We start from the raw sequence: 180,970 nt of genomic DNA, 5'->3' as shown, positions 1-180,970 counted from the left end.
GTGGCGCCTTGACCCCGCGACGACAGGCGATGGCCGGGGCCGTGCTGGCGGCGGCCCTGCTGCCCGGCCTGGTCGCCGGTTGCTCCTCGGGCCACGACGCCGTCGCCCAGGGCGGCACCTTCGAGTTCGTCTCGCCCGGCGGCAAGACCGACATCTACTACGACCCGCCGTCGCGCCGCGGCCGGCCCGGCCCGCTGGCCGGACCCGACCTGGCCGACCCGGCGCACACGCTGTCGCTGGACGACCCGATCTTCGCCGGCCGGGTCGTGGTCATCAACATCTGGGGGCAGTGGTGCGGGCCGTGCCGGGCCGAGGTCACCCAGCTGCAGCAGGTGTACGACGCCACCCGCGGCGCCGGGGTGTCCTTCCTCGGCATCGACGTCCGGGACAACAACCGCCAAGCGGCGCTGGACTTCGTCAACGACCGCGCGGTGACGTTCCCGTCCATCTACGACCCGCCGATGCGCACCTTGATCGCGTTCGGCGGCAAATACCCCACCACCGTGATCCCGTCCACGCTGGTCCTGGACCGCCAGCACCGCGTCGCGGCGGTCTTCCTGCGCGAACTGCTGGCGTCCGACCTGCGGCCGGTGGTGCAACGACTGGCCGGCGAGGCCTCGCCGACCCCGGTCGGCCAGGCGGCGCCGTGACGGGCTCGAGCCGGCGATGACCGGATTCACCCAGCTCGCCGCCGCCGGCCCGCTCCTGGTGGCCCTCGGCGCCTGCCTGCTGGCGGGGCTGGTGTCGTTCGCCTCGCCGTGCGTGGTGCCGCTGGTGCCCGGCTACCTGTCGTATCTGGCCGCGGTCGTCGGCGTGGACGAACAGCCGCCGGCGGGTGCGGTTAAAGCCCCGCCGGGCGCCCGCTGGCGCGTCGCGGGATCGGCGGCGTTGTTCGTCGCCGGCTTCACCACCGTGTTCGTGCTCGGCACCGTCGCCGTCCTCGGCATGACGACCACGCTGATCACCAACCAGCTGCTGCTGCAACGGGCCGGGGGAGTGCTGACCATCGTCATGGGCCTGGTGTTCGTGGGCCTCATCCCGGCCCTGCAGCGCCAGGCCCGGTTCAGTCCGCGCCAGCTGACCACGGTCGCCGGGGCGCCGCTGCTGGGTGCGGTGTTCGCCCTGGGCTGGACGCCGTGCCTGGGGCCCACGCTGGCCGGTGTGATCACCGTCGCCTCGGCCACCGACGGCGCGAGCGTGGCCCGCGGCATCGTGTTGGTGATCGCGTATTGCCTGGGCCTGGGCATCCCGTTCGTGCTGCTGGCGTTCGGCTCGGCGGGCGCGGTGGGCGGCCTGGGCTGGCTGCGCCGGCACACCCGGGCCATCCAGATCTTCGGCGGCATCCTGCTGATCACCGTCGGCGCGCTGCTGGTCACAGGTGTCTGGAATGACTTCGTCGCGTGGCTGCGCGACGCGTTCGTGTCCGACGTGAGGTTGCCGATTTGAGGCACGTCGTCGCAGGGCTTGTTCAAAAAGGCCGCAACACCTGGCGCGCACTGACTTCGATGGGCACCGCGCTGGTGCTGTTGTTCCTGCTCGCGCTCGGCGCGATCCCGGGGGCGCTGCTGCCGCAGCGCAGCCTCAACGCCGGCAAGGTCGACGACTACCTGAAGGCCCACCCGGTGATCGGGCCGTGGCTGGATCGGTTGCAGGCCTTCAACGTCTTCTCCAGCTTCTGGTTCACCGCCATCTACGTGCTGCTGTTCGTGTCGCTGGTCGGCTGCCTCACCCCGCGGATGATCGAGCACGTCCGCAGCCTGCGGTCCACCCCGGTGGCCGCGCCGCGCAACCTGGCCCGGCTGCCCAAGTACTCGCGCCGGCAGATCCACGCCGGCGCCGACGAGCTGAACGCCCTGGCGAACACGCTGGCCGCGCAGCTGCGCGGGTGGCGCACCGCGATCCGGCATCAGGACGACACCGTCGAGGTGTCCGCCGAGAAGGGCTACCTGCGCGAGTTCGGCAACATCGTCTTCCACTTCTCCCTGCTGGGCCTGCTGGTCGCGGTGGCCGTCGGCAAGCTCTTCGGCTACGAGGGCAACGTCATCGTCATCGCCGACGGCGGCCCCGGCTTCTGTTCGGCCTCGCCGGCCGCGTTCGACTCGTTCCGGGCCGGCAACACGGTCGACGGCACCTCGTTGCACCCCCTGTGCATCCGGGTCGACGACTTCGTGGCGCACTACCTGCCGTCGGGGCAGGCCACGTCGTTCGCGGCGAACATCGACTACCAGTCCGGCAGGGACCTGACCGCCAACACCTGGCGCCACTACCAGCTGGAGGTCAACCACCCGCTGCGGCTCGGCGGCGACCGGGTGTACCTGCAGGGACACGGCTACGCGCCCACCTTCAGCGTCACCTTCCCGGACGGGCAGATCCGCACGGCGACGGTGCAGTGGCGGCCTGACAATCCGCAAACCCTGCTGTCGTCGGGTGTGGTGCGCATCGATCCACCCGCCGGCAGCTATCCCAGCCCCGCGGAGCGCCGCAACCACGAGATCGCCATCCAGGGACTGCTGGCCCCGACCGAGCAGCTCGAGGGCACGCTGCTGTCCTCGCGGTTCCCGGCGCTGGACGCCCCGGCCGTGGCCGTCGACATCTATCGCGGTGACACCGGGCTGGACACCGGGCGGCCGCAGTCGCTGTTCACGCTGGATCCCCGCCTGATCGAGCAACACCGGTTGACCAAGGAGAAGCGGGTCAATCTGCGGGTGGGTCAATCGGTCCGGATCGACCAGGGGCCGGCGGCCGGCACCGTGGTCCGCTTCGACGGCGCCGTCCCGTTCGTCAACCTGCAGGTCTCGCACGACCCCGGGCAGGCCTGGGTGCTGGTCTTCGCGATCACGATGATGGGCGGTCTGGTGGTGTCGCTGCTGGTGCGCCGCCGCCGGGTGTGGGTCCGTCTGACGCCCGACGCCGGCGGGTCGCCCGGTACGGTGAACGTCGAACTGGGCGGCCTCGCGCGCACCGACAACTCCGGTTGGGGCGACGAGTTCGAACGGCTGTCCGAGCGGCTGGTCTCCGGCATCGCTCGCGCCGAGCCGCCCACCGCGTCCGACGGCGACGCGACACCCGCAGCGTCCAAGAGGAGTTCTGAGGTGGACGTCAAATGAATACCGTGTACGTCAACGTCGAGCTGGCGCGCTACTCCGACTGGGCGTTCACGTCGGCGGTGGTGGCGCTGGTGATCGCGCTGCTGTTGCTGGCCTTCGAGCTGGCCTACGCCGGCGGGCGCCGCGCGGATCAGCGGGCCCGGGTGTTGGCCGGCGCCGTCAGCGCCGACTCCGCCACCCCCGGCGTGGTGGACGAGGCGGCCCAACGCCCGATCGACGAGCGTGTCGGCCGGGCCGGGCTGTCCGTGGTCTACCTGGGCACCGGACTGCTGCTGGCCTGCCTGGTGCTGCGCGGCCTGGCCACCCTGCGGGTGCCGTGGGGCAACATGTACGAGTTCATCAACCTGACCTGCCTGTGCGGGTTGATCGCCGGGGCGATCGTGCTGCGCCGCCCGCAATACCGCCCGCTGTGGGTGTTCTTGCTGCTGCCGGTGTTGATCCTGCTCACCGTGTCCGGTCGGTGGCTCTACACCAACGCCGCGCCGGTGATGCCCGCCCTGCAGTCCTACTGGCTGCCGATCCATGTGTCGGTGGTCAGCCTCGGCTCGGGGGTGTTCCTGGTCGCCGGCATCGCCAGCATCCTGTTCCTGCTGCGGACGTCGCCGCTGGCAGAGCCCGACCGCACCGAGCGCAGCGCGCTGAGCCGGCTGATACAGCGGTTCCCCGACGCGCAGACGCTGGACCGCATCGCCTATAGGACGACGATTTTCGCCTTTCCGGTGTTCGGTTTCGGCGTCATCTTCGGTGCGATCTGGGCCGAGGAGGCGTGGGGCAGATATTGGGGCTGGGATCCGAAAGAGACTGTGTCCTTTGTCGCCTGGGTGATTTACGCCGCGTACCTGCACGCCAGGTCGACTGCGGGATGGCGGGACAGGAAGGCCGCCTGGATCAACGTCGCGGGGTTTGTGGCCATGGTCTTCAACTTGTTCTTCGTTAACCTGGTCACTGTGGGCCTGCATTCGTATGCGGGCGTCGGGTGACGGTGCTCAACCGGCCCAAGCAACGCACAACACGCTGAAGACCGCACAACAAAGGGGAGTGCAGTGACCGAGCAGCCAACGTCGGGCGTGGGGGCGCCCGAACAACCGACCACGCAGATACCCCCGCAGACGGAGTCCGCGCCGGCCCAGCACGAGGGCGCCGAACCCCAGGCCGAGTCGGGTGGCTCGGGTGCCGAGGCCCCGACCCGCGCCTTCGCCGGTTTCCGCACCGAACGCCGCGTGCCCGGTCCCGAACGCCAGCAGGCCGCACCGCCCACTGCCCCCAGGCCGGGCGGGATGCCGCCCTGGGACGCCACGCCGGTGACCGGCATCCCACGGGTCGATCCGACGGCGTATGGCGCTTACTACACCGGCCCGGACGCGCCGCCCACGCAGTTCCAGGGGGCGCCGCAGCGGCCGGAGCACCTGCCGCACACGCCGTATCCGGAGCTGTCCACCGGCATGCTGCTGCGGCCGGTGGCCCCGCCGCCGTCGGACGGATGGCGGCTGCTGCTGTTCAAGCTGTCCGGCGGGCTGATCAACTTGGGCGAGAGCCCTCGCGCCACGAGGTACAACAACCTGGTCGCCCAGGTGAACCGGCCGCTGCGGGGTTCCTACCGAGTGGCCTTCCTGTCGTTGAAGGGCGGCGTCGGCAAGACCACGATCACCGCGACGCTGGGCGCCACCTTCGCCTCCATCCGCGGTGACCGTGTGGTCGCCGTGGACGCCAACCCCGACCGCGGCACGTTGAGCCAGAAGATCCCGCTGGAGACGGCCGCGACGGTGCGCCAGCTGCTGCACGACGCGGGAACCATCGAGCGCTACAGCGACGTGCGCCGCTACACCTCCAAGGGCCCGAGCGGCCTGGAGGTGCTGGCGTCCGAAACGGACCCCGGCATCTCGGACGCGTTCGGCGCCGACGACTACGTGCGCGTCCTGGACATCCTGGAACGGTTCTACGGCTTGGTGCTCACCGACTGCGGGCCCGGCCTGCTGCACTCGGTGATGGGCTCGGTGCTGGACAAGGCCGACGCGCTCGTCGTGGTCAGCTCGGCGTCCATCGACGGCGCGCGCAGCGCATCGGCGACGCTGGACTGGCTGGACGCCCACGGCCACGAGGACCTGGTCCGCAATTCCATCGCGGTCATCAACGGGGTCAAGCCACGGCCGGGCAAGGTCGACATGAACAAGGTGATCGACCACTTCTCCCGGCGCTGCCGCGCGGTCCAGCTGGTGCCCTTCGACCCGCACCTGGAAGAGGGCGCCGAGATCGAACTGGACCGGTTACGGCGCGGGACGCGCGAAGCGCTCACCGAGCTGGCCGCCATCGTCGCCGACGGGTTCCCCGGTGATCAGCACAACCCGGGAGTGCTCGGCTAGGTCGGCGGTCGCAAGCGCGGCGGAGCCGGGCGCCGCGGGCCGCCGCCATCGGCTAGCGCCGGTCAGCTGTCGCCGTGACCCAACCGCCGCAGGAAATCCGGATCGTCGTCGGGTCCGATGACGCGCGTCTTCGGCCGGTGGGTCTGCGACCGCGCGGCACGCCAGCCGACGTAGATCAGCGTCCCCAAAATCACGACGAGCAGCAGGTAGAGCACGCAACACCTCCTTGGGGCGAATATACCCGCGCCGTAGGCTCACCCTGTGTCACAAGAAGCTAGCGACGACAGCACCGGCGGCATGCGGGACCACGCCGCGAACCAGGGCACGGCGCGACAGGGCGCAAGCCGCGTCGCCGTCCCGGTGGCGGCGTACCTGATGGCGCGGGTGCTGCTGGCGGTCGTGCTCACCGGCGTCATCTACGGCGTCGCCCGCTTGGCGGGCATTTCACAGTTCCCGATCGTGGTGGCGGTGCTGTTCGCCCTGATCATCGCGATGCCCCTGGGCATGCTGGTATTCGCGCCGCTGCGCCGCCGCGCCACCGCCGCGCTGGCGATCGCCGGGGAGCGGCGGCGCCGGGAGCGCGAACTGCTGCAAGCCCGGCTGCACGGGGACGCCGAGGCCACGCCGGACGAGGGCGGCCGCGATTCGGGGCCCGGTTAGCCGCTCGGCAGCCGCACGACCTGTGCGGCATAGCTCAGGCCGGCGCCGTAGCCGAGCAGCAGGGCCAGATCGCCGGCCTTGGCCGCGCCGGTCGCCAGCACTTCGGCCATCGCCAGCGGAATGGACGCCGCCGACGTGTTCCCGGTGTGCTCGATGTCGTTGGCGACGACCGCGTCCGGACGCAGCTCGAGGCCCTTGGCCAGCACGTCGTTGATCCGGCTGTTGGCCTGATGCGGCAGGAACACGTCGATCTCGTCGGGCCGGACGCCCGCCGCGTCCATGGCCTGCCGGCCGACCTTGCCCATCTCGAATGCCGCCCAACGGAATACCGCGCTGCCCTCGAGCCGCAGGAAGGGCCGCGGGCCCGTCGGGCGGTCCATGTAGTCGATCCAGTCGATGTCCTGGCGGATGGCCGTGGCCTGCGCGCCGTCACTGCCCCAGACGGTCGGGCCGATGCCCTGGTCCGGTGTCTCACCCACCACCACGCCGGCGGCGCCGTCGGCGAAAATGAAGCAGTTCGTGCGGTCCTGCATGTCCACGGTCGGGGACAGTTTCTCCGAACCCATCACCAGCACCTTGGCCGCGGTGCCGCCCCGGATCATGTCGGCCGCCACGCCCAGCGCGTAGCCGAAGCCGGCGCACCCGGCCGAGACGTCGAACGCGGGCACGCCGGTGGCGCCCAGCGCCGCCGCTACCGATGGGGCGCACGCGGGTGTCTGCAGGAAATGCGTGCTGGTGGCGACGATCACGCAGTCGATGTCGGCCGCGGTCAGCGACGCTTTGGCGATCGCCTCCTGCCCGGCCGTGGTCGCCATGGACGCGGCGGATTCGTCGCGGGCGGCGAACCGGCGCGTTTTGATACCGGTACGGGAGTAGATCCACTCGTCGGACGAATCGATGTTCTCGCAGAGCTCGTCGTTGGTGACCACTCGCTCCGGCCGGTACGACCCGACGCTGAGTAAGCCGATGTTGGTGGGCCCGGTGGTCGCGGCAATCTGCTTCATCGCGGTCCTTCGCTATCGCCCCAGCAGACGCAAAGGTACTCCACCGGGGGGCCCTCGAAAACCTTTGTCTGCACTATAGATACTCCCGGTGGGCGCTCAGCTGGCCAGCGCCAGCGCCGCGGACACCGCGATCGCCCACACCACCATGGCCAGCCCGGTGTCGCGCAACACGGGAATGAGCTCCGGGCCGCCGCGGCCGGATCGCACCGGCGCCGCCGCGCGCAGGGCCAGCGGCGTGGCCACCAATCCGACGGCGCACCAGGGTGTCGCCAGCATGAGCACCAGGGTCAGCGCCCCGGCGGTCCCCAGCAGCACCTGGTACAGGATCCGGGTTCGGGCATCGCCCAGCCGCACCGCCAGGGTGATCTTTCCGGTGCGGGCATCGGTCGGAATGTCCCGCAGGTTGTTGGCCACCAGCACCGAGGAGGACAACGCGCCGATCGACACCGCCAGGAGCAGGCCCACCCAGTCCACGCGCAGCGCCTGGGTGTACTGGGTGCCGAGCACGGCGACGAGCCCGAAGAACAGGAACACCGCGATCTCGCCGAAGCCGGCGTAGCCGTACGGTTTCGACCCGCCGGTGTACAGCCACGCCCCGGCGATGCAGGCCGCTCCCACCGCGATCAGCCACGGCGCGCTGAACAGCGCCAGCGCCAGGCCGGCGAGCGCGCCGATGGTGAGGCTGACGATCGCCGCGGCCAGCACCGCCCGCGGCGCCGCCAGCCGCGAGCCGACCAGGCGCACCGGGCCGGCCCGGACGTCGTCGGTGCCGCGGATGCCGTCGGAGTAGTCGTTGGCGTAGTTGACACCGATGATCATCGCGAGCGCGACGGCCAGCGCCAGCAGCGCCTTCCACCACACCGCGGAGTGCAGCCATGCCGCGGCACCGGTTCCCGCGACAACCGGCGCCACCGCGTTGGGCAACGTCCGCGGCCGCGCACCGGAAACCCACTGCCCGAAATTGGCCACCCGACCATCCTGCCAGGATGCAAGCCGCCCATCCCCGGGCCCCGCACCCGCGATCGCTTCGGTGTGATGCACCACAATGGTCGGATGCTCGGAGTCATCGGCGGCAGCGGCTTCTACACCTTCTTCGGATCCGACTCCCGCGACGTCACCGTCGACACTCCGTACGGGCCGCCCAGCGCCCCGGTCACCCTCGGCACCATCGGCGGCCACAAGGTCGCTTTCCTGCCGCGCCACGGCGCCGAACACGAATTCTCCGCGCACACCGTGCCATACCGCGCCAACATGTGGGCCCTGCGCAAGCTCGGCGTGCGGCGGGTGCTGGCGCCGTGCGCGGTGGGCAGCCTCGATCCCGAACTCGGTCCGGGCACCTTCGTGGTGCCCGACCAGCTCGTCGACCGCACCCGGGGCCGCGCCGACACCTATTTCGACTCCGGCGGCATCCACGTCGACTTCGCCGACCCGTACTGCCCTACGCTGCGCGACGCGGTGAAAGTCCTGCCGGGCGTGACCGACGGCGGCACCATGGTGGTGATTCAGGGCCCGCGCTTTTCCACCCGCGCCGAAAGCCAGTGGTTCGCCTCAGCCGGCTTCTCGCTGGTCAACATGACCGGCTATCCGGAGGCGGTGCTCGCTCGCGAGCTCGAAATCTGTTATGCCGCAATCGCATTGGTGACCGATCTGGACGCCGGTGTCAGCGCCGGCGAGGGCGTGAAGACCGTCGACGTGTTCGCCGAATTCGCCAAGAACATCGACGGGTTCAAGACGCTGGTCCGCCAGGCCATCGGCCGGTTGGCCGCCGACCGCACCTGCACGCATTGCCTGCCGCACGCCGGGGTCACCCTGCCGATCGAGCTGCCGTGAGGGTGCTGCTGACCGGTGCGGCCGGCTTCATCGGTGCGCGGGTGGACGCCAAGCTGCGGGCCGCGGGTCACGAAGTCGTCGCCGTCGACGCGTTGCTGCCCGCCGCGCACGGCCCAAACCCGGTGCTGCCGCAGGGATGTCATCGCGTCGACGTGCGCGACGCCGACGCACTGGCCCGGCTGTTGGCCGGCGTGGACCTGGTGTGCCATCAGGCGGCAATGGTGGGCGCGGGCGTGGACGCCGCCGACGCCCCGGCTTACGGCGGCCACAACGATCTGGCTACCACCGTCCTGCTGGCGCAGATGTTCGCCGCGGGGGTGCGGCACCTGGTGCTGGCCTCGTCGATGGTGGTGTACGGCCAGGGGGGTTATCACTGCGACCGACACGGAGCGGTGGATCCGCTGCCCCGGCGCCGGGGCGACCTCGACGCCGGGATCTTCGAGCACCGCTGCCCGGCCGGCGGGGAGGAACTGCACTGGCGCCTGGTCGGCGAGGACGCCTGCCTGCGGCCACGAAGCCTGTACGCCGCCAGTAAGACCGCCCAGGAGCATTACGCGCTGGCGTGGTCGGAGGCCACGGGTGGTTCGGTGGTGGCGCTGCGCTACCACAACGTCTACGGCCCCGGCATGCCGCGCGACACCCCCTACTCCGGGGTGGCGGCGATCTTCCGGTCGGCGCTGGAAAAGGGCGAGTCGCCAAGGGTTTTCGAGGACGGGGGCCAGATGCGCGACTTCGTCCACGTCGACGATGTGGCCGCTGCCAACGTCGCGGCGACACAACAGCGCGAGGGTTTCACCGCGATCAATGTCTGCTCGGGACAACCCATTTCGATCCTGGAGGTGGCCGGCGCGCTGTGCGACGCGCGCGGCGGCTCGCTGTCGCCGGTGGTCACCGGGCAGTATCGCAGCGGCGACGTGCGCCACATCGTCGCCGATCCGTCGAGGGCCGCCGAGGTGTTGGGTTTTCGTGCGGCCGTCACACCGGGCGACGGGCTGCGCGAATTCGCGTTCGCGCCCCTTCGCTGAATCAGCCCGGCGGGGGCCGGTAGATCTGCGGCTTCTGCACGGGTATTTGACGCGTTCCGGAGTCGTCGCCCCTAAAGATCCGCGGGGCGTTGGCCAGCGGCGGTATCTCCGAGGTCGCCGGTTCGTTGTCCCCGCCGGGCACTCCGGCGGGGATGCGGGTGGTCGGCGCGGCCGACGGCGCGGCGCCCTGGGCCACCGGCACCCGGGTGGTCGGTGCTGCCGCGTTGGCGGCGGCCGCGCGCCTGCGGGCCGCGCGAGTGGCCCGCCGCCGACCGCGCAGCTGCCCGGCGACGATCGCCGCCGCCAGGATGCCCAGCGCCAGGCCGCACAACGCCACGTCGAAAACGCTGGTGATCTGCTGGGCTAGGTTGTTGCCGTAGACCGGGTGCAGCGCAGGCGAATTGGGTGAGTCCGCGAACCGCGGCGCCAGCACGACGCCGACGACGACGCGGGCGACGCTGAGCGTGGCGACGAGCCCGCACAGCGACGTGACCACCCTCGGCGAAAGGGCGGCCAGCCTGCCGCGCAGCCAGATCGCCAGGACCGCGGTGGCCAGATCGAACGCGGCCAGCACGATGCTGTCGTACCGGGAGAACGGGTAGTTCAGGATTATGCCGACGACCAGGTCGGTGATCCGCATCGCTATCGACCCCACGCACCAAACGGCGATGAGCAGCAAGCCATTTCGGGTCGCCGCGCGCCACGCCGACTCCTCCGTCGGCGAGGCGTTCCGCTGACCGAACAGCGCCCGCGGCGCGAACAGCGCCGCGCCGGCCGCCCACGCCAGGTAGCCCTCGAACCCGACGCCGGCGGTGGACGTGTTCTGCGCGATGCCGTGGAACGCGTCGATGTCACGACCGGCGGGCAAGAGCCACACCAGGATCCCGGCGGCGAGCGTCGACGCGCCGAGCGCGACGATCGTGAGCCGGCTCGCCCGGGTGTCGCGCAGCAACCACCTGGAGGCGACCAGCACGGCCACCAGGGCCACCACGCCGTACACCACCGCGGTCGCGATCACGGCGATGTTCTGCTTGCCGAATTGGTCGGTGCCGCCGGTGCTTTGCAGCGCGTACCGGACCCGCCAGTACAGGTTGAAACCGAAGCTGAGCACCGCCGCGAGCATCGACAGCGAGCCGATGATCCGCGCGGACCTGTGCCACCCGGTGGATTCGTCGCCCGCCGGCACGGGTCCGGCGAGTGCGCCGGTGGGCATCGCCTGGGCGCTCAACAGCGAGCCGGCGATCCCGACCCATGCCCCCGGCCCGACGCCGCCCGGCACGTTGACCGTGCCACCGAAGCGGACGGTCTCGTACGCGTCGAACACGACGAATGCGAGCACCAGCAGCAGGTAGGGGACGTTGAGCGCCAGGCGAAGCCGGGCGGCCCGCGCGGGATCGAAACGCGCGCCGGCCGACCGCCAGGAACCGGCGACCGCGACGGCGGCGACGGCCAGCACCGTCACCGCGATCAGCACCGCGAACAGCGTCGCGCTGCTGTTCGGGATGCCGACTCCGAAGTAGAGGTTCCATGGCAGGAACACCGCCAAAATCAGCAGTGCCACCGCGGCCAGGTCACCGGCGTGCCGGTACCGCTGCGCTCCCGCGGCGGCCGGCGCGGGGCCGGCCGTGGCGTGCGGGCGGATGATGCGCGGCGCCGGCGCCTGCTGGGTCTGACTGCGGATCGGGCCGGTAGGCGCGTCGTCGCTGCTCTGGCTCACCATGCCTCCCGGGATGCGAGGACCGACATTCTTGGCGCAGTTTCCGGTGTTCGGCGAGGGATTACCCCGCCGGGCGAAGTGCACTGCTCGCTTGCGAACATATTCTCCGTTCGGATGCCGTGGCAGTGGCTGTGGCCGGCTGCTGGGGCGGAGATGATCCTGCGGCAATCGTCCTGTCGTTCGAAAAGCTGGTTACGCTGCGCTAGTAGACGAAGCTTGTCGCCTGAATGATTGATACTCCAACGGTATCGCAAGTGTAATGATGCCGGGACATTGCTGGTTGCGGGGTAGCCAGCCGAAGGAGAGCCGGGATGGACGTCGTTTTGGGGGTTGCGGTCACCGGACCCGTCGCGCGCTTGGCCCTGGTCGGGTCCGGCGCGCAGGGAACCGACGTGATCGACCAATCCGTCGTCGACCTCGCCGACAATCCGATCGGGACGCTGACCGAGACCGTGGTCGGCACGAATCGGCTGCTGGCCGGTGAGAACCACCACCTGGTCGGCACCCGGTTGTGCTGGACCGATCATCCCGCCGCCGACCAGCTTCGGCGCGCGCTGGAGGATTCCGGCGTCCACAACGTCGCGGTGCTTTCGGAGTCGCAGGCGGTGGCCGCCCTGATGCGCGCGGCCGGCCGGCCCGGCGCCGCGCTGGTGATGGACGACGCGACCGCGACGCTGTCGATGGTGGATTCGGGTGACGGTGATCCGGACGCGCCGCCGACCGTGCTGGCGAGCCAGCAGCTGGCGGGTGGGTCGGGTGGCGATGCGACGGCCGCGTTCCACACGATGATGGCGAACCTGGGCGCCCACCCCGGCGCCCCGCAGGATGTGTACCTGCTCGGCGCATCGCCGGATCTGAACCGGGTCGCCGACGAGCTCCGCGACGCGTCGACCATGCGGGTGCAGGTCGCCGAGGACCCCACCTTCGCGCTGGCCCGCGGCGCAGCGATTGCCGCCGCAACGGCGGCGGCGCTGCAGGCGGGGGGCGCTACGGCCATGGTGCCGGCGCCCGGCCTGACGGGAGATGAGACCGCGATGGCTTCGGCGTTCGGGGACGCCACCACGGCGGTGCCGTCGACGGGACCGATCGGCGATGAGACGGCCTTCGTGCCGGCATCGGGGTTCGCGGACCCGGGCGCCGAAGACCAGCAGCTGGCCTACTCGATGGCCGACGAGGGCGAGCAGTACCCGGGCGAATTCGCCGAGTACGACGCGGAATTGGACGACTACGAGTACGGCGAGGCCGACGAGGACGAGCCGGCGAAGCTGTCGCGGCGATCGTTGGTGATCGGCAACGCCGTCATCGCTTTCGCGGTCATCGGATTGGCGTCGCTGGCCACCGCGATCGCGGTCGCCGTTCGCCCGACCGCCAGCCAGCAGCCGGTGGTGGGGGTCCAGAACGGCACCCCGGGCAAGTTCATGCCGATCCTGCCGAGCCAGCAGCAGGCCCCACTGCCCCCGCCGCCGCCCGACCAACCCAACGCCGGATTCCAGGGCGGCACCGTCGAGGCTCCCAGCTACGTCCCGGCCCCACAGCAGGTCGGCCCCCCGTCGGGTGGCGGAGTGTCGAACGCTCCCGCTCCCGAGGCGCCGGTCAATCCCAGCGCCGTGCCGAATCCCGATCCGGGTTGGGCGCCCCGCCCGAATCCCATTGTGCCCATTCCTATTCCGATACCCATCCCGATCCCGGGGTGGGGCCCGAACTACCCGCCGTACACGTCGCCGACCTTCACGTCGCCGACGATCACGCCTTACACGCCACCGACGACGACGTATTCGCCCCCGACGACGACGTATTCGCCTCCGACGACGACGTATTCGCCGCCGACCACCACGTATTCGCCGCCGACGACGACGTACTCGCCGCCGACCACCACGTACTCGCCGCCGACCACGACGTACTCGCCACCGAGCACCACGTATTCGCCACCGAGCACCAAGGCGACCACCCAGGCGCCGCCGCCGAGCACGTATTCGCCGCCGAGCACCCAGGCCACGCAGGCCCCGACGCTCCCGCCGCACACCCAGCAGACCCTGCCGCCGCCCACGCAGCAGCAGCCGGTGTTCCCGCAGCAGCCCCACCAACACCACGGATTCTGAGGGTGGCCGACACCGACGGCCTGGTCACGGTGGTCCTGCCCTGCCTCAACGAAGAGGAGTCACTGCCCGCAGTGTTAGCCGCCATACCCGCGGGATACCGGGCCCTGGTGGTGGACAACAACAGCACCGACGACACCGCCGCGGTCGCGAGCAGGCACGGTGCCCAAGTCGTCGCCGAACCGCGGGCCGGGTACGGCTCGGCCGTCCACGCGGGCGTGCTGGCGGCGACGACCCCGATCGTGGCGGTGATCGACGCCGATGGCTCGATGGACGGCGCCGATCTGCCCCGGCTGGTCGCGGAGTTGGAACGCGGCGCTGACCTGGTGACCGGCCGGCGCCGGCCGGTAGCCGGGCTGCACTGGCCGTGGGTGGCCAGGGTGGGCACCGTGGTCATGAGCTGGCGACTGCGCACCCGCCACGGCCTACCGGTCCACGACATCGCGCCGATGCGAGTCGCCCGGCGCGAGGCGCTGCTCGCGCTGGGCGTCGCCGACCGGCGATCGGGTTATCCGCTGGAACTGCTGGTGCGTGCCGCGGCCGCCGGCTGGCGCGTCGTCGAACTCGACGTCAGCTACGGCCCGCGGACGGGCGGCAAGTCGAAGGTCAGCGGTTCACTGCGGGGCAGCATCACCGCGATCCTGGACTTCTGGAAAGTGATTTCGTGAGCGTCCTTCCGGTCACCCTGCTGGTGGTCGCGAAGGCGCCGGAGCCGGGCCGGGCAAAGACGCGGCTCGCGGCGTCCGTCGGCGATCGCGTCGCCGCCGAAATCGCCGCCGCCGCACTGCTTGACACCCTCGATGCCGTGGCCGCCGCTCCGGTGGCGGCGCGGGTGGCGGCCCTGACCGGAGACCTGGACGCCGCGGTGAACGCCGCCGAAATACGGCAGCGGCTCGCTTCGTTCACCGTGATTCCCCAGCGCGGTGCCGATTTCGCGGACCGGCTCGCCAACGCGCACACCGACGCGGCCGGCGGGCTTCCGGTGCTGCAGATCGGCATGGACACCCCTCAGGTGAGCGCGGATCTGTTGACGGCTTGCGCGCGCCGGCTTCTCGACGCGCCGGCCGTCCTCGGGCCGGCCCGGGACGGCGGCTGGTGGGTGCTGGGCGTCGCGGACCCCGCGACGGCGCAGTGCCTGCGCACCGTGCCGATGTCGGTGCCCGACACCGGGGACTTGACGCTGAAGGCATTGCGCGACAACGGCATTGATGTGGTTACCCTCGAGACGCTGGCCGACGTGGACTTCGTCGACGACGTCGCGGTGGTGCGCGACGCCTGCGGCCCCGCCAGCCGGTTCGCGCGCGTCACCCGCGCCGCCGGTCTCTAGAGATCCGCAGGACAACACCGGCGTTTTGTATAAGGATGAGGCGGTGCGAACGCTTCTCGTGCTGGCGGGCTTCGCCGCGGTCATCGGCGCGGCCGCGCCGGCACAGGCCGAGCCCGGCGGCAACCCGGATGCGAATTTCTTGGCGGCGCTCGATCAGGCCGGCGTGCCTTACAAGAACGGCGCCGTCGCGATTCGGGTCGGCAAGAAGGCCTGTGAATTGATGGATCAGGGCCACTCCCAGGCCGATGTCATCCAAAGTGTGTCGTCGGAAAATGCCGGATTCACCGTGGCGGACGCGACCCACTTCACGACCAGCGCCGTCAGCGCCTATTGCCCACAACACCTCGGCGAGCCCACCACCGAGCCGCCGCCCCCGCCCGCCTGGTGGGATATTCCTTGGATTCCCTTGCCGGCGCCGGGCGCCGCGTAGCACGAGAACGGTAGTCCGCCGGACGGACTGGTCTCTACCAGTGCGTCAGGATGATCGTGTTGAGCGCCAGCGCGCCGAGGGCGTTGAGCGCCAACCAGATCCGGTGTGACCGTGTCGGCAGCAGAGCGGCCGATGCGGTGAGCCAGATGGTGAACGGCAGCCAGATGCGTTCCACCTCGGCCTTGCTGAGCATGCTCAGGTCCGCGCAGACGATGGCGGCCAGCATGCCGAGCAGCAACAAATGGAAGCCGGAGCGGCGGCGGATGGCGGGCCAGTCGAAAACCCTGCTGATACCGGCGACCCCACCCAACCCGATCGCGCACACCACGGACGCCAGGTTGGCCCAGCTCCAATACTGGAAGGGGCGGTCTTTGGCGATGCCCTGCCAATAGCGTTGCTGCACCAGGGTGTAACCGTCGAACCAGTAGAACCCGGCGATCGCGAAGGCCACCGCCACCGCGATCGCGGCCAGCGCCGCCGGGCCGAGGGCCCGCAGGATCGCTCGCCAGTCCGCCAAGCGGCTGCCCGGGGGCTGCCGGACCGAGGCCAGCACCGCCACCGCCGGCAGCCCCATCAACATCAGGCCGTAATTGCAGAACACGCCCCAGCCCAACAGCAGGCCCGCGCCCGCGGCCGTCAGCGCGGGGAAGCGGACCGGACGGTGCACCGCCACGGCCAACAACGCGATGCCCCAGGCCGCCACCCCGGCGAAGTATCCGTCGGCGGAGACAGCCACCCAGATCGCGGTCGGCGCCAGGGCGACGAACGGGGCGGCGCGCCGTGCCATCTGTTCGTCGGCCAGCGCGCGCACGGCGATCACCACCGCGGCCGCCGCGCTCGAGCCGGCCAGCAGGCACAGCAGCCCGGCCCAGGCGCCGCCGTGCAGGCCGAGCCGGTCCAGCCAGACGAACGTCAGCAGCGCGCCGGGCGGATGTCCCGACACGTGCGTGGTCCACGAGTTCGGCTGGTAGTCCACGATCCGGCTCGCAAACGTGCGCAGCGTCGCACCGATGTCGCTGATGCCCGGCACCTGCCACAAGTATTCGTCGCGGGTGGTCAGCCGGCCGGCGAAGCCGCGCTGCCAGCCGTCGATCATCGCCAGCGCGAACGCCCACCCGCACGCGGTGACCCAGCTGCCCAGCGTCAAGGCACGCCACGAAAGGCGTTGCGCCAGAACGGGTCCCCACGCCACGATGACGATCGCGATCACAATCGCGGGCCCGGTTCCCCAGCCGGCGTGGATCAACCATTCGCCGAAGATCGGCGCGGAGCCGGCGTGGGTGGCGAACTTCTCCCGGGCGATGTCGAGGCGCGGGCGCACGCCTGAGTTCATCCGCGGCAGCACGAACGCCGCGGCCACCAGCACGAGCCCGACCGTGACCGCCACCGCTTCCCGCGCTGCCGCCCGCCCACCGATCCTCACGGACGAACAGCCTATTGATCGCCGGCGAACCGGCGCGCCAACGCGGTGCGGTCGACCTTGCCGATGCCGCGACGCGGCAGTGCGTCGACGATGTACAGCTCGCGCGGCGCGGCGGTGGCGTCCAGGGTGCGCGCCACGTGCGCGCGCAGCGCGTCCAGGGTGGGCGCGGCGGACCCGTCGCGCACCACGATCGCGGCAACCACCCGCTGGCCCAGCCGGTCGTCGGCCACTGCGAACACCGCGCAATCGCTGACGGCGGGATGACTGGACAGCGCAGCCTCGACCGGCTGCGGCAGCACCGTCAACCCGCCGGTGCTGATCGCGTCGTCGGCGCGGCCCAGGACGGTCAGCACGCCCGCGTCGCTGACGGCGCCGAGATCGTCGGTGGCAAACCAGCCAGGTTCGGCGAACGGATCCGGCTCGACGGGGTTGCGGTAGCCCTTGGCCAGCGTCGCGCCGCCGATGACGATGCGCCCGTCGACCGTGCGCACCCGCACCCCGTCCAGCGGGACGCCGTCGTACACGCACCCGCCTGCGGTCTCGCTCATCCCGTAGGTGCGGACCACGGTGACGCCCGCCGCGGCCGCGTCGTCGAGAACCGGTCGCGGCGCGGGTCCGCCGCCGAGCAGCACGGCGTCCAGTTCGGCGAGCGCGGCCGCCGCCGCCGGGTCGCCGAGCGCCTTGGCCAACTGCGTGGCGACCAGCGAGGTGTATCGCCGTCCCGGTCCCAATGCCCTTACCGCACCGGGCAATTCGGCGACATCGAACCCCGCGGAGACGTCCATCTCGACCGGTACCGAGCCGGCGAGCGCGCTGCGCACCAACACCTGGATCCCCGCGATGTGGTGGGGCGGCAGGGCGAGCAGCCAGCTGCCCGGTCCGCCGAGGCGGTCATGGGTGGCCGTCGCGCTGGCGGTCAGGGCGTCGGCGGTCAGCAACGCGCCCTTGGGAACTCCGGTGGTTCCCGACGTCGCCGCGACCAGGGCGACGTCGTCGTCGATGGCTTCGCCGACGCGCAGACCCACCCGCAGCGCATCCGACTCACGATCGTCGCTCGAGGACAGGGCGACCAGTGCGGGGTCGCGCCCGTCGAGCACGCGCTCGAGTGCGGGCAACAGCGACGAGACCGCCGACCCGGGCGGGACGTGCACCGCGCGCAGTACGGCTATGCCGGGTCCCCGGCCTGGTCGGCGTCGTCGAAGGGCCAGCCCTGGGCCGCCAACCGCACCCGGACCCGCTCGACGTCGATGGGTGACGGCAGCTCATCGGTGATCTGGGTGATCAGCACGCCGATGTCGACATCGTCGAACTCGCCGCGCCGAACCAGCTCACAGGCGACCGCCTTGGCTTCGTCGTTGGACAGCCGGCGGGCCAGCAATGCGAGCACCGGGAAGGTGTCCGTGGCCGGAACGCCTTCCGGGTATCCCGCACGAAGCCAGGAGACGATGGAATTGAGAAATCCGTTCACGCTGTTGCAGCTTCCCCCGGTGTCCGGCGTGGTAACTCGGTGGGCATCAATTGATGCTACTTGGGTTTGGCGCCGAGGAATGGGGTGCCGATGTGATGGGCGATGAAGTCGCGCGAGATGTACAGCAAAGCGAAGGCGATCACGAGGATCACCACCGCATAGATCGCCCACGCGACCGCCAGCAGCGCCGGGTTCTTCTGCGGCGAGCCGCCATCGGTGCCGGCCTGTCCCGCGCCGATCGCCTGGAAGCGCAGCCCCAGGGCGAACAGCCCCGGCAAAGCGGCGCCGGCCAGCATGGCGAACGCCAGGATCTTGAGGGAGGCCTGGTAGTTGAACCAATCGCCGAAGTGACTCATCACGCGTTCGCCTTGATCGTGGGGTCGTCGGAGTCGAATCGGGAGGTCATGCCGCCGGAGGTGGGGCCGGCGTTCGAGGGCGGGTGCTGATCAATGGACTCCTCGAGCCCGGTGGTCAGGTCGCCCTTCCATTCGGCGTTGACGTTGTGGTGGTCGACCTTGACCCTGCGCGACCGGACGTAGATGGTGGCCGACACCCCGATCAGCAGCGCGAAGCCCACGATGGCGCCCGGGTAGCCGCCGATCAGGTGCACGATCCAGTAGGTGACCGCACCGACCAGCCCGGCCAGCGGAAGCGTGACCAGCCACGCGACGCCCATGCGGCCGGCGACGCCCCAGCGGACCTCACCGCCGGGCTTGCCCAACCCGCTGCCCAGCACCGAGCCGGTGCAGACCTGGGTGGTCGACAGCGCGTAGCCGAAGTGGGCGGACAGCAAAATCACCGCGGCCGAAGAGGATTCGGCCGCCATGCCCTGCGGCGACTGGATCTCGACCAGTCCCTTGCCCAGGGTGCGGATGATCCGCCAGCCGCCCAGATAGGTGCCGAGCGCCATCGACACCGCGCAACCGACGATGACCCACAGTGGCGGCATGGACGCGGTCTTGCTGACCGAGCCGTAGGACATCAGCGCCAGGAAGATGATGCCCATGGTCTTCTGCGCGTCGTTGGTGCCGTGGGCCAGCGAGACCAGCGATGCCGAGCCCCACTGGCCGTACCGGAAGCCGGCCTCGGTGCGCTTGGTCGGGATGCCGCGGGTGATTCGGTAGACCAGCCAGGTCGCCACCGCGCCGACCACGATGGCCAGGATCGCCGACACGACTGCCGGGATGATCGCCTTGGACACCACGCCCTTCCAGATCACCCCGTGCGCGCCGACGGCGGCGATCGTGGCTCCGACGATGCCGCCGATCAGGGCGTGCGACGAACTCGAGGGGATGCCGAGGAGCCAGGTCAGCAGGTTCCAGACGATGCCGCCGACGAGGCCGGCGAAAACCAGCTCCAGCGTCACGATGTGGCCGTCGATCAAGCCCTTGGCGATCGTCGCGGCGACGGCCGTGGACATGAACGCGCCGACGAGGTTGAGCACCGCGGACAGGGCGACGGCCGCTTTGGGCTTGAGCGCACCGCTGGCGATCGAGGTCGCCATCGCGTTGCCCGTGTCATGGAAGCCGTTGGTGAAATCGAAAGCCAGTGCCGTGATTACGACAATGATCAAGAGGAACAATTGGATGTTCACAGCGCCTGATTCTGGTGGTAGGAGGTTTCCATTGTCGAATGATGCGGGGGCCGAAACGCGGGTGTACCTTGAACCGTCGCCAGATGTTACCTCTCAGTTAACCGGCGTTTCCCTGTTGTTCACCCCGGGTGTCGCGCCGTAGCGGGTGCTCCGGCGGCACCTCGACGAAGATGAGCGTCAGCCCATCCGGATCGGTGACGTGCATCTCTTTCAGGCCCCATGGTTCCTGGCGAGCCTCGCGCGCGATCGACACCCCGCGGCCCGCCAATTCGGCCTGGGTGGCCTCGATTTCGCGGACCTGCAGCCACAGTGCACCGGGGAAGGCGGCCTGGGCGGGGTCCGGGGCGCCGTAACCCGCCAGCTCCAGCAACGACTGGCCCGCGAAAAAGACTGTGCCAGCGCCGTAGTCGCGCCAAATCGCCAGCCCGATCTCGTCGCGGTAGAAGGCTAGCGAGCGCTGATAGTCCGACGGCCGCAGCAGCATCCGGCTGGCCAGGATCTCCATAGCGTCGTGTCTACCATGCGGCCAGATCAGCCAGTGCCGGCGCGGTTGGGCTGGATGCTTTGGCGCTGCATCATCGCGTTCACCCAGCGCGGGCCGACGATGTCGAGCGCCCGGCCGGCGATCGCGATCCGCGGTGCGATCCGCACCGGCCGGGTGCGGGCGGCGGTGAGCATCCACTCGCCGGCCTCTTCTGAGGTCAGCGCGGCGACTCCCTCGTAGGCCTTGGTCGGCGCGATCATCGGGGTGGCGACCAGCGGGTAGTACAGCGTCGTCGAATGCACGCCCTTACTGCCCCATTCGGTTTCGATGACCCGGCTCACCGTTGACAGCGCGGCCTTCGAGGCGTTGTACACCGAGAACAGCGGCGAAGCCTCCGACATCACGCCCCAGGTGGAGACGTTGATGATGTGGCCGTCGCCGCGCTCGAGCATGCCGGGCGCCAGCCCCCGGACCAGCCGCAGCGGCGCGTAGTAGTTGAGCACCATGGTCCGCTCGACGTCATGCCAGCGGTCCAGCGATTCGGCCAGCGGCCGGCGGATGGACCGGCCGGCGTTGTTGACCAGGATGTCGATGCCGCCGAGACGCTGTTCGACGTCGGCGACCAAGGCGTCGACGGCGTCCATGTTCGAGACGTCGCACGGGATCGATATGGCCGCACCGCCCGCGGCCGTGATCCGCCCGGCCAGCGCGTCCAGCAGATCCTGGCGGCGTGCGACGGCAACCACCGTGGCGCCCGCTCGGGCGAACTGTTCGGCCGCGGCCTCGCCGATGCCCGAGGACGCCCCGGTCAGCAGGATGCGCTTGCCGGCCAGCTCGATCGGCTTGATCAACGGCCGGTTGACCAGTATCTGCGGCGCCATGGGCGGTCGCATGATCGCCAGGGAGAATTGGTCGGCGATCCGGCGGAGGGGACTTTTGCTCACGTGACGCGAGTCTAGGCGGGGCGCGCGTCGCTCCGAGCGTCACGCCAGCGTGACGTTGGCGCTCGAGTGTCACGCCAGCGTGACGTGGGTGCTCGAGTGTCACGCCAGCGTGACGTGGGCGCGCCCGCCGCTAGAAGTAGCGGGGGAACCGGCTCCAGTCTGGATCCCGCTTTTCCAGGAAGGCGTCGCGGCCCTCGACGGCCTCGTCGGTCATGTACGCCAGCCGGGTGGCCTCGCCCGCGAATAGCTGCTGGCCCACCAGGCCGTCGTCGAGCAGGTTGAACGCGAACTTCAGCATGCGTTGTGCCTGAGGCGATTTGGCGTTGATCTCGCGCGCCCATTGGATCGCCTCGGATTCGAGCTCCGCATGGTCGACGACGGCGTTGACCGCGCCCATGTGGTGCATCTGCTCGGCGGTGTAGGGGCGGCCCAGGAAGAAGATCTCGCGCGCGAACTTCTGGCCGACCTGGCGGGCCAGGTACGCGCTCCCGTAGCCGCCGTCGAAGCTGCCGACGTCGGCGTCGGTCTGCTTGAAGCGGGCGTGCTCGCGGCTGGCCAGGGTGAGGTCGCAGACCACGTGCAGGCTGTGCCCCCCGCCGGCCGCCCACCCGTTGACCAGGCAGATCACCACCTTGGGCATGAACCGGATCAGCCGTTGGACCTCCAGGATGTGTAACCGGCCGGCGCGGGCGGTGTCGACGGTGTCGGCGGTGTCGCCGCTGGCGTACTGGTAGCCGCTGCGCCCGCGGATGCGCTGATCGCCGCCGGAGCAGAATGCCCAGCCGCCGTCCTTGGGTGACGGTCCGTTGCCGGTCAGCAACACCACGCCGATGTCGGGGGACATCCGGGCGTGGTCGAGCACCCGGTAGAGCTCGTCGACGGTGTGCGGCCGGAACGCGTTGCGCACCTCGGGCCGGTCGAACGCCACCCGCACCGTGGCGTCCTCGACGTGCCGGTGATAGGTGATGTCGGTAAGGTCGCCGAAGCCGTCGACGGGACGCCAGGCCTGTGCATCAAAGGGGTTGTCACTCAACGTTTTTGAACTCCTATGCCGGATCAAGCCGGAATACCGGACACACGCCGGCCAGCGCCTCGAACTCCTCGGGGCTACCGTCGGTGACCAACCCAGAGCGTTTCATGAAGCCGACGCCGGTGGGCACCTCGGTGGGGAACGCCCGCAGGAAGGGCCGAGCCGCATCGGCGGGCAACTCGACCATCCGCACCCGCTCGGAGTGCCGGCCGCGGGCCAGCGTCGCGTACCCGGCGGCGCGGACGTTGCGGATCCAGTCCGCGCCCGGAAACCCGCCCACCACATAGCGTTTGCCGTCCACCGTCATCGGTGTCACCGGCGTCGACCGCGGCGTGCCGGACTTGCGGCCGGGCACGGTCAACACCACCGGGCTCTCGCCGCCGAAGCTCAGGCCCAGCCGTGACATCCGGATGAAGACCTTGTTGGCCGGCTTCAGCCACCACGGCGGCCGGACGCGTTTGCCGCTTCCCATAGGCAGCGACGTTACCTCTGAAAGGGCTCCGCACCATGAGCCTGGGGCACCGTCGTACCGACGGCGTCGAGCCGCGCCATCGCGTCGGCGTCCAGCGACACCGCGGCCGCGCCGAGGTTCTCCTCGAGGTGGGCGATCGACCGGGTGCCGGGAATCAGCAGCGTGTTCGACGCGTGGGCCACGATCCAGGCCAGCCCGACCTGGGACGGTGTCGCGCCGATTTCGCCGGCGATGTCGACGACCACCGGATGGTCGGCGACCTTCGGCAATCCCGGGAACGCCGAGCCGAGCGGGAAGTACGGCACCCACGCGATGCCCTCGGCCGTGCACAGTTCGAGCGTCGCTTCCTGGGAGCGGTCCAGCACGCTGTAGGCGTTCTGCACGCAGACGATTCCGGCGGGCAGCGCGCGGCGCACCATTTCGAGCGGCACGGCGCTGATCCCGATCCCGCCGATCTTGCCCGCATCGCGCAGGGCGATCATCTCGGCGAGTTGGTCGTCGAGGTCGACGATCTGGTCGCCCTCGGCGGCCAGGCCGGGACCGAGATCGAGCCGGCGCAGGTTCACCACCGGAATCTGGTCGAGGCCGAGTTCGCGCAGATCGTCCTCGACGGCGGCGCGCAGTTCGGCCGGCTTCTGGGCGGCGGCCAGCGGAATGGGTTGTTCGCCGGTGTAGCGGGCGCCGACCTTGCTGACGATGACGAGGTCGTCCGGGTAGGGGGCCAGCGCCGCGCGGATCCGGCGGTCCACCTCGCCGGGGCCGTAGAACGACGCGGTGTCGATGTGGTTGACGCCGAGTTCGATCGCGCGACGCAGGACCGCCGCCGCGTCGTCGACGGTCGGTGCCTCGAACAGTTGCATGGCGCCGTAGCCCATGCGGGCGACGGACCTCGTGCCGAGAGTGCCGATGCCGCCGGGCCGGGGTTGGTCAGTCATGGTGCTCCCTCGATCGTGAGACACTGGATAAATGCGGAGGGTCCTCCGCTTGTGTCAGCGTAGCAGAAACGGAGGAGCCTCCGCTTTGGTTGGAAGGTCGGATGCCCGTCGCAATCGCGAACGGTTGCTGCAGGCGGCCACTGCCGCTTTCACCGTGCACGGTGGATCGGTGTCGCTCGAGTCGATCGCCCGCGACGCGGGGGTGGGCATCGGCACCCTGTACCGCCACTTCCCCAACCGCGAGGCCCTCGTCGAGGCGATCTACCGTGCCGAGCTCGCCGAGGTGGCCGCGGCGGCCGGGCAGCTGCTCAAGCGGCATCCGCCCAAGGTTGCGCTGCGACGGTGGATGGACCGCTACGCGAGCTTCGTGGCCGCCAAACGCGGCATGGCCGAGTCCTTGCACGCGATTTTCGACTCGGGCGCTCTTGCGCCGAGCCAGACTCGCGACAGCATCGTGGGCGCCGTCGAGTTGCTGTTGCGCGCCGGCGCCGACGACGCAAGCCTGCGCGCCGACGTGCGCGCCGACGACGTGGTGTCCAGCCTGATCGGCATCTTCCTGGTCAGCGGTTCGCCGGAGCAGACCGGCCGCATGCTCGACCTGCTGGTGGCGGGGGTCTCGGCCTAGGCCCTACCCGCCGAACGTGAAGCTACTTTCACGCTCGCGCGCGAACATGAAGTTAGTTTCACGCTCGCGAGCTATCAGCCCACCGAGCGCGCGGCGCCCTCCCAGAATTGGGCGCGCACGGCCTTCTTGTCCGGCTTGCCCAGCCCCGTCAACGGCAGCGAGTCGGCGAGCACCACGCGCTTGGGCGACTGCACCGAACCCTTGCGATCCTTCACCGCGGCCTGGATCTCGGCGGTCATCTTCTCGATCGCCGCGTCATCGCGGGGCGCATCGGAGCGCAGCACGACCACCGCGGTGACGGCCTCGCCCCACTTCTCGTCCGGCGCGCCGACGACGCACACCTGGGCGATGGCCGGATGCTCGGCGACGACGTCCTCGACCTCGCGCGGAAACACGTTGAAGCCGCCGGTGACGATCATGTCCTTGACCCGGTCGACGATGAAGTAGAAGCCGTCCTCGTCCTCGCGGGCCATGTCGCCGGTGTGCAGCCAGCCGTCCTTGAACGTCTCGGCCGTCGCATCCGGCAGGTTCCAGTAACCGCCCGCCAACAACGGTCCGCTGACGCAGATCTCGCCCGGCTCGCCCTGCGGCACCGGCTTGCCGTCCTCGCCGAGCAGCGCCACCCGCGCGAACAGCGTCGGGCGCCCGCAGGAGGTGAGCCGCTTCTCGTCGTGCTCGTTCTTGGCCAGATAGGTGATGGCCATCGGCGCCTCGGATTGCCCGTAGTTCTGGGCGAAGATCTTGCCGAACCGGCGGATCGCCTCGGCCAGCCGCACCGGGTTGATCGCCGAGGCACCGTAGTAGACGGTCTCCAGCGACGACAGGTCGCGGGTGTGCGAATCCGGGTGGTCCATCAGCGCGTACAGCATCGACGGCACCAGGAAGGTGGCCGTAATGCGTTTCTCCTCAATGGTTTTCAGCACCTCGGCCGGGTCGAACTTGGGCAGCACATGCATCTCGCCGCCCTTGATCAGGGTGGGCAGGAAATACGCCGCCCCCGCGTGGGACAGCGGGGTGATCATCAAAAACCGCGGTTCCTCCGGCCATTCCCATTCGGAGAGCTGGATCTGGGTCATCGAGGAGATCGAGGCCGCGGTGCCCATCACGCCCTTGGGCTTGCCGGTGGTGCCCCCGGTGTAGGTGAGGCCGATGACCTGATCCGGCGGCAGGTCCGCGGCGGTCAGTGGCTGCGGGTCGTACTTGGCCGCCTCGGCCGCCAGGTCGACCGCCACCCCGCTGAGGGCCTCGGGCACCGGTCCGATGGTGAGGATCTGCTTGAGCCCGGGCACCTTCTCCAGCAGCGCCTGCGCCCGTTCGACGAACATCGGGTTGGGGTCGATGATCAGCGAGCTGATGCCGGCGTCGTTGAGCACGTAGGCGTGGTCGTCCAGTGAGCCCAGCGGGTGCAGGGCGGTGCGCCGGTAGCCTCGGGTCTGGCCGGCGCCGATGATCAACAGCACCTCGGGGCGGTTGAGCGACAGCAGGCCGACCGCGACGCCGCTGCCGGCGTCCAGCGCCTCGAACGCCTGGATGTACTGGCTGATCCGCTCGGCCATCTGACCACCGGTCAGCGTGGTGTCGCCGAGGAAAAGCACCGGCTTGGTCTTGTGGCGCTTGAGCGCGCCCACGAGCAGGTGGCCGTTATGGGTCGGGTTGCGCAACAGGTCGGCCGTCATGGCGCCGCTCCTCCTCATCGCTTTGCTCTGCATCGTCGCCGACGCGACTCATGAGCAAGACTAGAACGTGTTGCAATTTGCGTCAGCCGCACCCTGTTCGACACCGGCAATCAGTACGATTCCTGCCCATGGCCGATGCAGATCTCGTCGTTACCGGAACCATCCTGACCGTCGACGAGGCACGGCCTACCGCGGAGGCGCTCGCGGTGAAAGACGGCAGAATCGTCGCCGTTGGAACCCGCGCGGAAATTGCCGACTTCGCCGGCCCCGGCACCCGGACCGTCGATGTCGGCGACGGCTGTGTGATGCCCGGCTTCGTTGAGGCACACGGACATCCGCTGATGGAGGCGGTCGCGCTGTCGGACCGCCTCGTCGACATCCGGCCGGTCACGATGCGCGGCGCCGACGAGGTCGTCGCGGCGATTCATTCCGAGGTCGCCCGGCGGGGATCCGACGGCGCGTTCCTCAACGGCTGGGATCCGCTGTTGCAGAAGGGCCTTCCGGAGCCGACCCTGAACTGGCTCGACGGCATCGCGCCCGACAGCCCGCTGGTGATCATCCACAACTCGGGGCACAAGGCCTACTTCAACTCGCGCGCCGCCAAGCTGCACGGGCTCGACCGCGACACCCCGGACCCCAAGGGCGCCAAGTACGGCCGCGACGCCAACGGTGAACTCGACGGCACCGCCGAGGAGACCGGCGCGGTCTTCCCGCTGCTGGCCGGGGCCATCGACTTCGCGGACTACCCGCAGATGCTGCTCGCCGAGTGCGCGAGGCTCAACCGCGCCGGCCTGACCACCTGCTCGGAGATGGCGTTCGACCCGAACTTCCGGCCGGTGGTCGAACAGCTGCGCGAGCAACTCACGGTTCGGCTGCGCACCTACGAGATCTCCAACCCGCAGATGTCCACCGCCGCCACACCCGGGCAGGGCGACGACATCCTGCGGCAGGTCGGCATCAAGATCTGGGTCGACGGCTCGCCCTGGATCGGCAACATCGACCTTTCGTTTCCGTACCTGGACACCGAGGCCACCCGGATCATCGGCGTCGTGCCGGGCTCCTGCGGCTGCGCCAATTACACGAAAGAGCAGCTGCACGAGATCGTCGGCGCGTACTTCCCGCTGGGCTGGCCGATGGCCTGCCACGTGCAGGGCGACGCCGGCGTGGACACCATCCTGGACGTGTACGAAGAGGCCCTCACGCGCCATCCGCGCGACGACCACCGGCTGCGGCTCGAACACGTCGGCGCCATCCGGCCCGAGCAGCTCCAGCGGGCCCATGACCTCGGGGTGACCTGCAGCATCTTTGTCGACCAGATCCACTACTGGGGCGACGTCATCGTCGACGGCCTGTTCGGCGAAGAACGTGGAACCCGTTGGATGCCGGCCGGATCCGCGGTGGCCACCGGGATGCGCATCTCGCTGCACAACGACCCGCCCGTCACGCCCGAGGAGCCGCTGCGCAACATCAGCGTTGCCGTGACCCGCACGGCGCCCAGCGGCCGGGTGCTCGGACCCGAGGAACGCCTGACCGTGGAGCAGGCGATCCGCGCGCAAACCATCGACGCGGCCTGGCAGCTGTTCTCCGACGACGTGATCGGCTCGCTGGAGGTCGGCAAATACGCCGACCTGGTGGTGCTCTCCGCCGATCCGCGAACGGTGCCGCCCGAGCAGATCGCCGACCTTCAGGTGCGCGCGACGTATCTGGCGGGCCGCCAGGTCCACAGCGCGTGACGCCGACGCTCGCGGACCTGCTCGACCGCCTGCACGTGGTGGCGCTGCCGATGCGGGTGCGCTTTCGCGGCATCACCACCCGCGAAGTGGCGCTGATCGAGGGCCCGGCCGGGTGGGGCGAATTCGGGGCCTTCGTCGAATACGAGCCGCGCGAGGCCGCGCAGTGGCTGGCGTCGGGCATCGAAGCCGCCTACCGGACGCCGCCGCCGACCCGTCGCGACCGCGTCCCGATCAACGCGACCGTGCCGGCCGTGCTCGCCGCCGACGTTCCGGAAGTGCTCGCCCGCTTCCCCGGGGCCCGCACTGCCAAGGTGAAGGTGGCCGAGCCCGGGCAGTCGCTGGCCGACGACGTCGCCCGGGTCAACGCCGTGCGCGCACTGGTCCCCACGGTGCGGGTGGACGCCAACGGCGGGTGGAGCGTCGAGGAGGCCGTGCGGGCCGCGGCCGCGCTGACCGCCGACGGGCCGCTGGAATACTTCGAACAGCCCTGCGCAAGCGTCGACGAGCTCGCGGAGCTGCGCCGGCGCACGGACGTGCCGATCGCCGCCGACGAGAGCATCCGAAAGGCCGACGACCCGCTGGCCGTGGTCCGCGCCCACGCCGCCGACATCGCGGTGCTCAAAGTCGCTCCGCTGGGCGGGATTTCGGCCATGCTCGAGATCGCCGCGCAGATCGACATCCCGGTCGTGATTTCCAGTGCGTTGGATTCGGCGGTGGGAATCGGCGCCGGGCTGCGCGCCGCGGCGGCCCTGCCGCAACTCCGGCACGCCTGCGGCCTGGGCACCGGCGGGCTCTTCGTCGACGACGTCGCCGAGACCGCCGCGCCGGTCGACGGCGCCCTGCCGGTGGGGCCGGTCACGCCCGACCCCGAGCGGCTGCGGGCCCTGCGGGCGGCGCCGGAGCGGCGGCAGTGGTGGATCGACCGGGTCAAGGCGTGCCATCGGTTGCTTGTACCGTCGTCCGGGTGATCAACCTGGCTTACGACGACCGCGGCTCCGGTGATCCCGTGGTATTCATCGCCGGCCACGGCGGCGCCGGACGAACCTGGCACCCCTATCAAGTCCCCGCGTTTCTGGCGGCCGGATACCGCGTCATCACCTTCGACAATCGCGGAATCGGCGCCACGGAGAACGCCCAGGGGTTCACGACGGAAACCATGGTCGCCGACACCGCGGCGCTGATCGAGGGCTTGAATGCGGCCCCGGCCCGCATCGTCGGGATGTCGATGGGCGCGTACATCGCCCAGGAGCTCATGCTGGCCCGGCCCGAACTGGTCAGTTCGGCGGTGCTGATGGGGACCCGCGGCCGCATGGACCGGGCCCGGCAGTTCTTCCGCGACGCCGAGGCCGAGCTGTCCGACACCGGTGTCGAGATGCCCGCCGCATACGACGCCAAAATCCGCCTGCTGGAGAACTTCTCCCGCAAGACGCTCAACGATGACACCGCCGTCGCCGACTGGATCGCGATGTTCTCCACCTGGCCCCTCAAGCCCACCCCGGGCACGCGCGCGCAGCTCGATATCGCGCCGTACACCAGCCGGTTGACCGCCTACCGCAGCATCACGACCCCGGTGCTGGTGATCGGCTTCTCCGACGACGTGCTGACCCCGCCGCACATGGGCCGCGAGGTCGCGGACGCGCTGCCCAACGGCCGCTACGTGCAGATACCCGACGCCGGTCATCTCGGGTTCTTCGAGCGACCGGACGAGGTCAACGCGGCCATGCTCAAGTTCTTCGGCGAGGCCTACGGCTGAGCGCACCCGGCGGGCATCCTCAGCCGGCTGTGACACCCTGTAGGAGTGAACCCCTCGACGACCCAGGCTCGCGTCGTCGTTGACGAGCTGATTCGCGGCGGCGTCCGCGACGTGGTGCTCTGCCCCGGTTCGCGGAACGCCCCGCTGGCTTTCGCGTTGCAGGACGCCGACCGCTCCGGACGTATCCGCCTGCACGTCCGCATCGACGAGCGCACCGCCGGCTACCTGGCGATCGGCCTGGCCATCGCCGCCGGCGCGCCGGTCTGCATCGCCATGACCTCCGGCACGGCCGTCGCCAACCTCGGCCCGGCGGTGATCGAGGCCAACTACGCCCGGGTGCCGCTGATCGTGCTCTCGGCCAACCGGCCCTACGAGCTGCTGGGCACCGGGGCAAACCAGACCATGGAACAGCTGGGCTACTTCGGCACGCAGGTGCGGGCCACCATCAGCCTGGGTCTGGCCGAGGACGCCCCCGATCGGTTGGATTCCCTGAACGCCACCTGGCGGTCGGCGACCTGCCGGGTGCTGGTGGCCGCCACCGGATCCCGGACCGCCAACGCCGGCCCCGTGCAGTTCGACATCCCGCTGCGCGAACCGTTGGTACCCGATCTCGACCCTCAAACGCCGACGCCGCAGGGCCGCCCGGGTGGGCGGCCGTGGACCTACACCCCGCCGGTCAGCTTCGACCAGCCGCTGGACATCGACCTGTCACCCGACACGGTCGTCATCGCCGGGCACGGCGCGGGCCTGCAGCCCAACCTCGCCCAGCTGCCGACCGTCGCCGAGCCGACCGCGCCCGCGCCGGCCAACCCGCTGCACCCGCTCGCGCTGCCCCTGCTGCGGCCCAAGCAGGTGATCATGCTCGGCCGCCCCACCCTGCACCGGCCGGTGTCGGCGTTGCTGGCCGACCCGCAGGTGCCGGTGTTCGCGCTGACCACCGGGCCGCGCTGGCCGGACGTCTCGGGCAACTCGCAGGCCACCGGGACCCGGGCGGTCACCACCGGAGCACCGAACCCGGCGTGGCTGCGCCGCTGCGCGGAGACCAACCGGCACGCGCTGGCCGCCGTCCGCGAACAGCTCGACGCCCACCCGCTGACCACCGGCCTGCACGTCGCGGCGGCCGTGGCCGCCGCGCTGGCGCCGGGCGATCAGCTGGTGCTCGGGGCCTCCAACCCGGTCCGCGACGCCGCGCTGGTCGGCCTGGACACCCGCGACATCCGGGTGCGGTCCAACCGCGGCGTCGCCGGGATCGACGGGACGGTGTCCACCGCCATCGGGGCGGCGCTCGCCCACGAACGCGAGGGCGGCCCGGACAGCCCGGCGCGCACCGTCGCGCTGATCGGCGACCTGACGTTCGTGCACGACAGCTCCGGATTGCTCATCGGGCCCACCGAGCCCACCCCGCGCCGGCTGACCATCGTCGTCTCCAATGACAACGGCGGCGGCATCTTCGAATTGCTCGAACAGGGCGACCCGCGGTTCTCCGACGTCTCGTCGCGGATTTTCGGCACCCCGCACGACGTCGACGTGGGAGCGCTGTGCCGCGCCTACCACGTCGAGAGCCGGCAGATCGAGGTGGGCGAATTGCCCACCGCGCTCGACGAACCCGGCGCCGGCATGCGGGTGCTGGAGGTCAAGGCCGACCGGTCGTCATTGCGGCAGCTGCACGCCGCGATCAAGGCCGCGCTATGAGGCGCACCTAGATGCCGATGTCACCAAAAGCCCTGCTGCGCTTGCTGATTCATGGCCGAAGCGACGAACCGCCGAAAACGCGAGCCAGAATTGCGTTGCGGTGGGCCAGAATTGCGGTGCTGATCGTGGCCGGCCTGGTCACGTTGCAGTCCATGCTGCTGGTGGCCGGCGCCTGGCGCGACGACCTCGCGATCACTCACAACATGGGTGTCGCGCAGGCGGAGGTGCTCAGCGCCGGACCGCGCCGTTCCACCATCGAATTCGTCACCCCCGAGCGGGTCACCTACCGTCCCGAGCTCGGGGTGCTCTACCCGTCGCATTTGGCCACCGGGATGCGGATCTACGTGGAGTACAACAAGAACGATCCGAACCTGGTGCGCGTGCAGCATCGCAATGCCGGGCTGGCGATCATCCCGGCCGGGTCCATCGCGGTGGTGGGCTGGCTGGGCGCGGCGGCGATCCTGATCGCGCTGGCGCTGGGCGACAAGTGGCTCGATCGGCGTGACGTACGCCCCGCCGCGACCGAGAAACCGCCCGCCGATAGCGTCGGACCTGCAAATTTCGCATGACGTATGCCCGCAGGCAACCTTGTCGACAGTCGGCGCTGACACGGTGTTGATGTGCGCGTTGCCATCGTCGCGGAATCGTTTCTCCCCGAAGTCAACGGTGTCAGCAACTCGGTGATCCGGGTGCTCGAGCATCTGCGCCGGACGGGCCACGAAGCCCTCGTCGTCGCCCCCGACACCCCTCCCGGGCAGCCGCGGGCGGATCGCATCTACGACGGGATCCGGGTGCACCGGGTGCCGTCCCGGATGTTTCCCAAGGTGACCACCCTGCCCCTCGGTGTGCCGACGCCCCGGCTGGTGAAGGTGCTGCGCGGATTCGATCCCCACGTGGTTCACCTGGCGTCGCCGGCGCTGCTGGGCTACGGCGGGCTGCGGGCGGCCCGGTGGCTGGGAATTCCGACGGTCGCGGTGTACCAGACCGACGTCCCGGGCTTCGCGGCCAGCTACGGCATTCCGATGACCGCGCGCGCCGCCTGGGCCTGGTTCCGTCATCTGCACAGCCTCGCCGACCGCACCCTGGCGCCATCCAGTGTGACCATGGAATCGCTTGTCGCTCACCGGTTTCCGCGGGTGCATCGATGGGCGCGCGGCGTCGACGTGCTGCGGTTCGCGCCGTCAGCGCGCGACGAGGCGCTGCGACGACAGTGGTCACCGCAGGGCAAGCCCGTCGTCGGGTTCGTGGGTCGCCTCGCGCCCGAGAAACACGTCGAGCGTCTGGCCGGGCTGGCCGCGAACGACGCGGTTCAGCTCGTCATCGTGGGCGACGGCGTCGACCGCAGCAAGCTGCAATCGGCAATGCCGACAGCGGTTTTCACCGGTGCGCTGTACGGCGACGAACTCGCAGCGGCGTACGCCAGCATGGACGTGTTCGTGCATCCCGGCGAGCACGAGACGTTTTGTCAGGTCGTGCAGGAAGCGCTGGCGTCGGGGTTGCCGGTGATCGCCCCCGACGCCGGCGGCCCTCGTGACCTCGTCACACCGTGGCGTACCGGTCTGCTGCTGGCCGTCAACGAGTTCGAGTCCCGGCTGCCCGACGCGGTCGCCCACCTGATCGCCGAACGGACCCGCTACGCCCCGGCCGCCCGGCGCAGTGTGGTCGGCCGGAGCTGGCCGGTCATCTGCGACGAGTTGCTGGGTCACTACGAGGCGGTGCTGTCGCCGTTCGTCCGGCGGCAGATCGCCGCCGGGCGGCACGCGCAGGGCGAGTGAGCCGACCCTATGACGGGTCGAATTCGATTGGCAGCGTGGCCGGTCCGCTGATGGCGGTGAGGGGCTTCCATGGGGCGGGGCCGGTGCGGCGGGCGTTGGGCATGCGCCGGGCCATGACCTTCAGGGCTTCGCTCAGCTCCAGTCGGGCCAGATTGGCGCCCAGGCAGTAGTGCATGCCGGCGCCGAAGGTCTGCATCGGCGCGGCATCCACGCGGGTGATGTCGAGCCGGTCGGGAACGTCGTAGACGGCGGGGTCGCGGTTTGCGGCGGCCGTGTTGGCGATCACCAGTGTGCCGGCCGGGATCATGAACCCGGCGACCTCGACGTCCTCGAGGGCGATGCGCAGGGTGAGGCCCGCGATCGGTGAATGCCGCATCGTCTCCTCGACCGCGTTTGCCGCGAGCTCAGGGTGCTGGGCCAGCAGCGCCCACTGGTCGGGGTGATCGCACAGCACCTGCACGGAGGCGGCCAGCTGGTTGCGGGTGGTGTCCGTGCCGGCCATCAGCAGGCCCGCTACCAGCATCCGCAGCTCCTCGGCGTTGAGGTGATCACCGTCGTCCTCCGCGCGGATCAGGTCCGAGAGCAGGTCGTCGGTCAGCGTGAGCCGCCGCTGGGCGACCATGTCGTCGATGTAGGCGTCGAGCTCGTCCCAGGCCGCCAGGATGGCCCGCTCATGCGCCGCGACCTCCCAGCTGAAGGCCTTGAAGATGTCGTCTGTCCACTCCGAGAACAGCTTCCAGTCCTCGGCCGGGGCGCCCAACAGCGCACAGATGATCGGGATCGGATATTGGCGGGCGATGTCGCTGACCACCTCGCAGCGTCCGGCCGCGCTGTGGTGGTCTATGAGTTCGTTGATCACGTCGACGATCGTGGTGCCCAGCCGCGCGGTGGCCCGCGGTGTGAAGGCCTTGGACACCAGGCGGCGCAGCCGCTGGTGCGCGGGACCGTCGAGGCTGATCAGGTTCGTTGCCACCCGCTCCCACAGCGGGCCACTGGTGATGCCCTGTGAGGCCAGGAACATCCCCTGGGGCACGCGAAATCGCGGGTCACGCAGGACGGTTCGAACCAGTTCATAGGTCAAGAACTCCGGCCCGTGGGGGCCGATGGCGATCGGCGCCTGCCGTCGTGCGCGGCTGATGATCTCGTGCGCCTCTTCCAGGCTTCGGCAACGCTCATAATCAATCGCAGGAAGTCCGGCGTCGAAGACGTTCGGGCAGCTCGGCGCGTCAACGGTGATGGTCATGGTGGCCCCCAGGGCTGGTCGGCGAAGTACCTTCACGCCTCAGCCTGGGCGGTTCGGCCTTCAAGCACATGCGTAGCCGACTACCTGTCTTGCCGTAGCAGTACTCGCCGCCCGGTGCGTGCGGGTGCCCCACCGCCTATTCTTTGAGAACTCTGGAAACCTTGGGGCCCCGGACCGGCGGAGGGTCGAATGACGGCCATAGCGGCGTGCCAAACGTGCGGCACCGAGCCGCTGGAGAACGCCCGCTTTTGCCACGGCTGCGGATCCCCGGTCAAAGGACCGGATGTCCGTGCAGAGTACAAGCAGGTCACGGTCCTGTTCGCCGATGTAGTGCATTCGATGGACATCGCGGCGGCGGTGGGTGCGGAACGACTCCGAGAGATCATGGCCGACGTCGCCGACCTCTGCGCGGCGGTGGTGCAGCGCTACGGCGGCACGGTGGACAAGTTCACCGGCGACGGCATCATGGCGGTGTTCGGCGCGCCGGTTGCACTGGAGGACCACGCGGTTCGCGCCTGCTTGGCGGCGCTGGGACTTCAGGAGGACGTGAAGCGCCTAGCCATCGACGTCGACGCCCGCGACGGTGTGCATCTGCAGCTGCGGGTAGGCCTCAACTCCGGTCAGGTGATCGCCGGCGAAATCGGCTCGGGGCCTTTCGGTTACACCGCGATAGGTGAGCAAGTCGGCATGGCTCAGCGGATGGAATCGGCGGCTCCGCCGGGCGGGGTGATGCTCAGCGCCCCGACAGCGCGACTCGTCGAGGGCGCGGCGAATCTGGGTGGATCAGAGTTGGTCCGGATCAAGGGTTCTGACACGCCAGTGCCGGCCCATCGGCTGCTGGGCATGGGCGAAAAGCAGCGCGATGCCTGGCATGGCGAGTCGAAGCTGATCGGCAGGGGCGGAGAGATGTCGGCGGTCGAGGGCTTGCTCGAGCGCGCGCTCGATGGCCACGGGGCGGTTGTCGGAGTCGCGGGGCCACCGGGCATCGGCAAGAGCCGTCTGGTGCGCGACGTCTCGGCCATGGCAGCCGTGCGGGGTGCCGACGTGTTCGTCGCCTCCTGCGAATCGCACACCAGCCAGATCCCGTTTTACGTTGTGGGGCGACTGCTGCGCGCGGTCACGGGCATCAAGGGCCTTGACCCGCCCACCGCCCGGGCGCGGATCCGGGGTCGGGCTCGCCATGCGGAGCCAGAGGACTTGTTGCTCTTGAACGACCTGCTGGGCATCGCCGATCCCGATGTCGAGCTGCCCAAGATCGATCCCGAGGCGCGCAGGCGGCGGTTGACCGGGCTGGTCAACGCCGCGTCGCTGGCCCGCGAAACCCCGGCGCTGTTCGTCATCGAAGACGCGCACTGGATCGACGAGGTCAGCGAGTCGCTGCTGACCGATTTCATCGCCATAATCCCTAGGACACCCACGCTGGTGCTGGTCACCTATCGCCCCGAATATCGAGGCGCGTTGGGCGAAGTCGCCGGTGCGCGAACCATCGCCCTTTCGCCACTGAGCGATTCGGAGACCGCAGGACTGGTCTCGCACCTGCTCGGGGCACACCCGTCGGTCGCTGAGTTGGCCACCATGATCACCGAGCGGGCCGCGGGGAACCCGTTCTTCGCCGAGGAAATAGTGCGCGAGCTTGCCGACCGCGGTGTGTTGCAAGGCATTTCGGGCGCCTACGTCTCGACGGCGGAAGGCGCTGCGGTGCGCGTGCCCGCCACGCTGCAAGCCACTATCGCCGCGCGCATCGACCGGCTGGGCCAGAAGGCGAAACGCACCCTGAGCGCGGCGGCGGTCATCGGCTCGAACTTCAACCGGGATCTGTTGGAAACCTTGGGCATCGAGCCGGTGCTCGAGGAGCTGGTGTCGGCCCAGCTCATCAATCAAATGCCCAGCCAGCAACCCGAGTATGCGTTCTACCATCCGCTGATTCGGGAGGTGGCTTACGAATCGCAGCTTCGATCGGACCGTGCCGAGCTGCACCGGCGCATCGCGGCCGCGATCGAATCACGCGCTCCGGGAGCGGCCGACGAACACGCCGCCCTGATCGCCGGGCATTTGGAGGCCGCCGGTGACGAGCACGGCGCTTACGGCTGGCACATGCGCGCCGCGGCATGGGCGACCAACCGCGACATCGCCGCGGCGTGGCTGAGCTGGGAACGTGCCCGAACGATCGCCGACGCCCTACCCGCCGATGACCCGAACCGCGTGGCCATGCGCATCGCGCCCCGAACCATGTTGTGTGGCATCGCCTTCCGGGTCAATGAGCACGTGGCCGGTGCGCGCTTCGATGAGTTTCGCGAATTGTGCGCCGCGGCCGGCGATAAGCCCTCGCTGGCCATCGGCATGGTGGGGCTCGTGATGGATTATGCGCTTGACGACCGGCGGCGCGAGGCCTCGCAGGTGGCATCGGAGGCCATGGCCCTCATCGAATCGATCGACGACCCGACGTTGACGGTAGGCCTGTCCGTCGCCCCCATCTTCGCCAAGGGTGAGAACGTCGAATATTCGGATGTGTTGCGCTGGTCCCAGCGAGTCATCGAGCTCGCCGCCGGTGACCCGGCCAAGGGCAACTTCATCATCGGATCTCCCTTAGCGCTGGCCTTGACCAACCAGGCTATCGCTCGTTATGCCCTCGGTCGCGACGGATGGCGAGAAGGACTGGAGCAGGGCCTTGTTATGGCCCGCAGCACCGACCCCATGTCCTACGTCACCGTTGTGGCATACGTCTACTTCGCGGGAATAGCTTTCGGCGCAATGAGATCCGACGATCGTGCGGTACGCGAGATCGAGAATTCCTTGGAGATCGCCGAACGATCCGGTGATGACATGGCGCTGGCCATCGCCCGGATGACCTTGGGTGTAGCGCTGGTGCATCGGGGCGCCGGAATGGAGCGCGACCGCGGACATACGCTGCTGGCCGGGCTCAACGATGGGTCCGTACGCCCCAAATACCTTCTGTCGCAACTATCGATCGTCGAAATGTATGTGGCGCGCGAGAGGGCTCGGCATGGAGATCGCGGTCAGGCCATACCGCTCATGCAGGCCACCGTCGACCATCTGTTCCGCAACGGCCTGGCGCTGGGGTGGGGCCTTCCCGCGACGGGTGCTCTGGTGGAGGCATTGCTCGACAGCCCATCCGCCGCGCAGCTGACCGAAGCCGAGGCCGCTGTCGAGCGGCTGGCGGCCGAACCGGCCGAAGAGGTTCTGGCGATACGTGAGGTCTGGGTGCTACGGCTCCGGGCGCTGCTGGCGCGAGCACGCGGCGAGGATGCCGCGTATCAGGACTTCAGGGATCGCTATCGCGCGATGGCCCACGAACACGGCTACGACGGCCACATCGCGTGGGCCGCGGCGCTGGGGTGACACCGGCTCCGAGCTAGTCGCTAATCACCCCTGCGCCAGCTCGGCGACCGGCTGCCATTCCTCCCAGTTCGCGAGCCGGCTCTCGTAGTCGGCCTTCGCGGTTTCCAGCGGCGAAGCGCCGAAAAACACTCGCAGCGGCGGCTTTTCGGCGCCGACGACCTTGAGCAGGGCCGCGGCGGACGCCGACGGGTCACCCGGGCTGGCCCACCGGCGGCTGCGCTCGGCCTGCACGGCGGCGCGAACATCGTCGTAGGCCGACAGCGGATCGGCATGCCTGGCCGAGTCGCCGGCCCAGTCGGTGTCGAAACCGCCCGGCTCGATCAGCGTGACGTGCACACCGAACGGAGCGACCTCTTGCGCCAGCGCCTGCGAAAAGCCCTCCAGCGCCCACTTCGACGCGTGGTAGATGCCGACCAAGGGGAACGCGGTGATGCCGCCGATCGAGGAAACCTGAATGATGTGGCCGCTGCCCTGCTCCCGCAGGTAGGGTAGCGCGGCCTGCGTGATCCACAGCGCCCCAAACACATTTGTTTCGATCTGATCGCGTGCGTCTTGCTCGGAGAGCTCCTCGACGAACCCGAACTGGCCGTAGCCGGCGTTGTTCACCACGATGTCGAGCCGGCCGAAGTGGTCGTGCGCGCGCTTGACCGCCGCGAAATCCGCCGCCCGATCGGTCACGTCCAGGCGAATCGGGAGCAGCGCGTCGCCGTACTTCTGCACCAAGTCGTCCAGCGCGGTGGTGTTGCGGGCCGTGGCGGCAACCTTGTCGCCGCGCTCCAGCGCCGCGATCGTCCACGCCCTGCCGAAACCTCGCGATGTACCGGTGATAAACCAAACTTTTTCAGTCACGCCCCCTTACAACGCCGACGGCGCCACCTCATTCCCCCAACGGGTAGCGTTCCTCTGGTGAGTCGCGCGGAATTGGACAAGGACCCCCGGGATGTCGCGTCGATGTTCGACGGTGTCGCCCGCCGGTACGACCTGACCAACACCGTGCTGTCGATGGGCCAGGACCGGTACTGGCGCAGGGCCACCCGGTCGGCGCTGGCCATCGGGCCGGGTCAGAAGGTGTTGGACCTCGCCGCGGGCACCGCGGTGTCCACCGTGGAGCTGGCGAAGTCCGGGGCCTGGTGTGTGGCCGCCGATTTTTCCGTCGGCATGCTGGCGGCGGGCGCCGCGCGCGACGTTTTGAAGGTCGCCGGCGATGCCACCAGGCTGCCGTTCGGTGACGACGTGTTCGATGCCGTGACAATCAGTTTCGGGCTGCGCAACGTGGTCGACACCCAGGCCGGGCTGCGCGAGATGGCCCGGGTCACCCGTCCCGGCGGCCGATTGGTGGTGTGCGAGTTCTCCACGCCCACCAATGCGCTGTTCGCCACGGTCTACAAGGAGTACTTGATGCGGGCGTTGCCGCGGGTGGCGCGGGCAGTGTCCAGCAATCCGGACGCGTACGTGTACCTCGCGGAATCGATCAGGGCGTGGCCCGATCAGGCGGCGCTGGCGCAGCAGATAACCGAGGCCGGCTGGTCCGGGGTGCGCTGGCGCAACCTGACCGGCGGCATCGTCGCCCTACACGCCGGGACCAAACCCGGGCGCTGAAGGTTTTAGTGGTTGCCGGCCGCCTGGACCACGCCGATCTGGTCGGGGCAGTAGTGGTCGACCGCCGCGCCCAGGAACTGCAATGACTGCCCCTCGGTGGTGCCGCGCGGCAGGTTGCGCTGGATGAAAGTCGCGGACTGATGGGCGTCGTGGTCCACGCCGCGGCCCAACCGGTCGCAGGTGATCTTGCCCAGCCACGCCAACTGGTCCTGCGGCTGGTAGATGCCGAAGCCGTTGACGGTGTTCTTGAATGGCGCGTCGTAGTCGCTCGGCGGCGACGGTGTCCGCGGGGTGGGGTATGGCGCCGTCGGCGGCGGATCCGCCTGCGCCGGCACGGAGAGCTGCGCCGGCGCGGCCAGCGCGGCAAGCGCGATAGCAGCGGCGGCTCCGATAGTAGCCAGCGTCGTTCCCTTCATTAGCTGGACTATACACGGCCCGCTCAAGGTGCGCGGCCGAAAGCGAATCGCCGATTTTGCGCCCGCAAGGGGCCACGAAAACCCGCCGACCAGCGGCGATGCTCGGCACTCGGTCAGCTGAAGGGCGTTCGGCGGTCGAGCAGCCGGGACAGCCGCCCGCCGCCCCGCCAGGCGCGCGCCACCCAGTCCGCGTCGTCGTCGGTGACCAGATTGGCCATGACCCGCACGGCGATGGTCATCAGCGTCGTCGAGCGCATGGCGATCGGTCCGGTCGACGGCAGAAACCGCTGGAACGTCAGCAGCAGCGCCAGCCTGCGCGCCACCGAGAAGCCGCGGCCATAGTGCTGCTGCAGCAGCGACGGCCACACCTGCGACAGGTCGGGGCAGTCCAGCAGCGCCGCGGCTAACCGCCCGGTCTCCAGCCCGTAGTCGATGCCCTCCCCGTTGAGTGGGTTCACGCAGGCCGCGGCGTCGCCGATCAGCATCCAGTTGGCGCCGGCCACGCCCGACACCGCGCCGCCCATCGGCAGCAGCGCCGAGGCCACCGCCCGCGGGTGGCCGGTGAAGCCCCACTCGTCGCGGCGCAGGTCGGTGTAGTAGTCGATCAGCGGCCGCAGCGCCAGGTCGGCGGGTCGCTTGGACGTCGACAACGCTCCGACGCCGATGTTCACCTCGCCGTTGCCCAGCGGGAAGATCCAGCCGTAGCCGGGCAGCAAGGAGCCGTCGGGGGAGCGCAGTTCCAGATGCGACGTCAGCCAGGGGTCGTCGGCCCGCGCGGTGGTCAGATAGCCGCGGGCGGCAACGCCGTACACCGTCTCCTGATGCCAGCGCCGGCCCAGCTTGCGGCCCAGCGACGAGCGGGCGCCGTCGGCGACGATCAACTGACGGCAGCTCACCTCGGTGCCGTCGGCCAATGTCACCGATGTCACGCGGCCCGATGAATCATGTTGCGCGGCAACGGCCTTGGTGCCAAGCAGCATTCGCGCCCCGGAATCTTCGGCGACTTTGCGGATCCGGTCGTCCAGCTCCAAGCGGGCCACCGCGCTGCCGGTCGACGGGAATGACGGACCGGGCCAGTCGACTTCCAGCTCGCCGCCGAATCCGCTCATCCGCAACCCGCGATGCCGAATGCGGCTGTCGAGCCAGTCGCCGAGCCCCAGCCGTTCCAGCTCCGCGACCGCGCGCGGGGTCAGTCCGTCGCCGCAGGCCTTGTCGCGGGGAAAGCTCGCCGAATCGATGACCAGTACGTCGTTGCCCGCGCGGGCGGCCCACGCACCCGCGGCCGAACCGGCGGGCCCGGCGCCCACGACCACCACTTGGGCTCGGGTCGCTCCCGTCTTCATGCACACCAGTATGTTTGGTGCCGTGAGTACTCCGGCAACGGTGGTGGCGGGCGTCGACTTCGGCAACCCCGGTTTCGCGGCGACCGTACGGGACGGTGTGGGGCGGATCGAGCAGCTCATGGACACCGAGCTGCTCAGCGCCGACGACATCATGACCGAGTCGCTGACGCACCTGTTCAAGGCCGGCGGCAAGCGGTTCCGGCCGCTGTTCACCGTGCTGTCGGCCCAGATCGGGCCCAACCCGGACAGCGGAGACGTCACCATCGCCGGCGCCGTCATCGAACTGGTGCACCTGGCCACGCTGTACCACGACGACGTCATGGACGAAGCGGAGGTCCGTCGCGGTGCGCCCACCGCCAACGTGCGCTGGGGCAACAACGTCGCGATCCTGGCGGGGGATTACCTGTTCGCCACGGCCTCGCGGTTGGTCTCGCGGCTGGGCCCCGAGGCGGTGCGGCTGATCGCCGAGACGTTCGCCCAGTTGGTGACGGGGCAGATGCGCGAGACCCGAGGCTTCGTCGAGGGATCGGACCCCATCGAGCACTACCTGAGGGTGGTGTACGAGAAGACCGCGTGCCTGATCGCGGCGGCGGGCCGGTTCGGTGCGATGTTCTCGGGTGCGGACGCCGACCAGGTGGAGCGGCTGAGCCGTCTCGGCGGCATCGTGGGCACCGCGTTCCAGATCTCCGACGACATCATCGACATCGACAGCGACTCCCACGAGTCCGGCAAGCTGCCCGGCACGGACGTGCGCGAAGGCGTGCACACCTTGCCGATGGTCTACGCGCTGCGCGAGCCCGGGCCCGAGGCGGCGCGGCTGCGCGAGCTGCTGGTCGGCCCCATCGAGGACGACGACGCGGTGGCCGAGGCGCTGGCACTGTTGCGGGCCTCGCCGGGCATGGCCAAGGCCAAGCAGTCGCTTCACGAGTACGCCGAGCAGGCGCGCCAGGAGCTGGCCGTGTTACCGGATGTTCCCGGCCGCCGGGCGCTACAGACGCTGGTCGACTACACCATCAGCCGGCACGGCTAGTGGCGATCGCGAAGTCCTGCGGAACCAACAAGGCCATCTCGGGCGTTCAAAGAGCTGTAACCGCAGTAGCGCGCGCTCCCGAGTGTTCGCAAGGAGGACACCGATGACCTGGCATCCGCATCACAACACGTTCAAGACGTTCGCGTTGTTGGTTGGCATGTCCGCGCTGATCGTGTTCGTCGGCTCGATGTTCGGCAGGACCGCGATGTTCCTCGCGGTGCTGTTCGCGATCGGCATGAACGTCTACACGTACTTCAACAGCGACAAGCTGGCGCTTCGGGCGATGCACGCGCAGCCGGTCTCGGAGGTGCAGGCGCCGGCGATGTACCGGATCGTGCGAGAGCTGGCGACGGGCGCGCACCAGCCGATGCCCCGGCTCTACATCAGCGACACCAACGCGCCCAATGCGTTCGCGACCGGGCGCAACCCGCGCAACGCGGCGGTCTGCTGCACCACCGGCATTCTGGACATCCTCACCGAGCGTGAGTTGCGCGCGGTGCTGGGTCACGAACTTTCGCACGTGTACAACCGCGACATCCTGATCTCATGTGTGGCAGGCGCGCTGGCCTCGGTGATCACCGCACTGTCTTACATGGCAATGTTTTTCGGTGGCAATGACCGCGAAGGCGGCAATCCCTTTGCGCTGCTGCTGGTTTCGCTGCTGGGCCCGATCGCGGCGACGGTGGTGCGGTTGGCGGTGTCGCGGTCACGCGAATACCAGGCGGACGAATCGGGCGCGGTGTTGACGGGCGACCCGCTGGCCCTGGCGTCGGCCTTGCGCAAGATTTCCGGCGGGGTCCAGGCGGCCCCGCTGCCGCCGGAGCCCCAGCTGGCCAGCCAGGCGCACCTGATGATCGCCAACCCGTTCCGGGTGGGCGAGCGGATCGGGTCGCTGTTTTCCACGCACCCGCCGATAGAGGACCGTATCCGCCGGCTGGAGGAAATGGCGGGGCGGTAGTCCGATTCGCAAGTACCATTGAGGTCGGATGGTGATGGCGATGACTGAACCCAACTCGATGGACATTCACGAAGCCGGCCTCGCGCTGGATCTGCCGGACTTGATCTTCGAAACACGCGCCGGCGCCGGTATGAACCAGGCCCAACTGGCCGAAGCGATGGGCACTACCCAGGAAGCCGTCGCCGCGTGGGAGGACGGGACCGAGGTGCCCCGCGTGGACGTGCTGCAGCGGCTGGCGCAGGTGTGCGGCAAGCGGCTGCATATCAGCATCGACGTGGACTGACCCGGCTCGGCCGGGCGGCGAACCGATTACGCTGCGGCCTCGGATGTTTCGGCTTCGACCGAGGATGGGCGCGGGTCGCGTTGATCCGTCTCGGTTCCGCCGTGGATCGCCACCGCCCCGCCCGTCGCCTCATGCTGTTGTTGCCAGTCGGTAATGGCTTGATGCGCAGCGTGATCGAGGTAGTGGACCGCAATGACCACCGTCGCCGTCGCGCCCTGCGGAACCGACGCCAGCACTCGCGTCAGCCTCGGCAGCGCCAGGAAGGTGCATGCCGCGCCGTCGATGCTCACCCGCCATCCGTCGTCGGTCGGCGTGGCTTCGATCTTGGCGCGGATCACCCGCCATCCGGTCAGTGTGATGGCCAGGGCGAGTCCGATCATGACGCCGTGCAGCAGGTTGAGGAATATGACGCTGACGGCGGTCACGACGTAGACCGCGAGATCGCCGTGTTTCATTGCGGTTTCGATGTGAGCCGGCTTCAGCAGCTGAATCCCGATGACGATGAGCAGCCCGGCGAGGGCGGCGGTGGGAATCTCCTCGACCAGCCCGGCGAACGGGATGGTGAACAACAGGATCCAGACGCCGTGCATGATCGACGAGGCGCGGGATTTGGCCCCCGCGTTGACATTTGTCGAGCTGCGGACGATCACCCCAGTCACCGGTAGCCCGCCGATGCTGCCCGACACGATGTTGGCGGCTCCCTGCCCCACCAGCTCGCGGTTGAAATCGGTTCGTGGCCCGTTGTGCATCCGGTCGACCGACACGGCCGACAGCAGGCTCTCGACGCTGGCGATCAGCGCCACCGTGATCACCCCGATCGCGACCGCGCCCCAGTTGCCGTGGGGAAGATCGGGCAACCGCAGCGCCTCCAGCGGCGACCCCTCGAAGTTGATCCGGCGCACGTGAAACGGGAAGACCACCGAGATGACCGTCACCGCGACAATGGCGACCAGTGGCCCCGGGACGCGGCGCACTTTGGCGGGAACCCATCGCCAGGCCACCAGGATGACGATCACCAGCACACCCAGGATCACCCCCGGACGGTGCGCACCGACGATCTGGCCCGGAAGCCCGATGAGGTTGTGCCAGGCCGAGCTCTTGGATTTTCCGCCGAGCAACACGTGCGCCTGCTGCAGGGCGATCGTGACGCCGATGCCCGCCAGCATGGCGTGCACGACGACAGGTGAGATCGCCAGGGCGGCGCGCGCAACACGGCTGAGCCCCAACAGAACCTGCACGACTCCGGCGGCGACGGTGATCAAGCACGTTATGCCCCAACCGAAATCGGAAACCAGGCCGGCGACGATCACCGTCAGTCCGGCCGCGGGGCCACTGACCTGCAGCGGGGATCCGCCCAACGAGCCCACCACGATTCCGCCGACGATCGCGGCGATCAGGCCGGCGAGTACTGGGGCGCCCGAAGCGATCGCGATGCCCAGCGACAGGGGGAGTGCGACCAGGAAAACCACGAGTGAGGACGGCAGATCGTGCCGGATGATGCCGCGCAACCGTTCGAGACGCGGTTCGGCGAGGCTTTGAGCGCGGGCTTTGTCACCCATTTGTTCGGCGTTGTGCATCGGTCGCGTCCCTCGGTAGGTGTTAGCGGGGGATGTTCCGATATCCGCCCCATTGTGCGCCCATTACCTCTTCGTAACGCGCTGGCGTACAGAGGATTACGACGGGATGGACCCGCTGCATCGCGCCCGAAAATCCCTGGCCACCTGCGTCGACGGTATTTTGCTGGCAAAGGCCGGTCAAGCCGACTGGCGCGGCCCATAGAGAACGCAAAGATTTGAATTGCCTGGCGTCAAAGCGCCAGTTCAGAAGCCGGAACCGTGCACCTCGTGGCCGGGTACCTCGGCGATCAGGCCCCGATAGGCTTCCTCGACGGTGGAGCCGTGGTTGATCACGGCGTCGACTTCGCGGGCGATCGGCATGGTCAGGCCGAATTCGTTGGCAAACTCCATGATCACGCTGGCGGCCTTGACGCCCTCGGCGACCTGGTTCATCGAGGCGATGATCTCGTCGATCGGTTTGCCCGCCCCCAGTTGTTCACCGACGTGCCGGTTGCGGCTGCGCTGACTGGTGCAGGTGACGATCAGGTCGCCCAGGCCGGCCAGGCCCGGGAAGGTGTCGGGATGGCCGCCCAGGGCGACGCCCAGTTTGGTCATCTCGCGCAGCGCGCGGGCGATCACCAGCGCCCGGGTGTTCTCGCCGATGCCCAGCGAGTAGCCCATCCCGACCGAGATGGCGTAGACGTTCTTCAGCGCGCCGGCCATCTCCACCCCGATGACGTCGTCGGTGGTGTACACGCGGAAGCGCCGCGTGCGGAACAGGCCCGACAGTCGCGTCGCCAGATGCTGGTCGGGCATCGCCAGCACCGCCGCGGCGGCATAGCCCTCGCCCACCTCGCGCGCGATGTTCGGCCCGGCCAGGATGCCCGCGGGATGGCCGGGCAGCGTCTCCTCGATGATCTGCGACATCCGCATGTTGGTGCCCTGCTCGAGGCCCTTGACCAGTGACACCACCGGCACCCACGGCCGCAACTCTTTGGCCAGCTCGCTCAGCACCCCTCGAAAGCCGTGCGAGGGAACGCCCATCACGACGACGTCCGCCGAGTTCGCCGCCTCGGCGAAGTCGGTGGTGGCGCGCAGGGTGTCGCTGAGCACGACGTCGTTGCCGAGGTAACGGCTGTTGCGGTGGTTGTCGTTGATGTCGGACGCGGTGGCCTCGGAGCGCACCCACTGCAGCGTCGGCCCGCGACGCGCGCAGATTGACGCCACGGTGGTGCCCCAGGAACCGCCACCGAGGACAACGACTTTGGGTTCGCGCTTCTCAGATGCCATGGCGATCAGCGTATTGCGGACACCTGCGATTTTGTAGGAGTTCACGAAGCGGGGCGACACCGTGCCTGCACACCCCGCACGGCCCGGCGTGGTATCCGCGGTTATCCATGCCGAATTCATATTTATCGGCGACAACATTTGCGTTCGGCGAGTCGGCGCCGGTCATTTGTGCGGAATACCTTTGAAAATGCATGGGAGATTCATAAAAAGGTAAATGGATACCCGCTCAGGTAGGGCAATCAACAGGTGTGCGCCATTCCCGCCAAAAGCCAACCGGCTCAAAGCCACTGGTGAGCCTCGCGTCGGAGCGGTGACGGAGAAAAGCACGCGAAACGGCGTGCGGCTAAAAATCAGCATGAGTGTTGCCGAAAAGACAAGCTCAAGGTCCATTTGAATGAATTGTCGGCACTGAATTCGCCGAACCCTCGTTTAGCGTTTCGCGACATCCGAACACACGCTGAAGGGAAAACGGTATGTCTTTCGTGACTGTCCAGCCGGACAAGTTGTCGGCGGCGGCAAGCAATCTCCAGTCGATCACCGCGGCGCTCAACGTCGGCAAGGCGGCCGCGGCCATCCCGACCACGGGGGTCGTTCCGGCCGCCGCCGACGAGGTGTCCGCGCTGACCGCGGCGAGGTTCGCCGCCCATGCGGCGCAGTTCCAGGCGCTGGCCGCCCGGGCCATCGCGGTGCATGAATTGCTCGCGGCCACCCTGGCGCAGAGCGCGGGAACCTACGCGGCCACCGAGGCCGCCAACGCCGCCGCGTCGGCGCTGTAAGAGCGGAGACGCACATGGACTATGCGCTGCTGCCGCCGGAGATCAACTCGGGGCGAATGTATGCGGGGCCGGGAGCGGGTTCGTTGTTGGGCGCCGCGGCGAGCTGGGGCGAGCTGGCGGCACAGTTGCACAGCAGCGCCGCCTCCTTTCAGTCGGTCATCTCCGCGCTGACCGGCGGACCGTGGTTGGGTCCGTCGGCGCTGGCCCTGGCGGCGGCGACCACCCCCTGTGTGACGTGGTTGCGCACCAGCGCCGGCAACGCCGAACTGGCCTCCAGCCAGGCGACCATGGCGGCGGCCGCGTACGAGACGGCGTTCACGCTGACGGTGCCCCCGCCGGTGATCGCGGCAAACCGCGCGCTGCTGGCGTCGCTGATCGCGTCGAATGTGTTGGGACAGAACACCGCCGCCATCGCGACGGTCGAGGCGGAGTATTTCGAGATGTGGGCACAAGACGCCGCGGCGATGTACGGCTACGCGGGGTCCTCGGCGACGGCCGCGCAGCTGACCGAATTCGACGAGCCGGCGGAAGTGACCAATCCCGCCGCTTCCTCCGAGCAGGCCGCCGCGGTCGCGAAAGCCGTTGGCAATTCGTCTCGCAGCGGTGCGCAAGACGCCGCGGCGAACGCGAACGCGCAGGCTGCCGAGAACCTGCAGACTCTGGCAGAGCCCACCCTCGGCAACCTCAAGCCGATCGACGAATGGATCTCGGAGAACACCCCGTTCGACGACATCGCCTCGATGTACTCGAAATACGTTGTGCCGTATATCTCCTCGGGGCAGGTCGGCGTTCAGACGGCACAGTCCTTCGGGCAGATCAGCAACGGGATCACGGCCATGAGCACATTCGCGAAGGGTCTGGCCCCGGCGGCCTCCTCGGCGGCTCAGGCGGCGGGAAACGGCGCCAAGGCGCTGGGCGCGGCCGGTGCCGGCCTGGGCAACGCCGGCTCCGTGGCAGCGGGTGTGGGGCGCGCGGTTCCGCTGGGAGCGCTGTCCGTGCCGCCCAGCTGGGCTCCGGTCAACGCCGTCACCAACCCCGGGGTCGCGACGCTGGTGAGCGCGACGTCCACGGCTCCGCCGGCCGCGAACGGGTTGCCTGCCGTGCCGATGACACCGTTCGGGCCGATGGTCGGACAAGGCGGCTGGCGCAACCTGCCGAGCTACGGATTCAAACCGTCGGTGATGGCCAGGCCGCCGGCCGCGGGCTAGCCTAGCCGGCCAGCGGCGCCCGATCCTCGACCCGGCCGAACACCATCGCCTCCTCGATGCGGTCGAACCGGTAGTCGAGTGCGTCGGCCAGATAGTTCTGCCGCACGTTCCATGGCCGCTTGGTGCCCGACTTCGGCAGCATGTGCACCGAGCGCAGCACGTAGCCGGCGTTGATGTCCCACGATGGCTTCTCGGCCATCGGCTCGTTGCCCCGATGCGGTGCGGCGTGGGTGTAGCCGTGAGAACCCATGTGTTCGATCAGCTTCGCCGTCGCCCGGGCGGTGATGTCGGCGCGCAGCGTCCACGACGCGTTGGTGTAGCCCACGCACCAGAACAGGTTCGGCACGTCCTCGAGCATGTGCGCTTTGTAGACGAAGCGGTCGCTGGTCTTGATCTCGTTGCCGTCCAGGCTGATCGCGGCCCCGCCAAGCGCCTGCAGCTGCAGGCCGGTGGCGGTGACGATGATGTCGGCGGCCAGGTGTCCACCGGATTTCAGCGCGATACCCGTCGCGTCGAAATGGTCGATGTGATCGGTGACCACCTCGGCGCCGCCCGCGGTGATGGCGTTGTACAGGTCGGCGTCGGGGATCAGGCACATCCGCTGGTCCCACGGGTTGTAGCGCGGCTTGAAGTGGGTGTCGACGTCGTAGCCTGCGGGCAGGCTGTTGATCGCCTTGCGCCGCAACAGCCACCGCACCAGCCCCGGCGCCTTGCGGGACAACGCGAAGAACACCGCCTCGGTCAGGGCGCTGTACATGCGGATGACGAGGTGAGCGGGGTTGCGGGGCAACAACTTTCGAGCCACCGCGGCGACGGCGCCGTACTTGGACGCGGAAATGAGGTAGGTCGGCGAGCGCTGCAGCATGGTCACTTTGGCGGCGCGGTCCGACAACGACGGCAGGAGCGTGACCGCGGTCGCCCCGCTGCCGATCACCACGACCTGCTTGCCGGTGTAGTCCAGGCCTTCGGGCCAGTGCTGCGGGTGCACGACGGTGCCCTCGAACTGTTCGATGCCCGGAAAGTCCGGGGTATAGCCCTCGTCGTAGTTGTAGTAGCCGCTGCCGAAGAACAGGAAGCGGCCGCGATACAGCTTGCGTGCCCCGTCCTGCTCCACGGTGACCGTCCAGGTGTCGGTTGCGGAGTCCCAGTCCGCCGAGCGCACATGGCTGTTGAACCGGATGTGCCGGTCGATGCCGTACTTGCGCGCGGTGGCGACCAGGTACTCGCGGATGTGCACGCCGTCGGCGACGCCCTCCTTGCGGGTCCACGGCTCGAACGGAAAGGACAGCGTGAAGATGCTGCTGTCCGATCGCACGCCGGGATAGCGGAACAAATCCCACGTCCCGCCGATCTGCGCGCGCCGCTCCAGGACGGTGTACGTCAGGCGCGGATTGCGCTCGGTGATCCGATATGCCGCGTCGATGCCGGAGATGCCGGCACCGACGATGATCACGTCGGAGTATCCGGCCTCGGCGGCACCGTTATCGGCGGCCTCCTGGGGAGTCGCGGTCATCGTGAACCTCGCTCGAATTGTGGGACTCGTACCAGCGTAGAGACCCACCGGTTGGTCGGGCTAGTAACTCGCGAATCCGCGCCGCGCGGCACGGACCGCGCCGGTCAGCGATAGTTGACGAACTGCAACGCCACGTCCAGGTCGGCCTGCTTGAGCATCGCCTGGACGGCCTGCAGGTCGTCGCGCTTTTTGCTGGTGACCCGGATTTCGTCGCCCTGGATCTGGGTTTTGACGTTCTTGGGGCCGTCGTCACGGATCAGCTTGGTGATCTTCTTGGCGCTCTCGCTGCTGATGCCCTGCTTGAGGGACCCGCTGATCTTGTAGGTCTTGCCGGAGGCCTGCGGTTCGCCGGCGTCGAAGGCCTTCATCGAGATGTCGCGGCGGATCAGCTTCTCCTTGAAGACGTCGACCGCCGCCTTGACGCGTTCCTCGGTGGATGACGTGAGCTCGATAGCCTCGTCGCCCTTCCAGGCGATTGTGGTGTCGGTGCCGCGGAAGTCGAACCGGGTGGCCAATTCCTTGGCGGCCTGGTTGAGCGCGTTGTCGACCTCTTGGCGATCCACTTTGCTGACGATGTCGAACGATGAGTCCGCCATGCATTCCGTCCCTTCATCCGGTGATAGGCGTTTGTGCTTTGTCTACTCGCTCGTTGTAACCTGTCTGGCGGCAGGTTGCCCGAGCGGCCAATGGGAGCGGACTGTAAATCCGTCGCGAAAGCTTCACAGGTTCGAATCCTGTACCTGCCACCAAGCCTCAGCCGGGTCTGGGCCGGTTTTGCACCACGACAGGTCACACTGCGCCGAACCCGTTTGCCGCGGACCGCCTTATCGGCCGATGCGCCTCGTGGAGGCGCCGGCGTGTAACAGCCGGTTGGCCGAGATGACGGGGCTACGACGTCGAGCCCAGTCACGCTAACCGAAAAAATTGTCACCGGCAGGGTGATACTCGATAGGTCCAGAGTTTCGAGGAGCCGGCCAGTGCGTATGTTCGGTACTGCGTGGTGGCGATTGAGGTCATACCTTGCAGCGGGGACGCTGAGACGACATAGCACTCCCGGGAGTGCTCGAACATACGCATGTACCAACCCAACGCCTGGGTATGGGCGGAACTCAGGGAGGCTGGCTCGGACGCGTGGTATCCGACCCACTCGATCCCAGCATCAATGTCCGTGGGCGCTACGCCTCGAGCCACAAGAGAGGACGCCGCCTTCCATCTGGCCGCATCGAAGGCAAGGGCATTGGCGGTGATGAGGGTGGTTGTCGCCGCCAGAGCGGCCAGGGCAGTTAGCGAGAGTAACCAGTTGTACCAGCGTGGCATCAGACGGTTGTTCGCTTCCCGGGTGCCAAGTAAGGCAACGCAAGCAAAGGGAATTAGGACGAGGAAAAATCGCGCGTAAGGCGCCTGCCCGAGCACTATTTCCCCCAACGTGCCAGCGGCTATCAGGATGAGCACGAGTCCGGACATCCGGTCCAGCGGCGCCCCTGCGTCGATGTAATGCCCCACGATAAGAGCCAGCGACATGCAAGCCATCGCCACCAGCGCGAACCACCACCAGCCCGGCAGCGCGGTCCGCGTTCCGATCGAGCTCGCGCTGTAGGCCCCCCCTGGGGCCAAATAGCACGGCAGGAAAATGTGGCTGCCCATGCGAAACAGCACCGCCGCGATGACGATTAGGACAGTGAGTACCAGCGTGCTCACGCTAGTCAGCTGCGTGCGTCGCGACCAACTGCGTGGTCGCGCGGTGACGAGCACCGCTGGGAAAACGAAAAGGGCAACGGTCAAGCACGTGCAAATCGCAATTGGAAGGGCGAGTGCCAAACTGATGCCAGTCGACGCCAGTGGGGCGCCGCTGTCATGTGGCAGCGATCGACGCCACAGCTCGAACCCGGTGATCGCCAGAATGGACATCAGTCCGCCGAGCAGGGCGATCTGGCGCTTTCTGCCGTGCCAGGAAGTCACGGTAATTATCACAATGACGACGAGTCCAACAAGTGCCTGTTCGCGCACTGTGACGCCCCAGGTTGCGACCGCGAGCGCCCCTAGCAGCCACCGGGTACTTTCAGTCCGGAGCGCTTGGTCAGTTAAAAAGAGGCCACCAATGACGGCTGTGAAGGCGGGAACGTCTGCCATATAGGACGTTGCCAGCAGTCCGAAAGCTGGCATCAGCCCCACGAGGGCGGTTCCGAGTAGCGCCCTATTCCCCCCCACGCGGGGCTCGAGTAAGCCATAGGTGGCGAGAAGCCCTAATGCCGCCAAGACGGCAACAAACACTTTCTGAACGATGAGCGAGCTGCCGAGGTGGCCAAGGACAACGATTTGCCCGATTAGCGCACTGCGGTTCCATCCAGCGAGTTCGATCGAGCCTTGCTCTGCATAGTGCCGGGCAATTAACGCGTACGCCCATGCATCATTGTGGGGGATTGCCCAGCTTCCCGTTGCGGCGGCTAGGAACATGGGCCAACCAACGCACAAGCAGATGACACCTGCCAGCAGGAGTAGGCCTCGCCGTGTCAAAGTGATCCGTGCGGTTGTCAATCCGCGGGCTTCTGTCACGCGTGACGCCGTCAAATGTACCGCCTCCCATACTCTTTAGGGCGCGCGGCCCCACGCGAGATAGCAGGAGAATGCGCGGCCAAAGCGCCCTAAATCGCCACGCCGGCGGAAGACCAACGCGGGTGCTTTAGTCAGCAGGCTGCAGCCGGGAGGGTGGGAACACCTCCGGGCGCAAGTCTCGGGGACACCTCCCCCGAAACCCCCCGAACCTCGCGGTTCATGACAATTGTTTTAGTGACGGGGCCCGATTCGTCGATCAGGAGCGTAAACACTTCCGCGCATATTTACATCGAAAACTGTGAAAATCTCCGTCAACAGACCAACAGCGCCGACGCTGAGATCCTCCGGCGGACGGGGCAGTTCACCTCGGTTGCTTTGATTTCGAGAAGGCGAGCAGCGATGTTGCCGAACGAAACCGCGGGTCCTCGCCCTCAGGGATTCAAGACACGTCGTGGGCCACGATCACCACGCGATCCGACACCCCACTCGAGATCGGGTAGTGACGGACGGCTGCTTCGCCGAAAACTTCTGAGGCCATCTCTACGTACCGTTCCGTAGGGCGAATGAAGTCGCCTTCGTCGAGCCGGACCACGATGCGCCCGATCCAGTTCCATCTGTTCCGCGTCGGAACGGGCTCGCTGATCACGAGGGCACCCGTTTCGGGCGCAAGTACGCGGCGGCTCTCCTGCAGCAGACTGCGCGCCGAATCGTTGTCGAGGTGGTGTATTACTCCGCTGATCAGGACAGCATCGAAGGATCCGTCCGGGAATCGCAAGGTCCGTCCGTCCGCAACCTCGAAACGGTAACCCTTCCTCGTGGCCGAGGCCCTCGCGATGTAGTCGGCATTCATATCTATGCCGACGTAGCTGTCAGGGCGAAAAGATTTCGCCAATGCGCCTGTCCCGCACCCGATGTCAAGGACCGATGCCGCCTCGGCGATTCCCTCATTGCGCAGCACTTCCTTCTCGCTTCGGTATCCCGCCTCAAGGACCCAGCGGAGGAAATCGAACGTGCGGGGTTCAACTGCCAGCGCGTGGACCCCGCGGCGCACTACGCGAAGTGTTGTCACACGTTTCTCCTAACTCAGTTCGGAGATAGCTGTCGACGCAGTACATCGTCGTATACACGTTTAACCGCGACGGGAAACGGAGTTATCGCGACGCCCTGAAAGTCCTGCGCGAACTGTGTGCACAGCCTCAGGTCCCGGACTTGATATCTCGTCGACGGGCTCGTTCCCAGTGCGATACGAACCGTGCGATGGGCCACTTGCTCCACCGTCCTCAAGACGGCGCAAACCGGCAGAGGTCGTTGAGACGACAGATTGCGCAGCACCGGCGCGGCCGGCTGCGTTTCCACCGCTCTCTGGACCAGCGTCCGCACCATCGCGGCGGCATCATCGACATACAAGTAGTCGCGGAGGGTCTCCATCGGCACGAAAACGTTCACCGATTGTCGTGTCACGGCCGCTCGGCACAGCTGACTGACCAGACCCTGCGGTTTCATGACGTTCTGACCGGGCCCTGCAAGGTTTGACAATCGTCCAATGACGAGTGGGACGCAGCCCTCGAGCGTCGACCGCGAAATCTCCTCCTGAGCGAGTTTCGCCTCCCCGTACGGGCTCAGTGGCTGCGGCGCCGTCGATTCACTGAACGGGGGGTTAGTCGACCCGGCATAGATGCCGCCCGCGGATGAGGACAGGAAGAACGCACCCCGACCGGTTGGCCGCGACTCTCGGATTCGCGTGAGCAGGTGGGACATGATGCGGGTCTCCGCTGCGAGTTTGTCGATCGTGGAACCTATGACACCGCTGCCGGCGGCCCAGATGACCGACCAGTCGTCGTCGCGCGCCGCCCGGATGTATTCGTCGAGGTCGGAGTCGAGCGCTGCAGCCGCCGCATCGTGATCTTCCCAGGGCACCTGAGTGCCGATGAACTCCGAACCGATCGACCGCGAGACGGCGCTGCCCAGCAGTCCGCGGCGGCCGACGATCCAGGAGAGCATCGATTAGTCCCGCGGGCTATCGAATGCTTCGCCGGGATCGCGCACGATGACATATACCGGCTTTCCCATCGCCATGCCGGCGGCAGCTGCGATGTACTCGGCAATGATTCCCAGTGAGAACAAGGCCGCCCCGCCGATGAAAAGCACCGCTACGAATACCGATGTCCAACCTTGCACGTTGACATCGCCCACCAGTTTCCGAACCGCACTGTAAATCGCGGTGGCGAAGCCCAGAAGAGCGAACAGAACGCCCATCGTGGAGACGAAGCGCAGCGGCCGGGTGCCCGAGGAGATGACCAGCCGCCAGAAATGCGAGACGAGGCGGTGCAGGGTGTACGCGCTGGCGGGCCGGCCCTCTTGGCGCAGCACCACGGGACAGGTTGAGGGTTCGGTGACAACCCAAGACAGGGCGACATCGAGGAACACCCCGGCGCCGGCGTAGGCGGCGACACTTCGTCCGGCCTCGCCGAGGACCAGTCGATAACTGTTGAAAGCTCGAAGACCTTTGGACGACACCAGGACATGTAGGAACAACCACTTCGTCAGCCAGGACGCCACATTGCGCAATGCACCGTGCGGCGGTCGGTTCGTCGGCGACGCGTACACCAGTTCGGTGCGGTCGCGGTACGCCGTGTCGAGCAAGTCGCCGATATAGGCCGGATCGTGTTGTCCGTCCTCATCCATCGTCACGATCCAGTCGCCACCTGATGACGTCATGCCCGCCAGCGTCGCGGGATGTTGTCCGAAGTTGCGGGAGAGCCACACCGGGCGGAGCCACTCGTCGCGCGCGGCCAATCGCGCACGACTTCTTCGCTACCGCCGATGCCGCGGTCCCACACGAGAAGCACCTCGTCGACGCGGAATTTGCGGCCGTCGCGGGTCTCCTGCAGCGAACGGTGCTGCTCGAGCTCCTTTACCAACCCCGGCAAGGTCGCGGCTCCGTTGTAGACCGGGATCACGACGCTGATCGAGTCCACACGGCTCGATTGGTGGTCACCAGTCACGCGTTTGCCTCCCTGAACGTACGCGTCCAGTGGAGTAACAGTACCGATGCATGGCGGGGTGGGTCCTGTCAATTGTGATTTTGGCTACACCGGGTTGCCGTAGGGCGAACCGCCCGATCGCGTCCATGCGCGTAGAGCCGCCCAGTGGCTCGATTGGCTCAGACAGGAATCTCGCCGATGACCTCGTCGGCGTGCTCAGACGTGTCGCCCGCCAGCTTGAACAGCCAGCGGTCCAGGATGAGGAAACGACCCACCCAGACGATGCCGAATCCCAGCAGCTGGGCGAGGAACACGGCTGCGCCGCGGACGAGCGTCGCCTGCTCGGCGATCGCGACCTCGACGAGGTAGGTGAACAACGTTGCTAACGCGACACCTAGCATCATGGCCACCCAGAACACAAGCACCTGGCTGTGCAAGTTCTCGCGCGACCTGATCCGCCAGACGAAAAGCTTGTTGGCGAAGAAGTTGGGGATGGTCACGATAGCGGCCGCCAGCAAAGACGCGGCGGCGTAATTGTGCAGCCATATGCCCAAAAGCTGGATGAGGATCTGCCCCGCCGGGACGAACACGACCGACACAGCGGCGTAACGAAGCTTTTTGTGTGCCCCTCTGGTGCCTAATGGTGAAAGGCCCATAGTCAGCCAAGATACTTGCGCCGTGGCGCTCTAGGAACCGAATCAAACGAGCCCGAGTTTCAAGCGGCGAACATTTCGCGCAACGGCATCGACCCAGTTAGAGGCCACAGCGCGATTAAATGAAAAGGTCCGAAACCCTTTGAACTGGTTGATAGTTTTGGGCAATGGCGACAACCGCGTCGGTATCGACGACGGCATTCGGACGCATCAGGACATGGTGCTCGACCACAACTTTTGGCTCTAAGCGTTGGCAACGGGTCCTCGCCGCCGTAATCACAGCTGTGATTTTCTGGCCGCAGGCATCGGTCGACGCGGCGGTTGGGCCCGACCAATCGACGTTGGCCGGCGTCGCCCTCGCACGGATTCATCACCTCGAGTGGGGCCCCGAGATTGTCTTAACTTACGGGCCCCTTGCTTTCCTCCAAAACACCCCTTATTACTCATTCGATCAATCGCTGCTCGCGACGATCTACCAGCCAATCATCGTCGCCGCCCTGTTCCTTGGCATTGCGGCAGCGCTGCGCCAGCGCCACGCCCCGATGGCTTCGCTTCTGGGCGCCTTCCTGACCACAGGCGTCGTCGCCATCCTCCACATCGGTCATGGTGGCGTTTCGGGCCTGGAGTACAACGAACTGGCCGATCTCGCGGCGCTCGCGTGGGCGGCGGTGCCCCTGTTGCAGCAGGACCCCAAGCGCTCGACGGTCTTCACCACGTGCACTGTGCTCGGGGCGGTCGCGGGCCTACAGCTGCTCGTGAAACTCAACGCCGGCCTCGCAATCTTGGCCATCGCACTGGCCCTGTCGGTGTTGCTCGACTGGAGAGCTCTGGGACGCCATTGCGCCACGGTGATTGCATTCGCGGCGTCGACATTCATCTGGTGGGTGCTCGACGGGCAACGACCGGAGAACCTGCCTTCGTGGCTCAGGTCCAGCGCCGCCCTCGCATCGGGTTACAGCGCGGCGGAGAATGATCCCACCCTGCTCAACGTCGTCGCGGTCCTGTTGATCCTTGCGTGGATAGGCGCGCTGTGGATGATGTTCATCCGTGGCGGCCCGCAGATTCCCCGGCGTCTTGTGGTACTCATCGGCCTCGCTACCCTGATCCCCGCCAAGAGTGCGATGGCCAAACCCGACATATGGCATCTCTACGCTGTGCTCAGCCTCGCCGTCGTCGCGGTGGCCATCACGCCTCTTTTTAGGACCCGTGGTCGGGCGTTAGTAGTGGTGGTGCTGGCTACCACCTTGGTCCTGCTCGGCGCCGAGTATGCCGTCGTGGTGCTCGCAGGGGGATATCCCTCGGATACGTCGCGCGTCGCGGAGGCGCTACGGGCGCCCGCGCAAGCGGTCGACCGCCTGGTCACGCTCGCCCTGCCAGGGCGCGTCGACCAACGCGTCGCAGAGGCCAAGGCACGCCAGCGTGCGCTCTACGCGATTCCGGACCGCTTCATCAAAACCATCGGGTCGTCAACGGTTCACGTCGATCCCTATGAGACGTCGGCTGCGTGGGCCTACGACCTGACATGGCGCCCCGCGCCCGTCTATCAGACGTCCGCGGCGTACATGCCCGCCCTCGATGACCTGAACAGCGAATCATTGGCTAACGGGCCAGAGTTCATCTTGTCCAGGCAGTCGCCGGCCTCGCCGGCTACCGGCGTCGGCGGCATGGGCGGGCGGCTGGGTGTCGAGGAATCCCCACGATATTCGCGTGCGCTGCTGTGCAACTACACATTGACCGGGGTCGAGAACCGCTGGGCTCTCTTCACCCGTACCGGCCCGCACTGTGGTCCGCTCACTGCGCTGTCGGAGGTCACCGTTCACGGAAACGACGTGATCGCGGTCCCAACCCCCAGCGGACCGAACATGGCGGTCCTGGTCGGGATCGACCTGCAACCTACCGTCGTCGACCGGCTCTTCCAAGGAACCATCGCTCCGCCGACCGCCTGGACCGTCGTGCTCGACGGGGTTACCTACCGCCTAATCGGCGCCAATGCCGCCGAGCCATTCCTCCTCAATACGCCTGTGCTCGTAAACGGCACGAACCTGCAGATTGACGCCCACACCATCGGAGTGGTCGGCCATACCTCGTCCCTAGGTCAGCAGGGCGCTGTGCGCTTGCGCTTCTACGAGATGCGCGTCGGACAATAACCGGTGACGCCGCCCTCAGTCGGATTGAGCGGCGAGCGTCGACATGGTGGACACCGCCATCGGCTGTTTTTACAATCCACCTGCATGAAGCGCCTCGCATTGACCGCGCCCACGCTGTTGATTGCGGCATGCGCAACCGCCACGAACAGCACAACTCCGACCGTGGCCGGCACCCTTAGCCCCACCGCCAGTCAAACGGCAGGTCGCACGCCGCCGGGCAGTAAGACCGTTGGCGACCCTCAGGGCTCGTACTGGTCAGTCATCGACAATGACGGGACTTTCCTTGTCGGCGTTGACATTGCGGTGGGCAAGTATCGCAGCGCCGGTGGGCCGACGTGTTATTGGGCGCGGCTGGGTAGTCCCGATCCAGGGGACGTAATCGATAGCAAGAAGACAGACGGTCCGCAGGTAGTCGGAATCCGGGGCAGTGACACCGCTTTCCTGACACGGAATTGTGGGACCTGGCAGCAGACCCCTTGACGCGCTTTGGTTCGCCACCTACTCGACACATTCCGTGATCCAGGCGTCCAATCGATAGAAGATAGGGGGTGTGGAAGGAAGATTCCGATGAAGAAGGCAATATTCGGCCTGTTGGCGGCCGCACTCCTGGCATTGGCGCCGCTCTGCATTTCACCCGCCCAAGCACACGCCGGCGACCCCTGCGCCGGCATTGTCGATCCCGCTGCCCACCAGGACTGCATAAACGACTTCATTCAAAGACGCGAGCAGACGCAGTGCGACGCGAGCTCCAATCACGGACAGTTGGGGCAACTTTGCGGGTGACTCTGGGTCTACGGGCGTTCTTGGCCGCGCCGAGGGGTTCGCTTCCTAGGCGGGAATGGCTTCGATGACGCACAGCGGCCCTGCCGTCTGCACCACTCGCTGCAGCCGGAAGCCGCCACGCTGGAGTAGGTCGGTCCATTGCTTGCGGTTTCGTTCCAGCGCACCGGCCATCACCAGCATCTCCATGTCGGCATAGTGGCCAAGGAACTCGCGGTCATGATCCGGGATGACCATCTCCAACAGCAGCAGTTTCGCACCCGGAGGAGCCGCGGCTTTGATGGTGCCAAAGATCGCGATGGCTTCGTCGTCGGGCCAGTCGTGGATGACGTTCTTCAACACGTAGGCATCGGCGGACGGCACGCTGTCGAAGAACGATCCGCCGGTCACCGTGACTCGGTCGGCGACACCGTGCGCGGCCAGTAACGGTGGCGCTCCCTCGACCGCCTCGGGAAGGTCGAACAGCACGCCGCGGGCATTGGGGGCGGCGGCGAGAAGCGATGACAGTAGCCGGCCGTGGCCGCCCCCGATATCGGCGATGACGCCGAAGTCGCTGAAGTCGTAGGCCGCGACCACCGCCGCCTCCAATATCGCCGACGTGGACGTCATCGCGGTGTTGAAGATCTCCGCGAACTCCGGATCCTCGCGCAGGTAGCCGAACACGTCCTTTCCCAACACTTTCGGGGGGTTCGGCTCTCCGGTGCGCACCGCATCGGCAAGCCGCGTCCAGTTCGCCCGGTGTTGCGGCGAGCCGTAAAGCAAGGCGACCCCACGCGTCGAAATCGGCGAATCGGTGCGCAACGTGTCGGCTAAAGCGTTGAGCGCGAAGCGACCGTCGCGGCACCTGCGGAACACGCCGCGGCTGATCAGCAACCGCATCAGCCGCGCCACGCTGTCCGGGTCGGCTCCGACGCGACGCGCCAAATCCTGCTTGGTCAACGGGCCCGCGGCAAGCGCGTCGGCGATGCCAAGCTGCGCGGCAGCCGAAATGGCCTGCGACAGAAAACCTCCAAAGATGAGGTCGATGACCGTGATCGGCGGAGGTGCCAGTCGTTGGTATACACGCCCCACATGATGACGGATTCGCTCGACCGCGCGAGCCACCCGGGCGGGCGGCAGCTTCGGGGTTGATGTCGGTGACTCGGGCGGCATCGTTGTCCTTTCCGCGGCGAACTTTCGCGCTCGATCTTGTCGCATATCGAGGCCGGAAGGCGAGGGCCGTGCTGATTCTGGTCTAGTTCAAACAAATGGTCGCGATAGACCCGTGGCGAAGGGCCGGCCTTCCAACACGTGGTGGTCACCCGCGGCTGAATTGATTGGCGAAGCTGCGGCGGTAACCTTTTCCCAAGCGTCGAAGGGGTGGCCATGGGTACTGGTCGGGAGAGCGGCTGAGGATCCCATGCAACTGCGCTACCTGAGCATCCCGGCGCTGATCGCCGCAGTCGGTGGCGACCCTTGGGCGATCAACCGAAGCCTGCAGGCCGGCAGCCCGCTGCAGATCTCCAACCTGGCGCAGGCCTTTCGTAAAGCGGGCGTATGCACTGCGGAGAGCAACAACGCGTTCGAACAGGCCCGCACCCGCTTCGAAGCCGCCTGGAACCACCAGGACGGCGGCCATCCGATCAACGACTCCGAGGAGGTGCAGCGGGTGACCAAATCGCTTGGGGCGCAGTCGTTGCAGCTGCCCAAGATCGGGGCGGACCTGGAGAACATCGCCGCAAGCCTGGCCGAGGCGCAAAAGGCAGCGGCCGCACAGATCGCCGCGCTGGAGGCCCAGCTGCAGGAGCTCGACGACCTGATCGGTGAAGCCGAGGAAATGGAGGACGACGAAAGCCTTACGGCCGCCGACATCGATGCGCTCGAGACGCTCATTGCCAAGTGTGAGCAGGACGCCATCAGCGACACCAAAGCCGCGCTGGGCCAGCTGCAGGCGACGCGCGACTGCTACTCGAACACGTTGCAGAACGCACTCGGGGCCCTGCACGGCGACGGTTATGACCCCGCGGCCATCCAGGCCGTGGAGGGTCCGCTGTCGCCGCTGCCCGCGTTGCCGGATGACCCCAAGCAATTCGCGCAGGTGTGGAGCTCGCTCACGCCGGCGCAGAAAGACGCCGAGTACCAACACAATCCGTACATCGGCAACCACAACGGGATGCCCACGGTGGACCGCGATCATTACAACCGGCTCACTCTGGCCACCGAGTTGACCGGCGCCCAGGCGGCCGCCGCCCAGGCCGACGCCCTCAGGGCGCAGCATCCGGATTGGGCGCAGGGCAAGAACATTCCGCCGCCGAACGAGCCGGGAGCGATCTTCGACGATCGCCTGGCGTACGAGGCTTGGCAACGCCAATACGATGCCGCCCGCGACGGGGCCAAGTACCTGCCCGACCTCCAGGCCGTCGACAAGGCCGTCAAGATGAGCCCGGATCGAAAACTCATGCTGCTGGACACCAAGACCGGCAAGCAGGCCCGCGCCGCGATCGCGGTCGGCGACCCCGACGCGTCCACCCACGTGTCGGTCACCGTGCCCGGCCTCAACACCACTGTGCACGGCGCCATCGGCAGCATGTCGGACGAGGCGACCCGGCTCCGAAGCGAAGCGCTGCGACAGCTGAGCCTGGCCCCCGGCCACGAACACGACACCGTCTCGGCGATCGCCTGGATCGGGTACGACCCGCCGCAGGTGCCCGGCTTCGACGACCTCGGCAAGTCGCTGGCCGGCGGCTGGGGTGTCAGCCACGACGACATCGCGCGGGCCGGCGCCCACGACCTGGCCGGCTTCTACGACGGGCTACAGGCCGCCCACCACGGCGGCCCCGCCGATCTCACCGCGATCGGCCACTCCTACGGGTCGCTGACCACCGGTCTGGCCTTGCAGGAGCCCGGCGACCATGGCGTATCGCGGGCTCTGTTCTACGGCTCCCCAGGCATCGAAGCGTCCACGCCGCAACAACTCCACCTGCAGCCCGGCCATGTGTTCACCATGGAAACCCCCGACGACCCGATCCAGTGGACCTACGACGGCCCCGCCATCGCCCACACGGTCGCCCCGTTTTTGCCCCCACCGCTGAGCACCCTGGCCGAAACCGTGCTGGGCGCGGCCGACGCCACCGGCGCCGGCCACTTCGGCCCGAATCCGGCCACCAACCCCAACTTCACGCACCTGGCGACGGGGGCCGCCACGGTGCCCGACGGCCACGGTGGCACCCTCAACCTGAGTGACGCGCACGGGCACAGCGACTACCCCCGCTTCCCCGACGGCGGCGGCACCCGGACGACCAACTACAACATCGCGGCCGTGCTGGCCGGACTGGGAGATCAGGCGGTTCCGCAGAAGTGACGAACAATCGAATAACGAGCACCCCGAGCCGGCGGCGCCACGGACTGATCTTGGCCGCCGTGACCGCCACCGCACTAGCGACAGGATGCCACGTGAATCAGCCCCATCACCCCACCCCGCCCACCGACGCCGCCAAGGCGCTGGCGACGCTGAAATCCCTGCCGTCGTTCGAGGACACCCAAACTCAGGTGCAGGCGGCGATGAACGAAATCACCTCGGCGACAAGCAAACTGATACCCTCGATCACCTGGGAAACCCCGCACGAGGGCTCGGGCCTGGGTTGCGAACGGCCCTACGATCAGACCGACGGACGTGGCTACTTCCTCCCCGACGAGGTGGCCGCCAGCGTCGAGGTCTCCGAGCAGCAGTGGGCGAGCATCCAGGAGGCAGCCAAACAGGCGGCCGCCAAACTCGACGCCACCGACATGCAGGTCATGCACGACAACCCCGGGAACCACGACGTGGGCTTCTACGGCCCGACCGGCGTCTTCGTCAAGGTCGGCTACCGGGGCAACCTCGTCGTCTCGGGCTACACCGGCTGCCGGTTGCCGCGCGACAAAAAGTGACTTCGACGCTCACTCGAGCTGATGTCGCCCCTCCGCAAGTCCCCGGCTCGCCCCGGCGGCCGCCAGAGCGGCCTCGTCCGGACTCGGCGAAGGTAGCCGCTCACTTGGCACGTCGCCGTATTCCATCGCCTGGCTGCGGCTCAGGGCGACCGTGGCCGCCGCCATCGCCACCACCGCGATGAGAAGGATCAACGCCGTCGGCCCGCCCACGGCCAGATGCTCACCCAGGACGACAACCCCGAGCAGGACGGCGACCACCGGCTCGCCCACCAGCATGATCGGCACCGACGCCTGCAGAGCACCGGCGTGAAACGCCGAGTTCTGCACTACGGTCACGGTGACCGCCAGCCCGAACAGCACGTACGGAGCCGGGACGGTCATCAGTTCATGCCACCCGCCGACCGAGTAGCGGTGGGTGCAGACCTTCGTGACTACCGCGATCATGCCGAGCAGGACCGCGACCGCGACGCCCAGCAGCGAGGCCCGCACCCGGCCGGTGGCGCGGCGGGCGGCGATGACGCACGCGATCACCGACGGCACGGTGATCGCCAGCGCCAGCGTCCACGCCGGAATCGGGGGACGGCCGTGGCCCTCGCGGGGCTGGCCCACCAGCAGGAAAACCGCCAGTGCGGCCGTCAGCAACATCGCCCAGCCCCACTGGGCCCGGCTGATGCGCTGGTGGCACAGTGCCGCGCCCAACGGCAACGCGAACAGCAACGACGACACCAAAAGCGGTTGGACGAGCAGCAGGGATCCATGCGCCAGCGCCGCGGCCTGAAACGCGTAGCCGGCCCCCGCGGCAAACGTCCCGGCCCACCACAACGGTTGGCGAACCAGGTTGGTCGCCATGGTCGCGGACATGGCTTCATCACTCGGAACGCGCTGAGTGGCTCGTTGCCGGACCACGATTCCCACCGCAGCCCAGAAAGCGGAAAGCAAAGCCGAGACGATCGCGACCGCGTGCATCGTCACCCACCCCATGCCCCGTCGGGTACCCCCGAGCGCGGCCCGGTTAACTCGCGGCGCCCGGATTAGTGACTGGCACGCGTAACCTGGCTGGCCGGCTGGAAGTTCGTCCCGACTATCGAAGAGGAACATGTTGCGTACCAAAGCAATCACCGCAGTGGCCGTTGCGGCGGCCATCGCGTCGGCCGCACTGACACTTCTGCCCTGGATCGACGTGAGCCAGCTGGGATTACCCATTCGGTGGAATGGCCTCGGCATCTACATCGGTGAGCACGGCGAATACTACGGCTCCTTGCTCACCGACATGGTGGACAGCACGCCGGGGTGGATCGTGGTGATCACCTCGCTGGCGGCCGGCGGCGCGCTGCTCGCCGCGACGCGGGCGCGCTGGCTCGGGATCGTCGCATGCGGCTGCGCGGTCATCGCGTTCGTGACGGTTGTTTTGTGTTTGGTCTATCCGTCGGTACTGGTCGGCGACGCCAAGAATGAAATGGGAATATCTCTGGTCGCCGACCGGCAAGTGCTGAACTCCGGTGCGTTGATCGCCGAAGCCGCGGCCACCGGTGTGCTGGTGGCCTGCACCGCACTCATTGTTGTCAGAGCGAGAAGCGTTGCAAGGCAGGCCGATTGAGGGCACGCCGGCGAGCGTTCCCTAGAACCAGGGGCCGGGGTAGTGGCCGTCCTGATCTTGCACCATGACGATCTCCTTGCACTCGCCGTTGGACGCCGGCGCGGTCTCACCGCGGCACACTAGCGTCCACCCGGAGATCCGCTCGAAAGGCCGTAGTGTCCAGTTCGATGCCACGGGATCGGTTGCGGGCAGGGCGATCACGGAGAACGTCCCGCCGGTGCCGGTGATGTAGAGGTGGTCTTCGAAGAACGCCAGCTTGGAGACCGACAGCTTCTTGGCGTCGTCTCGGCTCTTCTGGAAGTCCCACTGCTGGCTGCGCAGGTTCCATACGCCGAAGCCGAGCTGAGAGGTGTCCGAGCCGTGGCCGTCGACGAACAGTTTGCCGTCGGACAGCGCCGCGGCCAGCCCGCCGCCGGGGAGCCGGTCGGAATCGCCGATCTTGATGACGGACTTGGCGTTGAGGTCGTAGAACATCGTCGACAGCACGGGCGGGTTGTACGAATCCCAGTGCGTGATCTTCACCAGTTTGGTTGTGCCGTCGGTTAATTCGGCATCGACGGATTGCGCGTCGTTGTCCTGATAGATCGCTTCCCCGCTGGGCCGGCGCAGCTCCGCGCCGGAAGACTTGCCGGGCTCGGTGTTGCGCGCGAACGCGAGCACGTCCTGCCAGACCCGCCCGGGCTGCGGGTCGTTCCACATCATCGACAGGTCGCCGCCGGACAGGACCACCGTCCGTGGTGGCGATGCGGCGCCGTGGCCGTCGGTGAAGGCGTTCAGCCACGCCACGCCCGAGGCGGTCGAGGCCAACCCCCACTCCTTCGGCGCGGCCAGCTTCAGCTCCGGGGCCGGCGGCTGCAGCTCCTTGTCGGCCAACTGACGGCCCGACTTGGTGTCGAACACGTAGGCGGTGGTTTTGGCGACTTCCGGGGCGGAAGCCTGCGCCGCCTTGACCGTGGTGACGACGTACACCACCTTCATGTCGTCGGCCGTGCCGGTCGGTGCGCAGATGGCGCCGGTGAGGTTCTCGCCGGCCGGAAGCGAGGGGATGCCCGGCGCGACGTACTGCCCGGATTTCGGGTCGAAGATTTTCGGCCGGATATCCTCGAGCGCCAATCTGCCGGCCGAGAACTTCTCGGGGCAACCGAAGTACGCCGTCCCGCCGTAGCTTTTCCAATCCTTTTCCAGCGGCCCGGTTATCGGGGCGGGCGGGGCTGGCGCGCGGGTGCTGGTTTTCGCGGCGGATGTCGAAGTGGTGGCGCTGAGCGGGGGAGGTGCCGCGGTTTCCGAGCAGGACGCGATGGGCAGGCAGGCAACCGACGCGACCACGATCGGGGCAAACCACCGTCTGGACACGGTTCGCCCGTTGATCCCACGCATCAATAAACCCCCGTTGAGTTCGTGCAACCAACGAGCGTAAGGCCGGTGCGCCGGCACCGCGACTCGTGCGCGGGCGCGGGTGTGACGCTGACCCCGTGATACACCGGAAGTCATGACTGCTCTGGCCGACGAGACGCGCTGGATGGACGCCACCGATCAGGCCGCGCTGGTGGCCCGAGGCGAGGTCACGCCGAGTGAACTGCTGGAGGCGGCGATCGAGCGGATCGAGCGTCTCAACCCCACGCTGAACGCCGTGGTCATCGAGTGGTTCGGGCATGCGCGCTCCGTGGCGGCCGACCCCGGCCTGCCCAACGGCCCGTTCCGCGGAGTCCCCTTCTTGCTCAAGGACCTCTACACCAGCTTCGCGGGCCAGACGCTGTCCAACGGGAATGTGGCGCTGAAAGAGGCCGCCAAGGTCGACGCCCGCGACACCACGCTCGTGGCCCGGTTCAAGGCGGCCGGGTTGGTGATCGCCGGCCGGACCAACAGCCCCGAGCTGGGCAGCCTGCCGACCACTCAGCCGCTCGCGTGGGGGGCGACCCGCAACCCCTGGGCGCTGGACCGCACGCCGGGCGGATCCAGTGGCGGCGCGGCCGCCGCCGTGGCCGCCGGGATGGTGCCGTTCGCCAACGCCTCGGACGGCGGCGGCAGCATCCGCATCCCGGCGTCCTGCTGCGGGCTGGTGGGACTCAAGCCGAGCCAGGGCCGGATCACCGTCGGGCCGGTGCGCGCCGAGGTGGGCCTGGGCGTCGAGCTGTGCGTCAGCCGCACGGTGCGCGACACGGCGGGCCTGCTCGACGCCGTGCGCGGGCCCGGAGTCGGGGACACCGTGATCGCGCCGCCGCCCGAGCGCGCCTACCGCGACGAGGTCGGCGCCCAACCCGGCCGGCTACGCATCGGGCTGCTCGACGTCCACCCGCGCAACGACGTCCTGCACCCCGACTGCGTCACGGCCGTGCGTGCCGCCGGATCGATGCTCGAGGGCCTCGGGCACATCGTCGAGCCGGCGTGGCCGGCCTGCCTGGCCGACACCACCTTGACCGAGAAGTTCATGGCGCTGTGGGCCACGCAGATGGCGATGGGGGTGCGCGCCTTCGGCCAGACGCTCGGGCGTGAGCTGACCTCCGACGAGGTCGAGCCGGTGAACTGGGTGCTCGCCCAGCGGGCCCGCGAAGTGAGCGCGCTCGACTACGCGGTGGCGCAGGAGGCGGTCTATGCGTTTCGGCGGGCGCTGCAGCAGTGGTGGGCCGACGGCTGGGACCTGCTCCTGACGCCGACGGTGACCGAACCACCGCCACTGCTAACCGAATTCGAGAACGATCCCGAGCACCCGACGGCGCCGATGCGGCGGGCCGGCCGGTTCGCCGCGTTCACGCCCCCCTTCAACATGAGCGGACAGCCGGCGATCAGCCTTCCCCTGCATCGCAACGCTGAGGGTCTTCCCGTCGGCGTGCAGCTCGCCGCCGCCTACGGGCGCGAAGACGTCCTCATTCGTGTTGCGTCCCAGTTGGAATCGGCCCATCCCTGGGCATCCGATCGTCCGGCGACCCACTGAATAATTGCCGCGCCGCTCAATCCTGCGCGCGCAGCCGCACCATCCGCGTCGTCGACGTCTCATCCAGCTCGACGACGTCCGAGCGCGAACGCAGGAAATCGCTGAACGAGCGGAATCCCAGCGATCTTTCGCTGAACGACGGGTCCATCCGCTTCATCTGCGCCTTCACGGCGGAGTTGTGCAGCCAGTCGACATCGTCTTTGTCCAAGCCGATCCGCAGCGCCCGCGTCAGCAGCGCCGTGGCGGCGGCCTGCGGGTCGGGCTGCTCGTCGGGCTCGTCCCGCTTTGCCGACTCGGCGCGGGCAGTCCGTTTTTTCGGCTTGTCCGCCTCCGCGTCCGCCGGCGCCGGTTCGGGCACCGGAACCCCCGGCAGCGCGTCGTAGATGACGAACTCGTCGCACGCGGCCGCGAGCGCCCGGCTCGACGCGCCGGCCACACCGATGCCCACGACGTACCGGCCGAGCCTCTTGCAGCGCTGGGCCAACGGAATGTAGTCGGAGTCGCCGGCCACGATCACCACGTGGGTCAGGTCGGGCAGCCGGAACATGTCCTCGACCGCGTCGACGGCCAACCGGATGTCGGCGCCGTTCTTGCCGTAGGCCGCCGCCGGGAACAACTGCACCAGGTCGACGGCGCGGGCCACCAGCTGTCCGCGATACCCGGCGTTGATGTCCGCCGACCAGTCCGCGTAGGCGCGGGTGAGCACCAGGGTCCCGAACGACGACGCGAAGTCGAGGATCGCGGCGACGTCGACCGTCGCGCGGTCCAGCCGCTCCCCGTGCTGCTCGAGCCCCTTGGCCTTATCCCGCTGAAACGAGTTCCGCCCGTGGATCTGGTCGTACCGGGAGATCACGATGTTGTCGAAGTCGAGGTAGACGGCCACTCGGGTCGCAACCGGTTCGGTCATGCACTAGATCATTGCTGAGCAGGACCAAAGCGGGTACACAGGCCACATGAATGAGCTGAAGGTTCTCGAACTACACGGCGACCGCATCGCCTACCGCGATGAGGGTGACGGCGAGGTGCTGCTGCTCATCCACGGCATGGCGGGCAGTTCGGAGACGTGGCGGTCGGTGATCCCGCCGCTGTCCAAGAAGTTCCGGGTGATCGCCCCGGATCTGCTCGGCCACGGCGAGTCGGCGAAACCCCGCACGGACTACTCGCTGGGCGCATTCGCGGTATGGCTGCGTGATTTCCTCGACGAGCTCGGCGTCAGCCACGCGACCGTCGTCGGTCACTCGCTCGGTGGCGGCGTCGCGATGCAGTTCGTCTACCAGCACCCGGACTACGCCCAACGGTTGATCCTGATCAGCAGCGGCGGCCTGGGTCCCGACGTGGGATGGGTGTTGCGGCTGCTCTCGGCGCCCGGGGCGGAATTCGTGCTGCCAATCGTCGCTCCGCCGCCCGTGCTGTCCGTCGGCAACAAGCTGCGGTCCTGGATGAAAAGCGCCGGCATCCGGTCGCCGCGCGGCGCGGAGCTGTGGAGCGCCTATTCGTCGTTGTCGGACGGCCAAACGCGGCAGTCGTTCCTCCGGACGCTGCGATCGGTCGTGGATTACCGCGGGCAGGCGGTCAGCGCGCTCAACCGGCTGCGGTTGCGCGAAGATCTACCCGTCATGGCTATCTGGGGGGAGCGCGACGGCATCATTCCCGTCGCCCACGCCTACGCCGCGCACGAGGCGCGCACCGATGCCAGGCTCGAGGTGCTGCCCGACGTCGGTCACTTCGCACAGGTGGAGGCGCCCGAGCAGGTGGTGGAGCTGATCGAGGACTTCATCGCCACGGGTGAGCGCCGCGATGCGCAGAGCCCACAGCCGTCAGAGCCCAACTGACGCCGAACGAGCGGTCACCGACATCATCGAGTGCGGCGCGCATCGCTTCCTACGGGAGACCCTCGTTAATCGTTGAGGATCTCGGCGATTCCCTCTCGGTAGGTCGTGATTGTGAAGTCGGGGAATCGGCGGGCGAATTTGGCGGAGTCGAAGATGTTGTCGTCGCGGTAGCGGGGCAGCAGCTCGGAGGCTTCCTTGACTGCGGGGTTGAACCATCCGCCGACCTTGAATGCGAGTTCTGGGACCGTCGTGTAGCGGATGTCGCGCGCGGTGACATCCGAGGCGATGCCGATCATTTGCGCGTAGGTGAGTCGTTTGGGATCGGTTGGTAGGTGCCAGGTTTGGCCGTAGGCGTCGGGGGTGTTGCCGATCAATGCCATCCCGCGGCTGGCGTCGGGGGTCCAGATCAGGGTTCGTTTCGTGTGCGCGTTGATCGGGATCATCGGTCGCTTGCCCTGTTTGATGCGGTCGAAGACGGCGGAGTTGGACAGGCTCTTGGTCTTGCCGGGCCCGTAAAATTCGGGTGCTCGGCAGATGACGGCTTCGACTGACCCAGAGTCCATTTCTTTGAGCAGCATGTTCGCAATTTGGGCTCGCACCGCCGCCTTGCGGCCTACTGGCTGGAATGGGGTGTCTTCGTCCTGGGGCGTCGAGGTCCGCGGGTACATGTAGGTGTTGTCGAAGAAGACCAGTTTGGTGCCGTGTTTCTGGCAGGCGGCAATGGTGTTGGCCATCATGACCGGGAATTGTTGCTCCCACAGCGTTGAGTCCATGGGCAGTCCCACTGTCAGGTAGGCGATGTCGCTGCCGGCGACGGCGTCGGCGGTGGCGTCGGCGTCCATGAGGTTGGCCGGCAACAGGTGATCGGTGTCATGGATCTTGGCGGGTTTGCGGCTGACCAGTCGGATGTTTTCGGTGATGTTGTCGTGGAGGTAGCGGGTGAGCTGCTCGGCGATCTGGCCGTTGGCTCCCAGGACGGTCTGCATTGCGTTTCCTAGTGGTTCGGGCTCACGCCGGGAACGAGACGGGTACGGGAATGTGCAGGGCGTTCTGACATTCCGTGAAGACCATCTTTGACGCCACCGCCTCTCTTGATGTGTGCATTGCTTACATTGCACGATAGAATCCAATGTGAGCGGAGTCAACATCGGCGCGACGACGGGCAGCGCGCTTCCGGGAGGGGGCGAGCGCCCCCACCGGCGTGTCCGCCGATTGACCAGGAATCTGCGTTTGATGATTGAGCCCAGAGCCACCAGGAGGACCACGCGGCCATGACTGCCACGACGAAGAGCAGTTATCACCACGGCGACTTGCGTGCCGCGCTGCTGACGACGGCCATGGGCATGCTGGAACGGGGCGAGTCGTTCTCCATTCGCGCCGTGGCGCGCGAGGCCGGTGTTTCGCCCACCGCTCCCTACCGGCACTTTCCCGACCGTGAGTCGTTGGAATCTGCACTAGCCGCTCAAGGGCTGCGCGATTTGAAGGCCGCTTTGACTCGGGATCGCGAATTGCCCTGCAATGTCGAAGATTTGGCCGAACTCGGTGTCGCCTACGTCGAGTTCGGGCTGCGCCGACCCGCGCTGTTCCGGCTGATGTTCGGCAACGAGTGCGACGACAAGAACGACGAACGCGTGCGAGCGGCCGCCGAGGTGCACGAACTTCTGGCAACTGCGATCACGCGCGTCTTCCCCGACTCCGACCCCATCGACCTCGCCCTGGGGGGCTGGGGACTGGTCCACGGCCTGGCCTGCCTATACCTGGACCGCAAGCTCACCGCTTCGTCGATCCAAGAGGTCGCCGCCCAGGTTCGCGCGTCCTTCATCGCCGTGCTCGCCGCCCAAACCGGTTGACCGATTCATCAAACACACGAAAGCAGGCCGTCGATGACAAAACGCATCCTCAACGTGGTCACCAACGTCGCCCACTACGACGACCCCGAGCACCCGACCGGCCTATGGCTATCCGAGCTCACCCACGCGTGGCACATCTTCGACGCGCACGGCTTCGAGCAGACCCTCGTCAGCCCCGCCGGCGGCAAGGTGCCGCTGGAGCCCAGAGCGCTGAAGTTCCCCAATTACGACAAGACCGCCAAGGCCTGGCGCGCCGACCCGGCCAAGATGGCCCTTCTGAACAACACCCGCAGCCCCGACGAAATCGACTCAGCCGACTACGATGCGATCTACTTCACCGGCGGCCACGCCGTCATGTACGACTTCCCCGACAGCGATGGGCTGCAACGCATCACCCGTGAGATCTACGAACGCGGCGACATCGTCTCCTCGGTGTGCCACGGCTACTGCGGACTTCTCAACACCAAGCTTTCCGACGGCTCTTACCTCATCGCCGGCAAGAAGATGACGGGCTTCGCTTGGCGAGAAGAGGTGTTCGCCCGGGTCGACAAGCTCGTGCCCTACAACGCTGAGCAACGTGCCAAAGATCGTGGCGCGCTCTACGAAAAGGCCAAGCTTCCCTTCATTTCCTACGCCGTGGTCGACGGTAACCTCGTCACCGGACAGAATCCAGGCTCGGCCAAGGAGACAGCCAAGAAGGTCGCTTCGCTTCTCCACTAGGGTCCGGTCAGTAGGCGACCTGCCAGTGCTTGATGCCGTTGATGAAGGATGACCGCAGCCGCTGCGGGTCACCGGCCGAGCGCAGATCGGGCATGTGGTCGGCGATCGCGTTGAACATCAAATCGATCGTCATGCGGGCCAGATTCGCGCCGATGCAGTAATGCGCTCCGGTGCCGCCGAATCCGACATGCGGATTGGGGCTGCGCAGGATGTCGAACGTGAACGGGGCGTCGAAGACCTCTTCGTCGAAGTTCGCCGAGCGGTAGAACAGCACCACCCGCTGGCCCTTCTTGACGCGCACGCCGCCGAGTTCGGTGTCCGCCAGCGCGGTGCGCTGAAACGCCGTGATCGGGGTGGCCCACCGGATGATCTCGTCGGCAGCGGTTTTCGGTCGCTGGGCCTTGAACAACTCCCACTGGTCCGGGTGGTCGGTGAAGGCCATCATCCCCTGTGTGATCGAGTTGCGGGTCGTCTCGTTGCCGGCAACGGCGAGCGTGACGACGAACATGCCGAATTCGGCGTCCGAGAGCCGCTGCTCCTCGGAATCGGCCTCGATCAGCGTGGTGACAATGTCGTCACCCGGATTATCGGCCTTATGCGCCGCCAATTGCATGGCGTACCAAATCAATTCGCCCGCCGAGGTCAGCGCGTCCTGGTCGGCGAACTCCGGGTCGTCGCTGCCGATCATGTTGTTGGTCCAGTCGAACAGCTTGTCGTAGTCGTCCGCCGGCACCCCGAGCAGGCCCGAAATGGCTTGCAGCGGAAGCTCACACGCCACCTGACGGACGAAGTCGCCCGAGCCCTGCGCGGCGGCTTCGGCGGTGATGCGTCGCGCGCGTTCGGTGAGTTCGGCGCGTAACCGCTCGACCGCGCGCGGCGTGAAGCCACGCGAGACGATCTTGCGCAGCCGGCTGTGCTCGGGGTCGTCCATCATGATCATCGACGCCCGCCCCGCCTCGATCTGCCCCTGCGCCAGGTCTTGCCGATAGCGCGGCACGATCGACTTGGTTGCCGACGAGAAAACGTCGCTGCGCAGCGACACCTCGCGGATGTCGCGGTGCTTGGTCACCACCCAATAGCCGCCGTCGCCGAAGCCCCCTTGATCGAGGGGCTGCTCGTTCCACCAGATGGGCTCTGTGGCACGCAGTTCGGCGAATTCCCGCACGGGCAGCCGGTGCGCGTAGATGTCGGGGTCGGTGAAATCGAAGCCCGGCGGGAGGTCCGGTGTCGCCATGGGTTTGCTCCTCACGCGATCGCTAAAAGGCGTCAACAGTCGACAACATGGAGATAACTCGGGGACGACTTGAGTTTCTGTGGGGCAAGGACTTCCACGAAGACCGGGTAATTGCCATGGCTGCCAGCGGCCAACTCGTTCTCGGCGGTTCCATGAATGACGTGCAAACCAGGACCGTCGACATGTGTCCGCACAGGGCTGGTGTAGGTCGTGACAACCAATGCCCGGCTCTCGAACTCGCCGGCGGAACCCTTGGTCGTGATCGATGCGGTGTAGCGCGCGCGGACCACACAACCGCTGTACTGGTTGCCATCCCACGACACCGTCACGTTTGTCACCCGGAACTCTCCAATCCGGATGACCATCTGCGGAATCGCGATGAGGGCGATACCGAACGCCGCGAGCACGCCCTGCCGACGCCAACTGTTGATCAACGGCAATTCGGCGCCAAGCGCTTTCACGCCGCCCCCCACGATTGCAGCCAGAATGCAGACGACACCGAGAAGCACCAATGGCGACTTCAGATCCCACATGGCAGTCCTCACCGCTCGACCCGCAATACATGCTAAGCGGGCCACGGCTGTTCTTCGCGGCTTCGGGGAAAGGCGCAGCGGTGCACGTCAGCGCGTGGTCGGGTCAGCTCGCAGTTGCCGCGGTTACTTTCGCGCCTTCGCGCCCACCGAGATTGGTGGCCGCGGTGATGACGGCGCGTTCGATCTGGCGCAGGGCGTGCACCGCGGTGAGGAAGCGCCGGGTGTCGGGGCTGGTGCCGCCGGGACCGTCGCCGTCCTGTTGTCGGGCCACCGCTTCGGCGGCGTCGAGCTCGTCTGTCGCCGAGACCAGGGTCGGGGCGTGGCCGCCCTCGATGGCTTCCTGCAGGGCGTCGATGTTTCGTCGTGTCTGGGCCGCGGCCACCGAAAAGGCCTGCGCCAGTTCCGAAACCAGCGATGCTGACCGCACCGGATCCCGATACTGCTCGGCGCTGCGCGCCAGGCTCCGGCCGTAGCGGTCGCAGGCGGTAAAGATCCGCAGGGCGCGCCGGATGCTGCGCCGGCCGGCGAGTCCGGCGACGCCGGCCAGCAGCGGCTTGGCGGTGACCCGGAACTGCTGCAAATCGCGGTCGAGCTGGCGCGCCTGTTCCGACGGGCTGGCGCTGTCCTGGACACCGAACATCGTCGCGGCCGAGACCTCGATCAGCACGGACAGGCTCGTCAAGAAGGCGCGAGCGTCGCCGCGGATCGCCGTTCTGGTGTTGGTCGGCAGGACCACGACGGCGACGGTCACTCCGATGACGGCACCGATCGCGGTCTCTTCGATCCGAAGCATCAGCACGCCGAACGAGAACTGGCCGAGCAGGCCGTACAGCAGCGCCAGCATCGTGGTGATCCAGAAGGTCATCAAGCTGTAGGTGACCGTCATGAAGTAGAAGGCGCAGAACAAGCACACGAAGATGCCCGCCAGCGCCGCGTTCTTGTGGCCGGTGAGCAGCGTTGCCACCAGCACCCCGCAGGGCACGCCGAGCAGCGTCCCGACCAGGCGTTGCCAGCCCTTGGTCAAGGTTTCGCCCCAGGAGTTGGTGCCGGCGAAGATGACGAACGCGGCGATCACCGCCCAGTACCAGCGCGCCGGCGAGACCAGCTCGCCGACGACGATGGCCAAGGACGCGGCGACGGAGACCTGGATGGCCTGCCGGGTGGTCGGGCGCAAGCCGGGGCCCGGCGCTTCCTCGTCGGAGACGGCGCCCTCGGGCACCGGGAGTCGCTGCCCGTCGGCATCGTCGAGGGGGCGCCCGGCGGCAACCCGGTCGACGATCGCCCGCACGTCCGAGGTCGCCGATGCGGCGTTGATGATCGCCAGGGCGAGGCGGCGGACGGCGGCGCCGCCCGCGTCGTCGGCTCCGGCCTCGCATTGCTCGTCGAGCTGGCGCTGCGCCTGGTCGGCGGCGCGGCGCAGACCGTCGGGCTCCGGCAGCCGGATGGCTCGCGACAGTTGGGTGAGCGCGCCGACGAGCGCGGCCCGGGTGGGCGAGGGCATGGCAGCGGGATCCTCGCAAGCGAGGATGGCCGCCCGGCGACCGGCGGTGGCGACCCATTCGATGGCCAGCTCCGCGTCCAGCAGCCAGGGGACCAGTTCTTCGGCGGTGACGCCGGGCCACACGGTGCCGGGGTCGGCCTTGTCCTCGATCTGGCTCTGCACCATCAGGGCGGTCTCGTTGAGCCGGACGGTGCGGGCCCGCATGCGGCGGCGCCGTCGTTCATCGAGGCGTCCGGTCCGCACCGCTTCGGCGGTCGTGTCGAGGACGATCGCCATCCGCGCCCGCAGCGCCCGAATCGTGGCCCGCAGCACCCGCTCTGGCCGATCGGGCAGCACGTAGGCGCTCATCACGTACGTGCACACGGTGCCCACCGCGACCGCCCCGATCATCCAGGGCAGCTCCGCGAGGCGGGCGTGCAGATACAGCGTGAAGAAGTAGGACATGAACGCGACCATGCCCAGCGCCCTGCCCCGCGCGCCGAAGCGCCGGATGTAGGCCGCGGTGAACACGACGATCACGAAGACGATGTCGCTGACCACCGTGTGCGGCGCCAGCACCGCCGCGGCCGTGATGGACACCGCGGCGGGCAGCGGCAGCAGCGCCATGGTGACCCGCTGGCGGCGCGGGTCGGGCTCGTTGACCGAGCGCGACGCGACCATGGTGATGACGACGCCCAACAGGGCGACGGTCAGCGGTTGTCCCGTCGCCCTGGTCAGGATGAACAGCGCCAGCAGTGAACATCCAAGCGCGGCCGTGGTCCGAGTCGCCATCCGCAGCCGAAGCAAGCCAGGATCCGAGCCGATCACCCAGTTGCGGGCGCGTTCGTAGAGAACAGTTATCGACGGACCACCTCTCTTGCGCTAACCCAACATGCTTACCCGAAAATCGGCACAAGCTAGTCTTCGACATCGTGACTCCGCCGACGCGCGCGAAGCTGGCTGACGGTCGTGACCTGCTGTTCTTCGCGCTGCCCGGGCATCGCCCGGCGCCGGTGGAAGATCGCCGACCGCTGCCGTCGCGGGATCCCGCCGCGCAGTCGCAGTTGCGGTTCGACCGATCCACCGGGCAATGGGTGATCATCGCGGCGCTGCGCCAGGACCGCACCTACAAGCCACCACCGGAGGCATGCCCGCTGTGTCCGGGCCCGACCGGGCTGACCAGTGAGGTACCCGCCCCGGATTACGACGTAGTCGTGTTCGAGAACCGATTCCCGAGTCTGTCCGGCGCGCTGCCGGCACCACCCGCCTCGGCACCCGTTGCGGGCGACGACGGCTTCGTCACCGCGCCCGGGCATGGCCGCTGCGAAGTGATCTGTTTCTCCGCCGACCACAACGGGTCCGTCGCCCAGCTGGAGCCCGCGCACGCGCGGCTGGTGGTCGAGGCGTGGCGGCATCGCACCGCCGACCTGATGGCCATGCCGGGTGTCGAGCAGGTGTTCTGTTTCGAGAACCGGGGCGAGGAAATCGGGGTGACGCTGACCCATCCACACGGTCAGATCTACGGCTATCCGTACCTGACGCCGCGCACCTCCACGATGCTGGAGCAGGCGCGCCGGCATCGGAAACGGCACGGTACCAACCTCTTCGGTGATCTGCTGGCGCGTGAGGTCGCCGACGGCAGCCGCATCATCGCCCACGACGAGCTGTTCACCGCGTTCGTGCCGTTCGCGGCGCGCTGGCCGGTCGAGGTGCACATCTACCCGAACAGGTTCGTGCGCAACCTGACCGAACTCAGCCAGGCCGAAGTGGACGCTTTCGTGGCCGTCTACCTCGACGTGCTCGGGCGCTTCGACCGGATGTATTCCGCACCGCTGCCCTACATTTCGGCGCTGCACCAATACGCCGACACCGCCGCGTTAGCCGAGGGCTACTTCCACGTCGAATTGATGTCCATCCGGCGCAGCGCCACCAAGCTCAAATACCTGGCGGCCTCCGAATCGGCCATGGACGCCTTCATCGGTGACGTCACGCCGGAGAGCGTGGCCCAGCGGCTGCGGGACCTGCGATGACGATCCGTTACGCCGCGCCGGGGCGGATCAATCTGATCGGCGAACACACCGACTACAACCTGGGTTTCGCGCTGCCCATCGCGCTACCGCAGCGGACCGTCGCGACGTTCACCCCCGCCGACGACGATGCGATCACCGTTGTCAGCGACCGCGCGGACGGACGGGTGCGCGTTCGGATCGGTATCGCTCCGGGCGAGGTGGCCGGCTGGGCCGCCTACGTGGCCGGCGTGGTTTGGGCGTTGCGCCAGGGTGGTCATCCGGTACCCGGCGGCACGATGTCGATCACCAGCGACGTGGAAATGGGATCGGGCCTGTCATCCTCGGCGGCGCTGGAGTGCGCGGCGCTGGGCGCGATCGCGTCGGCCGCCGGTCTCCGCATCGACGCGGCAGAGCAGGCCCGGCTGGCTCAGCGCGCGGAGAACGAATACGTAGGCGCGCCAACGGGTTTGCTCGATCAGCTGGCCGCGCTGTTCGGCCGGGACGCGACGGCAGTGCTGATCGACTTCGCCGACCTCACGGTCACGCCGGTCGTTTTCGACCCGGATTCGGCGGGTGTCGTGCTGCTGCTGATCGACTCCCGCGAGCGCCACACCCACGCCGGCGGCGACTACGCGGCACGGCGCGCGTCGTGCGAGCGGGCGGCCGCCGACCTGTCGGCATCGTCGCTGCGTGAGCTGCAGGACACCGCGGGCGGGCAGGGCCTCGCCGCCTTGGCCGGCGTGCGTGATCCCGTCGACGCCCGCCGCGCCCGCCACGTGCTCACCGAAAACCATCGGGTGATCGATTGCGTTGCGGCGCTGCGCGACTCGGACTATCCCGAAGCCGGACGAATCTTCACCGCCTCGCACGCCTCCATGCGCGACGACTTCGAGATCACCACCGAACGCATCGACCTGATCGCCGACACCGCCGTGCGCGCGGGCGCGCTGGGCGCGCGGATGACCGGCGGCGGCTTCGGCGGCTGTGTGATCGCCCTGGTGCCGCTGGACCGCGCGGACACGGTCGGCGAGGCGGTGCGGCGCGCCGCGGCCGGCGCCGGCTTCGAGCAACCCGTCGTCACCCGAACCCGCGCGGCCGCGGGCGCGGGACCTGCGTGAGCCGGTCTAGCCGGCGGTAATGGTGGTCTGGTCGTCGATGATGTTGGTCGCGTCCATCAACGGTCCTTGATCGGCCTCCAGACCATCGGCGTTGAGCTGCAACACGTAGACCGCGCCCTGGCTGGGAATTATCACCGTTTTCTGTGCGATCGCGCGGGTCTGACCGCCGCGCTGGTACGTGCCGCCGATCTGCCACGCCTGGTAGCCGCCGAGCGTGGACGCCGAGCCGTCGCCCTGGCCCTGGTACCCGGGCAGATTCTGCACTTCGCCCGGCGCGTACTGGATGAGCTTGGCCGGGTCGACGTTGCCGCTGAGCCTGGAGAACAGCGCCGAGACGGTGGGCGGATCCGAGGGATTGGACGGCTGAAGTTGCACGATTCCTCCGTAGGAGGTGCCGGAGTTCTGGTTCAGCTGCCAGCCCGCGGGCACCGGCAAGTCGACGTTCGGGCCGGGATCGCCGTGGTGCACCGGTGTCTCGGCGATGTTGTTGTCCTTCACGTAGTCGGCGATCGTGTACTTGGCTTTGGCCGCCGGTGCCGCGCTCGTTGTCGACGACGTTGACGAGGCCGTCGACGTCGTCGTCGAAGTGGTCGTCGACGTTTTGTCACCCGATTTGTTGTCGCTGCCGCAACCCACGAGCGCCAAACTCAGCGCCACAGAAATGGTTGCTAGCGTCAAATGTTTCATCGATCCAATCTCCCGAAAATTGGGCCGGTACCAGCGCCAGCCATGGTGGGATGACAGTAACCGAAATATCTCGCCGGTTTGCCAAAATCTTTTCCGGCGTTATGCCGCGGCGCCGCCGAACGCCGCTGCAATCAAATTCCTCGGCCAAAACGGCTCGCGGTGTTGCGGCCGAATCCGAGGACCGGATCCTCAGACCATGTCGTTGGCGGTCAGCCACCGCATCACCGGCCAGCCCACGAACACCGGTAGCCAGCAGGTCAGCACCCGGTACAGCAGGACCGACGGCACGCCGACGGCCGCCGGCACACCGAACGCGGCCAGGCCACCGATCAGCGCCGCTTCGACCGCTCCGACGCCGCCGGGCGTGGGCGCGGCAGACGCCAGCGTCCCGCCGACCATGGTGACGACGGTGACGGCAACGAAAGTCGTTCCGCCACCGAAGGCTTCGACGCTCGCCCATAGCGCCAGCGCAGCGCCCAGGGTGGTGCCCGCACAACCCAGCAGGATCAGGGCCAGCCGCCGCGGTTCGCGGGCGAGCTTGACCAGATCGGTCACCACCTCGTTCAGTTTGGGGCGCACCTCGGCCGCCAGCCACTTGCGTAGCGTGGGCACGAAGAGGAACGCGCCGACGATGCCCAGCGCGACCCCCGCGATCAGGTACAACAGCGTCGCACTCGGGACGAAATGGCGCAGGTTCATCGAGGCGCCGGCCGCGGCGCTGAACAAGACCAGCAGCGCGAGGTGCGCGATCACCTGAACCGACTGCTGCAGTGCCACGGCGGCGGTGGCTCGCATCGCCGACAAGCCGCTCTTCTGCAAGAACCGCGTGCTCAGTGCCAGCCCGCCGACCCCCGCCGGCGTGGTGGTTGCGGCAAAAGTGTTGGCCACCTGTGCGATTGACAGTGTCCAGAAGTTCACCATGCCGTCGGCACAGGCCCACAATGCGGCGGCCGCGCCTACGTAGGTCAGCGCCGACACCAGCAGGCCCAGCAGCGCCCACGACCAGTTCGCCGTCCGCAGTTGGGAGAAGAACGTCGGTGCCGTGCTGATGAAGGGGTAGGCGACATAGACCAGCGCGCCGAAGAGCACCAGCTGCACGATCTGGCTGCGGGTGAATCTGGTGATGGTCGCAGGCTTGATCTGGTCGGCGCCGGTTTGGCGCTTGACCTCGGCACGCGCGCCGGAGATGACGGCACCCGCGTCCGGCACCGACCGCCGAATGTATCGCGGCACAGCCACTTTCGTGAGCCGGCGGGAAGCGCTGAGGATGGTGTCCTTGCCGAACACCTCGATCGCCGCGCTCACCGCGGATTTCGGCTCGTAGAGCGCCGAGGCTGTCACCAGCAGCTGCGCGATGTCGGATTGGAGCTGGGCGTCGGTGGCTCCGTACTCGGCGTTGCCGAACCCACCGAACATCACGGTGTCGTCCTCCACCGTGATGTGGTGGCTGCGCAGGTCGCCGTGGGCGATCCGGTGGTCGTTGAGGGCTCGCAGCGATTTCCACAGCCGGGCAACGGGAGTCGTCTTTGCGCATTCGTCGATGGGCGTCCCGGCGGGGGGCCGGTGCGAGTACAGCATCCAGCCCCGGTCCAGCGGGGCGACGGCGATCGTCGCCGTATTGGCCAGGCCCGCCTCACCGATCGCGATCGCCATCAGTGCGCGGTGCTCCACGGCCCGGCGCATGGAGGTCACCAGGGGTGCGGTTTCGGCGTCGCGCAGCTTCAGCTTCTCCCAGAGCTGGCGCAGCGCTCCGCCGCTGCGTTGGTGCGGGCCGTACAACTCGATCAGCGCCGTCTCGCCGAGATGTTCGCCGTCGGCCGAAAGAATCAGCGGGCCGCGGCCGGCCGGCCGGACCACGGTCAGCCGGGACACGGCGAAGCCGCCCTTGGCCAGCGCCCGCACCGTGGCCTCCAGCGGCACCTCGAGCGCGGGAGTGCCGACCACGAGGACCACCAGCGCGCCGACGATCCACCCCACCGCCAGGCCCACCAACGAGCGCGCCGGGACGATGGCACTGATCACCAGATGGATGGGTACGAAGGCCAGCAGCAGCGCCCACCACCAGTGCCGCCAGCGCGCCGGCAGCCACGGGCCCGAGACCGTCAGCACCGCCGCCAGCATCCCGATCCAGCGCGGGTCGTCGAGGAATTGCGCCGGGACCGTGCTGAGCCGATCGTGAACGTCGAAGTGCCATCGTGGTGACGCGATGCCGCTGGCGCTCATCGACAGCAGAAGGATCGCGCCGAAGCCCGCCGCGGCATACGCGCCCAGCAGTTTCCACTGCCCGGCGACGATCAGGCCGATGAGGATCACGAATGGCAAAGCCACGATCGCGAATCCGTACACCAGGTAGACCACGTCGGATTGCGTCGGTGACAAGACGCCGACGATCTGCGAAACGGATTTCTCCAGCGCGATCCATTGCGGGCGGGTGATCAGCGAACCCGTGATCACCAGCGCCAGGAACAGCGAGGCCAGCATCAGCCGCAGGATGTCATTGGTCCGCCGGGTCAGCGGGTGCAGCAAGTTGCCGGAAACAACGATGTCGCGCCCGTCAACTCGCATGTAGCAACGATCCTTCGGGTTCGCGCGCTGGCGCCTTGCCTTCGGCCTGCCAAGTGGCCCGCCGACAAGTTAACTCAATACCGGGTTCGTTGACAGCTTCCACTCATCCGGCGCGCGTAGGGTCGGGTACGTAGGCGTGCTAGCGAATCAAGGGGGCAGCGGCGTGGCCAGGACGGATGATGACACGGCGCGGCCGGCCCGGGACGGTCGCATCGGCGCCGGAGCTGATGGGCGGATACGGGCGCAACGGGCCGGAAAGGGCGAGTGACGCCAGAAATGAGCCGAGCCAGAACCGACAACGACAGCTGGGAGATCACCGAAAGCGTGGGGGCTACCGCGCTGGGTGTGGCCTCGGCCCGCGCGGCGGAGACCCGCAACGAAAACCCATTGATCACAGACCCATTCGCTCAGGTGTTCCTCGACGCCGCCGGCGACGGCGTGTGGAACTGGCACTCCGCGGGTCAGCTGCCGGACGAGGTCATCGAAGCCGAACCGACGTTGCCGTTGCAGATGCAGTCGATGGTCGGCTACATGGCTTCGCGCACTGCGTTTTTCGACAAGTTCTTTCTCGATGCCACCGGCGCGGGCATCCGCCAGGCGGTGATCCTGGCGGCCGGCCTGGACGCGCGGTCATGGCGGCTGGATTGGCCGGCGGGGACGACGGTCTACGAGCTCGACCAGACTCGGGTGCTGGACTTCAAGGCGGCCACGCTGGCCGAGCATGGGGCACAGCCCGCCTGCAACCGCATCGCGGTGCCGGTGGACCTGCGCCACGATTGGCCGGCCGCGTTGCGGCAGGCGGGGTTTGACGCTGAAGCGCCCAGCGTCTGGTCGGCCGAGGGGCTGATGCCCTATCTGCCCGCCGCCGCCCAGGAGCTGCTGTTCGACCGCATTCAGGGGCTGACCGTTCCGGGCAGCCGGGTCGCCGTGGAGGCGCTGGGCCCGAAATTCCTCGACCCGCAGGCCCGCGCCAAGCGCCGCGAACGGATGGACCGGATCCGCGGGCTGATGGCCGGCGTCGATCCGGACCGAGAGCTGCCGCGGACCGACGAGCTCTGGTATTTCGAGGAGCGCGAGGACGTCGGCGAGTGGTTCGGCCGCCACGGCTGGGACGTGACGGTGACACCGGCCGACGACTTGATGGCCGGCTACGGGCGCGCGGCGCCCGAGGAAGTCCGGGACTACGTGCCCAGCAATCTGTTCGTGGCGGCGCAGCGGACGCAACGGTAGCCGCCCGGAAAGATTTGCGACACGCCGGTGGTCTGACCACCTGACTGGCTTTCGGCCAGCCACACTGGCCGCATGGCGCTGCAGCCGGTGATTCGCCGATCTGTGCCCGAAGCGGTTTTCGACCAGATCGCGACCGATGTGCTCAGCGGCGAGATGCGCCCGGGTGCGGCGCTGCCCAGCGAGCGCCGGCTGGCGGAGGTCCTCGGGGTATCGCGGCCCGCTGTCCGCGAGGCGCTCAAGCGGCTCTCGGCGGCCAGCCTGGTCGAGGTGCGCCAGGGCGGCGTCACCACCGTGCGCGATTTTCGGCGGCACGCCGGCCTGGACCTGCTGCCCCAGTTGTTGTTTCGCGATGACGAACTCGACACGGGCGTTTTCCGCAGCATCCTCGAGGCCCGGTTGCGTATCGGGCCGAAGGTCGCAGAACTGGCGGCCGAACAACACGGACCCGAATTGGCGGCGCTGCTGCAAGATTCGCTGCGCAGCCTCGAGGCCTCGGCCGGCACGCTCGAGTGGCACCGCGACACCCTCGCATTCTGGGATCACATGATCGACAGCTCCGGCTCGATCGTGTTCCGGTTGATGTACAACCCTTTTCGCGCCGCGTACGAGCGGGCCCTGACCGCCCTGGCCGCCGCGATCGACGCCGAGGCGAACCGAACGGACCAGTACCGGAAGCTGGCCGAGGCCGTCTGCGCCGGCGACGCGGACGAGGCGGGAACCCTGGCCCAGCACGTCCTCGAACTGGCCAACTCCACGATGATCGCCGCGCTCGAGCTGCGGGAGACGCGGCGATGAGCACCCACACCGTGATCGCAACGTATCTGCGCGGCCAGATCCAGCCGGGGGTCGACGCCATCGGCGGGTTCTTCCGGACCTGCGTGCTGACCGGCAAGGCGCTGTTCCGCCGGCCCTTCCAGTGGCGGGAGACGATCGAGCAGGGCTGGTTCATCACCAGCGTCTCGCTGCTGCCCACCCTCGCGGTCGCGATTCCGCTGACCGTGCTGATCATCTTCACCCTCAACATCCTGCTGGCGGAGTTCGGTGCCGCCGACATCTCCGGCGCCGGTGCGGCTTTGGGCGCGGTGACGCAGCTGGGGCCGCTGACCACCGTGCTGGTGATCGCCGGCGCCGGGTCCACGGCGATCTGCGCCGACCTGGGCGCGCGCACCATCCGCGAGGAGATCGATGCGTTGGAGGTGCTCGGCATCGACCCGATCCACCGGCTGGTGGTGCCGCGCGTCGTCGCCGCGACCATCGTCGCCACCTTGCTCAACGGGGCGGTGATCACCATCGGCCTGGTCGGTGGATTCGTGTTCGGTGTTTTCATCCAACACATTTCGGCGGGCGCCTACGTCGGCACCCTCACCTTGATCACCGGCCTGCCCGAGGTGGTCATCTCGGTGGTGAAGTCGGCCATCTTCGGAACGATCGCCGGCCTGGTCGGCTGCTATCGCGGGCTGACCACCAAGGGCGGCCCCAAGGGCGTCGGCACCGCAGTCAACGAAACGCTGGTGTTGTGTGTGATCGCGCTGTTCGCCGTCAACGTGGTGCTCACCACGATCGGCGTGCGGTTCGGGACGGGTCGCTGACGTGGCCGCGATATCGGCTCCCGGCGCGCTGCGCGCCCGCTACCCGCGAACGGCCGCCAACCTCAACCGCTACGGCGGCGGTACGGCCCGAAGGCTATGGCAGATCGGCATTTTCGCGCGGTTCGCCCGGACCAGCGTCGGGCAGATCGGGTGGGCGGTGCGCCATTACCGACGCGAGACCTTGCGGCTCATCGCCGAGATCGGCATGGGCACCGGCGCGATGGCCGTGGTCGGCGGCACGGTCGCGATCATCGGGTTCGTCACGCTGTCCGGCGGATCGCTGATCGCGATCCAGGGCTTCGCGTCGCTGGGCAATATCGGCGTCGAGGCGTTCACCGGGTTCTTCGCCGCGCTGGCCAACACCCGCATCGCCGCCCCGATCGTCGCCGGGGTCGCGCTGGCCGCCACGGTCGGCGCCGGCGCGACCGCCCAGCTGGGTGCCATGCGGATCAGCGAGGAGATCGACGCGCTGGAAGTCATGGGCATCAAATCGATTTCGTTTCTGGTCTCCACCCGAATTCTGGGCGGGCTGGCGGTGATCGTGCCGCTGTACGCGCTCGCCCTCGACATGGCTTTCACGTCGGGCCAGGTGGTCACGACGGTGTTCTACGGCCAGTCGAACGGCACCTACGAGCACTACTTCCGCACCTTTCTGCGCCCCGAGGACGTCGGCTGGTCGGTGCTGGAGGTCGTCATCATCGCGGTGGTGGTGATGATCACCCATTGCTACTACGGCTATACCGCCAGCGGTGGCCCGGTCGGGGTCGGCCAGGCGGTCGGCCGGTCGATGCGATTCTCGCTGGTTTCGGTGGTGGTGGTGGTCCTGCTCGCCCAGTTGGCGCTCTACGGCGTCGACCCGAACTTCAATCTGACGGTGTAACCGATGACGCCGGTGCCGCGGAAGGGTCGACGCGCCTGGGTGTACGTCGAGGGCGTCGTCCTGCTGTCGGTCTGCGGACTGGTTCTGGCGCTGGTATATCTGCAATTTCGCGGGGACTTCACCCCGAAGACCGAGCTGACGATGGTCGCCACCCGGGCGGGCCTGGTGATGGAGCCGGGATCCAAGGTCACCTACAACGGCGTCGAGATCGGCCGGGTCGCCGCCATTTCGGAGATCGAGCGTGACGGCGCCCCGGCCGCCAAGCTGGTACTGGACGTGAATCCGCGCTACGTCACGCTTATTCCGGCGAACGTCGTGGCCAACATCGAGGCGGCGACGCTGTTCGGCAACAAGTATGTGTCGCTGATCGCGCCGGAAAACGCATCGCGACAGCGCATCTCGCCGCACGACGTGATCGACGCGCGCTCGGTGACCACCGAATTCAACACGCTGTTCGAGACGGTCACCTCGATATCCGAGAAAGTGAGTCCTATCGAGCTGAACGCGACGTTGTCCGCGCTGGCGCAGGCGCTGGACGGGCTGGGAAGCAGGTTCGGTGAATCCATCGTCAACGGCAACGCCATTCTGGCCCAGCTGAACCCGCGGATGCCCCAGATCCGGTATGACGTACGGCGATTGGCGGACCTCGCCGACGTCTACACCAAGGCCTCACCCGACTTGTGGGACTTCCTGCACCAGGCGGTGACCACCGCACGCACCCTGACCAGGCAACAGGGCGACCTGGACGCCGCGCTGCTGGCGGCGGTGGGCGTCGGTCGCAACGGCGAGGACATCTTCACCCGCGGCGGACCATACCTTTCCCGCGGCGCCGCGGATCTGGTGCCGACGGCCGACCTGCTCGACACCTACAGCCCCGAACTGTTCTGCATGATCCGCAACTTCCACGACGCCGCTCCGGAAGTCGCGAAAGCGGCTGGCGGCAACGGCTATTCGTTGGCCGCGGCCGGATCGATCATCGGTGCGCCCAATCCCTATGTCTATCCGGATAACCTGCCGCGGGTCAACGCTCACGGCGGCCCCGGCGGGCGGCCCGGCTGCTGGCAGAAGATCACCCGGGACTTGTGGCCCGCCCCGTATCTGGTGATGGACACCGGCGCCAGCCTCGCGCCCTACAACCACTTCGGGCTCGGCCAGCCGCTGGCCACCGAATACGTCTGGGGACGCCAATTCGGGGAGAACACGATCAACCCATGAAAATCACTGGTACAGCAGTAAAACTCGGCGTCTTCTGGTCAGTGCTGGCGATGTTCACCGTGATGATCATCATCGTGTTCGGCCAGGTGCGATTCGATCGCACCACCGGATACTCCGCGGTGTTCACCGACGCGAGCGGGCTACGGGCCGGGCAATTCGTACGCGCGTCGGGGGTGGAAGTCGGCAAGGTCGCCAAGGTGACGTTGACCGACGGCGACACCCGGGTGTTGGTGGAGTTCAACGTGGATCGCTCATTGACACTGGACCGCGCGACGACCGCGTCGATTCGCTACCTCAACCTCATCGGTGACCGCTACCTGGAGCTCAAACGCGGCGAGAGCGGCCAGCGGCTGGCCCCCGGCGGCGAGATCCCGCTCGAACACACCCAGCCGGCGCTCGACCTCGACGCACTGATCGGCGGGTTCCGGCCGCTGTTCAAGGCGTTGGACCCCAACAAGGTCAACAGCATCGCCCAGTCGATCATCACCGTGTTCCAGGGACAAGGTGCCACGATCAACGACATCCTCGACCAGACCGCGGCACTCACCGGGGCGCTGGCCGACCGCGACAAGGCGATCGGCGAGGTGATCAACAACTTGAGCACGATGCTGGCCACCACCGTCAAGCACGAGAAGGAGTTCGATCGAACGGTCGACAAGTTGGAACTGCTCATCACCGGATTGAAGAACAGGGCCGATCCGCTGGCCGCGGCCGCCGCACACATCAGCGACGCCGCGGGAACGGTGGCCGGCCTGTTGAGCGAGGACCGGCCACCGCTGCACGACACGCTCGGCCACCTCGAGGGCATCCAGCAGTCGCTGATCAGCGACCTGCCGACGGTTGACGACGTGCTGGGAAAGCTCCCGGGCGCGTTCCGCGTAATCGGCCGTGCCGGCGGCATTTACGGCGACTTCTACAACTTCTACCTGTGTGACCTCTCGATCAAGGTCAACGGATTGCAGCCGGGCGGCCCGGTACGCACGATCAAGCTCTTCGGGCAGCCGACCGGAAGGTGCACCCCGCAGTGAGAACCCTGACGGAGTTCAACCGGACGCGTGTCGGTCTGATGGGCGCGCTGGTGACGTTGCTCGCCGTCGGTGTGGGGCAGAGCTTCACCAGCGTGCCGATCCTGTTCGCCACCCCGACCTATTACGCGCAATTCGCCGACACCGGCGGTATCAGCGTCGGCGACAAGGTGGAAATCGCCGGCGTCAACGTCGGTTTGGTGCGCTCGCTGGTGATCAGCGGCGACAAGGTCCTGGTTGGCTTTTCGATGCCCGGCAAGACGATCGGGACGCAAAGCCGCGCCGCGATCCGCACCGACACCTTCCTCGGGCGCAAGAACATGGCGATCCAGCCCCGTGGTTCGGATTCGCTGCGGCCCAACGGGATCATCCCTTCCGGGCAGACCACCACCCCGTATCAGATCTACGACGCGTTCGTCGATGTCACGAAGGCGGCGACGGACTGGAACATCGACGTCGTCAAACGGTCGTTGAACGTCTTGTCGGAGACGTTCGATCAGACCGCCCCGCACCTGAAGGCGGCACTGGACGGTGTCTCCAAATTCTCCGGCACCATCGGCAATCGGGACGCTCAGATCAAGCAGCTGCTGGCCAACGCCGACAAGATCACTCGCGTGCTCGGCGACCGCAGCCAACAGGTCGACAGTTTGTTGGTCGACGCCGACACCCTGCTGGCCGCCTTCCGGCAGCGCAGCCAGGCGCTGAGCATCCTGCTGAGCAACGTGTCAGCGGTGTCGACGCAGATGTCCGGATTCATCAAGGAAAACCCCAATGCACACCGTGTGCTGCAGCAGCTGGGCACGGTCAGCGACGAGCTGGTCAAGCGGAAGAAGGAACTGTCCGATGTGCTCGTGCTGGTCAGCAGATACACCGCGGCCCTGACCGAAGCCGTCGCGTCCGGTCCGTTCTTCAAGGCGATCGTGGCGAATCTGATTCCGGCGCAAGTGCTTCAGCCGTGGCTCGACGCGGCGTTCAAGAAGCGGGGCATCGACCCGGAGAACTTCTGGCGCAGCGCCGGGGTGCCGGCATTCCGCTGGCCCGACCCGAACGGCACCCGGTTTCCCAATGGCGCACCCCCGCCGGGCCCGCCGGTGCTGGAGGGCACCCCGGACCATCCGGGACCGGCCGTACCGCCGGGATCGCCCTGTTCGTACACACCGGCGCCCGATAGCCCGCCGCGGCCCGGAAACCCGTTGCCGTGCGCGCTTTCCGACCAGGGTCCGTTCGGCGCCGTCCTCGGCGGCTTTCCGGCGCCGCTGGACGTCGGGGCGTCGCCGCCTAAGCCTGACGGGCTGCCGCCGACCCCCGGTATCCCGAGCGCGGCCCGGCCGGGCGAGGCGCCGCCGGACGTTCCCGGCACCGCGGTGCCGCTTCCGGAGCATGCGCCACCGGGGGCGCGCACCGAGGACCTTCGCCCGGCCGGTCCGACCCAGGACCGAGGGGGTAGCGACCGATGAGCACCATCTTCGACATCCGCAACCTGCGACTGCCCAACGTGTCCGCGCGGGTACTGGTCGTCGCGGCGCTGGCGGCGGCCTTCGTCTTCATCGCGGCGGTCGCCGGAGTGCAGCTCTACCGAAAACTCACCACCACGACGGTCGTCGCGTACTTCTCCGAGACCCTGGCCCTCTACCCAGGCGACCGAGTTCAGATCATGGGTGTCCGGGTGGGATCGATCGACAAGATCGAGCCGGCCGGCGACAAGATGCGAGTCACGTTGCACTACAACAACAAATACAAAGTGCCCGCCAAGGCCACCGCATCGATTCTCAACCCGAGCCTGGTGGCCTCGCGCACCATCCAGCTGTCCCCGCCCTACACCGGCGGCCCGGTGCTGAAAAACGGCGCGGTCATCCCGATCGAGCGCACTCAGGTGCCCGTCGAGTGGGATCAGTTGCGGGACTCCATCAATGGGATCCTGCGGCAGCTCGGCCCGACACCCCAGCAGCCGGCGGGGCCGTTCGGCGACATCATCGAGTCGGCCGCCGAGAACCTGGCCAGCAAGGGCAAGCAGATCAACGACACCCTGAACAGTTTGTCGCAGGCGCTGACCGCGCTCAACGAGGGCCGGGCGGACTTCGTCGCCATCACCAAAAGCCTGGCGCAGTTCGTCACCGCGCTATACCAGCACAAGCAACAGTTCGTCGCACTCAACGACAACCTGGCACAGTTCACCGACTGGTTCACCAAGTCCGATCACGACGTGAGCGACACGATCACCCACCTAGACGACGTACTCGACGCAGCCCGAAAGTTCCTGCACGACAACGGCGCCGAGCTCACTCACGATGTCGACAACCTCGCTGACGTGACCACCACGATCCTGCAACCCGAGCCGCGAAATGGGCTGGAAACCGCCCTACACGTGCTGCCCACCTTTGCGGGCAACTTCAACAACCTCTACCAGCCCGCCCACAGCTCGCTGGTGGGGTTGTTCGTCTTTCCCAACTTCGCCAACCCGATTCATTTCATCTGCAGTGCGATTCAGGCCGGCAGCCGGCTGGGGTATCAGGACTCGGCCGAGCTGTGCGCACAGTATCTGGCCCCGGTGCTGGACACCATCAAGTTCAACTACCTGCCGGCCAGCCTGAATCCGTTCAACTCCGCGGCCACGCTGCCCAAGGAAGTCGCGTACTCCGAAGATCGGCTGCACCCGCCGCCCGGATACAAAGACACCACCGTTCCGGGGATCTTCTCGCGCGACACCCCCTTTTCGTACGGCAACCACGAGCCGGGCTGGGTGGTCGCGCCCGGGATGCAGGGCACGCAGGTCCAGCCGGCCACCGCCAACATGCTCACCGCCGAATCGCTCGCCGAGCTGGTGGGCGGTCAGGACATCGCGCTGCCACCGCCGGGGACCAACGCACCCGGCCCGCCCAACGCCTATGACGAGTCGAATCCGCCGTCCCCGCCGTGGTTTCCGCGGCCCGCACAGCCGGGGCCGGGCCGGTGAGCGCGAGCGGCGTGCCGAGCCGACCGGCGAGACGGCGGCGCGTCATCGGAGTGGTCCGCCGCGCACTGGCGTTCCTAATGGCCGGGACGATGCTGGCGTCCTGCCATTGGCGGGGCATCGCCGACATGCCGCTCCCGGTCGGCCACGGCACCGGCAGTGACCACATGACCATTTACGTGCAGATGCCAGACACGTTGGCGCTCAACACCAATAGCCGGGTGAGGGTCGCCGACGTGTGGGTCGGCACGGTCCGTGCCATCACCCTGAAGAACTGGATCGCCACTGTTCGGCTAGACCTCGATCCGGGCGTGAAGCTGCCGGCGAATGCGACCGCGAAGATCGGCCAGACCAGCCTGCTGGGCACGCAGCACGTCGAGCTGGCCGCGCCGAAAAACCCGTCCGCGCAGCAACTGAGAAGCGGCGACACGATCCCCCTGAGAAGTGCCTCGGCGTACCCCACCGTCGAACGGACGTTGGCAAGCGTCGCGGTGATCCTCAACGGCGGCGGCATCGCCAACCTCGACGCGATCCAATCCGAGGTCGTCAACATCCTCGACGGCCGCGCCGATCAGATCCGCGAATTCCTCGGTCGGCTGGACACTTTCATCACCGGTTTGAGCCGTCAACGCGACGACCTCACGCGCGCAATCGATTCGAGCAACGAACTCCTGAGGATCTTCGCGAACCGCAAAGACACGCTGGACCGGGTCCTGACCGACATCCCGCCGCTGATCCAGCATTTCGCCGACACCCGAGAACTGTTCGCCGACGCCACCGAATCCCTCGGGCGATTCAGCAGCGCCGCCAACCGGGCGCTGGCCGACACCCGGCCCAACCTCTACCGCAGCCTGCAGTCGCTGCAGCGACCGCTACGCCAACTCGTTCTCGCCTCTCCGTTCATCGCCGGCGCGCTGAAGCTGGGTCTCACGGCGCCGTTCAATATCGACGACGTCTCCCAGGTGATCCGCGGTGACTACGTCAATGTTTCCGGCGCGCTCGACCTGACGCTGTCCACCATCGACAACACGACGCTGACCGGTACGGGATTCTCCGGTGCGCTGCGGGCGCTCGAGCAATCATGGGGGCGGAATCCGGACACCATGATCCCGGACGTCCGCTACACGCCCAATCCCAATGACGCCCCCGGCGGGCCGCTGGTGGAAAGGGGCGAATGAAAGATGTTGCCCCGCTTGATCAAAACCCAGCTGATGCTTCTGACGGCGGTGGCGGTGGCCGCCGTGGTGGTTCTCGGCTGGTATTACCTTCGGATACCGAGCCTGGTCGGCGTCGGTCGTTACACCCTCTATGCCGAATTGCCCCAGTCCGGGGGCCTGTACCGAACGGCCAACGTCACATACCGGGGAATCACCATCGGCAAGGTCATCGGCGTCGAACCGACCCAGCGCGGCGCGCGCGCGACGATGAGCATCGAGGACGGATACCGCATACCGGCCGACGCATCGGCCAATGTGCATTCGGTCTCGGCGGTGGGTGAGCAATACATCGACCTGGTATCGACCGCCGGCCGGGGTCCGTACCTGGCGAACGGTCAGACGATCAGCAAAAGCACCGTTCCCAGCCAGATCGGTCCCGCGCTGGACGCCGCCAACCGTGGCCTCGTGGTGCTACCCAAAGACAAGATCGCCTCGCTGCTCTACGAGACGTCACAGGCCGTGGGCGGCCTGGGGCCATCCCTGCGACGCCTGGTCGACGCCACCCAGGCGATCGCCCACGACTTCCGGGGGAGTATCGACGATGTCGACGACATCATCGGACGTTCGGCGCCCATCATCGACAGTCAGGCGGATTCCGCTGACACGATTGGTCGTTGGGCCGCCAATCTGAACACGCTGACCGCACAGACCGCGCAGGCCGATCAGGCGGTGCGCAGCATCTTGACCAACGCGGCGCCGACGGCCGCGCAGGTGAACAGCACGTTCGGCGACGTGCGGGAGTCGTTGCCGCAGACCTTGGCCAATCTCGAGGTCGTGATCGACATGCTCAAGCGCTATCACAACGGCGTCGAGCAGGCGTTGGTGTTCTTACCCCAGTCGGGTGCGATCGCTCAGTCGGTGACCGCACAGTTTCCCGGGCAGGCAGCGCTCGGCGTCGGCGCCATCTCGCTCAACCAGCCGCCGCCGTGCCTGACCGGCTTCCTGCCGGCATCGGAGTGGCGGGCTCCCGCGGATACCAGCACCGCCCCGCTCCCGGCAGGCACCTACTGCAAGATCCCGATGGATGCGACGAATGTTGTTCGCGGAGCGCGCAATTACCCATGTGTGGACGTACCGGGAAAGCGGGCGGCGACGCCGCGGGAATGTCGCAGCACCGAACCGTACGTGCCGGCCGGCACCAACCCCTGGTATGGCGACCCGAATCAGATACTGACGTGTCCCGCGCCGGGCGCGCGTTGCGACCAGCCGGTGAAACCGGGGCTGGTGATCCCGGCGCCGTCGGTCAACAACGGCCTCAACCCCGCGCCCGCCGATCAGGTGCCGGGCACACCGCCGCCGAAAAGCGACCCGCTGCAGCGTCCCGGATCGGGCAGCGTCTTGTGCAATGGGCAGCAGCCCAACCCGTGCACCTACACGCCCAACACCCTGCCCACCGCGCTGTACGACGTGCGCAGCGGCAAGGTCGTGGGCCCCGACGGTGTGGTCTATTCCGTTGCGAATTCGACCAACATCGGAGACGAGGGGTGGAAGACGATGCTGGGCTCGGCGGGGTGACGGCGACGGGCGACCAGCGCTAGTTGGTTGTCGGTGGCGGTTGTGGTTGGAACGGTGTGTACCACCACCAGTCGGCGCGCTCGCCGAGAGGCCCACGGCAGGGCGGGACCGCGGGCGCGGGCGAAGTGGGTGGGCGCGCCAGCGATCCCGGGGCCAGTGATCGGCCGGCGTCGTCGGTGACGGTGGGGGCGTGTGCAGGTCCGGTGATGGTGATGGCGCCACGATGGTGCAGCCGGTGGTGGTACGGGCACAGCAGCGCCAGGTTGGACAGTTCGGTGGGGCCGCCGTCTTCCCAGTGCCGCATGTGATGGGCGTGCAGGCCACGCGTGGCCCCACACCCGGGCACCACGCACGTGCGGTCGCGATACTCCAGCGCGCGGCGCAGCCGCCGATTGATCACCCGAGTCGACCGGCCCGCACCGATCACCTCGCCGTGACGTTCGAACCAGATCTCGCAGGTGGCATCACAAGTCAGATAACGCCGCTCGGCCTCGGTCAGCAGCGGACCCAGATGCAGCGCCGCGGCGCGCTGCTCGACATCGAGGTGTACCACCACGGTGGTGTGCTGCCCGTGCGGGCGCCGCGCGGCCTCAGCATCCCAGCCGGCCTCGACCAGCCGCATGAACGCCTCGGCGCTCCCCGGCACCGGCGGCGCGGTGTCCGAAGCGCCGTCGCCGGTGTCGTGATCGTGTTTCCACTCGGCGATCAGCGCATCCCGATGCGACGCCAAGGCGGCGTCGAACTTCGCGGCGTCATGATGGCCAAGTGTGATCCGATAGCGGCTGCCCCACTCGTCGCCGGTCTTGGTGATCGCTGCCTGCTGTTCTGGCCGCGGTGCGGGGTCGGGCCGCGGTTCCAGCGTGACCGCCGTACGCAACTGATTGACTGTGGCGACCGCCGCCAACTGCGCATAGTGCTCGTCAGATCCCTCACCACCGCGCGCCGCGATGACCCCGACCTGATCCAGCGACAACCGACCCTCCCGCAGGCCCTGGACGCAACGCGGGAAGTCCGCCGACCGGCGCGCAACCGTGCTGATCGTGTGGGCGTTCGCCGACGAACAGCCCAACTTCCAGGCCACCAACGCCGGCACCGACCGCGCGCCCGTCATGCCACACAGCCCGTCACGATCGATCTCGGCCACGATCTCCACCATGCGCCCATCAATCGCGTTGCGCTGACCGGCTAACTCCGCCATCTCCTCGAACAGCACCTCAAGACGATCCTTCGGGCGCACTTCGACACTGGCTGCCATCACGGTCGGGGACATAACGACATCATGACAGCCCCCTCCGACAAGTTCGGTCCGCCCGATCCCCGCTAGCGAGTTTCCGAATTCGCCTCTGGCGCACCGTCGTCCTCGTCGTCCGCACGGCCGTGCCGGCGCCAGTTGCGGTACCCGCGATGCGCGGCGAACGCGCCGACGACGGCGGTGACGCACCACACCGCGATCGCCGCGTACGCCAACGGCGATGACCGATTCCCGATCGAGGCGCCCAGCGCGGTGTAGACGAACGCCCGCGGCGCCGACCCGATGAAAGAGCCAACCGCCATCTGCCACACGGGAACGCCGAAGGCGCCGAACGTGTACGAGGCCAACGCATCTGAGATGCCGGGGACGAAGCGCTGCCCGACGACCGCCCACAACCCGTGCCGCTCGATCAGCGCGTCGAAGCGGTCGGCACGTTGGTCCCCGAGCAGGCCCCGGGCGCTGGCCCGGCCGGCTCGCCGGCCGACAAAGCTCGCGACGATCGCGGTGCCCACCGTCGCGCCGAGCGTCACGAAGACGCCCACCAACGGACCGAACAACAACCCGCTGCCCGCGGCCAGAATCGATCCCGGGACGAACAAGGCGCCCAACATCGCCGAGAGCACGACGTAGGTCAGTGGCGCCGCAGGACCGGTCGCCGACACGACGCGCCGGATCTCGTCGATATCGATCACCCGCGCGACAGCCACCAGATAGAAGACCACGGCCAGAAACCCGGCGAACACCGCGAGCCGCACGACGTGAACCCGTCGCGATGTCGGTGGGGGACCGTCACTGTCGTCCATGTCGGCCATGATTGTTCCGCACCGCCTCGCGCTGGACGCACCCGGCTGTTTCCAACTCGGCCCGGTGCGGACGTCATCACCGTAGAGTGCCGCATATGGGAAAGCGGATTGTCATCTGCTTTGACGGCACCGCCAACCAAATCGGGGCCGGCAATCTCACTAATGTCGCCAAGATCTTCGAGATGGTTCAGAAGGACGATCCCGCCAGCCAGCTCGCTTACTACGACCCCGGTGTCGGCACACTGGCGCCTCCGTCGGCGCATTGGCGTGTCACTCGCACCCTGTCTCTATTGTTCGAGCAGGCATTCGGCATCGGCCTGAAAGACAATGTTGCGCAGGCCTACCGGTATCTGATGCAGCATTGGCGTCCCGGGGACGCGGTCTATATTTTCGGCTTCAGCCGCGGCTCGTACACGGCGCGCGCGCTGGCAGGCATGTTGGTGAGGCCTGGACTCATGCGGCCCGGTTCGGAGAACTTGCTCGGCTATGCGATCGAAAAGTACGCGATCAATGGGAAATTCACTAAGGATCAGCATGCCGAATGGGACGAGTTCGGCCGCGCCTTCTGCTGGCGCACCGATCGCGAGCCACAGTTCTCGATGGTGCATCAACGCGACCCGGAGCAGTTGTCGCACTACGCGGTGCCGGTCGCATACCTGGGGCTGTGGGACACAGTAAAAGCGGCCGGCTTCATGGGGTTCGGCTCGCTGGAGTGGCCCTACACCCGCGCGCTGCCCAATGTGGCGCGGATTCGCCACGCCGTGTCGATCGACGAACGTCGCCGTCCCTATCGCGAATACCTCGTCGAACGGCATCCGGTGGGACTTCAGGAGCGCTGGTTCGCCGGCGTGCACGCCGACGTCGGCGGCACGTTCATGCCCGACCACCGGCTTGCCACGATCGCCCTGAAATGGGTCACCGACGGAATCGTCGGCGAGCTGGCGCTCGATGCCGCTGCCTACCGGCGGCAGTGTGTGGTGGCGGAGGACTTCGCGGACGCACCGCTGCACGACAACGGCAGATTGTGGTACCTGCTCGGCCGCCGGCGCCGGCCGATGGGCCCCGACGCGCTGGTGCATCCCAGCGTTCTGCTGCGCCGCCGCGACAACCCAAGTTACCTACCGGATCTCAGCGCCGAGCAGCAGCGGCTCAGCGCCGACCCGGCAGACTGGATCTCTCTCGCGTTGTGAAGGAGCAACCGTCATGGCCCTGAGTTCGCTGACCGAACTGGACAAGTTCAAAGCGGCGCCGTTTCCGCCCGGCTATCCCGATACCACGCGAACCTTCTACAGTCCCGTCGACCAGGTGCACGAGGCACTCAAGGCCTTGTTGACGTCGGCCAGCAAGAGCATCATCGTGGCGATGTACGGATTCGACGACGCGGAGCTCAACGCGGTGCTGCAGTCCGCGTTGAACGACGAAAAGGTCTATGTACAAATGAGTCTCGACTCGACACAAGCCGCGGGAGCCGCCGAGCGTCCGCTGCTGGCCCCGTGGCTCAACGACAAGATCGGCAATAGCATCGCAATCGGGCACAGCGAGAAGTCGGCGATCATGCATCTGAAGATGGTTATCATCGACGGCGTCGACGTCATCACCGGGTCGACCAACTGGTCCACGGGCGGGGAATCCAAGCAGGACAACCAACTCACCGTGATCCGCGATCCGTACGTGTGCGCGGAGGCGCGCTCACGCATCGACATCATCCACGACAGCATGCTCAAGCAGATGGCCGCGAAGGCCCGAACCGCTAGCGCCCCTACCGCGGGCTGAACGACCGCAGACGCCGCCGCATTCCGGTGGCCCGCACCGCCCGGCGTTGGATCGCCGCCCGGATCGACGCCTCGGGCCCGGCCACCCGCACCTTGGTCTTCGCCCGGGTCACCGCCGTGTAGAACAATTCTCGCGTCAGCAGACGCGAATCTTCCGGCGGTATCAGCACCGTCACCTCGTCGGCCTGGCTGCCCTGGCTCTTGTGGATGGTCATGGCATGCATCGTCTCCACCTCGCCGAGGCGGCTGGTCGCGAAGTCCAGCGGCCCGGTGGCGCCGGCGACGACGGCGCGCAGACCGTCCGCGGCGGCCACCGTCACGCCGGTGTCGCCGTTGTAGAGGCGCAGCCCGTAGTCGTTCGCCGTCACCAGCAAGGGTCGACCGGCATACCACTGCGACCAGGCAGGCTGGCCGGTCGCTTCGGCAATCCACTTGTGCACCTGCGTGTTCCAGTGCGCCGCCCCGTAGGGTCCCGCGCGGTGGGCGCACAACAGCCGATGCTCGTCCAGCGTCGCCAACGCCTCCACCGCCGCGCCCAGCAGGGCGGCCGAGCGCAGCCGCAGCGCGTGAGCGACCAGCACCTCGCGCAGCCGCTCGGCCGGGCGCTCGGAGTCGACCCACTCGATGTGTTCGCCGCCGGCCGCCAGCAACTGCACGACATGGTCCGCGTAGCCGACCCGGATCGCCTCGGCCAGGGCGCCGATCGACGTGCCGTATCGGTGCGGGGTGTGCAGGGCCGCGACCCGCACGTCATCGCGGGCGGCCAGCCCGTCCACCAGATCGGCCAGCACGGCACCGGCTTCGACCGAGGCCAACTGGTCGGGGTCGCCGACCAGAATCAGCCGGGTGTTCGGCCGGACCGCCTCGACCAGCCGGGCCATCATCGTCAACGACACCATCGACGTCTCGTCGACCACGATGACGTCGTGCGGTAGTCGATTACCGCGATTGTGCTTGAAGCGCACCGAGGTGTCCGGCCGGGGACCCAGGAGTCGATGCAGCGTGGTTCCGGCCAGGCCGGTCAGCCGCGCCCTGTCCGCCGCGGCGAGCTCCTCGCTCCCCGCGGCCACCGCCTCGGCCAGCCGCGCCGCCGCCTTGCCGGTCGGCGCGGCCAGCGCAATCCGCGGTCGCGGCAGACCGGCACGCTCCGCCTGTTCGACCAGCAGGGCGAGCAGGCGGGCGACCGTGGTGGTCTTGCCGGTGCCGGGCCCGCCCGTCAACACCGTCAGCGCCTGCGTGACCGCGACCTCGGCGGCCGCCCGCTGTTCCTCGTAGCCGGGACCGAAAAGCCTTTCGTAGCTGGTCGATTCGACGGCCGACGGGGTCACCGACAGGGCCAGCAGATCGGTGCACACCTGCTCCTCCTCGAGCCAGTACCTGTCGAAATACAGCAGGTCGCCGAACAATCGCAGCACGGGCGGCGACCCGAGCAATGCGCTCGCCCGCACTGTCGCGATCCAATCGTCGGCGTCGGGCCAGGGCAGGTCGGCCTCCTCGATCTGGGCGTGCACCGCGCGCAGATCGACGCAGACCGAACCACCCCGCAGCGCGCGCACCACCACAGCGACCGCGAGCGCCACCCGCTCATCGGATTCGCCGGTCAGCGCGGTAAGCCGTTGCGCCACATGGATATCGGCGGGCTCGAATACGCCGGCGTCGCTGAAGGTGCGCAGCAGCCCGGTCGCGGACATGACCTCCACCGTCACGCGGCCACCCCCTGGGCATCGAGCAGGTCCGACAGGGCCGCGATCAACGGCCACGGCGGGCGCCAGTCGAAGACGCCCGCCGGGTGGCCCTCGAGCACGGGCGTGTCTGCGCCGCACATTCCCCGCACGAAGAGGTAGAGGACGCCGCCGAGATGCCGGCCCGGATCGTAATCGCTCAACCGCCACCGCAAAAACCTATGCAGCACGGCGCAATACAGCAGGGCCTGCAGCGGATAGTCCGAGTGCAACATCGCCTCGGCCATCCGTGACCGGTCGTAGTCGGCGGCGGTGAGCGGTCGTTCGGGGTCTCCGAGCCGGTTGGTCTTGTAATCCACCACCACGAAGCGGTGGCCAGATCCGTCGGGGACGCGGAGCACGGCGTCGATCGACCCGGTGAGGTATCCCCGCAGCGACTGATCGCCGAGGCCGGGTTCGGCCAGCCGGTCGGCATACGACGCCAGCACATCGTCGCCCGGCAGGTGGGCGCGCAGCAGCGGCGCCAGATCCGCGAGCCGGACCTCCGGTGCCGTCGAGCGGCGGTCACCGCCCGCCAGGGGAAGCTCAAAGTCCAGTTCGCGCAACCGGTCCGGCAAACCGATCTGGCGCAGCGTCCTGCCACCCGTCAACGGGCCCAGCGGCGTATCGTGCATCGGCACCATCGCCGCCGCCAGCTCCTCGGGGGCCGCGGCGACCGGCCACCACGCCGAGTGCGCCCGGATCTGCGCCTCGAGTTCGGCGGCCAGGTCCGCGGCCAACGGGTCGGCCGTCTCCAGCACGGCGTGCACCAGGGTGCCGAACGTGGCGCCCGCCGGCAGGTCGGCCATCGGCGAGGCCACGTCGGGCCCGGCCGCCGCCGACACCAAGGGGATGTCGGCGACTTCGTCGTCGAGTTCGCCGATTTCGGGTTCGCTGCTCACCCCGCTGGCCTGCGCCGCCCGGATCAAACCGGAATACGAGGTGCGCCGCCAGCCGGTGTCGATGGCGCGGTGGAAATGCCGGTTCGCCAGGCGTTCAACCATCGGCTCGGCGGGCAGCGACGGGGCAGGCGCCACCACCGATTCCTCGATCACCGGCCCGCCCGCCGCCTCCCACTCCCGCAGCCGGGCTACCGCGTCGTCGTCGGAGATCCGGGCGGGCTCGCATCGGTCCGGCACCACCGGTTCGCCGGGCCGGCGACCGCGCAGCAGCCGCGACAGCCCACCGTGGGGTTCGTAGTACGCCGGCGACCACCACGCCACCACCTGGGACTGGGCCCTGGTCAGCGCGACGTAGGTCAACCGGCTGTCGTCGCTGGCGTCCTCCTTACGCCCCAGCCGCTCATCGGCTTTGAAGTCGGGGCTGTCCTTGCCGCCGACGTGCAGGCAGCGCGTGCCGTCCTCGTCGTGGAACAGCACCACGTCGCTGTCCTGGGTGTTGCGGTTGAACGCGAACGGCAGATACACGATGGGGTACTGCAGGCCCTTGCTGACGAAGACGGTCATGACCTGCACGGCAGCGGCGTCGCTGTCGAGCCGGCGATTGCGTTCCGGCGCGCCGCCGCGCTCGTCACGCTGCCGGCGCAGCCAATCGCGCAGCGCGGGCAGGCTGTAGTGGTTGCGGTGCGCGACGTCCTGCAGCAGCTGGGTGAGGTGCGCCAGGTCGGTCATGTGCCGCTCACCGCCCCGCCAGGCGAGCACGCGGTTGCCCATGCCCAGCAATTGAGCGGCCTCGAAGATTGCCGCCACCCCGCGCTCGCGGGCGTGACCGGCCCACTCCCGCAGGGTTTTCGCGACCCGGTCCGTGAGAGCGTCGCCGCCGGCGGCCAGCGATTCGGCGGTCTCGCCGAAGAACATCGTCGCGGCGGCCGCCCGCACCATCCCGGGCCGGTGCGGTTGGTCGAAGGCCTCCAGCAGGCACAGCCAATCCTCGGCGGCCTCGGAGGTGAACACGTCGGAGTTGCCCGTGTACACCGCCGGCACACCCGCCGCACAGAGCGCCTTGAAGCACGCGTGCGCGTCGCGGTGCTTCTCCACGATCACGGCGATGTCGCGGGCCTGCAGTGGTCTGCCGTCGAACGTCGCCCCGCCGGCCAGCAGCGCCCGGATGTCCGACGCGAGATCGGCGCCGATGTGCTCGCGCACCTCGTCGATCGGCAGGTTCTGAACACCGCGACGCCCCAACGTCTTTCGCGCGACCACGCGCAGCCGGAACGGATCGTTGTGCGGTGCGCCGGCGAGCCGATGACCGCGGTGCTGCGCGTCCACGTCGTTCACCACGATCGCGGGGTCGCCCAGTTGGGCGCCGCGCAGCACCACCTGCAGCCGCTGCAGCAACGCGGAGTCGCTGCGCCAGTTCGTGTCCAGCGTCCTGCGCTCGCCCGCCGACTGGGCCGCCCGCAGATAGGTCACGATGTCACCGCCGCGAAACGCGTAGATCGCCTGCTTCGGATCACCGATGAGGATCAGGGTGGAACGGCCGCTGAAGGCCCGGTCGATCACCTGCCACTGCACCGGGTCGGTGTCCTGGAACTCGTCGACCATGACGATGGGCCAGCGTTGGTGCATGCGCAGCCGGGCGGGGGAGTCGTCGGTGGCCAGCGCGTCGGCGAGCCGGATCAGCAGGTCGTCATAGCCGAGGACGCCAAGCCGGCGCTTGCGCGTATCAAGCTCGGCCAGAACATCTTTGGCGAACTTCACACTGGCGGCGGCCCGCGAATCGGGATCCGGGTCGCGCGGCCGCAGCTCGGTCGACGGATTGTTCACGACCGCGCGTGCCAGTCGCAGCGCCTCGCGGTAGTGCAGCGCCGGGTCGTCGCGCTCCTGGCCGAAGTGCGCCAGGTACAGGTCGTCGACGATCTCGGTCACCAGGTCGTCGAGGCTGTCGAGCAGTGTCACGCTGGCCGCCGTGTCGCCGGCCACGCCGAGCGAGCGCAGCACCAGTTGGCAGAACTGGTGGGTCGTGGCGATCGTCGCCGCATCGAAGCCGGCCAGCGCGTCGCGAAGGCGCTGTCGGCGCGCCGCGCGCTGCTCGTCGGTGCCGTCCAGCAGGTGGGCAACCACCTGGTTGTCGCCGACGGTCGACGGATCGGCGAAAGCCTTTACGGCATCGACCATTTGGCAGCGGACGCGTTCGCGTAGCTCCTGGCTGGCGGCGCGGCCGAACGTGATGAGCAGCATCTGGTCCAGTGTCGCGGCCCCGTCGGCGATGTACCGCGTGACCAGACCGGCCAACGCGAAAGTCTTCCCGGTTCCCGCGCTGGCCTCCAGCACGGTGGTGGAGCGTTCGGCCGGAAGCGCACCCAGCAGGTCGAAGCGCTGCATCACGTGGGCTTCCTCTCGGCGCGCAGCATCGGCAGCCAGACCCGCGCGGCGTAGGCACCGAGCCGGTTGTCCTCGCCGTCGCACTCCTCGCCCGGGCGCACGGGCGCCATCAGCTCGTCCAGCGCCGCGCCCTTGCCCCACGCCCGCGCGTGAGCGGGGGCCTGATCCTCGCCCGGGACGCGGTCGGTGGATCTCCATCGGTACCGCGCCTCGGTCACCGGGTCGTCGCCGCCATACCGGGCGGCCGCCCAGGCATAGGATGTCTTGATGGGCAACGGGATTGGCTCACGCCGGCCTGCGTCGTAGATAGTCACCAGCTCGCGCAGCACCTCGACGGACTGCGCACGGTCGCGCGGCGGGCCCAGCCCCTCGACCCGGGTGCCGGCGCCCCTGCGCATGCGGCCCACACACACCGCCGACCAGTCCCGGTCGGGATCATGGGCGGCCAAGGCCAGCAAGGAAATCCATGATTCGAGCAGATGTTTGCCGTCGAGGCGCGAATACGTCACCGATACCGTGCGATCGCCGTACACCGGCGACACCGTGCCGGTCAGCCGCCGCCCGCCGCCCACGTCGATGTCGACATCGTATGCGGCGCCGTGATCGTGCCCTTGCCTATGGCCCAGCGCCTCGCGCGCCAACAGCGCTGCCTGGTCGCGGATCTCGGTGACCTTGCGCCAGCCCAGCTGGCCCGGCGGCAGCGTGCCGCGCCGCCACTCGGCCTGCCGCGCGTCGTCCGGAGTCATCCCACGCAGCATGTCGCCCAGTATCCGGTCGCCGACCGTCCATTCTTCGAGGCCGTCGATGTCGACCGGCATCGCGTCCTGCACGCCGTCGACGTCATAGGGCAGCGTGAATTCCAGCGCGCGGAAGAAGCCCTTCACCGGGTCTTTGAAGAAGGCGACCAGGTCGGCGAGGATGACGTCGGCGGCCGGCGGTGGCGGCAGCGGCGCCGAGATGAACCTCGGCCGTTCGCGGTGCTCGCCGGTGGCCGCGCGCGCCGCACGCAGCACCGTGGGGTCGAAACTGAACGGCTCGTCGCCGACGACGCCGCCGGGAATGACATTGCGAATGTCGTACGGCTGCAACGGATGCTCGACGACGATGTGGGTACGCACCTTGGTGGGGGTGGTGACGTCGAGGCTGTCCAGGAGTTCGGCCAGCGGCACCGCCGGTGGACGCGGCTGGCCCGAATATTCGTTGGCGCCGGTGTAGGTGATCACCAGTTTCTCGGTGGCCGCGCCGATCGCGTCGAGCAGCAATTGCCGGTCCTCCGAACGGATGTCGCGCTCGCCGGTCATCGGGCATCGGGCCAGCGCGTCGTCGCCGTCGACGACGCCGAGCCGTGGGAACAGCCCGTCGTCCAGCCCGACCAGGCACACCACCCGGTGCGGCACCGAGCGCATCGGCACCATGGTGCACACCGTCAGGGTGCCGGTGCGGAAGTTGGCCCGCGTCGGTCGACCGGCCAGGCGGTGGCTGAGCAGCGCGCGAATGTCGGGAAGCCGCAGCGCGGTTCCGGCCCGGGGTCCGGCCTGGGCAACCGTCTGGGCGAACTCGCGTTGCATCTGACCGGTCTGCCATGCGTCCGCATCGCGGACGTGCGTAAGCAGCGCGATGCCCTCGGTGAGGCAGTCCAGCCACTCGGTCAGCGGGCGGGTTCCGGAAAGCGAGTCGAGGACGTGCTGCAGCCGTGCGACGAATTCGGCGAAATGGCCGGCCAATTGGACGCGGTTGCTGCTGACGTCGTCCAGCGGCAGCGTCGCGTCGATCCATGCGTTCGAATCGTCGGACATCGCGACGCCGGCCAGTATCCGGTCGATGCCGAAACGCCATGTGTTGTGCACGAAGTCGACGTGGTAGGGCCGCCGATGCTCCTGGTCCAGCCCCCAGCGGATGTTCGCCTGCCGGACCCAGCGGGTGATGGCCTCCAGGTCGTCATCGGTGAACCCGAACCCGGCCCGCACCGGCGGGGACTGGGCCAGGTCGAGCACCTCGCTGGCCGTCACCCGTCCGGCCGCCAGGGCCAGCAGTTGCGCGGCCACGCCGAGCAGGGGATTGGTCTGGATCGGGGAGCGGTCGGCCAGCCGGACTCGCAGCTGGTGGGCGGGATGGGCGCCGTGCACCACATCGCCCAGGCCGAAGTCGGCCATGATCAGCGGCGCGTAGGTCTCGATGTCCGGGCACATCACCAGGATGTCGCGCGGCTGAAGCGTCGAGTCGTCCTGCAACAGGCCGAGCAGCACCTCGCGCAGCACATCGACCTGGCGGGCCGGGCCGTGGCAGTTGTGAATCTGCACCGATCGGTCGTCGGCTCGCATCGTGCGGCCAAGTGGGCGAACGGCATTGGCGGCGATATCGGACTGCAACCAGCCGAGCAGCGTGTCCGAGCGCACGTCGCCGGACAGATAGTCGTCGGTCACCGGATCCGCCGGCAGGCTGCGTTGCAGCTCCCGCAGGTCTCGTCCCAGGGTCGCGAGCAGCGGGTGGGACACCGCGCGGTGGCTGACGTCCTCGCGCCGGCGGATCGCGCCGTGGCTGCCGGCCAGTGCGCGCCACAGCTCCTCGCTCGGGTGCGGTAGCCACAGATGCAGGTCGTGGTGGGCGGCCACCGCGTCCAGCAGCTCGACGTCGGTGCGGGTCAGGCGGGTGTGCCCGAACAGCGACAGCCGAGGGGGTAGCTCGCCGGGCGCCTCGCGCAGCCGCGCGATGGCCTTGGCGTGCCGGATGTGTGGGGGGTCGGCGGCGACCCGCGCCACCAGCGCTTGCCACAGCTCGGGCTGCCAGCGCAGGTCCTCGTCGAGCTCGCCGGGGTTGCCGTTGCCCCAGTCGACGAGCAGTTGCGGGCGCTGGCGCGCGTAGGAGTCGAATAGGCCGGCCAGCCTGCGTGCCACCTCGTAGCGGCGGCCCCGGCGCAGCTCGGCCTCCGCGCCGGTGTGGAAGTGGCCGACATGCATGGCCAGCGTGCGGCACCACGGTTCGTCCAGCGAGCAGTCGATCGCCTCGAGCAGCGGCCAGGCCATGGCGTCCGGCGACCAGGGATCGTCGTCGGCCGTGCCGATGATTTCGGCGATCAACGAGCCCGGGCTGCGGAACGCCACCCCGGCGCACACCCCGTCACCGCCACGCGCACCCAGCACGTGCGACAACCGCTGACTCAGCCAGCGTTCCACCCCGCGCGCCGGCACGACGACGAGTTCGGTGGCGAACGGGTCGGGCAGCGGGTTGGCCAGCAGGGCGCCGAGACCGTCGGCCAGCAGATCCGTGCGCTCGGCGCGGTGAAGATGAAGCGGCATTGCGCTGTCACGATAAACCCCGACACCGACGAGAGTGGGCGCTTAGGGCGCGGCATCCGTGGGAATCGGTGCCATGCCAGGCCGGTTGATCCGTGAAACAGCTAGTGGAGGGACCCAGATGGAAGCTTGGGACGCGATCTGCGCACGTCGCAATGTCCGGGAGTACCAGCCGACACCGATACCGGCCGAGGATCTGGACCGCATCGCCGAGGCCGGCTGGCGCGCGCCGTCGGCGAAGAACCGCCAGCCGTGGGATTTCGTCATCGTCACCGACCGCAACCAGCTGACGGAGCTGTCCACGGTCTGGCGGGGCGCCGGCCACATCGCCGGGGCCGCCGCCGCGATCGCGATCGTGGTCCCGGTGCCGCCCGATGAGCGCCGAGTGGTCACCGACAACTACGACGTCGGCCAGGCCACCATGGCGATGATGATCGCCGCCACCGACCTGGGGATCGGGACCGGTCATTCGTCGGTCGGGGAGCAGGACAAGGCGCGCGCGCTCCTGGGCGTGCCCGACGATCACCTGGTGGCCTTCCTGCTCGGAGTGGGCTATCCCGCCGATCGCCCGCTCACCGCGATCCGCAAGCCGAATAGGCGGCCGTTCGCCGAGGTCGTCCACCACGGCCGCTGGTGATCGCTACCACGAAAAACCTTCGGCGCCTTACCGAGTCCTAAGCTGATGGGCGTGCATGAACACCAGGGCGATTACGGAGTCGACGGTTCCTTTCACACCATCTCGGCGCGCGCGCAGGCGATAGGCATCGGCGCTCAAGCCGCCGCCCTGGCCGTGTTCGCGGGTATCAGCTGGGCGCGCGGCAGGCGGCTTCGGGCGGCGCTGGCCGCGGTGTCCTCCGCGGGGGTCACGGGTGCGGTGGTCCTCTACATGTACGCCACCCGCACCGGGAAATTTGTTGTGTGGGAACGGATTCTGCGTGACTTGCGGCTCACGGGCGACGAAACGGTGCTCGACCTCGGCTGCGGGCGCGGCGCCGTGCTGCTGGCGGCGGCCAAGCGGTTGCCGCGGGGCCGCGCGATCGGCGTCGACCTCTGGCAGGCCGACCAGACCGACAACTCCGAGCAGGCCACGCTGGCCAATGCGGTGGCCGAAGATGTCGCCGACCGCATCGAGTTGCACACCGCGGACATGACCGCGCTGCCGCTGCCCGACGAGAGCGTCGACGTGATCGTGAGCAACCTGGCCATCCACAACATCCCAGGGCACGCCGGGCGGCGTCGCGCGCTCGACGAAGCCGTGCGGGTGCTGCGGCCGGGGGGCCGGCTCGCCATCGCCGACCTGTGGGAGACGCGTCAACACGCCGCCCGGCTGCGCGAACTCGGTTGGCGCGACGTGCGGCGGCGCAACCTCGGCTGGCGGATGTGGTACGGAGGACCCTGGTTCTCCACCCGCGTGGTCACCGCGACCAAGCCGGAGTGATGCCCGGCGGGCATGCTTAGGGCCATGAACAGAACCGAAATCACCGAACAGGTCGTCATAGCCCGGCTCCGCGAGGGTCTGACGTGGCAAGAGCTGGCCGACGCGATCGGCAGGCCACTCATGTGGACCACGGCGGCGCTGCTCGGCCAACACCCGATTCCGGTGGAGCAGGCCAAGGTTCTGGCGGAGAAGTTGAAGCTGGACGAGTCCGCGGTGCCGGTGCTCGCCGCCGCGCCGATGCGCGGCGGGCTGCCCACCGCGGTCCCGACGGACCCGACGATCTACCGCTTCTACGAAGCCCTGCAGGTGTACGGCGGCGCGCTGAAGGAGGTGATCGCCGAACAGTTCGGCGACGGCATCATGAGCGCGATCAACTTCAGCCTCGACGTGCAGAAGAGGCCGCACCCGTCCGGCGACCGGGTCGTAGTGACCTTCGACGGCAAATTCCTTCCCTATCAATGGGTCGAGGCGGACGGCTGAGGCGAGCACGCCAAAGTGAAGTGACGGCGCGTCGCGGGCGTGTCAAACTAGCGTCGAGGAGGCGAAGGGAACGCGGTGGCGGCCAGCGGCGGCCACCGCGTTCGCCGTTTAGTTCATCAAGACTTGCGGGGACAGCTCTTTGAGCATCGCGTTGGCCCAGCGCATCTGGCGCAACGTCTCGGGGTGGCAGCGCGACGACAGGCTCAGCAGTTCGGAATCCTTGGCGGCCTGTGCGCCCTGCGCCAGCAGCTCCCAATCCAGCGACACCCCCGCCGACAGCCGGTGAATCCGCCGCAGGTCGGCGAGCAGCGCCAGGCCGGGCTCCGGCCGGTGTCGCAGCAGGCCGCTCATCCGCGACTGCAGAAAGCCGGTGATCGCGCCGGTGCGCGGGTCCGAGGACAGGCGCAGACCGTAGTGACGCCCGTGCTGCGCCAGCTCGCTGACGTGATGCTGCGACCAGCGGGACATGTCGCCTGCGAGGTGGTGGATGTCCTGGTCACTGTGGTGGCGCGCCGCCACCACGTTGAGCTCGTGCGCCAGCTTGCGTTCGGAGCGGTGCAGCTCGCGGATCGCCAACTTCAGCTTCATGGCCGGCCTCCCCCGGGGACGACTTCGGTGACGCCGGCCATCGCGCCGCCTACCGTCGCGGGCACCGATCCACCGGCTGACGCCGCCGTCGTCGGCGCCTGCCCGTTCCGGCCGGGCGGCCTCACCCGAGCCTTGCGCAGCCGGGCGGCGGCGGTCTTGTAGATCGGCTGCTTGGACACCGGATCCCAATCGGTCAGCGTCATTTCATTGCCGGCCCGGTGATGGGCCCTGCCGTCGGTGTCCCAGTAGCCGTAGTGGAAGGGCACGAACAGCACGCCGTCGCGGATGCCGCAGATGCGCGCGGCGCACACCACGCAGCCGCGCGGCGTGCTCACCTCGACCAGATCGCCTTCCCCGATGCCCAGGCGCCGCGCGTCGCGGTCGGACACCTCGACCCACACGTCCGGGGCGGCCCGTTGAAGTTGCTGTGCCCGGGCGGTTTTGGTGCGGGTATGGAAATGGTAGACGGTGCGGCCGGTGATCAACGCGAACGGGTAATCGGCGCTCGGTTGCTCGTGCGGGGGCACGTACTCGGCCGCCTTGATGATCGCCTTGCCGAACGGGTTCATCGAGCGGTACTCGTCGGGCTGCAGTGGGGCGCCGGTGATCAGGTCTTTGCCGTATGCCTCGCAGTAGTCCGGGGCTGCCCAGAATTTCGCGTCGGCGTAGAGCCGTTCGGTGCCGTCGGGATGCTCTGCGTTGCAAGGCCATTGGATGCCGCTGCCGCCGCGCAGCTTGTCGTAGGTCAGGCCCGTGTAGTCGCACGGCCGGCCCGCGGTGCACTTCTTCCACGCCTCGAACGCCGATTCCGGGTCCGTCCAGGGCGGGAACGGCTGGCCGTCCTTGTCGCGAAAGTCCATCCGGCGCGCGTAGTCCAGGAAGATGTCGAGGTCCGAACGCGCGGAACCCGGTGGCTCCACGGCCTTTTCGGACAGGTGCACGGTGCGGTCGGCGTTGGTGAAGGTGCCGGTCTTCTCCGCCCATGCCGCGGCGGGTAACACGACGTCGGCCAGCGCGGCGGTCTCGGTCATGAAGATGTCCTGCACGATGAGGAACAGCCGTTCCTGCGACAGGATGTCGCGGATCCGCGCCAGCTCCGGCAGCGACACCGCGGGATTGGTGGCGGTGACCCACAGCATCCGCAGCGTTCCCTCTTCGGCGAAGCGGAACATCTGCATGGCGTGCGTCGGTGGGCCGTAGTGCGGAATCTGCAGGGGTTCCAGGTTCCACAATTTCGCCAACTCCTCCACGTGAGAGTCGTTGGACCAGTTGCGAAAGCCGGCCAGGTCCCCGTCGGCCCCGCACTCGCGGGTGTTCTCCGCGGTCGGCTGCCCGTTCATCTGCAGCACCCCGCAACCCGGCTTGCCCAGCATGCCGCGCACCAGGTGAATGTTGTTGACCTGCACGGCCGCCGCGGTGGCCTGGTGAGACTGGTAGAAGCCCTGCAGCACGGTGGACATCAGCCGCTCGGCCGTGCCCAGCAGCCGCGCCGCGTGCCGGATGTCGTCGGCCGCCACACCGCAGATGTCGGCGGCCCGCTCGGGCGGAAACTCCTCGACCCGGCGACGCAGTTCGTCGAAACCGACTGTGTGCGTGTCGATGTCCTGGTCGACCCAGCCGTGGCCGATGATCTCGTGCAGCAGACCGTTCATCAACGCCACGTTGGTGCCCGGCAGCGGCGCCAGGTGAACCGTGGCGTGGCGGGCCACCGGCGTGAGCCGGGGGTCGACGCAGATGATCGCCGGTGGCGACTCGCCGCCCAGCCGGTCCAGCATTCGCGCCCACAGCACCGTCTGCGTCTCGGCGACATTGTGCCCGAACAACGCGATGACGTCGGCGTGGTCGACATCGGTGTAGGAGCCCGGTTGCCCGTCGCAGCCGAACGATTCCTTGAGCGCCTCGGCGGCCGTCGCGGTGCACAGCCGGGTGTTGCCGTCGACGTGGTTGGTGCCGATCGCCCCGTGTGCGATCGCACCCTGGGTGTAATACGCCTCGGCGAACAGCTGCCCGGAGGTGTAGAACCCGATCGAGCTGGGACCGTAGCTGCCGAGTAACTCCTTGGTGCGGTCCACGATCCGTTGCATGGCGGTGTCCCAGTCGCACGGCTTCAGCTCGCCGCGCACCCGGATCATCGGCGTGGTGAGGCGGTCGGGCGACGCGTTGGCCTGCCAGCCGAACAGATCCTTCGGGTCGAGCCGCCCGTGGTTGACCCGGTCGACGGCGCGCCCGCGCACCCCCACGATCCGCCCGTCCTTGACGGCGATGTCCAGGCCGTCGCCGTTGGAGTGCAACACCGCGGCCGATTGCACCCAGCGGTCGACCGACTCGGCGCTGACTCCGTCGGCCAGGTAGGAGTCGACTCGTTCCGGCCACCGCGTGCCGGGTGCGTAGGGAGTCCGTGTTCCCCAGGGGTCAGCGATGCGATCTATGGCCATTCCGCTGACTTCCCCGGCGGCGGCCCCTCAAACCGGTCCGGGCGAACGCCCCCCCGCTATACCCCGAATTCGGCTTCGATCCCGTCGATGCCGGCGCGGATGGCCGTCAACGCGTCGGCGCGGGTGCGCAATTTGGTGGCGGCGTGCGCCCGCTGATTCAGGCCGGCGAATTCGGTTGCGGCCTCTTCCGCGCGATCGATCACCACCTCGGGCAACACGATCTCGTCGACAAAGCCTGCCGCAAGGGCGGTTTCGCCGAAAAACGTCTTGGCCAGCCCAGCGGCCTGCTGGTAGGCCGACGGCGTCAACCGCAGCTTCATGATCTCCAGCGCGGCATAGGGAATGACCATGCCGATCGCGACCTCATTGGCCTGAATGTTGTAGGCGTGTGCGGCCACCCGGTGATCGCCCGCCGACAACAGGAACGCCCCCATCGCGATCGCGTGGCCGGTGCACGCCATCACCACCGGCTTCGGATGGGACAACAGGCGATACGCCAACTCGAACCCGCCGCGGAGCATGTCGATCGCGGGCTGCACCTCACCGGAGGTCAGGATCTTCAGGTCGAAGCCGCCGCTGAACACCCGTTCGTTGCCGGCGATCACCAGCGCTCCGGCGTCATCCGCCTCGGCCCGGTCGATCGCGTCGTTGAGGGCCTGCTGCATGGTCGGGCCCAGCGCGTTGACCTTGCCGTCGTCCATCTTGATGACGGCGATGGAGTCCTTGGTGCTGTAGTGGACCGGGGCGCTCATCGGTTACTCCTTGCCGTCAGGCGGGCTGGCTGTGGTGTTTGCCCAGATCGTTTTCGGCGTTACTCCAGCGCAGGCTGACATCGGTCGGTTCGTCGAGTTGGCGTGTGCGCCATCTGTCTTGGGTTTCCCGGACCGCGGCGTTGATCCGTTCGATCTCGCTGCGGAACACCTCGGGCCGGGTTTCCTTGCTGACGTAGTGGAAATAGGTGAGCAGGCCGCGCAGCAGCTCCAGCTTCTCCTTCTCCCGCTTCGCCAAATCGTGGGTGGTCATCAATTCGATGCGCTGGACGGGCGGCAGCGCATCCCAGTCCAGCACGACGTCGGTGTGCAGCGGGGAACGCTCGCGCTCCCAAAACCGCCGGCCGTGCCCGCGGTCGGGCCGGTCGTAGTAGGTCAGGATGCCGGTGAAGCGCGATTCGATGCCGCTGCCGATCTCGGCGCGGTCGAGCGCGGAATCCCACACCATGCGCCACTCCTGGCCGGACGCCAACATGGGCAGTTCGCGGGGGAGCCGCAGTTCGACGACGTCGGCGTAGCCGTCGGTGGCGTTCTCGTATTCGGCCACGGTCGGGGGATTGGCGAAGGAGAACCCGATGTCATAGGCCGCGGTCCGCCCGAAGTTCCGGACCACGAGTTCGATCACGTGCCAGTCAGCGGAATGCGGCTCCATGAACATCGCGACCTGCGGACGCGTCTGCTCGGAAGCGACGCGGCGATTCCGGTTGATCTGCCTATTGATGAAGACCAGCGTGACGATCGCCAGGACGATTGCCGTCCACGCCGCCCACGCTATCCAGGTGTCGGACCCGACGTGCGTGACATCATGCCAGCTGTCCTGGATCCAACCCATGGAATCCACCCTCCGCTTATATCACAGGGGCGGTGCCCTCGCCGCATGGTCGTGACGGAGCGATATGGCCTCAGCCGCCCATCAACATCCGCCATTGGTCGAGGTCGGCTGCCCGATACACGTAGTTGGAACGCTTGACCTCCGCGAGCGGCGCGCTGGGCTCCGCCGAATACCAGTGACCCGGAAACACGGTCGGGTCACCGGGCAGGGTCGCGAGCCGTTGCAGGCTGCGGTACATCTCGTCGGAGTCCCCGCCCGGGAAGTCCGTGCGCCCGCAGCCCTCCAAGAACAGCGTGTCACCCGCGACGAGGCGGCCGTCGAGCAGGAAGCACTGGCTGCCCGGCGTGTGGCCGGGGGTGTGCAGCAACTCGATCTCGATGTCGCCGACGCTGATCTTGTCGTGGTTCTCGTGGGAGGTCAGGTCACCCAGACCTATCCCGGTGACACGCGAAACCCACAGCGCCTCATGGGTATTGACGTGCACCGGCACCGATGCCCGGTCCAGCAGTTCGGCAAGCCCCGGCAGGGCGAACCCCATCATGGAACCGCCCACGTGGTCGGGGTGATGATGGGTCACCAGCACGCCGGACAGGTGCATGCCATCGGCCTCGAGCGCGTCGAGCAGGTCGCCGGCGGCGTAGGCCGGGTCGACCACCACGCAGTCACCGGTTTGCCGGTCGCCGATCAGGTAGGCGAAGTTGCGCATCTGCGTCGCGAACATGTCACCGGCGGCGAAGTCGCGACCGGAGAGCAGTTGTCGGAAATACAGCCGGTCCTCTGGCACGTGACCAGACTAGGACCCCCACCGCAGGGGCCCACCGACACCGCCGTTTCGCAGCCGATTAGGCCGGGGCGTGGTGGGTATTGTTGGCGCATGAGGAAGAAGGTGGAAATCGAGGTCGACGCCGATCTGATCGATGAGGCCATCCGCCGCTTCCATCTCCTCGACGCGCGCGAGGCCATCAATCTCGCGTTGCGGACCCTGCTCAACGACGGCGATTCCGTCGAACAGGACGACGAATACGACGAGTTCAGCGACCTCGGTGCCTGGGAACCTCAGCGCAACGGCAAAAGCGGCTGATGTTTGCCGCTGCTTCGTCGATCGCCGGGTGATCCCTAGGAATGCAACGTGGTTTGGTTCCGCTGCGAGCCAGGCTGTACCCTCTTTTAGGCCCGCGCGGAGGAGATCGCTGCGGGTGAACGGCCCCCTTAGCTCAGTCGGTAGAGCGTTTCCATGGTAAGGAAAAGGTCAACGGTTCGATTCCGTTAGGGGGCTCGGCGGACGCCGAGCAGGCGTGGCCCCCCCGACCCCGAAAGGGGTGGCCAGAGGCGATGTAGCTCAGTCGGTTAGAGCGAACGACTCATAATCGTTAGGTCGCCGGTTCGAGTCCGGCCATCGCTACAACACAACAGCACAGTTCAGAATCGAGAGAGAACGTCATGGCTTCCAGTACCGACGTACGGCCGAAGATCACCTTGGCATGCGAGGTGTGCAAGCACCGCAACTACATCACCAAGAAAAACCGCCGGAACGACCCGGACCGACTGGAGCTGAAGAAGTTCTGCCCCAATTGCGGTAAGCACCAGGCGCACAGGGAGACGCGCTAGCGGTCACCCGCGGGCGTTTATTCGATTGACTAGGTAGTTTAAGAACCGTGCCGTTAAGTCCGAGCATCGTCGGTATGCACTACCGCTACCCCGATCATTACGAGGTGGAGCGGGAGAAGATCCGCGAATACGCGGTGGCCGTGCAGAACGACGACCCCTCGTTCTTTGAGGAGAAGGCGGCGGCCGAACTCGGTTACGGCGGTCTGGTGGCGCCCCCCACCTTCATCTGTGTTTTCGGATACAAGGCCCAGACCGCGTTCTTCCACCACGCGAACATCGCGATCGCCGACCAGCAGATCGTGCAGGTCGACCAGGTGCTGAAGATGCAGAGGCCGATCGTCGCCGGCGACAGGCTGTACTGCGACGTCTACGTGGACTCGTTGCGGGAGTCGCACGGCACCCAGATCGTGGTCACCAAGAATGTCGTCACCAACGCCGCCGGCGACGTCGTGCAAGAGACCTACACGACCCTGGCGGGCCGTGCCGGTGAGGATGGAGAAGAGGGATTTACTGATGCCACTGCGTGAGTTCAGCTCCGTGAAGGTGGGTGACCAGCTTCCTGAGAAGACCTACCCGCTGACCCGACAGGATCTGGTCAACTACGCGGGCGTTTCCGGCGACCTGAATCCGATCCACTGGGACGACGAGATCGCCAAGGTCGTCGGCCTGGACACCGCGATCGCGCACGGCATGCTCACCATGGGCATCGGCGGCGGCTACGTCACCGCGTGGATCGGCGACCCCGGCGCGGTCACCGAGTACAACGTGCGGTTCACCGCGGTGGTCCCGGTGCCCAACGACGGCAAGGGCGCCGAACTCGTCTTCAGCGGCCGGGTGAAGTCCGCCGATCCCGAGACCAAGTCCGTGACGATCGCGCTCACGGCCACCACCGGCGGCAAGAAGATCTTCGGCAGGGCGATCGCGTCCGCAACTCTGGCATAGCTCATGGCGCTCAAGACAGACATCCGCGGAATGATCTGGCGGTACCCGGATTCCTTCGTGGTGGGGCGCGAGCAGCTGCGTGCGTTCGCCCAGTCCATCAAAAACGACCACCCGGCGTACTACAGGGAAGACGCGGCCGCCGAACTCGGCCACAGCGCGATCCTCGCGCCGCTGACCTTCGCGACCATCTTCGCCAAGCTGGTCCAGCTGGACTTCTTCCGGCACGTCGACATCGGCATGGAAACCCTGGTGATCGTCCAGGTCGACCAGCGCTTCGTGTTCGCCCAGCCGATCAAGGCCGGCGACCGGCTATGGGCCCGGATGGAAATCCAATCCGTGGACGAGCGCTTCGGCGCCGACATCGTCGTCACCAAGAACATCTGCACCAACGATCAGGGTGAGCTGGTCCTGGAGGCCTACACCACGCTGATGAGCCAGTACGCCGAACAGTCCGAGAACCTGCGCTGGGACCCGGAATCCGGGCAGGTCGTCAGGACGGCGTAATCACTATTGGATTTCCCGCGCTTAGGGGCAATCAAGTACACTCGGTCCTCGGGGTTTTCCCAGCATTAGCGCGCTTTCCGTGAGTCGAGCAATCGGAAGGCGCGCGTGTCATGTAGGCCCCGGTAGGTAAGCGCAGGTTGGCCTGCCAACCGCGAAGGGGCGTAGCTCAACTGGCAGAGCAGCGGTCTCCAAAACCGCAGGTTGCAGGTTCAAGTCCTGTCGCCCCTGCTAATGGCGAACGTCCTGGCATGGTGGACACTGGAAGAAAGTTCCCACCATCGGCGGGATGGTTCGCGAAGTACTAGCAAACAAAGGAGCATGCGGTGAGCGACGAAGGCGACGTTGCCAACGACGCCGCAAGCGACGGCACTGAGAACGAGGACGGCCGCGCGAGCGCCAGCCGGACGGCGGTGGTGACGCGGCCACAGCGCCCCACCGGCAAGCGGTCCCGGCAGCGGGTCATCGAGGGCGGTGAAGACGCCGAGGCTTCGGACGAGGTCGAGGCTTCCGCGCCGGACAAGGCCAAGAAGGGCGCCAAGGCCAAGAAGGCCGCGAAGCCCAAGAAGGCCGGCGACCACCGCGTCAACCCGTTCGTGTTCGTCTTCAACTACCTCAAGCAGGTCGTTGCAGAGATGCGGAAGGTCATCTGGCCCAACCGCAAGCAGATGCTCACTTACACCTCCGTTGTGCTGGCATTCCTGGCCTTCATGGTGGCGCTGGTCGGCCTGGCGGATTTCGGCCTGACCAAGCTGGTGCTGTTGGTGTTCGGCTGAGCGAGTGACGCCGCTTTGAAAGTGACAGAGAGGACTCAAACCGTGACTACCTTCGACGGTGACCCGTCCGCGGGTGAAGCGGTCGACGTGGACGAAATCGCGCAGGCGCAGGCCACGGACACCTCCGCGGCCGCTGAGGTCACCGAGGCGACCGCGGACGACGCCGCCGCCGAGACGGCCGAGGCCGCCGCGGCGCCCGACGAGCCGGCCGAAGAGGCCGACCCGGCCGCCACGCTCAAGGCGGAACTGCGCAGCAAGCCCGGCGACTGGTATGTCATCCACTCCTACGCGGGATACGAGAACAAGGTCAAAGCCAACCTCGAAACCCGGGTGCAGAACCTCGACGTCGGTGACTACATCTTTCAGGTAGAGGTGCCCACCGAGGAGGTCACCGAGATCAAGAACGGCCAGCGCAAGCAGGTCAACCGCAAGGTGCTGCCCGGCTACATCCTGGTGCGCATGGACCTGACCGACGATTCGTGGGCCGCGGTCCGCAACACCCCCGGCGTCACCGGCTTCGTCGGGGCGACCTCGCGTCCGTCGGCGCTGACACTCGATGATGTGGTCAAGTTCCTGCTGCCGCGCGGCGCGACGAAGAAGGCCGCCAAGGGCGCCGCCACCACGGCTGCCGCCGCCGAGGTCGGCGGCCTGGAACGGCCGGCCATCGAGGTCGACTACGAGGTCGGCGAATCGGTGACGGTCATGGACGGCCCGTTCGCGACGTTGCCCGCCACGATCAGCGAGGTCAACGGCGAACAGCAGAAGCTCAAGGTGCTGGTGTCGATCTTCGGCCGCGAAACGCCGGTCGAATTGACGTTCAGCCAAGTCTCCAAGCTCTAAACCGGCGCATACGCCCGGCGTAACCCAGGAAGGAACAGCACAACCTCATGGCCCCGAAGAAGAAAGTCGTCGGGCTGATCAAGCTTCAGATCCAGGCGGGGCAGGCCAACCCGGCGCCGCCGGTCGGGCCCGCGCTCGGTCAGCACGGCGTCAACATCATGGAGTTCTGCAAGGCGTACAACGCTGCCACGGAGAACCAGCGCGGCAACGTGATCCCGGTGGAGATCACGGTCTACGAGGATCGCAGCTTCACCTTCGCGCTCAAGACGCCGCCCGCCGCCAAGCTGCTGCTCAAGGCCGCCGGCGTGGGCAAGGGATCGGCCGAGCCGCACAAGACCAAGGTCGCCAAGGTCACCTGGGATCAGGTCAAGGAGATCGCCGAGACCAAGAAGGCCGACCTGAACGCCAACGACGTCGACGCAGCCGCCAAGATCATCGCCGGCACCGCCCGGTCGATGGGTATCACCGTCGAGTAATACCCGCATCACCACCGTGGGAGGGCCAGCTTCGGCCCGTTCAACCACGACCCAACACACGATTGGATGAATGAATGAGCAAGAACAGCAAGGCATACCGCGCCGCCGCCGAAAAGGTGGACCGCGACAACCTCTACACCCCGCTGGAAGCGGCCAAGCTCGCCAAGGAAACGTCGTCGAGCAAGCAGGACTCGACCGTCGAGGTCGCCATCCGGCTCGGCGTCGACCCGCGCAAGGCCGACCAGATGGTCCGCGGCACGGTCAACCTTCCGCACGGCACCGGCAAGACCGCCCGCGTCGCGGTGTTCGCGGTGGGTGACAAGGCCGAGCAGGCCCAGGCCGCCGGCGCCGACATCGTGGGCAGCGACGACCTGATCGAGAAGATCCAGGGCGGCTGGCTGGAATTCGACGCGGCGATCGCGACCCCGGACCAGATGGCCAAGGTCGGTCGCATCGCTCGCGTGCTCGGCCCCCGCGGGCTGATGCCGAACCCCAAGACGGGCACGGTGACTCCCGACGTCGCCAAGGCCGTCGCCGACATCAAGGGCGGCAAGATCAACTTCCGCATCGACAAGCAGGCCAACCTGCACTTCGTGATCGGCAAGGCCTCGTTCGACGAGAAGGCCCTGGCCGAGAACTACGGTGCCGCGCTGGACGAGGTGCTGCGGCTCAAGCCGTCCGCCTCCAAGGGCCGCTACTTGAAGAAGATCGTGGTCTCGACGACGACCGGACCGGGTATCCCGGTGGACCCGGCCGTCACCCGCAACTTCGCTGAGGGCTAACCCCCGCACTCGACGATGCGCCGCCGCAGAAACGCGCGGCCGGGGTCAGATCCATTGGATTCCAATGCCTCTCGGTACCACCTGAGGGCATCGGCGGGTCTGCCCGCGCGCCGCAGCAGGTCGGCGCGCACGGTCGCGACGAGATTGGAGCGGGTCAGCCGCGGATCGTGGGCCACCTTGTCCAGGGCGGCCAAGCCGGCATCGGGGCCGTCGCGAAATCCGATCGCCAGCGCCCTGTTGGCCGCCACCACCGGCGAGTGGGTCAGTCCGAACAGCCGGTCGTAGGCGGCGCAGATGGTCACCCAGTCGGTCTGCTCCCAGGACGGCGCCGTGGCATGCAACGCTGCGATCACCGCCTGGGGCAGATAACTGCCCGTCGACCCCTGGGCGCGCTTCAACCGGTCGAGCCCGCGCGAGATGCGCCCCCGGTCCCATCGGCGCCGGTCCTGGTCCTCGAGCGGCACCAGCATCCCGGAATCGTCCACCCGGGTCGCGCGCCGCGAATCGTGCAGCAACATCAGGGCCGACAGCGCGTGCGCCTCCGGCTCGTCGGGCAGCAGCGCGCACAGCTCCGCGCCCAGCCGGATCCCTTCGTCACACAGGTCGTCCCGGATGGCCGACGGGCCAGCGGTCGACCAGTAGCCTTCGGTGAACACCGAATAGACGCAACCGAACACGTGCGGCGTGCGCTCGGGCAGCAGCTCGGCCGGCGGCACCCGCAGCGGGATGTTGGCGTGCCGAATCTTGTTCTTGGCGCGCGTGATTCGCTGACCGACGGCCGCCTCGCTCTGCAACAGCGCACGCGCGATCTCGCCGACGGTCAACCCGGACACCAACCGCAGCGTCAGGGCCAATTGCGATTGCCGATCCAGCGCCGGGTGGGCGCAGGTGAACATCATCCGCAACTCGTCGTCGCGCACCGGATGCGGATCGGTGTGATCGGTACGCGCCCTGATGTCGTCCAACACAGCCGCCAATTCCTTTCCGGGACGCGCGGACTCGCGGCGCAGCCGGTCCCGGGCCCGGTTACGGCCGACTGTGATGAGCCAGCCGCCCGGGTTGGCGGGCATCCCCTCGTGCGGCCAGGTGCGCAGCGCTTCGGCGCAGGCCTCCTGGACGGCGTCCTCGGCGACGGTGAGGTCACCCGACCACCGCGCGAGCGCGGCCACCGCGGGTCCCCATTCCCGGCGGAAGACGCCGTCCAGGTTAGCCATGGTCTACAGCGCCGAGACTCCAGCCAGTTGCCGGACCTGCACCGCCGAGGCGGGGATCATCGATGCGATCTTGACCGCCTCGTCGCGGTCGGCAGCGCCCAGTAGGTAGATTCCCGTGGCGATTTCGGCGCCCTCCACGTACGGCCCGTCGGTGAGCAGAACCTCGCCGTCGCGGACCCGCACGGTCGTCGCCGTGGACCGGTCGTGCAGCGCGGCGCCGCCGATGATGTGGTCGCCCGCGGCCGCGTGGAGGTCGGCGTGTTTCGCTGCCACCGACTCCCACTCCGGTGTGCCGGGCGTGTGGGCGGTGGCCGGCGGCTCCAGCAGCAGCGCGAGCCAGTCGTTGCCGGTGAGCTTGCGCGACAGCTCGATCGAATGGACGGCTGGCCACACCTCCACGGCCCCGAACGCGGCGAGCGGGATGTCGCGCGCCAGTGCCAGCGCCTCGTCGAGGTTTTCCGCTTCGAACACGTAATAGCCGCAGGCCACCTCGGCGGTCTCGGCGAAGGGCCCGTCGGTGACCACCGGGGCATCCGGACCGCCGGTGATGAGCACCGCTTCGGCGGCGGGAGCCAGCGCATCTCCGGATTTGATCGCGGAGCCGGCTTTGGCGTGGAAGTTCTCCCATTCCGCCATCGCGGCGGCCGCATCGTCGGGTGTGCGGTCTTGTTCTTGGCTGATCAACAGCGCGAAGTACTGCATGGTCGTCACCTCCGGTCGTGAGCGGAGCCCGTGCTCCACTCTCTACCTATTCGACGAACGCCGCAGCGCCGATCCGACAGCTAGGCGGCAGCTCCCGGCTTGAGGTAGGTCACCAGGCTGACGTCGAGCATCTCGTCGCCGAAGTAGTGCTCGCAGCCGCGCAGATACTTGATGTAGCGGTTGTAGACCTCTTCCGAGGTGACCTCGATCGCCTTGTCCCGGTTCGACTCGAGCGTGTCGCCCCAGATGTGCAGTGTCTTGATGTAGTGCGGGCGCAGTGAAAGCGGTTCGGGGACAACAAATCCCGCCTTCTCGCCGTGGTCGACCATCATCTGGGTGGACGGCAGCCGGCCCCCCGGGAAGATCTCGGTGACGATGAACTTGATGAACCGCGCGGTCTCGAAGCTCAGCTTCTTGCCGCGCGCCGCCAGGTCATACGGGTGGTAGCTGACGCTGCTTTGAACGGTCATCCGGCCGTCCTCGGGCATGATGTCGAACGTCCGCTTGAAGAAGTCGTCGTAGTTCTCGTGGCCGAAGTGCTCGAAGGCCTCGATCGACACGATGCGGTCGACGGGCTCGTTGAAGTCTTCCCAGTTCTGCAGGCGGACCTGGCGTGAGCGGTCGGTGTCGATCGAACCGAGCAACGCCTCGGCGCGGGCGTGCTGGTTCTTGGACAGCGTCAGGCCGATGACGTTGACGTCGAACCGCTCGACGGCGCGCTTCATGGTGGTGCCCCACCCGCAGCCGATGTCGAGCAGGGTCATGCCCGGCTTGAGGTCCAATTTGTCCAGGTTGAGGTCGATCTTGGCGTACTGGGCCTCTTCCAGGCTCATGTCGTCGCGCTCGAAGTACGCGCAGCTGTAGATCCGGGACGGGTCCTGGAAGAGGCCGAAGAAGTCGTCGGAGACGTCGTAATGCGCCTGGATGTCCTCCGAACGCGTCCGCGTCTTCGTCGGGCTAGTCGGTTGCTCAGCCATTTTCGTCCTGTTCTCTCCGATGAGGTGCACTTCCTGCGATCCGCGCACCACCGCCGGGGTCGCACGTGACCTGCAACGATACCCAATGTCGAGGCGTGAATTCGCAAGGGTGCACGTGCGCGTCGCGGTCCCGGCCGCGGATAGCAGTCTACTTTTCGAGGGTGAACTGGTTGACGTCGACGTAGCCGGCCCGGAATAACTTCGCGCAGCCGGTCAGATACTTGAGGTAGCGCTCGTAGACTTCCTCGGACTGCACTTCGATGGCCTCGTCCTTGTGCGCAAGCAGGGCCTCGGCCCACAGGTCGAGGGTTCTGGCGTAGTGCTGCTGAAGCGACTGGCGGCGGGTGAGCGTGAAGCCCGCCTTCGACGAGTGCTCCTCCACCATCTCGATGGACGGCAACTGGCCGCCGGGGAAAATCTCGGTCTGGATGAACTTGAGAAAGCGAAGCAGCCGGAGGGATATCGGCAAGCCCCGGTCGATGGTTTCCTGCTTCGTCAGCCCGGTGATCGTGTGCAGCAGCATTACGCCTTCGTCGGGCATGACGTTGTGGGCCATCGCGAAGAAACCGTCGTAGCGGTCGCGGCCGAAGTGCTCGAACGCCCCGATCGACACGATGCGGTCGACGGGCTCCTCGAACTGCTCCCAACCCTTGAGAAACACCCGCCTGTCACGCGGGCTGTCCACCTGATCGAGCGACTGCTGAACGTGCGCGGCCTGGTTCTTCGACAGGGTCAGCCCGATGACGTTGACGTCATACTTTTCGATCGCCCGGCGCATGGTGGCGCCCCACCCGCAGCCCACGTCGAGCAGCGTCATGCCGGGCCGCAGCCCCAGCTTCCCCAGCGCCAGGTCGATCTTGGCGAGCTGTGCCTCTTCCAGCGTCATGTCGTCGCGGGCGAAGAACGCGCAGCTGTAGGTCCGGGTGGGATCGAGAAACAGGCGGAAAAAATCGTCCGATAGGTCGTAGTGCGCCTGGACGTCCTCGAAGTGCGGCGTGAGATTTTTGGCAGCCATGAGCCTGCGCGCCTTTCTTCCTGGCCCCCCTCTGGCAGGCAAGCGTTCTGCTCTGTATACCCCTGTTACGAAGCCGCGAACAGTTCGGTTCAGTCAGCCCCGGCCCGGATGCGCCGGGCGGGCGCTATTTGGTGAGCGTGTACTGGGCCACGTTGGAGATGCCTTTGCGGAACAGCTCCGCGCAGCCGGTCAGATAGCGCATGAAGCGGTCGTAGACCTCTTCGGACTGGATGGCGATGGCGCGTTCGCGATTCGCCGCCAGGTTGGCCGCCCACGTGTCGAGTGTCCGCGCATAATGCGGCTGCAGGTATTGGGTGTGCTCGAGTGTGAATCCGCTGTTCCGGGAATTGTCGACGATATCGGGCTCGCCGCACATGTGTCCGCCGGGGAAGATTTCCTTGCCGAGGAAGCGCAGGAATCGCAGATCCGACATCGTGATCGTGATGCCGTGCTCGTGCCAGTAGTTCTGCGGATGCGTGAAAATGCTGTGCATCAGCATTCGGCTGCCTTCGGGAAGGGTCTTATAGGCCCAATCCCAGAACGTCGGCCAGCGTTCTTTTTTGAATGCGTCGAAGGCCTCGAAACTGATGATCCGATCGACCTGCTCGTCGAATTCTTCCCAGCCCTGCAAACGGGCCTCGGTGCGCCGCGTCGTCGGGATCGCCGCCAGCCGCGCTTTGGTGCGCGCGTAGTGGTTGCGGCTCAACGTGATGCCGATGACATTCACGTCGTACTTCTCCACCGCCCGCACCACGGCGCCGCCCCAGCCGCATCCGACGTCGAGCACCGTCATCCCGGGCTCGAGTTTCATCTTGTCCAGCGCCAGATCGATCTTGGCGAGTTGCGCCTCTTCCAGGGTCATGTCGTCGTTTTTGAAGTAGGCGCAGGTGTACACCATGTTCGGGTCGAGGAACAGTGCGAAGAAGTCGTCCGAAATGTCGTAGGTTGCCTGCGATTCTTCGTAATACGGCTTCAGCTTTGCCATTAGCGACACCCGCCCTTCCGTGCCAACCGTACAACCCTGCGACACGGACCGGAAATCGCGGGGATGTGTTTCTACCAAGTGTTTTTGGCTAGCGCGCCTCGTTGATGTTTTCCGCTAGCACGCCGATCACCTGATCCCACAACTGCTGTGGAAGATCATGACCCATGCCGTCGTATGTCACCAGTCGGGCCCCATCGATCGCCCGCGCCACGGCGCGCCCACCGGACGGGCGCATCAGCTTGTCGGCCCGGCCGTGGATCACCACGGTGGGCGCGGTGGTCTGGCGGTTGTAGCCACGCAGGCTGCCGCTGCCCAGCACCGCGTCGAAATGCCGGGCGACGCCCCACGGGTAGTAGCTGCGTTCGTAGCTTTCGATGGCCTCGGCCCGCAGCTGCTCCTCGGGAGCCGGGTACCGCGGGCTGCCGATGATCTTGCTGACGCGAATGGCATTGTCGATGATCACGTCGCGCGGCGAACTCGGCGCCGGTCCCTTGATGAGCGCCAGCAATTGGCGAGGCCCGGGCGGTGGCAAGAACGCCGAATTGTTGCTGGAGAAGATGATTCCCAGCGTCTTCGTCCGCTCTCGGAATCGCCCGGCGAAAATCTGGGCGATCATCCCGCCCATCGAAGCGCCCACGATGTGCGCCTGCTCGATGCCCAGGTGATCGAGCACGGCCGCGGCGTCGTCGGCCATGTCCTCGAGCTTGTACGCCGCTTTGCTCGGCAGCCCCAGAAAGGAGCGGACCAAGCGCATCACCAGCGGCTGCCCCGAGCTGCGACGCTGGGTCTTGCTCGAAAGGCCGACGTCGCGGTTGTCGTACCGGATGACGCGCAGCCGGTGCCCGACCAGCTTCTCGCAGAACGCGGTTCGCCACAGCAGCAGCTGGGCGCCCAGCCCCATGATCAGCAGCACGGGCGGGTCGTCGATGTCGCCCATGTCCTCGTAGTACAGCTTCAAGTCGCCCGATGTGGCGTTCCCGGCGCGGACCTCCATCAGACCTCGACGTCCGAGGAGTGCTCGCGGCTGACTTCGACCATGAAGTTCGCGAAATAACCCGTCAGTTGCGGATCCGACATCATCTGCCACCTGGGCGCCAGCAGCTTCATGTACCGCTCGACATAGAGGAATTGCTTGCCGATCAGCACCAGCTCGCGGGGGAGCTTGACGTCGTAGGCGTCGGCCAGCGCCGACAACTGCCGGCCGATGTCCGCGTAGGACATGTCGCCGAGTGTCTGCATGGTCAGCGGGGTCGCGAATTTTTCCAGGTCCTTGGCGGCCTCGGCCTCGGGCTTCATGGTGCCGACGGCGCCCATCAACACCACGATCTTGCCCGCCGCGGCGTGGTCCTTCTTGACCAGGAGCGCGTACACCAGCTCGCGCAGCAGCCAGCGGGTGCGGGGATCGATGCGGCCCATGATGCCGAAATCGAAGAAGACGATGCGGCCCTGATCGTCGACGTAGAGGTTGCCTGCGTGCAGGTCGCCGTGGAACAACCCGTGCCGCAACCCGCCCTCGAACAGCGAGAAGAGCAGCGCCTTGACCAGCTCGACACCGTCGAACCCGGCCTTGCGGATGGCCGCGACGTCGTCGATCCGGATGCCCTGCACCCGCTCCATCGTCAGCACCCGGTCGCTGGTGAAATCCCAGAACACCTGCGGCACCCGGATGTTCTTGCCCAGGGGGGAGGGGTGCAGGTGCGACACCCAGGCCTCCATCGACTGTGCCTCCAGCCGGAAGTTCAGCTCCTCGGCCAGGTTGTCGGAGAAGTCGGCGACCACGTCTTGCGCCGAGAGCCGCCGGCCCAGCTTGGCCAATTCGACGGCCTGCGCGAAACGCTTGAGGATCTGCAGGTCGGCCGCGACCCGGCGCCGGATCCCCGGTCGCTGGATCTTGACCACCACCTGCTCGCCGGTGTGCAGGGTGGCGTAGTGCACCTGGGCGATGGACGCCGACGCGAACGGCGTCTCGTCCCATTCGGCGAACAACTCCGACGGGTCGCCGCCCAGGTCTTCGACGATGAGCTTGTGCACCTCGCCGGAGTCGGCGGGCGGCACCCGGTCGAGCAGGCCGCGGAACTCGCGGGACAGGGATTCGCCGAACGCTCCGGGGCTGGACGCGATGATCTGCCCGAACTTGACGTACGTCGGTCCCAGGTCGGCGAAGGTCTGCGGCAGCTGCTTGATCACCTTCTGCTGCCACGGACCCCTACCCGGCAGCTTGGTGAGGATGCGAGCGCCGGTGCGGGTGACCTGCCAACCCGTCGCGGCTACCCGGGCCGCTTCGACCGGGAGCGGCACCCGGTCGAGCTTGGCTCCCTCTCGATGTTTGGTAGAGCTCATCAGTGCAGTGTGCCAAACCGGCACGGATGAATCCCAATCCTCTAACGCGGGCGGCCACCGCTTTCCCCGCTTTTCCAGGGCTGCACCCAGCCCTCGATCGCCCAGCCTTCCCGCGCGGCGATCAGCTCGTACATCGTGGCGCCGTCGATCGTCTCCCGGATGATGTCGGCGTGCCCGGAATGCCGGGCCAGCTCGTTGATCACGTGCAGGATCACCCAGCGCACCGACCAGGCCCGCTGATCCTTGGGAAACCACGGGATGTCCTGCGGAACGGGCACCGCGGCGTCCAGGTCGGCGGTCTCCACCAGCCGCAGCGACGTCGCGTTCTGCGCCTCGAACGCCCCCAGCAGCCCGGCCAGCGTCTCGTCGAGTCGCATCACGTGCTGATCGGCGAACTCCGCGGCGATCTGCTCGAACGGCCGGGGGTCTTTCGGCGGCGCGTCCGGTGCCGCGGCCACGCGCGCCATCCAGCTGCGTTGCATCCCGGTGGCGTGCTTGACCAGGCCGCCGATCGACAGCGCGCTGACCGAGGGCGTGGCTCGGGCCTGGTCGTCGGTGAGGCCATGGCTGACCGCGAAATAGGCGCTCTGGTGGTACGCCAGGAATTCGCGAAGGGCGCTGCGTTCGTCGGCCACCGGCGGGGCGAGGGCGGGCATTGATCGATCCTAGGGGCTCGCCGCGCCGTAAGGTTCGGGGATGCAGGTGGTTTCGGCATGCAACTGACGAAGGCCGAGTCGACCGAGCTGTTCGTCGGGCCACCGCATGCGCCGCTGCAGCTGGTCCGCGTCACCGTCGCCGAGTGTGCGGACCAGACGCCGGTCCGCGTCGACGGCCACGGCCTGCTCGGCGAGGCGGTTGCCGAACCCGGGCGCGAGGTCGTCGAGGTCGCGGTGACCGTGCAGGAGGGCGTCGTCGGGCAGCGCCGTTCCGCGCGGGTGCACGCCGGTGGCCAGCGGCTGCCGTTCGAGTTCACCGTGGCCGAGCCCGGCTGGACGATGTTCATGGTCAGCCACTTCCACTACGACCCGGTGTGGTGGAACACCCAGGGCGCGTACACCAGCGAGTGGGCCGAGGACCCGCCGGGACGAGCCCGCCAACGGAACGGCTTCGACCTGGTGCGTGCGCATCTGGAGATGGCGCGCCGCGATCCCGACTACAAGTTCGTGCTGGCCGAGGTCGACTACCTCAAGCCGTACTGGGACACCCGGCCCGAGGACCGGGCCGACCTGCGCCGGTTCATCGGCCAGGGCCGCGTCGAGGTGATGGGCGGCACCTACAACGAACCCAACACCAACCTCACCAGCCCCGAGACGACGATTCGAAACCTGGTGCACGGCATGGGTTTTCAGCGGAACGTCCTGGGCGCCAACCCGGCCACCGCGTGGCAGCTGGACGTGTTCGGCCACGATCCGCAATTCCCCGGGATGGCCGCCGACGCGGGGCTGACGTCGAGTTCGTGGGCCAGGGGCCCGCACCACCAGTGGGGTCCGGCGCTGGGCGGCGGCGATATCGAGCGGATGCAGTTCTGCAGCGAGTTCGAGTGGATCTCGCCATCGGGCCGCGGGCTGCTGACGCATTACATGCCGGCGCACTACTCGGCGGGCTGGTGGATGGACTCCGCGGCGTCGCTGGGCGAGGCCGAGAGTGCCACGTACGACCTTTTCGCTCAGCTCAAAAAGGTCGCCCTCACCCGCAATGTGCTGCTACCGGTCGGCACCGACTACACCCCGCCCAACAAGTGGGTCACCGAGATCCACCGCGACTGGGCCGCCCGTTACACCTGGCCGCGGTTCGTGTGCGGGCTGCCGTGCGAGTTCTTCGCGGCGGTGCGTGCCGAACTGGCGGATGGGCGCTGCGCGCCTGGAGAACCATCGCCCCAGACCCGGGACATGAACCCGATCTACACCGGCAAGGACGTCTCCTACATCGACACCAAGCAGGCCAACCGGGCCGCCGAGGACGCCGTGCTGGCGGCCGAGCGCTTCGCGGTGTTCGCCGGGCTGCTGACCGGCGCCGCGTACCCGCAGGCCGCCCTGGCCAAGGCCTGGGTGCAGCTGGTCTACGGCGCACACCACGACGCCATCACCGGCTCGGAATCCGACCAGGTGTACCTCGACCTGCTGACCGGATGGCGCGACGCGTGGGAGCTCGGCGGCACGGCCCGCGACCGCGCGCTGGCGGTGTTGTCCAACGCGGTCGACGGCGACGTGGTGGTGTGGAACCCGCTGACCTGCCCGCGCACCGACGTCGTCACCGTGCGCCTCGACCCGTTCCTGGGCGCGCGGGTCCGGGTGCTCGGCGCCGATGGTGTCGAGCTGGCCGCCCACGTCGAGCACGGCGGCCGGTCGATCAGCTGGTTGGCGCGCGACGTGCCGTCGCTGGGCTGGCGGGCGTATCGGCTGGTGCCCGGCGCAGGGGGCGATCCGGCCGGCTGGGAACCGGTGGTGGGAACGGCGATCTGCAACGAGCACTACCGCGTCGAGGTCGACCCGGCGCGCGGCGGCGGAGTCGCCTCGCTGATCCAGGACGGACGCGAGCTGATCGCCGACGGGCGGGTGGGCAACGAGCTGGCCGTCTACGAGGAGTATCCGGCGCACCCGAGCCAGGGCGAAGGCCCGTGGCATCTGCTGCCCAAGGGGCCGGTGGTGTGCTCGGCCGAAAGCCCCGCGCGGGTGCAGGCCTTTCATGGGCCGCTGGGCCAGCGAGTGGTGGTGCACGGCCGGGTCGGCACGCTGCTGCGCTACACGCAAACCCTGACCCTGTGGCACGGCGTCGCCCGGGTGGACTGCCGCACCACGATCGACGAGTTCACCGGCGCCGACCAGCTGGTGCGGCTGCGCTGGCCGTGCCCGGTGCCGGGCGCCATGCCGGTCAGCGAGGTGGGCGACGCCGTCGTCGGCCGCGGGTTTGCGCTGCTGCACCCCACCCCCGGCGGCCCCCGCTCGGTGGACACCGCCCAGCACCTGTGGACCCTGGACAACCCGGCGTACGGCTGGTTCGGCCTGTCCTCGGCGGCCCGGGTCCGGGTATCGGGCACCGGCGTGCGGGCGATCTCGGTCGCCGAGGTGGTGTCGCCGGCCGAGGCGGTGTCCGGTCCGCTGGCCCGCGAGCTGATGGTCGCGCTGGTCCGCGCCGGCGTCACGGCCACCTGCAGCTCCGCGGCCAAGCCGCGCTACGGCAACCTCGAGGTCGATTCGAACCTGCCCGACGCCCGCATCGCGCTGGGCGGGCCCGCGCGCAACGCCTTCGCCGCGGCCGTGCTGGCCGGGGCTCCGGCCCACGCCGCAGAACTGAAGCGCCAATTGGCGACGACCGGTCGGGCCCGAGTATGGGTGCCGGCCGAGACGCCGCTGAACGCCGTGTGGGTGCCCGACGCCGACCTGCGCGCGACGCGCGCGCTGCCGGTGCTGGTCATCGACGGCCACGACGAGGCCGACCTGCGGGCCGCCATCGCCGCCGTCGTCGACGACCTCGCCGACGCCGAGATCACCGTGTCGCAGCACGCACCCTCGGGGACAGGCGTTTTCGAGGACCACACCGTCGCCCTGCTCAACCGCGGGGTGCCCAGCTTCGCCGTCGACACCGAGGGCACGCTGCACACCGCGCTGATGCGTTCCTGCACCGGCTGGCCGTCGGGCATCTGGATCGACGACCCGCGGCGCACCGCGCCGGACGGGTCCAACTTCGGCCTGCAGCACTGGACCCACACCTTCGACTACGCGTTGGTCAGCGGGGCCGGCGACTGGCGGCGGGCCGAGATCCCCGCCCGCAGCGCGCAGTTCTCCCAGCCACTGCTCGCCGTCGCATCGGGCCGACCGGGGACCGCGCTGCCGCCGGCCGGGTCGCTGCTGCGCGTCGAGCCCGCCGAATCGGTACAGCTGGCCGCCCTCAAGGCGGCCGGAAACCCACTGGCCGCGGGCAGCGCGGCGCCGCTGGACCCGAACGAGGTCGCCCTGCGCTTGGTGGAGACCACCGGGGCGGGCGCCGACGTCGTCATCGACTCCGACGTCGCGACGGTGCGCGACCTGCGACGCGCCGATCTGCTGGAAACGCACCCCGAACGCGTGTCCTCGGTCGGGCTGCACGGCTACCAGGTGGCGACCGTGCTGGCCCGCTTCGGCGCGACCCGGGCCGCGACCGGCGCCCCCGACCTGGCCCCGAACGCCGAGGCCGCGCAGCCGCTGTACGCGCGGTACTGGCTGCACAATCGCGGCCCCGCGCCGCTCGGCGGGCTGCCGGCGGTCGCCCACCTGCACCCGCCACGGGTGACCGGGCAGGCCGGCGGCGAGGTGACGTTGCGCCTCACCGCGGCCAGCGACAGCACCGACGCCACGCTGCACGGCACGGTCACTTTGCGGTGTCCGGACGGCTGGACGGCCCGGCCCGCCGAACTGCCCTTCACCCTGCCGAGCGGTGACCACCTGCACACCGACGTGCTGGTCTCCGTCCCGGCGCGCGCCGAACCCGGCGTTTACCCGATCCGAGCCGAACTGCGCGTCACCGGCGACGAGGTCCCGCCGTCGTGGCGCCAGCCCGTTGAGGATGTGTGCGTGGTGACGGTGGGCGAGGCAGCCGATGAGCTCGTCTACCTGGCCGACGGTCCCGCCGAGGTCGCGCTGCGACCCGGCGAAGCGGGCACCCTGACCGTCACGGTCGGCAGCCACGCCGGCGCCGACCTGAATCTCGAGGCGCACCTGATCAGCCCGTGGGGCACCTGGGAATGGATCGGTCCCGGCGCGCTCGGCGCGGTGCTACCGGCCCGCTGCACCGTCGACCTAGGCTTCCAGCTGACACCGCCGGCCTGGCTCGAACCCGGCCAGTGGTGGGCGCTGGTGCGGATCGGCTGCGCGGGCCGACTGGTCTACTCGCCGGCGGTGAAGGTGACGGTGACATGAGCGTGCGGCCGATAGCGATCGTTGCCGGCGTGCCCGTTGCGCCTGGCGTGCTCGACGCCGCCGAAGCACGGCTGCGCGGCTCACGCGGCGCGGCCGGCCTGCCGGCCAGCGGCACCAGCGAGGGCCGTCAACTGCGGCGCTGGCTGACCCAGCTGATCGTCACCGAGCGGGTGGTCGCCGCGGAGGCGGCCGCGCGCGGGCTGACCGGACTCGGCGCGCCATCCGAGGCCGAGTTGCTGCCCGACGTGGCCGCCCGGCTGGAGCTCGGCAGCGTCGCCGCCGCCGCGCTGGCCGATCCGCGTGCCCGCGCGCTGTTCGCCGACGTCACCGCCGAGGTGCGGGTTGCCGACACCGAGGTGGCCGCCTACCACGCCCGCAACCCGCTGCGCTTCGCCGCGCCGCAACAGCTCGAACATGGCTGGTGCACAACGGCGTCCGCGGCACCACCGCTGGACGAGGTGCGATCGGCCATCGAAGAGCAGCTGCGCGGCGCCGCGCGACGGCGGGCCTTCCGGCTGTGGCTGGACGCGCGCCGCGCCGCGCTGGTCGAGCTGGCACCCGGCTACGAGCATCCCGGCGACCCTCGCCAACCCGACAACACCCACCGGCACTGAACGCCATGCTCACCCTCTGCCTGGACATCGGCGGCACCAAAATCGCTGTCGCACTGGCAGATTCGGCTGGAAAGCTGGTGCACACCGCCGTCCGCCCCACGCCGATCACGCCCGCCGCCGGCGACGTCTGGGCCGTCGTCGAAGCGATGATCGCCGACGCGCTGCAGGTTGCGGACGCTCCGGTTGGCGCCGTCGGGATCGCGTCGGCCGGGCCCATCGATGTGCGCAGCGGGGCGGTCAGCCCGATCAACATCGACAGCTGGGATCGTTTCCCGTTGCGCGACAAGGTCGCCGCGGCGGTGCCCGGACTGCCGGTGGTACTGGCCGGAGACGGCGTCTGTATGGCCTTGGCGGAGCACTGGATTGGAGCGGGGAAAGGCGCGGACGCCCGATTCCTGTTGGGCATGGTGGTTTCGACGGGGGTGGGCGGCGGTCTGGTGCTCGACGGTGTCCCCTATTCGGGGCGCACCGGCAACGCCGGCCACGTCGGGCATGTGGTGGTCGAACTGGACGGGCGGCCCTGCACCTGCGGCGGTCACGGTTGCGTGGAGACCGTGGCGTCCGGGCCGTGGCTGGTGCGCCGGGCGCGAGAGAACGGCTGGTCCGCGCCGGCCGGCGCCGGCGCCGGTGACCTGGCCGTTGCGGCGGCGGCCGGAGATCCGTTGGCCCAGCAGGCATTCCACCGGGGGGCCAACGCGCTGGCCGCGATGATCGCCTCGGTCGGCGCGGTGTGCGATCTGGATCTCGTGGTGATCGGGGGAGGGGTCGCCAAATCCGGGCCGCTGCTTTTCGACCCGCTGCGGGCGAAACTCGACGAATACGCCGGCCTGGACTTCTTGTCCGGGTTGCGGGTGGTGCCGGGCGAGCTGGGCGCTGATGCCGGGCTGATCGGCGCGGCCCGGCTCGCGGGCGGCAGCTGACCCGGCGCGGGTTTCGTGCCAGGGTCGTAGCCATGAACAACAGCATCGACGCGCTCGCGGTCGTGGTCACGGGACTCTTGGTCGGCGTGGAGCTGGGCGTCGCGGTCTTCTTCCACCCGCTCATCGCCCGGTTGCCCGACGACGGCTTCCGCGCGGCCCGCGGCGGCGCCGCCCGAGCGCTGGGCACGACGATGCCGTTCTGGTACGCGATCGTCCTGCTGCTGGTGGGCTCGCTCGCCATCCAGGAACGCGGCGAGCAGCGCGACTGGCTGTGCGGCGTCGCCGCCGGCCTGATGGCCGCGGTGATCCTCCTGACGCTGACCATGCTGGTGCCGATCAACAACCGCATCGCGAAATGGCCGAGCACCGGCGAGTTGTCCCGCGAGCTCGCCGCCCGCTGGGATCGGCGGCACCGCGTCCGGGTGATCCTGCTGCTGGCCGTGTTCGTCCTGCTGGCCCTCGCCGTCACCTGAGGCCGCCGTTTTGGCTGATCGCGCTGGCAACGCTATTGTGTTAGCCGATCCACCGAAGACCGTCGGTCACCGAGCAATCGGTTGAAGGTCCGGGAGCATCCCGGCGGCCCACGCAGGAGGACGAGGCATCAGCGCCGGCTCGCGCCGGCGCCTATCCACGCCCCGGCCGCTTCTGCGCCGGGGCGTTCGTCGTTCTTCGGGGGAATCGGGACGACACGTCGCATTGACTTTCAGGAGGTAGGCATGGCCAGGGCTGACAAGGCCACCGCCGTTGCAGACATTGCCGAGCAGTTCAAGGAAGCGACCGCGACTCTGATCACGGAGTACCGCGGTCTGACCGTCGCCAACCTGGCCGAGCTGCGGCGCTCACTGGGCGGGGCGGCCACCTACTCGGTGGCCAAGAACACGCTGGTCAAGCGTGCGGCTTCGGAGGCCGGGGTCGAGGGGCTCGACGAGCTCTTCGCCGGCCCGACGGCTATCGCATTCGTCAAAGGGGAACCGGTCGACGCCGCCAAGGCCATCAAGACCTTCGCCAAGGAGCACAAGGCGCTGGTCATCAAGGGCGGCTACATGGACGGCCGGGCTCTGACGGTCGCCGAAGTCGAGCGCATCGCCGACCTCGAGTCTCGCGAGGTGCTGTTGGCCAAGCTGGCGGGCGCGATGAAGGGCAACCTGGCCAAGGCGGCCGGGCTGTTCAACGCTCCGGCGTCGCAGGTCGCCCGCCTTGCGGCCGCCCTGCAAGAGAAGAAGGCCGCAGAGGGGCCGGCAGCTCCCGCGGAGCCCGCGGCCGCCGCGGAGGCCACCACCCCGGAACCCGCACCGGACGCAGCCGCCGAGGCGCCGGAAACCCCGGCCGAAGCCGAATAACAACCACCCCGGAACCTGGGAAAAACAAGGAAGGACCCGTACCCATGGCAAAGATGTCTACCGACGACCTGCTCGACGCTTTCAAGGAAATGACCCTGCTGGAGCTCTCCGACTTCGTGAAGAAGTTCGAGGAGACCTTCGAGGTCACCGCGGCCGCCCCGGTCGCCGTTGCCGCCGCCGGTGGTGGCGCCGCCGGTGGTGCGCCCGCCGAGGCCGCCGAGGAGCAGTCGGAGTTCGACGTGATCCTCGAGGCCGCCGGCGACAAGAAGATCGGCGTCATCAAGGTGGTCCGCGAGATCGTCTCCGGCCTGGGCCTCAAGGAGGCCAAGGACCTGGTCGACGGCGCGCCCAAGCCGCTGCTGGAGAAGGTGGCCAAGGAGGCCGCCGACGAGGCCAAGACCAAGCTCGAGGCCGCCGGCGCCACCGTCACCGTCAAGTAGGTCTACTGCGCGCAAACCCCCGGGATCGCCATCCCGGGGGTTTCGTGCGTTCAGCGCCTGGCCGACTGTAGCGACTGCGCCACCCGCTCGGGTGAATCCCCAAGGGCGGCAAGCAGATTCGTAGTCATCGCGGTAAGCACCGGTACCACCGCCGAGTCGTCGTCGCCGTAGTAGCCGGCCAGCTCCAGCATGACGAACCCGTGGATCAACGCCCAGAACTGGGCCGCGGTGGCCACGACGGACGCATCGTCGTCGGCGGCACCCACCGTGATCCGGCCGGCCAGCATGCATCGGTGCACCCCGCGCACCACGTGGGCGAAGCTGGGGTAGCGCCGCTCGATCTCGGCGACCGTCAGCGTCAGGACGTTGTGGGCGGGCGCATTGATGCCGTGTGCGCTGGTGCTGCCGAACATCAGCCGATACATGTGCGGGCGCCTGATGGCGTAGCGGCGGTAGGCCGCACCCACGACGAAGAGATCGGTAACCGGGTCGGCGGTCTGCGGTACCGTCAGCGCCGCGTCGAACTGCCGCAGCCCCTCCTCGGCCACCTCGGCGATCAGCCCGCGCATGCCGCCAAAGTGGGTGTACACCGCCATCGTGGAGGTGCCCGCGGCGCCGGCGACCTTGCGCGTCTGCAGGGCGTCCGGCCCGTGTTCGTCGAGCAGGCCGACCGCGGCGTGCAGCATCTCCGCCCGAACGCTGCGCTGAACGTCTGAAGTCATCCTTGCCATCTTCTCATCGGCGGCGTAGCGTGCCAATAACGCCGAAATAACAATGTTATAGGAGTTCAGCATGGCGACCACGACGACCGCCAAGCCCGGCAACCCGTACCTCGAGGACTTCCTGGCGCCGGTGAGCGCGGAAGTCACCGCGCACGATCTGCGGGTCACCGGCCGCATCCCCGAACACCTCGACGGTCGCTACCTGCGCAACGGGCCGAACCCCGTCGCGGAGGTGAACCCGGCCGTCTACCACTGGTTCAGCGGCGACGGCATGGTGCACGGCGTGGGATTGCGCGACGGGCAGGCCCGTTGGTACCGCAACCGCTGGGTGCGCACCGCGCACGTGTGCGCGGCATTGAACGAGCCGGCACCCCCGGGGCTGGACTCGCGCGCCGGGATGCTGTCCGTGGGCCCGAACACCAACGTGCTGAGCCATGCCGGCCAAACGCTCGCGCTCGTCGAGGGCGGCGGGGCGAATTACCGGCTGACCGAGGAACTGGACACCGAGGGGGCGTGCGATTTCGACGGCACCCTGTTCGGGGGCTATACCGCCCATCCGCACCGCGACCCCCGTACCGGCGAATTGCACGCGGTGTCCTACGCGTTCACCCGCGGGCGGACCGTGCAGTACTCCGTGATCGATACCGCCGGCCGGGCCCGTCGCACCGTCGACATCGAGGTGTCAGGGTCGCCGATGATGCACGACTTCTCGCTGACCGACAAATACGTGGTGATCTACGACCTGCCGGTGACGTTCGATCCCGTGCAGGTGATGCCGGCGAACGTGCCGCGGTGGTTGAGTTTGCCGGCCCGGCTCGTGATGCAGTCGCTGATCGGACGCGTCCGGGTCCCCGGTCCGGTGACCACGATGATCAACCGCAATCGCGAACCGATCAGTCGGATGCCGTACCGCTGGAATCCTGACTACCCGGCGCGCATCGGGGTCATGCCGCGCGAGGGCCGTGGGAGCAACGCGGGCAAGGATGCCATCCGCTGGTTCGACATCGAACCCTGTTATGTCTATCACCCGCTCAACGCCTACTCCGAGATACGCGGTGGCGCAGAGGTTTTGGTGCTCGATGTGGTCCGCTACTCGCGGATGTTCGACCACGACCTGCGCGGCCCCGGCGACAGCCGGCCGACGCTGGACCGCTGGACGATCAACCTTGCGACCGGCGCGGTCAGCAGCGAACGTCGCGACGATCGTCCACAGGAGTTCCCGCGCATCAACGAGGGCCTGCTGGGCGGGCGGCACCGATTCGGCTACACCATCGGCACCGACGGCGGCTACCTGGCGAACGGGGCATCCGAGATGTCCACCGCGCTCTACAAACACGACTACGCCACGGGATCCAGCGCGGTTGCGGCCCTCGATGCCGGCCTTTTACTCGGCGAGATGTCCTTTGTGCCCAACCCCGGGGCCCGCGCCGAGGATGACGGCATCCTGATGGGCTTCGGCTATCACCGCGACCGCGACGAAGGCCAGCTGGTCTTGCTGGACGCGCAGACGCTCGAGCACGTGGCCACCGTCCACCTGCCGCAGCGGGTGCCGATGGGCTTTCACGGCAACTGGGCGCCCGCTGGCTAACACGTGCGTCAAATAAGTGCTGCCGCGCGGGCTTCCGGGTGGTCTCAGGACGGCCAATTTTTCCGGCTGTCGTGCGCATCCCTGATGCCGTGTGGCAGGCGTGCGCTACAGTGACTCATGCCACATAAAAGGGCAGGTGGCGGGCACGACTGTCGACGGAAGGATTCCCCATGGGCGTCGCTATCGAGGTGAATGGACTGACGAAGTCCTTCGGCTCCTCGAGGATTTGGGAAGACGTGACGCTGGAAATCCCCGCCGGGGAGGTCAGCGTCCTACTGGGACCATCGGGTACCGGCAAATCGGTTTTCCTGAAGTCCCTGATCGGTTTGTTGCGGCCCGAGCGCGGCTCGGTCGTCATCGACGGCACCGACATCCTGCAGTGTTCGGCCAAGGAGCTCTACGAGATCCGCACGCTGTTCGGCGTCATGTTCCAGGACGGCGCGCTGTTCGGTTCGATGAACCTGTTCGACAACGCGGCGTTCCCCCTGCGCGAGCACACCAAGAAGAAGGAAGGCGAGATCCGTGACATCGTCATGGAGAAGCTGACCCTGGTCGGTCTCGGTGGCGACGAGAAGAAGTTCCCCGGGGAGATCTCCGGCGGTATGCGCAAGCGCGCCAGCCTGGCCCGCGCCCTGGTGATGGACCCGCAGATCATCCTGTGCGACGAGCCCGACTCCGGTCTGGACCCGGTCCGTACCGCCTACCTGAGCCAGCTGATCCTCGACATCAACGCCCAGATCGACGCCACGGTGCTGATCGTTACCCACAACATCAACATCGCCCGCACGGTGCCCGACAACATGGGCATGCTGTTCCGCCGCAAGCTGGTCATGTTCGGCCCGCGCGAGGTGCTGCTGACCAGCGACGAGCCCGTCGTGCGGCAGTTCCTCAACGGCCGCCGGATCGGCCCGATCGGCATGTCCGAGGAGAAGGACGAGGCGACCATGGCCGAAGAGCAGGCCCTGCTCGACGCGGGTCACCACGCCGGCGGTGTCGAGGAGATCGAGGGGGTGCCCCCGCAGATCACCGCCACGCCCGGCATGCCCGAGCGCAAGGCCGTCGCCCGCCGCCAGGCCCGGGTGCGCGAGATTCTGCACACCCTGCCGAAGAACGCGCAGGCCGCCATCCTCGACGACCTCGAAGGGACCCACAAGTTCCGGTCGCACGAGTTCGGCGACTAGGGCCAGGGTGGCACCGGGTTTCGCGCTAACTCCGCGTAACACTCCCGGCCCGCCCTCTTGACGACGGGCCGTAAACGGGCCAGTCTGTTGGGCAGCATGTATCCAGTGGAGAGTCGAGATGCCAGCCAGCGCCGATGTCCCTGGACTGCTAATGCTGGGCAGTTGAGGAATGCGCCGTCCTGCGCTATTGTTGGACGTTGCGCTGGCTACCTCCTGCCCACCTCACCCGCCACCTGACACCGTGGTCTAAGCCTGAGCCCCGTAAGCGGCTTAGTTCTAGTTGCGCGTGAGATCCGGACAGATCGTCCGCCGGCCGAACCGACACAATTCGCGGCGAGCTGGCCGGTGGTCCCGGTCTTCGTGAGTCGCACGAGGTGCTGGAAGGATGCATCTTGGCAGATTTCCGCCAGAGCAAGACGGATCGCCCACAAAGTTCCTCTAACGGAAGTTCCTCAAACGGCTCCGTGCCCGGAGCGCCCAACCGAGTTTCCTTCGCCAAGCTCCGTGAACCGCTCGAGGTTCCGGGCCTGCTTGACGTGCAGATCGACTCCTTCGAGTGGTTGATCGGCGCGCCGCGGTGGCGCGAGGCGGCCGCCGCACGCGGGGACGTCACTCCGGTGGGTGGCCTGGAAGAGGTGCTCTACGAGCTCTCGCCGATCGAGGACTTCTCCGGCTCGATGTCGCTGTCGTTCTCCGACCCGCGTTTCGACGAGGTCAAGGCGCCGGTCGACGAGTGCAAAGACAAGGACATGACGTACGCGGCCCCGCTGTTCGTCACGGCCGAGTTCATCAACAACAACACCGGCGAGATCAAGAGCCAGACGGTGTTCATGGGTGACTTCCCGATGATGACCGAGAAGGGCACCTTCATCATCAACGGCACCGAGCGCGTGGTGGTCAGCCAGCTGGTCCGCTCGCCCGGTGTGTATTTCGACGAGTCCATCGACAAGTCGACCGAGAAGCTGTTGCACAGCGTCAAGGTGATCCCGAGCCGCGGCGCCTGGCTGGAGTTCGACGTCGACAAGCGCGACACCGTCGGCGTCCGCATCGACCGCAAGCGCCGCCAGCCCGTCACCGTCTTGCTCAAGGCGCTGGGCTGGACGAACGAGCAGATCACGGAGCGGTTCGGCTTCTCCGAGATCATGATGTCGACGCTGGAGAAGGACAACACCGCCGGCACCGACGAGGCGCTGCTGGACATCTACCGCAAGCTGCGTCCGGGCGAGCCGCCGACCAAGGAGTCCGCGCAGACCCTGCTGGAGAACCTGTTCTTCAAGGAGAAGCGTTACGACCTGGCCCGCGTCGGCCGCTACAAGGTCAACAAGAAGCTCGGCCTGCACACGGGCGAGCCGATCACGTCGTCGACGCTCACCGAGGAAGACGTCGTCGCCACCATCGAATACCTGGTCCGGCTGCACCACGCCCGTACGGATGGCCAGCCCGCTGTCATGACCGTCCCCGGCGGCACCGAGGTGCCGGTGGAGACCGACGACATCGACCACTTCGGCAACCGCCGGCTGCGCACCGTGGGTGAGCTGATCCAGAACCAGATCCGGGTCGGCATGTCGCGCATGGAGCGCGTGGTCCGGGAGCGGATGACCACGCAGGACGTCGAGGCCATCACGCCGCAGACCCTGATCAACATTCGGCCGGTCGTCGCCGCGATCAAGGAGTTCTTCGGCACCAGCCAGCTGTCGCAGTTCATGGACCAGAACAACCCGCTGTCCGGGCTGACCCACAAGCGTCGTCTCTCGGCGCTGGGCCCCGGTGGTCTGTCCCGTGAGCGTGCCGGCCTGGAGGTACGTGACGTCCACCCGTCGCACTACGGCCGCATGTGCCCGATCGAGACCCCGGAAGGGCCGAACATCGGCCTGATCGGCTCGCTGTCGGTGTACGCGCGGGTCAACCCGTTCGGGTTCATCGAGACGCCCTACCGCAAGGTGGTCGACGGTGTGGTCTCCGACGAGATCCACTACCTGACCGCCGACGAGGAGGACCGCCACGTGGTGGCGCAGGCCAACTCGCCGATCGACGCCAAGGGCCGGTTCGAAGAGGCACGCGTGCTGGTCCGCCGGAAGGCGGGCGAGGTCGAGTACGTGCCCTCGTCCGAGGTGGACTACATGGACGTCTCGCCGCGCCAGATGGTGTCGGTGGCCACGGCCATGATCCCGTTCCTCGAGCACGACGACGCCAACCGCGCCCTGATGGGTGCCAACATGCAGCGCCAGGCCGTTCCGCTGGTGCGCAGCGAGGCGCCGCTGGTCGGTACCGGCATGGAGCTGCGCGCGGCGATCGACGCCGGCGACGTGGTGGTGGCCGACAAGGCCGGCGTCATCGAGGAGGTCTCCGCCGACTACATCACCGTGATGGCCGACGACGGCACCCGGCACACCTACCGGATGCGCAAGTTCGAGCGGTCCAACCACGGCACCTGCGCCAACCAGTCGCCGATCGTCGACGCGGGGGAGCGGGTCGAGGCCGGCCAGGTCATCGCCGACGGTCCCTGCACCGAGAACGGTGAGATGGCGCTGGGCAAGAACCTGCTCGTGGCGATCATGCCGTGGGAGGGCCACAACTACGAGGACGCGATCATCCTCTCCAACCGGCTGGTTGAGGAGGACGTGCTCACCTCGATCCACATCGAGGAGCACGAGATCGACGCCCGCGACACCAAGCTGGGCGCCGAGGAGATCACCCGGGACATCCCGAACGTCTCCGACGAGGTGCTGGCCGACCTGGACGAGCGCGGCATCGTGCGCATCGGTGCCGAGGTCCGCGACGGCGACATCCTGGTCGGCAAGGTCACCCCGAAGGGTGAAACCGAGCTGACCCCGGAGGAGCGGCTGCTGCGCGCGATCTTCGGTGAGAAGGCCCGCGAGGTTCGCGACACCTCCCTGAAGGTGCCGCACGGCGAGTCCGGCAAGGTCATCGGCATCCGGGTGTTCTCCCGCGAGGACGACGACGAGCTGCCGGCCGGCGTCAACGAGCTGGTGCGCGTCTACGTGGCCCAGAAGCGCAAGATCTCCGACGGCGACAAGCTCGCCGGACGCCACGGCAACAAGGGCGTCATCGGCAAGATCCTGCCGCAGGAGGACATGCCGTTCCTGCCGGACGGCACCCCGGTGGACATCATCCTGAACACCCACGGTGTGCCGCGACGGATGAACATCGGCCAGATCCTGGAAACCCACCTCGGGTGGGTGGCCAAGTCCGGCTGGAACATCGACGGTTCGCCCGACTGGGCGGTCAACCTGCCCGAACAGCTGCTGCACGCGCAGCCGAACCAGATCGTCTCGACGCCGGTGTTCGACGGCGCCAAGGAGGAGGAGCTGGCCGGCATGCTGTCCTGCACGCTGCCCAACCGCGACGGTGAGGTCATGGTCAACGGCGACGGCAAGGCGGTGCTGTTCGACGGCCGCAGCGGTGAGCCGTTCCCGTACCCGGTGACCGTCGGCTACATGTACATCATGAAGCTGCACCACCTGGTGGACGACAAGATCCACGCCCGCTCCACCGGCCCGTACTCGATGATCACCCAGCAGCCGCTGGGTGGTAAGGCGCAGTTCGGTGGCCAGCGCTTCGGTGAGATGGAGTGCTGGGCCATGCAGGCCTACGGCGCGGCGTACACGCTGCAGGAGCTGTTGACCATCAAGTCCGACGACACCGTCGGTCGGGTCAAGGTCTACGAGGCGATCGTCAAGGGCGAGAACATCCCGGAGCCCGGCATTCCCGAGTCCTTCAAGGTGTTGCTCAAGGAGCTGCAGTCGCTGTGCCTCAATGTCGAGGTGCTCTCCAGCGACGGTGCGGCGATCGAGCTGCGCGAAGGCGAGGACGAGGACCTGGAGCGGGCGGCGGCGAACCTGGGAATCAACTTGTCCCGCAACGAATCCGCGTCCGTCGAGGATCTCGCCTAACAACGTTTTTCAGTTACTAAACCCGCAAGGGGAAAGGGAGTTACGTGCTCGACGTCAACTTCTTCGATGAACTCCGTATCGGTCTGGCCACCGCGGAGGACATCAGGCAATGGTCTTACGGCGAGGTCAAGAAGCCGGAGACGATCAACTACCGCACGCTGAAGCCGGAGAAGGACGGCCTGTTCTGCGAGAAGATCTTCGGACCGACTCGCGACTGGGAGTGCTACTGCGGCAAGTACAAGCGGGTCCGGTTCAAGGGCATCATCTGTGAGCGCTGCGGCGTCGAGGTGACCCGCGCCAAGGTGCGTCGCGAGCGGATGGGCCACATCGAGCTGGCGGCGCCCGTCACGCACATCTGGTACTTCAAGGGCGTGCCGAGCCGGCTGGGCTACCTGCTCGACCTGGCGCCGAAGGATCTCGAGAAGATCATCTACTTCGCCGCCTACGTCATCACGTCGGTCGACGACGAGATGCGCCACAACGAGCTCTCGACGCTCGAGGCCGAAATGATGGTGGAGCGCAAGGCCATTGAGGACCAGCGCGACGCCGACCTGGAGGCCCGCGCCCAAAAGCTCGAGGCCGACCTGGCCGAGCTGGAAGCCGAGGGCGCCAAGGCCGACGCGCGCCGCAAGGTTCGCGATGGCGGCGAGCGCGAGATGCGTCAGCTGCGCGACCGGGCCCAGCGTGAGCTGGACCGGCTCGAGGAGATCTGGACGACCTTCACCAAGCTCGCCCCCAAGCAGCTGATCGTCGACGAGAACCTCTACCGCGAGCTGATCGACCGCTTCGGTGAGTACTTCACCGGCGCCATGGGCGCGGAGTCGATCCAGAAGCTGATCGAGAACTTCGACATCGACGCCGAGGCCGAGATCCTGCGGGACGTCATCCGGAACGGCAAGGGGCAGAAGAAGCTTCGCGCCCTCAAGCGCCTGAAGGTCGTCGCCGCGTTCCAGCAGTCGGGCAACTCCCCGATGGGCATGGTGCTCGACGCGGTTCCGGTGATCCCCCCGGAGCTGCGCCCGATGGTGCAGCTCGACGGTGGCCGGTTCGCCACGTCGGACCTGAACGACCTGTACCGCCGCGTGATCAACCGCAACAACCGCCTCAAGAGGCTGATCGACCTCGGCGCGCCCGAGATCATCGTCAACAACGAGAAGCGGATGCTGCAGGAGTCGGTGGACGCGCTGTTCGACAACGGCCGTCGCGGCCGCCCGGTCACCGGGCCGGGTAACCGCCCGCTGAAGTCGCTGTCGGATCTGCTCAAGGGTAAGCAGGGCCGGTTCCGCCAGAACCTGCTCGGTAAGCGCGTCGACTACTCGGGCCGTTCGGTCATCGTGGTCGGCCCGCAGCTCAAGTTGCACCAGTGCGGTCTGCCCAAGCTGATGGCGCTGGAGCTGTTCAAGCCGTTCGTGATGAAGCGGCTGGTCGACCTCAACCACGCGCAGAACATCAAGAGCGCCAAGCGCATGGTGGAGCGTCAGCGTCCGCAGGTGTGGGACGTGCTCGAAGAGGTCATCGCCGAGCACCCGGTGCTGCTGAACCGCGCACCCACCCTGCACCGCTTGGGCATCCAGGCCTTCGAGCCGATGCTGGTGGAGGGCAAGGCGATTCAGCTGCACCCGCTGGTGTGTGAGGCGTTCAACGCCGACTTCGACGGCGACCAGATGGCGGTGCACCTGCCGCTGTCCGCCGAGGCGCAGGCCGAGGCCCGCATCCTGATGCTGTCTTCTAACAACATCCTGTCGCCCGCATCGGGCCGTCCGCTGGCCATGCCGCGTCTGGACATGGTGACCGGTCTGTACTTCCTGACCACCGAGGTCGAGGGCGACAAGGGCGAATTCAAGGCGGCCGCCAAGGACGAGCCCGAGGTCGGGGTGTACTCCTCGCCGGCCGAGGCGATCATGGCGTCCGACCGTGGCGTGCTGTCGGTGCGGGCCAAGATCAAGGTGCGGCTGACCCAGTTGCGTCCGCCCGCGGAGATCGAGGCCGAGCTGTTCGGCGCCAACGGCTGGCAGCCGGGCGACGCCTGGATGGCCGAGACCACTTTGGGCCGTGTGCTTTTCAACGAGCTGCTGCCGGTGGGCTACCCGTTCGTGAACAAGCAGATGCACAAGAAGGTGCAGGCGTCGATCATCAACGATCTGGCCGAGCGCTACCCGATGATCGTCGTCGCGCAGACCGTGGACAAGCTCAAGGACGCCGGTTTCTACTGGGCGACCCGCAGCGGTGTCACGGTCTCGATGGCCGACGTGCTCGTCCCGCCGCGCAAGAAGGAGATCCTCGACCAGTACGAGGACCGGGCCGAGAAGGTCGAAAAGCAGTTCCAGCGTGGTGCTTTGAACCACGACGAGCGCAACGAGGCGCTGGTGGAGATCTGGAAGGAAGCCACCGACGAGGTCGGTCAGGCGCTGCGTGAGCACTACCCGGCCGACAACCCGATCATCACGATCGTGGACTCGGGCGCCACGGGTAACTTCACCCAGACGCGAACGCTGGCCGGCATGAAGGGTCTGGTGACCAACCCGAAGGGTGAGTTCATCCCGCGTCCGGTCAAGTCGTCGTTCCGTGAGGGCCTGACCGTGCTGGAGTACTTCATCAACACGCACGGCGCCCGAAAGGGCCTGGCGGACACCGCGTTGCGCACCGCCGACTCGGGTTACCTGACCCGTCGTCTGGTGGACGTCAGCCAGGACGTCATCGTCCGCGAGCACGACTGCGAGACCGAGCGGGGCATCATCGTCGAGCTGGCCGAGCGTCAGCCGGACGGCACCCTGATCCGCGACCCGTACATCGAAACCTCGGCGTACGCGCGGACTTTGGGCGCCGACGCGGTCGACGAGGCCGGCAATGTCGTCGTCGCGCGTGGCGAGGACCTCGGCGACCCGTCGATCGAGGCCCTGCTGGCCGCGGGCATCACGCAGATCAAGGTGCGCTCGGTGCTGACCTGCACCACCGGCACCGGCGTGTGCGCGACCTGTTACGGGCGGTCCATGGCCACCGGGAAGCTGGTCGACATCGGCGAGGCCGTCGGTATCGTCGCGGCGCAGTCCATCGGTGAGCCCGGTACCCAGCTGACCATGCGTACCTTCCACCAGGGTGGGGTCGGTGAGGACATCACCGGCGGTCTGCCCCGGGTGCAGGAGCTGTTCGAGGCCCGCATCCCGCGCGGCAAGGCGCCGATCGCCGACGTCACCGGTCGGGTGCGCCTCGAGGACGGTGAGCGGTTCTACAAGATCACCATCGTTCCCGACGACGGCAGCGAAGAGGTCGTGTACGACAAGCTCTCCAAGCGGCAGCGGCTGCGGGTGTTCAAGCACGAAGACGGGTCCGAGCGGGTGCTGTCCGACGGCGACCACGTCGAGGTGGGCCAGCAGCTGATGGAGGGTTCGGCCGACCCGCACGAGGTGTTGCGCGTGCAGGGCCCCCGCGAGGTGCAGATCCACCTGGTCCGCGAGGTCCAGGAGGTCTACCGCGCCCAGGGTGTGTCGATCCACGACAAGCACATCGAGGTGATCGTTCGCCAGATGCTGCGCCGCGTCACCATCATCGACTCGGGCTCGACGGAGTTCCTGCCCGGTTCGCTGATCGACCGTGCCGAGTTCGAGGCGGAGAACCGCCGGGTGGTGGCCGAGGGCGGCGAACCCGCCGCCGGACGTCCGGTCCTGATGGGTATCACGAAGGCGTCGCTGGCCACCGACTCGTGGCTGAGTGCGGCGTCGTTCCAGGAGACCACGAGAGTGCTGACCGATGCGGCGATCAACTGCCGCAGCGACAAGCTCAACGGTCTGAAGGAGAACGTGATCATCGGAAAGCTGATCCCGGCCGGTACCGGCATCAACCGGTACCGCAACATCCAGGTGCAGCCGACCGAGGAGGCCCGGGCCGCCGCGTACACGATCCCGTCCTACGAGGATCAGTACTACAGCCCGGACTTCGGCCAGGCCACCGGCGCCGCGGTGCCGCTGGACGACTACGGCTACAGCGACTACCGCTAGTCGACAACGAAAAAGCCCCGGGTTCGCCCGGGGCTTTTTCGTTGTGTTCCCTCGCCGAACGTGCAACTAAGTTCACGCTCGCCGCCGAACGTGCAACTAAGTTCACATTCGCGGTCGAGCTAGGTGCGTCACAGCCCCTCACTACACTGGCCGACGTGCTCATCGGTTCACACGTCCGCAACGACGACCCGTTGGCCGCCGCGCAAACCGACGGCGCCGACGTCGTGCAGTTCTTCCTCGGCAACCCGCAGAGCTGGAAGAAACCCAAGCCGCGCGACGACGCCGAGGCGCTGAAGGCGTCGGCCATTCCGCTGTACGTCCATGCGCCGTACCTGATCAACGTGGCCTCGGCCAACAACCGCATCCGCATCCCGTCGCGCAAGATCTTGCAGGACACCTGCGACGCGGCCGCGGCCATCGACGCGACGGCGGTCATCGTGCATGGCGGCCACGCCGACGACGACGACATGGAGGCCGGCTTCGAGCGCTGGGTCAAAGCGCTGGACTATCTGGAAACGGACGTGCAGGTGTATCTGGAGAACACCGCCGGCGGCGACCACGCAATGGCCCGTTACTTCGACACCATCGGCAAGCTGTGGGATCACATCGGCGACAAGGGAATTGGCTTCTGCCTGGATACGTGTCACGCCTGGGCCGCCGGCGAGGCACTGATCGATGCGGTCGACAGGATCAAGGCCCTGACCGGACGCATCGATCTGGTGCACTGCAACGACTCGAGGGACGCGGCGGGTTCCGGCGCCGACCGGCACGCCAACTTCGGCACCGGCCAGATCGACCCGGCGCTGCTCGTCGCCGTGGTCGAGGCCGCCGGCGCGCCGGTGATCTGCGAGACCGCGGACGAGGGCCGCAAGGACGACATCGCCTTCCTGCGGGAGAACGTCAAGGACTGACCCGTCCGCCTGTTACACCTCTTGTGCAACTGTCGGGAAAATGTAACATTGGTGGCATGCCGGATACCCACGTCGTCACCAACCAGGTCCCGCCCCTGGAGAACCACAATCCCGCCAGCTTCCCGGTGCTGATCGAGGCCCTGATCCGCGAGGGCGGGCAGTGGGGCCTGGACGAGGTGAACGAGGTGGGTGCGCTCTCGGGCAGCCACCAGACGCAGCGGTGGGGCGAGCTCGCCGACCGCAACCGGCCCGTCCTGCACACCCACGACCGCAACGGTCACCGCGTCGACGAGGTCGAATACGACCCGGCCTACCACGAGCTGATGCGCGCCGCGGTCGCCCACGGCCTGCACGCCGCGCCCTGGGCCGACGAGCGCCCGGGCGCACACGTCGTGCGCGCCGCCAAGACCTCGGTGTGGACGGCGGAACCGGGCCACATGTGCCCGATCTCGATGACATACGCCGTCGTTCCCGCGCTGCGCTTCAACCCCGAGCTGGCCAAGGTGTACGAGCCGCTGCTGACCAGCCGCGAATACGACCCCGAGCTCAGGCTGGCCACCACCAAGCCGGGCATCACCGCGGGCATGTCGATGACCGAGAAGCAGGGCGGCTCCGACGTGCGCGCCGGCACCACCGAGGCCATCCCCATTGGCCCCAACGCCTCCGGCACCTACCGCCTGACCGGCCACAAGTGGTTCACCTCGGCGCCGATGTGCGACATCTTCCTGGTGCTGGCGCAGGCGCCGGGCGGGCTGTCCTGCTTCCTGCTGCCGCGGGTCCTGCCCGACGGCAGCCGCAACCGGATGTTCCTGCAGCGGCTCAAGGACAAGTTGGGCAACCACGCCAACGCGTCCAGCGAGGTGGAATACGACGGCGCCGTCGCGTGGCTGGTGGGGGAGGAAGGGCGCGGGGTGCCCACCATCATCGAGATGGTCAACCTCACCCGGCTGGACTGCACGCTGGGCAGCGCGACAAGCATGCGCACCGGCCTGACCCGTGCGATCTACCACGCCCAGCACCGAAAGGCCTTCGGCGCCTACCTGATCGACCAACCGCTGATGCGTAACGTGCTGGCCGACCTGGCCGTCGAGGCGGAGGCGGCCACCATCGTCGCGATGCGGATGGCCGGCGCCACCGACAAGGCCGTGCGCGGCGACCAGCGCGAGGCGCTGCTGCGCCGCATCGGCCTGGCGGCAAGCAAGTACTGGGTGTGCAAGCGCGCCACGCCGCACGCCGCCGAGGCGCTGGAATGCCTGGGCGGCAACGGCTATGTCGAGGACTCCGGCATGCCGCGGCTGTACCGCGAGGCGCCGCTGATGGGCATCTGGGAGGGCTCGGGCAACGTCAGTGCACTGGACACGTTGCGCGCCATGGCAACTCGCCCCGAATGCATCGAGGTGCTGTTCGACGAGCTCGCCGACGGCGCGGGCCAGGATCCACGCCTGGCCGGCCACGTCGCGCGGCTGCGCGAACAGCTGGGCGACCTGGAGACCATCGCCTACCGCGGCCGCAAGGTGGCAGAGGACATCTGCCTGGCGCTGCAGGGCTCGTTGCTGGTCCGCCACGGCCACCCCGCCGTGGCCGAGGCGTTCCTGACCACCCGGCTCGACCGGCGATGGGGCGGTGCGTTCGGCACCATGCCGGACGGGCTCGACCTCGCACCCATCCTGGAGCGGGCGCTGGTCAAGGGCTGAGCCGCAACATGACTCACGCGATCAGGCCGGTCGACTTCGACAACCTCAAAACGATGACCTACGAGGTCACCGACCGGGTTGCGCGCATCACGTTCAACCGACCGGACAAGGGCAACGCGATCGTCGCCGACACCCCACTGGAACTGTCGGCACTGGTGGAGCGCGCGGATCTCGACCCGAATGTTCATGTCATCCTGGTGTCCGGCCGCGGCGAGGGCTTCTGCGCGGGCTTCGACCTGAGCGCCTACGCCGACCGCACCGGGTCGGCCGGCGGCACCGGCGCATATCAGGGCACCGTGCTGGACGGAAAAACTCAGGCGGTCAACCATCTGGCGGACCAGCCGTGGGACCCGATGATCGACTACCAGATGATGAGCCGCTTCGTGCGGGGTTTCTCCAGCCTCATGCACGCGGACAAGCCGACGGTGGTCAAGATTCACGGCTACTGCGTGGCCGGCGGCACCGACATCGCGCTGCACGCCGATCAGGTGATCGCCGCCGCCGACGCCAAGATCGGTTACCCGCCGACCCGGGTGTGGGGCGTCCCGGCGGCGGGGCTGTGGGCCCATCGGCTCGGCGACCAACGTGCCAAACGCCTTCTGCTAACCGGTGATTGCCTCACCGGCGCGCAGGCCGCCGAGTGGGGTCTGGCGGTGGAGGCGCCGGACGCAAAAGACCTCGACGAGCGCACCGAGCGGCTCGTGGAGCGGATCGCGGCGGTGCCGGTCAACCAGCTGATCATGGTCAAACTCGCGCTGAATTCCGCTCTGCTGCAACAGGGCGTGGCGACCAGCAGGATGGTCAGCACCGTGTTCGACGGCGTGGCCCGCCACACGCCCGAGGGCCACGCTTTCGTGGCCGATGCGGTCGAGCACGGATTCCGCGAGGCGGTGCGGCATCGCGACGAACCGTTCGGCGACCACGGCCGCCGCGCGTCCGGAGTGTAGCCATGGCGGACATGACGGCACGGTCGGTGGTGCTCAGCGTGCTGCTGGGCGCTCACCCCGCGCACGCCCGGGCCAGCGAATTGGTCAGGCTCACTTCCGATTTCGGCATCAAAGAGTCGACGCTTCGCGTGGCGCTGACCCGCATGGTCGGTGCCGGCGACCTGATCCGCTCCGCGGACGGCTACCGGCTCTCGGATCGCCTGCTGGCTCGTCAGCGACGCCAGGACGACGCCATCGACCCGCGGGTGCAGCCGTGGAGCGGGGACTGGGTCGCGCTCATCGTGACCAGTGTGGGGAAGGACGCTCGTACCCGCGCGGCACTGCGAACCGCGTTGCACGACAGGCGCTTCGGTGAACTCCGTGAAGGTGTGTGGATGCGCCCCGACAATATCGACGCAGACCCCGGTCCCGAGGTGACCGCCCAGGCGAGGGTGCTGCGGGCCCGCGACGACGACCCCGCCGAACTGGCCGCGCAGCTGTGGGATCTGCCCGCCTGGGCTCAAACCGGCCATCGGCTGCTCGACGAGATGTCCGCGGCGCCAGACATTCCCGGCCGCTTTCTGGTGGCCGCGGCGACGGTGCGACACCTGCTCACCGACCCGGTGTTGCCCGACGAGCTGCTGCCACCCGACTGGCCCGGCGCCCGGTTGCGGGCCGCATACCACGACTTTGCCGCTGAGCTGATGCGGCAGCGCGAACCACTTTTTGCGGAGGCGACATGACTGACCCGGTGCGTATCGAGCGCAACGGCCCGGTGACCACGGTCGTCATCAACCGGCCGGCGGCCCGCAATGCGGTCAACGGCCCGACGGCCGCCGCGCTGTACGACGCGTTCGAGGAGTTCGACCGCGATGACACCGCGTCGGTGGCGGTGCTGTGCGGCGATAATGGAACATTCTGTGCCGGAGCGGATTTGAAGGCATTCGGGACGCCCGACGCCAACGCCGTGCATCGCAGCGGCCCGGGTCCGATGGGTCCGACGCGGATGGTGCTGTCCAAGCCCGTCATCGCCGCGGTCAGCGGTTACGCCGTCGCAGGCGGCCTGGAATTGGCCATCTGGTGTGACCTGCGAGTCGCCGAGGAGGACGCCGTGTTCGGCGTGTTCTGCCGGCGCTGGGGCGTGCCCCTGATCGACGGCGGCACCGTGCGGCTGCCCCGGCTGATCGGACACAGCCGGGCGATGGACATGATCCTCACCGGCCGCGCGGTGGCCGCTGACGAGGCCCTTGCCATCGGGTTGGCGAATCGGGTTGTGCCCAAAGGGCAGTCGCGTCAAGCCGCCGAGGAGTTGGCGGCGCAGCTGGCGGCGCTGCCGCAGCAGTGCCTGCGCTCGGACCGGCTGTCGGCGTTGAACCAATGGGGCGCAACCGAATCCGACGCGATCGACTTCGAATTCGCCAGCATCTCCCGGGTGGCCGCCGAGGCGAACGAAGGTGCCGGGCGTTTCGCGGCGGGCGCCGGGCGGCACGGGGCGCCGGCCGGGTAACCGACGGGGCTCCTGCCTTACGGTGCCAGCCGCACCCGGCCGGGCTGTGTGGGCGGCGAGTCCGGACCACCCCCGCCACCGCTGGGTGGGCTCGCCGGCGCGGGAGCGGCGGGCGGCTCCTGTTGCGGTCCGGGCTCCTGCTGCGGAAGCGGCGGCTGTTTGGGTGGCGGCGGTTTCACGACCGGCTGTGGTGGTGTCAGGATTTGAACGGTCGGCGGTGGATCCGGCGGAAGTTGCGGTGGGTCCGGCTGGCCCGTCTCCCCCGAGGGAAACTGCCATGCCAGGGCTGCGTAGCGCGTGTCCGCGGCGCGGTGCTGCGCCGGGTCCTGCGATCCGGGCACGGGATTCGCCATCGCCGAGATGGAAGCGATCTTGGCTTGATTGTTCGGACAGTAGGCCTCGACCGCGGCGGAGATGAATCGGGCAACGGTGCGCATGACTCGGTCGGCAGGGTATGGGCCGCCGCCCGAATTCGCATTGAACGCCCGTTGCTTCATGTCGTCGACCACGCCGTCGACCGGCATTCCGTCGTCGAGTTGGCGACAAATCCGGTGGGCGGCGGCGATGAGGCTCGGCACATTCTCGAGGGCCGGGATCTGCTTTTGGTCGAGCAGCGCCACGAACTGGTCGTCGGGGTTGGGGTCGGCCGCCGCCGTGTCGTTGGGCAGCATGACGACGCCGGTCAGCACCAAGAGGGCCGTAACCAGGGTGCCGGCGTGGTTGGTGCTGAACATGACTGGATTCCGTTCTGCCGGCACGATCATATGCCGCGGCAGGGCGCGCGGCATTTCGAGCGGCAGAGGAAATGGCTGTGTGCGACCGCGCACGCCGCACCGGCACATCTTGACCGCTCCGCGGCTGGAACCACCGCGGCACGCGTGAAAACCGTTGCCGGCGAACGACTACCGGTCAGCCCGCTTTGTTGATCGTGTTACCCGAACCGATCTCGTCGACCTTGGGCGCGCCGTCCTTGTAGGTGATGGTGTTGTCCATGCCCAGCACGGTGATTCGGGTGTTGACCTTGTCGAAGGTGATCTTGTTGTTGGCGCCGGTGACGGTGACGGTCTCGCAGGTGCCCGTGATGGTCAAGGTGTTGTCCGAGCCGCCGACGTTCAGCGACTTGCCGCCGGCGCAGTCCAGGGTGGTGGTGGTGCCCATCGATCCGTAGTTCATGGTGTTGCCGATCTCGAGGGACGCGGTGGTGCTCGCGCCGCTCGATCCCGTCGTCGGGGCGGCGCCGGCACTCGTCGTCGCGCTGCTGCTCTTCGTGGTGGTCGTCGACGAACCCGCCGGCGGCCCGGCCGTCGAGCTGCAACCGGCCAGCACCAGGGCTGCGGCGGCCGGCGTCATGGCGAACACGGCCAGCCGCAGCGAACGGTCACGGAGGTAGGCGGGCATGGTTCCTCGATTCTTGATCGGTTGTGGTGCCGTGGTTCAGCCCGGCACCTGCTGGAGCCGGTTGGTCATGCCCAGTTCGCGGCCGCGGTCCCACAGGGCGGGCTGACCGCCCTTGTAGAACACCGTTTGGTCGTAGCCGTACACGGTGATGTCGTGCGACACCGAGTCGGCGATGACGGTGTTCGACGAACCCATCACCGTGACGGCGTAACAGTTGCCCAGCGCGGTGACGTTGTTGCGGGTGCCGTTGACCATCAGGGTGGCGTCGTTGCAGTCGACCGTCTGCTCGATGCCCTCCCCGATGACGTGAGTGTCACCGTTCTTGGCCTGCGCGACGTGCGGCGCGGCGACGGAGGTGGCAACGACGGCGAGGACACAGGCGGCCAGTGACCCGGCGACAGTCGTCCACTTCACTGCGGGCCCCCTTTTAGACGGGTCGGCTGCTCGAAACGAGGCAAGCATGACATTACGTCCATTCGCCTGCCCGGTGGCAGACTTTGAATTCCTTTGCCCGGCGCTCATATCCCCACGAGATCAGTGTCTGAACGGTCGTCAACTAGAGTCATTAGTTAACCGCAACCCGTTCACGCGATCGAAGGGCACGCCATGGCAGCTCCACCGGATCCGCCGTCGGCGACCGGGCGCCAACGCGCGGGACGGCCCGCCTCCCGTCCCGCCAAGCTGAGCCGGGACGGGATCATCGACGGCGCCCTGACGTTTCTGGATCGCGAGGGCTGGGACGCGCTGACCATTAACGCGCTGGCGATGCAGCTCGGCACCAAGGGGCCGTCGCTGTACAACCACGTCGACAGCCTGGAAGACCTGCGGCGCGCGGTGCGGATTCGCGTCATCGACGACATCATCACGATGCTCAACCGGGTCGGCGAGGGCCGTGCCCGCGATGACGCGGTGCTCGTGATGGCCGGCGCCTACCGCAGCTACGCCCACCACCACCCCGGCCGCTACTCGGCCTTCACGCGGATGCCGCTGGGCGGCGACGATCCCGAATACACCTCCGCGACACGCGGCGCGGCCGCACCGGTGATCGCCGTGCTGTCCTCCTACGGCCTGGACGGCGAGGCGGCCTTTCACGCGGCTATCGAGTTCTGGTCCGCGATGCACGGCTTCGTCCTGCTGGAGATGACCGGTGTGATGGACGAGATCGACACCGACGCGTTGTTCTCCGACATGGTGCTTCGGCTGGCAGCGGGCCTGGAAAGGCGCACCGCCGCCGACGGTGCCCTGCACTAGCCAGAGCGCGTTTCCCGGCGATCGGCACGAGCGCCGCCGTCGCTTTGACCTGCGAGACCGGCGGCGGGTATTGTGGTCCCTCGTGCCTGGCGGCTTACGGCGCCTAACCGTAAGGGAGTGGATGCCGGGCGAATTCGCGTGTCCACGAAGCATCGGGCCAAGCCCGGTGCGCAGCGCATGCGACACACCCGGACGCGGGGTGATGCGGCCGGACATAACTGCAGTACACAGACTTGAGAACGCTCGAAGTACGCCGAACACGAACACAGAAAGCCTCCTAGATGCCAACCATTCAGCAGCTGGTCCGCAAGGGTCGCCGCGACAAGGTCGCCAAGGTCAAGACCGCGGCCCTGAAGGGCAGCCCGCAGCGCCGTGGCGTATGCACCCGCGTGTACACCACCACCCCGAAGAAGCCGAACTCGGCGCTTCGGAAGGTCGCCCGCGTGAAGCTGACGAGCCAGGTTGAGGTCACCGCCTACATTCCCGGCGAAGGCCACAACCTGCAGGAGCACTCGATGGTGCTGGTCCGCGGTGGCCGTGTGAAGGACCTCCCCGGTGTCCGGTACAAGATCATCCGCGGTTCGCTCGACACCCAGGGCGTCAAGAACCGCAAGCAGGCGCGCAGCCGTTACGGCGCCAAGAAGGAGAAGAGCTGATGCCGCGCAAGGGGCCCGCGCCGAAGCGTCCGCTGGTCAATGACCCGGTTTACGGGTCTCAGCTGGTGACGCAGCTGGTGAACAAAGTTCTGCTGGACGGGAAGAAATCGCTGGCCGAACGCATTGTTTATGGAGCGCTCGAGAACGCCCGGGAAAAGACGGGTACCGACCCGGTGATCACGCTCAAGCGCGCGATGGACAACGTCAAGCCCTCCCTCGAGGTGCGCAGCCGCCGCGTCGGTGGCGCCACGTACCAGGTCCCCGTCGAGGTGCGTCCGGATCGCTCCGTGACGCTGGCTCTGCGTTGGTTGGTCAGCTTCTCCAAGCAACGCCGTGAGAAGACCATGGTCGAGCGGCTGGCCAACGAGATCCTGGATGCCAGCAATGGCCTCGGGGCCGCCGTCAAGCGGCGCGAGGACACCCACAAGATGGCCGAGGCCAACCGCGCCTTCGCGCACTATCGCTGGTAGGGGCTCAACGACGCCCAAGGCAGTGTCGCCGGGCGCCAACCGACAGCGAACTAACCAAGCAATCGAAAGAGTGGGAAGACTTCTGTGGCACAGAAGGACGTGCTGACCGACCTGACCAAGGTCCGCAACATCGGCATCATGGCGCACATCGACGCCGGCAAGACGACGACGACCGAGCGCATCCTCTACTACACCGGTATCAGCTACAAGATCGGTGAGGTGCACGACGGCGCCGCCACCATGGACTGGATGGAGCAGGAGCAGGAGCGGGGGATCACCATCACCTCCGCGGCCACCACCTGCTTCTGGAAAGACAACCAGATCAACATCATCGACACCCCCGGGCACGTCGACTTCACCGTCGAGGTGGAGCGCAGCCTGCGCGTGCTCGACGGTGCCGTGGCCGTCTTCGACGGCAAGGAGGGTGTCGAGCCGCAGTCCGAGCAGGTCTGGCGGCAGGCCGACAAGTACGACGTCCCGCGTATCTGCTTCGTCAACAAGATGGACAAGATCGGGGCCGACTTCTACTTCTCCGTGAAGACCATGGAGGAGCGGCTCGGCGCCAACGCCATCCCGATTCAGCTGCCCGTCGGCTCCGAGGGTGACTTCGAGGGCATCGTCGACCTGGTCGAGATGAACGCCAAGGTGTGGCGCGGCGAGACGAAGTTGGGCGAAACCTACGACACCATCGAGATCCCGGCCGAGCTGGCCGAGAAGGCCGAGGAGTACCGCACCAAGCTGCTCGAGGCCGTCGCCGAGACCGACGAGGCGCTGCTGGACAAGTACCTCGGCGGCGAGGAGCTCACGGTCGACGAGATCAAGGGCGCCATCCGCAAGCTGACCATCAGCTCGGAGGCATATCCGGTGCTGTGCGGCAGCGCGTTCAAGAACAAGGGCGTGCAGCCGATGCTCGACGCGGTCATCGACTACCTGCCGTCTCCGCTGGATGTGCCGCCTGCCGTGGGCCACGCTCCGGGCAAGGAGGACGAAGAGGTCACCCGCAACCCGTCGACCGACGAGCCGTTCTCCGCGCTCGCGTTCAAGGTCGCGACGCACCCCTTCTTCGGCAAGCTGACCTACGTCCGGGTGTACTCGGGCAAGGTCGACTCCGGCAGCCAGGTCATCAACGCCACCAAGGGCAAGAAGGAGCGGCTGGGCAAGCTGTTCCAGATGCACTCCAACAAGGAGAACCCGGTGGAGACCGCCTCGGCGGGGCACATCTACGCGGTGATCGGGCTCAAGGACACCACCACCGGTGACACCCTGAGCGACCCGAACCAGCAGATCGTGCTGGAGTCGATGACCTTCCCCGACCCGGTCATCGAGGTGGCCATCGAGCCTAAGACGAAGAGCGACCAGGAGAAGTTGTCGCTGTCGATCCAGAAGCTCGCCGAGGAGGACCCGACGTTCAAGGTGCACCTGGATCAGGAGACCGGCCAGACCGTGATCGGCGGGATGGGCGAGCTGCACCTGGACATCCTGGTGGACCGGATGCGCCGCGAGTTCAAGGTCGAGGCCAACGTCGGTAAGCCGCAGGTGGCTTACAAGGAGACCATCCGGCGGGTGGCGCAGAACGTCGAGTTCACCCACAAGAAGCAGACGGGTGGCTCGGGCCAGTTCGCGAAGGTCATCATCAACCTGGAGCCATTCACCGGCGAAGACGGTGCAACCTACGAGTTCGAGAACAAGGTCACCGGTGGCCGCATCCCGCGCGAGTACATCCCGTCGGTGGACGCCGGAGCCCAGGACGCGATGCAGTACGGCGTGCTGGCCGGCTACCCGCTGGTGAACTTGAAGGTCACTCTGCTCGACGGGGCGTTCCACGAGGTCGACTCGTCGGAGATGGCGTTCAAGATCGCCGGTTCGCAGGTGCTGAAAAAGGCTGCGCAGCAAGCGCAGCCGGTGATCCTGGAACCGATCATGGCCGTCGAGGTCACCACACCCGAGGACTACATGGGTGACGTGATCGGCGACCTGAACTCCCGCCGTGGCCAGATCCAGGCCATGGAGGAGCGAAGCGGTGCGCGCGTCGTCAAGGCGCATGTGCCGCTGTCGGAGATGTTCGGCTACGTCGGCGACCTGAGGTCCAAGACTCAAGGCCGGGCGAATTACTCCATGGTGTTCGACTCGTACGCCGAAGTGCCGGCGAACGTGTCGAAGGAGATCATCGCCAAAGCGACGGGTCAGTAAAAATCTGCTGGGAGTAATCTTGCCGGGTCATTGGAATGCCTGGGACGCGGCACAACTGAAAACACCAACACTGCTTTAACAAGCACCAACTAGTCCAGGAGGACACAGAAGTGGCGAAGGCGAAGTTCGAGCGGACGAAGCCGCACGTCAACATCGGGACCATTGGTCACGTTGACCACGGCAAGACCACGCTGACCGCGGCTATCACCAAGGTTCTGCACGACAAGTACCCCAACCTGAACGAGTCCCGCGCGTTCGACCAGATCGACAACGCGCCCGAGGAGCGTCAGCGCGGTATCACCATCAACATCTCCCACGTGGAGTACCAGACCGAGAAGCGTCACTACGCCCACGTGGACGCCCCGGGTCACGCGGACTACATCAAGAACATGATCACCGGTGCGGCCCAGATGGACGGCGCCATCCTGGTGGTGGCCGCCACCGACGGCCCGATGCCGCAGACCCGTGAGCACGTGCTGCTGGCCCGTCAGGTCGGCGTGCCCTACATCCTGGTCGCGCTGAACAAGGCCGACATGGTCGACGACGAGGAGCTGCTGGAGCTCGTCGAGATGGAGGTCCGCGAACTGCTGGCCGCCCAGGAGTTCGACGAGGACGCCCCCGTCGTGCGGGTCTCGGCGCTCAAGGCGCTCGAGGGCGACGCCAAGTGGGTCGAGTCGGTCGAGCAGTTGATGGAGGCCGTCGACGAGTCGATCCCGGACCCGGTCCGCGAGACGGAGAAGCCGTTCCTGATGCCCGTCGAGGACGTCTTCACCATCACCGGTCGTGGCACGGTGGTCACGGGCCGTGTCGAGCGCGGCATCATCAACGTCAACGAAGAGGTCGAGATCGTCGGTATCAAGCCGACCAGCACCAAGACCACCGTCACCGGCGTCGAGATGTTCCGCAAGCTGCTCGACCAGGGTCAGGCCGGCGACAACGTCGGGCTGTTGCTGCGCGGTATCAAGCGTGAGGACGTCGAGCGCGGTCAGGTCGTGACCAAGCCCGGCACCACCACCCCGCACACCGAGTTCGAGGGCCAGGTCTACATCCTGTCCAAGGACGAGGGCGGTCGGCACACGCCGTTCTTCAACAACTACCGTCCGCAGTTCTACTTCCGCACCACCGACGTGACCGGTGTGGTGACGCTGCCGGAGGGCACCGAAATGGTGATGCCCGGTGACAACACCAACATCTCGGTGAAGCTGATCCAGCCCGTCGCCATGGACGACGGCCTGCGGTTCGCGATCCGCGAGGGTGGCCGCACCGTCGGCGCCGGCCGGGTCGTCAAGATCATCAAGTAATTCGAATCGCCGCAAAGCCCGGATTGCCGACTCGGCAATCCGGGCTTTGCGCGTTGGGCGGGCTGGGACCAAAGCGGACGAGTCCCTGCGGCGGTGGCGCGACCTGGTTTACGATTTGCCCATCTTTTCCTGACCGTAGCGTTGCGGGGGGTTGGCAATGTCGTTCGTTCAAGCGACGCCCGAATTCGTCGAGGCCGCGGCGGGGGACCTGGCCAGCATCGGGTCGACGATCACCTCTGCCAACACCGCCGCGATGGGTCCGACGTCGAGCGTGCTGGCTCCCGGCGCCGACGAGGTGTCGGTGAGCATCGCCGCCCTCTTCGATGCGCACTCCCAGGTGTATCAGGCGCTCAGCGCCCAGGCGACCGCGTTTCACAGCCAGTTCGTGGAGTTGATGAACGGCGGTGCGGCGCAGTACGCGTTCGCGGAGGCCGCCAACACCGCGCCGCTGCAGGCCGCGGCGGCCCAGGCGTCGGTGGCCGCGCAGGTACCGGCGGTGAGCGCCGGCGCCGTGGGTACGTCCGCGCCGGCCGTGCCCGCCGGACCGCTCGCGGCGGGGATGGCGCCGGCCGCCGCGCCGCCTGCACCGGCCGGCCCGCCGGTTGCGGCCACACCGGCGGGATCGGCGACGCTGGCCTCGGCCACCACGCCGGCCGGCGCGGCGCGGGTGGTGACACCGGCTTACGCGCCGGCCAGCTCTGCCGCCACCGTCCAGCCGGCGGCATCGCCGGTATCGGTGGCGACATCGGCCGCCGCTCCCGCCGCGGCCGCGCAGGCCGGGGTGCCGCCGCAGACCTCCGCGGCCCCGGCGATGCCGGTGTCGGCGCGCGCCGTACCGCACGCCGAGGCCGCCGCGCAGCCGGGGCCCCCGGCGGGCACGCCGGTCAAACGGGTGCCGGTCGTGCCCCCCGAACGGTGACCTGACGCGGTTTGCGCGTAATTCGTTCGCCGCGGCCCGGTGAGCGCTAATCTGACACCGATTCCCCAGCAAGCCGAGGAGGGGCATGTGTTAGCGCGCTACCTGAAGGCACAGTTGATCGTTTTGCTGTGCGGCGGCCTGGTCGGACCGATCTTCTTGATCGTGTACTTCAACCTGGGGCAAGACAGCCTGCTGCAGTGGATGTTCTACGTCGGTCTGCTGGTCGCCGTGGCCGACGTGTTGGTCGCGCTCGCGTTGGCGAACTACGGCGCCAAGTCGTCGGCCAAGGCGGCCGCGCTCGAGCAGAACGGGGTGCTGGCGCTCGCGCAGATCACCGGGATCACCGAAACCGGAACATGGGTGAACAACCAGCAGGTCGTCAAGGTGCGCCTGCACATCGCCGGTCCCGGAATCCTGCCGTTCGACAGCGAAGACCGGGTGATCGCCAGCGTCACCCGGCTCGGCAACCTCAACGCCCGCAAGGTGGTGGTTCTGGTCAACCCAACCACCAGCGAATACCGGATCGACTGGGAGCGAAGCGCTTTGGTCAACGGGCTGGTGCCCGCGCAGTTCACCGTGGCCGAGGACAACAAGACCTACGACCTCAGCGGGCAGGCCGGCCCGCTGATGGAAATCCTGCAGATCCTCAAGGCCAACAACGTCGCGCTCAATCAGATGGTCGACATCCGGTCGAACCCGGCCCTGCGCGGCCAGATCCAGGCGGTGGTCCGCCGAGCGGTCGAACAGCAGACCCCTGCCCCGCAACCGGCTCCGGCCGGCGCGCCCGCCGCGGTGGTCACGCCTCCCGAGCCGTCGATCGCGGCGCGGTTGCAAGAACTGAAGGATCTGCACGCCAGCGGGGCGCTGACCGACGACGAATACGCCAGCCGGCGCGCGTCGATCATCTCCGAAATCTAGGCGCCCGTCCGGCAACGCCGGGTGAATTAGAACACGTTTCAGTTGCGCTGCTAGCCTGGCTTGATCTATCGGCGGTCGAAGGGGTTACACGTGGCTGGACAGGCCGGATCACTGCAGGGACGGGTCGCATTCATCACCGGTGCCGCCCGCGGGCAGGGACGCTCGCACGCCGTGCGGCTGGCCCGCGAAGGCGCCGACATCATCGCGCTCGACATCTGCGGGCCGGCGTCCGCAAGCGTGACCTACCCGCCGGCCACCCGCGAAGACCTCGACGAGACCGCCCGCCTGGTGGAGAACGAGGGGCGCAAGGTCTTGAGCCGCGAGGTCGACATCCGCGACGACGCCGCGCTTCGGGATCTCGTCGCCGACGGGATCGAGCAGTTCGGCCGGCTCGACGTCGTGGTGGCCAACGCCGGAGTGCTGAGCTGGGGCCGCATTTGGGAGCTGACCGACGAGCAGTGGGACACGGTCATCGGGGTCAACCTGACCGGCACCTGGCGCACGCTGCGCGCCACCGTGCCCGCGATGATCGACGCGGGAAACGGCGGCTCCATAATCGTGGTCAGCTCGTCGGCGGGCATCAAGGCCACACCGGGCAACGGCCACTACTCGGCCAGCAAGCACGGACTCACGGCGCTCACCAACACGCTCGCCATCGAGCTCGGCGAATTCGGCATCCGGGTCAACTCCATCCACCCGTACTCGGTGGACACCCCGATGATCGAACCCGAGGCGATGATGGAGATTTTCGCCAAGCATCCCACCTTCATCCACAGCTTTCCGCCAATGCCGGTGCAGCCCAACGGATTCATGGCGGCCGATGAAGTGGCCGACGTGGTGGCGTGGCTCGCCGGGGAAGGCTCGGGCACCCTCACCGGCACGCAGATCCCCGTGGATAAGGGTGCACTCAAGTACTGAGCGGCCATCGTGCTAAGAACACCACGTGAGTAGTGACGAAAGCGCCAACAACGGGATCGTGATCGTCGGCGGCGGATTGGCCGCCGCGCGCACCGCCGAGCAGCTGCGGAAGGCGGAGTATTCCGGGCCCATCACGATCGTCAGCGACGAGGTGCACCTGCCCTACGACCGCCCGCCGCTGTCCAAAGAGGTGCTGCGCAAAGAGGTCGACGACACCGCGCTCAAACCGCGCGAGTGGTACGACGAGAACGGCATCACCCTGCGACTGGGCTCGGCCGCGACGAGCCTGGACACCGCCGCGCAGACGGTGACTCTAAACGACGGGACGACGCTTAGCTACGCCGAACTCGTCATCGCCACCGGCCTGGTGCCCCGCCGCATCCCGGCCATCCCGGATCTCGAGGGCATCCGCGTGCTGCGGTCCTTCGACGAGAGCCTGGCGCTGCGCGAGCACGCGTCGGCGGCGCAACGCGCCGTGGTCATCGGCGCCGGCTTCATCGGCTGCGAGGTGGCGGCCAGCCTGCGCAGCCTGGGCGTGGACGTGGTGCTGGTGGAGCCGCAGCCGACGCCGCTGGCCGCAGTGCTCGGCGAGCAGATCGGGCAGCTGGTCGCGCGGCTGCACCGTGCCGAAGGTGTCGACGTTCGCCTCGGGGTCGGGGTGGCCGAGGTGCGCGGCGACTCGCACGTCGAGGCGGTGGTGCTGAGCGACGGTACCGAATTGCCGGCCGACATCGTGGTGGTCGGCATCGGGTCGCGCCCGGCGACCGAATGGCTTGAAGGCAGCGGCGTCGAGGTCGACAACGGCGTCATCTGCGACGAGGCCGGACGCACCAGCGCGCCGAACGTCTGGGCCCTCGGCGACGTCGCATCGTGGCGTGACGCGACGGGACACCAAGGGCGCGTGGAACATTGGAGCAACGTCGCCGATCAGGCACGGGCCGTGGTGCCCGCGTTGCTGGGTCAGGACGTGCCGTCGGTGGTGGTCGTCCCCTACTTCTGGAGCGACCAATACGACGTCAAGATCCAGTGCCTGGGTGAGCCGGAAGCCGGCGACATCGTCCATATCGTCGAGGACGACGGCCGCAAGTTCCTGGCCTACTACGAACGCGACGGGGCGCTGGTCGGGGTGGTCGGCGGTGGGATGCCCGGCAAGGTAATGAAGGTTCGGGCCAAGATCGCCGCGGCCGTACCCATCGCGGAAGTGCTTGGCTGACACGGACTTTCGCTCGCTCGACTGCGCCGGATCATTGCCAGTCCACCGGCGGGCCATGCGGATGACATTCGCCCAGCACCTGCGGACCGCCCCCCGGCCAGACGCGGGCACGCACCAGGAACTTGATCGGTGCGCCCGGCCCGTCACGCGCGGGCTCCATCGTGAGGTGGACGAACGGCGAGCGCGCATCGGCGCACGCGGCCAGCGAGTCCAGATGGGCGCGCACGGCGCCGCGTTCCTCGGCGGACAGATACTGCCAGGTGATCGAATGCCACAGGACAGTCAGCGCCCCGTCGGCCAGCGTCAGGCCGGCGACCGCGTCGGCCGCCGTGCGGCGCTCGAGCACGGCCGGGACCCGGCGGGCCACCTCGATGGCGCCGCGCAGCCGCGCCAGCCGGGCACCCTGATCGGGCCACACGTAGCTCAGCACCGTCAGCTCCCCGTCGGCGTCACCGACGTCGACGGGCGCGATGTCATAGCCGTGGCGCGCCACGATCCGCACGTCGCGCCGGGGTGGCAGCGCGCCGCGCCATGCGTCGTCGATGGTCACCGGCGAGTCGTCCGGCCCCCACTGCCCACCGGCGAACCCGTAACGGTAGTGATCGCCGCGCAGGTTCAGCCCCGCGCTCGACCCGATCTCGTAAAGCCTTATCGGCAAGCCGAATTCGTGGTTGATGTGCAGCAGGCCGCCGATCAGGGCGGCCGATCGGCCCACCTCGTTGGTCTGCGGTGGGTGGCCGAGCGCCGCGCGCAGCACGTCGACGTGACCGGCGGCCGTGTCGAGGATTTCCGGCCAGGCGGACCGGGCGTCCCATCGGCCCCCGGTGCTGGGGTAGAAGCGGCGCAACCGCGCCGCCCGGCCGTCGAGCACCAGTCGGTGTAGCCCGCCGAGCAACCGCAGCGGCACCGCGTCGCGCGACGGCGCGTCCTCGCGCCCGGACAAGACGGTCGCGAAGATGCCGCCGGCTTCGACGTCGCCGGCCACCAACTCGAACAGCTCGCCATACATCGGCGATCCCGACGAGGCGCAGAAGCTGCCCTGTGATCGCAGGGTGTGCAGCAGGTGCTCGGCCGTCACCTGCCCCACCCGTCCAGCCCCGCGCCTACGACGTCGAAGGCATTGCCCAGGGCGACCGGCAGCGGTACGGATTCGTCGCTCAGCCAGTGTTCGTATGCCGACAAGGCCACCCCGAGCATCGTCCAGGCGACCGTCTGGGGCGTCAGATCGGTGGTCTTGCAGTCCAGCCGGCGCGCCACGAATCCCGCGATCACCTCCCGCCAGCCCGCATACATCGTCATCGAATACGCTTGCAGCTCAGCGGTTTGCAGGATCACCCGCATGCGCTGGCGGTGGCGGGCCATCTCGGATTCGTCAAACGTGTTGAACGCCAACAACGCAGCGCGCAGCGCATCGCCCAGGCGCACGTCAGCATCGACGTCGTCGAGCAAATCGCGCAGGTGGGCAAGGTGGTTGTCGAAGTCGCCCCACGGAATGGCGTTCTTGGATGCGTAATACCGGAACAGGGTCCGGCGGGAGATGCCCGCGGCCTCCGCGACATCGTCGACGCTCACGTCGGCGAAACCGCGGGCCGCGAACATGTCGATCGCGACGTCGGTGATGTGGTGCGGGGTGGTCGAGCGGCGCCTGCCCACCCGCGGCTGCGGCACCATCAGACCCCGCCCTTCCATTTCGGCACTCGATGCCATATTCTGACGGCGAGTGTGACTCAGCTCCCATCGTTGTCAAGACCGGACGAAAGGCAAGCCCCGTGGACCACGAGACCGAAACCGACACCCAGCTCGTCGCCGAGACCCTGGTCGAAGAGGTGTCCATCGACGGCATGTGCGGGGTCTACTGACCGTGCCCGCGCCCGCGCAGGCTCGGACGCCGACGTCGTTCGATCCTGATCGCGGCTGGCGATTGCACCCGCAGGTGGCGGTTCGGCCGGAACCGTTCGGCGCGCTGCTCTACCACTTCGGTACCCGCAAGCTGTCGTTCCTGAAGAACCGCACCATCCTCACCGTGGTGCAGTCGCTGGCCGACCACGCCGACGTCCGGGCCGCCTGCCGCGCGGCGGGAGTGGACGACGCCGCGCAGGCGCCGTATCTGCACGCGCTGGGGGTGCTCGTCGAGTCCAACATGCTGGTGCCCCGGAAGGACGATCAATGACAACAGCGGCCCCTGTACCCCGGCTGATCGAGCAGTTCGAGCGCGGGCTGGACGCGCCGATCTGCCTCACCTGGGAGCTGACGTACGCCTGCAACCTCGCCTGTGTGCACTGCCTGTCGTCGTCGGGCAAGAGGGATCCGCGGGAGCTGTCCACCCGTCAGTGCATGGACATCATCGATGAACTCGAACGCATGCAGGTGTTCTACGTCAACATCGGTGGCGGGGAACCCACTGTGCGCCAGGACTTCTGGGAGCTGGTCGACTACGCGACCGAACACCACGTCGGCGTGAAGTTCTCCACGAACGGCGTCCGGATCACGCCCGAGGTCGCCGCTCGGCTGGCCGCCAGCGACTACGTCGACGTGCAGATCTCGCTGGACGGCGCCACCGCCGAGGTCAACGACGCCGTCCGCGGCCCCGGATCGTTCGACATGGCGGTGCGAGCGCTGGAAAACCTTGCCGACGCCGGTTTCTCCGACGCCAAGATCTCCGTGGTCGTCACCCGGCACAACGTCGACCAACTCGACGAATTCGCCGCGCTGGCAAGCCGTTACGGCGCCACGCTGCGCATCACCCGGCTCCGCCCGTCCGGGCGTGGCGCCGATGTCTGGGAAGAGCTGCACCCCACCGCCGACCAGCAGGTCCAGTTGTATGACTGGCTGGTCGCCAAGGGCGAGCGGGTGCTCACCGGCGACTCGTTCTTCCACCTCGCTCCGCTCGGCCAATCCGGCGCCCTGGCCGGTCTGAACATGTGCGGCGCTGGTCGCGTCGTGTGCCTGATCGACCCGGTCGGCGACGTCTACGCGTGCCCGTTCGCCATCCACGACCGCTTCCTGGCCGGAAATGTATTGTCCGACAGCGGTTTCTCCAACGTCTGGAAAAACGCCCCGCTGTTCCGCGAGCTGCGCGAGCCCCAGTCGGCGGGCGCGTGCGGCAGCTGCGGGCACTACGACAGCTGCCGGGGCGGATGCATGGCCGCCAAATTCTTCACCGGCCTGCCGCTGGACGGACCGGACCCCGAATGCGTGCAGGGCCACAGCGTCACGGCGCTGGCGCACGACCGCGAGACGCCGCGTCCCCGCGCCGATCACTCCCGCGGCAAGCGCATCCGCCAGCCGGTGCCGCTCACGCTGTCGCTGCGACCACCGGCGGTCACGCCGGCCGCGCCGCCTGCGCGCATGTGTAACGAAAGCCCGGTGTAGCGGTGGCCGACGCATGGTTTGAAACCGTCGCCATCGCGCAGCAACGCGCCAAGCGGCGGCTGCCGAAATCGGCCTATTCGTCGCTGATTTCGGCCAGCGAGAAGGGAGTCACGGTCTCCGACAACGTGGCAGCCTACAGCGAACTCGGATTCGCGCCGCACGTGATCGGTGCGCAGGAGAAGCGCGACTTGTCGACCAGCGTTATGGGGCAAGACATTTCGCTACCCGTGCTGATCTCACCGACCGGCGTGCAGGCGGTGCACCCCGACGGCGAGGTCGCCGTGGCGCGTGCCGCCGCGGCCCGGGGCACCGCCATGGGGCTGTCATCGTTCGCCAGCAAGCCGATCGAAGAGGTCATCGCGGCGAACCCCAAGGTGTTCTTTCAGGTGTACTGGCTGGGTGACCGCGACGCGATCGCCGCGCGGGTCGAGCGCGCTCGCGCCGCCGGGGCGGTGGGGCTGATCGTCACCACCGACTGGAGCTTCTCCCACGGCCGGGACTGGGGCAGCCCGTCGATCCCGGAGAAGATGGACTTCAAGACCATCGTCAAGATGAGCCCGGAGGTCATCACCAAACCGCGGTGGTTCCTGCAGTGGGCTAAGACCATGCGGCCCCCGGAGCTGCGGGTGCCCAACCAGGCCCGCCGCGGTGAGCCGGGGCCCCCGTTCTTTCAGGCGTACGGGGAGTGGATGGGCACTCCGCCGCCGACCTGGGAGGACATCGCCTGGCTGCGCGAGCTGTGGGGCGGCCCGTTCATGCTCAAGGGCGTGATGCGCGTCGATGACGCCAAAAAGGCGGTGGACGCCGGGGTTTCGGCCATTTCGGTCTCGAATCACGGTGGCAACAATCTGGACGGCACGCCGGCCTCGATCCGTGCCCTGCCCGCGGTGGCGGCCGCCGTCGGCGATCAGATCGAGGTGCTGCTCGACGGCGGCGTCCGGCGCGGCAGCGACGTCGTCAAGGCCGTCGCGTTGGGAGCGCGCGCGGTGATGATCGGCCGCGCCTATCTGTGGGGGCTGGCCGCGGCCGGCCAACCGGGCGTGGAGAACGTTCTCGACATCTTGCGGGGCGGCATCGACTCGGCGCTGATGGGTCTCGGGTTGTCCTCGGTTCACGACCTCGGACCCGACCACGTCCTGGTGCCGTCCGGATTCACCCGGGCGCTGGGCGTGCCCTCGGGCGGCGCGTAGGGAAAGCCTGGCCATGCCGGGCGGACATCTCCGGATTAAGTGACGCGGCCGCAAATCGTGATACGGGCGGGGTAACCGTGACGGACGAGCCCACGATTCGAACGCCCGGTGAACGGCCGGAGAAAAAAAGTTATTTTCAAGCTCCAACAATTGGTGCACGCCAGGTGAATTCGTCCTACCATCACCGAGTGTCCGTACTCGGCGACTTGGGAACCGCGACGTCGAGCCAGCTATCGAGCATGTCGGCGTCGGTATTGGTTCCGCTGGGGTCGACCGAACAACACGGCCCGCACCTGCCGCTGGACACCGACACCCGGATCGCGACGGCGGTCGCCGTCGGCGCTGCGCCGCGCCTCGGACCCGACTGGCTGGTGGCGCCCGCCGTCGCCTACGGCGCCAGCGGCGAGCACCAGAGTTTCGCCGGAACGGTCTCGCTGGGCACCGAGGCGTTGACGTTGCTGCTGGTCGAGTACGGCAGGTCAGCGGCCGCCTGGGCCCGGCGCCTGGTCTTCGTCAACGGTCACGGCGGCAACGTCACGGCGTGCAGCCGGGCGGTGGCCCGGTTGCGCGCCGAGGGCCGCGACGTCGGCTGGTCTGCCTGCCTGGCCGCCGGCGGCGACGCCCACGCCGGCCATACCGAAACATCACTGTTGCTGCACATCTCACCGGCCGTCGTCCGGACCGACGAGTGGGTGCCGGGCAACGTCGCACCCCTGCCCGAGCTGCTCGGGTCGATGCGCCGTGGGGGAGTCGCGGCGGTCAGCCCGGTCGGCGTGCTGGGCGACCCGACCACCGCCACCGCCGCCGAGGGCGAGCGGATCCTGACCGAGATGGTCGACGGGTGTGTCCGTCGAGTCGTCCGCTGGCGCCCCGGGCCGGACGGGATGCTCAGGTGACCGCGCCCCGGCTGCCGAACGGGTTCGCCGTTCAGGTCGACCGCCGCGTGCGGGTGCTCGGCGACGGCTCGGCGCTGCTCGGCGGTTCGCCGACCCGGCTGCTGAAGTTGGCCCCCGCCGCGCAGGACATGCTCTCGGATGGCCGGCTGAAGGTGCGCGACGACCTCAGCGCCCAGCTTGCCCGCACGCTGCTGGACGCCACGGTGGCACATCCGCGGCCCGCCGGTGGGCCGTCACACCATGACGTGACGGTGGTAATCCCGGTGCGCGACAACCTTTCTGGAGTGCGCCGCTTGGTCAGCTCCCTGCGTGGGCTGCGCATCGTCGTGGTGGACGACGGCTCGTTTCCTCCCGTCGAACCGGAAGATTTCGTCGGCGCGCACTGTGACATCGAGGTGCTGCGCCACCACCGCAGCAAGGGCCCGGCGGCGGCCCGCAACACCGGGCTGGCGGCCTGCCGGACGGACTTCGTCGCCTTCCTGGACTCCGATGTCGCGCCGCGCCGGGGCTGGCTGGAGGCCCTGCTCGGTCACTTCTGCGATCCCACGGTCGGCCTGGTCGCGCCCCGCATCGTGGGCCTGTCGCACAACGAGAACGTCGTGGCGCGCTACGAGGCGGTGCACTCCTCGCTCGACCTCGGGGAGCGTGAAGCGCCCGTGCTGCCGCATAGCACGGTGTCCTACGTGCCCAGCGCGGCGATCATCTGCCGGTGCGCGGCGATCCGGGGGGTCGGCGGGTTCGACGAGACCCTGCAGTCCGGCGAGGACGTCGACCTGTGTTGGCGGCTCATCGAGGCCGGCGTTCGGCTGCGCTACGAGCCGATCGCGCTGGTCGCCCACGACCACCGCACCGAGTTGCGGGATTGGCTTGCGCGCAAAGCCTTTTACGGCGGTTCGGCGGCCCCGCTCTCGGTACGCCACCCGGACAAGACGGCCCCGGTGGTGATTTCCGGCTGGGCGCTGATGACGTGGATCCTAATGGCGTTCGGGTCCACCCTGTCGCGGCTGGTGTCCGTGGTCTTCGCCGTGCTGACCGGTCACCGGATCGCGCGGGCGATGCGCAACGCCGAGACGTCGATGACCGATGTCGCGATGATCGCTGGACGCGGCCTGTGGTCCGCGGCGTTGCAGCTGGCGTCCGCGCTGTGCCGGCACTACTGGCCGCTGGCGTTGCTCGCCGCGGCCATGTCGCGTCACTTCCGGCGGGTCGTTCTGGTCGCGGCCGTCATGGACGGGGTGGTCGACTGGCTTCGCCGCCGCGACGCCATCAGCGACGATGTCGAACCGATCGGGCTGCCGACCTACCTGGTCCTCAAACGCGTCGACGACCTGGCGTACGGGCTCGGGTTGTGGTGGGGTGTGCTACGGGAGCGCAACGCGCGCGCCCTGAAGCCCCAGATCCGGAGTTAACCACCACCTTGACCGCAGCCGCCTCGCACAGCGATGTGCTGATCGTCGGCGCCGGTAGTGCAGGATCGGTTGTTGCGGAACGCCTTTCCGCCGATCCGCGGTGCACGGTGACGGTCCTCGAGGCGGGCCCGGCGCTCGACGACCCCGGACTGCTCGCCCAGACGGCCAACGGGTTGCAGTTGCCGATCGGCGCCGGCAGTCCGCTGGTCCAGCGCTACCAGACCCGGCTCACCGACGAACCGGTCCGCCAGCACCCGCTGGTGCGCGGGGCGACGGTGGGCGGATCGGGCGCCATCAACGGCGGCTACTTCTGCCGCGGGTTGCCGCGGGACTTCGATCGCCTCGCCATCGAGGGCTGGGGATGGTCCGACGTGCTGGACAGCTTCCGCGCCATCGAGAACGACCTGGACTTCGATGGTCCCGCCCACGGCAACAGCGGGCCCATCCAGGTGCGCCGCACGCACGAAATGACCGGGACCACCGAGCGATTCATCGCCGCCGCCGAGCGCGCCGGATTCGGCTGGATTCCCGACCTCAATGACTGTGCGCCGGAGCACGTTTCGGGAATCGGGGCCGTCCCGCTCAACATCGTCGACGGCGTACGGCGCGGCCCCGGCGCGGGCTACCTGATCCCGGCGCTGAGCCGGCCGAACCTGCACCTGCGCGCGCGGACCCGGGTAGCAAGGCTGCGAATCGCCGGCACCGCCGTGGTCGGCGTCGATGCGGTCGGCCCGCGCGGCCGCATGACTCTGACCGCCGACCGAGTCGTGTTGTGCGCCGGTGCGATTGAGACGGCACGCCTGCTGATGCTTTCCGGTTTCGGAGAAGAAAAGACGTTGCGCGCCGCCGGCGTACCGGTGGTGGTGCCGCTGCCGGTGGGCACGTCGTTCACCGACCATGCCGAGTGGGTGCTGCCCACCGAATGGGCGGTGGCACCCGGACGGCCCGTGCTCGAGGTGGTGCTCTGCACGGCCGACGATCTCGAGATCAGGCCTTACACAGGCGGATTCGTCGCGATGACCGGTGACGGCACCGCCGGGCATGCCGACTGGCCCCACATCGGGGTGGTGCTGATGCAGCCACGCGCGCGCGGGCGCATTTCGCTGGTCTCGGCCGATCCCGACGTGGCGCCGCGGATCGAACACCGCTACGACAGCGAGCCCGAAGACGTGGCGGCGCTGCGCCGCGGCAGCGAGCTGGCCCGCGAATTGTCCGGCGGCACAATCGATGCCGCGGCGGCAATCTGGTCGACGTCCCAACACCTGTGCGGCACCGCACCGATGGGCCCCGACGCCGACCCGCGCGCCGTCGTCGACTCCCGCTGCCGGGTGCTCGGCATCGACAACCTGTGGGTGATCGACGGCTCTATCCTCCCCGCGATCACCAGCCGCGGCCCGCACGCCACGATCGTGATGATCGGGCACCGCGCCGCAAAGTTCGTTCAGTGATGGCGAGAGCAGTGGGCGGGCCGCGACGCGGTCACCGAAAGCGGCGACCAGGCAGCGGCCCGCCCGAAGAGACCGCGGAGATCATGCGGTCCACGTAGATGGCCACGACAAGTGGCTGTGCGCGCGCAGATGTGCGTCGCGCGAACGATGCGTCGCAATATTCGTGGACGGCACGACCGCCATCTCATTGTTCGATAGCTCGTGCTTGTCTTTGGTCAGTTACCTCCTCTCGCCGAAGTGCGAAAGACGTTGGCATGACGGAGGCGAACGCTCCCGCGCACTGATCGCCGTGCATGCCGGCTGAACCACGCTCGTAACGCCCATCAACACCACATCCACCTCGGGAGTACAGAGATGATTTGTATCTGTCGATATATATCTCTGATACCAGATACGGCGAGCGGTCGCAAGTATTTCGCGGCGGTGTCTTACGCGTTGAATCCACTGTTGGACAACGGCATTGGGGCTGGGGCGTTCAGTGACGCGACGGCAGCCGTCGCACCGGGCGAACAGCCGGACGTCCAGCAGTGGTTGCCTGCAACGCCAGGCGCAATTCGAGGCCGCCCAACCCCGCGGCGATCACCGCGCCGACGACGAGCCCGCCCCACACCACCAGGGCTACGGCGATGCGGGCGACGGCCGGCGTCCAGTTTCGTGCCCGCAGGCTGTCGTCGACGCCGCTCGCGTCAGTACGCTGGTGCTGGTCAGACCGAACGAGGGTGTCGACCATGCGGTGCGCTCTTAGCGAGGGTGCGAGTTTCGAGACCAATAGTCTTATAGGTAGACCGATAGTCTCGTGTTGGAACCGGGAGGTGGGTCACAATTACCGCCGAGACGTCCGACCCGCGCCCCGCGCGGTCGCGGGCCAGGCTGCTGGAAGCCGCCGTCACGCTGTTGCGTGCCGGGGGTCCCAGCGCGGTGACCGTCGACGCCGTGACCCGCACCGCCAACGTCGCCAGGGCGACCCTGTATCGCCACTTCCCGAGCGGAAACGATTTACTGGCAGCCGCTTTCAACAGCCTGATTCCGGCGTCGCCCGCCCCGCCGGCGGAGGGTTCGCTGCGCGACCGCCTGATCGCGGTGGTGCTGGCCCAGGCCGAATCCGTGGCGCAGGCGCCCACCCTCATGACCGCGATGTCGTGGCTGGCGCTGGGACGTGATCTGGAGGGCCTGCCCGAGCCGCGGCGCAGCGGCAACGCCGACAGCGCGGCGATCACCACCCTGCGCGAGCGCATCGCCCAGCAGTACGCGGAGCCCTTCGATGCCATCTTCGACAGCCCACAGGCCGCCGAGCTGGGGGAGGTGGACCGGTCGCGGGCGATCGCCCTGCTCATCGGCCCGCTGGTGCTGGGCCGCCTGTCCACCCTGCCCGATTTCGACTACCGCCAGTGCGCGCTGGCCGCCGTCGACGGCTTCTTACATGTGCAGTGCGGCAGGGCGGGCGCGGCCGACGTCGAATCGGCCGGGGCGTAAGCGTCTGCCGCCCGCCGCCTGGAGCCTTCTGACCAGCCGGTTTGGGCTCCGGCGTCACCCTCGTCGAGTCGGGTGCGGGGGATTCGGCCCGAGATCGCGGCCGAATTTTGTCGGGGCACGATCTTCAGGCATACTGTTCAGGTTGCCTTGAGCCGGGTTTGCGCCTGGTCGGGCATACGACCAGCGTCCAAACGGGCGCGTCCGGTCCCATCCTTTGAGAGCGACGAATTTCGATCGCGGATGAGGCTGCGTGAGGGTGACACGCCCGACCGCGGGGGCCGGTGGACCACGACAGGTAAACAGCGGCGCAGTATCCGGCGCAACGCTCGATCGGCCCAGAGTTGGCCGGCCCGATCGGCGCGCCGGTGGCACCAGGCCCGGATTCGGGCCTCAACAGGAGTGAGGGTAGGAGAAGCGTGGCGGGACAGAAGATCCGCATCAGGCTTAAGGCCTACGACCATGAGGCTATTGACGCGTCGGCGCGCAAGATCGTCGAGACCGTCGTCCGCACGGGTGCCAGTGTTGTAGGTCCGGTGCCGCTGCCGACTGAGAAGAACGTGTATTGCGTCATCCGCTCCCCGCACAAGTACAAGGACTCGCGGGAGCACTTCGAGATGCGCACGCACAAGCGGCTGATCGACATCCTCGACCCGACGCCGAAGACCGTCGACGCGCTGATGCGCATCGACCTTCCGGCCAGTGTCGACGTCAACATCCAGTAGGAGATCCAGACTCATGGCAAGAAAAGGCATTCTGGGTACCAAGCTGGGCATGACGCAGGTGTTCGACGAGAACAACAGGGTCGTGCCGGTGACGGTCGTCAAGGCCGGCCCGAACGTGGTGACCCGGATCCGTACCCCCGAGCGCGACGGCTACAGCGCCGTGCAGCTGGCCTACGGCGAGATCAGTCCCCGCAAGGTCAACAAGCCGGTGACCGGTCAGTACGCCGCCGCGGGGGTGAACCCGCGCCGGTTCCTGGCCGAGCTGCGGCTGGAGAACCCCGAGGCGGTCGCCGACTACGAGGTCGGCCAGGAGCTGACGGCGGAGATCTTCGCCGACGGCGCCTACGTCGACGTCACGGGCACCTCGAAGGGCAAGGGCTTCGCCGGCACCATGAAGCGGCACGGCTTCCGTGGTCAGGGCGCCAGCCACGGTGCCCAGGCGGTGCACCGCCGCCCGGGCTCGATCGGTGGCTGCGCCACCCCCGCCCGGGTGTTCAAGGGCACCCGGATGTCGGGCCGGATGGGTAGCGACCGGGTGACCGTCCAGAACCTGTTGGTGCACAAGGTCGATACCGAGAACGGCGTGCTGCTGATCAAGGGCGCGGTCCCCGGCCGCACCGGTGGACTCGTCGTGGTCCGCAGCGCGGTCAAACGAGGTGAGAAGTGATGGCACAAGGCTCCAAGACGCTCAAGATCGACGTCAAGACGCCGGCGGGCAAGGTCGAGGGCTCGATCGAGCTGCCGGCCGAATTGTTCGACGCGCCGGCCAATATCGCGCTGATGCACCAGGTCGTCACCGCGCAGCGGGCGGCGGCTCGCCAGGGCACGCACTCGACCAAGACGCGCGGCGACGTCAGCGGCGGTGGCCGTAAGCCGTACCGGCAGAAGGGAACCGGGCGGGCCCGCCAGGGTTCGACGCGGGCCCCGCAGTTCACCGGCGGTGGCGTCGTGCACGGTCCCAAGCCCCGCGACTACAGTCAGCGCACCCCCAAGAAGATGATCGCCGCGGCGTTGCGCGGCGCGTTGTCCGACCGGGCCCGCAACGGCCGCATTCACGCGATCACCGAGCTGGTCTCCGGTCAGACGCCGTCCACCAAGAACGCCAGGGCGTTCCTGGGCACGCTGACCGACCGCAAGCGGGTGCTGGTCGTGATCGGCCGCAGCGACGAGGCCGGCGCCAAGAGCGTGCGCAACCTGCCGGGCGTGCACATCCTGGCCCCCGACCAGCTCAACACCTATGACGTGCTGCGCTCGGACGACGTGGTGTTCAGCGTCGAGGCGCTAAACGCCTACATCGCCGGGGCCACCGGCGGTGCCGCCGATAAAGATGTGGAGGTTTCGGCGTAAATGGCGACCATCACTGACCCCCGCGACATCATTCTGGGCCCGGTCATCTCGGAGAAGTCGTATTCGTTGCTCGACGACAACGTGTACACGTTTGTGGTGCACCCCGATTCGAACAAGACGCAGATCAAGATCGCCGTCGAGAAGATCTTCTCCGTCAAGGTCGCGTCGGTGAACACCGCGAACCGGCAAGGTAAGCGGAAGCGCACCAGGACCGGGTTCGGCAAGCGCAAGAGCACCAAGCGGGCCATCGTCACGCTGGCGCCGGGTAGCAAGCCGATCGATCTGTTCGGGGCACCGGCGTAGCCGCCGCGAGAGGAAACCTGATTAGACATGGCAATTCGTAAGTACAAGCCGACGAGCCCCGGCCGTCGCGGCTCGAGCGTGTCCGATTTCTCCGAGGTCACCCGTTCCACCCCGGAGAAGTCGCTGGTGCGCCCGCTGCACGGCCACGGTGGGCGAAACGCGCACGGCCGCATCACCACCCGCCACAAGGGTGGTGGCCATAAGCGCGCCTATCGGGTGATCGACTTCCGCCGCAACGACAAGGACGGCGTGAACGCGAAGGTCGCGCACATCGAGTACGACCCGAACCGGACCGCCAACATCGCGTTGCTGCACTTCCTGGACGGCGAGAAGCGCTACATCATTGCGCCGCAGGGACTTTCACAGGGCGACGTGGTGGAGTGCGGCCCGAACGCGGACATCAAGCCGGGTAATAACCTGCCGCTGCGCAACATCCCGGCCGGTACCGTGATCCACGCCGTCGAACTGCGACCGGGCGGTGGCGCCAAGCTGGCGCGGTCGGCTGGGTCGAGCATCCAGCTGCTCGGTAAAGAGGGCACCTACGCGTCGCTGCGTATGCCCAGCGGTGAGATCCGCCGCGTCGACGTGCGCTGCCGCGCCACTGTCGGCGAGGTCGGCAACGCCGAGCAGGCGAACATCAACTGGGGCAAGGCCGGCCGGATGCGGTGGAAGGGCAAGCGCCCTTCGGTTCGTGGTGTGGTCATGAACCCGGTGGACCACCCGCACGGTGGTGGTGAGGGTAAGACCTCCGGTGGTCGTCACCCGGTGAGCCCGTGGGGCAAGCCCGAGGGCCGCACCCGCCACCCGAACAAGGCCAGTAACAAGCTCATTGTCCGACGCCGGCGCACCGGCAAGAAGCACGGTCGCTAGGAAGTCAGGAGTAGCACATGCCACGCAGCCTGAAGAAGGGCCCGTTCGTCGATGGCCACCTGCTCAAGAAGGTGGACACGCAGAACGAGAAGAACACCAAACAGGTGATCAAGACATGGTCGCGGCGTTCGACGATCATTCCTGACTTCATCGGCCACACCTTCGCCGTCCACGACGGACGCAAGCACGTCCCGGTGTTCGTCACCGAGTCGATGGTCGGCCACAAGCTTGGTGAGTTCGCGCCCACCCGAACCTTCAAGGGACACATCAAGGACGACCGGAAGGCCAAACGGCGATGACCACAACGGAATTCCCATCGGCGGTGGCCAAAGCGCGTTTCGTGCGGGTGTCGCCGAGGAAGGCGCGCCGGGTGATCGACCTGGTGCGCGGCCGCTCGGTGGCCGACGCGCTGGACATCTTGCGCTGGGCGCCGCAGGCCGCCAGCGAGCCGGTGGCCAAGGTGATCGCGAGTGCCGCGGCCAACGCGCAGAACAACGACGGGCTGGACCCGGCGACCCTGGTGGTCGCCACCGTCTACGCCGACGAGGGACCTACTGCCAAGCGCATCCGTCCGCGCGCCCAGGGCCGCGCGTTCCGGATTCGCAAGCGCACCAGCCACATCACGGTCGTGGTGGAAAGCCGGCCAGGCAAGGACCAGGGGTCGGCGAAGTCGGCGCGGACCCGTCGCGCCGAGGCCAGCAAGGCCGCCTCGAAGGCACCCGCCAAGAAGGCGCCGGCCAAGAAGGCGCCGGCCAAGAAGGCCGCCACCAAAGCGCCCGCCAAGAAGGCCGTACCAAAAGCCGAAGCCAAGACGTCTGAGACCTCTGACGCGAAGGGAGGCTCAGACTAGTGGGCCAGAAGATCAATCCGCACGGCTTCCGGCTGGGGATCACCACCGACTGGAAGTCACGCTGGTACGCCGACAAGCAGTACGCGGACTACGTCAAGGAGGACGTCGCGATCCGGCGACTGCTCTCGACCGGCCTGGAGCGGGCCGGGATCGCCGACGTGGAGATCGAGCGCACCCGTGATCGGGTCCGGGTCGACATCCACACCGCGCGTCCCGGCATCGTCATCGGCCGTCGCGGCACCGAGGCCGACCGGATCCGCGCCGACCTGGAGAAGCTGACCGGCAAGCAGGTGCAGCTCAACATCCTCGAGGTCCGAAACCCGGAATCCCAGGCGCAATTGGTGGCCCAGGGCGTCGCCGAGCAGCTGAGCAACCGCGTGGCGTTCCGCCGGGCGATGCGCAAGGCCATCCAGTCCGCGATGCGTCAGCCCAACGTCAAGGGCATCCGGGTGCAGTGCTCCGGACGTCTCGGTGGTGCCGAGATGAGCCGCTCGGAGTTCTACCGCGAGGGCCGGGTGCCGCTGCACACGCTGCGCGCCGACATCGACTACGGCCTGTACGAAGCCAAGACGACCTTCGGCCGGATCGGCGTGAAGGTGTGGATCTACAAGGGTGACATCGTCGGCGGCAAGCGCGAATTGGCCGCCGCGGCTCCGGCGGGCGCCGAGCGCTCGCGCCGCGAGCGTCCGTCGGGCACCCGCCCGCGTCGCAGTGGGGCGTCGGGCACCACGGCCACCAGCACCGAAGCCGGTCGCGCCGCGGCGAGCGCCGAAGAGGGCGCAGCGGCCGCCGCGACCCAGACCGCACCCGCTGCAGAACCACAAAGCACGGAGAGCTGAATCATGTTGATTCCCCGCAGGGTTAAACACCGCAAGCAGCACCATCCCCGCCAGCGCGGCATCGCCAGTGGCGGCACGGCGGTGAACTTCGGCGACTACGGCATCCAGGCTCTGGAGCACGCCTACGTCACCAACCGGCAGATCGAGTCCGCTCGTATCGCCATCAACCGGCACATCAAGCGTGGCGGCAAAGTGTGGATCAACGTCTTCCCCGACCGCCCGCTGACCAAGAAGCCCGCCGAAACCCGGATGGGTTCGGGTAAGGGCTCGCCCGAGTGGTGGGTCGTCAACGTCAAGCCGGGCCGGGTGCTGTTCGAACTCAGCTACCCCAACGAGCAGACCGCCCGCGCGGCTCTGACGCGTGCAATCCACAAGTTGCCGATCAAGGCACGCATCGTCACTCGAGAGGATCAGTTCTGATGGCAGTGGGAACTTCGCCTGGCGAACTGCGTGAGCTCACCGAAGAGGAGCTGACCGAGCGGTTGCGCGAATCCAAGGAAGAGCTGTTCAACCTGCGTTTCCAGATGGCGACCGGGCAGCTCACCAACAACCGCCGGCTCCGCACGGTGCGTCAGGAGATCGCGCGGGTCTACACCGTGCTGCGCGAACGAGAACTGGGCTTGGCTTCCGGGCCCGACGGTAAGGAATCGTGATGGCAGAAGCCAAGAAGGCCGCCCCTAAGAAGGCCGCCCCGAAGAAGGCCGCCGCAACCGAGGCCGCGTCGAAGGACAAGGGCCCCAAGCACACTCCGGCCAACCCGAAGGTGCGGGGCCGCCGCAAGGTGCGCATCGGCTACGTGGTGAGCGACAAGATGCAGAAGACCATCGTGGTCGAGCTCGAAGACCGCGTGCGTCACCCGCTGTACGGCAAGATCATCCGGACCACCACCAAGGTCAAGGCGCACGACGAGAACAGCACCGCCGGAATCGGCGACCGCGTCTCGCTGATGGAGACCCGCCCGACGTCGGCGACCAAGCGTTGGCGCCTCGTCGAAATCCTGGAAAAGGCGAAGTAAGCCCTTTCAGCTAGCGGCAGCGAACGCCCGGCCCCGGGTGTAGTCTGCGGCGATGGCGACTGGGTCGGGGCAGTTCAACGGGAAGATCGAGCTCGACATCCGGGACTCCGAACCGGATTGGGGGCCCTACGCCGCGCCGACGGCACCGCCGAGCGCGCCCAACGTCCTGTACCTGGTGTGGGATGACACGGGCATAGCGACCTGGGACTGCTTCGGTGGCTTGGTCGAAATGCCCGCCATGTCGCGCATCGCTGAGCGCGGCATCCGGCTGTCGCAATTCCACACCACCGCCCTGTGTTCGCCGACCCGGGCGTCGTTGCTCACCGGCCGCAACGCCACCACCGTCGGCATGGCCACCATCGAGGAGTTCACCGAGGGCTTCCCCAACGCCAACGGCCGCATCCCGTTCGAAACCGGCCTGCTCTCCGAGGCTCTCGCCGAACGCGGATACAACACCTACTGCGTGGGCAAATGGCACCTGACGCCCCTCGAGGAATCGAACCTCGCCTCGACCAAGCGGCACTGGCCGACCTCGCGCGGCTTCGAACGGTTCTACGGATTCATGGGCGGGGAGACGGATCAGTGGTATCCCGACCTGGTCTACGACAACCACCCGGTGACTCCGCCGGGCACACCGGAGGACGGTTACCACCTGTCGAAGGACATCGCCGACAAGACCATCGAATTCATCCGCGACGCCAAAGTGATTGCGCCGGAAAAGCCTTGGTTCTCCTACGTATGCCCCGGCGCCGGGCATGCGCCGCATCACGTCTTCTCCGAATGGGCGGACCGCTACGCCGGCAAGTTCGACATGGGCTACGAGCGATACCGCGAGGTGGTGCTTGAGCGACAGAAGGCGCTGGGCATAGTGCCGGTCGACACCGAATTATCGCCGGTGAACCCGTATCTCGATGTCAAGGGGCCGAGTGGCGAGCCGTGGCCGCTGCAGGACACAGTGCGGCCCTGGGATTCGCTGAACGACGAGGAGAAGAGGCTGTTCTCCCGGATGGCCGAAGTGTTCGCCGGGTTCCTGAGCTACACCGACGCCCAGATCGGCCGGATCCTGGATTATCTCGAGGATTCGGGGCAGCTCGACAACACCATCATCGTGGTCATCTCCGACAACGGCGCCAGCGGCGAGGGCGGCCCGAACGGATCGGTCAACGAGGGCAAGTTCTTCAACGGCTATATCGACACCGTCGAAGAGAGCATGAAGCTGTTCGAACACCTAGGCGGCCCCGAGACCTACAACCATTACCCGATCGGGTGGGCGATGGCCTTCAATACGCCCTACAAACTGTACAAGCGCTACGCCTCCCACGAGGGCGGCATCGCCGACACGGCAATCATCTCGTGGCCCAAGGGAATTGCCGCACACGGGGAAGTCCGCGACAACTACGTCAACGTCTGCGACATCACCCCGACTGTCTACGACCTGCTCGGCATGACCCCGCCGGAGACGGTCAAAGGTATCGTCCAAAAGCCGCTGGACGGCGTGAGCTTCAAAACGGCCCTTGCCGATCCGGGTGCCGACACCGGCAAGAGCACCCAGTTCTACACGATGCTGGGCACCCGCGGCATCTGGCACCGGGGCTGGTTCGCCAATACCGTGCACGCGGCCACCCCGGCCGGCTGGTCGCATTTCGACGCCGACCGCTGGGAACTGTTCCACATCGAGGTCGACCGGAGCCAGTGCCACGACCTGGCAGCCGAAAACCCGGACAAACTCGAAGAACTCAAGGCGCTGTGGTTCTCGGAGGCGGCCAAGTACAACGGGTTGCCGCTGGCGGATCTGAACATCATGGAGACGCTGACGCGGCAGCGGCCATATCTGGTCAGCGAACGCAATAGCTATCTTTACTACCCCGATTGCGCCGACGTGAGCATCGGTGCCGCCGCCGAAATCCGCGGCCGGTCGTTCTCGGTGCTGGCCGAGGTGTCCGTCGACACCACCGGCGCCGAGGGCGTGCTGTTCAAGCAGGGCGGCGCGCACGGCGGGCATGTGCTGTTCATCCAGGACGGTCGGCTGCACTATGTATACAACTTCCTCGGCGAGCGCCAGCAGGAGGTCTCCTCGTCCGGCGCGGTGCCCCTCGGCCGACATCTGTTCGGCGCCAGCTATTCGCGCACCGGAACGGTCGAGAACAGTCACACGCCGCTGGGCGACGTCACCCTGTTCATCGACGACCAGGTCGTCGGCACGCTGGCCGGCGTGATCACCCACCCCGGAACCTTCGGGCTCGCCGGTGCCGGTATCACGGTCGGCCGCAACGGCGGGTCGGGTGTGTCCAGCCGTTACAAGGCGCCGTTCATGTTCACCGGCGGCACCATCACCCAGGTCACCGTCGACCTGTCCGGCCGGCCCTACGTGGACGTGGAAGCCGAGATGGCGCTTGCCTTTTCGCGGGACTGACGTGTCGGCACGCGAAAAGCCGGCGAATCGGTGCCGGTACCGGCTTGCCAGGCAAACAAACTCCGGATGAACTGGTGCGGCTCCCGGCTGCGCGTCGAAGTTTGCGCGTAGTGCGACGCGGGGGCCGCCGAGCCTGCGGACCGGTTTCGCTGGCCCGGCGCGCAGCGCTGGGGCTGTCGGCGAAAATTACCTAAATATGACGAATTGTCAATCTTCACCCGTGCCGGACGGGAGTTCGCTAGCATCCGTCCTCGAGTGTCCGGTTTCCTCACGGAGGTGTTGACCGATGACCCACCAAGCGCCACCTTCGCCACCGCCTCCGGCGCCGTCGGAGCAACCACCTGCGAAACCTCCTGTTTCGGCCGCGCCCGACCGGCGCAAGCGGCGCAGGGTCGTTGCCGTGGCCGCAGTCGCGGGCTTCGTCGCCGTGTATGCGCTGTCACTGTTCGGCGTGCATCTGCTGGCGAAATCGGGAGGCCCGCTCAAGCCGCCCGACCTCAACGCCACCAATGACACCGTCGTGCTGGTGCGGCTGGAAAAGCTGGACACCACCGCGAACCGATTGACGGTGAAGGTGCTGGTGATCCCTGAGGAGTCGATGTTCGACAAACGTCTCGAAGTGCTCAAGACCGACACCGCAGTGCGGATGGATCCCCCGAACGACCTCGGCGACTTGCAGTACCCGGCCGGCAAGTCGCCAGCGCAGGTCGCGACCACCATCGAGGCACACGGCGACCCGAACAATTGGCCGTTCGATTCCTACCGCACCGACGCCCTGTCCGCCGATGTGCTTGTCGGCCAGGGGGATGCGCGCCGCTACGTACCGGCACGGGTGGAGGTGACCGGCGGCTTGGATGGCTGGGACGTCAGCGTTCAGCGCGTCGGCGAAGCCAGTCAGGACTCGGATCGCGCCGACAACGTCGTCATCACCTTGCACCGGGCCAAGGGGCCGCTGATCTTCGACTTAGGCATCTGCTTGGTGCTCTTCGCGCTACCCGCATTAGCCTTCGCCGTGGTGATCCAAATCGCCTTGGGCAGAAGGAAATTCGTTCCGCCATTCGTGACGTGGTTCGCCGCCATGTTGTTCGCGGTCATCCCCATTCGCAACTTCTTGCCAGGTGCGCCCCCGCCGGGCGCGTGGATCGACCAAGTGCTGGTGATCTGGGTGCTGATCGCGTTGGTCGCGGCGATGGCTCTTTACATGCTCACCTGGTATCGGCAATCCGATTAGGGCGGTCGACCGGCGTAGCCTGACGGGGTGCTAAGCGAGCTGGTCGACCTCCCGGGCGGTTCCTTCCGCATGGGCTCGACGAGCTTCTACCCCGAAGAGGCGCCGATCCACACCGTGACGGTGGGTCCGATTGCGGTGGAACGGCATCCGGTGACCAATGCGCAGTTCGCCGAATTCGTCGACGCTACCGGGTATGTGACGGTGGCCGAGCAGCCGATCGATCCGGCGCTGTACCCGGGAGCGAACCCGGACGAGTTATGTCCGGGCGCAATGGTTTTCCGGCCGACACCCGGGCCGGTCGACCTGCGCGACTGGCGACGGTGGTGGGAGTGGGTGCCGGGGGCGAGCTGGCGCCACCCGTTCGGGCCCGATAGCGATGTCGCGGACCGCCGCGACCATCCGGTCGTGCAGGTGGCGTATCCGGATGCGGCGGCCTATGCGCGCTGGGCCGGCCGGCGGCTGCCGACCGAGGCCGAGTGGGAGTACGCGGCCCGGGCCGGGTCCACGACGACGTACTCCTGGGGAGACGAGGCCACGAGCGATGGCCGACTGATGGCCAATACCTGGCAGGGCGATTTCCCGTACCGCAATGAGGGGGCGCGCGGCTGGGTGGGAACCTCGCCCGTTGGGACGTTCGCCCCCAACGGCTTTGGGCTTGTCGACATGATCGGCAACGTGTGGGAGTGGACGGCGACCGAGTTCGCCGCGCATCACCGGCTCGATCAGCCGCCCAAGTCCTGCTGCGCCCCGTCGGGTCCCGCCAATCCGTCCGTCAGCCAGACCCTGAAGGGCGGCAGCCACCTGTGCGCGCCCGAGTACTGCCACCGCTACCGTCCCGCGGCCCGGTCGCCGCAATCGCAGGACTCCGCGACGACCCACATCGGATTTCGCTGCGTGGCGGACCCACCGTCGGCGTAACAAATCCGCTCGCAGGTTGTCGGCGGCCGAT

The 180,970-nt window shown here is 67.9% G+C and carries 170 protein-coding genes, 4 tRNA genes and 2 pseudogenes; 111 read left to right on the top strand and 65 right to left on the bottom strand.

Annotation, left to right across the window (positions count from 1 at the left end; translation table 11 throughout):
- Positions 1-29: 29 nt before the first annotated feature.
- The 5 genes from AC5Y4T_RS12950 to AC5Y4T_RS12930 all read left to right on the top strand — a co-directional run bounded on the left by AC5Y4T_RS12950 (position 30) and on the right by AC5Y4T_RS12930 (position 5,467).
- A complete protein-coding gene (locus AC5Y4T_RS12950) occupies positions 30-650 on the top strand; it encodes a TlpA disulfide reductase family protein (RefSeq protein WP_499918254.1) in 621 nt (206 codons plus the stop codon).
- Positions 651-666: 16 nt separating this feature from the next.
- Positions 667-1,446 carry a cytochrome c biogenesis CcdA family protein gene (locus AC5Y4T_RS12945; protein WP_499918075.1) on the top strand — a complete coding sequence of 260 codons (780 nt, stop codon included), beginning with the start codon at positions 667-669 and terminating at the stop codon, positions 1,444-1,446.
- A 59-nt stretch (positions 1,447-1,505) separates the two neighbouring features.
- A complete protein-coding gene (resB, locus tag AC5Y4T_RS12940) occupies positions 1,506-3,107 on the top strand; it encodes a cytochrome c biogenesis protein ResB (RefSeq protein ID WP_499953491.1) in 1,602 nt (533 codons plus the stop codon).
- Positions 3,104-4,087 (top strand): c-type cytochrome biogenesis protein CcsB, encoded by a 984-nt coding sequence (ccsB, locus tag AC5Y4T_RS12935; protein ID WP_499953489.1) that lies wholly within the window; start codon positions 3,104-3,106, stop codon positions 4,085-4,087. The genes resB and ccsB overlap by 4 nt, the downstream gene beginning before the upstream one ends.
- 63 nt (positions 4,088-4,150) lie before the next feature.
- The gene (locus tag AC5Y4T_RS12930) at positions 4,151-5,467 is read left to right on the top strand and encodes a MinD/ParA family ATP-binding protein (RefSeq protein ID WP_499953486.1); all 1,317 of its coding nucleotides are present in this window, start codon (positions 4,151-4,153) and stop codon (positions 5,465-5,467) included.
- A gap of 62 nt (positions 5,468-5,529) precedes the next feature.
- On the opposite strand, the gene AC5Y4T_RS12925 is transcribed toward AC5Y4T_RS12930, so the two are convergent.
- Positions 5,530-5,682 (bottom strand): hypothetical protein, encoded by a 153-nt coding sequence (locus AC5Y4T_RS12925; RefSeq protein WP_499918078.1) that lies wholly within the window; start codon positions 5,680-5,682, stop codon positions 5,530-5,532.
- 46 nt (positions 5,683-5,728) lie between these two features.
- Between AC5Y4T_RS12925 and AC5Y4T_RS12920 the strand changes: the two genes are divergently transcribed.
- The gene (locus tag AC5Y4T_RS12920; RefSeq protein WP_499953484.1) at positions 5,729-6,127 is read left to right on the top strand and encodes a DUF4229 domain-containing protein; all 399 of its coding nucleotides are present in this window, start codon (positions 5,729-5,731) and stop codon (positions 6,125-6,127) included.
- On the opposite strand, the gene AC5Y4T_RS12915 is transcribed toward AC5Y4T_RS12920, so the two are convergent.
- Together AC5Y4T_RS12915 and AC5Y4T_RS12910 are read right to left on the bottom strand one after the other, a co-directional pair.
- Complete coding sequence (locus tag AC5Y4T_RS12915; RefSeq protein WP_499953482.1) at positions 6,124-7,131, bottom strand: beta-ketoacyl-ACP synthase III; 1,008 nt, start codon at positions 7,129-7,131, stop codon at positions 6,124-6,126. The genes AC5Y4T_RS12920 and AC5Y4T_RS12915 overlap by 4 nt on opposite strands.
- A 73-nt stretch (positions 7,132-7,204) precedes the next feature.
- Positions 7,205-8,100: pseudogene (locus AC5Y4T_RS12910) on the bottom strand (1,4-dihydroxy-2-naphthoate polyprenyltransferase).
- A gap of 84 nt (positions 8,101-8,184) precedes the next feature.
- Here AC5Y4T_RS12910 and AC5Y4T_RS12905 point away from each other — a divergent pair.
- Positions 8,185-8,961, top strand: coding sequence for an S-methyl-5'-thioadenosine phosphorylase (locus tag AC5Y4T_RS12905; RefSeq protein WP_499953480.1), 777 nt, complete (start codon positions 8,185-8,187; stop codon positions 8,959-8,961).
- A complete protein-coding gene (locus AC5Y4T_RS12900; protein ID WP_499953478.1) occupies positions 8,958-9,986 on the top strand; it encodes an NAD-dependent epimerase/dehydratase family protein in 1,029 nt (342 codons plus the stop codon). The genes AC5Y4T_RS12905 and AC5Y4T_RS12900 overlap by 4 nt, the downstream gene beginning before the upstream one ends.
- A gap of 1 nt (position 9,987) precedes the next feature.
- Here AC5Y4T_RS12900 and AC5Y4T_RS12895 read toward each other — a convergent pair whose 3' ends face one another.
- Entirely contained in the window at positions 9,988-11,706 is a 1,719-nt protein-coding gene (locus tag AC5Y4T_RS12895; RefSeq protein ID WP_499953476.1) for a DUF7937 domain-containing protein, read from the bottom strand.
- Between the two features lie 308 nt (positions 11,707-12,014).
- Between AC5Y4T_RS12895 and AC5Y4T_RS12890 the strand changes: the two genes are divergently transcribed.
- Genes AC5Y4T_RS12890 through AC5Y4T_RS12875 form a run of 4 tightly spaced genes read left to right on the top strand, consistent with a single transcriptional unit; the run spans position 12,015 to position 15,556 of the window.
- Positions 12,015-13,802, top strand: a complete 1,788-nt coding sequence (locus AC5Y4T_RS12890; RefSeq protein WP_499953472.1) for a DUF7159 family protein — start codon at positions 12,015-12,017, stop codon at positions 13,800-13,802.
- Positions 13,803-13,804: 2 nt separating this feature from the next.
- Positions 13,805-14,467, top strand: a complete 663-nt coding sequence (locus AC5Y4T_RS12885; protein ID WP_499947991.1) for a glycosyltransferase family 2 protein — start codon at positions 13,805-13,807, stop codon at positions 14,465-14,467.
- Positions 14,464-15,126, top strand: coding sequence for a TIGR04282 family arsenosugar biosynthesis glycosyltransferase (locus AC5Y4T_RS12880; RefSeq protein WP_499953469.1), 663 nt, complete (start codon positions 14,464-14,466; stop codon positions 15,124-15,126). The genes AC5Y4T_RS12885 and AC5Y4T_RS12880 overlap by 4 nt, the downstream gene beginning before the upstream one ends.
- Before the next feature lie 43 nt (positions 15,127-15,169).
- Positions 15,170-15,556 carry a DUF732 domain-containing protein gene (locus AC5Y4T_RS12875; RefSeq protein ID WP_499953467.1) on the top strand — a complete coding sequence of 129 codons (387 nt, stop codon included), beginning with the start codon at positions 15,170-15,172 and terminating at the stop codon, positions 15,554-15,556.
- Between the two features lie 34 nt (positions 15,557-15,590).
- On the opposite strand, the gene AC5Y4T_RS12870 is transcribed toward AC5Y4T_RS12875, so the two are convergent.
- The 10 genes from AC5Y4T_RS12870 to AC5Y4T_RS12825 all read right to left on the bottom strand — a co-directional run bounded on the left by AC5Y4T_RS12870 (position 15,591) and on the right by AC5Y4T_RS12825 (position 23,906).
- On the bottom strand, positions 15,591-16,973 hold the full coding sequence (locus tag AC5Y4T_RS12870; RefSeq protein WP_499953507.1) for a hypothetical protein: 1,383 nt from the start codon (positions 16,971-16,973) through the stop codon (positions 15,591-15,593).
- A gap of 17 nt (positions 16,974-16,990) precedes the next feature.
- Positions 16,991-18,076 carry an o-succinylbenzoate--CoA ligase gene (gene menE, locus AC5Y4T_RS12865; protein WP_499953505.1) on the bottom strand — a complete coding sequence of 362 codons (1,086 nt, stop codon included), beginning with the start codon at positions 18,074-18,076 and terminating at the stop codon, positions 16,991-16,993.
- Between the two features lie 68 nt (positions 18,077-18,144).
- Complete coding sequence (locus tag AC5Y4T_RS12860; RefSeq protein ID WP_499918087.1) at positions 18,145-18,447, bottom strand: DUF3349 domain-containing protein; 303 nt, start codon at positions 18,445-18,447, stop codon at positions 18,145-18,147.
- 56 nt (positions 18,448-18,503) lie between these two features.
- A complete protein-coding gene (locus tag AC5Y4T_RS12855; protein WP_499918088.1) occupies positions 18,504-18,803 on the bottom strand; it encodes a hypothetical protein in 300 nt (99 codons plus the stop codon).
- Entirely contained in the window at positions 18,803-20,041 is a 1,239-nt protein-coding gene (locus AC5Y4T_RS12850; RefSeq protein ID WP_499953465.1) for an inorganic phosphate transporter, read from the bottom strand. The genes AC5Y4T_RS12855 and AC5Y4T_RS12850 overlap by 1 nt, the downstream gene beginning before the upstream one ends.
- A gap of 97 nt (positions 20,042-20,138) precedes the next feature.
- A complete protein-coding gene (locus AC5Y4T_RS12845; RefSeq protein ID WP_499953463.1) occupies positions 20,139-20,546 on the bottom strand; it encodes a VOC family protein in 408 nt (135 codons plus the stop codon).
- Between the two features lie 26 nt (positions 20,547-20,572).
- Positions 20,573-21,469, bottom strand: coding sequence for an SDR family oxidoreductase (locus tag AC5Y4T_RS12840; protein WP_499953461.1), 897 nt, complete (start codon positions 21,467-21,469; stop codon positions 20,573-20,575).
- Positions 21,470-21,599: 130 nt separating this feature from the next.
- Positions 21,600-22,502 carry a 1,4-dihydroxy-2-naphthoyl-CoA synthase gene (locus AC5Y4T_RS12835; RefSeq protein WP_499947980.1) on the bottom strand — a complete coding sequence of 301 codons (903 nt, stop codon included), beginning with the start codon at positions 22,500-22,502 and terminating at the stop codon, positions 21,600-21,602.
- Positions 22,503-22,515: 13 nt separating this feature from the next.
- Entirely contained in the window at positions 22,516-22,971 is a 456-nt protein-coding gene (locus AC5Y4T_RS12830; protein ID WP_499953459.1) for a nitroreductase family deazaflavin-dependent oxidoreductase, read from the bottom strand.
- Positions 22,972-22,982: 11 nt separating this feature from the next.
- Positions 22,983-23,906 carry an aldo/keto reductase gene (locus AC5Y4T_RS12825; protein WP_499953456.1) on the bottom strand — a complete coding sequence of 308 codons (924 nt, stop codon included), beginning with the start codon at positions 23,904-23,906 and terminating at the stop codon, positions 22,983-22,985.
- 85 nt (positions 23,907-23,991) lie between these two features.
- On the opposite strand from AC5Y4T_RS12825, the gene AC5Y4T_RS12820 reads away from it, so the two are divergent.
- Positions 23,992-24,531, top strand: a complete 540-nt coding sequence (locus tag AC5Y4T_RS12820) for a TetR/AcrR family transcriptional regulator (RefSeq protein WP_499953454.1) — start codon at positions 23,992-23,994, stop codon at positions 24,529-24,531.
- 74 nt (positions 24,532-24,605) lie between these two features.
- On the opposite strand, the gene fadD8 is transcribed toward AC5Y4T_RS12820, so the two are convergent.
- Entirely contained in the window at positions 24,606-26,240 is a 1,635-nt protein-coding gene (fadD8, locus tag AC5Y4T_RS12815) for a fatty-acid--CoA ligase FadD8 (RefSeq protein ID WP_499953451.1), read from the bottom strand.
- A gap of 95 nt (positions 26,241-26,335) precedes the next feature.
- Between fadD8 and AC5Y4T_RS12810 the strand changes: the two genes are divergently transcribed.
- From AC5Y4T_RS12810 to AC5Y4T_RS12785, 6 genes are read left to right on the top strand one after another with little or no spacing between them, the layout of a single operon-like run.
- Positions 26,336-27,940 carry an amidohydrolase gene (locus tag AC5Y4T_RS12810; RefSeq protein ID WP_499953447.1) on the top strand — a complete coding sequence of 535 codons (1,605 nt, stop codon included), beginning with the start codon at positions 26,336-26,338 and terminating at the stop codon, positions 27,938-27,940.
- Between the two features lie 50 nt (positions 27,941-27,990).
- Complete coding sequence (locus AC5Y4T_RS12805) at positions 27,991-28,908, top strand: o-succinylbenzoate synthase (RefSeq protein ID WP_499953502.1); 918 nt, start codon at positions 27,991-27,993, stop codon at positions 28,906-28,908.
- Positions 28,905-29,693 (top strand): alpha/beta fold hydrolase, encoded by a 789-nt coding sequence (locus AC5Y4T_RS12800; protein WP_499918098.1) that lies wholly within the window; start codon positions 28,905-28,907, stop codon positions 29,691-29,693. Before AC5Y4T_RS12805 ends, AC5Y4T_RS12800 begins: the two co-directional genes overlap by 4 nt.
- 45 nt (positions 29,694-29,738) lie before the next feature.
- The gene (gene menD / locus AC5Y4T_RS12795; protein ID WP_499953433.1) at positions 29,739-31,385 is read left to right on the top strand and encodes a 2-succinyl-5-enolpyruvyl-6-hydroxy-3-cyclohexene-1-carboxylic-acid synthase; all 1,647 of its coding nucleotides are present in this window, start codon (positions 29,739-29,741) and stop codon (positions 31,383-31,385) included.
- 11 nt (positions 31,386-31,396) lie between these two features.
- On the top strand, positions 31,397-31,954 hold the full coding sequence (locus AC5Y4T_RS12790; RefSeq protein WP_499953428.1) for a DUF3592 domain-containing protein: 558 nt from the start codon (positions 31,397-31,399) through the stop codon (positions 31,952-31,954).
- Between the two features lie 51 nt (positions 31,955-32,005).
- On the top strand, positions 32,006-33,160 hold the full coding sequence (locus AC5Y4T_RS12785) for a glycosyltransferase family 4 protein (protein WP_499953425.1): 1,155 nt from the start codon (positions 32,006-32,008) through the stop codon (positions 33,158-33,160).
- Between the two features lie 7 nt (positions 33,161-33,167).
- On the opposite strand, the gene AC5Y4T_RS12780 is transcribed toward AC5Y4T_RS12785, so the two are convergent.
- Positions 33,168-34,403, bottom strand: a complete 1,236-nt coding sequence (locus AC5Y4T_RS12780; protein ID WP_499953423.1) for a cytochrome P450 — start codon at positions 34,401-34,403, stop codon at positions 33,168-33,170.
- 189 nt (positions 34,404-34,592) lie between these two features.
- On the opposite strand from AC5Y4T_RS12780, the gene AC5Y4T_RS12775 reads away from it, so the two are divergent.
- Positions 34,593-37,763 carry an ATP-binding protein gene (locus AC5Y4T_RS12775; protein ID WP_499953420.1) on the top strand — a complete coding sequence of 1,057 codons (3,171 nt, stop codon included), beginning with the start codon at positions 34,593-34,595 and terminating at the stop codon, positions 37,761-37,763.
- Positions 37,764-37,787: 24 nt separating this feature from the next.
- Here the strand turns inward: AC5Y4T_RS12775 and AC5Y4T_RS12770 are convergent, their stop codons facing one another.
- Complete coding sequence (locus AC5Y4T_RS12770) at positions 37,788-38,612, bottom strand: SDR family oxidoreductase (protein WP_499953416.1); 825 nt, start codon at positions 38,610-38,612, stop codon at positions 37,788-37,790.
- A 57-nt stretch (positions 38,613-38,669) separates the two neighbouring features.
- Between AC5Y4T_RS12770 and AC5Y4T_RS12765 the strand changes: the two genes are divergently transcribed.
- Positions 38,670-39,362 (top strand): demethylmenaquinone methyltransferase, encoded by a 693-nt coding sequence (locus AC5Y4T_RS12765; RefSeq protein ID WP_499953412.1) that lies wholly within the window; start codon positions 38,670-38,672, stop codon positions 39,360-39,362.
- A 5-nt stretch (positions 39,363-39,367) separates the two neighbouring features.
- On the opposite strand, the gene AC5Y4T_RS12760 is transcribed toward AC5Y4T_RS12765, so the two are convergent.
- Complete coding sequence (locus AC5Y4T_RS12760) at positions 39,368-39,778, bottom strand: DUF732 domain-containing protein (protein WP_499918108.1); 411 nt, start codon at positions 39,776-39,778, stop codon at positions 39,368-39,370.
- Between the two features lie 113 nt (positions 39,779-39,891).
- Complete coding sequence (gene menJ / locus AC5Y4T_RS12755; protein ID WP_499953408.1) at positions 39,892-41,121, bottom strand: menaquinone reductase MenJ; 1,230 nt, start codon at positions 41,119-41,121, stop codon at positions 39,892-39,894.
- A 22-nt stretch (positions 41,122-41,143) separates the two neighbouring features.
- On the opposite strand from menJ, the gene grcC1 reads away from it, so the two are divergent.
- The 3 genes from grcC1 (at position 41,144) to AC5Y4T_RS12740 (ending at position 43,392) form a co-directional block, all read left to right on the top strand.
- Positions 41,144-42,151, top strand: coding sequence for a nonaprenyl/(2E,6E)-farnesyl/geranylgeranyl diphosphat synthase (grcC1, locus tag AC5Y4T_RS12750; protein WP_499953404.1), 1,008 nt, complete (start codon positions 41,144-41,146; stop codon positions 42,149-42,151).
- A gap of 103 nt (positions 42,152-42,254) precedes the next feature.
- Positions 42,255-43,109 carry a zinc metalloprotease HtpX gene (gene htpX / locus AC5Y4T_RS12745; protein ID WP_499918111.1) on the top strand — a complete coding sequence of 285 codons (855 nt, stop codon included), beginning with the start codon at positions 42,255-42,257 and terminating at the stop codon, positions 43,107-43,109.
- A 28-nt stretch (positions 43,110-43,137) separates the two neighbouring features.
- The gene (locus tag AC5Y4T_RS12740; RefSeq protein WP_499918112.1) at positions 43,138-43,392 is read left to right on the top strand and encodes a helix-turn-helix domain-containing protein; all 255 of its coding nucleotides are present in this window, start codon (positions 43,138-43,140) and stop codon (positions 43,390-43,392) included.
- Positions 43,393-43,418: 26 nt separating this feature from the next.
- On the opposite strand, the gene AC5Y4T_RS12735 is transcribed toward AC5Y4T_RS12740, so the two are convergent.
- The 3 genes from AC5Y4T_RS12735 to AC5Y4T_RS12725 all read right to left on the bottom strand — a co-directional run bounded on the left by AC5Y4T_RS12735 (position 43,419) and on the right by AC5Y4T_RS12725 (position 46,628).
- Positions 43,419-44,951, bottom strand: a complete 1,533-nt coding sequence (locus tag AC5Y4T_RS12735; protein ID WP_499918261.1) for a SulP family inorganic anion transporter — start codon at positions 44,949-44,951, stop codon at positions 43,419-43,421.
- Between the two features lie 261 nt (positions 44,952-45,212).
- Entirely contained in the window at positions 45,213-46,238 is a 1,026-nt protein-coding gene (locus AC5Y4T_RS12730) for an NAD(P)H-dependent glycerol-3-phosphate dehydrogenase (RefSeq protein WP_067355914.1), read from the bottom strand.
- A gap of 162 nt (positions 46,239-46,400) precedes the next feature.
- Positions 46,401-46,628 carry a hypothetical protein gene (locus AC5Y4T_RS12725; protein ID WP_499918113.1) on the bottom strand — a complete coding sequence of 76 codons (228 nt, stop codon included), beginning with the start codon at positions 46,626-46,628 and terminating at the stop codon, positions 46,401-46,403.
- Between the two features lie 83 nt (positions 46,629-46,711).
- On the opposite strand from AC5Y4T_RS12725, the gene AC5Y4T_RS12720 reads away from it, so the two are divergent.
- Positions 46,712-47,014 carry a PE family protein gene (locus AC5Y4T_RS12720; protein ID WP_499918114.1) on the top strand — a complete coding sequence of 101 codons (303 nt, stop codon included), beginning with the start codon at positions 46,712-46,714 and terminating at the stop codon, positions 47,012-47,014.
- Between the two features lie 14 nt (positions 47,015-47,028).
- Positions 47,029-48,222, top strand: a complete 1,194-nt coding sequence (locus tag AC5Y4T_RS12715; RefSeq protein ID WP_499918115.1) for a PPE family protein — start codon at positions 47,029-47,031, stop codon at positions 48,220-48,222.
- 1 nt (position 48,223) lies between these two features.
- On the opposite strand, the gene AC5Y4T_RS12710 is transcribed toward AC5Y4T_RS12715, so the two are convergent.
- Positions 48,224-49,735 carry a flavin-containing monooxygenase gene (locus AC5Y4T_RS12710; RefSeq protein ID WP_499918116.1) on the bottom strand — a complete coding sequence of 504 codons (1,512 nt, stop codon included), beginning with the start codon at positions 49,733-49,735 and terminating at the stop codon, positions 48,224-48,226.
- Positions 49,736-49,839: 104 nt separating this feature from the next.
- Positions 49,840-50,331 carry a YajQ family cyclic di-GMP-binding protein gene (locus AC5Y4T_RS12705; protein WP_499918117.1) on the bottom strand — a complete coding sequence of 164 codons (492 nt, stop codon included), beginning with the start codon at positions 50,329-50,331 and terminating at the stop codon, positions 49,840-49,842.
- A gap of 69 nt (positions 50,332-50,400) precedes the next feature.
- On the opposite strand from AC5Y4T_RS12705, the gene AC5Y4T_RS12700 reads away from it, so the two are divergent.
- A tRNA-Tyr gene (locus tag AC5Y4T_RS12700) sits at positions 50,401-50,484 on the top strand.
- A gap of 178 nt (positions 50,485-50,662) precedes the next feature.
- Here AC5Y4T_RS12700 and AC5Y4T_RS12695 read toward each other — a convergent pair.
- The 6 genes from AC5Y4T_RS12695 to AC5Y4T_RS12670 all read right to left on the bottom strand — a co-directional run bounded on the left by AC5Y4T_RS12695 (position 50,663) and on the right by AC5Y4T_RS12670 (position 55,871).
- On the bottom strand, positions 50,663-52,189 hold the full coding sequence (locus AC5Y4T_RS12695; RefSeq protein ID WP_499953401.1) for a glycosyltransferase family 39 protein: 1,527 nt from the start codon (positions 52,187-52,189) through the stop codon (positions 50,663-50,665).
- 538 nt (positions 52,190-52,727) lie between these two features.
- Complete coding sequence (locus AC5Y4T_RS12690) at positions 52,728-53,339, bottom strand: class I SAM-dependent methyltransferase (protein WP_499953399.1); 612 nt, start codon at positions 53,337-53,339, stop codon at positions 52,728-52,730.
- 32 nt (positions 53,340-53,371) lie between these two features.
- Positions 53,372-54,289, bottom strand: coding sequence for an SDR family oxidoreductase (locus AC5Y4T_RS12685; protein ID WP_499953396.1), 918 nt, complete (start codon positions 54,287-54,289; stop codon positions 53,372-53,374).
- Between the two features lie 3 nt (positions 54,290-54,292).
- The gene (locus tag AC5Y4T_RS12680) at positions 54,293-55,084 is read right to left on the bottom strand and encodes a glycosyltransferase (RefSeq protein WP_499953392.1); all 792 of its coding nucleotides are present in this window, start codon (positions 55,082-55,084) and stop codon (positions 54,293-54,295) included.
- The gene (locus AC5Y4T_RS12675) at positions 55,003-55,293 is read right to left on the bottom strand and encodes a hypothetical protein (RefSeq protein WP_499953388.1); all 291 of its coding nucleotides are present in this window, start codon (positions 55,291-55,293) and stop codon (positions 55,003-55,005) included. The genes AC5Y4T_RS12680 and AC5Y4T_RS12675 overlap by 82 nt, the downstream gene beginning before the upstream one ends.
- A 158-nt stretch (positions 55,294-55,451) precedes the next feature.
- Positions 55,452-55,871 carry a GtrA family protein gene (locus AC5Y4T_RS12670; protein ID WP_499953385.1) on the bottom strand — a complete coding sequence of 140 codons (420 nt, stop codon included), beginning with the start codon at positions 55,869-55,871 and terminating at the stop codon, positions 55,452-55,454.
- Between the two features lie 221 nt (positions 55,872-56,092).
- Here AC5Y4T_RS12670 and AC5Y4T_RS12665 point away from each other — a divergent pair, with 221 nt between their 5' ends.
- Both AC5Y4T_RS12665 and AC5Y4T_RS12660 read left to right on the top strand, forming a co-directional pair.
- Positions 56,093-58,072: a hypothetical protein gene (locus AC5Y4T_RS12665; protein ID WP_499953383.1), complete on the top strand. Its 1,980-nt coding sequence runs from the start codon at positions 56,093-56,095 to the stop codon at positions 58,070-58,072.
- An 84-nt stretch (positions 58,073-58,156) separates the two neighbouring features.
- A complete protein-coding gene (locus tag AC5Y4T_RS12660; RefSeq protein ID WP_499953379.1) occupies positions 58,157-58,552 on the top strand; it encodes an Rv1352/Rv1906c domain-containing protein in 396 nt (131 codons plus the stop codon).
- A gap of 348 nt (positions 58,553-58,900) precedes the next feature.
- Here the strand turns inward: AC5Y4T_RS12660 and AC5Y4T_RS12655 are convergent, their stop codons facing one another.
- Entirely contained in the window at positions 58,901-60,004 is a 1,104-nt protein-coding gene (locus tag AC5Y4T_RS12655; RefSeq protein WP_499953377.1) for a methyltransferase, read from the bottom strand.
- A gap of 247 nt (positions 60,005-60,251) precedes the next feature.
- Between AC5Y4T_RS12655 and AC5Y4T_RS12650 the strand changes: the two genes are divergently transcribed.
- Together AC5Y4T_RS12650 and AC5Y4T_RS12645 are read left to right on the top strand one after the other, a co-directional pair.
- Positions 60,252-62,192, top strand: coding sequence for a putative alpha/beta hydrolase (locus tag AC5Y4T_RS12650; RefSeq protein ID WP_499953375.1), 1,941 nt, complete (start codon positions 60,252-60,254; stop codon positions 62,190-62,192).
- A 92-nt stretch (positions 62,193-62,284) separates the two neighbouring features.
- A complete protein-coding gene (locus AC5Y4T_RS12645; protein ID WP_499953372.1) occupies positions 62,285-62,758 on the top strand; it encodes an LppA family lipoprotein in 474 nt (157 codons plus the stop codon).
- Between the two features lie 9 nt (positions 62,759-62,767).
- Here AC5Y4T_RS12645 and AC5Y4T_RS12640 read toward each other — a convergent pair whose 3' ends face one another.
- Complete coding sequence (locus AC5Y4T_RS12640; RefSeq protein WP_499953500.1) at positions 62,768-63,724, bottom strand: DMT family transporter; 957 nt, start codon at positions 63,722-63,724, stop codon at positions 62,768-62,770.
- Positions 63,725-63,854: 130 nt separating this feature from the next.
- Between AC5Y4T_RS12640 and AC5Y4T_RS12635 the strand changes: the two genes are divergently transcribed.
- Positions 63,855-64,355 carry a hypothetical protein gene (locus AC5Y4T_RS12635; RefSeq protein WP_499953369.1) on the top strand — a complete coding sequence of 167 codons (501 nt, stop codon included), beginning with the start codon at positions 63,855-63,857 and terminating at the stop codon, positions 64,353-64,355.
- A 21-nt stretch (positions 64,356-64,376) separates the two neighbouring features.
- On the opposite strand, the gene AC5Y4T_RS12630 is transcribed toward AC5Y4T_RS12635, so the two are convergent.
- The gene (locus AC5Y4T_RS12630; protein ID WP_499953366.1) at positions 64,377-65,732 is read right to left on the bottom strand and encodes a hypothetical protein; all 1,356 of its coding nucleotides are present in this window, start codon (positions 65,730-65,732) and stop codon (positions 64,377-64,379) included.
- Positions 65,733-65,844: 112 nt separating this feature from the next.
- Between AC5Y4T_RS12630 and AC5Y4T_RS12625 the strand changes: the two genes are divergently transcribed.
- Positions 65,845-67,287: an amidase gene (locus AC5Y4T_RS12625; protein ID WP_499953363.1), complete on the top strand. Its 1,443-nt coding sequence runs from the start codon at positions 65,845-65,847 to the stop codon at positions 67,285-67,287.
- 16 nt (positions 67,288-67,303) lie between these two features.
- Here AC5Y4T_RS12625 and AC5Y4T_RS12620 read toward each other — a convergent pair whose 3' ends face one another.
- The gene (locus AC5Y4T_RS12620; RefSeq protein ID WP_499953360.1) at positions 67,304-68,194 is read right to left on the bottom strand and encodes an NYN domain-containing protein; all 891 of its coding nucleotides are present in this window, start codon (positions 68,192-68,194) and stop codon (positions 67,304-67,306) included.
- 46 nt (positions 68,195-68,240) lie between these two features.
- Here AC5Y4T_RS12620 and AC5Y4T_RS12615 point away from each other — a divergent pair, with 46 nt between their 5' ends.
- Positions 68,241-69,119, top strand: a complete 879-nt coding sequence (locus AC5Y4T_RS12615; RefSeq protein WP_499947937.1) for an alpha/beta fold hydrolase — start codon at positions 68,241-68,243, stop codon at positions 69,117-69,119.
- A 65-nt stretch (positions 69,120-69,184) separates the two neighbouring features.
- On the opposite strand, the gene AC5Y4T_RS12610 is transcribed toward AC5Y4T_RS12615, so the two are convergent.
- On the bottom strand, positions 69,185-70,105 hold the full coding sequence (locus AC5Y4T_RS12610; RefSeq protein WP_499953357.1) for an NAD-dependent epimerase/dehydratase family protein: 921 nt from the start codon (positions 70,103-70,105) through the stop codon (positions 69,185-69,187).
- Positions 70,106-70,390: 285 nt separating this feature from the next.
- On the opposite strand from AC5Y4T_RS12610, the gene AC5Y4T_RS12605 reads away from it, so the two are divergent.
- Both AC5Y4T_RS12605 and AC5Y4T_RS12600 read left to right on the top strand, forming a co-directional pair.
- Positions 70,391-70,969 (top strand): TetR/AcrR family transcriptional regulator, encoded by a 579-nt coding sequence (locus AC5Y4T_RS12605; protein ID WP_499953355.1) that lies wholly within the window; start codon positions 70,391-70,393, stop codon positions 70,967-70,969.
- A gap of 33 nt (positions 70,970-71,002) precedes the next feature.
- Positions 71,003-71,689: a type 1 glutamine amidotransferase domain-containing protein gene (locus AC5Y4T_RS12600; protein WP_499918135.1), complete on the top strand. Its 687-nt coding sequence runs from the start codon at positions 71,003-71,005 to the stop codon at positions 71,687-71,689.
- Positions 71,690-71,696: 7 nt separating this feature from the next.
- Here AC5Y4T_RS12600 and AC5Y4T_RS12595 read toward each other — a convergent pair whose 3' ends face one another.
- The 3 genes from AC5Y4T_RS12595 to AC5Y4T_RS12585 form a co-directional block, all read right to left on the bottom strand.
- On the bottom strand, positions 71,697-72,923 hold the full coding sequence (locus tag AC5Y4T_RS12595) for a cytochrome P450 (RefSeq protein WP_499953353.1): 1,227 nt from the start codon (positions 72,921-72,923) through the stop codon (positions 71,697-71,699).
- 32 nt (positions 72,924-72,955) lie between these two features.
- On the bottom strand, positions 72,956-73,456 hold the full coding sequence (locus AC5Y4T_RS12590; protein ID WP_499953350.1) for a hypothetical protein: 501 nt from the start codon (positions 73,454-73,456) through the stop codon (positions 72,956-72,958).
- Between the two features lie 103 nt (positions 73,457-73,559).
- Complete coding sequence (locus tag AC5Y4T_RS12585) at positions 73,560-75,764, bottom strand: FUSC family protein (RefSeq protein ID WP_499953347.1); 2,205 nt, start codon at positions 75,762-75,764, stop codon at positions 73,560-73,562.
- A gap of 104 nt (positions 75,765-75,868) precedes the next feature.
- Between AC5Y4T_RS12585 and galT the strand changes: the two genes are divergently transcribed.
- Positions 75,869-76,966 carry a galactose-1-phosphate uridylyltransferase gene (gene galT, locus AC5Y4T_RS12580; protein ID WP_499953344.1) on the top strand — a complete coding sequence of 366 codons (1,098 nt, stop codon included), beginning with the start codon at positions 75,869-75,871 and terminating at the stop codon, positions 76,964-76,966.
- Complete coding sequence (locus AC5Y4T_RS12575) at positions 76,963-78,063, top strand: galactokinase (protein ID WP_499953342.1); 1,101 nt, start codon at positions 76,963-76,965, stop codon at positions 78,061-78,063. The genes galT and AC5Y4T_RS12575 overlap by 4 nt, the downstream gene beginning before the upstream one ends.
- Positions 78,064-78,069: 6 nt before the next feature.
- Here AC5Y4T_RS12575 and lpqN read toward each other — a convergent pair whose 3' ends face one another.
- Positions 78,070-78,750, bottom strand: a complete 681-nt coding sequence (gene lpqN / locus AC5Y4T_RS12570) for an envelope biogenesis lipoprotein LpqN (RefSeq protein WP_499947922.1) — start codon at positions 78,748-78,750, stop codon at positions 78,070-78,072.
- A gap of 189 nt (positions 78,751-78,939) precedes the next feature.
- Complete coding sequence (locus tag AC5Y4T_RS12565; RefSeq protein WP_499953339.1) at positions 78,940-81,315, bottom strand: lysylphosphatidylglycerol synthase transmembrane domain-containing protein; 2,376 nt, start codon at positions 81,313-81,315, stop codon at positions 78,940-78,942.
- A gap of 276 nt (positions 81,316-81,591) precedes the next feature.
- On the opposite strand from AC5Y4T_RS12565, the gene AC5Y4T_RS12560 reads away from it, so the two are divergent.
- From AC5Y4T_RS12560 to AC5Y4T_RS12515, 10 genes are all read left to right on the top strand, one after another.
- On the top strand, positions 81,592-82,545 hold the full coding sequence (locus tag AC5Y4T_RS12560; protein WP_499918141.1) for a class I SAM-dependent methyltransferase: 954 nt from the start codon (positions 81,592-81,594) through the stop codon (positions 82,543-82,545).
- A 72-nt stretch (positions 82,546-82,617) separates the two neighbouring features.
- A complete protein-coding gene (locus AC5Y4T_RS12555; protein ID WP_499953335.1) occupies positions 82,618-83,340 on the top strand; it encodes a FadR/GntR family transcriptional regulator in 723 nt (240 codons plus the stop codon).
- A complete protein-coding gene (locus AC5Y4T_RS12550; protein WP_499947918.1) occupies positions 83,337-84,134 on the top strand; it encodes an MlaE family ABC transporter permease in 798 nt (265 codons plus the stop codon). Before AC5Y4T_RS12555 ends, AC5Y4T_RS12550 begins: the two co-directional genes overlap by 4 nt.
- A 1-nt stretch (position 84,135) precedes the next feature.
- Positions 84,136-85,014, top strand: a complete 879-nt coding sequence (locus tag AC5Y4T_RS12545) for an ABC transporter permease (RefSeq protein ID WP_499953333.1) — start codon at positions 84,136-84,138, stop codon at positions 85,012-85,014.
- Positions 85,015-85,017: 3 nt separating this feature from the next.
- A complete protein-coding gene (locus AC5Y4T_RS12540; RefSeq protein ID WP_499953329.1) occupies positions 85,018-86,229 on the top strand; it encodes an MCE family protein in 1,212 nt (403 codons plus the stop codon).
- On the top strand, positions 86,226-87,257 hold the full coding sequence (locus tag AC5Y4T_RS12535) for an MCE family protein (protein WP_499953325.1): 1,032 nt from the start codon (positions 86,226-86,228) through the stop codon (positions 87,255-87,257). Before AC5Y4T_RS12540 ends, AC5Y4T_RS12535 begins: the two co-directional genes overlap by 4 nt.
- Positions 87,254-88,711, top strand: a complete 1,458-nt coding sequence (locus tag AC5Y4T_RS12530; RefSeq protein WP_499953322.1) for a virulence factor Mce family protein — start codon at positions 87,254-87,256, stop codon at positions 88,709-88,711. Before AC5Y4T_RS12535 ends, AC5Y4T_RS12530 begins: the two co-directional genes overlap by 4 nt.
- Complete coding sequence (locus AC5Y4T_RS12525; RefSeq protein ID WP_499953319.1) at positions 88,708-90,207, top strand: virulence factor Mce family protein; 1,500 nt, start codon at positions 88,708-88,710, stop codon at positions 90,205-90,207. Before AC5Y4T_RS12530 ends, AC5Y4T_RS12525 begins: the two co-directional genes overlap by 4 nt.
- Before the next feature lie 77 nt (positions 90,208-90,284).
- A complete protein-coding gene (locus tag AC5Y4T_RS12520; RefSeq protein WP_499953315.1) occupies positions 90,285-91,382 on the top strand; it encodes a virulence factor Mce family protein in 1,098 nt (365 codons plus the stop codon).
- A 3-nt stretch (positions 91,383-91,385) separates the two neighbouring features.
- Entirely contained in the window at positions 91,386-92,936 is a 1,551-nt protein-coding gene (locus AC5Y4T_RS12515) for an MCE family protein (RefSeq protein WP_499953312.1), read from the top strand.
- 19 nt (positions 92,937-92,955) lie between these two features.
- Here the strand turns inward: AC5Y4T_RS12515 and AC5Y4T_RS12510 are convergent, their stop codons facing one another.
- Entirely contained in the window at positions 92,956-94,206 is a 1,251-nt protein-coding gene (locus tag AC5Y4T_RS12510; protein WP_499918151.1) for an HNH endonuclease signature motif containing protein, read from the bottom strand.
- A gap of 50 nt (positions 94,207-94,256) precedes the next feature.
- Complete coding sequence (locus tag AC5Y4T_RS12505; protein WP_499918153.1) at positions 94,257-94,991, bottom strand: TVP38/TMEM64 family protein; 735 nt, start codon at positions 94,989-94,991, stop codon at positions 94,257-94,259.
- Between the two features lie 11 nt (positions 94,992-95,002).
- Here AC5Y4T_RS12505 and AC5Y4T_RS12500 point away from each other — a divergent pair, with 11 nt between their 5' ends.
- Together AC5Y4T_RS12500 and AC5Y4T_RS12495 are read left to right on the top strand one after the other, a co-directional pair.
- Positions 95,003-96,181, top strand: a complete 1,179-nt coding sequence (locus tag AC5Y4T_RS12500; RefSeq protein WP_499953308.1) for a T6SS phospholipase effector Tle1-like catalytic domain-containing protein — start codon at positions 95,003-95,005, stop codon at positions 96,179-96,181.
- Positions 96,182-96,194: 13 nt separating this feature from the next.
- Positions 96,195-96,764: a phospholipase D-like domain-containing protein gene (locus tag AC5Y4T_RS12495; RefSeq protein WP_499918155.1), complete on the top strand. Its 570-nt coding sequence runs from the start codon at positions 96,195-96,197 to the stop codon at positions 96,762-96,764.
- On the opposite strand, the gene recD is transcribed toward AC5Y4T_RS12495, so the two are convergent.
- From recD to recC, 3 genes are read right to left on the bottom strand one after another with little or no spacing between them, the layout of a single operon-like run.
- The gene (recD, locus tag AC5Y4T_RS12490; protein WP_499918264.1) at positions 96,751-98,454 is read right to left on the bottom strand and encodes an exodeoxyribonuclease V subunit alpha; all 1,704 of its coding nucleotides are present in this window, start codon (positions 98,452-98,454) and stop codon (positions 96,751-96,753) included. The two genes, AC5Y4T_RS12495 and recD, sit on opposite strands and share 14 nt — an antisense overlap.
- Positions 98,455-98,465: 11 nt before the next feature.
- Positions 98,466-101,768, bottom strand: coding sequence for an exodeoxyribonuclease V subunit beta (gene recB / locus AC5Y4T_RS12485; protein ID WP_499918265.1), 3,303 nt, complete (start codon positions 101,766-101,768; stop codon positions 98,466-98,468).
- Entirely contained in the window at positions 101,768-105,064 is a 3,297-nt protein-coding gene (gene recC / locus AC5Y4T_RS12480) for an exodeoxyribonuclease V subunit gamma (protein ID WP_499953305.1), read from the bottom strand. Before recC ends, recB begins: the two co-directional genes overlap by 1 nt.
- A 118-nt stretch (positions 105,065-105,182) precedes the next feature.
- Between recC and AC5Y4T_RS12475 the strand changes: the two genes are divergently transcribed.
- The 3 genes from AC5Y4T_RS12475 to cynS are packed head-to-tail and all read left to right on the top strand — an operon-like array spanning position 105,183 to position 106,979.
- On the top strand, positions 105,183-105,698 hold the full coding sequence (locus tag AC5Y4T_RS12475; protein WP_499953302.1) for a nitroreductase family protein: 516 nt from the start codon (positions 105,183-105,185) through the stop codon (positions 105,696-105,698).
- A gap of 51 nt (positions 105,699-105,749) precedes the next feature.
- Positions 105,750-106,499 (top strand): class I SAM-dependent methyltransferase, encoded by a 750-nt coding sequence (locus AC5Y4T_RS12470; protein WP_499953299.1) that lies wholly within the window; start codon positions 105,750-105,752, stop codon positions 106,497-106,499.
- 24 nt (positions 106,500-106,523) lie between these two features.
- Positions 106,524-106,979 (top strand): cyanase, encoded by a 456-nt coding sequence (gene cynS, locus AC5Y4T_RS12465; RefSeq protein WP_499918160.1) that lies wholly within the window; start codon positions 106,524-106,526, stop codon positions 106,977-106,979.
- Positions 106,980-107,087: 108 nt separating this feature from the next.
- Here cynS and AC5Y4T_RS12460 read toward each other — a convergent pair whose 3' ends face one another.
- From AC5Y4T_RS12460 to AC5Y4T_RS12440, 5 genes and pseudogenes are all read right to left on the bottom strand, one after another.
- Positions 107,088-107,567: a hypothetical protein gene (locus AC5Y4T_RS12460; protein ID WP_499953296.1), complete on the bottom strand. Its 480-nt coding sequence runs from the start codon at positions 107,565-107,567 to the stop codon at positions 107,088-107,090.
- Entirely contained in the window at positions 107,564-110,002 is a 2,439-nt protein-coding gene (locus AC5Y4T_RS12455; protein WP_499953294.1) for a molybdopterin oxidoreductase family protein, read from the bottom strand. The genes AC5Y4T_RS12460 and AC5Y4T_RS12455 overlap by 4 nt, the downstream gene beginning before the upstream one ends.
- A 56-nt stretch (positions 110,003-110,058) precedes the next feature.
- Positions 110,059-110,754, bottom strand: a complete 696-nt coding sequence (locus AC5Y4T_RS12450; protein WP_499918162.1) for a crotonase/enoyl-CoA hydratase family protein — start codon at positions 110,752-110,754, stop codon at positions 110,059-110,061.
- Positions 110,751-111,604, bottom strand: a pseudogene (locus AC5Y4T_RS12445) (DUF8453 domain-containing protein). Before AC5Y4T_RS12445 ends, AC5Y4T_RS12450 begins: the two are co-directional and overlap by 4 nt.
- 70 nt (positions 111,605-111,674) lie before the next feature.
- Positions 111,675-112,388, bottom strand: a complete 714-nt coding sequence (locus AC5Y4T_RS12440) for an MBL fold metallo-hydrolase (RefSeq protein ID WP_499953290.1) — start codon at positions 112,386-112,388, stop codon at positions 111,675-111,677.
- A gap of 90 nt (positions 112,389-112,478) precedes the next feature.
- Here AC5Y4T_RS12440 and AC5Y4T_RS12435 point away from each other — a divergent pair, with 90 nt between their 5' ends.
- The 12 genes from AC5Y4T_RS12435 to rplA all read left to right on the top strand — a co-directional run bounded on the left by AC5Y4T_RS12435 (position 112,479) and on the right by rplA (position 117,529).
- The gene (locus AC5Y4T_RS12435; RefSeq protein WP_499918164.1) at positions 112,479-112,685 is read left to right on the top strand and encodes a type II toxin-antitoxin system VapB family antitoxin; all 207 of its coding nucleotides are present in this window, start codon (positions 112,479-112,481) and stop codon (positions 112,683-112,685) included.
- A gap of 122 nt (positions 112,686-112,807) precedes the next feature.
- A tRNA-Thr gene (locus AC5Y4T_RS12430) sits at positions 112,808-112,880 on the top strand.
- A 52-nt stretch (positions 112,881-112,932) separates the two neighbouring features.
- Positions 112,933-113,006, top strand: a tRNA-Met gene (locus AC5Y4T_RS12425).
- Between the two features lie 38 nt (positions 113,007-113,044).
- A complete protein-coding gene (gene rpmG / locus AC5Y4T_RS12420) occupies positions 113,045-113,212 on the top strand; it encodes a 50S ribosomal protein L33 (RefSeq protein ID WP_003898538.1) in 168 nt (55 codons plus the stop codon).
- 47 nt (positions 113,213-113,259) lie between these two features.
- On the top strand, positions 113,260-113,739 hold the full coding sequence (hadA, locus tag AC5Y4T_RS12415) for a (3R)-hydroxyacyl-ACP dehydratase subunit HadA (protein WP_499953287.1): 480 nt from the start codon (positions 113,260-113,262) through the stop codon (positions 113,737-113,739).
- Positions 113,726-114,154 (top strand): (3R)-hydroxyacyl-ACP dehydratase subunit HadB, encoded by a 429-nt coding sequence (gene hadB / locus AC5Y4T_RS12410; protein WP_067122372.1) that lies wholly within the window; start codon positions 113,726-113,728, stop codon positions 114,152-114,154. Before hadA ends, hadB begins: the two co-directional genes overlap by 14 nt.
- Positions 114,155-114,157: 3 nt before the next feature.
- Positions 114,158-114,658 carry a (3R)-hydroxyacyl-ACP dehydratase subunit HadC gene (gene hadC / locus AC5Y4T_RS12405; protein ID WP_499953282.1) on the top strand — a complete coding sequence of 167 codons (501 nt, stop codon included), beginning with the start codon at positions 114,158-114,160 and terminating at the stop codon, positions 114,656-114,658.
- Positions 114,659-114,813: 155 nt separating this feature from the next.
- Positions 114,814-114,886 (top strand) — tRNA-Trp (locus AC5Y4T_RS12400).
- Positions 114,887-114,981: 95 nt separating this feature from the next.
- Positions 114,982-115,431 carry a preprotein translocase subunit SecE gene (gene secE / locus AC5Y4T_RS12395; RefSeq protein WP_499918167.1) on the top strand — a complete coding sequence of 150 codons (450 nt, stop codon included), beginning with the start codon at positions 114,982-114,984 and terminating at the stop codon, positions 115,429-115,431.
- A gap of 42 nt (positions 115,432-115,473) precedes the next feature.
- Positions 115,474-116,271, top strand: a complete 798-nt coding sequence (nusG, locus tag AC5Y4T_RS12390; protein WP_499953278.1) for a transcription termination/antitermination protein NusG — start codon at positions 115,474-115,476, stop codon at positions 116,269-116,271.
- 47 nt (positions 116,272-116,318) lie between these two features.
- Positions 116,319-116,747: a 50S ribosomal protein L11 gene (gene rplK, locus AC5Y4T_RS12385; protein ID WP_499918169.1), complete on the top strand. Its 429-nt coding sequence runs from the start codon at positions 116,319-116,321 to the stop codon at positions 116,745-116,747.
- Positions 116,748-116,821: 74 nt separating this feature from the next.
- Positions 116,822-117,529, top strand: coding sequence for a 50S ribosomal protein L1 (gene rplA / locus AC5Y4T_RS12380; RefSeq protein WP_499953274.1), 708 nt, complete (start codon positions 116,822-116,824; stop codon positions 117,527-117,529).
- Here the strand turns inward: rplA and AC5Y4T_RS12375 are convergent.
- From AC5Y4T_RS12375 to AC5Y4T_RS12340, 8 genes are all read right to left on the bottom strand, one after another.
- Positions 117,526-118,743, bottom strand: a complete 1,218-nt coding sequence (locus tag AC5Y4T_RS12375) for an RNA polymerase sigma factor (protein ID WP_499918171.1) — start codon at positions 118,741-118,743, stop codon at positions 117,526-117,528. The two genes, rplA and AC5Y4T_RS12375, sit on opposite strands and share 4 nt — an antisense overlap.
- Positions 118,744-118,746: 3 nt before the next feature.
- Positions 118,747-119,445, bottom strand: a complete 699-nt coding sequence (locus tag AC5Y4T_RS12370) for a YciI family protein (RefSeq protein WP_499953271.1) — start codon at positions 119,443-119,445, stop codon at positions 118,747-118,749.
- Between the two features lie 80 nt (positions 119,446-119,525).
- On the bottom strand, positions 119,526-120,422 hold the full coding sequence (gene mmaA4 / locus AC5Y4T_RS12365; protein ID WP_499918173.1) for a hydroxymycolate synthase MmaA4: 897 nt from the start codon (positions 120,420-120,422) through the stop codon (positions 119,526-119,528).
- A gap of 148 nt (positions 120,423-120,570) precedes the next feature.
- On the bottom strand, positions 120,571-121,437 hold the full coding sequence (gene mmaA2, locus AC5Y4T_RS12360) for a cyclopropane mycolic acid synthase MmaA2 (protein ID WP_499918266.1): 867 nt from the start codon (positions 121,435-121,437) through the stop codon (positions 120,571-120,573).
- Positions 121,438-121,561: 124 nt separating this feature from the next.
- The gene (locus AC5Y4T_RS12355; protein WP_499953267.1) at positions 121,562-122,422 is read right to left on the bottom strand and encodes a cyclopropane mycolic acid synthase family methyltransferase; all 861 of its coding nucleotides are present in this window, start codon (positions 122,420-122,422) and stop codon (positions 121,562-121,564) included.
- Between the two features lie 88 nt (positions 122,423-122,510).
- A complete protein-coding gene (locus tag AC5Y4T_RS12350) occupies positions 122,511-123,416 on the bottom strand; it encodes an alpha/beta fold hydrolase (protein ID WP_499953263.1) in 906 nt (301 codons plus the stop codon).
- Positions 123,416-124,762: an ABC1 kinase family protein gene (locus AC5Y4T_RS12345; protein WP_499918176.1), complete on the bottom strand. Its 1,347-nt coding sequence runs from the start codon at positions 124,760-124,762 to the stop codon at positions 123,416-123,418. The genes AC5Y4T_RS12350 and AC5Y4T_RS12345 overlap by 1 nt, the downstream gene beginning before the upstream one ends.
- A 41-nt stretch (positions 124,763-124,803) precedes the next feature.
- Positions 124,804-125,397: a DinB family protein gene (locus AC5Y4T_RS12340; RefSeq protein ID WP_499953498.1), complete on the bottom strand. Its 594-nt coding sequence runs from the start codon at positions 125,395-125,397 to the stop codon at positions 124,804-124,806.
- Between the two features lie 78 nt (positions 125,398-125,475).
- Here AC5Y4T_RS12340 and AC5Y4T_RS12335 point away from each other — a divergent pair, with 78 nt between their 5' ends.
- From AC5Y4T_RS12335 to rplL, 6 genes are all read left to right on the top strand, one after another.
- Positions 125,476-129,657 (top strand): glycoside hydrolase family 38 N-terminal domain-containing protein, encoded by a 4,182-nt coding sequence (locus AC5Y4T_RS12335; RefSeq protein ID WP_499953259.1) that lies wholly within the window; start codon positions 125,476-125,478, stop codon positions 129,655-129,657.
- The gene (locus AC5Y4T_RS12330) at positions 129,654-130,271 is read left to right on the top strand and encodes a DUF7158 domain-containing protein (RefSeq protein WP_499953257.1); all 618 of its coding nucleotides are present in this window, start codon (positions 129,654-129,656) and stop codon (positions 130,269-130,271) included. Before AC5Y4T_RS12335 ends, AC5Y4T_RS12330 begins: the two co-directional genes overlap by 4 nt.
- Positions 130,272-130,276: 5 nt before the next feature.
- Complete coding sequence (locus tag AC5Y4T_RS12325; RefSeq protein ID WP_499953255.1) at positions 130,277-131,191, top strand: ROK family protein; 915 nt, start codon at positions 130,277-130,279, stop codon at positions 131,189-131,191.
- Positions 131,192-131,223: 32 nt separating this feature from the next.
- Positions 131,224-131,664 carry an anthrone oxygenase family protein gene (locus AC5Y4T_RS12320; protein ID WP_499918180.1) on the top strand — a complete coding sequence of 147 codons (441 nt, stop codon included), beginning with the start codon at positions 131,224-131,226 and terminating at the stop codon, positions 131,662-131,664.
- 243 nt (positions 131,665-131,907) lie between these two features.
- On the top strand, positions 131,908-132,531 hold the full coding sequence (rplJ, locus tag AC5Y4T_RS12315; RefSeq protein ID WP_499918181.1) for a 50S ribosomal protein L10: 624 nt from the start codon (positions 131,908-131,910) through the stop codon (positions 132,529-132,531).
- Between the two features lie 44 nt (positions 132,532-132,575).
- Complete coding sequence (rplL, locus tag AC5Y4T_RS12310) at positions 132,576-132,971, top strand: 50S ribosomal protein L7/L12 (protein ID WP_007767831.1); 396 nt, start codon at positions 132,576-132,578, stop codon at positions 132,969-132,971.
- 50 nt (positions 132,972-133,021) lie between these two features.
- On the opposite strand, the gene AC5Y4T_RS12305 is transcribed toward rplL, so the two are convergent.
- The gene (locus AC5Y4T_RS12305; protein WP_499918182.1) at positions 133,022-133,693 is read right to left on the bottom strand and encodes a TetR/AcrR family transcriptional regulator; all 672 of its coding nucleotides are present in this window, start codon (positions 133,691-133,693) and stop codon (positions 133,022-133,024) included.
- Positions 133,694-133,763: 70 nt separating this feature from the next.
- Between AC5Y4T_RS12305 and AC5Y4T_RS12300 the strand changes: the two genes are divergently transcribed.
- From AC5Y4T_RS12300 to AC5Y4T_RS12260, 9 genes are all read left to right on the top strand, one after another.
- Entirely contained in the window at positions 133,764-135,281 is a 1,518-nt protein-coding gene (locus AC5Y4T_RS12300; protein ID WP_499953253.1) for a carotenoid oxygenase family protein, read from the top strand.
- 170 nt (positions 135,282-135,451) lie between these two features.
- On the top strand, positions 135,452-136,462 hold the full coding sequence (locus tag AC5Y4T_RS12295) for an ABC transporter ATP-binding protein (RefSeq protein WP_065121948.1): 1,011 nt from the start codon (positions 135,452-135,454) through the stop codon (positions 136,460-136,462).
- Between the two features lie 392 nt (positions 136,463-136,854).
- Positions 136,855-140,376 carry a DNA-directed RNA polymerase subunit beta gene (rpoB, locus tag AC5Y4T_RS12290; RefSeq protein WP_499918184.1) on the top strand — a complete coding sequence of 1,174 codons (3,522 nt, stop codon included), beginning with the start codon at positions 136,855-136,857 and terminating at the stop codon, positions 140,374-140,376.
- A gap of 44 nt (positions 140,377-140,420) precedes the next feature.
- On the top strand, positions 140,421-144,371 hold the full coding sequence (locus AC5Y4T_RS12285; protein ID WP_499918185.1) for a DNA-directed RNA polymerase subunit beta': 3,951 nt from the start codon (positions 140,421-140,423) through the stop codon (positions 144,369-144,371).
- 155 nt (positions 144,372-144,526) lie between these two features.
- A complete protein-coding gene (locus tag AC5Y4T_RS12280; RefSeq protein ID WP_499918186.1) occupies positions 144,527-145,282 on the top strand; it encodes a deoxyribonuclease IV in 756 nt (251 codons plus the stop codon).
- A gap of 56 nt (positions 145,283-145,338) precedes the next feature.
- Positions 145,339-146,976, top strand: a complete 1,638-nt coding sequence (locus tag AC5Y4T_RS12275) for an acyl-CoA dehydrogenase family protein (RefSeq protein WP_499953250.1) — start codon at positions 145,339-145,341, stop codon at positions 146,974-146,976.
- 8 nt (positions 146,977-146,984) lie between these two features.
- Positions 146,985-147,923 carry a crotonase/enoyl-CoA hydratase family protein gene (locus AC5Y4T_RS12270; RefSeq protein ID WP_499918188.1) on the top strand — a complete coding sequence of 313 codons (939 nt, stop codon included), beginning with the start codon at positions 146,985-146,987 and terminating at the stop codon, positions 147,921-147,923.
- Between the two features lie 2 nt (positions 147,924-147,925).
- A complete protein-coding gene (locus AC5Y4T_RS12265; RefSeq protein ID WP_499953246.1) occupies positions 147,926-148,645 on the top strand; it encodes a PaaX family transcriptional regulator C-terminal domain-containing protein in 720 nt (239 codons plus the stop codon).
- Entirely contained in the window at positions 148,642-149,409 is a 768-nt protein-coding gene (locus AC5Y4T_RS12260) for a crotonase/enoyl-CoA hydratase family protein (RefSeq protein ID WP_499947881.1), read from the top strand. Before AC5Y4T_RS12265 ends, AC5Y4T_RS12260 begins: the two co-directional genes overlap by 4 nt.
- A gap of 17 nt (positions 149,410-149,426) precedes the next feature.
- Here the strand turns inward: AC5Y4T_RS12260 and AC5Y4T_RS12255 are convergent, their stop codons facing one another.
- The 3 genes from AC5Y4T_RS12255 to AC5Y4T_RS12245 form a co-directional block, all read right to left on the bottom strand.
- A complete protein-coding gene (locus AC5Y4T_RS12255) occupies positions 149,427-150,143 on the bottom strand; it encodes a DUF732 domain-containing protein (RefSeq protein ID WP_499953242.1) in 717 nt (238 codons plus the stop codon).
- Between the two features lie 175 nt (positions 150,144-150,318).
- Complete coding sequence (locus AC5Y4T_RS12250) at positions 150,319-150,807, bottom strand: DUF3060 domain-containing protein (protein WP_499953239.1); 489 nt, start codon at positions 150,805-150,807, stop codon at positions 150,319-150,321.
- 36 nt (positions 150,808-150,843) lie between these two features.
- Positions 150,844-151,221 carry a DUF3060 domain-containing protein gene (locus tag AC5Y4T_RS12245; protein WP_499918195.1) on the bottom strand — a complete coding sequence of 126 codons (378 nt, stop codon included), beginning with the start codon at positions 151,219-151,221 and terminating at the stop codon, positions 150,844-150,846.
- 192 nt (positions 151,222-151,413) lie between these two features.
- Here AC5Y4T_RS12245 and AC5Y4T_RS12240 point away from each other — a divergent pair, with 192 nt between their 5' ends.
- From AC5Y4T_RS12240 to AC5Y4T_RS12200, 9 genes are all read left to right on the top strand, one after another.
- Positions 151,414-152,058: a TetR/AcrR family transcriptional regulator gene (locus AC5Y4T_RS12240; protein ID WP_499953236.1), complete on the top strand. Its 645-nt coding sequence runs from the start codon at positions 151,414-151,416 to the stop codon at positions 152,056-152,058.
- A gap of 281 nt (positions 152,059-152,339) precedes the next feature.
- The gene (gene rpsL, locus AC5Y4T_RS12235; protein ID WP_007767794.1) at positions 152,340-152,714 is read left to right on the top strand and encodes a 30S ribosomal protein S12; all 375 of its coding nucleotides are present in this window, start codon (positions 152,340-152,342) and stop codon (positions 152,712-152,714) included.
- Entirely contained in the window at positions 152,714-153,184 is a 471-nt protein-coding gene (gene rpsG, locus AC5Y4T_RS12230; RefSeq protein WP_007767793.1) for a 30S ribosomal protein S7, read from the top strand. Before rpsL ends, rpsG begins: the two co-directional genes overlap by 1 nt.
- A gap of 84 nt (positions 153,185-153,268) precedes the next feature.
- Positions 153,269-155,374 (top strand): elongation factor G, encoded by a 2,106-nt coding sequence (gene fusA, locus AC5Y4T_RS12225; RefSeq protein ID WP_499918197.1) that lies wholly within the window; start codon positions 153,269-153,271, stop codon positions 155,372-155,374.
- Between the two features lie 110 nt (positions 155,375-155,484).
- Entirely contained in the window at positions 155,485-156,675 is a 1,191-nt protein-coding gene (tuf, locus tag AC5Y4T_RS12220) for an elongation factor Tu (protein ID WP_044483827.1), read from the top strand.
- A gap of 157 nt (positions 156,676-156,832) precedes the next feature.
- Positions 156,833-157,594, top strand: coding sequence for a PE family protein (locus AC5Y4T_RS12215; RefSeq protein WP_499953234.1), 762 nt, complete (start codon positions 156,833-156,835; stop codon positions 157,592-157,594).
- A gap of 87 nt (positions 157,595-157,681) precedes the next feature.
- Complete coding sequence (locus tag AC5Y4T_RS12210; protein WP_499953496.1) at positions 157,682-158,512, top strand: SHOCT domain-containing protein; 831 nt, start codon at positions 157,682-157,684, stop codon at positions 158,510-158,512.
- A gap of 90 nt (positions 158,513-158,602) precedes the next feature.
- Positions 158,603-159,430 carry a mycofactocin-coupled SDR family oxidoreductase gene (locus AC5Y4T_RS12205; protein WP_499953231.1) on the top strand — a complete coding sequence of 276 codons (828 nt, stop codon included), beginning with the start codon at positions 158,603-158,605 and terminating at the stop codon, positions 159,428-159,430.
- Between the two features lie 25 nt (positions 159,431-159,455).
- Positions 159,456-160,643: an NAD(P)/FAD-dependent oxidoreductase gene (locus AC5Y4T_RS12200; protein ID WP_499953229.1), complete on the top strand. Its 1,188-nt coding sequence runs from the start codon at positions 159,456-159,458 to the stop codon at positions 160,641-160,643.
- Between the two features lie 31 nt (positions 160,644-160,674).
- Here AC5Y4T_RS12200 and AC5Y4T_RS12195 read toward each other — a convergent pair whose 3' ends face one another.
- Both AC5Y4T_RS12195 and mftR read right to left on the bottom strand, forming a co-directional pair.
- Positions 160,675-161,721: a DUF2332 domain-containing protein gene (locus AC5Y4T_RS12195; protein ID WP_499953226.1), complete on the bottom strand. Its 1,047-nt coding sequence runs from the start codon at positions 161,719-161,721 to the stop codon at positions 160,675-160,677.
- Entirely contained in the window at positions 161,718-162,314 is a 597-nt protein-coding gene (gene mftR, locus AC5Y4T_RS12190; protein ID WP_499918269.1) for a mycofactocin system transcriptional regulator MftR, read from the bottom strand. Before mftR ends, AC5Y4T_RS12195 begins: the two co-directional genes overlap by 4 nt.
- Positions 162,315-162,412: 98 nt before the next feature.
- Here mftR and mftA point away from each other — a divergent pair, with 98 nt between their 5' ends.
- The 7 genes from mftA (at position 162,413) to mftG (ending at position 168,958) form a co-directional block, all read left to right on the top strand.
- The gene (gene mftA / locus AC5Y4T_RS12185; protein WP_463832414.1) at positions 162,413-162,502 is read left to right on the top strand and encodes a mycofactocin precursor MftA; all 90 of its coding nucleotides are present in this window, start codon (positions 162,413-162,415) and stop codon (positions 162,500-162,502) included.
- Positions 162,487-162,813 (top strand): mycofactocin biosynthesis chaperone MftB, encoded by a 327-nt coding sequence (mftB, locus tag AC5Y4T_RS12180; RefSeq protein ID WP_499918202.1) that lies wholly within the window; start codon positions 162,487-162,489, stop codon positions 162,811-162,813. The genes mftA and mftB overlap by 16 nt, the downstream gene beginning before the upstream one ends.
- Entirely contained in the window at positions 162,810-164,015 is a 1,206-nt protein-coding gene (mftC, locus tag AC5Y4T_RS12175; RefSeq protein WP_499953223.1) for a mycofactocin radical SAM maturase, read from the top strand. The genes mftB and mftC overlap by 4 nt, the downstream gene beginning before the upstream one ends.
- Positions 164,016-164,017: 2 nt before the next feature.
- Positions 164,018-165,205, top strand: a complete 1,188-nt coding sequence (mftD, locus tag AC5Y4T_RS12170) for a pre-mycofactocin synthase MftD (protein WP_499953220.1) — start codon at positions 164,018-164,020, stop codon at positions 165,203-165,205.
- A gap of 164 nt (positions 165,206-165,369) precedes the next feature.
- Positions 165,370-166,101: a mycofactocin biosynthesis peptidyl-dipeptidase MftE gene (mftE, locus tag AC5Y4T_RS12165; protein ID WP_499953218.1), complete on the top strand. Its 732-nt coding sequence runs from the start codon at positions 165,370-165,372 to the stop codon at positions 166,099-166,101.
- Positions 166,098-167,510, top strand: coding sequence for a mycofactocin biosynthesis glycosyltransferase MftF (mftF, locus tag AC5Y4T_RS12160; protein ID WP_499918206.1), 1,413 nt, complete (start codon positions 166,098-166,100; stop codon positions 167,508-167,510). The genes mftE and mftF overlap by 4 nt, the downstream gene beginning before the upstream one ends.
- A gap of 8 nt (positions 167,511-167,518) precedes the next feature.
- A complete protein-coding gene (gene mftG, locus AC5Y4T_RS12155) occupies positions 167,519-168,958 on the top strand; it encodes a mycofactocin dehydrogenase MftG (RefSeq protein WP_499953215.1) in 1,440 nt (479 codons plus the stop codon).
- 475 nt (positions 168,959-169,433) lie between these two features.
- Here mftG and AC5Y4T_RS12150 read toward each other — a convergent pair whose 3' ends face one another.
- Positions 169,434-169,688 carry a hypothetical protein gene (locus tag AC5Y4T_RS12150; protein ID WP_499953212.1) on the bottom strand — a complete coding sequence of 85 codons (255 nt, stop codon included), beginning with the start codon at positions 169,686-169,688 and terminating at the stop codon, positions 169,434-169,436.
- Positions 169,689-169,831: 143 nt separating this feature from the next.
- On the opposite strand from AC5Y4T_RS12150, the gene AC5Y4T_RS12145 reads away from it, so the two are divergent.
- The 15 genes from AC5Y4T_RS12145 (at position 169,832) to AC5Y4T_RS12075 (ending at position 180,939) form a co-directional block, all read left to right on the top strand.
- A complete protein-coding gene (locus tag AC5Y4T_RS12145; protein ID WP_499953494.1) occupies positions 169,832-170,431 on the top strand; it encodes a TetR/AcrR family transcriptional regulator in 600 nt (199 codons plus the stop codon).
- A 416-nt stretch (positions 170,432-170,847) separates the two neighbouring features.
- Positions 170,848-171,153, top strand: a complete 306-nt coding sequence (rpsJ, locus tag AC5Y4T_RS12140) for a 30S ribosomal protein S10 (RefSeq protein ID WP_003873519.1) — start codon at positions 170,848-170,850, stop codon at positions 171,151-171,153.
- Between the two features lie 13 nt (positions 171,154-171,166).
- On the top strand, positions 171,167-171,820 hold the full coding sequence (gene rplC / locus AC5Y4T_RS12135) for a 50S ribosomal protein L3 (protein WP_499953208.1): 654 nt from the start codon (positions 171,167-171,169) through the stop codon (positions 171,818-171,820).
- Entirely contained in the window at positions 171,820-172,500 is a 681-nt protein-coding gene (gene rplD, locus AC5Y4T_RS12130; protein WP_499918211.1) for a 50S ribosomal protein L4, read from the top strand. Before rplC ends, rplD begins: the two co-directional genes overlap by 1 nt.
- Positions 172,501-172,803: a 50S ribosomal protein L23 gene (gene rplW, locus AC5Y4T_RS12125; RefSeq protein WP_067350595.1), complete on the top strand. Its 303-nt coding sequence runs from the start codon at positions 172,501-172,503 to the stop codon at positions 172,801-172,803.
- Between the two features lie 27 nt (positions 172,804-172,830).
- Entirely contained in the window at positions 172,831-173,673 is an 843-nt protein-coding gene (rplB, locus tag AC5Y4T_RS12120; protein ID WP_007773586.1) for a 50S ribosomal protein L2, read from the top strand.
- Between the two features lie 17 nt (positions 173,674-173,690).
- Positions 173,691-173,972 carry a 30S ribosomal protein S19 gene (rpsS, locus tag AC5Y4T_RS12115; protein ID WP_008260806.1) on the top strand — a complete coding sequence of 94 codons (282 nt, stop codon included), beginning with the start codon at positions 173,691-173,693 and terminating at the stop codon, positions 173,970-173,972.
- A complete protein-coding gene (rplV, locus tag AC5Y4T_RS12110; RefSeq protein ID WP_499953203.1) occupies positions 173,969-174,523 on the top strand; it encodes a 50S ribosomal protein L22 in 555 nt (184 codons plus the stop codon). Before rpsS ends, rplV begins: the two co-directional genes overlap by 4 nt.
- The gene (rpsC, locus tag AC5Y4T_RS12105; RefSeq protein WP_067122507.1) at positions 174,523-175,362 is read left to right on the top strand and encodes a 30S ribosomal protein S3; all 840 of its coding nucleotides are present in this window, start codon (positions 174,523-174,525) and stop codon (positions 175,360-175,362) included. The genes rplV and rpsC overlap by 1 nt, the downstream gene beginning before the upstream one ends.
- Before the next feature lie 3 nt (positions 175,363-175,365).
- Positions 175,366-175,782 carry a 50S ribosomal protein L16 gene (gene rplP, locus AC5Y4T_RS12100; protein ID WP_007773582.1) on the top strand — a complete coding sequence of 139 codons (417 nt, stop codon included), beginning with the start codon at positions 175,366-175,368 and terminating at the stop codon, positions 175,780-175,782.
- On the top strand, positions 175,782-176,015 hold the full coding sequence (gene rpmC / locus AC5Y4T_RS12095) for a 50S ribosomal protein L29 (RefSeq protein ID WP_066999296.1): 234 nt from the start codon (positions 175,782-175,784) through the stop codon (positions 176,013-176,015). The genes rplP and rpmC overlap by 1 nt, the downstream gene beginning before the upstream one ends.
- Complete coding sequence (rpsQ, locus tag AC5Y4T_RS12090) at positions 176,015-176,377, top strand: 30S ribosomal protein S17 (RefSeq protein WP_082983860.1); 363 nt, start codon at positions 176,015-176,017, stop codon at positions 176,375-176,377. The genes rpmC and rpsQ overlap by 1 nt, the downstream gene beginning before the upstream one ends.
- 52 nt (positions 176,378-176,429) lie before the next feature.
- Positions 176,430-178,790 carry an arylsulfatase gene (locus AC5Y4T_RS12085; RefSeq protein WP_499953199.1) on the top strand — a complete coding sequence of 787 codons (2,361 nt, stop codon included), beginning with the start codon at positions 176,430-176,432 and terminating at the stop codon, positions 178,788-178,790.
- 286 nt (positions 178,791-179,076) lie between these two features.
- Entirely contained in the window at positions 179,077-180,021 is a 945-nt protein-coding gene (locus AC5Y4T_RS12080; protein WP_499953195.1) for a DUF4436 domain-containing protein, read from the top strand.
- Between the two features lie 27 nt (positions 180,022-180,048).
- On the top strand, positions 180,049-180,939 hold the full coding sequence (locus AC5Y4T_RS12075) for a formylglycine-generating enzyme family protein (RefSeq protein WP_499953191.1): 891 nt from the start codon (positions 180,049-180,051) through the stop codon (positions 180,937-180,939).
- The last annotated feature ends 31 nt before the right edge of the window (positions 180,940-180,970 follow it).

This window comes from Mycobacterium sp. NGS11, from assembly GCF_059813315.1.
This window is presented reverse-complemented; position numbering and strand designations above follow the sequence as displayed.

Coding starts and splice junctions, on each gene's coding strand:
- AC5Y4T_RS12950 (WP_499918254.1), top strand. CDS start 30: ATGGCCGGGGCCGTGCTGGCGGCGGCCCTGCTGCCCGGCCTGGTCGCC.
- AC5Y4T_RS12945 (WP_499918075.1), top strand. CDS start 667: ATGACCGGATTCACCCAGCTCGCCGCCGCCGGCCCGCTCCTGGTGGCC.
- resB (WP_499953491.1), top strand. CDS start 1,506: ATGGGCACCGCGCTGGTGCTGTTGTTCCTGCTCGCGCTCGGCGCGATC.
- ccsB (WP_499953489.1), top strand. CDS start 3,104: ATGAATACCGTGTACGTCAACGTCGAGCTGGCGCGCTACTCCGACTGG.
- AC5Y4T_RS12915 (WP_499953482.1), bottom strand. CDS start 7,131: ATGAAGCAGATTGCCGCGACCACCGGGCCCACCAACATCGGCTTACTC.
- AC5Y4T_RS12905 (WP_499953480.1), top strand. CDS start 8,185: ATGCTCGGAGTCATCGGCGGCAGCGGCTTCTACACCTTCTTCGGATCC.
- AC5Y4T_RS12895 (WP_499953476.1), bottom strand. CDS start 11,706: ATGGTGAGCCAGAGCAGCGACGACGCGCCTACCGGCCCGATCCGCAGT.
- AC5Y4T_RS12890 (WP_499953472.1), top strand. CDS start 12,015: ATGGACGTCGTTTTGGGGGTTGCGGTCACCGGACCCGTCGCGCGCTTG.
- AC5Y4T_RS12855 (WP_499918088.1), bottom strand. CDS start 18,803: ATGAGTCACTTCGGCGATTGGTTCAACTACCAGGCCTCCCTCAAGATC.
- AC5Y4T_RS12845 (WP_499953463.1), bottom strand. CDS start 20,546: ATGGAGATCCTGGCCAGCCGGATGCTGCTGCGGCCGTCGGACTATCAG.
- AC5Y4T_RS12830 (WP_499953459.1), bottom strand. CDS start 22,971: ATGGGAAGCGGCAAACGCGTCCGGCCGCCGTGGTGGCTGAAGCCGGCC.
- AC5Y4T_RS12825 (WP_499953456.1), bottom strand. CDS start 23,906: ATGACTGACCAACCCCGGCCCGGCGGCATCGGCACTCTCGGCACGAGG.
- fadD8 (WP_499953451.1), bottom strand. CDS start 26,240: ATGCAGAGCAAAGCGATGAGGAGGAGCGGCGCCATGACGGCCGACCTG.
- AC5Y4T_RS12810 (WP_499953447.1), top strand. CDS start 26,336: ATGGCCGATGCAGATCTCGTCGTTACCGGAACCATCCTGACCGTCGAC.
- AC5Y4T_RS12805 (WP_499953502.1), top strand. CDS start 27,991: ATGCGGGTGCGCTTTCGCGGCATCACCACCCGCGAAGTGGCGCTGATC.
- AC5Y4T_RS12790 (WP_499953428.1), top strand. CDS start 31,397: ATGCCGATGTCACCAAAAGCCCTGCTGCGCTTGCTGATTCATGGCCGA.
- AC5Y4T_RS12780 (WP_499953423.1), bottom strand. CDS start 34,403: ATGACCATCACCGTTGACGCGCCGAGCTGCCCGAACGTCTTCGACGCC.
- AC5Y4T_RS12775 (WP_499953420.1), top strand. CDS start 34,593: ATGACGGCCATAGCGGCGTGCCAAACGTGCGGCACCGAGCCGCTGGAG.
- AC5Y4T_RS12760 (WP_499918108.1), bottom strand. CDS start 39,778: ATGAAGGGAACGACGCTGGCTACTATCGGAGCCGCCGCTGCTATCGCG.
- menJ (WP_499953408.1), bottom strand. CDS start 41,121: ATGAAGACGGGAGCGACCCGAGCCCAAGTGGTGGTCGTGGGCGCCGGG.
- htpX (WP_499918111.1), top strand. CDS start 42,255: ATGACCTGGCATCCGCATCACAACACGTTCAAGACGTTCGCGTTGTTG.
- AC5Y4T_RS12740 (WP_499918112.1), top strand. CDS start 43,138: ATGGTGATGGCGATGACTGAACCCAACTCGATGGACATTCACGAAGCC.
- AC5Y4T_RS12735 (WP_499918261.1), bottom strand. CDS start 44,951: ATGGGTGACAAAGCCCGCGCTCAAAGCCTCGCCGAACCGCGTCTCGAA.
- AC5Y4T_RS12730 (WP_067355914.1), bottom strand. CDS start 46,238: ATGGCATCTGAGAAGCGCGAACCCAAAGTCGTTGTCCTCGGTGGCGGT.
- AC5Y4T_RS12725 (WP_499918113.1), bottom strand. CDS start 46,628: ATGGACCTTGAGCTTGTCTTTTCGGCAACACTCATGCTGATTTTTAGC.
- AC5Y4T_RS12720 (WP_499918114.1), top strand. CDS start 46,712: ATGTCTTTCGTGACTGTCCAGCCGGACAAGTTGTCGGCGGCGGCAAGC.
- AC5Y4T_RS12715 (WP_499918115.1), top strand. CDS start 47,029: ATGGACTATGCGCTGCTGCCGCCGGAGATCAACTCGGGGCGAATGTAT.
- AC5Y4T_RS12710 (WP_499918116.1), bottom strand. CDS start 49,735: ATGACCGCGACTCCCCAGGAGGCCGCCGATAACGGTGCCGCCGAGGCC.
- AC5Y4T_RS12705 (WP_499918117.1), bottom strand. CDS start 50,331: ATGGCGGACTCATCGTTCGACATCGTCAGCAAAGTGGATCGCCAAGAG.
- AC5Y4T_RS12695 (WP_499953401.1), bottom strand. CDS start 52,189: ATGTTCCTAGCCGCCGCAACGGGAAGCTGGGCAATCCCCCACAATGAT.
- AC5Y4T_RS12685 (WP_499953396.1), bottom strand. CDS start 54,289: ATGCTCTCCTGGATCGTCGGCCGCCGCGGACTGCTGGGCAGCGCCGTC.
- AC5Y4T_RS12665 (WP_499953383.1), top strand. CDS start 56,093: ATGGCGACAACCGCGTCGGTATCGACGACGGCATTCGGACGCATCAGG.
- AC5Y4T_RS12660 (WP_499953379.1), top strand. CDS start 58,157: ATGAAGCGCCTCGCATTGACCGCGCCCACGCTGTTGATTGCGGCATGC.
- AC5Y4T_RS12655 (WP_499953377.1), bottom strand. CDS start 60,004: ATGCCGCCCGAGTCACCGACATCAACCCCGAAGCTGCCGCCCGCCCGG.
- AC5Y4T_RS12650 (WP_499953375.1), top strand. CDS start 60,252: ATGCAACTGCGCTACCTGAGCATCCCGGCGCTGATCGCCGCAGTCGGT.
- AC5Y4T_RS12640 (WP_499953500.1), bottom strand. CDS start 63,724: ATGCACGCGGTCGCGATCGTCTCGGCTTTGCTTTCCGCTTTCTGGGCT.
- AC5Y4T_RS12635 (WP_499953369.1), top strand. CDS start 63,855: ATGTTGCGTACCAAAGCAATCACCGCAGTGGCCGTTGCGGCGGCCATC.
- AC5Y4T_RS12630 (WP_499953366.1), bottom strand. CDS start 65,732: ATGCGTGGGATCAACGGGCGAACCGTGTCCAGACGGTGGTTTGCCCCG.
- AC5Y4T_RS12625 (WP_499953363.1), top strand. CDS start 65,845: ATGACTGCTCTGGCCGACGAGACGCGCTGGATGGACGCCACCGATCAG.
- AC5Y4T_RS12620 (WP_499953360.1), bottom strand. CDS start 68,194: ATGACCGAACCGGTTGCGACCCGAGTGGCCGTCTACCTCGACTTCGAC.
- AC5Y4T_RS12615 (WP_499947937.1), top strand. CDS start 68,241: ATGAATGAGCTGAAGGTTCTCGAACTACACGGCGACCGCATCGCCTAC.
- AC5Y4T_RS12610 (WP_499953357.1), bottom strand. CDS start 70,105: ATGCAGACCGTCCTGGGAGCCAACGGCCAGATCGCCGAGCAGCTCACC.
- AC5Y4T_RS12605 (WP_499953355.1), top strand. CDS start 70,391: ATGACTGCCACGACGAAGAGCAGTTATCACCACGGCGACTTGCGTGCC.
- AC5Y4T_RS12600 (WP_499918135.1), top strand. CDS start 71,003: ATGACAAAACGCATCCTCAACGTGGTCACCAACGTCGCCCACTACGAC.
- AC5Y4T_RS12595 (WP_499953353.1), bottom strand. CDS start 72,923: ATGGCGACACCGGACCTCCCGCCGGGCTTCGATTTCACCGACCCCGAC.
- AC5Y4T_RS12590 (WP_499953350.1), bottom strand. CDS start 73,456: ATGTGGGATCTGAAGTCGCCATTGGTGCTTCTCGGTGTCGTCTGCATT.
- AC5Y4T_RS12575 (WP_499953342.1), top strand. CDS start 76,963: ATGACGATCCGTTACGCCGCGCCGGGGCGGATCAATCTGATCGGCGAA.
- lpqN (WP_499947922.1), bottom strand. CDS start 78,750: ATGAAACATTTGACGCTAGCAACCATTTCTGTGGCGCTGAGTTTGGCG.
- AC5Y4T_RS12565 (WP_499953339.1), bottom strand. CDS start 81,315: ATGCGAGTTGACGGGCGCGACATCGTTGTTTCCGGCAACTTGCTGCAC.
- AC5Y4T_RS12560 (WP_499918141.1), top strand. CDS start 81,592: ATGAGCCGAGCCAGAACCGACAACGACAGCTGGGAGATCACCGAAAGC.
- AC5Y4T_RS12555 (WP_499953335.1), top strand. CDS start 82,618: ATGGCGCTGCAGCCGGTGATTCGCCGATCTGTGCCCGAAGCGGTTTTC.
- AC5Y4T_RS12550 (WP_499947918.1), top strand. CDS start 83,337: ATGAGCACCCACACCGTGATCGCAACGTATCTGCGCGGCCAGATCCAG.
- AC5Y4T_RS12540 (WP_499953329.1), top strand. CDS start 85,018: ATGACGCCGGTGCCGCGGAAGGGTCGACGCGCCTGGGTGTACGTCGAG.
- AC5Y4T_RS12535 (WP_499953325.1), top strand. CDS start 86,226: ATGAAAATCACTGGTACAGCAGTAAAACTCGGCGTCTTCTGGTCAGTG.
- AC5Y4T_RS12525 (WP_499953319.1), top strand. CDS start 88,708: ATGAGCACCATCTTCGACATCCGCAACCTGCGACTGCCCAACGTGTCC.
- AC5Y4T_RS12520 (WP_499953315.1), top strand. CDS start 90,285: ATGGCCGGGACGATGCTGGCGTCCTGCCATTGGCGGGGCATCGCCGAC.
- AC5Y4T_RS12515 (WP_499953312.1), top strand. CDS start 91,386: ATGTTGCCCCGCTTGATCAAAACCCAGCTGATGCTTCTGACGGCGGTG.
- AC5Y4T_RS12510 (WP_499918151.1), bottom strand. CDS start 94,206: ATGTCCCCGACCGTGATGGCAGCCAGTGTCGAAGTGCGCCCGAAGGAT.
- AC5Y4T_RS12505 (WP_499918153.1), bottom strand. CDS start 94,991: ATGGACGACAGTGACGGTCCCCCACCGACATCGCGACGGGTTCACGTC.
- AC5Y4T_RS12495 (WP_499918155.1), top strand. CDS start 96,195: ATGGCCCTGAGTTCGCTGACCGAACTGGACAAGTTCAAAGCGGCGCCG.
- recD (WP_499918264.1), bottom strand. CDS start 98,454: ATGTCCGCGACCGGGCTGCTGCGCACCTTCAGCGACGCCGGCGTATTC.
- recB (WP_499918265.1), bottom strand. CDS start 101,768: ATGCAGCGCTTCGACCTGCTGGGTGCGCTTCCGGCCGAACGCTCCACC.
- recC (WP_499953305.1), bottom strand. CDS start 105,064: ATGCCGCTTCATCTTCACCGCGCCGAGCGCACGGATCTGCTGGCCGAC.
- AC5Y4T_RS12475 (WP_499953302.1), top strand. CDS start 105,183: ATGGAAGCTTGGGACGCGATCTGCGCACGTCGCAATGTCCGGGAGTAC.
- cynS (WP_499918160.1), top strand. CDS start 106,524: ATGAACAGAACCGAAATCACCGAACAGGTCGTCATAGCCCGGCTCCGC.
- AC5Y4T_RS12460 (WP_499953296.1), bottom strand. CDS start 107,567: ATGAAGCTGAAGTTGGCGATCCGCGAGCTGCACCGCTCCGAACGCAAG.
- AC5Y4T_RS12455 (WP_499953294.1), bottom strand. CDS start 110,002: ATGGCCATAGATCGCATCGCTGACCCCTGGGGAACACGGACTCCCTAC.
- AC5Y4T_RS12450 (WP_499918162.1), bottom strand. CDS start 110,754: ATGAGCGCCCCGGTCCACTACAGCACCAAGGACTCCATCGCCGTCATC.
- AC5Y4T_RS12435 (WP_499918164.1), top strand. CDS start 112,479: ATGAGGAAGAAGGTGGAAATCGAGGTCGACGCCGATCTGATCGATGAG.
- rpmG (WP_003898538.1), top strand. CDS start 113,045: ATGGCTTCCAGTACCGACGTACGGCCGAAGATCACCTTGGCATGCGAG.
- hadB (WP_067122372.1), top strand. CDS start 113,726: ATGCCACTGCGTGAGTTCAGCTCCGTGAAGGTGGGTGACCAGCTTCCT.
- hadC (WP_499953282.1), top strand. CDS start 114,158: ATGGCGCTCAAGACAGACATCCGCGGAATGATCTGGCGGTACCCGGAT.
- rplK (WP_499918169.1), top strand. CDS start 116,319: ATGGCCCCGAAGAAGAAAGTCGTCGGGCTGATCAAGCTTCAGATCCAG.
- rplA (WP_499953274.1), top strand. CDS start 116,822: ATGAGCAAGAACAGCAAGGCATACCGCGCCGCCGCCGAAAAGGTGGAC.
- AC5Y4T_RS12375 (WP_499918171.1), bottom strand. CDS start 118,743: ATGGCTAACCTGGACGGCGTCTTCCGCCGGGAATGGGGACCCGCGGTG.
- AC5Y4T_RS12370 (WP_499953271.1), bottom strand. CDS start 119,445: ATGCAGTACTTCGCGCTGTTGATCAGCCAAGAACAAGACCGCACACCC.
- mmaA4 (WP_499918173.1), bottom strand. CDS start 120,422: ATGGCTGAGCAACCGACTAGCCCGACGAAGACGCGGACGCGTTCGGAG.
- mmaA2 (WP_499918266.1), bottom strand. CDS start 121,437: ATGGCTGCCAAAAATCTCACGCCGCACTTCGAGGACGTCCAGGCGCAC.
- AC5Y4T_RS12355 (WP_499953267.1), bottom strand. CDS start 122,422: ATGGCAAAGCTGAAGCCGTATTACGAAGAATCGCAGGCAACCTACGAC.
- AC5Y4T_RS12350 (WP_499953263.1), bottom strand. CDS start 123,416: ATGGAGGTCCGCGCCGGGAACGCCACATCGGGCGACTTGAAGCTGTAC.
- AC5Y4T_RS12345 (WP_499918176.1), bottom strand. CDS start 124,762: ATGAGCTCTACCAAACATCGAGAGGGAGCCAAGCTCGACCGGGTGCCG.
- AC5Y4T_RS12335 (WP_499953259.1), top strand. CDS start 125,476: ATGCAACTGACGAAGGCCGAGTCGACCGAGCTGTTCGTCGGGCCACCG.
- AC5Y4T_RS12330 (WP_499953257.1), top strand. CDS start 129,654: ATGAGCGTGCGGCCGATAGCGATCGTTGCCGGCGTGCCCGTTGCGCCT.
- AC5Y4T_RS12325 (WP_499953255.1), top strand. CDS start 130,277: ATGCTCACCCTCTGCCTGGACATCGGCGGCACCAAAATCGCTGTCGCA.
- AC5Y4T_RS12320 (WP_499918180.1), top strand. CDS start 131,224: ATGAACAACAGCATCGACGCGCTCGCGGTCGTGGTCACGGGACTCTTG.
- rplJ (WP_499918181.1), top strand. CDS start 131,908: ATGGCCAGGGCTGACAAGGCCACCGCCGTTGCAGACATTGCCGAGCAG.
- rplL (WP_007767831.1), top strand. CDS start 132,576: ATGGCAAAGATGTCTACCGACGACCTGCTCGACGCTTTCAAGGAAATG.
- AC5Y4T_RS12305 (WP_499918182.1), bottom strand. CDS start 133,693: ATGACTTCAGACGTTCAGCGCAGCGTTCGGGCGGAGATGCTGCACGCC.
- AC5Y4T_RS12300 (WP_499953253.1), top strand. CDS start 133,764: ATGGCGACCACGACGACCGCCAAGCCCGGCAACCCGTACCTCGAGGAC.
- AC5Y4T_RS12295 (WP_065121948.1), top strand. CDS start 135,452: ATGGGCGTCGCTATCGAGGTGAATGGACTGACGAAGTCCTTCGGCTCC.
- AC5Y4T_RS12275 (WP_499953250.1), top strand. CDS start 145,339: ATGCCGGATACCCACGTCGTCACCAACCAGGTCCCGCCCCTGGAGAAC.
- AC5Y4T_RS12270 (WP_499918188.1), top strand. CDS start 146,985: ATGACTCACGCGATCAGGCCGGTCGACTTCGACAACCTCAAAACGATG.
- AC5Y4T_RS12265 (WP_499953246.1), top strand. CDS start 147,926: ATGGCGGACATGACGGCACGGTCGGTGGTGCTCAGCGTGCTGCTGGGC.
- AC5Y4T_RS12260 (WP_499947881.1), top strand. CDS start 148,642: ATGACTGACCCGGTGCGTATCGAGCGCAACGGCCCGGTGACCACGGTC.
- AC5Y4T_RS12255 (WP_499953242.1), bottom strand. CDS start 150,143: ATGTTCAGCACCAACCACGCCGGCACCCTGGTTACGGCCCTCTTGGTG.
- AC5Y4T_RS12250 (WP_499953239.1), bottom strand. CDS start 150,807: ATGCCCGCCTACCTCCGTGACCGTTCGCTGCGGCTGGCCGTGTTCGCC.
- AC5Y4T_RS12240 (WP_499953236.1), top strand. CDS start 151,414: ATGGCAGCTCCACCGGATCCGCCGTCGGCGACCGGGCGCCAACGCGCG.
- rpsL (WP_007767794.1), top strand. CDS start 152,340: ATGCCAACCATTCAGCAGCTGGTCCGCAAGGGTCGCCGCGACAAGGTC.
- rpsG (WP_007767793.1), top strand. CDS start 152,714: ATGCCGCGCAAGGGGCCCGCGCCGAAGCGTCCGCTGGTCAATGACCCG.
- AC5Y4T_RS12215 (WP_499953234.1), top strand. CDS start 156,833: ATGTCGTTCGTTCAAGCGACGCCCGAATTCGTCGAGGCCGCGGCGGGG.
- mftR (WP_499918269.1), bottom strand. CDS start 162,314: ATGGTGCCGCAGCCGCGGGTGGGCAGGCGCCGCTCGACCACCCCGCAC.
- mftC (WP_499953223.1), top strand. CDS start 162,810: ATGACAACAGCGGCCCCTGTACCCCGGCTGATCGAGCAGTTCGAGCGC.
- AC5Y4T_RS12150 (WP_499953212.1), bottom strand. CDS start 169,688: ATGGTCGACACCCTCGTTCGGTCTGACCAGCACCAGCGTACTGACGCG.
- rplC (WP_499953208.1), top strand. CDS start 171,167: ATGGCAAGAAAAGGCATTCTGGGTACCAAGCTGGGCATGACGCAGGTG.
- rplD (WP_499918211.1), top strand. CDS start 171,820: ATGGCACAAGGCTCCAAGACGCTCAAGATCGACGTCAAGACGCCGGCG.
- rplW (WP_067350595.1), top strand. CDS start 172,501: ATGGCGACCATCACTGACCCCCGCGACATCATTCTGGGCCCGGTCATC.
- rplB (WP_007773586.1), top strand. CDS start 172,831: ATGGCAATTCGTAAGTACAAGCCGACGAGCCCCGGCCGTCGCGGCTCG.
- rpsS (WP_008260806.1), top strand. CDS start 173,691: ATGCCACGCAGCCTGAAGAAGGGCCCGTTCGTCGATGGCCACCTGCTC.
- rplV (WP_499953203.1), top strand. CDS start 173,969: ATGACCACAACGGAATTCCCATCGGCGGTGGCCAAAGCGCGTTTCGTG.
- rplP (WP_007773582.1), top strand. CDS start 175,366: ATGTTGATTCCCCGCAGGGTTAAACACCGCAAGCAGCACCATCCCCGC.
- rpmC (WP_066999296.1), top strand. CDS start 175,782: ATGGCAGTGGGAACTTCGCCTGGCGAACTGCGTGAGCTCACCGAAGAG.
- rpsQ (WP_082983860.1), top strand. CDS start 176,015: ATGGCAGAAGCCAAGAAGGCCGCCCCTAAGAAGGCCGCCCCGAAGAAG.
- AC5Y4T_RS12085 (WP_499953199.1), top strand. CDS start 176,430: ATGGCGACTGGGTCGGGGCAGTTCAACGGGAAGATCGAGCTCGACATC.
- AC5Y4T_RS12080 (WP_499953195.1), top strand. CDS start 179,077: ATGACCCACCAAGCGCCACCTTCGCCACCGCCTCCGGCGCCGTCGGAG.